Raw genomic sequence first — 227,914 nt, 5'->3', positions numbered from 1 at the left:
TCGCAGGCCACCGGAAGCGATGTGCCCGTGGATGTGGCAGTGGTGCCGGAAACTGCTGAGGGGGTGAAGATCACCTTCTTTGGCAAGGTGAACGAGAGCCTTGATATCACGCTCAAATTCATCATGGCCTTTGGCCTGTGCTTCCAGCTGCCTGTGCTTTTGACGCTGATGGGTAAGGCCGGTCTGGTGAGTGCCGAAGGGCTGGGCGGTATGCGCAAATATGCCGTGGTGGCCATTCTGGTGCTGGCCGCGCTGGTCACACCGCCGGATGTTATCACCCAGATCATCCTCTTCACGGTGGTTTACGGGCTTTACGAGGTGTCGATCTTCCTCGTCGCCCGTGTCGAGAAAAAGCGCGAAGAACAACTGCGTGCCGAAGGGTTCTACGATGATGAACTGGACGGCGAGTAGGCACGAAAACAGCTCTTATGAATGAAGGAGGCGCGCTTTTTGAGGCGCGCCTTTTTATCATGTTCGGTTCCATATTCGACCCTGTCGTTGCAGGATGGCGCGTGCATGTGGCTGCGCGTGAATGCATGTCTTTCGCGCGAATATTGCGGGCAGGTTTGTGCGCTCTTGTTGCGCGGGGGCAATCGTGCTTTGTCATGGCCGCACTCAGACGTGGAGGAAGGCATGGACGACAACACACTTAGCCGCATTGCAGACGCGCTGGAGCGCATGGCGCCCGCCCCGCTGGCGACACCGGATTTTGCGGCGGCTTCTGGGTTCGTCTGGCATGTTGGCCCGGATCGTTTGGAACCGGTGCCTGAGATCAACCGCGTGGAGTTGGATCTCTTGGTGGGGATTGATCGCTCGCGCGACACGCTGTTGGAAAACACCCGCCGTTTTGCAGCAGGTCACGCGGCCAATAATGCGCTGTTGTGGGGCGCACGCGGCATGGGGAAATCTTCGCTGGTGAAGGCCATCCACGGCGCGCTGACAGACACGCATCCCGATCTGAAGCTGGTGGAACTGCAACGCGAGGATCTGCCTTCGGTGGCGCGCCTGTTGAACCATCTGCGCGGCGCGCCATACCGGTTCATCCTGTTTTGCGATGATCTGTCGTTCAGCCATGACGACCAGCACTACAAGAGCCTCAAAGCGGTGCTGGACGGCGGCATCGAGGGTCGGCCTGAGAATGTGGTGTTCTACGCCACCTCCAACCGCCGCCACCTGATGCCCCGTGACATGATCGAAAATGAGCGCTCCTCGGCGATCAACCCCTCCGAGGCGGTGGAGGAAAAAGTCTCGCTCTCGGATCGTTTTGGTCTTTGGCTTGGATTCCATCCCTGCAATCAGGACGCTTATCTCGCGATGATTGAGGGCTATTGCGCGGCTTATGGCATCGAAGTCGACGCCGAGACACTGCGGGCCGAGGCGGTGGAGTGGCAGGCAACGCGCGGTGCGCGGTCGGGCCGCGTGGCGTGGCAGTTCTTCACCGATCTGGCAGGGCGTAAGGGTGTGGCGCTGCGCTGACACTGGTGCGGGTATCCGCCGCGGCCCGTCAGGGACGCGGCGCCGGGCCCAACGGTTTTGATCGTCGCTTTGCGGCGGTGAAAACGGGCGGGAGTGCTGCCTTGATCAAGGCAAGCATAGCAGAGTTACCCGAGAGAATTTCAGGCTGATGGAATAGGCCAGAAAGGGGGGAGGCTCCCGCCCGTCGCTGGGGCGCAGAGCGCCCCACTCCCGTTGGGCCGAGCGCCGGACCTGACGGTCCGGCGCGGGCGCATTTCGCCATGTATGCCGTGTTGGGATGTGTTACTGCAGATAAGGCAGGGGATCGACGCTTTCGAAGCCGTCGCGCACCTCGAAGTGAACATAGGCCTCTTCAGCGCTGCTGCGCAGATTTGCGATGGTCTGGCCGCGGTTCACGCGGTCGCCCTTCTTGATCTTGATGCCATCCACATTGGCATAGACAGACAACAGATTGCGGTCGTGACGGATCACGATGATCGGCACTTTGTTGGAGTCCGCGGTGATGGCCGCAACTGTGCCTGCGGCGGCGGCCTTTACAGCGCTGCCCGGTGCCGCTGAAATGTCGATGCCATCATTCTTACCCTTGGAATAGGCGCGAATGATCTTGCCGGTGACCGGATAGGCCATTGCCGCCTGTGAGGCGCGGGTTGGTTCCTCGACTTTTACCGTTGGGGCGGGTTCTGCGCGGGCTTGTGCTGCGGGTTTGACTTTTTCATCCGGCAACGGCTGCGTGGCGCTTGGGGGTGTGGGTGTTGAGCTGCCCTGACCGGGCGCGGTCACGGTTTCTTGCGTCTCGACCTTCGGCGGCGGTGCCTTGGGATCTTTGAGCGGGATCAGCAGATATTGACCTTCGCGGATGGCAAAATCGCTGCCAAGCCCGTTCCATTCCGCCAGTGATTTCACCGGGATTTGATAGAGGCGGGCAATGGTATAGGCTGTCTCGCCGCGGGTGACCTTGTGGCGCACGGGCTCCGGCCCATCCTGCACACGAGCCGGTGCGGGTTTTGCAGGAGTGTTCTGCAGCGTCGTCGTGGTGACAGATCCGGGGTTGGGCGATGTGGACGGGGCGCTGTCGATGGCGCTGCCAGCCAGAGAGGCGATATCGACGCCGCCGGGGGCCGCGTTGCCGCCACGTGCCGAAGTTTCTGGCGCGCGGCGTGGCAGTACCAGCACCTCGCCTTTACGCAGCGGGTCTGTGGTTTCCACGCCGTTAAAGCGCGCAACCTCGACCGCAGGAAGTCCGATCCGGCCTGCCAGATCGGCGACGGTGTCGCCATTGCGCGCGACGGCCACCTGATATGAGGGGTAGGTGATCAGGCCACGGCTGTCTGGCGCAGGGCGGTTCTCGGTGGCGGTCTGGGCCGCTTTGGAGGTGTTGAACGCGCCGAGTTGACCGCGCAGGTCATAATCCAATGGTTCAGTACAGGCTGCGGCCACCAAAACCAGCGGCAACAGTGCTGCGGGGCGCAGGGGGATCGGGCGGAAGACCTTGCTGGGGCGGGTCATATCTCTTGCTCTCCTCGAATGGCGTCCCCGTTATGGCGGAGACTTTGACGGCAGCGGCGAAGTATCTGGCCCGGGCCTGAACCGAGCGTGGCGCCACCGCACAACGGGGCTGACCACGGAATAGGACAGCTCAGGTGTCTTTTCCAAGCCCTTCCAGCAACGGAACAAAGCGCACCGGGCGCAATTCGTCATATTCCAGCCCATTTTCCGTCTTTCGGACGCGGATCAGCGTCTGAACGGCATCGGACTGCCCCACCGGCACCACCATGATACCGCCTACCTTCAATTGAGCAAGCAGCGGTCCGGGGGGGTCTTCGGCGGCGGCGGTCACAATGATTCGATCAAACGGAGCCTGATCGGGCATCCCAAAGCTGCCATCGCCGACCATTGAGGTGATATTTGACAGGCCCATTTTCTGAAACACCTGCCGGGCCTCGCGCACCAGCCGCCCGTGGCGATCCACCGTGTAGACGCGACGTGCGAGTTTGGCGAGCACTGCAGCCTGATAGCCAGAACCAGTGCCCACTTCGAGCACGGTGTCACGCGCATTGACCTGCAGCGCTTGGGTCATCAAGCCTACAACCGAGGGCTGGGAAATGGTCTGGCCGCAGGCAATCGGCAGCGGCACGTCCTCATAGGCGCGTTCCGAGAAAATGCCGCGCAGGAACAGGCCACGGTCGACGGCTTCCATGGCCTCGAGTACTGGCCCTTCGGTGACCCCGCGCGAGCGCAGAGCAAAGAGAAACTGCATCTTGGTTTGCGCGTCGGGGCCGCTCATTCGATTGCCTTCAAGGCCTCCAGCGTGTCATGGGCAGTGAGGTCGGCGCGCATCGGGGTGACAGAGATGAACCCCTCCAGATTGGCCGCCGCATCGGTTCCCGGCGCGGTCGAGATTTGCTGATCGCCGCCTTTCACCCAGATGAAACGCTTGCCATTCGGGGAGAATTGCTCTTCTGCGGAGAACCGTTTGCCTTCGCGGCAGCCCTGAGTGGTGACCTTGATCCCTTTGACATCCGCTGCTGCGACAGGGGGGAAATTGATGTTGTAAAACAGCCGGTAGGCATCTGTGCTCTGGGGTTGAGCGGCGAGCAGTTTGCGCACCACAGCGGCCCCGTGCTGGCGCGCCGCTTCAAACGGGGTGTCCAGATTGCGGTTGCCACTGCCGAAATACTGCGAGAGCGCCATTGCGGGCACGCCCTGAAGAGCACCCTCCATCGCGCCACCCAATGTGCCGGAATAAAGCGCGTTTTCGGCGGAGTTATTGCCCCGGTTTACGCCTGATAGGATCAGATCCGGCAAATTGTCTTTCATCACCACATGCAGTGCAGCCAGCACGCAATCGGCAGGCGAGCCCTCGGCGGCAAAGCGACGCGGCCCGAGTTCGGACAGGATCGAGGGGTGGGTGTAGCTGATGCAGTGACCAACGCCGGATTGTTCAAAGGCGGGGGCAACGGTCCAGACCTCGCCATCCGGGCCTGCGAGTTCAGCGGCGATCTGTTCCAGAACGGCCAGTCCCGGTGCGCTGATGCCGTCGTCATTGGTGACCAGAATGCGCATTGTGACCCCTTAGCATATCTGCGGATTATTCACGTTTTTGTCTGCGCGAACCCAATAGATGGGGGCAGAGACTGCGCCCTTGAATAGGCGGCAGGGCGTCACAGGGCAAGGTTTTTGCCCGCATTTTCAACTGTGCGGCGGTGCTGGTGTGGCCAAATCGCCCGGAATGACCAAGGCTCTGGGGCAGAGCCGGGGCGCTGCCCCGGACCCCGGGATATTTTTTGTTAGAAGAGGGCGGGTCTCAGTCTGCCAGAATGTCGGGCAGCAGTGCGGCTGCGGCCTGCGCTGGCGACGTCAGGGTCTCGCGGTCTTCGCCCGGGAAGAAGCGGGCGCGCAGAGCCGTGGGCATGGCGGGTGGTGTCAGCAGTTTGACCTTTGGGCCAGTGCGGGCCGTTTCCTGCTGCCAGCTGCGGGCAAGGGAGATTTGCGCCGCTTTGGTCGCACCATAGGCGCCGAAGAATTTTTCGCCCGCGCGGGGGTCGTCAAAGAAGATCGCCTTGCCTGTCTGGCCCAGCAAGGGGGCCACATAGGGGATCAGCACCGAGGTGGCTGTCGCGTTGATGGTGAGGGACTTTTGCCAGTCCTTTGGGGCCACGTGGTGTGCAGGGCTGAGCGGTGCTGCGTGGATTGCGCAGTGGAGCCACAGGTCGAGTTTGCCCCAGCGATCAAAAACACTACGGCACAGGGTCGCCATTGCCTCGGGGACGGTGATGTCCATCGGGGCAAGTGTCGCCGAGCCGCCAGCGGCTTTGATCCGGTCGTCGAGCTCTTCCAGCGCGCCCGTTGTCCGGGCGACGGCGATGATGTGATGCGTGGGCGCAAGCGCTTCGGCCAAGGCGGCGCCAAGGCCCCGCGAGGCCCCGGTGATGAGGGCGAGTTTATCGGTCATGGCCGCTTACATGCTGTGAGGCCGCTCCGGGGTCAAGCCCCGTGATGATCCTCATGTCGCCCTGCGACGAGATGCGCCTTTGTGCGGCAGATATCGCATGGCGGCCTTCAGTTGGTGAGGATCGGCAGGCGGCCCACTTCGCCGCGCCGCTCGATCAATAGACCGTTTTGGTCGATTGCGACAATGCGGCCAAGGCTGAGGCGTTCACCGGTTTTTACGGTCTCGATACGTCCGGAGGCATAACGCACCAGTGCCTGCATGTTGTTTTCCGATCCAAAGAGGCCGATAAGTGAGAGGTTGCGGTTTGGAAGCGCGCCCTTTGAGGTGGCGAGCGCTTCGGCGGTGGCGGTTTGTGAGTTAGCCATTCGGGGTCCGGCGACGCGCTTGGGTGCGGAAATTGCAATCCCAAGCGCGCGATGTGTCTGCTGTGAGTGGTGATCAAATGGTTCTGAGCCGCTGCTATCAGCGACGAACACAAAGCAAAAGCGGGGTGTGCCCGACTAAGCGGGGGGCAGCCGACATGGCGTGGGCAAATGCGCGAACTGCTGCCGGAAGGTCAGGCGTCGTAGACCAGCGAGGCGAGATCATGCCCATAGGCATGTAGAAAGATCAGCAGTTCTTCGAGATCAAGGCCAAGTTCTTGCATGCGGGCAAGGTCATGATTGACCTCAGACACCTGAAGTTCCGGATATTGGCCATCGGGACGCATGTGTAACATGCAAGCAAGCGGGCCACTGCTGTCTGGCGGGATCTGGTTTGAGAGCCATGCGGGGCGCGAGCCCATGCTTTCGGTTTCGCGCAATTCAAAGAGGTCGAGATACTCTATAAAGACCTCCTCGTTGACACCGGCCCATGTGCCAAGAATGAACTCCTCGCCACGCGAATCTGCCAGCGGGATCGCCAATACCGCACGCAAGAAGCGCAGGCTGCCAAAACGGCAGAAATCCTCGGTCAGCACATCGCCATTGGTCGCAAACACGGCTGTGTTGTCCTGCACCTCCAGATCGCCCGGCACGATGTCGGGGCGGTCGCAGGAGAGGCTGAGAAGCTGAGCAAACGTCGCGCCACAACAGCGGCACTGACGAGAAGAACTCAGCATGCGGGCGAGATGCGCGTCCAAGAAAGCGCCCCTTTCGAAAGTCAAATAGAGAATGGCGCTGATCTGTCGGGATCAGCGCCATCGGGATTGATGAGGCCCCATACGCCTGTTGGCGCGGACATGCAATCGCTGTGCCAAAGCACCCTCGGGCAAAGCGCACCTCCGCAGGTGCCGCGACGGAGCCTGCGTTTTGACCTCAGGTCGCCAGTGTTGCACCGTTCCAAGAGGTGCCAGCGTCGGGCATGTCTTTGATTTTCTTGCTGACGCGGCTGCTGCTTTCCAACGTGTTGAGGTAATCCTCGCTCACGGAGCCGGTGACATATTTGCCGTCAAAGCAAGAACAGTCAAAGGTGTCGATATCCGGATTGCCACCCTGCGCAGCCCAGATCAGGTCTTCCAGGTTTTGATAGAACAGCTCATCCGCGCCCAGTTCCTCGCGAATCTCCTCGATGGAGCGGCCATTTGCGATCAACTCATGTTTGGTGGGCATGTCGATGCCGTAGACATTGGGGTATTTCACCGGTGGCGACGCGGAGGCGATATAGACTTTCTTGGCGCCCGCTTCGCGACACATCTGCACGATCTTCTTGATGGTGTTGCCGCGCACGATCGAGTCATCGATCAGCAGGATATTGCGGTCCTGCATTTCGCGTGGGATCGCGTTCAGCTTGCGGCGTACGGATTTTTGCCGCTCTTCCTGACCGGGCATAATAAAGGTGCGGCCCACATAGCGGTTTTTGACCAATGCCTCGCGGTAGCGGATGCCGGTGATATTGGCGACTTCCAATGCCACGGGGCGTGCGCTGTCCGGGACCGGGATGATGGCATCGATGTCCAGCCCGGAGGCCTCGATCTGCTTTGCTAGGGTCTGGCCCATGCGGATCTGGGTCTTGTAGACCGAAATCCCGTCGAGCAGGCTGTCGGGACGTGCGAGGTAGACATATTCAAAGATGCAGGGCGTCAGCTTGCCCTCGACCGCCTGAAACTCATGTTTGTTGCCGTCGAGATCAATCAAGATGGCCTCGCCGGGTTTCAGGTCGCGCAGCTTTTCAAACCCGTTGATGCCAAAGGCCACATCCTCTGAGGCAAAGGCATAATCGTCACCGTTTCCTTCGGCGTCGCGTTTGGCCACCGACAGCGGACGGATGCCGTGCGGGTCGCGGAAGGCCAGCATGCCGACACCGGCAATCAGGCAGATGACCGAATAGGCCCCCTGCACGCGCTCCATCGTCATTTTCACACCGGCAAAGATGTTGCGGATGGGATCGGCGTTGCCATTGACCTTGATGGCATCGGCAACTTTATCCGCCAGCACGTTGAGCATGATTTCGGAATCCGAGGTGGTACGCAGGTGGCGGCTGTATTTGCCGGTGACCTTGGCGCGCTGCTCTTCGGTGTTGGTGATGTTGCCATTGTGAACAAGATAGATGCCATAGGGCGCGTTCACAAAGAACGGCTGCGCCTCGGCGGCCGAAAGCGACCCGGCAGTTGGGTAGCGCACATGGCCCATGCCGATGCAGCCCTGCAGGGTGTCGGCATCTTTTGCGCCGAAGACATCCTTCACAAGGCCATTGGCTTTGCGTTCGCGAAAGAACCCGTCGCCGTAGGTGACGATGCCTGACGCATCCTGACCGCGATGCTGCAGCATCAGCAGCCCGTCATAGAGTTCCGCAAACACTTGGTGGTTTCTGCTTGCGATGCCCAAGATACCGCACATGGCGAGGCTCCAATATAATCGTTCGAGTGGCTTACAGCCCGAAGGCCGAGACGTGAGGTGTCGCGGCGCGAGCGCCGGGAACGGAGGCCGCAACAGCATATGTTGGGCCAAGATATAGGGGATTTCTCGTGAACGGGTAGGCGGAGCCTTTGCGGTGCAGCGCTGCGATGGCGCGGGCCACACTGCGGCTGCGGGGTGCCAGAGGGGCAGAACCTGCAGCGCGAGAGCGACTGCGCAGGTCGGCTGAGTACTGGATCAACACAGGGGCTTTGGCTCCGAATCCTGTCTAACAGTGACGGCCCTCACATAGGCTGTCTGACAGGCAATGTCATCAAAGGATCACAATGTCGGGCCGGATCGGAGCGGGATTTCCCGCACAGGCTGAATTGCGCGGCGCTGGATCGTCGTCAGATGTCAGCGCAGAGCGATCTGGATAGGTTTAGGTTTCAGGCTGCGTAGCGGCCAAACAGCAGATCGATGGGATCAAAGGCCGGTGCAGGCATTGCGTCGAGGCCAAAGAAACGCGCATCTACTGCGTCTTCGTCAATCTCGGCGGCCGTGTTCTGCTCGATGGAGGATTCGCGACCAGCTTCGACAATCATCCGGGTCTCAGAGAGGCTCAGGACACTGTAGAACCCATCATCGTCAGATGCGCCTGCGTTCAGGACCAGACCGCCTTCGCTCCAGAGCAATTCTTCTTCGGCGCAATCGATGTGGATGCGGGCGATACGTTGGGGCAGGGCGGTGCTGATCCCGTTATGGCCAATCAGTGCGACGAGCTTTGCGGTCACGACTGGAAGGTCGAAAAGTTCCAGCGCCAGATCGCCTTCGATTGCGACAATGGCATCGGAAGGAAGATCAAGTGCGGCGTCGTTGCCCAAAGCACCCGCAGGTACATGCACCATGGCGGTGAGGCGCGGAACGGAGTGACGGATGTTGACCACTTCACGCAGGCCGCCGTCGAAGGTCTGAACCATGTCACCGGGGCGCAGGGTACGGGCCTGTTTGAAACCAAACTCTGTCTCGATGAGGGTGCCGGGCAAAACACCGCCCTGCTGGGGGCGCAGGCGGGACGCGCTAAGACCCTCTGCGTCATCCGAACGCAGGTCCAGAAGCAGGTCAACCGGCTGATAGTCTGTAAACGCGGTGGTGTGATCCAACAGCATGTCCAAATGTCCCTTCTGAGAGCGCCGAGGCTTTTTGCCTTCGTTGATCTCAATTGGCCCCTGAATTGGGACAAGAATGGGGCAGGCTTGGGACAGTTTCGGTACCAGAGCGCATTTGGGACCGGAAAAACACGATACAACCCAAAGGTTAACGCCGGATCTGAGGGTAATTAAGGACTTGTTAACACCTGGAGACGGATTTCGCCTGCATTGGGCAGATGTTTAGAATCGATTCTTCTTTGTTAATAGATGGTTAATTATTGCTGGTTTCGCGTTAACCACTTTGCGGAGGCTGAGGATAACTCTGTGAACAGATCTTAGCGAAACACGGGTTTGGTTTATTCTTGTTTGGGGATGTAAAAAGGGCGCCCAAGATGGACGCCCCTTCGAAATGTCAATGTGACGTCTCTCAGCCTTCGCAGGAAGAGATCAGGTCTTCGTACTTTTGAGTCACCCAGCCAAGCGCTTGCTCGGGGTTTTGCTCTTCGACCTTGCCGATCACTTGGTTGAACACTGCGGCCGAGCGGCTCTCATCCACCATAGTGAAGCTCTGCCCGGTCATGATGACATTATAGACAAAGAAGCCAATCACCACGAGCAGGATGCCGCGCAGCACGCCAAAGAAAAACCCAGCCCCCTGATCGAGCCCGCCAAGTGCAGAGCGCTGTACCAACCCCGCCATGAGAGGCGTGAAGAAGGAGACAACGATCAGCGCAATGGCAAAGACCGCAAAGAACGCGGCGATCAGCGACAATTCGCAACTGTCGGCGATAAAGTCGCCCACCACCGGAATCTCTGCCATCAGAGGTTCGGCCTGCGGCGCGAACATATAGGCCAGCACACCAGCGGCAACCCAGCCGATGATAGCCATGACTTCGCGGACAAAGCCGCGTGCATAGGCAAGAAGCGCCGATACAACGATAACCAGCGCTACTGCGCCGTCGATAATGGTGAAACCTTCCATGTCCCTCGCCTGTTTGCCCGCGAAATCTCTATTGAGTGGCCTTTTAGCCTGCTCCGAAATATTCGCCAACAAATCCTGTGAGGTCGGCGGCCGGGCGCAGGGTCAGGCCGGGGACAGATACAGTTTTGCCACCGCTCGGAGCGATCGCTGCCGTGAAACCAAGTTTTTGCGCTTCTTTCAACCGGTTTTCGGTCTGAGGGGCCGGTCTGAGCGCCCCTGAGAGGGATATTTCGCCAAATATTGCCGTATCCGCCGGAAGAGCTGTGTCTTCTCGGGCACTCAGGAGCGCGGCGGCGACCGCCAGATCGGCTGCGGGTTCGGAGATTTTCATACCGCCTGCGACGTTGAGATAGACATCAAGACCGGCAAAGGGGATGCCGCAGCGCGCTTCTAGAACGGCAAGGATCATCGCAAGGCGCGAGCTGTCCCAGCCGACGACTGCGCGGCGCGGTTGCGAATGGGGCGAGGGTGCCACAAGCGCCTGCATCTCCACCAAAACCGGTCGGGTGCCTTCGATACCGGCAAAGACCACCGATCCGGGCGAGGGCTGACCGCGTTCGGACAGGAACAGTGCCGAGGGGTTTACCACCTGTGCAAGGCCACCTCCGGTCATCTCAAACACGCCGATCTCGTCGGCGGGACCAAAGCGGTTCTTGACTGCGCGCAGGATGCGGAACTGATGGCCACGCTCACCCTCGAAATAGAGCACCGTGTCGACCATATGCTCCACCACGCGGGGGCCCGCGATCTGGCCTTCCTTGGTGACATGGCCCACCATGATGATGCTGATGCCGTTGGTCTTGGCGAATGTGGTCAGCTCATGCGCGGCGGCGCGCACCTGGCTCACCGACCCCGGTGCGCTGTCGACATTGTCCGCCCACATGGTCTGGATGGAATCGATGATGGCTAGCTGCGGCTTTTCCGCCTCAAGCGTGGTCAGGATATCGCGCAGATTGGTTTCTGCCGCGAGCTTGACCGGCGCCTGCTCCAGCCCCAGCCGTTGCGCGCGCATCCGCACCTGGGCAGAGGCTTCCTCGCCGGAGACATAAACCGTCTTCAGCCCCGCGTGGGCAAACTGCGCCGCTGCCTGCAACAAGAGCGTCGATTTGCCGATACCGGGATCGCCCCCCACAAGGATCGCCGAAGCCTCCACCAAACCGCCACCAAGCACACGGTCGAGTTCGGCGACCCCACATAATGTGCGCGGCGGTGGTGTTTCTTGCGTCGCCAGATCGCTCAGCACCAGCCGCTTGCCGCGCATGGCCCCCAGTGATTTCTTGGCCGGACCGGCGGAAGTGAGGCCCTTGTCCTCGGAAATGGTGTTCCATTCGCCGCAACCTTCGCAGCGGCCTGACCATTTGGAGAAGGAGGCTCCGCAGGCGGAGCAGGAGAATGTTGTCTTTGCCATGGGCGATCAGTGGCAGATGTTTCCGGTTTGTTCAAGTGCGGCTTTACCGTCTTCTAACCACAAATATCCCGGGGGAGGCCCATCAGGGCCGGGGGCAGCGCCCCTTTTTCCCCGCATATAGGTGGGGCTCCCGCCAGTCGCACGATCATCACAGATGATCTCCTCCTGTTGAGCCGCGCGCCGCTGGCGCGGCGCGAAGGGGCTGCTGAGAAGCGGTTCAGGGGCAGGTCTGCCCTGAACGCGCCTTGTCCAGCCTGAATGCGAGTCGCCTGCGCCTCAATGATCTGCGACCGCGCGGGGCGCGGCGGCCCGCTGGGCCGTCATTGACCCGCCGCCGACTCACGTTTGATCTGGCGGTCCGTCAGAATCGACAGAATGATGGAGGCAAGGATGCAGGCGGTGAAGAGATACATCCCCCAGGCCACCTCGATCGTGGCGTAGCTGATGCCTTTTGCCAACGTGATATAAAGCGCAATCAAGAAGACATCGGCCATCGCAAGCTTGCCGAGGATATTCAGCACAGGCAGGCTGCGCGCATCCAGCAGGCGGAACTGCACCAAGGCGAGGCCGATAGTCTTGAGGTAGGGTGCGAAGAGCGCAAATGCGGTGACCACCAACGCCAGCACGATGTCACTGTCCCAGAGGCTCTGAAGTCCGGTGAGGACGGAGATTTCCGACAGGCCGAAGATCGGCAGAAAGCCCGCCCGCAACAGAGGTGCAAACCACGCGACGGGGTAGAGCATCAGCAGGGAGAGGTTGGCGAGGCGGAGGAGGGGCAAGCTTATCCCTCTCGTTGATCTTCAATTTGAAGCGGATCCGGGTCCTTCTCGATGGCGGTTGTTTGCTTCCGCTGCCCGCGTATAATGCTGGAAAGCTGTTCAATGCGATCAAATGCCGGTTTTGCTTTCTTTCCGGCCGTACCAAGAGCATCACCTAGATCGACGATCTTTCCTAGAAGGAGGTGGAAGTTACTAAGCTCTTTGTCCACTTCCGCCTGAACTGAGTTCACAGCGCGAAGAACACGTTGCTTTCGTTCGTCTCCTAACCAATCGCTTGCATATACAACACTTCGCAGGTCAGAAATAACTTGATGAATGCCGGTTTTGTGCTCTGTATCAAAAACAATTGCTTCCGATAGCTCTTGAGTAATGTCCTCGTACTCTAAAGCAACTCGTGCTTCTATCTGCTGAGCGAGAAGCCTAGTTTTCCACTCCACGACCTTGGAAATGAAACGAGTATTGACCTCAGCCATCTGCTCTCTTTCGTTGCCCTCAGGAAGAGCATCGGGATAGTCAAGGTTTAATAGGGTTGCGGCTTTTCTGAAACGTACATCAGCTGTGAGAAAGGCAGGATAGTAATTGATGTCCCACCCATTGTCCCCGCTGACCTCCATCTCCTCGCTTCGCGCGTCTTCGAATTCCCGAATGTGTTTCAATAATAGTTCGAAGTGTTCCATATATTATTGCCTATGCTACCGCACTGCCTCGATCGGTCCCTCCGCGCTGCCGGAGATGAACTGTTCCACGTAAGGGTCGCTCGACTGATCCATCTCGGCCACGGGACCCGTCCAGCGGATCTTGCCGCCGTGCAGCATGGCAACATTGTCGGCAATGGCACGCACCGAGGTCATGTCGTGGGTGATGGTCATGGCGGTGGCGCCCATCTCCACCACGATCTCGCGGATGAGGTCGTTGATGACGCCGGACATGATCGGATCCAGCCCGGTGGTGGGCTCGTCGAAAAAGATGATCTCCGGGTCGGCGGCAATGGCGCGGGCGAGGCCCACGCGTTTCTGCATACCGCCCGACAGCTCTGCGGGCAGGCGGTCGGCGACATCGGCCTTCAGGCCCACACGGCGGAGTTTCTCGATGGCGATCTCGCGGGCCTCATCACGGGGGCGAGCAAGGCTGCCACGCAAGAGGCGAAAGGCCACATTCTGCCAGACGGGCAGCGAGTCAAACAGTGCCGCACCCTGAAACAACATGCCAAAGCGAGCAAGGAAGGCATCGCGATCACCTTGGCCCACGGGTTTGCCGTCCACGCGGATCTCTCCCGTGTCGGGTTCAATGAGGCCAAGCACACATTTCAGTGCCACAGATTTGCCGGTGCCGGAGCCGCCGATGATGACCAGAGAGGAGCCCTTAGCGACCTCCAGATCGACACCGCGCAGCACTTCGTTGGAGCCAAAGGCCTTGGCGACCTGACGCATTTCAATCATCGGATGGGTCATAGTGAGAAGAACACCCCGGTCAGCACAAAGTTGGCGGCGAGGATCAGCACGGCGGCGGCTTCGACCGAGCCTTTGGTGGCGCGGCCCACGCCCTGCGCGCCGCGGCCCGACTGCATGCCGTAGTAGCAGCCCATGAGGGCAGCAATGGTGCCAAAGGCTGCACCCTTGACCAAGCTTGAGACGATATCGCGCAGCTCAAGGAAGTCGACGGTGTTTTTCAGATAGGCGGCGGCGTTGAAATCCAGGGTCTCGGTAGCAACCACATAGCCGCCCATGATGCCGATGATGTCACCAACGCCCACCAGCACCGGCACGGTGATCAGGGCCGCCAGCACACGCGGCGCGACGAGGTATTTCATCGGGTTGGTGGAGAGCGTCACCAGCGCGTCGATTTGCTCGGTGACTTTCATGGTGGCGATTTCGGCAGCAATCGAAGAGGTCACCCGCGCCGCGATCATCAGCCCCACCAGTACCGGGCCAAGTTCGCGGACCATGCCGATGGCGACGATCTGCGGCACCACGGCCTCGGCATTGAACCGCGCCCCGCCAGCGTAGATCTGCAGCGCCAGCGCGCCGCCGGTGAAAATCGCGGTCAGGGCAACGACAGGCAGGCTGAGCCAGCCGACCTGCAGCAGCGCATTGGCAAACTCGCGTGGATAGAACGGCGGGCGCAGCATGTGGCTAAAGGTCGAAGCGGCAAAGCGCGTGATCCGCCCGAGGGCAGCGAGGCGGCCCAGCGACGTGCGGCCGATCATCCCAAGGGCGGACATGGGGTTCATGCGCTATAGGTCCTCGCATAGCGATTGCCGAGCGAGGTCAGAACCTCATAGCCGATGGTGTCGGCGGCATTGGCCAGAACATCCACCGTCTGCGCCTCGTTCATCAGGCTCAGATAGGGGGGCACATCGTCCAGATCGGTGATGTCCACAGTGATCAGATCCATTGAGATCCGCCCCACCACGGGGCAAGGGGTGGAGCCTGCATAGGCCATGATGCCTTGGCGCTGAAAGGCGCGGTGCAGACCGTCTGCGTAGCCTGCGGCAATGGTGGCAATGCGGGTGTCGCGCTGTGCGATCCAGGTGTTGCCGTAGCCCACGCTTTCGCCCGGCGCGAGGTCGCGGGTCTGGATCACCGGGACCTCCAGCTCGACCACCGGCAGCGCGTCGCTGTAGGGCGCACCGCCATATAGACCGATGCCCGGACGGCAGAGATCAAAGTGATAGTCGCGGCCCAGAAGCAGACCGCCGGTGGCGGCGAGCGAACGGGGCAGGTTCAGCCCCTCGGTCATCTCGATGAAGTTCTTGAGCTGATAGGGGTTCATGCCGTGGCCTGGTTCATCGGCACAGGCCAGATGCGACATCAAGAGGACCGGGTTCTGATCCAGCGCAATGTCGCGCACCGCCATCCATTCGGCCGCCTCCATCCCGAGCCGGTTCATGCCGCTGTCGAGCTGCACGCCAAAGGGATGTCCCGGCAAGCTCTCGAAATGGCGCAGCATCTGGTCGAGCGAGTTGAGCATTGGTGTCAGCTGGAAGTCGCGCAACAGTTTTGCGTCACCCTCCATATGACCGGAAAAGACCGAAATCCCGGGTCCCGGTCCCAGCGCACGCCGGAGCGCGATGCCCTCTTCGGCGATGGCGACAAAGAAGTTGCGGGCGCCTGCCTGAGCCAGCGCCTTGCCGACGCGCCCAGATTCCAGACCATAGCCATTGGCCTTGACCACGGCTGCGGTCTCGCAGCCGGTCTTGGCATCCAGATTGCGCCAGTTGATCGCCAACGCATCCAGGTTGATTTTTAAACGTGCCGTGCTCATGCGTCGTTCATGACATGGAGGTCACCGGGGTCAAGGGGGAAACCGCATCGGGGGTGGCTTTGGGCAGGCTGTTGCGCTGCTTCAGGGGCCGAGAGGAGGCACGACCGCGCGCCCGCTGGACTGGCTCTACGTACTGCACCAGCGCGGTTTTCACTAAAGACATTCGTAATTCCACCTATACGTGTTTTGATCTGCATGATTTGTTAAATCTACCGTGGCCAGGCTGGTTCAAGACTTTGAGATATTGAGAGGTCACCATGTATATTAATCAATCTTTGAGCGAACAGACGCTCGCCCTGTTCAAAACCGCAGGGGCAAGCCAGGATGGCACAGAGGCACCGAAAACGTTGCTGGCATCGTCATCTGTCGCCGATCAGGCCCTGAAATTTGCACTCAGCAAGATTGCGCTTGCAGCAAGGGCGGGAGAACCTGCGGAACCGGTGTCCGAGGGCGCAGAGGCTGGAATTCCTGAGGAAGGCGGCACCTATGGCGGGCGGTTCTCCGATCCAGCGCAGCGCGCCAAAATATTCGCAGAGGCTTATGCCAGACAGGCCGCATCCGATGCCTTTCAGGCAGAGAACGGATACAAAAACCGTCTATCGATGGGGCTTTATACGGCTAATTCCATGGCGAAGGCCCAGCAACCGGGGATGGGCCACTATGAGACCCGTGAAGATGCTGTTGCTGCGGCGGCGGAGCGTTTGGGGGACATGATCACGGAGGCACGTTCGGTCAATAGGACCCGCAACACTACCACTATACCACATGACCGTAATCTGGACATCTCCGGCACTCAACACAACTGGATTGGTGTCAAGAATGAAGATGCTCAGAAGTATCTAACTGAACTGTCGGCAGACGAGCTAGTGTTGGCGAAGGAGAAGCAGGCTCATGACCTCAAGGTTACCGGTATGTGGTATAACGTGAGGGCGTCTGAATTGACCCGCGACTTCGGTATCACAGCCGAAACCTCGACAAGCTTCGACGAGGATGGTCGCGTTACATTAAATGACTTTGAGGTCACGCATTCCAAGTATGGCAAGGTCGGTGAAGTGAAAGACGGTGTGTTCTACATCGCCACGACAGATGGTACGCTCGTGGACCCAGAGGTGTACTTCGGCAACGCTGCGGCCAATTGAAAGTGACCTGAATCAGCGCAGTGACCGCGACGGCAGCCGGACGCGCATTGATCTCGGAGATCTCCGCGCGGTCGGCCTATGCTGTCCAGACACACCCACAGCGGTTTTTCGGAGACCCGCTGCGGGCCGAGATCGCGCTGTAGGTGTTTGACAAAAGGTGAAACGGCGGGGCGCGTGTCCCCGCAGACCTGAGTTTTTCTTAGTAGCCGTCGGGTTGCTGTTGCCAGGATTTGGCAAGGTTGCCAAAACGGGTGAACTGCGCCTCGAACGATAGTTCCACCGTGCCGATGGGGCCGTGACGCTGCTTGCCGACGATGACTTCGGCCTTGGCGTGCAGACGCTCCATCGCTTGTTTCCACTCTTCCATCTTGTCGAGTTCGTGATCGCCGGGTTTTTCGCGTTCCTTGTAGTATTCTTCGCGGAACACGAACATCACCACATCGGCGTCCTGTTCGATCGAGCCCGATTCCCTGAGATCCGACAGCTGCGGGCGTTTGTCCTCGCGGCTTTCCACCTGACGCGACAGCTGCGACAGGGCGACCACGGGGATGTTCAATTCCTTGGCGATGGCCTTCATGCCCATGGAAATCTCGGCGATCTCGTTCACCCGGTTGTCGGACATGCCGCGGCAAAGTTGCAGATAGTCGATCACCAGAAGATCAAGCCCGTGCGTCCGTTTCAGACGTCGCGCGCGCGCTGCAAGCTGCGAGATCGGGATCGCGGGCGTGTCGTCGATAAAGAGCGGGCAGCTCTCCAGATCCTTGGCGGCCTGCACGAAGCGGCGGAATTCCTCTTCGGTCATATCGCCTTGCCTGATCTTGTGCGAGGAAATCTCGGAGGCTTCGGCCAGGATACGACCCGCCAGCTGTTCAGCCGACATCTCAAGCGAGAAGAAGCCGACGACGCCACCGTCCACCGCGCCCTCGCTGCCGTCCTGTTTCAGGCCGCGCTTGTAGGCTTTGGCCACGTTGAAGGCGATGTTGGTGGCGAGCGAGGTTTTCCCCATCGAGGGACGTCCCGCGAGGATCAACAGGTCCGACGGGTGCAACCCGCCGAGTTGTTTGTCGAGATCGTCAAGACCGGTGGAAATCCCGGCCATGCCGCCGCCGCGCTGGTAGGCCTCATTGGTGACATTGACCGCCTCGGTCACCGCGCGCAGGAAGGATTTGAACCCCTGTTCGGTCTGGCCCTGTTCAGCCAGTTGATAGAGCGATTGTTCCGCCTCGACGATCTGTTCCTTGGGTTCGGAGGCGACATCGACGCGGCGGGCTTTTTCCGCGATGGTCTGACCAAGGGCGATCAGCTCGCGCCGGATCGCCAGATCATAGATCATCTGCGCATAGTCGCGCACCGCAAAGGCGGAGATCGATGCAGAGGCCAGCTTGGCCAGATAGGCGGGACCTCCCAGTTCGCGCAGGCCCTGATCGTCTTCCATGAAGGCCTTGAGGGTGACCGGCGATGCCAGCGCATTTTTCGAGATGCGGGCAGCGGCGACCTCATAGATCCGGGCGTGCACGGGATCATAGAAATGCGAGGAGTTAATGATCGAGGCGACTTTGTCGTAGACGTCATTATTGGTGAGAATTGCCCCCAGCAATTGCTGTTCCGCCTCGACGGAGTGGGGCAATTCCGATGCCTGTGCTTCACCTGCCGAGCCGCTGGAGTCCGGTGACGCGGGCGGCTGTGGATCGCCGTTAAATGAGGTGATCTCGTTCATGTCTGCTCTCTTGTGATAGGCCCGAGTTCTACGCTGGATTCGAACCTGATTTCCATCTGGAAATCCCTGTGGATGAAGTGAGGATAACCGCAGAGACGGATGTGGGCAATTTTTCGAAAAACCGGGATAGGCGCGTCTGACTTCTGTATCTGGTGTGCGCAAGTCGCGTCAGCCACGAGATATGGAAAAGGCCGCTCCGATTCGGTGCGACCTTTTCCACAGAAATCAGTAGCCTTGGGGGTAGAGTTTTCCTCAGGCTTTCTTGTTGGCGTCTTGCCAAGCGCGGGGATCGCGCAGGAATTTCTCTACTTCATCAAGGGTTTCGACGCTGAATGCCCCTTGAAGGCGAGCCTCTTTCAGCACGTCCCACCATGTGCACAAGTAGTGAAGTGCAACGCCATGATCACCCAGCGTCTTGGTGGTTTCGGGGAAGATGTCGTAATAAAAAATCACCGCAGTGTGGCCGCAGGTCGCGCCGGTGTCGCGGATCGCATCCACAAAGGAGAGCTTGGAGCCGCCATCGGTGGTCAGGTCTTCGACCAGAAGCACCCGCTCGCCTTCGGACATTGCGCCCTCAATACGGGCGTTGCGGCCGTAGCCTTTGGGCTTTTTGCGCACATAGGTCATCGGCAGGGCGAGACGTTCGGCCACCAAGGCGGCAAAGGGAATGCCCGCGGTTTCGCCGCCGGCGATATTGTCAAAGGCCTCAAAGCCTGCATCCCGCATCACGGTGACCGCCATGAAATCCATCAGGGTGGAGCGAATGCGCGGGAAGGAGATCAGCTTGCGACAGTCGATGTAGCTCGGCGAGGGCAGGCCGGAGGCCAGCGTGTAGGGTTCATCGGTGTTGAAGTTCACCGCGCCGATTTCCAACAGCATCCGGGCGGAGAGGCGGGCGATTTCTTCGGGTGAGGGGTAGGAGGAGGGGATCATGGCGTATCCTTCGAGAGCAGAGTGCCAGAGGCGCGGGCGGGAGCCTCCGGCGGGGATATTTATTGAGAAGATGAAGTCAGGCGACGGTCCAATGCACCGGAAATCCGGGATCAAAGACGGTGACCGGGCCGTCCGGCGTGTCGATCTGTTCCGGGAACGCGAAGGGGGCGTCCTGTTTCACCAGCGTGATCTGGCCGGGGTTTTCCGGCAGTCCGTAGAAGGCGGGACCGTTCTTGGAGGCAAAGCCTTCGAGCTGATCCAGCGCGCCGTCTTCTTCGAACACATGCGCCAGCAGCGCCATGGTGTTGGTGGCGGTGAAACAGCCCGCACAGCCGCAGGCTTGCAGTTTGTTGGCGTCCGTATGCGGCGCTGAGTCGGTGCCAAGGAAAAACCGATGATCGCCCGAGGTGGCGGCAGCGCGCAGGGCGATACGGTGTTCTTCGCGCTTGGCAACCGGCAGACAGTAGTAATGCGGCTTGATGCCACCGACGAGGATATGGTTGCGGTTGATGATCAGGTGATGCGTGGTGATGGTTGCGCCCAGATCCTTATCCTGCGACCGCACGTAGTCGGCAGCGTTCCGTGTGGTGATATGTTCCATCACCACACGCAGGCCCGGGGTCGCCTGACGGATCGGGTCCAGAACCCGGTCGATAAACACCGCCTCGCGATCAAAGATGTCGATGTCGGGGTCGGTGACCTCGCCATGGGTGCAGAGCGGCAGGCCGATTTCGGCCATCTTTTCCAGCACCGGGCGCACCTTGTCGAAATCGCGTACGCCGGAAGCGGAGTTGGTGGTCGCCCCGGCGGGGTAGAGTTTGACCGCTTTCACCAGACCCGACGCATGGGCGGCGGCCACATCCTCGGGGTCGGTGTCCTCGGTGAGGTAGAGCGTCATCAGCGGCTCGAACGTCATGTCGCCGGGCAGGACGGACAGGATGCGGTCGCGATAAGCGCCTGCCTGTTCGCCGGTCACCACCGGCGGCACGAGGTTTGGCATGATGATGGCACGGCCAAAATGGCGCGCGGTTTCCGGCAGCACCGCGCGCAGCATGTCGCCGTCGCGCAGATGCAGATGCCAGTCGTCGGGGCGGGTGATCGTCAGGCTCTGGGTCATGGGGCAGGCGTTAGCACAGCCCCATGAGCTTGGGAAGGCGGGTTAATGCCCGCTGTCGGTCTGGGGCTTCTCTGGCGGAAGCACCGGGCCGGGGGGCAGGCGAAATTCGCCGTCTGTTGCGCGCTGTTCCAGGCCGCGCAGGCGGCGGCGGAAACGCGGCAGGCGGCGGCGATCATTGACGTTTCTGCACAGGAGCACGTTCAGATAGGGGCGATCAAGATAATCGAGCCGGTTCAAAACATTACGCAGGTAGACATTGTTGTCGCGCCGCGCCCGTGCGAGCCGGTGGAATACGTTTGCGGTGAGCCGCCCACTGCCTGCAAGGGACATGATCCGATAGAGAATATCCATCTCGATCAGGCGGGTCTGGATTGCATCTCCCATGCAAGGAAGCCGCAGACGCGTTACATTGGGGCGCGCATAAAGGGCCGCGTGCATCGCATCCAGAGACTGGTAGGGATCATAAAGCACAAAGGCCCTGTCAGCAGCGTCCAGCATATCCGGCGCGTAGCCGTAGCGGTCGGTAAAGGAGGTGCGGCGCATCTCGACAAAGCGGTCGTCCCATTCGGTCATACGCGGATCGAGTGTTGCTTGCGGCTGGATCGCCACCACGGTGGCACCGGGGGCCGCAACGGAAAACGCCGCCGCCGCGTAGCCGCAGGGACCTGCGCCATAGAAGACGACATTGTCGAATTCTTCAAAGAAACCATCGTCGATCAACTGATCGAAGAACCCATAGATACGCGCCTCGCGAAACCAGGTGTCGCCATCCGAGATCACGCATAGATGCGACCAGCCCAAATTCTTGACCAGATCAAACCCCAGTGGCTGTGCGGTTTCAGAAAAGCTCTCGATGCCCTGACGGCTCTCGAACGTCACCAGAAGCGTGTTGCCTTGATCGATGAATGTGGCGAAATGCCTGTCACCGAGCGGCTGATACATGCCGTTGTCTTCAGCCATCTCTGCCAGGCGGGCCTGCCATTCTGCAGGCTTTAATCCTGAAAGGTCCTGCTCGAGGATATCTGTGTCGTCTTGCATTTGCGCCACCTGCCACCCGTTTTTTCGGTCTTGCTCAGGGTAAGATCTAGGTGGAGATTGAGGCTAAATTTAGAAAAACCTTGGCCCAATTGTCGGCCATTGTTGCCGCAGTGGGGATAACTCCTGCTTATTCGGAGCTTTGTGTTGGCGTCTTGCCGGGCCCAGTTTCCGGGCTCTCGGTTGATTTTGGCTCAATGCGCACTGTGCGGCGCTGGCGCATGCCCAATGTGGCAAACCCGGCCAGAGTACGACCTGTCACATCGCTGATGGGGCGCGAGGGCGGTGTCATCATCAAACGACCAAAGAGCGCGCGATAGGGCTCTTCGCGCATCAGCTCCATAAAGCGATCCTTGCGCCACTGCACTGCGCGTTCATGCAATTTGCGCAGTCTGGCGTCCTCAAGAAGCATATCGAGGATCGCATCGCGTGCAGGGCGGTAGCGCGCGATTGTGGTGTCTTCATCGGTGTTGAAGTTGCGCTCCACCCAGTAGTCGATGTCCAGCAGATGGTCTGAATGGACTGCACGACCGCGATTGGCCTTCAGGATGTAGCTCTCCATTGCGCCAAGCGGGTAATGGTTGAGTTGCGCCAGCGCATAATTGTCCTGACCATAGTTGGAAAACACTCGCTTGGTTTTGAAATCGCCCATCAATTCGCGCCCGACGCAGTCAAACCAGCGAAACTGCTCCAGTGCGGTCTCGTCTTTGACATTGCGCGGGCGATGGATGCCGATTTTGCGGTAGACGCCGGAATTGCGATAGAGCGTTTTGAACATGGAAGCACGCCATGGCCAGTGCATCACTGCAGGGGCCGCGCGGGTGAAGCGATCGGTGACACGTTCCCCCTGATAGCGGACCTGATCGGCATTGCCAAAAAACCGCCATGTGAGGGTGATTGCATCGGCCTCCGGCAGGGCCTCCAACAGATCACTGATCTGTCCTTTGCCGGTGTGGATGTTCACAAATTCATCGACATCCAACGCCATGATCCAATCGGCCCGTTTGGTCAACCGGTGTTTATCGGCGCGTTTCATGGCGGTGAACTGGATGCCGCCCTTATCAAAGGGGCCGGTATTCTCAACATGTGCGAGATGGCCCATCTCGTCCAGGCGGTCCAGCATTTCCACCGTTTGATCATCGCAATCGTTGGAAAAGACGAGGAAATCCGTGAACCCCACCGCCTTGTGGTGGGCAAGCCATTCCAACAGATAGGCGGCCTCATTTCGGACGGTCAGAACGGCCAGCGTGCGCATCATCAGCTCTCCAGATCCAATGAGAGCGCCCAAGCGACGCGTTCGGTTGCGGTAAGATCGATCTCCAGAGCCTGACGGTAGAGCTCTTCGAACTCGGCGCGCTGGTGCAGCTCTGCTGCCTTGGCACGGTGCCACTCCAGCCCCGCCTGATGCAGATCGGTCAGGGTTTTATCCTCCATCAGACGCGCCATTTCTGCCTGCATCCTGGGTAGGTTGCGCTGAATGGTGATGTCGCGGTGGTCGTTCCAATCCATGCGGATCCAGTAGTTCAGCCCGATGGAGCGATCCACATGCAGCGCTCGACCACGTTGGCGTTTTACCAGAAAGCTCTCTGCCGAGCGCAGCGCGTAGTGGTTCAGTTGCAGCAGATCATAGCCGATGGATTTTTTGGAGCTGCGCCAGCCATTGTCCGCCACCTCCTGCGTCATGTCCTGACCGGAGCCATTGACCCATTTCACCTGCGCGCGCTTGTCTTCTTCCAGCTTGTTGGGCCGGTGGCAGGAGATTTTCTTATAGGCACCAATGGTTTTGAACATGGTTTTAAAGCCCCAGACCGTATGTGGCTTGGGACAGAACTTTGGTGCGCAATGATCGAACTGCGCGATCACAGGCCGGTCGCTGAGGGCGGTGACGCCGTTGTGGCCGAACAGTCGCCACGTCATCGCGACATTGGTGGCGTCCGGCACATGGTCAAAGAAATCATCCAGCGTACCATTGCCACAGCGCACGTTCATGAACTCGTCGACGTCGATATGGATGACCCAGTCGGCCTGTTTGATTACCGGCTCTTTCAGCGCCTGATTGAGCGCATATTGCTGGGGGGAGTTGCCTTTCCAGTTGTCATTATTGCGATGCTGCAGGATGCCAAGGTCTTGCAGGCGGTCCAACAGCTCCGAAGTGCCGTCACTGCATCCATTGGTGTAGATCAGGAAATGATCGACACCGATCATCCGGTGATAGGCCACCCATTCGAGGATATAAGGTGCTTCATCTTTCATGCAGCCGACGATGACATTGCCGCTTTGTCCTTTTGAGAGCTTGCGCGGCGCAACCTCAGTGTAGGGCGGCATCTGGGCGGTTTCATCCACCCGGCCAAGTTGGTCATGCGGCTTAAACGAAGACCCCTGCAACATTGCAAAATTCTTGAGCGCCAATGGAGGCATCAATCGGCGCGCCTTTGCGGAGGGGGCGGCACCCGCTGCGCTTTCTTGCGCCGCGCGAGCGCTCCGGTGCGCCAGCAGATCGCCCTCGCGCGCGGCGCGCTCTTCCGCTGTCGCTTTCTCAATTCGGTGCAGAAAGGCCATAAGATATTGCGAGGCGCGAAATCCCATCTGTGGGTCAGTTTCTGCCCATTCCTCGGTCGAGGTCGCAACCTCGAAGATGTGTTCTGACAGCGCCTCATGCGCTGCACAAAGCGCGGCGTTTTGATCTGCGAAATACCGTGTCACAGCACCGAGCCGCGCTACGTCAATGGGCGGACCCTCCACATGGAGGTCTTGGATCATCTGCCGCCACAGCTTACGCGGCAGGATATGGTTGCCCTGCGCCAAAAGCCTGAGCAGCAGCGCATTGAACTGACGCCCACGGGTGAGCCATGCGGCAGGAACAGGTAGGCTGGGTTTTATAGCGGTTGCACGCCCGATCTGCCCCTCAATGCCAAAGGCCGCGCAGATCTCTTGGGTGATCTCCGCGCTGTCAAACTTTGCCGGGTCATAGCTGCGAAAGGCAACCGAGCCCTCGCCAAAGACCTGCTCCCAAAAGGCTTGAAGCGCCTGATAATCAAGCCAAAAGGGCGCGCCTTGGGTTTCCTCAAATTGACCCGCTTGTGGGTCTACCGGCGGCAGGGTGTCCAGTGCTGCATCCCACCAGCTGTCCTCGCGGGTCAGTTCCACCTCGCAGGCCAACCCGGTGGCACGGCCTTCAAAGACCTGCTCGGCAAAGACATCTGCCAGCATGCGCGCCTGTGCATCCAGATGCGCAACAATGCGAATGTCATCAGAGAACGGCGTCAACAGCGCTTTCAGCCGCTCCAATTCGCTTTGGCGCGACAATTGTGTGCCGAGTTGGTGGGCGCTCAGGATCAGCGTGTGAGGCGCGTGTTTGGCTATGTCCGCAGCGAGGCTTTCTACCAGTGTTTCGCGCAGATGCGCTTGTTTGGCTGTGCCGATGAAACCCCGATTATAGCGCAGCGGGTCGACATGGTCTGGATCGGTGACCGCCATAAACAGACGCGTGTGGTTCTTTGGTCCTGCGGCACGCGGTACCATCACGCCGCGCGCCAACAATTGATCGCGTTTGTCCGCGAGCACCGCCTGCAGACGTTCGGAACCCGCCTTGTGCAGGCCGATATGAAGATAAATTCGCATCAACGCGCACTATCCTGTTCTGCGCTGCCATCTTGTGCCGCGCGATCTTCGGGGTTGATGTTGGACTGTCCCCACCACGGCACCGGACGGCCCAAGCACCGCTCAAGCCGTAGCCGCGCGTCGGGGGCGGCAACGTCCAGTTCCAGATAGAGCGGATCATTGCGGAACCAGTGGGCAAGGGCCTCATAATGGCCATCGATCCAGATCATTTGCTCATCGATCTCATGGCCGTATCCGACCGGGAGGCCGGGAACGGTAGAGAGCGGAATGCGAAGCTTGCCGAGGTTGTTCCAGCGCATGATCGAACGCGCCATGTGCTCTGTGTCGCGCCGTGTCGCAATAAAACACAGCTTAGGGTGAAGTTTTCGCAAGGCCAGCAACAACGCATGATCGCATTGCGGCCAGACAGAATTCCCGCCGTAGATAAAGCTTATTTCGGTCAGCGCGTCATGGTCGTTCAGCAGGGCCAGCGGGTCGCCGTATTTAAAAAGCCCCTGATACATCAGATCTCCAACAAACACTCTGTCGGCCGGATCGTTGGGATCCTCGCGTGATTTTATCCGGTGGTCGGCCACAGAAAACCCCGCCTGCGTCAGCGCATGTTTAAGCGTGGTGGTTCCGGATTTCGGCAGCCCAAGGTTGATGATTTCAACGGTCATTCAACAGGTCTCACATCAAACCCAGCCGCAGCAGCATGTCTTCCTCTTGTGGCGGCAGCGGAGAGGCTTTTTGCAATTGCGCGCGCATCGCCTGATAGGCAGGCTGCGCCAGAAGCTCATCGCGCCGCGCCTTGTGGCGGGCGACGCAATCCGCATGCAGGCGGGCGATCTCCGGGTCGGATTTCATTTCATCCAATGCAGCTTGCAGCGCAGGCAGCAGCCGCAGGATAGAACGATCCTCCCAGGCAGGATCATTCCTCTCCCGCCAGTAGGTATCGTCAAAGGTGCGGTTCTCACGGTTCACATCGCCACGATCATTTTTGACCAGATAGCTGTCAAGCGCGCGCAGGGCGTAGTGATTGAGCGTTGCCAACTGTCGCGCGCCTTTGGCTGGGAACTTGCGAATGCGGCGTGGGTTGGCCGCGACCAGAAATTTCTGCGGCACTTGTCGTCCGCCGCCATCGCACCAGCGTGGGCGTACATCTGCGCCTTTCCTTATAAAGGGGCGATGCGCGCCATAATACCCCAGTGGGAAATCCCTGCGGGTCAACGTCTTCACCTCGATCGCGGTTTCTCCGCACCAGATGTCTGGGTTATGGCAGCGGGTGAATTGATCAATGACCGGACGGTCAGAAAAACTCTCAACGCCACCATTGGCAAAAAACTGGAATGAAAGCGAAATCGCCTGTGGGTTCTGGCAGGCCTCAATCAGGGCAGGGATCGTGTGATCGCCCACATGGATGTTCAGGAACTCGTCCACATCCGCAATCCAAAGCCAATCGGCCTGCTGTACAATGGACTGGTGGGCGCAATCTTTCAGCGCCTCCATCTGATAGGCGCGCCCCTTTGCCGGGTTGGGCAGATGCATGACACCGCCACGCGCTGCCAGCGCATCCAAAAGCGCATCAGTGCCATCGGTGCAATCGTTGGAATAAAACAGGAAATCCGTCACGCCAATCAGGCGGTTATACGCGATCCATTCCAGCAGGAATGGGCCTTCGTTTTTGACGCAGGTCACCGCAGTGATGCGCATTGTCCTGTCCCTCTTTGTGCTCCACGCCCCAGATGAACGCGTGGATCGTGCCTCTTATCGCCTGCAGGGGTGTTTTCTCCCCACCCGTTCAGCCGGGGTTCTTGGCGCTGGTGTTGTCGCACCCTGCAGGCGGCGGCGTCAATCTGTCCGGCGTCAAAGCCCGCAATATGTTGCATCACCTCCGCGTTGAGGCTGCTTGACGCAAGGGGGGCGGCCATGGCCTCTTGGCAGAACCTGAACCAAGAGGCGCGCCGCATGACACAACAGGCAGAATTTCAGTCGATTGATGCCGTACAGGCCGAACTTGCACGGGTGGGATATATCTGTGGCAGAGCCTTGGCGACGGTGGTGTTTTTATCTGCCCGCCTCAATCGTCCGTTGTTCCTTGAAGGGGAGGCAGGCGTTGGCAAGACAGAGATTGCCAAGGCTCTCTCAGCCCTGACAGGGCGTCCCTTGATCCGGTTGCAATGCTATGAGGGGTTGGACGCGGCGAGTGCTGTCTATGAATGGAATTTCGCGGCGCAAATGGTGGCGATCCGCACCGCAGAGGCTACGGGCAATACAGACCGTAAGGCGCTGCAGGACGAACTCTTTTCAGAGGATTACCTGATTGCCCGCCCGCTGTTGCAAGCGATGCAACCAGACCCGCGCGGCGCACCGATCCTGCTGATTGACGAACTTGATCGCACCGACGCGCCTTTCGAGGCGTTCCTGCTCGAAGCACTCTCTGATTTTCAGGTGAGCATTCCAGAACTGGGCACCATCAAAGCAATTGAGCCTCCGATGGTGATCCTTACGTCAAATCGCACCCGCGAGGTGCATGACGCCCTAAAACGCCGCTGTCTCTATCACTGGGTGGATTATCCTGATTTTGAACGTGAGCTTGAAATTCTGCACGCACAGGTGCCGCAGGCAGCGCAGACCCTCAGCCGCGAGGTGGTGGCCTTTGTTCAGGCGTTGCGCACGGAGGATCTGTTCAAAAAACCGGGCGTGGCAGAAACCATTGACTGGGCCAATTGCCTGCTGGCGCTTGATGTTGTGAACCTAAGTCCCGAGACCATTGCCGATACCTTGGGGGCCTTGCTGAAATACCAAGATGACATCGCCCGACTGCAAGGCTCCGAGGCCAAACGTCTGCTCGATCAGGCGCGGGCATCACTCGAGGAGCGCTGATATGTCCTTTCATCTTTTTTCAAATACCTTGGGGGTGTGGGGGCAACGCCCCCACGATGGGTGATGGCAGAGGTCCCAACCCTGAGTTTGCCGGAAAATCCCAAACTGGTTGCAAATATCACCCATTTCGCGCGCGCTTTGCGCAAGGCGGGTCTGAATGTGGGCACCGGACGCGTGATGGATGCTGTGAAGGCCGTGACTGCCGTGGGCTTTACCTCTCGACGAGACTTCTACTGGACCTTGCACGCCTGTTTTGTCTCGCGCCCCGAAGAGCGCGCGGTGTTCGCGCAAGTGTTCCGGCTGTACTGGCGCGATCCGCGATTTCTGGAGCATATGATGGCGGCGATGCTGCCCGCGATCCGAGGTGTCCAGGAAGAGCGCAGCGCAAAACCTGCGGAAAAACGTGCAGCGGAAGCATTGCTGCAAGGACAATTGCCCGATGATCTGCCTCAGGATGCGCCCGAGGGCGAAGAGATCAAGATAGATGCGACCATGACGCTCTCGGCTGAGGAGCGGCTTAAAACGCTTGATTTCGAACAGATGAGCACGGATGAAATCGCAAAGGCGAAACGTATGCTCGCGCGTCTTACATTGCCGATCAAACCCTTAAAAACGCGCCGCCATCTGCCGTCACCGCAAGGTGCGCGGGCGGATTGGCGGCGCACGATGCGCGGTGCCTGCCGCACGGGGGGCGAAATCCACCGGATCGCCCGAACGCGCCGGGCGGAGCGATTTCCAAACCTTGTTGTGCTTTGTGATATCTCGGGCTCCATGAGCCAATACAGCCGCATGGTGCTGCATTTTCTGCATGCTTTGATCAATGCACGCGAGGCCCATCGGCGGGGGCGCGGGCGCTGGGCGCAGGTGCATGGGTTTACCTTTGGCACCCGGCTGACCAACCTTACCCGCCACTTGCGCCAACGCGATGTAGATGCGGCCCTCGCCGCTGCAGGCGCTGAGGCGCAGGATTGGCAGGGCGGCACTCGGATTGGAGCCTGCCTGCATGCATTCAACCGTGACTGGTCACGCCGGGTAATGGGGCAGGGTGCTGTGGTGGTGTTGGTCTCGGATGGGCTTGACCGGGAGTACCCGGTGGATTTGGCGCGCGAGATGCAGCGTTTGCAGCGCTCTGCCAAGCGGCTGATATGGCTCAACCCGCTCTTGCGGTGGGATGGATTTGCACCACGCGCGCAGGGCATTCAGGCGATGCTGCCCCATGTGGACAGTTTCCGGGCAGGTCACAACATTGCCTCGCTTGAAGATCTTGCAAGTGTTCTCTCTCGGCCTGAGGATACCGGCGAGAAGGCTCGTCTTATGGCATTGATGCAAAGCACAGAGGCTCAAGAGTTTCTGAGTTGAAGCGATTTATCCTTGAACTTCTGACCTTTAGAACCATGATTTAAAACACATTCAGGCACCGGGATTTCCGAGATGACATCTGGCACCAACACCGACAGCGAACCTGCACCGCAGTCCCGTTTCGACAATGCACCTGAGCTTGCACTGGCGTGGCACCGCGCAGGGATTGGTGCGGTGCTGTGTACCGTGGTGCAGACGTGGGGATCTGCCCCACGACGCACGGGATCGCAACTGGTGGTTGGCGGGGATGGTCGCGTCGAGGGATCCGTCTCGGGGGGCTGTGTCGAAGGTGCGGTCATCATGGAAGCGCAGGAGGCGCTGGAGCGGGGCAGCCATACGCTACTGGAATTTGGCGTCAGCGACGGTGACGCCTTTGCCGTGGGATTGGCCTGCGGCGGCACCATAAAGGTTTTGCTCGAACCCGTTGGTCACACCTTGGCTGAGGACACGCTGGAGGCGTTGGTTCTGGCGCGCAATGAGCGCCGCCCACTGGCCTATGAGGTAAGCCTCGCGAGCGGACAGGGTCATTTGGTCAATGCTGCATCCTACCCGGAGCGCATGCGGATGGATCGCTCTGGCGTTGAAGACGATGGAGAGACCTTTGTGGCGATCCACAACCCGCCTTTGCGGGTGATTGTGGTGGGGGCGGTGCATATCGCGCAAGCTTTGGTGCCGATGGCGCGGATCGCGGGCTATGATCCCATTATCATCGAGCCGCGCGCAGCCTTTGGCACTGCCGAGCGGTTTCCGGGCGAACGTATCGTGGATGATTGGCCAGATGAAGCGGTGGAGCACCTTGGACTGGATACCCGCACTGCTTTGGTGTTGCTCACGCATGATTCAAAGCTTGACGATCCGGCTCTGATGGCGGCCTTGCGAGCAGAGTGTTTCTACATCGGCGCGTTGGGGTCTAAACGCACCCACGGGCAGCGGCACCAACGCATGATTGCCGCAGGTTTTATGCAAGAGGACATTGCCCGTATCCATGGCCCAATCGGACTTGATATCGGTGCGGCAAGCCCGGCAGAAATTGCGGTGTCCATCCTTGCCGAGATGACGGCGGTGCTGCGGGGCAAAGCGGCATGAAATTCGGGCCGGTTCCGGTGCGCGAAGCTCTTGGTGCGATTGCGGCGCATTCAATCCGGGCCACCGCGCGCCCCTACGCGCTGCAACTCGACTATAAGATTGCCAAGGGTACGGAACTGACCGCAGATCATATCGAAGATCTGATCGAGGAAGGTCATAGCGAGATTGTCGTAGCACGGCTTGAATCCGGCGACGTACACGAGAACGACGCGGCCCTGCGTTTGGCGCAGGCTCTGGTGCCTGACGCGGACGGACAAGGATTGCGCATATCGGGTGCGGGCGCTGGACGTGTCAATCTTTATGCGCTGAACTCTGGCGTGTTGCAGCTGGATGTCAGCCAGATCGCGGCGGTGAATGCGATCGATCCGATGATCACCGTGGCGACAGTGCCAGATTATCACCGGGTTGATGCAGATGGCATGGTCGCGACGATCAAGATTATCTCATATGCGGTGCCTGAAACGCATCTGGACCAAGCGACGGCTGCGGCGACGGCTGCGCTTCGGGTGCGATCTCCGGTTTATTCATCGGCTACGTTGATTGAAACACGGGTGACGCAAGAGATGCCGTCCGGCAAAGGGCGCGCTGCGATGGCGGGGCGTCTAGAACGGATGGGTATGATGCTGAGCCCACGCGTGGTGATCCCGCATCATACCGCAGAGATTGCCACCGCACTGAAGGACGCGCCGGGCGAGGTTCTGTTTGTCCTCACTGGCTCTGCGACATCCGATCCTATGGATGTGGCACCAGAGGCACTGCGCATGGCAGGGGGGACGGTTACACGATTTGGGATGCCGGTTGATCCGGGCAACCTGCTGTTTCTCGGCCATCTTGGCGAGAAACCCGTGATCGGCCTGCCCGGATGTGCACGCTCACCTGCGCTCAACGGGGCGGATTGGGTGCTGGAGCGGGTGGTCTGCGGTATTGACGTGACGTCGGCGGATATCGCCGCGATGGGCGTGGGCGGTCTGTTGAAGGAAATCCCGACTCGGCCGCGGCCACGGCGGGATGGGGAGTAACACCAAGGACCGTACCTGACCCTGGGGAGGCGGGGGGAGGCAAAAAGCGCCTTCCCGGGGGAAGATCAGGCGCTGTCCGACCTCTCGGTCGGACGAAGCATGCAAATCCGCAATCTCCTTCGCCCTCCCTTGCCGCATAAAATCCTCGCGCCATCTTCTGACCCGTGATTAACTGATCTCAGCCAGATAAAGAATTTCAAGCTAGGGAGGAATTTATGACGAAGGTCTCGATGACCGTGAATGGCACCCCCATGTCCGGGGATGTCGAAGGTCGTACATTACTTGTGTCATTTCTGCGGGATAAGCAGGGGCTCACCGGTACCCATGTGGGCTGCGACACCAGCCAATGCGGAGCCTGTGTTGTCCATGTGGACGGCAAGGCGGTGAAATCCTGCACCATGCTGGCGCTGGAGGCCGAAGGGGCGGAGGTTGCCACCATCGAGGGGCAGGCGGCTCCTGACGGCACACTCAACGCGATTCAGGCGGCGTTTCAGGAACATCACGGGCTTCAGTGCGGATTTTGCACGCCCGGCATGGTGATGTCGGCAGCGGCGCTGCTGAAGGAGAACCCAAAACCCTCCGAGGCTGAGATCCGCCATTATCTGGAGGGCAACCTCTGCCGTTGCACCGGCTACCACAATATCGTCAAGGCGATCATGGCAGCCTCCGGTCAGGATGTCTCTGCCATCGCAGCAGAGTGAGCCAAATTCGCATCAAAAATGAAGATTATCCATGCAATAGCGTATTGGGTCCTGCTCGTAGGACTCGGAGTTGGAATCCAGCAATTTTGGACAGGCTTTGTCATGACACGCATAGATTATGCGTCTCATTATCAGCAGTCCTTAGAGTTGGTGGGAAAAGCTCTGATGGTAATCGTCATTGCGGCCATTGCAGCATACACGCGCAGAAGATCGAAAAATAGGCCAGACCAAGATGCATCTAACAACTGAACTTTGTCGTTCACAGGGAAGAGGAGCCCGGTGAGACGATAAAAGTCCTCAAGGGAGGAAGTCAGAATGCCTAAAGATATTGACGCCAAGGAGAGCGGCATCGGCGCCGCCACCAAACGGCGAGAAGACATCAGGTTCCTGACGGGAACCGGCAATTACACCGACGACATCAATGTAAACGGTCAGGCCTATGTGCATTTCTTGCGCTCGGATGTGGCGCATGGGCGGATCACCTCGCTTGATACTTCTGCAGCTTCGGCGATGCCTGGCGTGCTGCGGGTGTTCACCGGCGCGGATTTCGAAGGCGTTGGCGGTCTGCCCTGCGGCTGGCAAGTGACCGACCGCTTTGGCGAGGTGATGCAGGAACCGGCGCATCCGGTGCTGGCGCAGGGCAAGGTGCGCCATGTGGGCGATCCCATTGCCGCAGTGGTGGCTGAAACCGCCGAATTGGCCCGCGATGCCGCCGAGGCGATTGAACTGGAGATCGACGAGCTGCCCGCCGTGATCGACATGAAGGCGGCGCTGCAGGACGGCGCGCCCAAGGTGCATGACGATCTGACCTCCAACCTCTGCTATGACTGGGGCTTTGTAGAGGAAAACAAGGAGGCGGTGGCCAAGGCCTTTGACGCCGCCGCCCATGTCACCACGCTGGAGCTGGTCAACAACCGTCTGGTCGCCAACCCGATGGAGCCGCGCGTGGCGGTGGGGGATTTCAACCGCGCCACCGGCGAAAGCACGCTTTATACCACCAGCCAGAACCCGCATGTGATCCGGCTCTTGATGGGGGCCTTTGTGCTTGGCATCCCGGAGCATAAATTGCGCGTGGTGGCCCCGGATGTGGGCGGTGGCTTTGGTTCTAAGATATTCCACTACGCCGAAGAGGCGTTTTGCACCTTTGCCGCCAAGGCGCTCAATCGTGCAGTGAAGTGGACCTCCTCGCGGTCCGAGGCCTTTATGTCCGACGCCCACGGCCGCGATCATGTCACCAAGATCGAACTGGCGCTGGACGCAGACAATAATTTTACCGCGCTGCGCACGGAAACCCATGCCAACATGGGGGCGTATCTGTCGACCTTTGCGCCCTCGGTTCCCACCTGGCTACATGGCACGCTGATGGCGGGCAATTACAAGACGCCGCTGATCTATGTGAACGTCAAGGCGGTCTTCACCAATACGGTGCCTGTCGATGCCTATCGCGGCGCTGGGCGACCCGAGGCGACCTTCCAGCTGGAACGTGTCATCGACAAGGCGGCGCGAGAGCTGGATGTCGACCCCATAGCGCTCCGGCGGCAGAACTTTGTCACCGAGTTCCCCTATGCCACGCCTGTGGCGGTGGAGTATGACACCGGCGACTATGTGGCGACGATGGATAAGCTCGAAGAGATCGCGGATATTGCAGGCTTTGCCGCGCGCCGGGCCGAGAGCGAAAAGGCGGGCAAGCTGCGCGGACTGGGGGTCAATTGCTATATCGAGGCCTGCGGCATCGCGCCCTCGAACCTCGTCGGGCAATTGGGTGCTCGGGCAGGGCTCTATGAGAGTGCGACAGTACGCGTCAATGCCACCGGCGGCATCGTGGTGATGACCGGCAGCCATAGCCACGGGCAGGGGCATGAGACGTCCTTTCCGCAGGTGATTTCCGAGATGATCGGCATCCCCGAGGATATGGTGGAGATCGAACACGGTGATACCGCCAACACACCGATGGGCATGGGCACCTATGGCTCGCGCTCCCTTGCGGTGGGCGGCTCTGCCATGGTGCGGGCAACAGAGAAGATCATCTCGAAGGCCAAGAAGATTGCCGCCCACCTGATGGAGGCCGCGGATGCCGATATCGAGCTGAAGGACGGGAAGTTCTCGGTTGCGGGCACGGATAAATCCGTGCCTTGGGGAGATGTGACGCTCGCCGCCTATGTGCCGCATAACTACCCGCTGGAGGAGATCGAGCCGGGCCTCGAGGAGACGGCGTTCTACGATCCCGCGAATTTCACCTATCCGGCGGGGGCCTATGCCTGCGAGGTGGAGGTTGACCCCGATACCGGGAAGGTCACCATCGAACGCTTTGCCGCCGCCGATGACTTTGGCAATATCGTCAATCCGATGATCGTCGACGGTCAGGTGCATGGCGGTCTGGGGCAAGGCATCGGTCAGGCACTCTTGGAGGGCTGTGTTTATGACGAAGATGGTCAGCTCTTGTCGGCGTCGTTCATGGACTACGCCATGCCACGCGCCGACGATGTGCCGTTCTATCAGGTGGATCATTCCTGTCAGACGCCCTGCACCCACAATCCGCTGGGGGTGAAGGGCTGCGGCGAGGCTGGGGCGATCGGCTCGCCGCCGGCAGTGGTCAACGCGGTGGTGGATGCGCTGCGCTCCGCTGGCAAGGATGTGACCCATATCGACATGCCACTGACCCCCGCGCGGGTCTGGGCGGCGATGCAAGGTTGAGACGGCGGAGCGGGGGCCAGCCCCCGCACCCCCGGGATATTTATGAGAAGATGAAGGAGCCCAAGGGCGATCCTTCGGAAAGGAAGAGCGATGTATGAGTTTGAATTCGCGCGACCATCGAGTGTCGCGGAGGCCGTCGCGGCACTGAGCGAAGAGGATGCGCAGGCGCTGGGCGGCGGGCAGACTTTGATCCCGACGCTGAAGCAACGTCTGGCGATGCCGACGACCTTGGTGAGTCTGGGCGGCATCTCTGAGTTGAAAGGTATTTCTGCCTCGGGACGTGAGGTGGTTGTGAAAGGTGGCACCACCCATGCTGAGGTTGCGGAAGGTGCGAGCGCCTATCCGGCACTGGCCGCGCTGGCCGGGCAGATTGGTGATCCAGCGGTGCGCAACCGGGGCACCATCGGCGGATCCCTGGCCAATAACGACCCCGCTGCCTGCTATCCGGCGGTGGCCCTGGCGTCGGGCGCAACCATTGTGACCAATGCCCGCGAGATTGCGGCGGATGACTATTTCCAAGGTATGTTTACCACCGCCCTTGAGGAAGGTGAGATCATCACCGCCGTCAAATTTCCGGTGCCGGAGGTGGCGAATTATCAGAAGTTCCTGCAACCGGCGTCGCGCTTTGCCATGGTTGGCGTTTTTGTCGCCAAATTTGCGGATGGCGTGCGGGTGGCGGTTACCGGCGCGTCTGAGGAGGGCGTGTTCCGCTGGGCGGAAGCCGAAGCGGCGCTGTCGGCCAATTTCAGCGCCGATGCGATATCCGGCCTGACCGTTGAAGCTGAGGGCATGATCGGTGACATCCACGGCACCAAAGAGTATCGCGCGCATCTGGTCGGCGTGATGACCAAGCGGGCGGTGACTGCGACGGGCTAACCCCGTCGCAGCAGTTTCGGAAAAAATAAAAAAGCCTCCCCCAAAATCTCGGGGGGAGGCTTTTTATTCGGATTTTCGTTCAACCGGCTCAAGAGCGGTCGATGCGCATTACTTCGTCGGAAGCGGGCCGATCATCATGATCATCTGACGGCCTTCCATCTTTGGCATATTCTCGACCTTGCCGAGTTCCTTGATGTCTTCGGCCACGCGTTGCAGCAGTTCACGACCAAGGTTCTGGTGTGCCATTTCGCGGCCACGAAAGCGCAGGGTGACTTTCACCTTGTCGCCGTTTTCCAGAAACTTGATCACGTTGCGCATCTTCACGTCATAGTCGTGGGTATCCGTGTTGGGACGGAACTTGACCTCTTTGACCTCGATGATCTTCTGCTTTTTGCGCGCTTCGCTTTCGCGTTTTTGCTGTTCATACTTGAACTTACCGAAGTCCATGATCTTGCAGACCGGGGGCGTGGCATTGGGCGAGATCTCAACAAGGTCGAGACCAGCCTCTTCGGCCATCTGCATCGCCTTTGCGGGATGCACAACGCCTACGTTTTCGCCTTCTGCACCGATCAGGCGGATTTCGGGAGCGCGGATTTTGTCGTTTACGCGCGGGCCAGTGTCACGGGTCGGCGGCGCGTTATGAGGTCTGCGAGCTATGGGTTCTATCCTTTGATAATTGCAGAAATTTGAGCCGGGAATTTAATCGGTGTCTCACAGTCTTGCAAGCCGGAAACACAAGGGTTTTTGCGATTGGCAAGAGATTTCACGCACAAGTCGGATGTGCTGGCAAAGCATGGCCGAGGGGAGCGTGTGCAAGGACTTCCCCCTTGTTGTATCCGTCAATTAAGCAGAAGTACATCTGCAATCCGTCCCACGTCGGGACGTTAGCATGGAAGGATATTGCCATGAAAATCGCAGGAGTGGGCGCAGCAATTGGTTTGGTCGTGGTTGCAGGTGCCGTGTGGTATTTGAACCAGCCAGACGAACAGGCCGTGACTGACACACCGGCTGAGGTTGCAAATGAGGCAGCGCCTGTCGTTGCTGAAGAGACCGAAGCTGCTGAAGTCGAAACCGGTGAGGCCGAGGCCACCGATTTGCAAGAACAGGCTGAGGCGGCAGCAGAAGAAGCAGCCACCACGGTTGAGGAAACGGCACAAACCGTTGCCGACGAGGCTTCTGAGGCAGTTCAGAGCGCGACAGAGGCCGCTTCTGACGCGGCAGGAAATCTTGTGGATGGCGCGACTGAAACCGTCGAGGCGGCCCAAGAACAGGCCACCGCAGCGGTTGAAGCAGCACAGGAAGGCGCTGCAACAGCCGTGGAGGGTGCCGCCGCCGCGGTTGAGGCCGCACAAGAGGGGGCAGCCAGTGCTGTAGAGGCCGCTCAGACAACAGCGTCTGACGCGGTGAACGCTGTGACCGAAGGGGCGAGCGATCTGGCCACTGAGGCGCAGACTGAGACGCAAGATGCCGCGCAAGCTACAGCAGATGCGGTCACCGAGGCCGTCACGCCGGAGACCACAGCAGACGCCACCGCAGAGGCAGAAGCTGCAACGCCTTCGGAGCTTTTGACGCCCGAAGGGTTCAACTACGACCGCGTGATCGAACTGATTGATGGCTCGGAACTGGACCCGCTGAAAAAGACCGCCGTGAAATCGGCGATCACTCAGGCGCGCGACAATCCAGAGCTTTTGAAATCAGCCCTGCAGGCAGCGCGTTCCGCACTGGGTCTCTGAGACTTAGGTCTTAGGACAGAGCGCACAATGAGACGCCCCGAGTTTTCGGGGCGTTTTTTTTGTGTGGGTGTCAGGGTCGGACTTGCAAAGGAAAACGCCCCCGCAATTGATTTGCGAAGGCGTTTCAAATTCAGGTTGCGTGATCAGTAATCAGTCGAGGAAGGCCTTTTCCACCACGAAATGCGCAGGTTTGGAGTTCGCGCCTTCTTCCAGACCGTAGGTGTTCTCAAAGAGATCCTTGAGTTCGAGGTTGAAGGCAAGGTTGCCGCAGATCATCGCACGGTCGCTTTCCGGGTTCAGCGGCGGCACGCCCAGATCGGCAAAGGCCTCGCCCGAGCGCATCAGGTCGGTGATGCGGCCCATTTTGGCGCTCTCTTCACGGGTGGTGGTGGGGTAGTATTTGATCTTCTTCCAGAAGCCCTCGCCGATCACCTCATTCAGAAGCTCGTCGTCCTTCAGGCTCTCGATCAACTCCCGGCCATAGGTCAGCTCACCGGCCTCGCGGCAAGTGTGGGTGATGATGACCTCGTCGTAATCCTCATAGGTCTGCGGTTCGCGCAGCAGGGACGCAAAGGGCGCAAAGCCGGTGCCGGTGGCAAAGAACCAGATCCGCTTGCCCGGAAGCAGTGCATCATGCACCAGCGTGCCGACGGGTTTGGGGCGCAGGATGATTTCGTCACCCACCTTGATGTGCTGAAGCTTCGAGGTCAGCGGGCCGTCCTGCACCTTGATCGAGTAGAACTCCATTTCCTCGTCCCAGCTCGGCGATGCGATGGAATAGGCGCGGAGCAAGGGCTTTACCTTGCCGGTCTTTGGGTCGGGGTCGTTCATCAGGCCGATCATCACGAATTCGCCTGAGCGAAAGCGCAAGGATGCAGGCCGCGTGCAGCGGAAGGAAAACAGCCGGTCGGTCCAGTGCTTGACCTCCGTTACGGTCTGGGCGTCGGGCAGGGCGGGTTTGGCCTTTGCAGGCGCGGCAGCTTCGGTCACAGGCTCACTCACGGGCGAAATCTCGTTCATCATGTCTCTGCCAGCGGGGATAGGCCGGCACCTCTGATTAGTCTTTGATCCAAGTCAGGGGAACCCCCTCTGCGGCAATCTTGCGCAGGGTGTCGTTCCCACTGGTCCAGCACAAAGGGCTGCGGGCCGGGAACGGGGCGGGGCCTGACGGCGATGTCGTGGGGCTGGCTTAGCGCGCGGCGTTTGATTGCGCGCGCAGGCGGGCCTGATAGTTGTGGCTTTGCCAATTGGCGCGGAACAACCACTCGCCTTCGGGCTGGCGGGTGGCGAGATCGTCGGAAATCTCCACCTCGTCAAAGCCAACCCGGCGCGCCATTGCGTATTGATCAGAGATCACATGGCCATGCGCGCGCAGACGCCCCTGATATCCCATCAGGCGCAGCATCCGTGCAATGGTAAATCCGCGTCCGTCGGCAAAAGAGGGGAAATCCACCCGGATCATCTCTACGCCGTCCAGTTGGTCTTTTAGTGTGGCAGGATCCGTGTCAGACGCCAGATCGAGCACATTTGCCCCCTCAAAGCCGCCGGTCCAGTCATCATGGGCAAAGCCCGCGTCGGTTACGATAACGCTCATATCATTCAAGCTCCTGTACGGACGAATTTGCCATCCACAACGTGAATGCCGCACTCGACTTTGTTCTGGTTGCGCCAGCGGCCAGCGCGGGGGTCTTCGCCTTCTGCGACCGGGCTGGTGCAAGGGGCACAGCCGATCGAGGGATAGCCCTTTGCCACCAGCGGGTGCCGGGGCAGGCGGTTTTCATCCATATAGGCGCGCACATCTTCGGGTGCCCAGTGGGCCAGCGGATTGATCTTCATCCGCCCCGTTCCGTCCTCGACCTCAAAGAAATCAAGCGCGGCGCGGGTGCCGGATTGGAACCGCTTGCGACCGGTGATCCAGCCGTCATAGCCCGCCAGCGCCTTTTGCAACGGGATGGTTTTGCGCAGGGTGCAGCAGGCATCGGTGTCGGAAAACCTGAGCGCGCCATAGGGGTCTTTTTCAGCGATATCATCGGCTTTGATGACGCGCACATTCTTTAGCCCCAGACGCTCGCTCACCTCCTGTTGGTAAACCAGCGTTTCGGTGAACAAGAGTTCCGTGTCCACAAACAACACTGGCACCATCGGGTCGATGACGGCGGCCATATGCAAAAGCACGACCGATTCTGCGCCAAAGGAGGACACCAGCGCGATGTTTCCAGCATCACGCAAAGCGCCTTCCATCACTGAGGTGGCCGAGTGGTGTTTGAAACGCGCATTGAGCGCGGCCACTTGTTCGGCCAGGGCCTCCTCGCTGCGCGGGGCAGCGGGGTGACCATGGATATCATGGTCGATGCGGGTCATGGCTCAGGCCACCTTTTTCTCTGCTGCCGGGTAGAGCGCCGCCTTAAAGGGCTCCATGCCGACGCGGCGATAGGTTTGAAGGAATTCCTCCTCCGCACTCTCGCGCTGCTCCAGATAAGTCTCCACGATGCGCTCTACTGCGGGGACGATTTCGTCATAGGCAAAGCCGGGCCCGGTGCGGGTGCCGATCGCTGCCGTTTCGGTCGCGTCACCACCTAGCGTGATCTGGTAGTTCTCGACGCCTGCGCGATCCAGACCGAGGATGCCGATATGGCCGACGTGGTGGTGTCCACAGGCGTTGATGCAGCCAGAGATCTTGATCTGCAGATGGCCGATATCATGCTCCATCTTCAGATCCTCGAACCGGGTGGCGATCTCCTGCGCGACGGGGATTGAGCGCGCGGTGGCCAGCGCGCAGTAATCCATGCCGGGGCAGGCGATGATGTCCGAGATCAGCCCGATGTTGGCGGTGGCCAGATCGGCGGCCTTCAGACGCGCATGGATCGCGGGCAGGTCGTTCTTGTGCACATGCGGCAGGATCACGTTCTGCTCGTGGCTGATGCGCAGCTCGCCATAGGCGAACTCTTCTGCAATATCTGCCATGGCGCGCATCTGATCGGCAGTTGCATCGCCCGGCGTCGCGCCGTGTTTTTTGATCGAGATGGTTGCGATGGCATGCCCCGGTGCCTTGTGCGCGGCGAGGTTGGTGTCGGCCCACGCGCGAAACACCGGATCGGAATCGTAAGCTGCGTCAAAGGCCTCGGTGCCACCAGTGCGGAACTCCGGCGCAGCAAAGTGGCGCTTGATGTCCTGGAACAGCGCCTGATCGGCACCGCCAAAGGTCGTGCGCACTTGGGCAAAGCGTTCCTCGGTCAGCTCGCGGATTTTCTCCAGACCCAGCTCGTGCACGGTGATCTTGATGCGGGCCTTATATTTGTTGTCGCGACGGCCCAGCTGGTTCCAGACCGAAATCACGCTCTCAATGTAGGGCAGCAAGTCATCGGCGGCGACAAACTCGTTCAGAACCTTGCCAATCATCGGGGTGCGGCCAAGGCCACCGCCCACCAGCACCTGATAGCCGATCTCGCCGTCGTCGTTCTTGACGATCTTTACCGCAAGGTCATGCGCTTTCAGCACCGCGCGATCGTTGGAGGCGCCAGACACCGCGATCTTGAACTTACGGCCCATGAACTGAAACTCCGGGTGATCAGTGGACCACTGGCGGATCAGCTCGGCGATGGGGCGGGGGTCTTCGATCTCATCGGCGGCGGCACCGGCGAAATGATCTGCGGTCACATTGCGGATGGTGTTCCCAGACGTCTGGATCGCATGCAGGTTCACCTCTGCGAGCGCGTCCAGCATGTCCGGCACGTCCTTCAGCTTTGGCCAGTTGTACTGGATGTTCTGACGGGTGGTAAAATGACCATAGCCCTTGTCCCACTTCGCCGCCAGCAACGCCAGCGCGCGCATCTGATCGGGATTGAGCGTTCCATAGGGGATCGCCACCCGCAGCATATAGGCGTGCAGTTGCAAGTAGAGACCGTTCATCAGACGCAGCGGCTTGAACTCATCCTCAGTGAGGGCACCGTCGATGCGGCGTTCCACCTGAGTGCGGAACTGGCGGTTGCGTTCGGCGAGGAAGGCGGAGTCGAAGTCGTTGTACTTATACATCTGCGGTGGCCTCCAGTTTGGCTTCTTGCTTACCGTGGGCATAGTTCGAGGGACCGGTGCGCCGGAAATCCTCGCGGAAATGGGTGGGTTCGGGACCTTGCTCGCCCGCTTTTGCGTCGGCGAGATAGGCACCAACGGCGATTTGCGGCTGGCTTTGTGCATCAAGAAGGCGCAGCTGCGCCTCCGCCTCATCGGTGATCAGCTCTGCGTCGCGCAGGTCGCGGGTCCAGTTGCCAGCGGTGGTGAGATAGATCACATCGCCTTCCAGCAGGTCGTTGGCGGTGACGACTTTGGGGGTGAATGCACGGGCCATCAGGCAAGCTCCATCTGAATTTCGGTGTGGGCGGCAGACGCGGCACGCGGCGCCAGCCCAAGGAAAGTAAGCGCCGGGCCAGCAAAATTCGCTGCGGCCAGATCGGCGGGCAGTTGATCGAGAGTCGTGGCGAGCACGCGCTGATCCGCGCGCGAGGCGTTCTCCACTACGGTCACGGGCGTCGCGCGGTCCGCACCATGCATCAACATGCGCCCCTGCACGAAGCGGGCAGATTTCTTGCCCATATAGACGGCGGCCACCTCGCCCGGACGGGCAAGCTGCGCCCAATCATGATCGACAAAGCCCTTCATGTCGTGCCCGGTCAGGAACCGCACCGAGGAATTTCGCCCCCGCTGGGTCAGGCTCTGCCCGATGGCGGCGACTGCAGCCGAGGCAGCAGTGATGCCCGGAAAAATTTGGGTGTCCACATCAGCGGCCTCGCAGGCCGAGAGCTCCTCGTCGAGACGGCCAAAGATGGTGGGATCACCCGATTTCAGCCGCAGCACCTTGAGGCCACGTTTGGCGTGATACACCAGCCGCGCGCAGATCTCTTCTTGTGCCATGGAGGGGCCAAAGCCCTCTTTGCCGACGTCTTCCAAAATGGCGTTGTCGTGGGCGAGCGCCATGATCTCTTCACTGACCAGACGATCATAAAGGATCACATCCGCCTCCCTCAGCGCCTTCAGCACCTTGAGGGTCAGCAGGTCGGCATCGCCCGGACCAGAGCCCGCAAATGCCACAACGCCCGGACACATCACGCCAGCGGCTCCCGGCAGGGGCGGCGTGAGGGGCGGGATGTAATGCGTGTCGCGGGGCATCTCTCGGTCCATTTTTTGCTGTTTGACGTGATTGTAGATATAGGAAATATTCCTCGCTCTGTGCTATATGGGCTGGGAAATAAGGACACATGTCTCACTGCATTTCGCCGTGAGGTCCGCGCGTCCTAAACTTAGGAGAATTTTGGAATGACAGTGCGGATCGACGCCACGGACCGGAAAATTCTGGCGGAACTCCAGCGCGATGCGGGGCAGTCGCTGGACGAAATCGCCAAGCAAGTGGGCAGTTCAAAGACGCCTGTCTGGAATCGTATCCGCAAGTTGCGCGAGGCCGGAGTGGTGGGCAACCAGACCATGATCCTCGATGCCGAAGCGCTGGGGTTTGAGGCCTGTTTCTTTGTTCTCATCCGCACGTCCGAACATGAAGCCGAGTGGCAGGCAAAGTTTCTCAAAGCACTGCAAGAACGCCCCGAAGTTCAGGAGGCGCATCGCCTTGCGGGGGATATCGATTACATCCTGAAGGTGCGGGTGAAGAATGCCCGGGCCTACGACAAATTCTATCAGGCGCTGATCTCAGAAGTGCGCGTCCACAATGTGACGGCTCTCCTGTCGATGGAGGAAATCAAATCCACCACCCATCTGCCACTGGCGCAAATCCGGGTCGATTAAGCGGTGATGAGCCCTGCGACATAGAGGAGGCTGTTTTTGTTCAAAGGGGCGATCCTGAGCGGCGCTTGATGTCGGACTTTTCGCATCTCAATGTAGTTTTGGCTCTTGCACCCCGCATGCAACCTCCATAGAAAGCGATACACACCAAGTGGCCGGACACCACCCGCCACATCAGGTGCAAAAGGCGGCGAGTTGGCGGAGTGGTGACGCAGCGGATTGCAAATCCGTGTACACCGGTTCGATTCCGGTACTCGCCTCCACAATATTCCAAGCAATGAGATGTCAGTCGGTTGGCTGTTAGTCGGTTGGCTGTTAAGTGGACACTCGCTCAGCCAGATGTGGCTTTTATTCCAGCGCCCATATGACCTCACTCAAACCCGCGAGTTTGGCGAGCCGCTTCAATTCCGCCTCGAGCTTGTCTGTGCGTTGTTTCGTCCGCAGGCGTGTGTCTTCGGTCCAAAACTTGGTCAGCGTAAGTGTGCCTTTTGCGCGGTCCCCTTTGACCTCTATTCGACCAACCATCCGGTTCCCCTCCAGCAAAGGGTAAATGTAATACCCCCATTTTCGTTTCATGGCCGGGACAAACATTTCGACGGTATAGTCAAAACCAAATAGCCTCGCGAGGCGCTTGCGGTCGCGAATGGCCGGATCGAACGGGTTGAGTATGCGCAGTCGGGACGTGGGGTTTTGCAGTGTTCTAATCCGCTCCTCGATATCTGCACAAGCCACTGCTTTGGTCCAGCTGCCATCTGCGCTTTGTATTTCAGTTTCGATCAGGTTTTTGGCATCACTAGTTCCCCAAGATTGGACTTCTGCTTTCTCGCAGGCCTCCCAGAATTTATGGATTTCACCTAAAGTTCCAAAACCAATCCTGTTAACTGCGGTGCGGCAGAGCTGGGTGATTTGCTCCGTGTCGCTGAGCTCGGGCATATCCTGCGGATACACGCGTTCGGCCAGGTCATAGTATTTGGTAAACCCGTCGCGATGCGATGTCGCCAATTCGCCAGAGTACCAAAGATAATCGAGCACCATCTTGTGAGGCGGACGTTTCCACATCGTCTTTTCGCCTGAAATTTTGGTCTCAAAGTCTTTTGTCGAGAGAGGGCCGTTTTCTCCAATCCGACGCAGAACCTCGTCGATCAGTTCTTGTTCGAGATACTTGCCAAACCAGTTTGAGCGACCGACTTGAGCTTTTTTGCGCGAGAATTGACGCTGCCACATGGGGAGGAATTCCATGGGCAAAACAGAAGCATCATGGGTGAAATGTTCAAACACCTGCCGTGTGCTTCGAAGCAAAGGGTCCAACATGTGTTCGCGATAGTTCTGATTGCGGCTCCACAGGATATGGTGATGGGCACGGGACACAACTTGAATGGTATCGAGTTGCACAAATCCCAGCTGTTTTATCAACTGCGGCGTGTCCAAGGGCCCCGTCGGAGCCTGCGCGAGACCATGCGATCCGAGCCACAGGGCGCGGGCGGTTTGATTGTCAATTTTTAACCGTGCCAATGCGCTGCACTCCTCCACGTTCTGGATTTGTTTCACAAACGAGGAGCAGGCGAAAGGCGTTTCATTTGAAATCTCACGTGATTCCGGCACGGTCTTGGGGGTATTGCTTCGATCATATGAGATTCTCGGCCCGGCGCGGACAGAGATATCCTTTGTAAGGCTATAGACGGGCCGTAACGGCGCGTGTCCTGTGCTTAGGATTTGGGCGGCGTCCTTAGCCGACTTGCATGAACGACTGACCAGAATTCCAGTCCTGAGCCCAAGCAAGAAAACTGTCGCGATCCATTGGGCGCGCGAATGCATATCCTTGCAAGACGTCGGCCCCAAGATTAGCGAGTATCTTGGCTTCGGCCTCAGTTTCCACGCCTTCCACAACCGTTGCAGCACCTGCACTTGTGGCCATTTCGATCAATCCACGCATCAGGTCTCTGCGCGCAGGCTTGCTGTCGATACCGGTCGTGAACATACGATCAATCTTGAGCCTGTCGGGGCGCAGCGCCAGCACGCCTGCGATACTGGCATGCCCCGTGCCAAAGTCATCAATTTCGATCCCAATGCCCATCGCTTTCAGGGCGTCGATTTGCTTGGCGTAATCCTCGTCGACATGATCCAGAAACACCGTCTCTAGGAGTTCAAAAGCCAAGCCGCTGGTGGGGAGGTCTGTGCGTTGCTTTAACTCTTCAATCAAGCCTGGATGCCCCAGCCGCTCTGCAGAGACATTCACCGATATGCTGGGTAAGTTAATGTTATGTTCGGCGAATTCCCAATAAGCAGCGAGCGCAAGGTCCAAAATTCGCCGATCCAGTTCCGCTAGCATGTTCACTTCTTTGGCGATGGATACAAAAACATCTGGGCCGACGATGCCGCGCTTGGGGTGGTGCCAGCGGGCCAAAGCTTCACAGCCGGCAATCGCCCCGGTTTTCCCATCGATTTGCGGCTGGAAGGTCACTTTGATTTCATCGTTTCGGAACGCCTGCTTAAAGTCCCGGATCAGATCCATTTTTTCATCATGCGCCGCGCCAATGGCGGAGGAGTACGCGTTGACGCAGGATCGCCCGTCGGCCTTTGACGCATAAAGAGCCAGATCGGCGCGCCGCAGCGCGGAAAGAAGCGTTTCACCGGGCTCGCAGAGTGCAAACCCAATGGAGACACCAACTTCAAGCTCGACGTCCTTGTAGCGCACCGGCTGAAGCAGTTCGAACAGGAGGTCGGAGCAATACTCGAACGCCTCTGCCTCGCTTCCGGAAAATTCCACCAGCAAGGCAAACTCATCCCCTCCTATGCGGAAAGCGAAATCGCATCCGGGCTGGATCTTGTCCGAAATTCGCCGTGCAGCCTGTTCTAGGACCAGATCGCCCACTTCGTGGCCATAGGTGTCGTTGATATATTTGAAACGGTCCAGATCAAGCGCGATAACCAGCGTACCGGCCTGCTGAGCTGTCGCAGGCGCTGAGGCAATTTCTTCCAAGTGCTTGCGATTGCCCAGACCGGTGAGTTTGTCATGTCGGGCCGACCAGGCGCTCTCCTCCTGAGCCGCGCGCATCGCCTCAAAGGCTTCTTCCGCCATCTCTCGGCTCATACGCTCTTTGCGGATTGAGGCCATGCGCTGGTCAATCTCTTCTTCAACCCGGTCGAGAACGCGGTTGTAGCGATAGGCCAGCACGCCCAATTCTGACGAGCGTTCGATGCGCACGCGGCTGCTGAACGATCCGGTCCGCTGGTGACGTTTCATTTCTTCCAGCAATTCCAACAACATGTTTCGCTGGTTGTTTTCTGCGAGGTTGAGGCCGCGCACTTCATCTCGGGGGCGCGCGCGCAGGAGGCCGCGGGCCTTTAAAAGCAGGATCAAGGGCGTCATGCAGGATATGACCCAGATCCCAACGACAGCTGCGCCAAAAGCCTGCACGCCAAGCTGGGCAATCCGGCTGCCTGCAGGCAGTGCATCCTGTGGAGCCGCGAAGGCCACTGCCAGCGTGCCCAAAAGACCCGCCGCCAGATGAACAGGGATTGCGCCAACAACGTCATCGATTTCCAGCGCGTCCAATATATCACGCGCCACAATGACCGCGACCGCGCCAGCGGCGCCAATCAAAAAGGCTGTCGGCCCGGATATCAGATGGATGCCAGCGGTGCTTGCTACAAGTCCACCGAGGAAGCCATTGACCAAGAGTTCCGCCCTGACACAGCGAAAGATGCAAAGGCCGATGGCGATGCTGGCCAGACCCGCGCCTGCTGCAGATAGCATTGTACGGGCGATGACAGGGCCGACATTCGTGTTAAAGGCCAGCGCCGATCCGCCATTGAAAGCCCCCCAGCCAACCCAAAGCAGCAGCCCGCCCAGTGTGACCAGCGAGATGGAGTTTTCCTCAAAAAAGCGGTTCTTTCGACCGTAGCGCCCCAGCCTTGGACCCAAGAAGATCACGGCGACCAAGGCCGTCCATCCGCCCACGCTATGCACCACCGTTGCACCAGCAAAATCGATGAATCCGAGTTGTCGGAGCCAACCCGCCTCATTCCAGATCCAATGACCGGCAATCGGGTAGATGAAGGCGCTGAGTGCGATCGACACAATCATATAGCCTAAAAACCGCTCCCGCTCGGCGACCGCGCCGGAGACGATGGTGGTGGCGGTGGCAGCAAAGGCCATTTGAAACAAGAAGATCGCGGCTGAATGACCTGTGGCGTTGTCGAGCCGGGGCAAAAAACCACCGGTCCCAAAGAGGCCCCCAAAGCTGGTGCCGAACATCAGGCCAAAACCAACCAGCCAGAAACATGTGCTGACGACGCAGACATCCGCCATATTTTTGAGCGCGACATTGGCAGCATTCTTCGTCCGGACGGTGCCGGACTCAAGGCAGAGGAACCCGGATTGCAGGACAAGCACAAGAAGTGCTGAAATTAGCATCCAGACAGCGTCAATTTCTGACATGAGCACTCACTCGCAACACACAACAAACCGTTCCGACCTCCATTGTGACGTCAGCAGGTCAAAATACAGTTACTTTCTGAATGTGTTTTGACCGTGTTGTGCCGCGAGGGGATGTGGTGATGGATGCGAGCCAAGTGGTTGTATCAAGATGGAAAACCAACCTGAGATGTCGCTTTAACCGTCGGTGCGCGACGATGTCCTGTATGATTGAAACTCTCGAATGGCCAATTCACCGCGGGCGCATTCCGCGTAAAGAGCGTCACGTTCCTTGGTTGTCAGGGTAGCTATCTTGGATGGGCGCTGCTCTGGCAATTGGCTTGCGGCTTCAACCCATGCCTCAGGTGCATCGCCCAAAAGATATTGCCCAAGGTGGGGGATTTCCTGTCGTGGCGCAGCGCAAAGTTCTTCGTAGGAAAGCACCATCAGATCCCGCCCCATCAGGGTTTGAAGGCTGGTTTCCATCATCGCCGACCAGAAGGCCGCGCTGTCGGTCAGGCTCGGGCGCTTTGCCAAGATGCTGCGTAGGCCGAATACGCCGCCGAAACGTTCGATCACGGGCCATAGGGCGCCGCGACCGTAGTGGGTTTGGGGATCGAAAAGATCGATCCCAAACGGGCGTAGGTGCCGCCACATCCAGATTGCCACGCGGGTGGCCGGGTAGTCGCGCATCGAGAGCACCGTATCAGGCCCATTTCGCAACAGCAAAACCGGACGCGCTTCGGGAAACATTTCGAGGAGCGTTTTGGCCGCCACCAATGAGCCTCCGGAGCGTTCGACCCAGATCTGCTTGCCGCCCTGGCTATTCGCAAGGCTTTGAAATAGCGCCCGATACTGATCACCCATGTCCCTGCGGTTCCATTGTGGGACCTCGGACGCGAGTTGAGCAAACAGCGCGTCTGGAGACTGCGAGAGATGCGGTAAGGTGATCGCTAGTATGGGAGGGCAGAACCATGGGTCATGCGCTGGAGTTTCGACGCGCCCATAGAGGAACTCATTGGGCGCGCTGTCGGGGTTGCCGATCTGTGACAAAGCGCGCGAGGGTTTGGACAGATTGCGCCAGAATGTCTCTCCACTCAGTTGATCTGGCCGAAAGGCATTTGGCCCAACGGTCGAGAACAATTCCGACAGCGACAGGATCGCAGGGTGCAGCCGCAGAATATCGGAAACCAAAGTTGAACCACATCGGGCGGAACCAAGGATTAATCCACCCGTCAGCTTGTGAGCAGGGTTATGCATCGCTTGCCTCCTTGAGCGCGCTCAGCATTGTGTTCACCGCGGCGTGTGCCAACGCCTTTGGCGACCTTGGGGACACCATATCCAGACGCCCAATCGCGGCTAATGCGACCACGCCGTGAACGGAAATGAACAACTCCTCGGCGCGTTCGGCTGCATTCTCTGACGGGGCCAGCGCTGCTATGGGATGCGCAATTTTTGCCAGCAGGGCATTGATTGCGGCCATGTACCACTGCGGGAAAACATCCGTGACCCGGTCTCCTTCAAAGAGGCCGCGCCAGACCCCTTTGCGTTCTAGCATAAAGTCCACATAGGCCTCCGCCAGCGCATAAAGCCAAGGTTCCGGCGGCGCATCCGGCAAGGCATCAATCATTTCGCCCAGCTCCCGAAAGGTGTCGCGGTTTACCTCGATCAGCACGCTGTGGAGATCCCCGAAGCTTGCGTAAATCGTGCCGCTCGTAGCACCTGAAGCCTGCGCCAATGCGCGCGCCGTCAGAGCAGGGGGGCCACCTTCTTCCAGCAACCCTCGGGCGGCGGAGACCACTGCGGCCCGCAGTGTTTCGGGATCATATTGCCGGGGCCGTGCCATGTGGATCTCCAGTTTTGGAAAGGCCCATAATTGGAATGGGCGCTGGGTATTTGAACAATGTTCTGAAATGATCTTGACGATCCGGTCGCATATGTCAATATTTTAGAACGATGTTCAGAAATGGATTGTTTATATGTTTCCTATCGCGCTTACCATTCAAGGAACGGGTAGCTATCTGCCTGAAAATAAACGTCTCAGTACGGATATCGATCGCCGCCTTGGTTGGGAGGCCGGGCAAGTGCAGGCGCGGTTTGGTCTTGAGAGCCGCGCGGTCGCAACGCTTGATGAAACCAGTTCGATGATGGCGACAGAAGCTGCGCGCCGCGCAATGGATATGGCCGACTGCGGGCCGGAGGATCTGGACCTGATCCTCGGTGCCTGTGGCGTGATGGAGCAGCCGATTCCATCAACGGCCGTGCTGGTGCAGGATCGCCTTGGCTTGGGACAATCCGGCATCCCGGCCTTTGACATCAATGCGACCTGCCTTGGGTTCTTGCAAGCGCTCGATGTTGCGGGCCTCTGGGTGACAGCGGGACGCGCGCGGCGTGTGCTGATCTTCTCTGCCGATATCGCATCCGTGGGGCTGAACTGGTTGCACCCCGAGAGTGCCGCGATCTTTGGCGATGGGGCAGGGGCGGTTGTGGTTGGCGCGGGCGAGGGGGCGGTGCTGTCACATGGCTTTGCGACCTATGCTGAAGGCAAAGAGGCCTGCGTGTTGGCAGCGGGTGGCACACGAGTAAACCCGGTGCGGGGCAGCGATGAGGGCGACGATTGTTTCCAGATGGATGGCGCACAAGCCTATCGACTGGCCGCTGGCTATCTGCCGGACTTTGTGACTGATCTGCTCAAACGCGCAGGGCTTGAGCGTGATGAACTGGATGCCGTCTTGCCGCATCAGGCCAGTGCTCAGGCGTTGCGTCTGATGACGCGCGCATTGCACCTGCCACAAAGCAAGGTAGTGGATATTTTCAGCAATCACGGCAATCAGGTGGCGGCCTCCATTCCCACGGTTCTGGACTACGCGGTCCGAAATGGACGTTTGCAGCGCGGTGACAAGGCCTTGTTGATCGGAACCTCTGCCGGGATTTCGATTGGCGGAACTGTGGTGCAGTTTTGATGCGTGCGCTGATCACAGGGGCGAGCGGCTGCTTGGGCCGCGCCTTGGTCGATGAACTCTCGGGTCATGGCTGGCAGCTGCGCACCACGGCGCGCGTGCCTGCGGATCTGCCCGATTTTCACCCTGCAGATTTGGTTTCTGATGATCTCCTGCCGCTGACCCAAGGCATGGATGCTGTTTTTCATTGCGCGGCCCTTAGCGGCGGTTGGGGCAGTCCGGTGGAGTTTGAGGCCGTGAATGTTACTGCAACGCAGCGTTTGCTGCGGGCTGCGAAAAAAGCAGGCGTCGCGCGTTTTGTTTTTGCCTCAACGCCAAGCATCTATGCGGATGGGCGAGATCGGCTGAACCTCAGCGAAGACGCCGAACTCCCGCCGCGCGCCCTGTCGCCTTATGCAGAGACCAAACGTCGGGCAGAGGCGTTAGTCTTGGCTGCGAATGGAGAGATGCGTTGCACGGCCATCCGTCCGCGCGCCATCTATGGCCGCCATGATCGTGCATTGCTGCCGCGCCTCCGCGCCGTCATGGCGCGCGGTTTTGTTCCGATGATATCAGGAGGCCAGGCCAAGATTGACCTGACCCACCGCAGCGATGCCGCCCGTGCAATGCGATTGGCAGCGGCAGGTCCTGCGGGTGGCGTATGGAACATCACCTCTGGCGAGGTATTCAGCTTTCGCATGCTGGCAGTTCTGGTGGCCCGCCATGGTGGCTATCAGCCGCGACGATTGCCGCTCCCCTATCCGCTGGCCTATGCAATCGCCTCGCTGTCTGAGCGGCGCGCGCTTTGGATGGGCGCAGGTGAGCCAGCTTTGACCCGTCAGGCGGTGGTGTCGCTGGGGCGCTCTTTGACGCTTGATATCAGTGCCGCGCGCCGAGACCTCGGGTATCAACCTTTGGTGACATTGGAAGAGGGGCTGTCAGAATGCTTCGCGTGACACCTATGCGCGTCGGCAGTTGCCGCGTGCGTCCGTTTGCAGCGGGGCTGGCTGGGTGGCGAAAAGTCGATCTGCCTGCTTTGGCGACGCTAATTGAAACCCCAAACGCTAACGTGCTGGTTGATTGCGGCTACGGTCCGGCGTTTTTTGATGCCACGCATCGCTTTCCCGCGCGGGCCTACCGGATCGCAACGCCGGTTCAATTGCCCGATCATGAGCACATCATGTCTCAGCTCAATTGTCGCCCGGATCTGATCGTTTTGACCCACATGCACGGGGATCATGTGGCAGGGCTGATGGATCTGCCGCGCGATGTTCCGGTCTGTGCGTCTGGCGCGGCAATTGCCCATTTGGCGACATTGCGCGGGGTGAAAGCCACGCTTGAGGCCTGTCCTCCGATCTTGCGCGATGGGGTTCTGGCCCGCGCGCCGCAGCCCGTTGAGGACCAAGACCTTATTGAAACCGAGTTACCAGAATTTCCGCAGGGGCGTGATCTGCTCGGCACGGGCGAGTTAATCGCCATTCCCTTGCCCGGGCATGGTGTTGGGCAGATCGGGATTTGGGTGCCGCAGACGGCGCATTTCCTGATTGCCGACGCCGCTTATGGACGCGAGGCGCTGCGCACGGGCCGCATGCCCCCCGCTTTTGTGCTGCATCGTTTGGGGGATGCCGCGCGGTATCGCGACACTTTTGCGCGGTTGCGGAGGCTGATGGGCGCGCGGCCCGATATAACCTTTGTGCCGTCGCACTGCCGGGAGGTGATCACATGAGCCTCGGGGCTTTTGTGCGGACCCGGTATGGCGCAGGCTGGCGCACACGCGCGGCGCTTGAGGCGCATCAACGCGCTGGCTTTGCACGCTTTCGGGCCAAAGTGATGCCGCGCTCGCCGTTTTATGCGGCGTACGCGGATCGGCTCCTGCAGGATTTGCCGCCCATGAACAAGGCGCGGCTGATGCAGAGTTTCTCTCGGATCAACACCTGCGGGATCGCTTATGATGAGGCGCTGCATGTCGCGTTGAAAGCAGAACGCAGCCGTGATTTCAGCCCCACCATCGGCGAGGTGTCCGTGGGCTTGTCGACCGGAACGTCAGGGCAACGGGGGCTGTTTCTGGCGACCCCCCAAGAACGGCGCATGTGGGCTGCGATCCTGATGGGGCGGTTTTGGCCAAATCTTATGCAACGCCAGCGCGTTGCGTTCTTTATGCGTGCGGACAACGTATTGTACCGAACTTTGAGCAATCCACTGGTGCGGTTTGAGTTCTTTGACATGCTCAGCCCGTTTGAGGCGCATCTACCCCGACTGAACGCCCTCGCGCCAACGGTGGTGATTGCGCCAGCAAGCCTGATGCGTCATCTGGCGCAGGCAAAGAGCGAGGGACGTATCAGGATCGCTCCGCACAAAATCATCTCCGTCGCGGAGACGCTTTGCCCCGATGACCAAGCCCTGGCCGAGGCGGCGTTTGGCTGCAGGCTTGATGAGGTCTATCAGGCAACGGAGGGGGTGCTGGCCTTTACCTGTCCTGCAGGATCGCTGCACCTCAATGAGGGATGGTTACAAATTGACCGGGATGTGATCGATCCGGACACAGGTGCATTTTGTCCGATCATTCATGACTTTACCCGAGAGAGCCTGCCGATTTTGAACTATCGTCTGAATGACGTTCTCCTGCCTGAACCTGCCCCCTGTGCGTGCGGGTCCGCCTGTGTCCGGATCGCCCGGATTGAGGGGCGCGAGGATGACATGCTGTGGTGGCAGGGAGAGAATGGCCGCAAAATGGTCCCGGCAGAGGCCATTCGCAGCGCGATTGCCGCGATGCGGGCCTCCGTACGGGATTATTCCATCATTGAGAAACAGGGCGTGCTCACCGTTTGGCTGGATCACCCCACCGAGGGGGCCACAGCTGAGGTCGCGCATGCGCTGCACAAACTTGCGCAGCGACTTGAGGTCTCTTTGCCCGTGCTTGACATACGTGTTGGCTGCCCGCCGCGAACCGAATTTAAGCACCGCCGCATTCGTGTTGAGCGTCAATAGGCCGTCATAACGGGACAGGACCTGTCACCCCGAGCAGCGCACGCGTAGACGAAAATGCATAGCGTGAAGCTGCTGGAGCAAAGAAGCCTCATGGCGCGTGATTTTGTTTACAGACCGCAGTGCTTCAGATCCGCGCTACCGTCCTAAGCGGCTACACCGCGCTCAGCATACCTGTCACAGAGCCCACAGGATAACTAATGATGGAGAAAGGGAAAGCCTGCCTTGCAACCTCTTTGCATAAAAAGCTCTATAAATGGGCCAGCGGTAGTCGTTTCGCCATCTCTGCGCGCTACGATGGGCTTGGCAGCGAGGGCTATAAGGATTTTGGCCTGACCATCGACTACAGCCTGCGCTTCTAACCAGCGCTCAACCTTTAAAAGGGGCCGCGAGAGTGGCCTCTTTTTTCTTTGCTGTTTTGCACTTGTCCTCATCGCTCTGGCAGGTTGCGAAGAGATCGCGTATTTCTCCGCAAATCTATACGTTAGACCAGAGGGCGCGGATGACATCTGAAACCACGGATTTACCGCGGGTGAGCGATCCCAGCCCACCACCGCCCTTCAAGACGCAACTGCTCAAATGGGTCGGCAACAAACAGCGCTTCGCCCATGAGATCGTGGCGCATTTGCCAAAGGACTACGGCACTTATTTTGAACCATTTCTGGGGGCAGGCGGCGTGATGGCAAACCTGCGCCCGCATCGCGCGGTGGGCTCCGATATCTATGCCCCGCTGATCGACATCTGGCAGGCCTTGCACGACGATCCGGATCGTCTCAATCGCTGGTATCAGACCCGCTATCAGAGCTTTATGGCGGGCAACCGCGTCGCCACCTATGAGGCGATCAAAGCGCGCTATAACCTTGCTCCCAATGGTGCGGATTTCCTGTTCCTGTGCCGTGCCTGCTACGGTGGTGTTGTGCGCTTTCGGCGCAAGGATGGCTATATGTCCACGCCCTGCGGCAGCCATCCGATGATGAAGCCGCATAAATTCGCAGAACGGGTCGAGATGTGGCGCGACCGCCTGTCAGGCGCGCGTTTCGCTTGTCTGGATTACCGCGCCGCCATGGCGCAGGCGCGGGCAGGCGACGTGATTTATTGCGACCCGCCCTATGCGCATTCGCAAACTATCCTTTACGGTGCGCAGGCGTTTCGACTCGAAGAACTCTTCGCCACGATCGCCGCCTGCAAAGCGCGCGGGGTGCGGGTGGCCATGTCAATCGACGGAACCAAGAAATCCGGCGATATCTACTGCGACATTCCAATCCCACAGGGGCTGTTTGACCGCGAGATCCTCGTCAATATGGGCCAGTCAATGCTAAAGCGTTTCCAGATGGGCGGCCAGCGGATGGAGACAGAGGTGGTAAGGGACCGGTTGCTCCTCACCTACTGACCCGCGCCTCTTCTAACCTCAAATATCCCGGGGGAGGCCCGCAAAGGGCCGGGGGCAGCGCCCCCAATACCGGTGCCGCGATCACGCGTTCAGGAAGCTGCGCACCGTAGCTTCGAACTCACGCGGTTTTTCGGCGTGCAGCCAATGACCTGCACCGGGGATCTTGGCAAAGCGAGCGCCCGGAAACAGCGATTTGATGCGGCCGCGATGCTCCGCCAGCACGTATTCCGAATTGGCCCCTGTCAGGAACAAGGCCGCGCCGTCCCAATGGGTTTCAATCTCCGGAAACGACAGGATATGCGGCATCTCGCGCTCCAGTGTGTCGAGGTTCAACCGCCAGCGTTTGTTTTCCACATCAAGGGACTGGGTGAAAAAGCTCTGCAACATCGCGTCCACGCCAGCCTCTGCCAGCTGTTCTTGCGCATCCGAGCGGCGCGTCACGCGCGACAGATCCACGCTGCGCATGGCGGTGATGAAATGCGCCTGAGTGTGCTGGTAACTCACCGGCGCAATATCGGCGACCACCAGACGGTTCACGGCCTCCGGGTGGTTGAGTGCCAGTACCATCGCCGCCTTGCCGCCCATGGAATGTCCCACCACATCCATGCGGCCGCCATGGGTGGCGATCACCTCTGCCAGATCCTCAGCGAGATCGACATAGGTGTGGCTCTGGGTCTGCGGACTGAGGCCGTGGTTGCGCATATCCACGGCAATCACCTGCCGTTCGTCCGAAAGCCGCTTGGCGATCACCCCCCAATTGCGCCCGGAGCCATAGAGGCCATGCGCGATCAGCAGGGGTGGTTGGTCCGTCGGGGTGCCATGTAGGATCGTGTTCAACATACCGCGGTGATAGCCACAACAAGCGACGGTGTCAGCCCCCAACCGCGCACGACTCTTGCGTGCAGGCCGATCAAGCGACCTCCGGAATTGTGTCTAGAGCAAAACCTGATCACGCAATGCTGCAGATATGAGCAATCTACTGGGAAAGGGAAATCACCTACTCCAACAGCAAAGCATATGAACCTAAGTTGCAGATGATAAAACTGTCGAAGACAAAACTATTTGGGGACAAACTGTGATGCCAGTGTTCAGCAAGGAAACCGCCAAAACCGACAGCAGTGATGGCGAAGGGGATCCGTGTGGTCCATACCGAGCGCTTTTGTTTAGCGACAGCGGGGGCTTGACGCAGTTTGGTGCTTTTGAAGAAATCCTGCCTCCGGGGTCTTCTTCGTCTGTTAAGCACTGGCATGCGGGGGAGGACGAGATGGTTTATGTCTTGGAAGGCGAGGTCACTCTTCACGAAGGCGGCGACAGCGTCGTTATGCGTCCGGGCGACGCCGCAACATTCAAAGCCGGTGATCCAGTCGGACATTGTATGCAAAACAACAGTGACACAGAGGTTCGGTATCTCGTGATTGGTACGAGGTCTCCGCGTGACGTTGTGACCTATCCCGATCACAATCGCATTTTGCACTTCGACAGGGAGAGCGGGAACCGCCGCTGGACGGATCATGCTGGATCTCCTGCTGATACCCCTTATCAAACGGACTAAAGAGATATTTTGCAGCTATAGAAAGGGGGCGTAAGGCAGTTTGCCTGAGTGTTGCGGTCCGTGGTGTGAAAAGCAGCATCAGATAACACAGGCCCCACCACCTTCATGGATTTGCGCGCCGAGTTTGCATTACCTGAGTGAGCCTTCGATCATGTTAGGGGGCGACAGCCGATCTCATTCGTCATCGCACGCAGTATGCGTTCCACTACCAGCCTAGCCATTGAGATCATGCAAGGCTGCCGCTATGGTCGCGCCTGCTGTAGCGTTGCCGTTAAGGACTTCTCCCCATGAGCGAAACACTTGAGAGCGAGTTGGATCAACTTCGCGCGTTGCTGGAAAAGCGGCTGAAGCTCTCGGGTGAGCTGTCGGAGAGTTTACGCCGTGCCCGGCGTCATTTGCCGCATCGGTTACGCAAAGCGGCGGATGATCTTATGTCCGCCGAGAAGAGCTTTGCCCATCCACGCCTGGCTGCGGCGCTGGACGAGGAGGGACTGGTCAAGAAAGCGCGTCGCCTGCGGGCTTATCTTGCGGAGCTCGACCTCAAGGACAGGCGCAAGGGGCGCCTTCTGGATATGGCCGCCACCTCGGCCTTTGCCGTATTGTGCGTCATAGCGCTTCTGGTGGTCGTGCTGCGCTGGCGGGGGTTCGTCTGATCCCGTGAGACCCGACCGGGCGGTAAGGCGCGTGTGAGAGCGCGTCGCGCACCACCAGGGTGACGGTGACAAAACTCACATACAACAGCAGATACCAGCTGCCCATTTTGGCAAGGCTGACCCAATGGTCACTGTCTTGCCCGGCATAGAGCCATGTGCGCGTGCGGGTGCCGACGTTTTCCGCCACCCAGAGAAAGAAACTGGACAGGAAGGCCGCCAGTGGCAGTGGCATCCAATAGGCGTGGCCGCCGATATAGAACCAGATCCGGGTGCGGATAAAAATCACCACCGTGGCAACAAACAATGCCAGCCTGATGTCCGGCATGAAATGGTGGCTGAAGAAATTCACATAGATCGCCACCGCAAGGCCGGTCGCCATCCATAGCGGCGGGTAGGGGGCAAAGCGCATGTCAAACAGGCGGATCACTCGCGCCATATAGGACCCCACCGAGGCATACATGAAGCCCGAGAACAGCGGCACACCCCAGAGTTTCGCCAGACCATCACCAGGATAGGCCCAACTGCCGGCATCGACCTTGAAGATTTCCATGATCGTGCCGGTGAGGTGAAACAACAGGATCACCCGCACCTCGCGCCAGCTTTCCATGCCAGTGGCCAGAAACACCACCTGAAGTCCCAGCGCATAGATCAATAGCGCATCATAACGCGCCAATGCCCAGTCCGCTTGCCAGATGCGACTGGAGATCAACAGCCCACCCAAAAGCAGGATACCAAAGATCGCAGCCCAGCCCTGTTTCAGGGTGAACATCACGAATTCTGACAGATAATGCGGCAGCCGCGCGCGCATCCAGTCCCCAAGGGCGCGCTCAAGACGGCGTGTACGGGTGACGCTGGCGGGCGTATGGAGTGTCTGCTGGGTCATATGAGGGAAATGACTGCAAAACGAGCATGAAGTCTATGTGCTTTTGACGCGCGGAGGGTCTTTGAAGCCGGGATTTGCATTCTGGGGGACATGCGGCCTATAGACGGATATGGCGTGAACGCGGTTCAAGAAATCGGATGGATAAGATGACAACAAAGGCAGAGCAGCGCAGGGCGGACCTTCGTGAGAAGCTGGTGAATGCAGCAGAGGCGCGTATTCGCGACGCAGGCGTGACATCGCTCAGGGCGCGGGATCTGGCCAAGGATGCAGGCTGCGCGGTGGGGGCGATCTACAACGCCTTTGACGATATGACAGCCTTGGTTATGGCAGTAAACGGGCGCACGTTTCAGCGCCTCGGGGCAGAGGTCGAGGCCGCCGTGGCCGCATCACAGTGTGCCGCCGCCAGTGAACGGCTGATCCGGATGAGCGAGGCCTATCTGGACTTTGCCAGCGCCAACAATCGCCTGTGGAGCGCTTTGTTCGATCTGGAACTGCCAGCCGATGGGGCAGTGCCCGATTGGTATCGCACCGCACTTGATCGCTTGTTTCAGCATATTGCAGGCCCAGTTGCCGAGCTGTTTCCCGATCAGCCCCGCGCGGAGCAGGCGCTGACCGTGCGGGCGCTGTTTTCTTCTGTGCATGGCATTGTGCTGCTGGGATTGGAAAACCGGATCTCTGGCGTGCCCCCGCATGAGATCCGGCGCATGATTGCACTGGTGCTGTCACGGTTGACGGTAAGGTAAACCTTACCTTTATGAACACTGTTCATTTTTATTCTTGAACGGCGTTCAGGAATGCCGTACACCCTCCATATGAACGATGTTCACGAATGGAGGAATGATCGTGTTCTCAACGCTCAAAACCCTGATGGTCGGTGCAAACCGCCGCGCCGAGATCCAAGTGCGCCAGCAATTTTCCATCGAGTTGATCGAGGAAAAGATTGCCCAGGCCAATGATGATCTGAAGTCGGCCAAATCCACACTGGTCAGCCTGATCCAAAAGGAACGCGCCGAAGGGCGTCAGATTGCAACGCTGACAACGCGGATCAATGATCTGACCCTCCGCGCCAAAGCCGCACTGGCAGATGGGCGCGACGATCTGGCGACAACCGCCGCAGCCGCCATCGCCGAGATGGAAAACGAACGTCGCTTGCGTCAGGAGACACAAGCGCGACTGGAATCCCGCATTCTGCGTCTGCGCCAATCTGTGGAAACCGCCAGCCGCCGTCTGATCGACCTGCGTCAGGGGGCCATCGCCGCCAAGGCCGTGCGGGGCGAGCATCGCGCGCAGGCCTCTCTTGGACGCGCGCTCCACGGTCGGCCAATGGATGAGGCGGCAGAGCTTATTCAAGAGGTGCTGGGGCAGCAAGATCCTTTTGAGGCCTCGGAAATCCTCAACGAGATTGAAACCGGCCTCACGCCCCATTCCGTTGCAGATCAACTGTCAGACGCGGGCTTTGGCGCCGCCACGCGCAGCACTGCCAATGACGTGCTGAGCCGTTTGAAATCCGACAGCTGACCTGAATTCTCTCCGGGGTAAAGACGCCCCAGTTCATATGGGCAAACGCCCGGTATTACCTGACCAATTTCAAATCAAAGGATCTGACTTATGTCTAACATGCGCAACGAAAACGCCCTGATCACCAACCTCAACATTGCTGGCGTCGTAATCGCTTATGGGATGCTCGGCATTTCGCTCTGGCTCTCGACCGATGTGCCGCTGTCGACCAAAGGGTATTGGGGGATGGGTATCCTTCTGCTTACCCTGAGCCTGATCAACGTGGTGAAGTACCGCTTTGACATCCGCCAGAGCGAAGACCGTATTCGCCGCATTGAAGACATTCGCAACGAGCGCATGCTGGAAGACGCGCTGAAAGAGCCGACGTCTGAGGGATAAGTTCCTTCCTGGATCGTGCCGATCAGACAACAAAAAACCGCCGCGCTATTTGGCGCGGCGGTTTGGTTTTTACCCGTAGTGGGGATCGATCAGAGGTTCGGATAGAGCGGGAAGCGGGCGCACAATGCCGCGACTTTGCCGCGCACCGCTTCTTCAACCGCGCTATTGCCGTCTTCGCCATTGGCAGCCAGACCGTCGACCACTTCGACAATCAACTGTGCGATTTCGCGGAACTCAGCCTCGCCAAAACCACGGGTGGTGCCTGCCGGGGTGCCCAGACGAATGCCGGAGGTCACGGTGGGCTTTTCCGGGTCGAACGGGATGCCGTTCTTGTTGGTGGTGATATGGGCGCGCCCCAGTGCCTTGTCGACGATATTGCCGGTCACGCCCTTGGGGCGCAGGTCCACCAGCATCACATGGGTGTCGGTGCCGCCGGTCACAATGTCCAGCCCGCCCTTGATCAGCTCATCCGCCAGCGCAACCGCGTTTGCACGCACCTGCTTTTGGTAGGATTTGAACTCAGGCTTCAGCGCTTCGCCGAACGCGGCCGCCTTGCCTGCGATCACATGCATTAGAGGACCACCCTGAATACCGGGGAAGATGGCGGAGTTCACCTTCTTGGCGATATCGGGGTTGTTGGTCAGGATCATACCACCGCGCGGACCGCGCAGGGTTTTGTGCGTGGTGGTGGTGGCGACATCCGCATGCGGGAAGGGCGAGGGGTGCTCGCCTGCGGCCACGAGACCGGCAAAATGCGCCATGTCGACCATCAGATATGCGCCGACGCTGTCAGCGATTTCGCGGAATTTGGCAAAGTCGATCTGACGCGGGATGGCGGAGCCACCGGCGATGATCAGCTTGGGCTGGTGTTCGGTCGCGAGCGCATGAATTTGATCGTAGTCGATCAGGCAGTCGGATTCGCGCACGCCGTAGTGCACCGCGTTGAACCATTTGCCGGACTGGTTCGGCGCGGCACCGTGGGTCAGGTGACCGCCGGACGCGAGATCCATGCCGAGGATGGTGTCGCCGGGCCTAATCAGCGCCTGAAACACGCCTTGGTTGGCCTGGCTACCAGAGTTCGGCTGCACATTGGCAAATTCACAGTTGAACAGCTGCTTGGCACGGTCGATGGCAAGGTTTTCCGCCACGTCGACATATTGGCAGCCACCGTAGTAGCGACGGCCCGGATAGCCTTCGGCGTATTTGTTGGTCAGCACAGAGCCCTGCGCTTCCATGACAGCGGCGGAGACGATGTTTTCCGAAGCGATCAGTTCGATCTCATCGCGCTGGCGGCCCAGCTCATCTGTGATTGCGCCAAAAAGCTCGGGATCACGTTCCGAGAGGCTTTGGGTGAAGAAACCGGGGTCGCGGGTCGCGTCAGTCATGTTGGCTCCGTCTGGTTGGGGCTGATATTTGCGAGATTTCCTATAGGAAACTTCACAGATCTGAAAGGCTGTAAAGCGACGAAACGCATCAGGTGAACGGCAACTCTGGTCAACGGGGAAAACCTGTGCTTGTTTCGGAACCGTTTGGACCCTACCGGAAACAGGATCGCGCCATATGAGAATCGCATTTCTGGCCAGCGAGGCCCCTTTGGCGCAGACGGCTCTTCATGTGCTGAGCAAGCGCTATGGCTCTGTCGCGGTGGAGGCGGCGGATGTGATCGTCGCCCTCGGGGGCGATGGCTTTATGCTGCACACGTTGCGGGACACCGTGAATCTGAATATTCCGATCTACGGAATGAACCGTGGCACGGTTGGTTTCTTGATGAACTCTTACGGCGAGGGGGAGCTTCTGGAGCGGCTGGAGGCCGCCAATGAGGAAATCATCCACCCTCTTCGGATGCACGCAAAAGATCGTGCGGGCAAATTGCATGAGGCAATGGCGATCAACGAGGTCTCGCTGTTGCGGCAGGGACCGCAAGCGGCCAAGTTGAAGATCTCGGTGGATGGACGCCAGCGTATGGCGGAGCTGGTCTGCGATGGAGCACTGGTCTCCACACCAGCGGGCTCCACCGCCTATAATTTCTCAGCCCACGGTCCGATCCTGCCGATCGGGGCGGATGTGCTGGCCCTGACCGCGATTGCAGCCTTTCGCCCGCGCCGCTGGCGCGGAGCATTGTTGCCAAGCGGCGCGACAGTGCGGTTTGACGTGATTGATGCGGCCAAACGGCCTGTGATGGCGGAAGCGGATTCGGTGTCGTTCAAGGAAATCGATTGGGTCGAAATTCAGACGGAGCGCGGGATCAGCCATAAGATCCTGTTTGATCCCGGACATGGGCTGGAAGAACGGCTGATCTCCGAGCAGTTCAACTGAGATCGGTGCCAAGCGGGCGCGCTGGCGCGCGACATGTTTAGCCTCGGACCTTTTGGTCCGGGGCCGATGCCTCCGGCGGAGGTATTTTACGAAAAGATGAAGGGCAGAGGGGCGGAGCCCTGTTTCACATCCGCTCCCACAACAGCGGAGCCATCTGGCCGATGCGGTCCTCGATGGCGATGGCGGCGTCCACGGCCATATCCTCGCGCCAGCGTTGGGCCACGATCTGCACGTTGATGGGTTGTGGGCCTTTGGGCAGCTGCGCCAGCCGGGACGGCACGCAGGCGGCGGGCAGACCCATGTAGTTCATGGCATAAGAATAGACCGCACAGCCGAGGACATCATGCGCGCCCTCAACACCTTCGCGGTCACGATCCGGCGCAAAGAAGGGATGCGGCAGGAAAGGCGTCAGCACCAGCGGGTAGTCCGCCATGAACATCGCCCACTGACGGGCGTAGTGGCTGCGTTTGGCGTACATCTTGAGGAGGTCTTCGCCGAGGAAGGGCGGGAACTCCTGAAAGTAAGTGTCGAACATGGTGCGGATCACCTCGGAACCGACAGCATCGACATCCGATTTCATGAGCGTATGGACTTCGCCCATGAGTGCGCGGTAGCCGGTGCGCCCGGCCTCAAACACATTGGGGGGCTCGACCTCTTCGACGATATAGCCTGCATCCAATAAGGCATCGCGCGCCGCCAGCAGCGCGGCTTCGACCTCCGGGTGCAGATCATAGCCATGGGTGTTGCGGGTGAAGGCCACCTTGATGGGAGCATCGGGTTTCGGGCCTTGCCATGGGACCGGCGCATGGAAGGGGTCACGCACATCCGGTGCGACCATCGCGGGCATGGCGAGATGCAGGTCGCGCGCCGACCGGGTCATCAGGCCCTGCACGCTCATCAGCTGTGCCAGCAATCCGCGTTCGGCTTTTTGGCTGGGGTTCCATGCTGGCACGCGGCCAAGGCCCGGTTTGACCGTGACCGCACCATTGGCGGCCGCGGGAAAGCGCAGGGAGCCGCCGATATCGTTGCCATGCGCCAGCGGGCCGATCCCGGCCATGACTGCGGCACCGCCGCCACCCGAAGAACCGCCGGGAGAGATATGCCGCCCCCAAGGGTTGTGGGTGCGCCCGTAAAGCGGATTGTCGGTGTCCGCGCGGAAGGAAAACTCCGGCGTGTTGGTGCGTCCGATCACAACCGCGCCCGCACGTTCCAGATTTTGCACCACCGGGGCATCATCGGGTGCGATCAGATCCTTGAGCGCGGGAATGCCGTTGGAGGTGGCGTGGCCGGTCTGGTCCACGTTGATTTTGATTGTCACAGGTACGCCATGCAAGGGTCCGCGCGCGGCCTCTGGCGTACTGTCCAGAACCTCGGCCCGTGCAAGCGCCTCATCCCGCAGATCCTCAACCACCGCGTTGAGGGCTGGGTTCACCGCATCCATACGCGCCAGTGCGGAGGCAACCGCCTCGCTGGGGCGGATCTCGCCACTGCGGGTCAGGGGGGATAATTCATCTGCGCTCAGGCGCCAAAGCTCTTGATTTGACATGTTAACAATCTCCTTGATCGGGAGACTAGTGCGCCAACACGGAGCTGGGAAGGGGATATTTCTGAAACATGCGGAACCCTTTGACGGAGCACAGAAATTGAGCGGTATCACACAATAATCTGGCGGTGATTGGGAACAATTGCTGCGCTGCAACGTTGTCCGGTCAAGCAGCAAGCGTTTGATAACGCACTGTGATCCGACCTGAAACGCAAGGAGCAGAGATCATGAACTGGGATATTATCGAAGGCAAATGGAAGCAGCTAAAAGGCGAAACGCAGACCCAGTGGGGCAAGCTGACCGAGGATGAGATCGATCAGGCTGCGGGCAACCGTGAAAAGCTCGCCGGTATCATTCAGGAGCGCTACGGCGTGGCCAAAGATGAAGCGGAGCGTCAGATTGATGAGTTCGCGGAGCGTCTGAAGGATCGCGTCTGAACCGAGGCACCCAAGTCAGGTGCTACGATTAAAAAGAAGCGGCCCTCAGCGGGGCCGCTTTTTCTATTGCTAGGTTACCGGCTGGCGTAACCGAGGGTTTGCAGGGCCGCAGTGATCTCATCCAGAATGACCGGATCATCAATGGTCGCAGGCATTTTCCAATCGGTGCCATCGGCGATCGACACCATGGTCGCGCGCAGGATCTTGCCCGAGCGGGTTTTGGGCAGGCGGTCCACCACGCAGGCGAGTTTGAATGCTGCGACCGGGCCGATCTTCTCGCGCACCAGCTTCACCACCTCTGCCGTGATGTCGGCATGGGGGCGGTTGCAGCCCGCATTGAGACAGAGGAACCCCAGCGGCATCTGGCCTTTGAGTTGATCCGCCACGCCAATCACCGCACATTCCGCCACATCGGGGTGGCTGGCCAGAACCTCTTCCATCGCACCGGTCGACAGGCGATGGCCCGCGACGTTGATCACATCATCGGTGCGCGCCATGATGTAGAGATAGCCATCCACGTCCATCATCCCCGCATCGCCGGTCTCGTAGTAACCGGGAAAGGTGGTGAGGTAGCTTTTCTTGAACCGATCATCGGCATTCCACAAGTTTGGCAGCGTACCGGGGGGCAGGGGCAGTTTGACCGCAATCGCGCCAAGCTCTCCCGGCGGCATTGGGTGGCCACCCTCATTCAGGATCTGCACGTCATAGCCGGGCATCGGCACTGCAGGAGAGCCAAGTTTCACCGGCAGTTCCTCGATCCCAAGCGGGTTGGCGGCAATGGACCAGCCGGTTTCTGTCTGCCACCAGTGATCGATGACCGGCACGCCCAGCTGGTCCTGCGCCCAGACGATGGTGTCGGGATCTGCGCGCTCGCCTGCCAGATAGACCTGCTCCAGACAGGAAAGGTCGTATTTGCCGACAAACTCCCCCTTGGGATCCACGCGTTTGACGGCACGGAAGGCGGTGGGTGCGGTGAAGAAGCTTTTGACCTTATGTTCCGAAATCACCCGCCAGAAGGTGCCCGCATCGGGCGTGCCCACGGGCTTGCCCTCAAAGACCACAGTGGTGTTGCCATGGATAAGGGGGCCATAACAGATGTAGCTGTGACCCACGACCCAGCCCACGTCGGACGCGGCCCAGAACACATCGCCGGGGTCGACGTTATAGATGTTCTTCATTGACCAGTTGAGCGCCACCAACTGCCCGGCGGTGTGGCGGATCACGCCCTTGGGCTGCCCGGTGGTGCCAGAGGTATAGAGGATGTAGGAGGGGTGATTGCCCTCGACCGGCACACACTCCGCAGGCTCCACGCCATATTGGAACCCATGCCAGTTCACATCGCGGCCCTCGATCAGTTCAGCGACTTCCTGCTCGCGCTGGAAGATCACGCAGAAGTCGGGCTTGTGGGTCGCCAATTCAATCGCGCCATCCAAGAGCGGCTTGTAATGCACGGTCCGCCCCGGCTCGATCCCGCAGGAAGCGGCGATGATCGCCTTCGGGGTCGCGTCATCAATCCTGACGGCGAGTTCGGAGGAGGCAAAGCCGCCAAAGACCACCGAATGCACCGCGCCGATGCGGGAACAGGCAAGCATCGCTTCGAGCGCCTCGGGGATCATCGGCATGTAGATGATGACGCGGTCGCCTTTCTCCACCCCCTTGGCCCGCAGCGCACCGGCAAGTGTCGCAACCCGGTTGCGCAGCTCAACGAATGAAATCTCGCGCTTGGTGTGGGTGACGGGGCTGTCGTAGATGATCGCGGTTTGCTCTCCGCGCCCCGCCTCAACATGGCGGTCGACGGCATTATAGCAGGTGTTGACCTTGGTATCGGCAAACCACTCATAAAGCCCGCCCCCCAGATCGCTTAGCGCCTTGGTAGGGGCCTTATCCCAGCTGATGGCGTTTGCAGCCTCCATCCAGAACCCCTCTGGATCTGATTTCCACTGCGCGTACACCTCAGAATAGGTCATCGGGTCCTCCTCCCTGTCTCCTCTGGGGGTAGAGCCTAGGCGTAAGCACAGACATCTCGCAAGCGCGGCGAAGGGGGCTGCGGCGTTTTAAAATCCTGTTAGCGGTAGATTTTGCCAAGTGGAGTTGCAAAGTTTTGCAAACCCATAACTGGCGCGAATTTTGCAGGGAAAATTTGGTGGATCTGCAAAGTTGCAAAGCTAATTTTGCGAAAACTTCACGATCTGATGGGCCGACTCACTTTACGTCAGATCAGCGCGAGAGGTGAAGGGCAGGCTTGCCCCTCACTGTTGTTTGTCATCCCGAGCCTCAGCCGTAATGCGCCACAGGGGTGCCAGCGATGGCCGCCATGTTCAAAAGGCCGCGCGCCGTGATCGAGGGCGACACAATATGAGCGCGGTTGCCCATGCCCATCAGGATTGGCCCGACCTCAAGTCCGCCGGAACGCATCTTCAGAATGTTACGCACGCCCGAGGCCGCATCTGCATGGGCGAAGACCAGCACATTAGCGGCCCCTTCCAGACGCGAATTGGGGAAGATCCGCTCGCGCAGTTCCGGGTCGAGCGCGGTGTCGATGTTCATCTCACCCTCATAGATAAAGTCGCGACGCTTATCATCGAGGATTTCCAGCGCCGCGCGCAGGCGGGCGCCGGTGTCGCAGGGAATGTTGCCGAACTGGCTTTGAGAACAGAGCGCGATCTGCGGTGTCAGGCCGAACCGGCGCACATGGCGTGCGGCCCCGATAACGGTCTCTGCGATCTCTTCCGGGGTGGGTTCAATCCGCACCTGCGTGTCGGCGATGAATAGTGGCCCATCTTCGAGAATCATCATCGACAGCGCCCCATGCGGCGCATAGGAGCCGCCGCCCAGAATTTGCTGCACATAATTCAGGTGCCAGCGATATTCCCCAAAGGTGCCGCAGATCAGGCTGTCCGCCTCGCCGCGATGCACCATGATGCCACCAATGGCGGTGGTGTTGGTGCGCAAAATCGCCTTGGCGAGATCCGGCGTCACCCCTTGCCGCTCCATGATCCGGTGATAGCTGGTCCAATAGTCGCGGTAGCGCGGATCGTTTTCCGGGTTCACGATCTGCACGTCCTGACCCGGGCGGATCGACAGGCCAAGCCGTTCGGCGCGGCTCTCGATCACCTCGGGACGTCCGATCAAGATCGGGGTTTCGGTGGTTTCGCGCAGGATCTCCTGCGCAGCCCGCAACACGCGCTCATCCTCGCCCTCGGCAAAAACGATCCGGCGGGCGGCCGCGCGGGCGGCTTCGAACACTGGTTTCATCAGAAGGGCGGATTTGAACACGCTCTGGTTCAGTTTTGCCCGATAAGCGCCGAGATCCTCCATCGGGCGCTTGGCCACGCCGCTGGACATGGCGGCGCTTGCCACCGCCGAAGACACCACAGCCACCAGACGCGGATCAAAGGGTTTTGGGATCAGGTAATCGGCCCCGAATGTCAGCTGTTCACCCTTATAAGCGGCAGCAGCCTCGGCCGAAGTGGTGGTGCGCGCCAGTTCTGCGATGCCGTCGACACAGGCGATCTGCATCTCGTCGTTGATCTCGGTTGCACCGACATCCAGCGCGCCTCGGAAGATGAACGGAAAGCAGAGTACATTGTTGACTTGGTTGGGAAAATCACTGCGCCCGGTGGCGATGATTGCGTCCGGTGCCACCTTGCGCGCCACATCCGGCATGATCTCGGGCGTCGGATTTGCCAGCGCAAAAATGATCGGACGTTTGGCCATTTTTGCGACCATTTCGGGCTTTAGAACGTTGGGGCCGGAGAGGCCGAGGAACAGATCCGCGCCGTCGATCACCTCGTCCAAAGTGCGCTTGTCAGAGGCTTGGGCAAAGGCCGCCTTATGCGGGTTCATATCCTCTTCGCGGCCCTCATAGACCAGCCCGTGAATATCGCAAAGCCAGACGTTTTCGCGCTTCACGCCGAGTTTGAGCAACATATTGAGGCAGGCAATCCCTGCCGCGCCGCCACCGGTTGAGACGATCTTGATGTTCTCAAAACTCTTGCCGGCCACATGCAGCGCGTTTTTTGCAGCCGCGCCCACGACAATCGCAGTGCCGTGCTGGTCGTCGTGAAACACAGGGATGTTCATCCGCTCGCGACAGAGTTTTTCAACGATAAAACAATCCGGTGCCTTGATGTCTTCAAGGTTCACCGCGCCAAAGGTCGGCTCCAGCGCGCAGACGATATCGGCCAGTTTTTCCGGATCGCTCTCGTTCACCTCAATATCGAAGCAGTCGATATTGGCGAAATTCTTAAAGAGGACCGCCTTGCCCTCCATCACCGGTTTGGAGGCCAGCGCACCGATATTGCCAAGGCCCAGAACCGCTGAACCGTTCGACACCACCGCAACCAGATTGCCGCGTGCGGTGTAGCGCGCAGCGTTGACCTCATCGTCTTTGATCTCAAGACAGGCTTCGGCCACGCCGGGTGAATAAGCGCGGGCGAGGTCGTTTCCGGTGGCCAACGGTTTGGTGGCGCGGATTTCCAGTTTACCGGGACGCGGGAACTCGTGATAGCGCAGAGCCGCGTCGCGCAGGGATTCCGAGGTCTTATCGGGCATGAATGGCGCTCCTGATGGTGATAGTTTAGTGCTAAACTATCTTGGGGCCGAGGGGAACAGGCTTTTGAATACGTGCTCTTTGCTCGGCGGGTGTCTGCATCTGACACCATTGCTGGAGACGCGGCAACTGTGCTGCTGTGAGCAGGCGCGCAGGTGCCGCGAGATGACATTTGACCATCCGATCAAAACCAGCAAAGACTGGTGAGGAACAGCAACACAGCGCCCCAAAGAACTCTTGGCCGATCAGGCCAAAACCGGGGCGAGGACGGAGTACGCCCATGCCCGCATCAGATCCCGCAAACAGCCACCCCTTGCGCGCGCCCGCCGCGGCTGTGCGCGAAAATGCCCATGCGCCCTATTCAAACTTCAAAGTCGGTGCGGCGATCCGGGCGAAATCTGGTACTGTCTATGTGGGCTGCAATGTAGAAAATGTCGCCTATCCCGAAGGCACCTGCGCTGAAGCGGGGGCAATTGCAGCGATGGTAGCGGCAGGGGAGACGGAACTCCTAGAGGCCTATGTGATCGCCGATTGCCCCAGCCCGGTGCCGCCCTGCGGCGGCTGTCGTCAAAAGCTCAAGGAATTTGGCGCAACCGGTGTGGAGGTGACCCTCGCCACCACCGATGGGGTGGAGATGAAAACCACCATTGGCGATCTGCTGCCCGGTGCCTTTGACGCGGGCCATATGGAGCGGAGCTGACAGAATGGATGCGCGTGCGGTCATCGCCCGGTTACGACAAAAAGAGATCCCCACGGCTGAGGAACTTTCGTGGTTTGCCGAAGGGCTTGCCAGTGGGGCGGTCAGTGATGCGCAGGCGGGGGCGTTTGCGATGGCGGTCTGTCTCAACGGACTGCCCCCTGAGGCACGCTCGGCGCTGACACTGGCGATGCGTGACAGTGGCGATGTGCTGACATGGGATCTGCCGGGGCCGGTGGTGGACAAACATTCGACCGGCGGGGTGGGCGATTGTGTGTCGCTGTTGCTGGCACCGGCCCTGGCGGAATGCGGGGCCTTTGTGCCGATGATTTCGGGGCGCGGCCTTGGCCATACCGGCGGCACGCTTGATAAGTTGGAGGCCATTCCCGGTCTCAGCACGCAGGTTGCGCAAGACCGACTGGCAGGGATCGTTGCAGATGTGGGCTGCGCCATTGTAGGGGCGACCGCGCGGATCGCGCCTGCGGATAAGCGGCTTTATGCGGTGCGCGATGTGACGGCGACGGTTGAGAGCCTCGATCTGATCACCGCGTCGATCCTGTCAAAAAAACTCGCGGCCAGCCCGGAGGCTTTGGTGCTCGATGTCAAAATCGGCTCTGGCGCGTTTATGAAAACCGCCGAGGAGGCGCGTGCGCTTGCCACATCGCTTGTGGAGACCGCAAACGCTGCCGGATGCCCGACGCAGGCGCTGATCACGGATATGAACCAACCGCTGGTGCCGTCATTGGGCAATGCGTTGGAAGTTGCAGAGGTGATGCGCGCATTGACCGGCGTGCAGACAGGGCCGACCACTGGGTCGATCATCGATATTACCGTGGCGCTTGGCGGTGCGGTGTTGCGTCAGGCCGGGCTGGTTGAGAGCGTTGAGGCCGGTGAGGCGCAGATCGCGGCCACCTTGGCAGAGGGGCGCGCGGCGGAACGGTTTGCAAAAATGGTGGCGGCGCAGGGCGGCCCCGTCGGCTTTGCCGAGAAATGGCAGCGGTTTTTGCCAGAGGCTCCGGTGATTTTGGAGGTGACGGCTGAGCACGCAGGTTATGTCAACGCCATTGACGGTGAGGCGCTTGGGCTCTTGGTGGTGCGTCTTGGCGGTGGTCGTATGATTGAGAGCGACCGGGTTGATCCGGCGGTGGGGATCTCTGACCTGCTGGCCTTGGGAACAAAAATTGCCAAAGGAGACGTCATCGCACGCATCCATGCCGCCCACACGGACGCCGCGCAAGACGCAATGTCGGCCTTGCGGGCGGCGGTGAGCATAGCGCCTGCCGCGCCCGATCTGCTGCCACTGGTGCATGAAAGGATCGGATGATGGCGCGTGCTTTTCTGGTGGTGATGGATTCGGTCGGGATCGGTGGCGCGCCGGATGCGGGCCGGTATTTCAACAAGGATCTGCCCGATCTCGGGGCCAATACGGTTGCTCATATCGCGCAGGCCTGCGCGGAGGGGCGCGCCGAAGAGGGGCGCAGCGGTCCGTTGCGATTGCCGACATTGGATGCGCTGGGGCTGGGCGCGGCGGTGCAGCTGGCGTCAAATCAACCCGCACCGGGGCTGGATGCAAAACCAACGGGCCTCTGGGGCGCGGCCTCGGAAGTGAGCGCGGGCAAGGACACGCCATCGGGCCATTGGGAGTTGGCTGGGCTGCCGGTGCCTTGGGATTGGAGCTATTTTTCCGAAGACGGCGCGGCTTTTGATAAGGAGTTGGTGGCGCATGTCGCTGAGGCGGCTGGGACCACAGGTATCCTTGGCAATTGTCACGCCTCCGGGACGACCATCATCGCCGACCTTGGCGCAGAGCATATGAAGACTGGCCTGCCGATCTGCTACACCTCTGCCGATAGCGTGTTCCAGATCGCCGCCCATGAGGAGTGCTTTGGGCTGGAGCGATTGTTGAAACTCTGTGCCGATGTCGCGCCCTACCTGCACGCGCGCAAAGTGGGCCGGGTGATTGCGCGCCCCTTCGTTGGCACGCCCGAGGAGGGGTTCAGCCGCACCACCAACCGGCGCGATTTTGCGATCAGGCCGCCTGCACCGATCCTCACCGATTGGGTTCGCGCAAGCGGTGGCCGGGTGCATGGCATCGGTAAGATCGGCGATATCTTCTCCATGCAAGGCATTGACACGCTTGAGAAAGGTTCTGACGCAGCACTGATGGAGCATCTGAGCGAGGCGGTTCAGCAGGCCGAGGAGGGCAGCCTGACATTTGCAAATTTCGTGGAGTTTGACAGCCTTTATGGGCATCGTCGTGATATCTCTGGCTATGCGCGGGCGTTGGAGTGGTTCGACCGGGAAATCGCGCGGGTGCTGGATCAGTTGCGCGATGGAGACCTCATGATATTGACCGCAGATCATGGCAACGATCCGAGCTGGCCGGGCACAGATCACACCCGCGAACAGGTGCCTGTCCTCGTTGCGGGCGCAGGCACCGGCACGATCGGAGCTGTGCAGTTTGCCGATGTTGCGGCCTCGGTTGCGGCGCATCTTGACGTACCGTCACAGGGACCGGGGCGCAGTTTTCTGCCCTGATCCACGCCGCATTTGGACGGAAAACGCCTTGCTTGTCCGGGGGCGCGGCGCTTAAGAGAACAAAAAGCCAAAAGGAGTGTCCTTTATGAGTGACCACCTGACCGTCGTTGACCACCCGCTGGTGCAGCACAAGCTGACCATCATGCGGGACAAGGCAACCTCCACCTATGAGTTTCGCCAACTCTTGCGCGAACTCACCCAACTGCTGGCCTATGAGGTCACGCGCGAGCTGCCACTGACCACCACCACCATTGAGACCCCGATGGAGGACATGGAAGCGCCGATCCTTGCGGGTAAGAAACTGGCGTTGGTGTCGATCCTGCGCGCAGGCAACGGGATGCTGGACGGTGTGCTGGAACTGGTACCCTCCGCGCGGGTTGGATTTGTTGGCATGTACCGCGACGAAGAGACGATGCAGCCGGTGCAATACTACTTTAAGGTGCCGCAGCAGATCTCTGACCGAATGGTAATTGCAGTGGACCCGATGCTGGCCACCGGCAATTCTTCGGTTGCTGCCATCGACCTTCTGAAAGAAGCCGGTGCCAACAACATTCGTTTCCTGTGCTTGCTTGCGTCGCCCGAAGGGGTCGCACGCATGAAAGAAGCGCATCCGGATGTGAAAATCATCACCGCTTCGCTGGATCGTGGGCTGAACGAGAAGGGCTATATCATGCCCGGTCTTGGCGATGCAGGCGACCGGATGTTCGGCACCAAATAACGTCTTCTGTATAGCAGGCAGCGGCCTTTTATACGCGTTCTGCCGAGCGCTGTTACGTGATCGAGAAATATGGCGACGATCCGCTGGATCGCGCCATATTGTTGCCCAGATTGCCTTTACTCAGTTGCGCTTTTCAGGCATCCTACCGCCATATATTGTGGGGCAGGTTGATGAAAATAACTACAATTACGGCAGTATCCCTCATCTTGGCATCCGGTTTGGGCTCCGGTGCTTTTGCGCAGCTTTCATCCAAGACGGCGCAACCGGCGGAGTTTCCTCCAGCCAGTTATCAGGGGCGCCAATATGTGGACAGTCGTGGCTGTATCTTCATCCGCGCCGGTGTCGATGGAAATGTAGCGTGGATTCCGCGTGTGAACCGGGCCCGTCAGCAGCTGTGTGGTGCTGAGCCTTCCAATATCGCCGGATCCACCCGCCAACAGCCATCAGCTCAGGATCCGCGTCCAGACATCATTACACTGGCCCCCGATGCGGGTCGCGTTGATGAACCTGCGCCCGTGCGGGTAGCGCCTCCGCCTGCAGTGCGCAGCCGTAGCACAGCCCCCAGCGCAGCGATTAAGCCAGAGCGCACTGCCGCGATGACCTCGACTGATGCAAAAAACGTGGCGCTCTCACCAGCACGCCCGGCGCGCGCGACGCCACCCAAACCGCAGCGCGCTGCGGCAGCGCCTGCACCCGCAGCGCCGACCCTTGCAACCGTGCCGCGCACCCGGTTGCGTAAATCTGGTGATCCGCTTGCGCAGATCACTCCGAACACCCGCATTTTGCCGGTACATGTCTATCTGCTGCGTCGCGAGAGCGAAGGGCTGCAGGTGCCCGCAGGGTATCGACCCGCGTGGGAAGACGACCGGCTGAACATCCATAGGGTGGAGCAGACCATCCGCCCAACCGTAATCAACGAACAGCCCGCCGTGCCTGAGGGCTACATTCTGGTGGAGCGTTCGGACAACCGGATGAATACCCGCCGGGCGCAGCGCACGCAGCAAGGTGATCAGCAGATGGCGCAGATCTGGACGGACAATCTGCCGCGCCGTCAGTTGGAACAATCGCTTGATAAGACCCCGTTCATTCTGTGGGATGCCAAGGCGAAGTACGGCATTGTGCCGCCACGCCGGGGTGGCCCTGTGACCACCACCCGCATCTCCAGCCGTGCGGCACCGGATGCAACTCTGCCCGAGACGAGCAAGACACCGACCACACCGCGCTATGTGCGCGCCGCAACCCTCGCTAATACAGAAGAGGCAAAGCGTGTCGCGCGTGAGCTCTCTGCGGCGACAGGTCTGCAGATGCGCCTCGGGACGCTCAATCGCAATGGCCAGACCCTGAAGGTGGTTTTGGCTGGACCCTTTACCGCTGGTGCGGATCAGGCGCTGCAACGTATCCGCGCTGCGGGATTTAGCCGCGCGCGGCTCAGCAAGTAAATCTAATCCCAGATTCTCTGGAAGAAATGGCCGGGTTTCCCGGCCTTTTTTATTGAAAGATAGTTAGTTAGCCGCAGATGTTCTGCAATTGCACCCAGTCGCGGTCATTCAGCACTGGCGCCAGATCACGCCCCGCCATTGGGTCGGCTTCAATCAGACCAATGGTGGCTTCTCCTGTGACATCACGCGCATAGGCATAGGGTGTCGAGGGGATGGCGGCGCGGGCAAATTCAGCCAGGAGCGCCTCGGTATCCACAGCCGGACGGGGCGAGGACAGCATGGTCTCGGAATAGCGATCCAGTGTTTCGCGTTTGATTTCGCCCGTCGTAAGCAGCCGGAACGTCGCCATAAACCCTCCGACATCAAGGATCTCTGCCATCGGATCCTGCGCCTGTGCGCGGACGTGCTCGACCAGCACTGCCCCTGCCGCCACGGCCGGGTCCTCGTAATCTTCGACAAAGGTGCGATGCATCAACACAATACCACCGGGCAGCGTCAGGCTCTCGGCAATGCCCGAGCGCAGTACAACCACGCGGCGCACACCGGTACGATCCGCAAGCTTTTTCAGGATTGGGTCAGCTTCCGGCGTTGAGCAGGCCTGACCTGATACGCGTTCTATACGGCCCAAAAGCGCCTGACCGATGGCTTTGCGATGCACCTCTGAAACCGCCGCCAGTGTCTGATTGCGCATGGTCTGCGGCAGGCCAAGCGCCAGCAGCGCCACGGCGCAGGTGACAATCGCAACCCCACCAAAAAGCCGCAGCCGTCCGGGATGCGGGCGCGCGCGTTCGATTGCGGTCTGCACCTTTTCGATGGCCTCACGCATGGTGACCTCATCCTCGGCCAGTTCCAGCGTCTCGCCGGGGTCGCCATCGGGATGATAAAGGGCAGGGAACTCACCGGGATTGGCCCGCTCGACCGCAGCCAGCGACCAATGGGCAAGGGGGCGGTCCTGCATATCGGTAATGGTGAGCGTCGCATCCCCGAGCGAGACAATCACGTCGCGCCGCTGCTCTGACGGCGAAGGCCGCCAGATGCCCACCGCCTCAAGCCGCTGAAATTCACGGAGTACCGTCATCGACCGGGATTGCCTGCTCCTGTTGTTCTAGATGTTATTTAACATGCAAGCCGCATCGGCGGCAAACCGCTTTGCGGCCCAAATGGCAATGCTTAGGTGTTTTTCTGAGCGTTGAGAGGGCGTTGAGGCCCAAAGGAGCCAGATGTGGCTGCGCAAGAGGTCCCGTTGGCCTGTTGATGGGCACACCTGAGGGCGCATGCGCTCGCGAAGGCAGAAGGGCGAGATGATGTGTCAGATACCGATGCGGGGGATGCGCGGTGTTTGAGCATCGTAATAAAGAGGCGGTCTGCTCGATCGCGCTTATTCGTATTGTGTGCCGCGCATTTCCAGTGGAGCTACCTATTCTGCAAGATGCATGAAGGGCTGCTTGCCTAAATTGGTTGCACGGAACGGTTTGTCGCCGTTCCGTGACAATGATTAAAATCCTTCGACGACGATCTTACCCTTGGCCTGACCCGTTTCGACCAGCCTGTGCGCTTCGCGCATATTGGCGGCATTGATCGGGGACAGAACCTCGGAGACGGTTGTCTTGATGTTTCCCGCATCAATTTGACCGGCCACGTAGGATAGAAGGTGATGCTGCTCGATCATGTCCGGCGTCTGGTGCATGGAGCGGGCAAACATGAACTCCCAATGGAAGCTCGCGGCCTTGGTCTTCATGCCACCCATTGGCATGGGCAGATCGGTGTCGTCGATACTGACAATGCCACCTTGCGGGCGGATCAACTCAACCGCCGTGTCCCAGTGCCGCATGTCGTTGAAGATCGCGATATGATCGACGTGCTTGAGGCCAATGGCTTGCACCTGAGCAACCATGTCCTCGCGGTGGTTGACGACATGATCCGCGCCAAGCGATTTCACCCAATCCGAAGTTTCGGAACGGGATGCGGTGGCGATCACTGTTAACCCGGCCTGTTTGGCAAGCTGGATACCAATGGAGCCGACACCACCGCCCGCACCGATGATAAGGAGTGATTGCCCGGCATCTGCCCCGTCGCGGTCTATGCGTAGGCGATCAAAAAACGCCTCGTAAGCTGTGATTGTCGTCAACGGGAGGGCGGCGGCTTCGGCATGCGACAGGGACGCAGGCTTACGGCCGACGATCCGCTCATCGACAAGATGAAACTCCGCATTGGTGCCTGAGCGGGTGATGTCGCCCGCATAGTACACCTCATCTCCCGGCTTGAAGAGCGTCACATCCGGACCGACGGCTTCGACCACGCCGGATGCATCATAGCCGATGATGCGCGGTGCCTCTTCCACCTTGTCTTTGGGGGCGCGTACCTTTGTGTCCACCGGATTGACGGCAACAGCCTTGACGTTCACCAGAATATCTCGGCCTTCGGGCAGTGGTTTTTCAACGTTGAGATCGAGAAACGCACTCTCGTTCTCAATGGGCAAATAGTGTGTAAATCCGACAGCTTTCACAGGTCTTCTCCTTGTTTGGTAAATTCGACGGTGACGAAGACAAGTTCTGTCTCGCCGGTGTTGATCAGGTCGTGGACAAAGGCATTGTCGGGCGACAGATCAGGGAAATGCTGGGTCTGGCCGTTGGTGTAGGTCACATCGACCACGCGACCGTCATCGAAGCGGGATCGCCCCGTGCCATCGGTCAGCACCGTCCAGAAATAGGGGTGGTCGTGACGATGGGGAAGATGGGTTTCGCCCGGCGGCACCCGGAGGTGCCAGATGCGCATTCCGTCTGTTTCAGCGACAAGCGCAGTGCCGATCCGAGGATTTGCCCGGCCTTCGGTGATCTCGTGATTTGTGAGCGGGGCGGTCATGCTGAAACCTCGTAGGTGGTGTAACCCTGCGCATCGCCGCCGAAGAGCGTGTCGCTATCAAAGGGAGACAGCGGCAGATTTTCAGCCAAGCGGCGTGGCAAGTCAGGGTTGGCGATAAACGGGCGTCCAAAGGCCACAGCATCGGCATAACCGCTGTTGATAGCGGCGTCGGCCATGGCTGGTGTGTAACCACCTGCGACGATGACCGACCCTGAATAGGCCGCGCGAAGTTCTTTGCGGAACCATTCCGGCGTTTCTGGCGCATCGTCCCAATCGGCTTCGGCCAAATGAATGTAGGCCAATCCGATCTGGTCCAGCTTTTTCGCCAGAGTCAGGATGGTCTGCGGCGCATCTGGATCGTCCATACCGCGCTGCGTGATAAAGGGCGAGAAACGAATGCCCGTCCGGTCTGCACCCATCTGCGATGAAACTGCTTCGGCAACAGACACCGCAAAACGGATGCGGTTTTCCACAGAACCGCCATAGGCGTCTGCGCGATGATTGGATGTGCTGCGCAGGAACGCGTCGATGAGGTATCCATTGGCTGCGTGAATCTCGACACCATCGAAACCGGCGGCTTTGGCGTTGCGGGCTGCAAGGCGGTAGTCCTCGACAATGCGGGCGATTTCATCTGTCTCAAGCGCGCGCGGAACGGGGCATTCTACCATGCCACCTTTGCCGGTCTCGGGATCCACGATCCAGACGGTCGCATCCGGGGCTATGGCAGATGGTGCAACAGGCTTGCCATCTGCGTGGAACATCGGGTGGCTCATTCGCCCGACATGCCAGAGCTGTAATACGATGCGCCCGCCTTTGGCGTGAACTGCGTCGGTCACCTGTTTCCATCCGGCAATCTGTGCTTCGGAATGTATGCCCGGCGTGAAGGAGTAGCCCTTGCCTTCGGGTGTGATTTGCGTGGCTTCTGTGATGATCATGCCAGCGCTGGCGCGTTGGGCGTAGTACTCTGCTATCATGGCGTTCGGCACATCACCCGGTTGGGTCGACCGTGAGCGGGTCATCGGGGCCATAACCACCCTGTTGGGCAGATTGATCGCGCCGATGGATACGGGGGTGAAGAGTGTCATGTTAGGGTCCTTTCACTCTCAGGCGTTGGTGGGGGCAGGAGCGGGGTTTCGCTCCTGCCAGACGATGAAGGCGAGGCCGAGTGCAGGCACGATGATCGCGGCGAAGGGGGTGTAGGCGGCCCCCAGTGTGCTATCGACGACCGCGCCACCGATGATGCCGCCCAGGGCGTTGGCGATATTGAAGGCCGAGATATTGGCCGTCGCGGCAAGCTCAGGCGCATTGCCGCCATGCTTCATGACGCGCATCTGCATCGGCGGGACGTTGGCGAAAGACACGACACCAAAGACGAAGGCCGCAGCAACGAACAGGTAGGGTTGCGAGGCCACCAGACCGACGACGATCAGCGCGGCGATCATTGCGGCAGGCCAGCCGATCAGGGACGCGCGGAGGTTCTTGTCGGCAGTCTTGCCACCCAGCGTGTTCCCCAGCACCAGACCCAGCCCGACGATGACCAGAATCCATGTCAGGGACACCCGTTCAAAGCCTGCGACCTGTTCTGCGATTGGCGCGATGTAGCCGTAGAAGGTCATGAAGCCGACCCAGCCAAGCGTTGTGATGAGCAAACTGGCCAGCAGCTGCGGATTGCGGAACGCGCCGATTTGCGAGCGGATGGATTTCGGCTCTTCAGCACCTTGTGGTGGGATGGCAATCGCAATTGAGGCGGCAGCCATTGCACCAAGCATGGCGACGACGATGAAGGTCGTGTTCCAGCCAAACATATTGCCGATCCACGCGCCACCGGGAACACCCAGTACATTCGCCAGCGTCAGGCCTGCGAACATCTGGCCGACCGCCTGGCCTTCCATGTCCTTTGTGACCAGCCGCGTCGCGACAACCGCTCCGATACCGTAGAATGGCCCCTGTGTCAGACCGGCCATGACCCGGCTGATCATCAGTGTCGTGTAATCGGTCGCAAAGGCTGTGATCAGGTTCGAGACGACGAAGAGCGCCATAAGACCGATCAGCACAATGCGCTTTCGATAGCGTGCCAGCCAGAGTGTCAGGATCGGCCCACCAATGACGATAGCCATCGCATAGGCAGTGATGAGGTGGCCCGCCTGACCTTCAGAGACATTCAGACTTTCGGCCACTTGGGTCAGAATACCGGCAATGACAAATTCTGCCGTGCCGATGGCGAATGCTGCGAGCGTCAATATCCAGACTTGCAGCGGCATTTTCGATTTGAGGGACATGAATTGCGTCTCCTTCAGTTGATCAACGCGCCACCGTCGATGTCGATGACGGCACCGGTGACGAAGGGGTTGTCGATGGCGAAGAGGTAGCCAGCGGCCAGATCATCGGCACAGCCGACCTTGCCCGCAGGCAGCGATTTCGCAGCGTTATGGAGCATCGCCATGCGCGCCTCGCTCGTCATACCGGCGTAGGCTTCGGTATCGGTCAGGCCGGGGCTGACGACATTGACGCGGATCGGGGCCAGCTCTTTGGCCAGAATTTTGGCCACCGCTTCCAGGGCCGCATTCATGGCAGTTTTGACGTAGGTACCGGGTACCGTGCGTCGGGCGAGGAACCCGGACGTCAGCGTGATTGTTCCGCCGGGTTTGATGTGGCGCGCCGCCGCTTTGGCAACCGCGACCGCACCCCAGAACTTTGTGTCAAAGGCTTGCTTTGCAGCATCAAACGACACGTTGGTGATCGCACCGCCCGGTGCTGATGACCCTGCGGTGAAAACGACGTGATCGACCGGGCCTTGCGCATCGAAGTAAGCTGCAATCGCAGCTTCATCTTTCACATCAAGTCCAGTGGACCGGCTTGCCACTTCAATAGTTCCGTCGCGGTTTGCAAGCGCAGTTGCAACGGCTTTGCCGATCCCGGATGTACCGCCGATCACAATGGTTTTGGTTTCCTTGGTAAAGGTCATTGGAGGGTCTCCTCTCGTTGAGGCATGGGGTCATGGAAAACGGCTTCGATGAGCGGACCGGAAGGCGTGCGGAAAAACAGCCTCCGTTCATCCAGCTCTTCGAGGTCCATCGCTGAATAGCGGATACCCAGGGCTTCGAGCTTGGCGCGAAAGCCTTTGTAATCATCAAGATGGATGCCCACATGATCGTAGGCTTCGGCGGCGGTATCCGTGCCGTAGCCCCGCGCCCCGATCAGATGGATGATTGGCTTGTCACCAGCATAGAGCCAGTGCCCCGGAATACGGTGGATCGCCTCGGGCCTTGTGCGCTCTTGCAGCTCATCAAAGACCGTAAGCAAGAAGGCCCGTGTCCCGGGCAAATCGCGTGTTCGGATGGTGATGTGGTCGAGATGCATGATGATCTCCTTTCGTTGATCATCATCTACCGCCTATCCTTAGGGCAAATAATTGCCTAAAATCCCAATTGATAATTCGGAATGGGCGAATAATGAGGCATCCATGCTGATAGAAAATCTCAAGCTGTTCCTGCTGATAGTGGAAAAAGCTGGGCTTGCGGCTGCGGGTCGTGAGGTTGGATTGTCGCCCGCGACGGTCACAGAGCGGCTCGCTGCACTCGAAGCGCATTACGGAGTGCGCCTGCTGACGCGAACAACACGCTCGATCAGTCTGACAGACGAGGGCCGCGAGTTGGTCACGGGCGCGCGGCGCATATTGGCAGAGACAGAGGAAACAGAAGCAAGGATTAAGCTGGGGGTGGAAAAGATATCCGGCATGATCCACATGAGTGCGCCGAGTGATCTGGGCCGCACGCAACTCGTGCCGCTGCTGGATCAATTCATATCAGAGCACCCGGAAATCGCGATCGACCTGACGCTCAGTGACGGAATTATTGATTTGGTCGGGCAGGGCATCGACCTTGCGCTCCGCTTTGGCGAATTGTCCGATAGCACGATGAAGTCGCGTAAGCTCGGGGCAAACCGCCGGATCGTCTGCGCGTCCCCCGATTATCTGAAGCGCAACGGAACGCCCATGCATCCAGATGATCTGAGCCATCACAACTGCCTGATCATGCGCTTTGGAGCCAACACTGATCGGGATTGGGCGTTTGTGATCGACGGGCAGATGAAAACGAAGCGGGTTTTTGGGAACCGCATTGCCAACGATGGGGGGCTCATTCGGCGGTGGTGTCTGGGCGGGCAGGGAATTACACGAAAGTCGGAATGGGATGTCCGGACGGATCTGGCAACCGGTGATCTTGTCGAGGTGCTTGAGGCCTTTTCACCAGAACCGAACGCGCTTCACATGGTTTACCCAGCAGGAGCAGTCCAGCCACGGCGCGTAAGAGCGCTGATGGAGTTTCTAGTGGCGCGGTTACAATAGCATCGTGATGAACCCGGACACGCACGCCTAACGACAAAACGGTAGTTTTGTCCTCTTCGTTTCCATTTGTGGTCTGCGCGCTGAATGTCGGCGATCGCAGCGTCCGGCCCGGTCTGACAGATCTTTGCCATCCAGTGTCATTTTACAAAAGCGTCCCCAATTCGCGGCTGGAGGTCGCCCTCAACTCTCGCCAGCGAACCGTTTCCTCAGTTCAAACTTCTGGATCTTACCGGTTGATGTCTTGGGCAATTCCCCAAAAATCACCGCTTTCGGGGTCTTGAAACCGGCAAGCGTCTGACGGGCGAAGGCGATCAGGGTGGCCTCGTCGACCTCTGCTCCCTCTTTCAGCTCCACAAAAGCACAGGGCACTTCGCCCCACTTTTCGTCTGGCTTTGCCACCACCGCAGCAAGGTTCACATCCGGGTGGCCCATCAGCACACCTTCGACCTCCACGGAGGAGATATTCTCTCCGCCTGAAATGATGATGTCCTTGGCCCGGTCGGCGATCTGGATATAGCCATCGGGATGCTGCACGGCGATGTCGCCGGAGTGGAAATAACCGCCCGCAAAGGCCTCTGCGGTGGCCTCGGGGTTTTTCAGGTAGCCTTTCATGACCGAATTGCCGCGCATCACGATCTGGCCCTGATCCGTGCCAGTCATCGGGATCTGTTTCATCTCTGCGTCGACCACAGTGATATGGTCCATCATCGGAAAGGCCACACCCTGACGGGCCTTGATCGCGGCACGCCCGGCGGTGTCGAGCGTGTTCCAGCTGTCGCCTTTCCAGAGGCATTCGGTGACATGGCCATAGGTTTCTGTCAGACCGTAAACCTGTGTGACGTGAAACCCCAGTCGTTCGATCTTTTCCAGCGTGGCCGGGGCAGGGGGCGCGCCTGCGGTAAAGACCTCGACCGTGTGGTCAAAGGCGCGCCGCTCCGCATCCTTGGCGTTGACGATCATATTGAGCACGATGGGCGCGCCACCAAAATGGGTCACGCCCTCATCGGCGATGGCATTATAAATCGCCTTTGCTGTGGTGTTACGGCAGCAGACCACGGTGCCACCCAGCACTGGCATCATCCATGTGTGGTTCCAGCCGTTGCAGTGAAACAGCGGCACAATGGTCAGATAAATTGGGCGCAATTGCAGTTGCCATGAGATTACCGTGCCCATGGTCATCAGATAGGCGCCACGATGGTGATAGACCACGCCCTTGGGCCGCCCGGTGGTGCCGGAGGTGTAGTTGAGCGCAAGGCTTTCCCATTCGTCCTCGGGCATGATCCAGTCAAAATCATCGGCGGCGGCAGCGAGGATTTCATCATAGATGGCATAGCGTCCGCTTGCAGGCACACCCGCCTCGGGGTCTGGCACCTCGATGAGGATCGGGCCGTCGCCTGCTATTTGCGCCTTGGCGGCCTCAGCCAGCGTGAGGAACTCGCTGTCAACCAGCGCCACCTTGGCTTCTCCGTGTTCAAAGATATATGCGACGGTGTCCACATCCAGCCGGATGTTAATCGTATTGAGCACCGCACCACGGGCGGGCACGCCAAAATGCGCCTCGGCCTGCGCCGGAATATTCGGCAGCAAGGTCGCAACCACATCGCCGGGTGTCACCCCCATGCCGGCCAGCGCCGCCGCCAGCCGGGTACAGCGATCGTGATACTGCGCATAGGTGCGCCGGGTTTGGCCGTAGACGAGGGCCGTGTCCTCGGCAAAGACGTGCGCCGCGCGTTGCAAATGCGACAGCGGTGTCAGCGGCACATAGTTCGCCGCCGTCCGATCCAGCCCGGTTTCATCTGCCAGCCATCCCATGGTTCCTCCTCCCCGGTCTTGCCGTTTTGTCCCTGAGGTCGAATATTGCGCTGGCGATATGAAAATTGAAAGAGATTGCGTGCGTTGGTGGTATTTATGCTGCATAGGCCGCCTCCGCTTCGCTGTTTCCCAATGCGTCTGAATGGATTAGCCTCTGCGCATGATCCTTTCGCGCGGGCATAACTACGTCTTTATTCATATCCCCAAGACCGGCGGCACCGCGCTCGCGCTGGCGCTGGAGGCGCGCGCCATGGCCGGGGATGAGATGCTGGGCGACACGCCGAAGGCCGTGAAACGCCGCCGCCGCCTGCATGGCACCCAAACGCGGGGGCGATTGTGGAAACATTCAACCCTTGCCGATATCGAAGGTCTCGCCAGCCGCGAAGAGTTGCGGCAGATGTTTGCCTTCACGCTGGTGCGCAATCCTTTTGATCGCATGGTCAGCCTCTATCACTGGCTCAAAGAGCAATCCTTTGATCATCCGATGGTGCCACTTGCGCATGCGCTGCCGTTTACCAGCTTTGTGACCGATCCTTTGGTGATGCGCGCGCTCAAGTCTCAACCGGCTCCGTCTTATATGATGCAGTCGGACGGGTATGAGCATTGCAGCCTTTACATAAGGCTCGAACATTTCGCCAAGGATGCCGCACCTTTGTTCGATCATTTGGGATTCGCACTGGAATTGCCCCGTGTGAATGAGTCGCGGCGCGATCCCGACTGGCGTATTTACTATGATTCACAGGCGATTGATGCCGTAAGGACGTGCTGCCACCTCGAAATCGGACGATTTGAATACTCTTTTAACGATTACCCCCTATCCCTTTGATACAGAGCGGCTCCCTAAGAGACCGCGCCCAGGCCCGCCCGGTTTGCTACAAAGAATTCACGGAACGGCGATTGGAGCTTCGAGCCCTCGAGGTCCGGAGCAACTTAAGTGTCGAAAGGACAGGAACATGCTGGACTGGTTTGCAAAACGGAATGCCTCCCCGATGGCAGAAGCATTCACCACCGAGTTCCCGATGGTGGCCACAGGTCAGGCTGGCTTTCTCGCAGGAACCATGGTTGCAACTGCGACTGGTTGGCGCCCGGTAGAAGCCCTCTCCACAGGCGATGAGGTTCTGACCTTCGATCATGGCATGCGCCCCGTAAAATCCATTGAACGCCGCGTTCTGGTTCTGGGCGACACCGCCTCCGCACAGGAAATGGCGCCCATCTACATCCCCCGCGATGCACTCGGCAACCGCAACCCGATGTGGGTCAAGCCAGAGCAGGGCATCTTGCTGGAGCATGACCTCCTTGAGGATGCGCTGGGAGATCCTTTTGCAGTGGTTCCCGCCTGCGCCCTCGAAGGGTACCGCGGTATCACCCGCGCACCGCAGCAGGTGACAATGGAAACCATCGTTCTTACCTTTGATGAGGATGAAGTCGTCTATATCGAGGCCGGCGTTCTGGCCTTCTGCCCTGCAGATCACGACCTGATGCACTACTGCGTGACCGCTCAGTCCGAGGAGCTTTACACCATCCTCTCCGCCTCCGAAGCTCGTGAACTGGTGATCGACATGATCACCGAAGACAGCTTCTGGACCCCCGGCGCAATGGCAGGCACCGGCGGCACTGGCGAGCCGCAATACGCAACCTTCGCCTGATTACACGCTCTCTCACCCCCTCCAGAGCAGACGACCCGCCAGCCGATCCTTTCGGCGGCGGGTTTTCTCTGTTTCAGCTCTGACCGAGATGCGAAAGCACCAGCGCCACGCGATCCTCAACGCAGACCTTGGGCAAGATAATCACCTCATACCCCAAGGACTGATAGGTGCGCTGCATCACCTCAAATGTCGCACGCGCCTCCGCCTCACCCTGTTTGCGCTCCGCATCCTGACCAAAGATCTCCGGCCAGTGGGGCGCAATGAACACGCGTGGATTATAGCGAAACATCCCAGCCGCCTTCTCTACATGCGCTGGAACCGGCAGATTACACAGGCGCAGATATCCAAGGGTATCGGGGACGCCGCGATCCATCAAAACCGGCCCCGGATGTTTCGTGGCCTCGTGATAGGAGCGCATATCCCAGCTTAGCATGGTTTGCGCAAATAAACCCCGATCCGCCCAAGGCAATGCTTGTCCACCGATGGCGGTCTGATCGCGGATAATGGCGCGTCCGGCCTCAGGCATCGATACAATGCCGTGCAGACCCAACGCCTCTATCAATGTCGTTTTGCCGGAGCCGGGGCCACCCGTTACGACATACAAATGGTCACCCATGACCAACCTCACATAATTTCAGGGGGGAAGTGGCGCGACAGTCTTGCCAAGCGCACACGCCTCATAGCGCATCACCGCGCACCTGTCTTTCACCTTTTTCTAAATACCTCTGAGCGCGAGGCAGAGCCTCGCAAAACAAAAAAGCCGCCCCGCGAGGGGCGACTTTTTAGATCACATGTGTGCAGCGCTCAGGCCGCCTGATCCTCTTCCGGCGCAAAACGGCCATAGAAGGTCTGGCCTTTCTCCGCCATCTCACGCAACAACGGCGGGCAGGCAAAACGGTCGCCATAAGCTTCGGCCAGCTGCTCGCAGCGCTCCGCCGCATAGGGGGTGCCGATGATGTCGAGCCACGAGAGCGGTCCACCGGACCACGGCGCAAACCCCCAGGCCAGAACAGCGCCCACGTCGCCCTCGCGGATGTCCATCAACACGCCTTCTTCCAGCGCCCGGACGGCCTCAAGGACCTGCGCAAACATCAGCCGTTCCTGCACCTCAATCAGGTCAGGCTGCTCTGCAGCCTGCGGGTATTTCTCCGCAAGGCCTTTCCAGTACTCAACGCGTTTACCTTTGTCATCATAATCAAAGAAGCCCGCATTGGCTTTGCGCCCCAGACGACCCTGCTCTTCCATCCAGAAGATCAGATCATCCGCCGGGCTTTCGGGATAGGCATCGCCCATCGCCGCCTTGGTGGCGCGTGCGATCTTTGCACCAAGATCAATCGAGGTCTCATCGGTGAGCTGGATCGGCCCCACCGGGAAGCCCAACTGACGCGCCGCACTGTCGATCAGCACCGGCGAGACACCTTCGGTGATCATCCGCGCGCCCTCGTTGATGTAGGGGATGATGCAGCGGTTGCAGTAGAAGAAGCGCGCATCATTCACCACGATCGGCGTCTTGCGGATCTGGCGCACATAGTCCAGCGCCTTGGCCACCGCGCGATCCCCGGTTTTCTCACCCTTGATGATCTCCACCAGGAACATCTTCTCCACCGGCGAGAAGAAGTGAATGCCGATGAACTGCTCCGGCCGGACCGAGGCCTCGGCGAGGCTGGTGATCGGCAGGGTCGAGGTGTTGGAGGCAAAGATGCAATCCTCGGGGATGATCGCCTCGACCTTCTTGGTCATCTCGGCCTTCACGCTCGGGTCTTCGAACACTGCCTCGATGATCAGATCGCAGCCCTTGAGGGCGTCCAGATCCGCAGTTGCCGTGATCTGCCCCAGCAGCGCCTCTTTCTTCTCGGGCGTGGCTTTGCCGCGCTTGATGCCCTTGTCCATATAGGTGGCGGAGTAGGCCTTGCCCTTGTCGGCAGCTTCCTGATCGCGGTCGATCAACACGACCTCCATGCCCGCCTGCGCCGACACCAACGCGATGCCCGCGCCCATCATACCCGCGCCCAAAACGCCGATCTTCTTGACGGTCTGATCCTCGATACCCTTGGGACGCACCGCGCCTTTTTCCAGCGCCTGTTTGTTGATGAACAGGGACCGGATCATGGCCGAGGACGACGGGTTCATCAGAACATGGGTGAACCAGCGGGCCTCAATGCGCAGGGCGGTGTCGAAATCCACCAGAGCGCCCTCATAGACCGCTGAGAGCAGCGCCTTGGCCGCCGGGAACGCGCCTTGGGTCTTGCCATGCACCATGGCGGAGGCCCCGACATAGTTCATGAACCCAGCCGGATGATAAGGCGCGCCGCCGGGCATTTTATAGCCCTTCTGGTCCCAAGGTTTCACGATGTCGGCGTCTTTGGCATTGAGCACCCACTGACGCGCCGCCTCCAGCGGATCGGCGGCAACCTCATCCACGAGGCTTGCGGACTTGGCCTTTTTCGGGTCCAGCATCTTGCCTTCGAGCAGCACAGGGGCGGCGTTCACCGCGCCCACCATGCGCGAGTACCGGATGGTACCGCCGCCGCCGGGGAAGATCCCCAGCAGGATCTCCGGCAGGCCGATCTTTGCCTTCGAGTTGTCGGTCATGCTGCGGTAATGACAGGCCAGCGCAATCTCGGTGCCGATGCCCGCACAGGTGCCATTGATGGCGCAGGCAATCGGTTTGCCGCCCTTGTTGGTCTTGGCATCCATCCCGGCGCGCTCCAGCTTGCGCAGGATGCGGTGGCCATTCATCGTGAAATCAAACAGGCCCTGAGCCGGGTTTTCGCCCGACTCCTCGCGAATGGTGGCCAGCACATTCAGGTCCATGCCGCCCGCAAAGTCTTTCTTGCCGGAAGTGATTACCACGCCTTTGACGGCGTCATCGCCAAGTGCGCGATCAATATACTCCTCCACCAGGCCAAAGGCCTCGCGGGTGAGGACGTTCATGCTCTTGCCTTCGGCGTCCCATGTGATGATGGCGATGCCATCGGCGTCTACGTCGTATTTGAAATCGGTCATAGTCTTTGTCTCCAACCCTATCAGGTGAGAAGGCGTCGCTTAGACGCGCTCGATGATGGTGGCCGCACCCATGCCGGATGCAATGCAGAGCGTGGCAAGGCCGCATTCCTTGTCCTGCCGCTCCAGTTCGTCCAGCAGCGTGCCGATGATGATCGCACCGGTCGCCCCCAACGGGTGCCCCATGGCGATGGAGCCGCCGTTCACGTTCACCAAGGCCGGATCGACGTCAAAGGCCTGCTGGAAGCGCAGGACCACCGAGGCAAAGGCCTCGTTGACCTCGAAAAGATCCAGATCGGATATCTTCATGCCGGTCTCTTTGAGGATCTTCTCGGTCACAGGCACAGGGCCAGTCAGCATGATGGTCGGGTCGGTGCCGATCTTGGCTGTCGCCTTGATACGGGCGCGCGGCTTCAGGCCATGACGCTCGCCAAATTCCTTGTTGCCGATCAACAGCGCGGCAGAGCCATCCACGATCCCCGAGGAGTTCCCGGCGTGGTGGATGTGGTTGACCTTCTCCAGATGCGGGTACTTTAGTTTTGCAACGGCATCAAAGCCCGGCATCACTTCGCCCATCATCTGAAAGGACGCATTGAGCGCGCCAAGTGCCTGCATATCGGTGCCGGGGCGCATGTATTCGTCATGATCGAGGATCGCCAGACCGTTCTGGTCGCGCACGGTGATGACGGATTTAGCAAAGCGGTTGTCATCCCACGCGGCCTTGGCACGGCGCTGGGATTCGACCGCCAGTGCATCAGCTTGTTCGCGGGTAAACCCATACTCGGTCGCGATAATATCGGCGGAGATCCCCTGCGGTACAAAATAAGTGTCCATCGCAAGGGTCGGGTCGACGGCAATCGCCGCCCCGTCAGAGCCCATCGCCACACGGCCCATCATCTCGACGCCGCCCGCGATATAGCCATCTCCCGCGCCACCTTTGACTTGGTTTGCAGCAAGGTTCACAGCTTCCATGCCAGAGGCGCAGAAGCGGTTGATCGCAAGGCCGGGAATGGATTGATCCAGATCGGAGGCCAGCACTGCAGAGCGCGCCAGACAGCCGCCCTGTTCCATCACCTGCGTGACGTTGCCCCAGATCACATCCTCGACCGCATGGCCTTCGAGGTTGTTGCGCTCTTTCAGCGCGTTCAGGGTCAGGGCAGAGAGGCGCACGGAGGTCACCTCATGGAGTGCGCCGTCCTTGCGGCCCTTGCCGCGCGGGGTGCGGACGGCATCATAGATGTAAGCTTCGGTCATATTGGTCTCCTCAAGCTCGATCCGACGGGTTGCCGGGCATCAGGTCATAGGGGTGTTTCCAGCCGGGCAGGGCGCTGAGGCGCGACAGCCAGGCGTCGATATTGGGGTAATCCTTGCGGTCAAAGCCGAAAGGTTCCGGGTAATAGAGGTAGCTACAACAGGTAAGGTCGGCGTTGGTGAGGCTTTCGCCCACGATCCAGTCGCGGCCCTCCAAGTGTTTGTCCAAAACTGCGTAGGCCGCTTTGAGGCGTCCTTGCAGGAATGCGATTACTTCAGCCGGGCGTTTGTCTTCGGGCAGGAAATTCATCAAAAACCGGCACAGGCCCGCGTTTGAAGACAGTTTGTGATTGTCCCAAAGCTGCCAGCGCAGGACTTCCCGTTTCTCTTCCGGGGTGGTTCCACCAAACTTGCCATAGGTCTCAGACAGATACTGCTGGATCACGCCGGACTGGCTGAGCGTTACGTCACCATCAATTAAAACCGGACATTCGCCCATTTCATTGACGTCACTTCGGAACGCATCGCCGCGTGTGGTACCGTTGAAAAAGTCAACAAAGACCGGCTCCCACGCTAGCCCCGCAAGCTCAAGCGCCAGCGCCGCCTTGTAGGAATGGCCGGATTCGCCAAAACAATAGAGTTTCATATCAAATCGCCCCTCCCAGTGGCGATGTCGCGGCGGGGGTTTCACACCCCCGCACCCCCGTGGGATATTTTGAAGAAGATGAAGGATAGTCAGCGTTTGTTAACCAAGATGGCGATAACATGGCAGTGCGGTACAGGCTGGGAAGCCGATGATCGCAGAAGCTGAAGGCGCGCTTGCCCATTAGGCGGAGAGCCCGGGGGCAGGCGCGCCCCATACCTTCAACTTCTCTCAAATATCCCCGCCGGAGGCATCCGTCAGACGCGGCGAGGGAAAGCGCTGGAACTGTCACAGCGACCTCGCAATCAGCTCTTTCATGATCTCATTGGTGCCACCGTAAATGCGCTGCACACGGGCATCGGTCCACATTTCCGCCACGGCGTATTCTTGCATGAACCCGTATCCTCCGTGCAGTTGCAAACACTCATCGAGCACAGCGCCTTGCGTGTCGGTGATCCAGTATTTGGCCATCGCCGCTTTTTCGACGCTTAAGTTCCCACGTAGGTGTTCGACCATGCATTCATCAAGGAAGGCGCGTGCGACTTTACTCTTGGTCAGGCATTCAGCGAGCTTGAAGCGGGTGTTCTGGAATTGGGTCAGAGGCCCGCCAAAGGCTTCGCGCTCTTTGCAATAGGCGATGGTGCGCTCGACCGCGCCCTGCATCGCGCCAACCGCGCCGCAGGCGATGATCAGCCGTTCCTGCGGCAGTTGTTGCATCATCTGGTAAAAGCCCTGACCCTCGGCACCGCCAAGGATGTTTTCCGGGGGCACCGCGATATTGTCGAAGAACAGCTCTGATGTGTCCGCTGCGTGCAGGCCGACCTTTTCGAGATTGCGGCCACGGGTGAACCCGTCGGCGCCATCCGTTTCAAGCCCCACCAGCGAGATGCCTTTTGACCCAAGAGAGGGGTCCGTTTTTGAGGCCACAAGGATCAGGTTGGCATGCTGGCCATTGGTGATAAAGGTTTTCTGCCCGGACAGCCGGTAGACATTGCCGTCCCGGATGGCCTTGGTCTTGATGGCCTGCACGTCAGACCCGGTAGACGGCTCTGTCATCGCCAGCGCGCCGACCAGCTCGCCGGACACCATTTTGGGCAGCCAACGCTGCTTTTGTTCTTCGGTACCGTAGGACAGGATGTAATGCGCCACAATGCCGGAATGGATACCATGGCCCCAGCTGGCGAGATTGGCGCGGCTGGCCTCGATCAGGATCGCCGCCTCATGGCCAAAATCGCCGCCTGCGCCGCCGTATTCCTCGGGGATGGAGGGGCAGAGCAGGCCGAGCGCGCCGGCCTCGGCCCAGGTGGAACGGTCCATCTCGCCCTGCTTGCGCCAGCGTTCGAATTTCGGGGCCCACTCCTTGGTTATAAAGCTCTGCGTCATGTCAGCGAGCATTTTGTGCTCGTCGGTCATCCATGCAGATGATGTGCGAAAATCCAGCTCTGCGCTCATCTCTCCCCCTTAAGCGCTTGGCAGTGCTTGCCGTGCGCTAGCGTTTGCGATCCTCCAGCTCGGCGTTGAACAGCCGCAACCGGTGGGTCAGGTTTTCATGGTTCGTCACGCTGTCGAAATTCTCGAACAAAAACGACAGCGCTTCTCCCTCATCCAGTCCGGCCTCTTGGGCAAAGCGTTTGAGCCTGCGAAAGCCATCCTCCGTCATGGCGACGGGAAAGCGGCGGGTCAGACGAAAGCGTTTGGGCATATTCGGATCCTCTCAATTCCAAATGCGCCCCGGTGGCCAAGGGGGGATATGCCCCGCAGGGGCACATCCGATGTCATGTCACAGGGCGCGATCAGAACTGCGCGGCGTCGAGGGCCATCACCGTGTCGGCACCGGTCTCGATGCGGGCAAGGTGCAGTTTGGTCGCGGGCAGCTGACGTGCCATGTAGTAGCGGCCGGTGGCGAGTTTTGTCTCGTAGAACGCCGCGTCAGAGGCCCCTTCGTCAAGCGCCTTTTGCGCGGCTTTGCCCATCATCGCCCACATCAGGCCAAGGCAGACATGGCCGAACATGTGCATGAAATCGGTGGAGCCAGCGAGCGCGTTGTTGGGGTTCTTCATGCCGTTTTGCATGAAATACATCCCCGCCGCTTGCAGATCCTTGGAGGCCGCCTTCAGAGGCTCGATGAAGTCCTGGGCATAGTCTTCGGAAATCTCGGCGTTTTCCTTGCAGAACCCTTTGACCAGATCAAAGAAAGCCATCACATGTTTGCCGCCATCCTGAGCGAGCTTGCGGCCCACCAGATCCAGCGCCTGCACACCGTTTGCGCCCTCGTAGATCATCGCGATACGGGCGTCGCGGGTATATTGCGACATGCCCCATTCTTCGATGTAGCCATGGCCGCCGTAAACCTGCTGGGCCTGCACGGTCATGTCATAGCCCTTGTCGGTCAGGAACCCTTTGATAACCGGCGTGAGCAGAGAGATCAGCCCATCGGCGTCCTTGTCCTCAGAGCGATGCGCCTTGTCGATCATGGTCGCTCCCCAGAGGATGAACGCCCGCGCGCCCTCGGCAAAGCTCTTTTGATCCATGAGGTTACGGCGAATATCGGGGTGGACGATCAGCGGATCTGCCGGGCCATCGGGGTTCTTCGCGCCGGTCACGTCACGGCCCTGAAGGCGGTCCTTGGCGTATTCCACTGCGTTCTGATAGGCCGCTTCGGCCTGCGCCAGACCCTGCATGCCCACACCCAGACGGGCCTCGTTCATCATGGTGAACATGGCGCGCATACCCTTGTGCATGTCCCCCAAGAGCCAGCCAGTCGCGGCGTCGTAGTTCATCACGCAGGTGGAGTTGCCGTGAATGCCCATCTTTTCTTCGATCTTGCCGACCGAAACGCCATTGCGCTCGCCCGGGGTGCCGTCTTCGTTCACGATGAACTTCGGCACGATAAAGAGCGACACGCCCTTGATGCCATCGGGGCCGCCGGGGATCTTTGCCAGCACCAGATGGATCACATTGTCGGACATGTCGTGGTCGCCGGCAGAGATGAAGATCTTCTGGCCAGTGATCTTGTAGGAGCCATCCTCCTGCGGTTCTGCTTTGGTGCGCATCAGGCCGAGATCAGTGCCGCAATGGGGCTCTGTCAGGTTCATGGTGCCGGTCCATTCGCAGGACACCATCTTGGGCAGATAGGTGTCTTTCTGTGCGTCGGTGCCATGCGCCAGAATGGCCGAGGCCGCGCCATGGGTCAGGCCCTGATACATGGTAAACGCCTGGTTCGCTCCGGAGAAGAACTCGCCCACCGCAGTACCGATCACATAGGGCATGTTCTGGCCGCCGTATTGTTCCGGCATGTCAAGACCAGGCCAGCCGCCTTCTTTCACTTGTTCGAACGCGGCCTTAAAGCCGGTCGGGGTGTAGACCACACCGTTTTCCAGACGGCAACCCTCGGTGTCGCCCACCACATTCAGCGGGTGCAGCACGTCGCGGGCGATCTTGCCGGCTTCTTCCAGAACGGCGCCGGTGAAATCAGGCTCCAGCTCGTCATAGCCGGGGATTCCTGCGTCCTTGATGTTCAGCACGTCATGCAGAACAAATTGGGTGTCCTTGGTGGGGGCGGTATAGCTCGGCATCGCGATCCTCAAAGGTTGGAGTGGTGCGGTTTGCATGTTCAATCTGGCGGGCAGGGCGGTGAGGGTTACTCGGCCGCCTTGGCGTTTGTTTTCATCGAGGCGATGACTTTCTCGCCCCATTTCAACTGATCCTTCAGGTCATCAATGGCCTCGGTCAGCTCGTCGCGCTGGCGCTCCATATCTGCCAGACGCTCTTGCGCGATCTCATAGGTGCGGCTCAGCTGCGTCAGCTGCTGATCACCCATATGATAAAGGTCGAGAAGCTGGCGGATTTCCTCAAGGCTGAAGCCAAACCGCTTGCCGCGCAGGATCAGTTTCAGCCGCGCCCGGTCGCGCTTGGTAAAGAGCCGCTTTTGTCCGTCCCGGATTGGGAACAGCAATTCCTTGGCTTCGTAAAATCGCAACGTGCGCGGCGTTACTCCGAACTCGTCGCACATCTCGCGAATGGATTTGGTGTCTTCACTCATGGGGCGTCACTCAGATGTTGCTTTACGTTGGCGTCGTCTGCGTAAACCTTGGCGGCTCTTGTCGAGAGTTACAACATGAACTTGACGTTTACGTAACTCCGACGCCGCGTCATTTTGAGGGGTGACGTGGTGGCAGGGCGAATTGACGTGACGTTTTGGGGAAAAGCCGAAAATTTTAGAGGTTAAATCAGCGTCATGTATCCGCAATGCATGCGCAAACAGGCTGATTTAAGTTGGCCAATAGGCCCCTATGGAATGCATCTGTCGATGAGATACAGCCACAGCACGAGAAGGAGCAGCAAGGTAAGCACCAGAAGCGCCCATTGCAGTTTTTTGCTGGATATCTTTCGACGACCGACCAAGACCGCGCACATTTGTGCGACAGTGAGGTCCTCCTTGAGCTTTACGAAAATACCCGAGATCAGAACCCCAACTCCGATCAGCAGCTGCGGATAGAAAGAGGTCTCGCCGATGCAGTCGTGTATTCCCATTGATGTACCCTGCGCAGCTACTCTCGGTTGGGGAAACGGGCGAGTGACCTACTTCAATAAACCCAGCGTCACTTTGCGCAGATCCGTGAGTTCGTCCATCGCCTCGTTGATCTGCTGGCGCTGGAGTTCCAGTTCTTTTAGTTGCCGGTCGGCCATCTCGATAAAGGCGCGGTTTTGCGCTTCGTCGCCTTCCTTATCGTAGATCAGCAACCATTGGCGGATCTCTTCCAGCTGAAAGCCGAACTTGCGCCCGCGCAGGATCAGCTTCATCCGCGCCACTTCGCGCGCGCCGTAGAACCGTGAACGCCCCTGACGTTCGGGCTGCAACAGCTCGATGTATTCATAGTACCGAAGGGTGCGCGGCGTCACATCGAACTCTGCGCACATCTCCTTGAATGACAGTTTTGTCTCGGTCATCCATGTCCTCCCTTGCTCGGGCAACCTAAGCATCTGAACCGAGCGGTGCAACTGGGAGTTTTGCAAGCCTTGCGCTTTGGCAAGGAGCGTCTGATAAAAGAGCCGATAGCGGTAAGGAGCATCCGATGGCAGACAAGACCCAATTGGCGCGCCAGTTCATTGAGGCAATCCCGCACTCAAAGGCTTTGGGGATGGAGCTGACCGAGATCGGCAATGGGCGCGCGGTGATCGTGATGCCCTATGATAAGAAACTGATCGGGGATCCAGATACTGGCGTGATCCATGGCGGTGCAGTTTCGGCCCTGATGGACACCTGTTGCGGTGCGGCCGTGATGAGCCACCCGAGCGAGCCGTCGAGCACTGCCACCATTGATTTGCGGATTGACTATATGCGCGGAGCGACGCCGGGGCAGACCATCACCACAACCGCAACCTGTCACCATGTGACCCGCAATGTCGCCTTTGTGCGCGCGGTGGCGACGGATGAAGAAACCGAAGTGCCTGTCGCAACGGCCTCTGGCGCCTTCACGCTGGAGCCAAAACAATGAGCCGCCCCCGTCCCGAGCCCGTGCAAGTGATCAAGCAACGCCGCGATGCGGCCCTTGCGGCCTTGGTGGAATCGGTGCCCTATATCGGGTTTCTCGGCATCACCTTCGAGCGGCGTGGCGATGAGCTGACCTCGACCATGCATTTTCACAACAATCTGATCGGCAATCCGATGCTGCCCGCGATCCACGGTGGGGCGACGGCGGCCTTTCTGGAGGTTACCTCGGTGATCACCCTGCAGTGGTTCCACCTCTGGCCGCAGTTTGAAAGCGGCGAGTTGGACGTGGAGACAATGGCGGCTGGCAAGATGCCGCGCTTGCCTAAAACCATTGATTTTACAGTGGACTATCTGCGTTCGGGACTGCCACGGGACTCTTATGCGCGTGCGACTGTCAATCGTTCCGGTCGGCGCTATGCATCGGTGCATGTGGCCGCTTGGCAGGATCACAAGGATAAGCTCTTTGCGCAGGCAACGGGGCATTTCCTGATGCCGCAGGAACGCCGTTCAGGCGACTGATTCCAAGGGATTTTATTCATGTCAGAGGCATCTGGCCCCATCACCCATTCCCGGGTGCTCAAAATCGCGCTGCCGATCGTCTTGTCCAATGCCACCGTGCCCATTCTCGGCGCGGTGGATACGGGCGTGGTGGGCCAGCTGGGGGAGGCCGCCCCCATTGGAGCCGTGGGCATAGGCGCGGTCATCCTGTCGACGATCTATTGGATCTTTGGCTTTTTGCGCATGGGCACCACCGGTCTGGCGGCACAGGCGCGTGGTGCTGGCGATGAGGCCGAGACCGGCGCCCTGTTGATGCGAGGGCTGCTCTTGGCGGGCGGCGCGGGGCTGTTCTTCATTCTGGCGCAGGCTTTGGTCTTTTGGGGAGCCTTTACGCTGGCCCCTGCCAGTGCCGAGGTGGAGGGGCTGGCGCGGCAATATCTGGAAATCCGAATCTGGGGTGCGCCTGCGACCATCGGCCTTTATGCCGTCACAGGTTGGCTGATCGCGATGGAGCGCACGCGGGGTGTCTTCTTGCTGCAGATCTGGATGAATGGCCTCAATATCGTGCTGGATCTGTGGTTCGTGCTGGGGCTGGGTTGGGGCGTCGAAGGCGTCGCGACTGCGACGTTGATCGCGGAGTGGTCGGGGCTGGCCTTGGGTCTCTGGCTGTGCGGGTCGGCCTTTGCCGGTGATCAGTGGCACGACTGGGCGCGGATCTTTGATCGCGTGCGGATCAAGCGGATGATGCAGGTCAATGGCGACATCATGGTGCGTTCGGTCTTGCTGAACTTGTCATTTACCACCTTCCTGTTCCTCGGTGCGGATCTTGGCGATGTGACATTGGCCGCCAATCAGGTGCTGATCCAGCTTCTGCAGATGACCGCATTTGCGCTGGACGGCTTTGCCTTCAGCGCCGAGGCGTTGGTGGGTGGGGCAGTCGGGGCACGGGATCCTGCGCGCCTGCGCCGGGCAGCCATTGTGTCGAGCTATTGGGGAGTGGGGTTCTCGGTGGCGCTGGCGCTGCTCTTCTGGTGGGGCGGGCCTGCGCTGATTGATCTGATGGCCACGGCACCGGAGGTGCGCGAGACTGCGCGGCACTATCTGATCTGGGTGGCGCTGGCTCCGTTGATCAGCGTGGCGAGCTTCATGTTCGACGGTATCTACATTGGTGCCACCTGGACCCGCGACATGCGGATCGCAATGATCCAGGCGGTGGGGATCTATCTGATCGCGCTTGTGATCTTTGTGCCAGTGCTGGGAAATCACGGGCTTTGGCTTGCTTTGATGGTGTTGAATACTGCCCGCGCGGCAACGCTGGCGGCCCGATACCCTCGACTGGAAGCGTCAGTTGCATCTGCTGGATGAAGCGCTGCGTCTCGTCTGCGCGATGTGCGGGCGGCCAAATTGAGATTTGCTGTTGCAAATCACAGGTGAGGTTTTGCGCTTTGCTTTGCAAATCGCCGGGGGCAGGCCGCGCCTTTGGCGCGGCCTGCCGGGCCCAACGGGAAGGGGGGCTTTTTAAAGCATCCCTGACGGGCGGGAGCGTCCCCGGCTGCTTTGGATGATTAGAGCCAAGTTGCGCGATCGGTGCCAACCGCTTGCGCGACGCTGTCATGCCCGTCGCGCGCCAGAAGCGCATCAAGGCCATTGGCGATCTCTGCTGCAAGTGACAGGCCGCCATAGACCAGTGCGGTGTAAAACTGCACCGCAGATGCACCCGCGCGGATTTTGGCATAGGCGTCCTCAGCTGAGGAAATTCCGCCCACACCGATGATCGGCACGGCGCCGTCAAGCCGGGAGGAGAGCTGTGCCAGTACCCGGGTGGATTTTTCAAACAATGGCGCGCCGGAGAGCCCGCCCATTTCGTCGCGGTGCGCGCTTTTCAGACCATCGCGGGCAAGCGTCGTATTGGTTGCAATCACCGCATCGATCCCGCTTTCGCGCGCGACATCAGCGATATCATCAAGACCTGCCTCATCCAGATCGGGTGCAATTTTGAGAAACACCGGGATCGGGCGGTCCAGGCCCTCTCGTGCCTCCATGACCCCAGCCAATAGCGCAGAAAGGGCAGCCTTACCCTGCAGATCACGCAGCTTTTCGGTATTGGGAGAAGAGACATTGACGGTGGCAAAGTCCAGATGCGTGCCGCAATTGCTCAGGACGCGGGCAAAATCCTGCGCGCGGTCATCGCTGTCTTTGTTCGCGCCGAGGTTGAGGCCGATTACGCCATTCTTGGGCCGCTGAGCAAGGCGTGCGCCGATCACCTCCATGCCCTCGTTGTTAAAGCCGAAACGATTGATCGCTGCGCGATCTTCGCTCAACCGAAACAGGCGGGGTTTGGGATTGCCGGGTTGTGGGCGCGGGGTTGCGGCCCCCACCTCGATAAACCCAAAACCGGCCTGCGTGAGCGCGCCGAGCGCTTCGGCATTTTTGTCGAACCCTGCGGCGAGCCCGACCGGGTTGGGCAGGTTCAGACCGGCAATCTCTGTCTTCAGGCGTGGCGATGTCACCGGGCCGGGGCAGGGCGTAAGACCGGATTTCAGGGCCTTGATGGACAACCCATGCGCGGTTTCTGGATCAAGGCGATGCATCACGGCCAGCGCCAGTTTTTCGGACAGCTTCATTGGCCGTGCCTCCTTTGTTGCGCGTCGGCGCGCTTAGACCATCTCTGCGGGAAAACGGTGAACACCCTCAACCAGCGGCAGTGGTTTGGCCCAGATCAGTTCCGCATGTTGCAGCCGGCGATAGAGATGCGGGAACAGTGCACCACCGCGTGACGGCTCCCATTTGAGCGCATCGCCCATCTGATCCGCCTCAAAAGCCAGAAGCCACAGTCCCTCAGCGCCCGCAAAATGCTTGGCTGCGGTCTCTGCCGCCTGCGGAGCGGTCGAGAAATGGATAAAGCCGTCCGCAAGGTCCACGGGCGCGCCATCGGTTTCACCAGCGGCCTCGAAGGCGCGCCATTCGTCGTCACGGAAAATCTTGTAAATCAGCATGGCCACGTCATGCCCTCAGACGCCCCCTTTACGCAAGAGCGCTTATGCACAGGGCAGCGCAAAGTTTCCCCTGCGTCTACATCGGTCTGTCACGTAAGTTTGGTTTTGACTGTTTGGGCAAAGATCACGAATACTGAGACCATAACAACCACCGGTAGAGGTGGCATAACAAAGGTGAGGGTTTATCCTATGATTTCACGTTTACTGACATCGGCAGCTGCGCTGGGTCTGACCGCGGGTATGGCTGCGGCGGAATACAAGCTGACCATCCTGCACACCAACGACATTCACAGCCGCATCGAGTCGATCAACAAATATGATTCCACCTGCGGCACCGAGGATGAAGCAGAGGGGAAATGCTTTGGCGGCATTGCGCGCGTAAAAGCCAAAGTCGATGAGATGCGCTCTGCGCTCGAAGGTCAAAATGTCCTGCTGTTGGATGCGGGCGATCCCTTCCAAGGGTCTTTGTTCTATACCACCTACAAAGGTGCGGCCGAGGCCGAGTTCATGGAAGACATCGGCTATGATGCAATGGCTGTGGGCAACCATGAATTTGACGACGGCCCGGCGGGGCTTGAGAAATTCGTCGACACCGTGTCCTTTCCGGTGATCTCCGGAAATCTTGACCTCACGTCCGAGCCGCTCTTGAAGGGCAAGGTCGGCAATCACGTGGTGCTTGAGGTCGGCGGCGAGAAAATCGGCATCATCTCTGCGCTTGCGACTGACACGGTCGAGACCTCCTCGCCGGGGCCGAATGTTGTGTTTCAGGATGAAATCGACAGCCTGGCTGCCGATGTCGAAGCGCTGAAGGCGGAAGGTGTGAACAAGATCATCGCGCTGACCCATGTGGGGCTCGCCAAGGATATGGAGATTGCCGAGCAAGTTCCCGGGCTGGATCTGGTTGTGGGCGGCCATTCGCACACCCTGCTGTCCAACACCTCCGACAGCGCGGCGGGCCCTTACCCCACCATGGTTGGTGATGTGCCCGTGGTGCAAGCCTATGCCTACTCCAAATACCTCGGCGAATTGACCGTGACCTTTGATGATGAGGGCAATGTCGTTTCTGCCGAAGGTGAGCCAATCCTTCTGGATGCATCCGTGACCCCCGATGCGGATATGTTGTCCCGTATCAAAGAGATGGGCGCGCCGATTGAAGAAATGAAAACCCGGATCGTCGCCGAAACCAAGGATATCGTCGATGGGTCACGCGATGTGTGCCGGGCGGGCGAGTGCTCGATGGGCAATCTGGTTGCCGACGCTATGCTGGCGCGGGTCAAGGATCAGGGCGTGACCATCGCGATCCAGAATGGCGGCGGCCTGCGCTCCTCGATCGATGCGGGTGAGGTGACCATGGGCGAAGTGCTGAGCGTACTGCCGTTCCAGAACACGCTCTCGACCTTCGAGGTTTCCGGTCAGGCGATGATTGAGGCATTGGAAAACGGTGTTGGTCAGATCGAAGAGGGTGCCGGTCGCTTCCCACAGGTTGCCGGGATGAAGTTCGCCTTTGATGCGTCCAAAGAGCCGGGTTCCCGGATCTCTGATGTGATGGTCATGGAGGGGGACGCATGGGTCGCGATTGATCCGGCGAAAACCTACGGCGTGGTGTCCAACAACTACGTGCGCAACGGTGGCGACGGCTACAAGGTCTTCGCCGGTGACGACAAAAACGCCTATGACTTTGGCCCTGACTTGGCCGATGTGGTGGCCGAATATCTTGCCGAAGTTGGCCCCTACAGTGCCTACACCGACGGTCGTATCACCAAGAAGTAAGGTCAGGCCCGACATGGTCAGAAATCCTGACCCGATGTCTCACCTGTGAAACTATAGTGCAATATCCGCTAACCCCCGCTGGAGAGATCTGGCGGGGGTATTTCATTGGCGCAACTTGAAAGCGTGCCAGTCACTGACCACATGCCAAGGAAGAATATGAAGCAAAAGGAATAGGTTATGCCCTTAAGTCGGCAGGACATCGTGCGTCTCTATTTTGAGTATGTGGATCATCGCGATGTGCGATTGATGGATCTTTACACTGATGATGTGGAGTTGCTCTTTCCCAAGTTTGGCAGCGGCAAAGGCAAGGCAGACATGCAGCGGTTTGGTGAAAAAATGGGTGCTATGCTCAACTGGCTGAAGCACGACATTGAAGGTCTGCACATCATCGAGGCAGGCGATACCGTGGTTGTCGAGGGACGTGTGTGGGGAGAGATGTCGGACGGTACGGCTTTTCCTGATGGCACCGTCTCGCAGGGGCGGTTTTGCAATGTCTTTGAATTTGAGGGCGATCTGATCCGCGCCGTGCGCATTTATGAAGATCCCGACTTCCCGAGCACGGATCAAGTGCGCATCGACGCATTGCGTTAAGTAGCTTTGATCTGTCCGCTGCTATTGCCAGCAGCGGGCAGAGCTCCTAGTTTCCTGTCCATGGACCATCCGCTGATTGACCTGATCAACGCGCGCATCGCTGCGGCGGAAAAAGACGGAGCCTTTGACAATCTCGAAGGGGCTGGACGACCTCTGCCGCCCTGCGATGACCCGGAAAACGCCGTCATGAACCGTATTCTAAAAGACAATGGCGCGGTGCCGGAGGTCGTGTCGCTGAGCCGGGAATTGGCGCGTTTGCGCGAGGAGCTGCGCGAAACTGGGGATCGCAGCAAGCGTCGCCAGATTATTGCGGATTTGTCGATGACAGAGGCACGGCTGGAATTGGCACGAAAACGGGGCTGATGCCCGGTTAGCGTACAGGATGCGCGCCCTGAGCGGTGGTCGCCTGCGCGCGGGTCACCTTTTTCAACAGATAGATCAGCTCTTCACGCTCGGCGGCGTTGAGCCCGTTCAGGATTTGCGGCTGAAGAGCGCTGACGAGAGGCTGCGCCTTGGAGACCAGCCAGTCGCCCTCCTGCGTGATGCGCAGACAGCGTGCGCGCCGATCGCGAGGATCAACCTCGCGGACCAGTAGCGATTTTGCCTCCAGCCGTTCCACAACTTTGCCAAGGGTCGCCCGGTCATACCCCACAAGCGTGGCCAATGTTGCCTGATCAACCCCCGGATGTTCAGTCAGGGCCGAAAGGGCCGCGTATTGCACCGGCGTGAGGTCCAGCTGAGCAGCCGCCATAACGGATGCAAACCGCGCCACCGCAATCTGATTGAGGCGGCGGATCAGGGTGGCGGGCTGTGTGTCGATCTCCAATTCGGTGTCTGACATCGCGGTATTCCGTCTGGTGGTGGCAGGCTCTGGTGCTGTAGCGCGGTTTCATGTTTTGTTGTGTGCCTTGTGGTTATAAGAAATGGAGCATGGCTCTGACGTTTCAAACACTTTCCGAATTTCTCTCGCACGGGCATGACACGGTGATCGATGTGCGCAGCCCTGCAGAATATGCCGAGGACCATGTGCCCGGCGCGATCAACCTGCCGGTGCTCGACAATGAGGAACGGGCAGAGGTGGGCACGATCTATGTGCAGGAAAGCCCCTTTCGTGCCCGTAAGATCGGCGCGGCCATGGTGTTTCGCAATGCCGCCACCCACATCGAGCAGCGGCTGAGCCATCACGACGGCAGCTGGAAACCTCTGGTCTATTGCTGGCGCGGCGGGCAGCGCTCGGGCAGTTTTACGTGGATGTTGAGCCAGATCGGCTGGCGGGCCGAGGTGGTTCAGGGCGGCTACCAGAGCTATCGCCGTCTGGTGCATGCCGCGCTCTATGAGGCGGAGCTGTCGCATCGGCTGATCTTGCTGGATGGGTTGACCGGCACCGCCAAGACCGAGATTTTGCAGCAGGTCGCCGGGATGGGCGGTCAGGTGCTGGATCTGGAGGGGCTTGCCGGGCATCGGGGGTCGCTCTTGGGCGAGATGCCGGGAGGGCAACCAAGTCAGAAACGGTTTGAGAGCTATATTGCCTGCGCGCTGGCGCGGATGGACTCGGCGCGCCCGGTGTTGGTGGAGGCCGAAGCCAGCAAGATCGGGGCGCGTATCCTGCCGCCCAGCCTGTGGGAGGCGATGAAAGCCGCGCCGAGGATTGATCTGGAGGTGCCGTTTGAGGCCCGCTGCGCCTATCTGGTTGAGGCTTACGATGACATTCTGTCAGACGCGGACCACCTGCGCGAAAAGCTCGAACCTCTCAGGGAACATCGCTCTGGTGCGGTGGTGGAGGACTGGTTCAAGCTGATCGCGGCGGGGGATAAACCGGCACTGGTGGCGCGGCTGATGGCGGATCATTACGATCCCGCCTACCGCAAGGCTCGCAGCCGCTACGCAGTAAGCACCCAGCGCCAGATTGCGCTGCCGGGATTGAGCGCGTCGGATCGCATGCAGGCCGCAGCGCGCGTATTGGAGGTGATGGCAGCTCTTTAAGACGGGTTATCGCGGCACGATACCCTCGTCAGAACCACGCATTTCGCCAATCTTCGCAGCGCGGTAGCCGTAGTTTTTAAGCTGCTCGAACACCTGCGCGGCATGTTCGGGGGCGACACAGGCCAAGAGACCGCCCGAGGTCTGCGGATCAACCAGCAGCGCCCGCGTGCCTGCGGTGCCAATGCCGGGCAAAAGAGCTGCATTGTCGTCAAAGATCGTGGACCGCACGCCTGCCTCGGCCAGGTCACGTGCGCCCTCCATCAATGGGATCGCGTCAAATGTGATCTCTGCGCCCAGATGCGAGGCCTCGCACAGACCCTGCAAGTGACCTAGCAGACCAAAGCCCGTGACATCGGTCATGGCGCGCGCCACGGGGCGCAGGACCTTGGCGGCGTTGCGCTGGCTCTGACACATAAGATCAAGCGCGCCCGCGACCCAAGCCCCGCGGGCCTGTCCCGTCATTTCTGCGGCTAAAATCGTGCCTGATCCCAAGGGTTTGGTCAGGATCAGGTGATCGCCCGCGCATGCGCCAGCAAGGGTGATGGGGCGCGCGTCACAGAGTCCGGTGATGGTGAAGCCGACGGTGAGTTCCTCCCCCAAAGAGGTGTGGCCGCCCACGATGGCGGCACCTGCGGCTTTCATCTCTTGGTGGGCGGTTTCCATGATCTCGGACAGGAGGCGTTCCTGTAGTTCGGGCGTCTGGCGGGGTAGGATCAGGGTGACGGTGGCGGCCTGTGGGCGTGCGCCCATCGCCCAGATGTCATTGAGCGCATGTTGCGCAGTGATCGCGGTCATCGCCACCGGGTCTTCGGTAAAGGCGCGCAAGTGGTCGGTGCTGATGACCTGCATGGTCCCGCCGACCGTCAACTGCGCTGCGTCGTCGCCAGGCAGCGAGGTCACATCCGGGCGCGACGCCCCGTGGTAGGTGCTCAGCCCGTGGCGTAGCGCCGTGCGCCCGACCTTTGAACCGCAGCCGCCGCACATGGGTTTTGAGCCAAATGCCTCCTGCATGCCCTTGGCGTGGACGCGGGGCAGGGCGGGTGGCGACATGACCGGCAGGGACGTGAATTTCCCCATGAATTTACGGTCGATGTGATCTTTCCAGCGCCACAACAGCCCACCCGAAAAGCTGCGCCCGTTGCGATCCGCAAGAGCGGATTTTCCGCCCATGGAGATGAGTTTGAGGTAATCCTGCTGCGGCTGATAACTCCTGAAGGCACCGCCTGCCAGCATGGCCTTGAGGTTGTGAAAGAGCACCGGCGCTTGCCGCACCGCAAAGACGCCCGCCTTGGGGCGCGGGGCATGCGCCATATAGGCGCAATCGCCGGTGGCAAAGACATGAGGGTCAGAGGTCTGAAGGCGCTCAGAGACCACAAGCGCGCCATCATGGAGCGCAAGCCCGGAGGTCGCAAGCCAGCCATAGGCCCGCGCGCCCGCAGCGCCAACAATGAAATCGCTGGAGATGTCGCGCCCGTCCTTGAGGTGAATACGTCCTTCGCTCAGGCGATCTATCGGAGCCTGTTCCAGCACCGTAACACCCTGCGCATCCAGCGCCTTGCGTAGGCGCGATTGGCTCTGAGAACTCAGCACCGAGAGCGCGGTATCACTGTCGATCAAAGTCGCCTGTGCCAGACGGTTCTTCTGGCGCAGGGCATGCGACATGGCGAGGATCAGCTCCACCCCAGCAACACCACCGCCGATGCAGGCGATCCGGGCCGGTTCAGTGCCTGCACGAAAGGCGTCCCAGCTTGCGGAAAACTCTCCCAAGGGTTTGGCAGGAATGGCGAAATCGGCAAAGCCCGGCAACTCTGGCATGGCCGAGGTAATGCCGATATCGATCGAGGCCACATCATAGGAGATGGCCGGGCGGCCCGGCACGGTAATGCGCCTGGCCTCGGGGTCGATCTCTTCGGCGGCCCCCAGAATGAGCCGCGCCCCGGCAAAACGTGCGAGCTTTACAAGATCAATGTCGAGCGCATCGCGGTTGTAATGACCGGCGACAAATCCCGGCAACATGCCGGAATAGGGCGCGGTGGGGCCGGGGTTGATCAGGGTGAGACGCACGCCCGGCAGCGGCTGCATCCCCCACATCCGCAGCAATAGCGCGTGGGTATGGCCGCCTCCCACCAGAACCAGATCGCGGGTCAGGGGAAGACGGGGTGCGTGCATCGGGGCCTCCGGGGGATGGCCGGTCCCAAAACGCTAGGCTTCGGGCGTGTCGGCCGAACGATGTTCAGGTTTGTTATGCGTCGCCCAGAGCTTGCAGTCGCCAGGGACGGGCAGGTCTTTGGGCTTTGTCTGCTGGTTGATGAACACCTTGGCAAGAAAATTTGCCGTGACCGGAGCGGAGACCAGCAGAAACAGGGTGATCAGCAGCTCATGAGCCGAGAGGCGGCCCTCATAGACCACCGCATGCAGCATGGAGCCCAGAAGCACACCACCAACGCCGAGTGTCGTTGCCTTGGTGGGCGCATGCATGCGCGACATTGGATCGTTGAGCTTGAGCAGACCAAAGGAGCCTACAAAGCCAAAAAAGCCACCCATTACGATGAACCCGGTGATGAGAAGTTCGATTATCATGTCTGTCTCCTCACTCGATGATGTTGCCGCGCAGCAAGAAGCGCGCATAAGCTACCGTGGAGATAAAGCCGAGCATGGCCATGATCAGCGAGGCTTCAAAGAAGATTTCCGAGCTCAAGAACACCCCGAACAACACCACCAAGGCGATGGAATTGATGAACATCGTATCAAGCGCAAGGATGCGGTCGGTGATCTCTGTGCCAGTTACCACTTTCCACAGGTTCATCAGCATCGCTAGGGCGAAACAGCCGAAGGCGAAGATATAGGCGTATTCGATCATTCGAAAATCTCCTTCAGGCGGCGTTCATAGCGGGTCTTGATTTCATCGCGGACAGAAGTGGTGTCGGGCGCGTGCAGGCAGTGAACCAGCAAATAGCGCCCATCAGCCGAGATATCCGCAGTCAGGGTGCCCGGTGTCATGGTGATGGTTCCACCAAGCATTGCGATGGCCTCGGGCGTGCGGATGTCCAGTGGGATTTCGACCCATGTGGGCTGACGTTTGCTGTTGGGCATGAACAGGATGATCCGCGCCACGGTGATATTGGCGATCACGATATCCCAGAACACCAACAGCACATAGGTCGCCAGCCGCAGCGGGCTCTTTAGTTTGGGGCGATTGGGCCAATAGGGCTGGGTCGCAATTGGGATCAACAGGCCGAGGAGAAACCCAAACAACAGCGAGTTGAGCGAGAACTTGTTCACCAGCAATTGCCAGATCACTGTCAGCATCAATGTAAGCAGAGGGTGCGGGAGAAGACGGTTCAGGAGCTTCATTAGTGGTTCTCCTCCGAAGTGGTGTCACCAGCGTCGAGATCCAGTGTCTTGTCTCCGGGTGTTTGATCCGGCTCCACCACGGGGCGATCCCGATTGGCCAGAACCGTCTCGATATAGGCCTGAGGCGCAAAGAGATCGGCGGCGGTTGCGGTGGTGTAACGCGTCACAGGTCCGGCAAAAAGTGTGAGCGCAGCAAGTCCCGCAAGGAGCGAGAAACACGCTACAAACGGCAGCGCGGGGGCGCGCGGAGTACTTGGTGCATCCGCCTGATCGGCTTGTTCCAGCTCAATTTCAGGCTCTTCAAGGCTGCGATCCTGTGTCAGACCGTGGCTCTTCCAGAAAATAAGCGTACCTGCGCGAGCAAAGCCCATGATGGTGATGAGAGAGCTGATCAAGATTACCGCCCAGACCCAGACCACAAGTGTGCTGTCGCGGGCTGCATCAAGGATCAGCAGCTTGCCCAAAAAGCCCGAAAGCGGTGGCATGCCTGCGGTGGCGATCGCGGCCACAAAGAACAGCACTGAGATCAGCCCGCTTTGCGCCATGACAGGCTTGGGGGCGATCTCGCCGCCTTGGCGTTCGCGCACCATATCGGCCACGAGGAACAGGGCCGCTGCGGCCAGTGTGGAATGCACCGTGTAGTAAAGTGCTGCTGCCGTGGCCTCGGGAGTGAAGAGCGCGATGGCCGTCAGCAATGTACCGACAGAGGTGATCGCGCCGAAGGACATCAGGCGTCCGATGTCCTTTGATCCCAAGACACCAATGGCACCGATAGCGATGGTCAGGAGTGCGGCGGGAAGGAGCCAATTATCCACCAGCCCTTCAACAACCGCGACATCAGGGCCAAAGATCAGCGTGTAGACGCGCAGGATGGAATAGGCCCCCACTTTGGTCATGATCGCAAAGAGTGCCGCCACCGGGGCGGGAGCGTTGGCATAAGACGCAGGAAGCCAGAAGTGTAGCGGCAGGAGCGAGGCTTTGATCGCAAAAACCAGAAGCAGCATCACCGCACCCACGCGAATAAGCGCGCTGTCTTCTGCAGGAAGTTCAGCCACACGGACCGCAAGATCGGCCAGATTGAGCGTGCCTGTGACCGAGTAGATGGTGCCAAGTGCGAACAAGAACAGCGTGGAGCCAAGGAGGTTGAAGACCACATATTGCACGCCCGCCTGAAAGCGCCGCGCGCCGCCGCCGTGGATCATCAGACCATAGGAGGCAATCAGCAGCACCTCAAAGAACACAAAGAGGTTGAAGGCATCGCCGGTCAGGAAGGCGCCGATGATGCCCATCAGCTGAAACTGGAACAACGCATGGAAATTTGCGCCGCGCGCGTCCCATTTGCTGCCCACCGCATAGAGGTTCACCGCCAGCGCAAGCACCGTGGTCAGCAAAACCATCATCGCCGAGAGCCGGTCCAGCACCAGTACGATCCCAAAGGGGGCCTGCCAGTCGCCAAGCTCGTAGACCTGGACGGTGCCATCCGCCGCCTGTACCGCCAGCGCCGCCGCAATCGCGATCAGCAGAACATTGGTCGCCAGCGAGAAGATACGCTGTAGATCAATGTGATAGCGCAAGGTCATGATAATAAAGGGTGCCACCAGCGCAGGCAGCACGATGGGCGCAATCAGTAGGTGGTTCATGCGTCCTCTCCCTGCGCAGGCGCAGTGTCGTCCATGTTGATATTGTCATCGCGGGCGCTGAGGTAGGCCCCGAGGGCCACCATCACCACCACGGCGGTCATGCCAAAGGAAATCACAATCGCCGTCAGCACCAGCGCCTGCGGTAACGGGTCGCTATAGGTCACCTCGGCATATTTGTTGAGGATCGGCGGCGCGTCGGTCGCCAGTCGTCCGGTAGCAAAGAGAAACACATTCACCGCATAAGACAGCAGTGAGGTGCCGAGGATCACCGGGAAAGTGCGGCGACGCAGGACCAGATAGATCCCCGCCGCAGTGAGCAGGCCGACGGCCGAAGCAACGAGCAGTTCCATACTCTCAGGCCTCCTTCATGTCTTGTTCCGCGTCATCGCGGGCAGGGTTGATGTCCATGGCGTGTTCTGACGCGGTGCCTGGCTGCCATGCAAAGCGCGAGAGGCTTTCGAGCGCCAGCATCACAGCGCCCACCACGGCGAGGAAGACGCCAAGGTCAAAGAGGGCTGCGGTCGCAATCTCGAATTCCTCTAGCGGTGCGATATGCACATAGCCGAAGGCGGAGGTCAGGAACGGCTGGCCATTGAACCATGCGCCAATCCCCGTGGCGGCTGCGATCAGCACGCCAGAGCCGATGATGCCGTGATAGGGGAAGCGTTGCCGTTCGGTCGCCCAGCCAAACCCGGACGCCATATATTGCATGATCACCGCGATTGCTGCGATCAGACCGGCGATGAAGCCGCCGCCCGGCAGGTTGTGACCGCGGAAGAAGATATAGGCCGCAACCATCAGGGCCACCGGCATCATCATCCGCGTGACCACCACCATCATACCCGGATGGCTGTCGCCTGCCTGTTCGATGTCGGGTTTGCGGTTAAGGAGATAGGCCCGCACGCGGGTCGACAGCACCGCTTCGGTCAGGGCAAAGATCACCAGCGCTGCAATACCCAGCACGATGATCTCGCCAAAGGTATCAAAGCCCCGGAAATCCACGAGGATCACGTTCACCATATTGGTGCCGCCGCCGCCCTTGTAGGAGTTCTCGATGTGAAAGCCAGAGATCGACGGGAAGGCGAAATCGCGAACCAACATTGCATAGATCAACCCGCCAACGCCCAGACCGCCGACGATGGCAATGCCTCCGTCGCGCAGGCGCGCAAACAGCGGCGTTTCTACCGGAGTTTCCTTGGGCAGGAAATTGAGCGCCAGCAGCATCAAGATGATTGTCACCACCTCAACCGAGATCTGCGTCAGGGCCAGATCGGGGGCGGAGAGATAGTTGAACGACATCGACACAATGAGGCCGACAATGCCGATCAGGATCAGCGCCACAAAGCGACGGCGGTGGAAGATCACGATGCAGATCGCCGCCATCGCAAGGCAGAACCACGCCACCATCGGCATAACGCCAGCCTGTTGCATCTGTCGCGTCGGCGCACCCAATGTCCCGGTGGCATAGGCGTAAAGGCTGATCGCCACGGTAAAGCTCACCATGATCGCCGCATAGCGTGTGAGCGACCCGTTATGAAGCCGCGCGGTCACGCCTTGTACCAGCGCGGTCAAGCCGCGCACGATCGCGTCAAACATCACTTTGGCTTCGGGGCGGGGCAGGGCGTTCCACAGCCGCTCCAACGGGCGATGAAGCGCCAGCAGGACCAGACCGCCAACCACTGCGATGATCGACATGTAGAGGGCCGCGTTGACCCCATGCCAGAGCTTTAGCGAATAATAAGGCAGTTTTTCGCCACCAATGACCGCGCTGGCAGAGGCCGCGACCAGCGGGCCGACGAGCTTGGCCGAGAACAACCCGATCAGAACCACCAGCACCACCAAAAGCGCAGGCGAGGCCCACATGCCAAAGCCGGGATCATGCGGCTTGGCCGGGTAATCGTCTCGTTTGGGACCCAAGAACACATGGGCAATCAGGCGGAACGAATAGGCGGCGGAAAACACTGCAGCGATCGTTGCAAGGATCGACATGGCATAGGGGCTTTGCAACCAGTTGGTTTCGGACACCTCTGTCAGCATCATCTCCTTGGACAAAAAGCCGTTCAGTGGTGGAATGCCCGCCATTGACAGCGACGCCACGGTGGCGATCACAAATGTCACGGGCATCACATGGCGCAGCCCGCCCAATCGCTTGATGTCGCGGGTATGTGCCTCATGATCGACGATGCCTGCGGACATAAAGAGCGCGGCCTTAAAGGTGGCGTGGTTGATGATGTGAAACACTGCGACCACTGCTGCGAGCTTTGTTCCCATGCCCAAAAGCATGGTGATCAGGCCCAGATGCGAAACAGTGGAAAACGCCAACAGCGCCTTCAGGTCGTCCTTAAACAGAGCGATCACAGCGCCGATCACCATTGTAATCAGACCCGTGGTCGCGACGATATAAAACCACTCCGGCGTGCCCGCGAGCACCGGCCAGAGCCGCGCCATCAGGAACAGGCCGGCCTTCACCATCGTCGCGGAGTGCAGATAGGCCGAAACCGGTGTCGGCGCTGCCATCGCATGCGGCAGCCAGAAGTGGAACGGAAACTGCGCCGATTTGGTGAAAGCCCCGATCAGGATCAGGATCAAGGCGGGCAGGTAGAGATCAGAAGATTGGATCGCTTCTTTGTTCTGCAGGATCACGCTGATGTCGTAAGATCCGGCGATATTGCCGAGGATCAGCATGCCCCCGATCATGGCAAGCCCGCCCATACCGGTCACTGTGAGCGCCATGCGCGCGCCCTGACGCCCTTCGGGCAGGTGCTTCCAATAGCCGATCAACAGGAACGAAGACAGCGACGTAAGTTCCCAGAAAATAAGCAAAAGCAGGATGTTGTCCGAAAGGACGATCCCCACCATCGCGCCCTGAAACAACAGAAGATACGTGTAAAACTGTCCCATCGGATCCTGCCGCGACAGATAAAATCGCGCGTAAACGATGATCAACAGACCAATCCCGAGGATCAAAGTCGCAAAGAGAAACCCAAGCCCATCCAGAAAGAAATTGGCCGAAAGCCCAAGAGTAGGCAGCCAGTCGATGCCGACCTTTACAACCTCGCCGCGCAGGATGGCGGGGGCGTGTAGCATCAGACCAATGAAAGCAAGCCCCGTCGCCAACCCGGCAGATGAGGCCGAGGCATTGCGACCGGCGCGGATCAAAAGCGCGGGAAACAGCGCACCAAGAAATGGCAGGGCTGCTATCAGGAAAAGGGACACGTCATACTCTCCAAGTTTCGGATTGTTATTATGGCGGGCAACAGGCCCCTAGCTGTTATTTGAGTAGGGAAATTTCCAGTAGGGTTCCAGAATTTCCGGTGGATAACCTCACGTTTCTGATCGGAAATCGCTAAATGTGACATTGCGCCGCATGTTTTTGGCCTCCTCTTTTGCTGATCCGCATGTGCTGCATTGCAGCGAGATTATGACAGGATCTTGATTGCCAAGTGTGTGCGGCAGACGCGCATGTGTCCACCGGCTGTGCTAGATTTCGCAGATAAAATCGGATGGGCAGATGCAAGAAACCGAACCCCGTGCATTGATTTCGCGCCGCAGCCTGCTGGTTTGTGGCAGCGCTTTCGCTATGACAGGCGGCGGCTGGTGGGCGCTTTACCGGTATCGACCAAAACATGATGGCGGCCAGCTCACCGTGGCGCAGGCTCATGCTCAGGCCATAAGCGGAGCGATTTTACTCGTCGATATTCGCACGCCCGGTGAATGGCGTCAGACCGGAGTACCCGAAGGTGCGGTCCCATTGGATATGCGCAGTGATGATTTTATGAAGTCACTACAATCTCTTACAGAGCAAACCGAAAATCGACCTATTGCCTTGATCTGTGCGGGCGGCGTGCGCTCCGCACGGTTGAGCCGCCAATTGCTCGCGGCGGGGTTCGAGCAGATCATTGACGTCCCCGAAGGCATCTATGGCTCTGCGGCAGGGCCGGGCTGGCTCAAATCCAACCTCCCGGTGCGCCCATGGAACGGTTGATCGCCATCGCCATCATGAGCGCAGCGCTGGCCAGCAGCGCGGTTGCGGACTGCGGCGGTGAGACGCCCTGTACGCTCTCTGCAGGCAGCTACCACATCGCGCGACCCGATAGAGATAACGGTCCTATCCCTGCGGTTATGTTCCTGCACGGGCACGGCGGCTCTGCTGTAGGTGTGTTGAATATGCGCGAAATGGTCGAGAGTTTCACCGCGCGGGGCTATGCGGTTATTGCCCCCAACGGCGCGCGCCGTCCGAACGGTCCGCGCAGTTGGTCATTCTTACCGGAATTTGGCGGGCGGGACGACTTTAGCTTTCTGCCAGAGGTGTTGAATGATGCCGCGACGCGCTTTGATGTTGACCCGGAACGCACTGTTCTGGCTGGGTTTTCATCGGGGGCCTTCATGGTCAATTATCTGGCCTGTAAAGAGCCCGAGGCTTTTGCCGCCTATCTGCCCGTCTCAGGCGGGTTCTGGCGACCGCAGCCTGAAACCTGTGCAGGTCCGGTGTCTCTCTACCAAAGTTACGGCTGGTCAGATGAGGTGGTGCCACTCGAAGGACGTATCCTGGGAGGAGGGCGCTTTACCCAAGGTGATATATGGGCAGGGCTAGAGCTTTGGCGCGACACGTTAGGCTGTGACACCCATGCGCCTGATCGGATCTGGCAAGATGATACGCGGCAACTGCGCCGCTGGAACTGCGGGGAAGGGCACACTCTCACGTTTGAACTCTTTCCCGGCGGTCATCGGGTGCCCTCCGGCTGGGCAGACCGCGCCATCACATGGATTGAGGCCCAAATCCCCGCAACACCAGATACGGAGTGAACATACAGAGTGACCTGGGCTTTTCTTCTAACTGGAAATATCCCGGGGGTGCGGGGGCAGAGCCCCCGCGATCCCAATTCTCCAGATCATTCTGCGGCTTGAACAGGCGCGTCCGGACCTTTTAGATTTTGCCGCAACAACCCACGGTAATGACGTGCGGCGCGGTTGATGCGTGGCTCGTTCAACACCTCTGCGGTGCCCATCCAGCCGCGCGGCAAACGCAGACTGGAAAGCGCCGAAAGCGGCACTGCCAGCACCAGTGACAGCGCGATGGGGGCGAGCCAGAGCGACACCAGCCCAGAAGCGATCCCAATCCACAGCGCCACACCGCTGACGGTTTCCAGCGCATGGCATTTGAACAGCGTCGCAAGACTGTAGTGCCCCCCCTCGCGGGCTTGCGGGGACCAGCCTTTTTGCAAGCCAAACAGCGTGCGTAGAACCGCGATCATCTGTTGCACCATCAGGATCGGTGCATAGAGGATTGCCAGCAGGATTTCCGTCAGCATCGACAGCAGAAACTGCCCCACGCCGCCATAATCGGAAATCCTGCGCCCGGTGAGGGGCAGGGCGGCCACGGACAGGATCTTGGGGGCCAGCAACATCGCGTAAATCAGGATGATCACCGCCACATGACGCGGCTCGCTCATGTCGGGCCAATTGGGGCGCAGGGGGTTCTTCTCGGAGAAATAGGTGATGACCGATCCGCCATCTTCACGTCCGATCACCGCCCAGATGACCAATAGCGCAAACCACACAGGCGCCATCAGATAGCCAATGGCCCCATGTGCCAGATGGAAGCGCGACATGGCGTGAAAACCGGTGGCTGACAAAATGCGCAGATGCTGCAGGTTGCCCTGACACCAGCGCCGGTCGCGTTGGATGTGATCGATCAGTGTGGCGGGCGTTTCCTCATAAGAGCCGCGAATACGCGGCAGGAACCGCACCCGCCAACCTGCTCGGCGCAAGAGGCCAGCCTCGACAAAATCATGGCTCATGATGATGGAGGTGCCGCCCGTAAGCGTCGGCAGTTCCGGCAGGCCCGCACATGCGGCAAACGCGCGGGTGCGGATGATTGCATTATGACCCCAGTAGTTGCCCTCATGCCCGGTCCAGCGTGCCAGCCCTTCGGCCAGTGCGAGACCGTAGACGCCATTTGCAAACTGCTGCATGCGACCAAAAACGGATTGCGCACCAATGAGTTGCGGGAAGCTCTGAATGAGGCCTGCAGCCGGGTCGCGCGACAGCGCATCGGTCAGGCGCACAATCGCGCGGCCCGTCATCAGACTGTCGGCATCCAGAACCAGCATCGCCTCATAGTCGCCGCCCCAACGGGTCACCCAATCGTGGATATTGCCCACTTTGCGGGCAGTATTTTTCTCACGGCGGCGATAGTAAAGCGTAATGCCTTCGGGCAGTTCTGCGCGCAGGGCTTGCACGCTTTCTTCTTCTTGTGCGGCGATTTCCGGGTCGCGGGTGTCGGACAGGATGAACATCTCATACTGGTGTGCCCCGCCAATGGCGCGCAGCTCTTCGAGCATGGAACGGGCATTGCCCAGCACATACCACGGCACCTCGTTATAGACGGGCACCAAAAGCGCCACCCGCATCGACCGGCGTGGCCCGCGTTGCGGCGTGGGACGGGTACGCGACAGACTGTAAAGACCCAGCAGAACCGTTGAAACCGTGAAGGTGATCCAGAAGAAATTGAAGGCGATCAGTGTGAGAAGCACCCATTCCAAAAGGGTGGTTCCGTCAGCCGCAAACCAGCCCTGCATGACCCAAGCCAGTGCGACTGTGGCCGCCATGGCAGGGGAAAATGCAAGGATACGCCAAAGCGCAACATCGGGCTGGTCGCCCTCGCCTGATGCCGGCGCGCTGGTGTCGTGGAACTGGCGCCCAAAGTCCTGCGCCGGCATGGCCAGCGGAGCCTCTGGTGGCACCAGTTGCGAGGGCGTGAATATGGAAGGGTCATCACTCATTTAAACAGTCCACCGATAAAGCCAGACCTCGGAGGCGGCAGCGCCGTCTTTGCGAAGCTGAGCGCGCAGTTCAACATGGGTCTGCTCGCCCGGATCAAAGGAAAACGCCAGCCGCATGCCGCCGGTTTCCGGATTGCGTTCAAGAATGCCTGCACTGGTTTCCAGATGCGGCGAGGAGATATGGATATCGAAATCCTCGGGCGCGGCCTCAAAGATGGGGTGCGCCTCGAAATCAATCACCATAAGGCGACCGGGATCGCCAAAGATCTTGGCACCTGATGCCGTGTCAATCACACGCGGCAGATCCAGCTTTGGCCCTTCGCCCCAGCTGAGGCGGTAGTTCAGATCGACGCGCGTGCCTGCAGCATAGGGATCTTTGGGCCGCCAGTAGGCGACGATATTGTCGTAGATTTCCTTATCGGCGGGGATTTCCACCAGTGTCACGGAGCCTGCCCCCCAATCACCACGGGGTTCCACCCACAGCGAAGGGCGGCGGTGATAATGCGCCTCAAGATCGGCAAAATCCGAGAGCTTGCGCGCACGCTGCATCAAGCCAAAACCCATGGGGTTTTGATCCACGAAACTTGATACTTGCAAGCGCGTGGGATTGGCGAGCGGACGCCAGAGCACTTCGCCTTGGCCGTTTTTCATCAACAAGCCATCACTGTCATGCACGGCGGGGCGGAAATCGTCAAAGCGCTGATGATTGGTGCCGTCAAACAGGAACATCGATGTCAAAGGCGCAAGCCCGGCGTGCGTGAGGTCTTTGCGCGGGAACAGTGTCGCTTCGACATCCATCACACATGGATTGCCGGGGGTGATGTCGAACCGATAGGCGCCCGTGACCGACGGGCTGTCCATCAGCGCATGCACCACCATGTTGTCTTGCAGGGGGCCGGGGGCCTCCAGCCAGAAGCTCACAAACTCTGGGAATTCCTCGCCCTCGGGGTCGGCGGTTTTCAGGGCCAGCCCCCGGGCCGAGAGGCCGTAATTATTACCATTGGCAATCGCGCGGAAATAGCTTGCACCCTGAAACACACAAAACTCTGTTTTCTTGCCCGGATGGTCACGGTCGCCAAGGTCTGTGCGCAGGCGAAAACCCGAATACCCCAGCGGGCCTTCTTGTGAAAGCTCGGGCGATATTTCCGGATGAGTCTTAAAGCGGCCAATGTCGAAGGGGATGCTGGTTGAGATGCCATCCTCGACCGCATGCACCAGTACCGGGCGTTCGAAATACAGGCCGGGCAGGAAGAAATCCACGTTGTAGCTGCGGTCGGTGTTGGCCCAGAGCGCCTTGTCGACATCAAATTGGATCGACCGGTATTGGTCGTAGCTCATGGCGAGCCAGTCATCCGGTACAGAGCTGCGCGCCTTGAAGGGGCGTTCGGCGAGGGCTTTGGCGCGTGCGACGACATCGGCACGTGAGAATTTCTCAGAGCCGGTGGTGGCACGGGCAGCGGGCGCCATCGCCATGAGCGACAGAGCAGATGCGGTTTGAAGGAAGGAACGACGGCTGATTGTGCTCATCGTTTGCGTCTCCACGGTTGGGATTTGAACCAAGCCGCGCCATAAGCGCAGCCGATGATAAGTGCGAAGCCTGCAAGGTTTGCAGCGGCAGTCACGAGGATACCGCGATCTGTTTGATCCAGTGCAGCGCCGATGAAACGGGCGAGCGCCATGGAAAACACAAAGATTGCAAGGCTTTGTTGGCCGACCTTAGTGATCAGCGCGATGACGAGCCCCCAAAGGCGCGAGAGCGCCGATGTGCCGCGCGCCACGAGGTTTTGACCATTTTCACCGGCCACAAGCCACGCCAGATACGCCAGCGACAGAAAGTGCATGTAGCGCAGCAGGCCGAAGTCTGTCTTTTCGCGCCACTCGTCGGTGATGGTCCATGCGGGGCGAATTGCCTCGCCCAGATCGGGTGCTGCAGCATTGAGCCAGCTGAACACTTTCCACGAGCCAAAGGGCATCGACAGGATCAGGAAGGCAGCTGCGATCACGGCGAGAGTGCGGCTGACCGGTGGTTTTGGCAGCCAGCCGGCCATGAAGGCAAAGCCTGTGAAGAACAAAAGCTGCCAGCCGAAGGGGTTGAAGAACCATTCACGATCCGACCATGGCTCTGCCGGCAGTGATACGCCATTGGGGCCAAGACCGAGGATGTAGGGGTTTGCGAGCAGCCAGAGCGCAATGCTAAATCCGGCCACGGCCCAAAGCCCTGCTTTTCTGAGCCCCATCACCGCAGGCATCAAGGCGAGAACCACCAGATACATCGGCAAGATGTCAAAGTAGTTCGGCACATAGGTGAGGGTGAAGATCCCCACGATCTGCTGTGTGGTGTTGGAGAAGAACCGGTGCAGGTTCAGCGAGCCGATATAGCTCTTGTCGAAGCCGCCATAGAGATCAAGCGCGGCCATCGACATGGCGAGGAAGAAAAACAGGCCGATATGGGCCCAGAACACCTGCCAGCAGCGATAGGCCACGCGGGCGGTGCCAAGCCACCAGCCATGACGGGCGAATGACCCGCCAAAGGCGATGGCCGAGGCCATGCCCGAGCAGAACACAAAAATCTCGGTCGCGTCGGAGAACCCAAACCGGGCGGGTATCCAGCCAGTCCAGCGGTTGCCGGGGATATGGGCGCAAAGGATGATAAACATTGCGATGCCACGATAAAAGTCGAGACGCGGATCGCGGGGGCGAGGAAGAGCGGCCGCTCCATCGGGTGGCGCGCTCATTGTGTTGGCGGCGGCGCGGGAAGCGCTGCCCTTATCGGGCGCCGGGAAAGGCGCGACGTCTGCCATCTGTTTCAAATCTCCTAAAGGATTACTCCGCCGGAACGCTCTGAGCCCCGCCGTTGTTCCGTGCGGATGCAATCAAAGTGCGACGGGCAATCGCGTAATTGTCCTCAGCCCCCCCACGTTTGGCCCGTCTATCGTCGAGAATGGCCTCCACTTGCGTCCAGTTGCCTGCCCGCAGCCCTGCGTCGATTGTCATTCGTTCGAAGACATCCCGTTGGGCGTGACTGCCACCTGCAAGTTGCAACGAATCCCGTGACTTAGCGAGGTAACCGAAAGCTGTGCCGTAGTCGCCTTCCCCAAAAGCCTCAAGCCCCTTTGCAACAATGCAGCCCGGGTCGGCCATTCTTTGCGCGGCTTCAGTGGAGGCTTGCGCACCATCGGCGTGTATCCGCCGGATCAGGCGGTTCGTCGCCGATGCGCGATCTCCGCCGACCAGCGCCAGCAGGTAATGCAGATCCGCAAAGATCAGGCTGCCATCCTCGGTCCGCTTGTCGCAGAGGTCTGCCAGTTCGTCCCAGCGATCCCCGACATTGACGCCGTCCAGTTCCAGCCGCATCAGCAGCGAGGTGGCGTTGGAAATATCGCGGTAGTCGTCGGTCTTGTCCTTGCGTACCTCGTCGTCATAAAGCCGCATCACCTCGTCGATCTGGCCAAGGTCCAGATGCATCAGGGCCTTGTGCCACCAGACGTGGTAGCGGAAGTTGTTGCAATGCGCCCAAGCGTCCTCGCGCCCGCTGAGCCAGCCAAGGCCGGTTTTGGCATTGCCGGTCATGTCATGCACATGCGCCACCGCATGCAGGCCCCAGGCGTCATCCGGCGCGGTCCACAGCGCCTGACGCCCGGTGATCTCGGCGCGGTCATATTCGCCGGTTTCCTCCAGCGCAAAGGCGTGACAGCCCAAAAGGTAGCCATGACCTGCGTGTGCGGTGGAATAGGCGGGTAGCACACGTTCGACCGAGGCCCGCATACCGCGCGCATCCCCGAGGATAAACCGGATGCCGTGGCTCAGTTTCATCGCCAGCGTGTCGCAGGGGTGGTGGGTCAGCACCTCCTCCATGCAGCTGATCGCGCGTGAGGGATGCCCGGCGAGCCATGCCTCCAGTGCGTCCACATATTTGCGTTCACGCGGCAATGCGCCTTCATAGGCGGTCTTTGCGGTTGCGAGGGCCTCGCGCGCGGTTGGCACCAGTTCCGCACGTCCCAGCATCAGGAGCGACAGCCCCTTGATGGCCTGACCCAGCGCAAAATCGGGGGCGGCTTCCAGCACGGCACCAAGATGGTTTGCGGTGCGCGCTGCATGGGCGAGCACGCCCAGTTGGGCCCCGTTCCACTCGTTGAGCGCGCGGGGATCGGTGAGGCTGCAATCCTGTCCGAAGATATCCTGGGTCATGGGCGGGTCACTTTCGCAAGCTGATAAATACAGGTGTCAAAAGTGATGCTAGCGGAGTGGTTTACACCGCGCGCCCCCAGCTCGCGCTTTGGTGAAGGCGCGTGTGGGTTTCGGCAGGAAACTGACATGAAAACGGGGTGAGATGAGCAAAAATTGGCACAAATACCCGGGCTTGCGCTGTTTGAGGCAGCACGCGAGCGCCGTGGCACCGAGTTTTGTAACATTGCGAAACGGCCCCGCGGGCCCGCAGCAATCTTGTCTATTTCAGTCGTCCTTAAAAGGCGTATCAGTGGCGAGAATCTCGTCGCTGTCTGCGCCGCATATAGGGGGCGATTTGCGGTATGTAACCGGGGTGCGTGAGAATTTGAGCGGATTGCCCAAAAGGCGCAACGGGGTGTCACCCGATTGCATAGTCACCACCATCTCGCGCGCCGCAACCTGATCGGTTTCAAACACCTGATCGAGGGTCTTCACCGGGCCGACCGGGACCTTTGCCGCCTCCATCGCCGTGATCACCTCATCGGTGCTGTAGCGCCGGAGTGCGGGGATCAGGATGTCATTCAGCGCGCCGCGATTTTCAAGGCGGGCGGGATTGGTGGCAAAGCGGGGATCATCTGCCAGCCCCTCAAGGGCGAGGAACGCCATGAAACGGCGGAACTGGCTGTCATTTCCCACCGCAAGGATCACATGGCCATCGCGGGTTTCATAGGTGCCATAGGGCATGATCGAGGGGTGTTCATTGCCCCGGCGCAGCGGTTTTTGGCCGGTGTTGAGGTAGCTCACCCCCTCATTGATGAGCCAAGCGATCTGCGCGTCCACCAGCGCCAGCTCCACCTGCTGTCCTTCGCCGGTGAGGTCGCGGTGGCGCAGCGCCGAGAGGATGCCGATAGTGGCGTACATGCCGCACATCACATCCGCGATGCCGACGCCGACCTTGACCGGCGCGCCCTCGGGGTCGCCGGTCAGGGACATGATGCCACCATAGCCCTGCGCCATCAGGTCATAGCCGGGCTTTTCGCGGTTGGGGCCGGTCTGGCCGTAGCCCGATATGGACGCATAGACCAGACGGGGACAGCTCTCGCGGAGGGAGGCGTAATCCAGCCCGTATTTGGCCAGCCCGCCGGGTTTGAAGTTCTCCACCAGCACATCGGCCTGCGCCGCAAGGCGGCGAATGATATCCTGTCCTTCGGGTTTGGAAATATCAAGCGCGAGTGAGCGTTTGTTGCGGTTGGCGGCCATGAAATAGGGCGTAAGATCAGCGTCTTCTGCGACGCTCTTGCCCCATTGGCGGGTGTCGTCGCCGCCGGAGGAGGGGTTTTCCACCTTGATCACATCCGCGCCAAGATCGCCCAGAAGCTGCGTCGCGGTGGGGCCTGCGAGGATGCGCGACAGATCGAGCACCTTCACGCCCTTGAGCGCGCCATGTGGCAGAGCGGCGGCGGGCGAGAATTCAGATGCGGCCATCGTAAGCTTCCTTGTCAATTTCAGCGGCGATCACCGTGAATGTCTCTGCTTTGACGGCAAGGTCAAGGGCGGTCTTCAACTCCTTGCGGTTGCGGACTGTGTGACCCTCACCACCAAAGGCGCGGCCGATGGCGGCAAAGTCGTGGCGGCCAAAATCCACCCCAGCATTGGGAAGTTGGCGCTGACGTTGCTTGAGATCGATCAGGGCAAGCGAGGCATCGACAAAGACAACGAAAATCGGCGCAAGCCCCATTTCTGCAGCGGTTGCCAACTCACCCGCCACCATCAGGAACCCCGCATCGCCGGAGAAGCTAACAACGGTGCGGTCAGGATCTGCAAGCTTGCGCCCCATGGCGAGCGGTAGAGCACAGCCCATGGTGCACAGGCCAGAGGATTGTACCAGTTGACGCGGCTCCGTGCAGGGCCACATCTGGCTGAGCAAAATACGGTGCGCGCCGCTGTCGGCGGTGAGCAGCGTATCGGCGGGCAGGCTTTCGATGCATTGCGCGATCACGCCGGCCGGGCCCCAGTCGTCAGAGCGCGGGAAGGCCTCGGCGAGGGCCTTTTGCGTGTCGGGAATTGCGACGCCGGACCAGAGGGTTGCGGGCTGGGGTGCAACCGCGAGGGCTGCCAGTGTGGCGGGGATGTCGGCCACCAACGGCAGGCTGGATTGATGCATGTAATGGGTATTGGATTCTGGTGTGATGTCGATCACGCGGGTGCGGGCCACGTCCCAGGAATCGCGCCAGCCAGTGCGCATCTCGATCGGGTCATACCCGATGCAGAGGATGAGGTCCGAGGCCTCCACGACCGGCAGCAGATGTCGGTCCGCTAGCGGCGAGAGGCCAGCACCACCGAGGCACAGGGGATGATCTTCAGACAGGATGCCCTTGGCCTTGTAGGTGGTGACAAAGGGGATCTGGCGGGCCTCGATAAAGGCCGCGACCGCCTCCGGGCCACCGGGCAGCAGCGCATCCAGGCCAATAACCGCAAGCGGGCGCGCGGCCTCCCTCAGCCAATCATGCGCCTGCGCCAGTGTTGCCCCTGCAGGCGCGGTTGCTCCGGCAGGCGCGCGGCGGATGTTGCGTTCTGTGGCGGGGGCATTGGCCACCGTGATCGGCACATCGATGTGAACCGGTCCCTGTCGGGCCTCGGTGGCGATGGCGACGGCCTTGTCGGCGATCACATCGGCAGCGGCTGCATCAAGGCGGAAGCTGGCTTTGGTGATCGGTGCAAAAACCGCCTGCTGGTCGAGCACCTGATGGGTGTAGGTCTGCGCCTCATCCGCATCGACGCAGCCGGTCAGCACCAGCATTGGCACCCGGTCCTGATGGGCATTGGCCACCACATTGACCCCGTTCAGCGCGCCGGGGCCAAGTGTCGCCACCAGAATAGCGGGAGCCCCATCGCTATGATGCACGCCTTCGCCCATAAACCCGGCGCAGTTTTCGTGCTTGGCGAGGTGGAAACGGATCCCGGCACGGGTGAGCGCGTCCACAAGGGTCAGAACTTCGCCGCCGGGCATGCCAAAGGCGTGGCGGCAGCCTGCATCATAAAGACGGCGGGCCAGAACATCGGCGGCGCGAAGAGATTGGGTCATCAAAAGTCCGTATCAGTTTGTCGTCAAAAGGATCATTCGCGCAGGGCGGCCGTGGCAATCGCGCTGAACACCGCGTCGAGCCGCGTGGCCACGGCAGAGAGTTTCTCTCCTGCTTCTGGCACATAGGGGGCAAAGACATGGCTTGGTGTTTTATAGGAGAGCGTCGCGGTGCCGTCCTCCTCTTCGGTGACGTAAAAGCGGATGGGGGCCTCGATCATGGCGGCGGTGGAGAGTTCAAGGATCTGCACTGCGTAGTCATTGGCAAAGACCCCGACGACGCGGTTGCCGGGGATGGTGATGCCGCGGGCGGCGGCAGCGCCCGTTGGCCCGGCCTCCGTCACCACGCCCATGTTCTGCGCTTTGACCGCCGCTTTCAGATCGGCGAGCAGTGTTTGGTAATCCTTGGTGCTGGCATGGATGGCCCAGCCTTCGTGCGCGGGGATTTCCGCCGCAACAGGGGCGGCGAGTGTTGCAGCCAATAAGAGACCTGCGGCGAGGCGTTTGAGTTGGGCGAGGGGGAGGACCATGTGGGGCTCCTTCAATGAGGGTTGATACATGGTCTACGCGCGAAGTGGCTGAAATACTCGTCACAATTCAGTGGGTACCCCGTCGTAACCCCTCATACCTCCTCTGACCGAAAGTTTGGCCCATGAGCTGTGTGGTGTATTGCGGATCAGGCCCAGCCTTTGCGGAAGAAATGCGGGCTTGCGCCGAATTTACGTTTGAATTGACGCGAGAAATGCGTGGCGGAATTGAACCCGGAGGCCAAGGCGATTTGGGTCACGGACATTGAGGTTTCATTCATCAAGGCAAAGGCGTGGCTCAGACGCATGTCGGCATAAACATGCATCGGGCTTTGATCGAGATAACGCGAAAACAGCCGCTCCAACTGCCGACGCGAAATGTCCAGCCGGGTGCACAGCGCGCCAATCGACAGCGGCTCTTCTATTGATTCTTGCATAAGTTGCAAAGCGCTCAGCAGGCGCTGATTTCGACTGCCGATGGCAACGGCGTAATTGGATTTTTGCGGCGCGGCCCCCGAGGTGGAGCGCACATGTAGACACATATCTGCAACAATTATGGCCAATTGCTTGCCATGGCGTTGCTCGATCAGGGTCAGCATCATGTCGGTTGCAGCGCTACCGCCGCCACAGGTCATCAAATTTCCGGCAATTTCATAAATATTGGGCGAGGGCTTCAGGTGTTCAAAGCGCTCCACAAAGCCGGGCTGGTTTTCCCAATGAAGCGTAAAAGGCTGATCCTTGATGAGACCGGCCTGTGCCAGTGCAAATGCTCCGGTGCAAATGCCGCCAAGTTTGCGGCCAAAGCGATGCTCGCGCCGCAGCCAGTTGAGGGTCGTATCGCTTGCGGTCTCTTGTGGCTCTACGCCTGCGCAAACAAAGCCCATCGCATCCGACGGAAGCGCTGCAAGCGGCATGTCGGGCGTGACCACCATGCCGTTGGAACAGCGTAGGGGCGCGCCGTCCTCGGTCATAATGTACCAGCGGTAAAGCTTTGTATTTGTGACCTGATTTGCGATTCTGAGAGGTTCGATCGCGGCGGCGACCGGCAACATCGTGGCTTTGGGCAGCAGCAGGAAATAGAAATCCTGTGGCTCACCTATGTGCGGCACCGAAAGCGTGGCGGCTGCGCCTTTTTGAACAAAACTGTCATCAGACATGGGCTGGTCCATCAGGGAGGTACTGGCTGCGGGCAAAGATAAATCTCTGTCACATTTATCAGCTATCGCCGCCGCCGCGACAGGTGCCGGGATAATCCGACCTTGGCACGGCGAATTACGACACCTTGCTTTTTTCTGCAAAGATGCTGAGGCGGGGTGTTCATTGGTATTCCACCGTCACGCTTAAGCGAAAATGCAGGCGCACCTCTTGCAGCCCATTTTTCGCAATACTAAGACTCGGGTAATCCTCTGTCGGGTATGGTGCCCGTCATGATCCTAAGACAGGCAGGTCCAATGATTGATCCAACAGAAACATACATGAACACACTCGTGCCGATGGTCGTTGAGCAGACCAGCCGGGGCGAGCGCGCATATGACATTTTCTCGCGCCTGTTGAAGGAGCGTATCATCTTCCTCAACGGTCCGGTGCATGACGGCATGTCCTCGCTGATCGTGGCGCAGCTTTTGCACCTTGAGGCAGAAAACCCGTCGAAAGAAATTTCGATGTACATTAACTCGCCCGGTGGCGTGGTGACGTCGGGTCTGTCGATCTATGATACCATGCAGTACATCAAGCCGAAGGTGTCGACGCTGGTAATCGGTCAGGCGGCCTCCATGGGCTCCTTGCTGCTTACTGCCGGTGAGGCGGGCATGCGGTTCAGCCTGCCGAATTCGCGTGTGATGGTGCACCAGCCGTCCGGTGGCTATCAGGGTCAGGCGACGGATATCATGATCCACGCTGAAGAAACGCTGAAGCTGAAGCGTCGCCTGAACGAGATTTACGTAAAACACACCGGTCAGGACTACGACACCATTGAAAAGGCGCTGGAACGTGACAATTTCATGTCGCCGGAACAAGCCAAGGAATTTGGCCTGATCGACGAAATCGTCGAAAACCGCGTCAAAGCGGAAGACGAAGAAAGCTAAGCCGGTCTGTGCACGGGCTTTGTGCTCCCTTCATCAATGTGTTCAAGGGAGCACAATTTGACATTGTGGCCAGTTGGGAGCTGTCCTAAGCTGGCTGGACATCGGGGCAAATTGACACGCGCTGGCCCCGAGGCGGATGGAAAGGTAGACCATGGCGACGAACTCGAGCGGCGACAGCAAGAACACGCTTTACTGCAGCTTTTGCGGCAAGAGCCAGCATGAGGTGCGAAAGCTGATTGCAGGCCCGACCGTGTTCATCTGTGATGAATGCGTTGAGCTGTGCATGGACATCATCCGCGAGGAGACAAAAGCCTCCGGGATGAAAGCAACCGACGGTGTGCCGACACCGAAGGATATTTGCGATGTTCTGGATGATTATGTGATTGGTCAGGCGACGGCAAAGCGTGTGCTGTCGGTGGCGGTCCACAACCACTACAAACGTCTGAATCATGCCCAGAAGGCCGGCAATGATATTGAACTTTCAAAGTCCAACATCCTGCTGATCGGCCCCACGGGTTGCGGTAAAACTCTGCTGGCGCAAACCCTTGCGCGCATTCTGGATGTGCCCTTCACCATGGCGGATGCCACCACGCTCACCGAGGCGGGCTATGTGGGTGAGGATGTCGAGAACATCATCCTGAAGCTGTTGCAGGCGTCGGAATACAACGTCGAGCGCGCGCAGCGCGGCATCGTCTACATCGACGAGGTCGACAAGATCACCCGCAAGTCCGAAAACCCGTCCATCACCCGTGACGTGTCGGGCGAGGGGGTGCAGCAAGCGCTTCTGAAGCTGATGGAAGGCACCGTGGCCTCTGTGCCGCCACAGGGGGGGCGCAAGCATCCGCAACAGGAATTCCTGCAAGTGGACACCACCAACATTCTGTTCATCTGCGGCGGTGCATTTGCCGGTCTTGATCGCATCATCAAGCAGCGTGGCAAGGGCTCTGCTATGGGCTTTGGCGCGGATGTGCGCGACGAGAGCGACGCTGGCGTGGGCGAGACTTTCCGCGATCTGGAACCCGAAGATCTGCTGAAGTTCGGCCTGATCCCGGAATTTGTCGGCCGTTTGCCGGTTCTGGCAACACTGGAAGATCTGGACGAGGATGCGCTGATCACCATCCTGACCAAGCCTAAGAACGCTCTGGTCAAACAGTATCAGCGTCTCTTTGAACTGGAAGATACCGAGCTGGACTTCACCGACGAAGCCCTCTCTTCGATTGCCAAAAAGGCCATCGAGCGTAAAACCGGTGCGCGGGGTCTGCGTTCCATCCTTGAGGACATTCTGCTCGATACCATGTTCGAGCTGCCGGGAATGGAAAGCGTCACCAAAGTGGTTGTGAATGAAGAGGCGGTCACCTCTGAGGCGCAGCCGCTGATGATCCACGCGGATGAAAAGGAATCTGCCACCGCCGGGTAATCCGATGTGAATTGGTCCAAACCAATATGCATTAAAGTAAAAGGCCAATGTCCTCGTGACATTGGCCTTTTTCATTGTGCGGGTGACAAAATTTCAAATGGGAGGACGCTATGAAAAGCGAAGCATTCAATTACAGCGATGGCGCAGATCATTTTATTGGTCATCTGGTGTGGGATGAAGCGTTGGACGGCCCGCAGCCTTCTGTGCTGATCGCCCCGGCTTTCGGCGGGCTGAGTGATTTTGAACGGGCGCGTGCCGAGGAGCTGGCCGCACTTGGATATGTGGCCATCGCGGTGGATTATTACGGGAACGGAAAACGGGCAGGATCGCCCGAAGAGGCGCAGGCCCTGATGGGCAGGCTACAGGCGGATCGCAAAATTCTGGCCCGGCGCATGGTTGCGGCGTTTGATGCGGCAAAAGCCTTGCCGCAGGTGGATGCGGGCCGGATTGGCGCGATGGGCTACTGTCTGGGCGGCAAGGCGGTGTTGGATCTAGCGCGCACAGGGGCGGATATCCGGGCCTGTGCCCCGCTACACGGGGTGTATGACCGCCCGAATTTTGAAACAGAGACCATCCATGCATCCGTGCTGGTGCTACATGGCTGGGACGATCCGCTTGCACCACCAGAGGCTTTGCAGGCGCTGGCAGCGGAATTGAGCGCACATTGTGCGGATTGGCAGGTCTTGGGATTTGGTCATACAGGACATGCCTTTACCAACCCAAACGCACAGGGTCGCGACGGCGGCATGATGTATAATGCGCGCGCGACGGCGCGGGCTTGGGAGGCGCTCACAGGATTTCTGGCCGAGACCTTGCAGAATTAGCGCGCAGCGCATGCATAGCGGGGTTGCTCATATTGCAATATTGCCGACACCGCTAATCGCTTACCAAATTAAGTAGTCACAAATTTGTAACGCGATAAAGGGAAGGACACCGCATGACAATCAGACGCATTTCCTCTGGTGGAGAGTTTGAGGCCAAGGTCGGGTACTGTCGTGCCGTTGTGGCCGGAGGCTTTGTCCATGTGGCCGGAACCGTGGGGCAGGGTGAGGATGTGGTGGCGCAATGCCGCTCTGTGCTTGCCACTATCGAAACGGCTCTGGCCAAGGCGGGTGTTGGTTTCGCCGATGTGGTTCGGGTCAATTACTACCTGCCGGATGCGGCGGAATTCGAACCTTGCTGGCCGATCCTCGCCGAGACCTTTGGGGCCAACCCACCAGCTGCCACGATGATCGAGTGCAACCTGATCGCCCCGGAATTTCGCATTGAGATCGAAGTGACGGCCCTTGCGGCATCGGCATCATCGTAAGGAGGCTGAGATGGACAACACAGACAGCACGGTGACAATTCGCCCCGCCATCCCGGTGATCCGTATCTTTGATCTTGAAAAGGCACGGCAATATTACCTCGACTACCTTGGCTTCAGTGTTGATTGGGAACACCGCCAAGAAGAGGACACCCCCATATATATGCAGATCTCCCGGTCGGGGTGTGTCTTGCATCTGAGCGAACATCACGGGGACGCGACACCGGGGTCGACCTGCTTTGTCCCCATCAACGCTGCGATGGCGATGCATCAGGAACTGGGGGAGCGGCGCTATCGTAACATCAAACCTGCGCTTGATGCGATGCCATGGGGGCTGCAGATTTCGGTGACAGATCCGTTTGGCAACCGCTTGCGCTTTTGTGAACAGCGCACAGGGCACGTCTAAGCCTGCAAAGAGCGTGGCGATATTGCTGTTTCCTGCCGGTCTGTTCACCACTTCGCCGCGAACCACTGGACCTTATGGCGAGAATGGGCCATATCGGGAGAGAGATTTTCGGAGGGACCGATGGGAATCCTGAATTCGCTTTTGCAGGCCGTGACTTGGTGGAATGGCGCCACCCTGAACACCATGATCTACACCCGCCGCAAGGGTGTGAAAGTTGGTGAAGACGAACAGGGCAATGTGTTCTACCGCACTGCAGATGACAGCCGTCGCTGGGTGATCTTCAACGGTGAGGCAGAGGCCTCTCGTGTGAGCGCCGACTGGCATGGCTGGCTGCACCGGACCTTTAACGAGGTTCCGAGTGAAAAGCCGCTGAAGCACAAGACATGGGAAAAGCCGCATCAGGAAAACCTGACAGGCACCATGTTGGCCTATGCTCCGGCCGGGTCGATCCGCGCGGGCGGTACGCCAAAGCCGCGCAGCGATTACGAGGCCTGGAGCCCCGAATAAGTGACTTCCAGAAGGGTGCAGCCGAGTTGGCCGCCCTTTTGCGATCTGGCCAAAAGGCAGGTTTTAAATGACCCATTCCACAACCGAAGTGTTGACCGGCGGCCTTGTGCTGGCCGTGGCGGCTGGTTTTGCGTTCTACGCAGCCCAGGCTGCAGGCCTCTCGCGCGGGGGCGATAGCTACCCGCTGTCGGCCTCCTTTCGTTCGCTCGAAGGGGTGAGTGTCGGCACAGATGTGCGCCTCGCCGGGGTTAAGATCGGCACGGTGACCAATGTGGCGCTGAATGCGGAAACCTTTCGCGCCGACACCACATTTTCCGTCGACAACAGCATTATGATCCCCGACGACAGCGCCATCGTGATTGCGTCCGAGGGACTTTTGGGCGGCAACTTCGTCGAAGTGATGCCCGGTGGGTCGCCGTTCAACTTTGAAGCAGGGGATGAGATCACCGACACGCAAGGCGCAGTCAGCCTGATCTCGCTGCTTGTAAAATTTGTTTCCGGCGGCGGTGACGAGTCCTGATGATGCGCCTGACGACACTTGCCTTTTGCCTTGTGGCTGCGAACTCTGCTGTGGCGCAAACGATTTCGGTTGAAGAACTGGCGCCATCGCCGGTGCAACCTCGGGTGCCTGAAACCCGCGAGCATGTGGAACGTGTGGAAGCCACAAAGGGCAGCATCGCCAGCTTGCGCGGCCTTGATAAGGTCAACGGCAAGAGCACGGACGTGGACGTTCAAACCGGTGGTTCGGTTGAGGTCTTTGGTCTGATCGTGACCATGCGTGAGTGCCGTTATCCAACGGAGAACCCCTCGGGCGATGCGTTTGCCTATCTGACGATCCGCGATCGTCAGGATGGAAAGGTGTTCTTTGATGGCTGGATGATCGCCTCAAGCCCAGCCCTCAGCGCACTGGACCATCGCCGCTATGACGTCTGGGTTCTGCGCTGCAAGAGCGACTGAGGTGCAGGGATTGCCGGGGACAGAAAATCGCCGGATTGATCCAAAGCCTCTGCCAGCAATCTGCGATACCTTGCACGGCTGATCTCTTCTCCGCCCAGAGAGGCGAGGTGGGGCGTGATGAACTGCGTATCACATAGGGTATAGCCGCCCGCATTGAGCCGATCCACCAGATAGGCCAGTGCGATCTTTGAGGCATCGCGGCTGCGGGAAAACATGCTTTCGCCAAAGAAAGCGGCCCCCAAAGAGACACCGTAAACACCACCGACGAGCGCGCCATCCATCCAGACCTCAAGGGAATGGGCAAAGCCCATCAGGTGGAGCTCCAGATAGCGGTCATAGATTTCCTCGTTGATCCAGGTTTCCTCACGATCGGCGCAGCCATGCACGACGCCTGCAAAATCTCGGTTCACTGAGATCTCATAATCGTCGCGGCGTAGGCGTTTGCCCAGCGAGCGGGAAATGCGAAACCCATCAAGAGGCAGAATGCCACGGCGTTTGGGGTCGACCCAGAACACCTCGGGATCGTCGCGGCTTTCCGCCATGGGAAAGACGCCGCTGGCATAGGCATGAAGAAGAAGATCAGCGCTGAGCGTCATAAGTTAGCCTAGCACAGGAATGAGCAAGGGCGGTGGTTTTCGACCGCCGCCCTTAAAAGTATTTTATTTCTGCAGGTTGGCCTCAAGCCATTTTTCCAGCCAGTGAATGTTGTAGTCACCAGTCTGGACGTCCTTTTCCTGCAAGAGCGTGTGGAACAGCGGCACAGTGGTGTCGATCCCGTCCACGATCAACTCGCCCAGCGAACGGCTGAGGCGCGCCAGCGCCTCGTCCCGGTCGCGACCATGTACGATCAGCTTGCCGATCAGACTGTCGTAGTAGGGCGGGATCGAATAGCCGTCATAGAGCGCCGAATCCATCCGCACACCAAGGCCGCCGGGGGCGTGGTATGCGGTGATCTTGCCCGGGCAGGGCGAGAAATTCGGCAGTTTCTCGGCGTTGATGCGCACCTCGATGGCGTGACCGTTGATGGTCAGATCGTCCTGGCTGAAGGACAGCGGCAGGCCGGAGGCCACGCGGATCTGTTCACGCACCAGATCGACACCAAAGATGGCCTCGGTCACCGGGTGCTCCACCTGCAGACGGGTGTTCATCTCGATGAAGTAGAACTCACCGTCCTCATAGAGGAACTCGACAGTGCCCGCGCCGGAATAGCCCATCTTGCCGATGGCGTCGGCGCAGATCTTGCCGATCCTGGCGCGTTCTTCCTCAGAGATGCAGGGGCCGGGGGCCTCTTCAAAGACCTTCTGGTGGCGGCGCTGCAAAGAGCAGTCGCGCTCGCCCAGATGAACACCGCCGCCCTTGCCGTCGCCAAAGACCTGAATCTCGATATGGCGCGGACGCTGGAGATATTTCTCCATATAGACTTCATCGTTGCCAAAGGCGGCCTTAGCCTCGGAGCGGGCGGTCTGGAACGCATGGACCAGATCAGCCTCGGTTTGCGCCACTTTCATGCCGCGACCACCACCACCGGCGGTGGCTTTGATGATGACCGGATAGCCCATGTCGGCGGCGACGGTTTTGGCGGTCTCCACGTCGGGCACGCCACCGTCAGAGCCGGGCACACAGGGAATGCCAAGCGCTTTTGCGGTGTCTTTTGCGGTGATCTTGTCACCCATCTGGCGAATGTGCTCGGCGGAGGGGCCGATAAAGGTCAGCCCGTGATCCTCGACGATCTGCACGAAGTTCGCGTTCTCAGACAGGAAACCATAGCCCGGATGGATCGCCTGCGCGCCGGAAATCTCGCAGGCGGAGATGATGGCGGGGATCGACAGATAGCTTTGGGTGCCGGAAGGGGGGCCGATACAGATCGACTCGTCTGCCATGCGCACGTGCATCGCGTCGGCATCGGCAGTGGAGTGCACCGCGACGGACTGGATGCCCATCTCGCGGCAGGCACGGATCACGCGCAGCGCGATCTCACCCCGGTTTGCAATCAGGATTTTGTCAAACATGAGACCGCCTTACTCGACGATGACGAGCGGAGAACCAAATTCAACCGCTGCGCCATCCTCGACGAGGATGCGCTTCACGGTGCCAGCCTTGGGGGCCGGAATGTGGTTCATGGTTTTCATCGCCTCAACGATCAGGAGCGTGTCGCCCTCATTGACCTGCTGGCCGACGGAGATAAACGCGGAGGCACCCGGCTCTGGTGCCAGATAGGCGGTGCCGACCATCGGCGAGGTCACTGCACCCGGGTGGTTGGCAGGATCGTCAGACACGGCGGCCTCAGCAGCCGGTGCGGCAGCAACAGCAGCGGGAGCCGCAGCAACTGGGGCAACGGCAGGCGCGGCAGCAACCTGAACCGGTGCAACGGGTGCTGGGAATTGGCGGGAGACGCGCACGTTCAGGCTGTCATCTTCCGCGTAATCGCGCTTCACCTGCAGCTCGGTCAGGTCATTTTCGCGCAAAAGCTCTGCCAGAGCCTTGATGAACGCTACATCTGCTTCATGAGATTTATTTGTCATTGTGTTCCTCGGCAGGGTCCTGTCTGGCCCCGAATGCATCCGGGGCGGAAATTTGCGGCCTTATAAGCCATAGCTGACCATAAGGAAAGCGTACTTGGATTGCCCTACAAGATGAGGGCGCGAGGGGCGATTTTCAATCGTTTTTGCAGGGGAATATCCCCGTTGCGGCCTCCGTCACAGGGGCATGCCGCTGAGTTTTGCCACCAGCTCGGGCAGCTTGCGGGCGTTGAATTTATCCAGCAGGCGGGCGCGGTGAGTCTCAACCGTGCGATAGGAAAGATCGAGCTTCAGTCCGATTTCCTTGGCCGACAACCCCCGGCAGGTGAGGATTGCCACCTCGCGTTCGCGCGGGGTCAGGCTGACGACGGGGCGTTCATCGGAGAGATCGGCAAAAGACCAAACACCTGTTTGGAACGGATGCGCCCCATCCATCGAACGCCCCCGCACGCGGCACCAAAACAGCGCCCCCGAGGTGCGGCGCATAATGCGCTCGTCGTGGTAAAATCCGCTTTGTGATTCCGGCATCTGCAGAATCTCGCCAATACGCTGGTAATCCTCGACGCTGGGATAAAGTGCGGCGATGGGCAGTTCGCACAACTCTGCGGGAGTGGCCCCAAAAGTGTCGGCGAATTGCAGATTGCACCGCTTGATGATGCGATGTTCCAAAAGCGCAAGCCCAACGGGCGCGTAGTCAAAAGCGGGATCAGACATGGGCTGGTTCTAAAGCGCAGCACTGCGCAAGGGAAGGGCGCTTGTGTTTACGACAGGGTCGGTGCGGTTTGTAAAAAAGCCGGACCTGAAACAGGCCCGGCACAGGAGGTGTGCGCGACAGGGAATTGCCGTGCAGCACGGAGTAAAACGTCAAATGCGCAAACCGCGCACCCGGAGATCAGATCGCGAGGTATTCGGACCGCAACTCCTCATTCTCGAGAACCTCGGCAGCGGTGCCGTCAAAAACGATCCCGCCCGTATCAAGGATGACCGCACGGTCTGCCAGTTGCAGCGCGCGTACGGCATTTTGTTCTACGATAATCGTTGTCATGCCCTGTTCCTTGATGTGGATCAGAGTCTTCTCAATCTCATCCACGATGACCGGGGCAAGACCCTCATAGGGCTCATCAAGCAACAGAACCTTGATGTCGCGGGCAAGGGCGCGGGCAATAGCCAGCATCTGCTGCTCGCCGCCCGAAAGTGTGACGCCCTCTTGTTTGCGCCGCTCGCCAAGTCGCGGGAACAGCTCATACAGACGCTCGATGGACCAGCCGATGGGGGGCGCGATCTGCGCCAGTTGCAGGTTTTCCTCGACCGTGAGGCCGGGGATGATGCGGCGATCCTCTGGCACCAGACCAAGCCCGGCAGCTGCGGCCTCATGACTTTCCATCAGGTGCAGCGGTTGGTGATCGAGCCAGATTTCGCCGCGTGTCACCATGGGCGAACCTGTGCGCGCGATGGAACGCAGGGTCGAGGTCTTGCCCGCGCCGTTGCGACCCAAAAGCGCGAGGATCTCGCCTTCGTGGACGTTAAAGTTGATGCCCTGAACGATATAGCTCTCGCCGTAATAGGCATGCACGTCCCAGATCGACAGAAACGCGGGCGCAGTGGCGGCGTGGTTTGCGCCTTTGGAGAAGTCGGGTTTTACGTTCATCTCTTTTCCTTTCCCCTTACGCGGTTTCGCCAAGGTAGGCTTCGCGCACCTTTGGGTTGCCACGAATGTTCTCCGGATCGTCTTCTACCAATGGGGTGCCCTGTGCCAAAACGGTGATCCGATTGGCGAGCGAGAACACCACATGCATGTCGTGTTCGATGATGGCGATGGTGATATTGCGCTGATCCGAGATCTGTTTCAGGAGGTCGATCGTGTTGTTGGTATCGGCCCGCGCCATGCCTGCCGTGGGTTCATCCAGCAACAGCAGACGTGGCTCCTGGCTGAGGCACATACCGATTTCCAGCCGCCGCTTATCCCCGCGCGAGAGCGAGGCGGCATGCATATGGCGTTTCTCGGCCATGTTCATTTCAAGCAGCATCGCTTCGGCCTTGTCGAGAATGTCGCGCTGCGACATCACCGAAGCGATTGCGTTGAGTTCAAATGCGCCGTCTCGTTTCGCCAGACAGGGGATCATCATGTTCTCAAGAACTGTCAGATCACCAAAGATTTCAGGCGTTTGAAAGACGCGGCTGATGCCCATCTGGTTGATCTCGTAGGGTGCGCGCCCCAGCACCGACTGCCCGTCAAACATCACCGACCCGGTGTCTGGGATCAGTTTGCCGACAAGGCAGTTCAGCAGCGTGGACTTGCCCGCGCCATTGGGGCCGATGATCGCGTGAACCGAGTTTTCCTTGACGGAGAGGTTCACATCCGAGAGCGCTTGCAGGCCACCAAAGCGTTTGCCAACGTTTTTGACTTCGAGAATACTCATGAGATGTCTCCTTATTCCGCCGGGTTGGTTTTGCTCTGGTGGGCGTCAGACTTCTTGCGCCCCTTGAACCAGTTGCCGATCCGCTGTCCGCCTTCCACAAGGCCACCGGGGAGGTAGATCACCACCAGCATGAACAGGATACCAAGTGTGAGATGCCAGCCTTTGCCGATAAAGGGGTGGATGATAAAGACCACGAAATCCTCAAGCCCATCCGGCAGGAAGCTGAACCAGCCGTGCAGCACGTTGTCGTTGATCTTGGAGAAGATGTTCTCGAAGTATTTGATGAAGCCTGCGCCCAGAACCGGCCCGATCAGCGTACCGGCACCACCAAGGATGGTCATCAGGACGACCTCGCCAGAGGCGGTCCATTGCATCCGCTCCGCACCGGCCAGTGGATCCATAGACGCCATCAGACCGCCGGCAAGACCTGCATACATGCCAGAGATCACAAAGGCTGCCAGCGTGTAGGGTTTGGAATTGAGACCGGTGTAATTCATCCGCTGCTGGTTCGATTTCACCGCCCGCAGCATCATCCCGAAGGGAGAGCGGAAGATGCGGATCGAGAGGTAAAAGGCCGCGATCATGACCAGCGCGCATAGGTAGTAGCCCATGTTGAACTGGAAATCCCATGGCCCCACGATCAGATGGTAGGTCGAGCGCATCTCCATGCCAAAGAGGTTGGTCACAGGGATGGAGCCGTCAGCCGTGGCAGAAACCCCCAGCACGCGCGGATCATCAAGTGTCAGTTGCAGGCCGGTCTCGCCATTGGTGATCGGTGTCAGCACCGAATAGGCGAGGCTGAAGGACATCTGCGCAAAGGCCAGCGTCAGGATCGAGAAGTAGATGCCAGAGCGCCGCAAACTGATAAATCCAATCACCAGCGCAAAAAGACCCGAGATGATGACGCTGAGGATGATGGCGGGCAAGACGTTCATGCTCAGGAGTTTGAACATCCAGACCGCAGAGTAAGACCCCACACCGAGAAAGGCTGCGTGACCAAAGGACAGATACCCGGTGAGGCCAAAGAGGATGTTAAACCCGATGGCAAAAATCCCAAAGATCACAAAGCGCTGCATCAGGTCGGGATAGCCCGCATTGAACTGCGCCAGACCGCTGTCGGTGGGAAAGGGATTTAGAAGGAAGGGAGCAAAGATCGTCAGTCCAGCTACGATCAAAAGCAGTGTAGTGTCTCTTTTATCAAGTCCGAACATGATCTTAGTCCTCCATCACGCCTTTGCGCCCCATCAATCCGCGTGGACGGACCAGAAGGATGATGATGGCGACGAGGTAGATGATGATCTGATTGATGCCGGGAATGAGGCTGATTGCCCATTCCATCGAGGCAAAGCTTTCAAGCACGCCGAGCACAAAGCCCGCCAGCACCGCACCGGGCAGGGAACCCATGCCGCCCACAACCACAACCACAAAGGACAACACAAGAAAGTCCATGCCCATGTGATAGTTGGGCGAGTTGATGGGCGTGTACATGACGCCCGCAAGCCCCGCGACGGCGGCCGCGATGCCGAACATGATCGTAAAGCGGCGGTCGATGTTGATACCCAATAGGCCCACGGTTTCACGATCCGCCATGCCGGCCCGGACCACCATGCCAAAGGTGGTAAACTGCAGGAAGGCAAAGACCGCACCGATGATGAGGCAGGCAAAGCAGAAATAGACGATACGCCAGACCGGATAGATCAGGTCCATGCCGATCACCGCGCCAAGATTGGCCACGCCGTTGAGCGTATCGGGCGCGGGCGTCGGGATCGGGTTGGCACCGTAGAAATACTTGATGACCTCTTGCAGCACGATAGCGAGGCCAAAGGTCACAAGGATCTGGTCCGCATGGGGGCGTTTGTAGAAATGCTTGATCAGCCCGCGCTCCATGATGAAGCCGACGGCCACCATGATCGGGATCGCAAAGAGGATCGCCAGCGGCACCGACCAGTCGATGATCGCGCCACCGAATTCCGGTCCGAACCAGCTCTCGACATACGGGGTTTTGACCTTCAGCGGGTTGCCGAGAAAATCGGTCTTTTCGGGGTCGACCGTCTCAAAGCTGAGGCTGAAGATTTTTTGCAGCGTCACCGCGCAGAAGGCACCGATCATGAACAGCGCCCCATGGGCGAAATTCACGACGCCGAGCGTGCCAAAAATAAGTGTAAGCCCGAGCGCGATCAGCGCATAGGCAGAGCCCTTATCGAGCCCGTTTAGGATTTGCAGAAGGAATGCGTCCATGATCCCCACCTTCCGGTTCGTCTGGGTGGCTGGTTTCGGGATGCAACAGTAGGTCACGCCCGGTCGCCAAGAGGGCGCGGATCAGAGAGACCAAAGCTGTGCGGGAGAAGGGTGGTCAGGCGCGTCTTTCGCGCCCGACCAGTGATAGAGCTCTCGCGTTATGCGCCCGGGTTACAGGAGCCGAGCTGGCCGCCTGCAAACATCGGGTGATCCGCCGGGTACTCGACCTGCGCGCGTGGTGTGACCTCGACTACCTCAAGAAGGTCAAACTCGGATGTCGGGTTTTCTTTCCCGCGCACCACAAGCACATCCTTGAAGCACTGGTGATCCTCGCCGCGATAGAGCGTCTTGCCGTTGCCCATGCCGTCGAACTCGAAATCTTCGAGCGCTTCTGCGACCGCGCAGGGGTTGAAGGAACCCGCGCGCTGCACTGCGTCTGCATAGAGCAGGGTCTGCACGTAGCAGGTATGCGCCGCCTGTGAGGGCGGGAAGCCATATTTGGTGCCGAAGGAGCGCACAAAGGCTTTGGAGCCTTCGTCCTGCAGCGACCAATGCCAGTTGGTGGAGCCGTGGATGCCTTTGACGTTTTCGCCCGCACCTTTGGCCATCAGACGCGAATAAAGCGGCACGACGATTTCGAAGTTCTTACCGTTCACTTCTTTTTCACGCAGGCCGAACTGCACGGCGTTGGTGAGCGAGTTCACCATGTTACCGCCGTAGTGGTTCAGAACCAGCACATCCGCACCGGAGTTCAGAACAGGTGCAATGTAGGACGAGAAGTCAGTCGCGGCGAGCGGGGTTTTCACCGTGTTGACGGTCTCCCAGCCGAGCGCCTCTGTTGCGGCCTTGATGGATTCCTCTTGGGTCCAGCCCCATGTGTAGTCAGCAGTCAGGTGATAGGCCTTGCGGTCATCGCCATAGAGGTTCTTGAGCACCGGTGCGAGCGCCGCGCCGGACATATACGCGTTAAAGAAATGGCGGAAACCATTGGCTTTTTTGTCTTTACCGGTGGTGTCGTTCGAGTGCGTTAGGCCCGCCATAAAGATCACGCCTGCCTCTTGGCACAGGCCTTGAACCGCAACCGCCACACCGGAGGAGGAGCCGCCGGTGATCATGATCGCGCCGTCTTTTTCGATCATGGATTTTGCAGAGGCGCGGGCCGCATCCGATTTGGTCTGGGTGTCGCCGGTGACATATTCAACCTTCTTGCCCATGATACCGCTGCCCTCAAGCGCCTTTGAGCTGAAGGTGTTCAGCATGCCGCCGTCGCCTTCGCCGTTGAGGTGCTCAACCGCCAGTTGATACGCGCGCAGCTCGTCCGCGCCTTCGTCGGCATAGGGTCCGGTCTGCGGGACGTTGAAGCCGAGGGTGACGGTGCCGCCGGTTGGATTATTGGTGAAAGCAGCTGCGCTTTGGGCCGTGAAAATGGTCGGCACGGCGAGACCTGCGCCTGCGACGGCGCTGGTTTTCAACAGGCCACGACGGCTTACGTCTGTCTTGGACATTTAAGTTCCTCCCTGAGTGTAAAAGGCGACGCGCGACTCCTCACTTCCGCGCGTTGCCTTGCAACATTGTGCAAAATCAGTATGGGGGTGTGTTGTAAATCACCGCAATAAAACGCTTGTTTTGAATGTTTTTTCTGTAAAGAAATATACAGGGAGGGGCGTATTGCGGTAAATTATCTTATTCTGCCGCGCAGAAAGCCCTTGATAACCCGGTGTTTTGCAGGAGGAGGCAAACCCATGGCAGGTGACAGTCTGACCGGTAGTCGCATTCGTGAAAGGCGATTAATGCTAGGGTTGCGTCAGGCCGATCTTGCCCGTGACGCCGGGATATCGGCCTCTTACCTCAACCTGATCGAACACAATCGGCGCAGAATCGGCGGCAAACTGCTGGTGACGCTGGCACAGGTGCTCAATGTTGAGCCATCGCTTTTGACCGAAGGGGTGGAGGCCACGTTGGTGGCGTCATTGCGAGAAGCCGCGGCCGAGGCACGGACGCCGATGGTGGAACTGGACCGCGTGGACGAATTCGCAGGGCGATTTCCCGGTTGGGCAGAAGTTCTGGCACAGACCCACGGGCGTATTGGTGCATTGGAACGCACGGTGAGATCTCTCTCGGACCGGCTCACGCATGATCCGCATCTGGCGGCCTCACTGCATGAAGTGCTCTCTACCGCAGCCGCGATCCGCTCTACCGCAGGTATTCTGGCGGAACCGGGGGAGTTGGAGGCCGAATGGCGAGACCGGTTTCACAAAAACCTCGACCAGGATGCCCAGCGGCTTGCGGACAGCAGCCGGGCGTTGGTGCGGTTTCTGGATGAGAGCGATCAGGCCGGTGAGCGCCGGGGCATTCCCCAAGAGGAAGTGGAGGCGTTTTTCACCGCGCGGGAGTTTCATTTCCCTGAGATCGAGAAGGGCAGCGTAGAGCCGCGTGACGTGGTGAAGGCGGCCCCGGAACTGGAAAGTACCGCCGCGCGCAAGCTGGCAGAAGCTGGGTTGCAGATCTATCAGGAGGACGCCGAGCGCATGCCGCTGGTTGCGTTGCGCGCCGCTATCGAGACCCACGGGCTCGCTCCCGGAAAACTGGCACAGGCGTTGGACGTCGAAATCTATCGTCTTTTGCGTCGTCTGGCGATGGTTCCTCAAGATGTGCTTGGGCATCCGGTCGGATTGGTGATCTGCGATGCCTCAGGCTCTATCTTGATGCGCAAGCCTGTTGCAGGTTTTCCGCTGCCGCGTTTTGGCACCTCTTGTCCGCTTTGGCCGCTGTTTACGGCGCTCTCTCAGCCGGGGGGGCCGATCCGGCGGCGTATCCATCAAAAGGGGCGCGCGGCGCGTGACAGTGAGTGTTTTGCAATTTCATGGCAGGCAGAGCAGCCCGGATTTGATCGTGATCCGGTGATGCGTTCGGTGATGCTGATCCTGCCGTCAGAGCATCCGGATCAACCACCTCATGCGGACTCGCGCCCGGTTGGAGCCAGTTGTCGGATCTGTGTTCGCAGAGGCTGCCCGGCACGTCGCGAGCCGTCGATCCTGCGTGATTCATCTGGGGCGCGTTTGATGCAGATGTAACTGCCGGGTGACAGCGGTGTTGCTTTCATGCAAAGATCGCTATCGCACCCGGAGGAACCGGCAAACGGCGTGGTGCTTGGGGAGGACAAAGAAATCAATGGCTGGACGAGTCGTTTTGATTGAAGACGAAGCCAATATTGCAGAGGCGATCCGCTTTCTGCTCTCGCGCGAGGGATGGCAGGTCGATGTACATGCAGATGGCAGCAGTGCGCTATCGGTGATCAAGGCGGCAGAGCCTGACCTGGTCATCTTGGATTTGATGCTGCCGGGTAAAAGTGGCATGGAAATCATTCGTGAAATCAGAGAGGTAGAGGAATTGTCTCATCTGCCCGTTCTGATGCTCACGGCGCGCGGTCAACTGAAGGATCGCGAGATGGCGGAACGTGCCGGGGTCACCCGTTTCATGACCAAACCGTTCTCGAACACAGAGGTGCTGACCGCGGTGCGCGATCTCAATGCGCAGGCACGGCAGACACAGGCCTCTTCTGTGCGCGACGCAGGCTGAGCCGCCCGCGATGATCCGATCCGATGGCGCGGGTAGTAAAGACGAGCTGCGCACCCCTTTTGTGGAGCGCCGCACCTATCGCCGCCGCCGTCTCATGGATATTGCCCGTCTGGCGCCGCTGATCGGGGCATTGTTGTTTCTGGTGCCGCTGTTGTGGCCGGAGCAGCATCTCTCTGATGGGGGAGGGCATGATGCCGGAAGCAGCATGTCCACCGCGATGATTTATATATTCGGTGTCTGGATCGGTCTGATCCTGTTTTCGGTGGCGTTTTCGGTCGCAGTTCGGCTTTGGGCGGTGCATTGGACCGGCGTTGGCGCCCCAACAGAGACCGCAGATGTGTTGGCCATGCGCCAACCGGGTGATGACAGAGCCAACGATCGAGTCGACACGTCTCCCTCAACCGCGCCCCTCCCGCCTGCATCAACAGGGCCGGAGGATCAACTGTGACCTCGCTCAACCTGCTGGCCACAGTCAGCCTCGGTTATGTTGCGATCCTGTTTATGGTTGCTTTTTGGGCTGACCGGCAGGCGCTCCGGGGACGCAGCGCGCGCTTCATGCGCTCGCCGCTGATCTACACGCTATCGCTTTCGATCTATTGCACCGCTTGGACCTTTTACGGCGCGGTCGGGTATGCGGCGCGGTCGGGTATGGAATATGTCACCATCTACCTCGGCCCGACATTGGTGATGATCGGCTGGTGGTGGGGTCTGCGCAAACTGGTGAGAGTGGGGCGAAGCCAACGCATCAGTTCCATTGCAGACCTATTATCGGCGCGTTACGGCAAATCCAATGTGCTGGCAATCGGGGTTACTTTGCTCGCCGTGGTTGGGGTGACGCCCTATATTGCGCTGCAATTGCAGTCTATTACCTTGTCTGTTGCGATCTTTGCCGAGGCCGACCCGACACGCAGTCACAATGAATCCGGCACCGTGTTCTGGATCGCGATGGGGTTGGCCTGTTTCGCAATCCTGTTCGGCACCCGCAACCTCAACGCAAATGAGCGCCACCACGGGGTGGTGATGGCCGTCGCACTTGAGGCGGTGGTGAAACTCATCGCTTTGGTCGCGGTCGGAGTCTTTGTGGTCTGGGGGCTGGCGGGCGGCATCGAGGAGACGCTTGCACGGATTGACCGCTCGCCCATTGGGCATTGGCAGGTGGATGGCGGGCGCTGGACCGCGATCACATTTCTGGCGGCGGCGGCCTTTGTCTGCCTGCCCCGCATGTTTCAGGTGATGGTGGTCGAAAACGAGGATGAACGCCATTTGCGCACTGCCGCGTGGGCCTTTCCCACCTATCTGCTCCTGATCTCGATCTTTGTGGTGCCGATTGCTGCGCTCGGGCTGGAATTGTTGCCGCAGGGCTCTAACCCCGATCTCTTTGTGCTGACGCTGCCGCTGTCGCAGGGGCAGAACGGTCTGGCGATGCTGTCGTTTCTGGGCGGGTTTTCCTCGGCTACATCAATGGTAATCGTTGCCGCCATGAGCCTGTCGACCATGGTGTCAAACCATATCGTAATGCCGATCTGGCTGCGCTCTACCGGGGCCTTCAAGGGGGCGTCGGTGTCGGGAGATGTGCGCTCTGTGGTGCTGTTCGCGCGACGGTTCTCCATCGCGGCGATCATGGGGTTGGGCTATGCGTACTATCAGATTTCGGGCGGCGGTGCGGCGCTTGCTGCGATTGGTCTGATCTCATTTTCCGGCATCGCGCAGATCCTGCCTGCGCTGGTGGGCGGGCTTTTCTGGCGCGGGGCGACCCGCGCGGGCGCATTGGCGGGGCTGACCATCGGGTTTGCGATCTGGGGCTATACGCTGCTGTTGCCCGAAGTTGCAGGCGGGGTATTTTCCGCCTCAACACTTGCCAATGGCCCATTTGGACTTAGCTGGCTGCGCCCGCAGGCGCTCTTTGGCATTGAGGGGTTCGACCCGATTGTTCATTGCGTGCTGTGGTCCATGAGCCTCAATGTGGCGGCGTTCGCTTTGGTGTCGGTCATTAGCTTTCCGAGCCCTATGGAGCGTTTGCAGGGCGCGCAATTTGTGCATGTGTTTGATCATTCCGCCGGGCCGGGCGGCTGGACCGGATCTGTTGCGCAGAGCGAAGACCTGATGATCATGTCCCAGCGTATCCTCGGGCCGGAAGACGCCCAGAATTTCTTTCAGGCCGCGTTGAGGCGACAGGGCGGGCCGGGACCGCTTCCGGAACCGACGCCAAGTTTTCTTGAACAATTGGAACGCGAGTTGAGCGCATCTATCGGTGCGGCAGCGGCCCATGCGATGATTGGCCAAATTGTCAGCGGCGCTGCGGTGTCGGTGGAAGATCTTCTCGCGGTGGCGGACGAATCAGCGCAACTTCTGGAGTATTCCAGTCGTCTGGAAGCACAATCCAAAGAGCTGTCGCGCACCGCGCTTCAGTTGCGGGACACCAACCAGAAGCTGACGCAACTCTCGGAACAAAAGGATGCGTTTCTCAGTCAGGTGAGCCACGAGTTGCGCACGCCCATGACATCGGTGCGTGCGTTTTCCGAAATTTTGCGCGATGAGCCGGGATTAACTGCGGCGGAGCAGCATAAATACGCCTCCATCATCCATGACGAAGCGCTGAGGCTGACGCGGCTCCTTAATGACCTCCTTGATCTGAGCGTGCTGGAAAGCGGTGCGGTGTCGCTCAACGTGTCGACGCGTCGTCTTGGGGACGTGCTGGATCATGCGCTCTCCTCAGCGCTGGCAGGGGCGGATGGGCCGCTGCAGATCATACGGGATCGTGACAGAGAGGCGGTCGAGGTCGAGACTGACGTGGATCGCTTGTCACAGGTTTTTATCAATCTGATTGCCAATGCACAAAAATACTGCACCGCCACAGACCCCGAACTGCGTATCCATGTGCGCAGCAACGGGGACCGTGTTGAGGTGGACCTTGCCGACAATGGTGCAGGCATCCCGGTGGATTTCCATGAGATGATTTTTGAGAAATTCTCGCGGGTTACCCCGGAGCGGGCTGGTGGCGCGGGGCTTGGGCTGGCGATTTGCAAGGAAATCATGCGCAAGCTCGGCGGCGATATTAGTTTTTTGTCGGAGCAAGAGGGGGCTGCTTTTCGGGTCACACTGCCCATTCGACTGAAAATAGAAGAAATCCGCTGAATTCTGTAAAGGTCTTGGTAACCAGCACTGGGCTAGAACCATGTCCATACGGGTGCGGAAGGCTTCAGGTTCATTTATGACGGACAAGGATCAAACGGAGGATGGCAAGCGCGCGGTCGGGGGACTTGCGCGTAAACTTGCAGCCTCAAAGGAAGGGACTGCCGGGACAGGCGGATCGCTCACGCTCAAGGCGTTGCGCAGATCGGTGGCGCGCGCCGCTGAGGATCTGTGCGAATTGCCAATGGCAGTGATCGCGGCGCGTCAAACCAACCGCGTGCCCGAAGATCTGACTGGCCTTCTGTCCGACAAACATCTCCTTGTGGTGCTCGACTGCCCCGAGGGACGGATTGGCGCAGCGACGCTGGATGCCGCTGCGGTTACAGCTCTTATTCAACAGCAGACCATGGGGACGGTCCTCGGCATGTCCGGGGATGAGCGCAATTACACACCCACAGATGCCGCAATGGTGGCGGAGTTTCTGGAGAAGCTGTTCGGCAAAGTCACCAATCTGCTGGAAGACCAGAGCGATCTGCGCATTTTTGAAGGATATAGATTCGGCGCTCAGGTTGAGGATGTCCGAACGCTTGTGCTTGGAATGGAAGCGGATGACTACCGGGTGATCAACCTGAACGTGGATCTAGCCACGGGCAAAATGCAGGGCGAGATCTGTCTGGTGCTGCCGGAACCCTCGGTTGACGAATATGACGAGGCAAATGCAGTCCGCGGCCCGCGCTTGGGGTCCAGTGTCGGATCTATGCGTGCAGAGCTGTCGGCGGTTTTGTGCAAAATGCGAATCCCCTTGCGTCAATTCTCTGCGCTCAAGGTCGGGGAGTTGCTACCGCTGGATCAGGCGTATCTTTATGAGACCGACCTTATTGCTATCAATGGACAGGCGATCGCCAAGGGCCGGCTTGGCCAGATGAACGGCGCACGCGCAGTGCGCCTGGATCAGCAACGCACCCGGCTTGTGCCAAACAATCAGGGCAGCTTTTCCGATGGGATCGGTCAGGGCGCAGCACCGGCTATGGATGACAACACGCTGGATCTGTCGATTGCAGCGCATGGTCTGCAAGATCCGGGCGACGGGCTTGGTGGGGATCTTGGCGGCATGATGGGCGGGGACCTCGGCGGAGGCCTCGGAGGTGATCTTGGCGGCGACTTGGGTGGCGATCTGGGCGGAGGCCTTGATGGTGGTGATCTTCCGATGGGAGATTTCGACGCCATGGGAGACCTGCCAGAATTGCCAATGAACGATCTTGGCGATTTTAACGCCGATGATACGGCGGCAGAGATTTCCGAATTGGCTGGGTTGTCAGATCTATCGGAGACGGGCACCTGACGCGCGCAACCAGCGACATTTGCGCATCATCAGGACATGATCCTAGTAGGATAGAAAAACGGCCCTCGGAATTCTCCGCGGGCCGCAAAACCATTCTGACTTAGGTGAAGGCTATGTTTAGCCTTTGAGGGACTGAAGCGTCGGGCGCAGACCGGACAGATCGTACCCCGCCTGTTGCGTGGTGGTCATGATATCGTCGACCGAGACGTCAGGGTTTGACACCTGCCCCAGCGCCCAAACCACCGAACACCGCGTACCAGAGGCGCAATAGGCCAGTACTGGCCCATCTGACGCCTCAATGAATGTGCCTTGCTTCTCGACGTTCTCAGGCGTCATGGTCTGGTGGGTGAGCGGCAGGACCTGAAATTTCAAACCAGCCGTTTCAGCCGCCGCGCGGATTGTCTCCGCCTGGTGGCTGGGCGGAACTTCCGCGTCAGGTCTGTTGCAGATCACGGTGGTGAAACCGGCAGCTTTGATTGCGGGAATATCCTCCACGGAGATCTGCGGAGAAACCGAGTAACGGGGGGTCAATGTGCGTGCATCCATGGCAATCCGTTTAAGCCTTTGTTGGGCTGCGGTCCAGAACCAAGCGAGTCCTCCTCCACGCACGATAGGCGCTATGCATATCGGCAGAAAAGCTCCGATCCTTGTTTGCGTTTTTCGGTGTCGGCATTCGGGTTGGCGACACGCACTGCTGACAGATATTTTTCGTTTCCGAAGTTGGGTTTGGGCACTGCCAATTGTTTTGGCTTTAAAGGCGAATGGCCTAATTTATTGGCAATATTATTGCAGGGTTTACGATTGGAATGCGTCAATTTGCGGTATTCCCCAGCTGCGATGATTGCTGCACCCTTGAACTGATGTAAACTGGTCCTGCGCGGCAGGTGTTACGCTGCGCAGACAGGATCCTATTTTTGGACCTGTAGGGGAGGAGAGTAACGAATGACGACAGAACAGTTGATGAAACGTGCCTGCCACCTTGAAAAGCAAATCCGGACCGCTTCTGAGGTGGCGAGGCTGGATCTGCAGCCAGAATTTTCGCGTGTCTTGCGGCACATTAAGGCGGCAGGGGAATCTGTTCCCGGACATTTGCGCCGAACGGAACAGGCGCTCAATGACGAGCTTGTGGAACGTCAGTTTGACAATATGCCGGTTTGATTTGGCATTTGCCGACTACGCGGAAGTGTGACCTGACGGAGTCCGATTGGCGAATTCAGGCGGTTTCTAGAAATCGCCTGTGATCGCCAAATAGATGCACTGGTTACGACAGTTAGCGCAGAAACAGGCCGACCATCACCAGCATCAGCCCAAGGACCGACAGCAACAATGCGCCGAGGTTTTTGGGCAGCACCGATTGCAGGACCGCGCGCAGCTCATCCTCGCTCAACCCTTTGCGCTTGGCGCGCACCACGATCAGCACACACCACGCAAGCCCCAGCATACCAAGGATCGACAGGGCGCCACCGGCCCAGATCAGGTATTCCATGTTCCGTCTACCTCTTGTCACAGGTTGTCTCAGGCAACCGCCGCCAAGGCGTGCCATGTCGGTGGCATAGCGCCTACAAGAGTGGCTGCGACACTGCAAGCGGATGCATGTCAACTCCAGTCTTGCGAGGCGCGCGGCAGCCCTGTATCCCTCTGCCTCAACCGGTGCCAAACCGGAGCAGTTGAGGCAATTTGCACGAGGGCCATCCCATGGACATGACCGAAGACGAAAAGAGCGAAAACTACCGCGTCACCGCAGGCGAACTGCGCCAGTTTGTGGAGCGGTTCGAGCGTCTGGACGAAGAGAAGAAGGCAATTGCCGAGCAGCAGAAAGAGGTTATGGCCGAAGCCAAAGGGCGCGGTTACGACGTCAAGGTTCTGCGCAAGATTATCGCTCTGCGCAAGCGCGATGAAAACGACATCGCCGAAGAAGAGGCCGTGTTGGAAATGTACAAAGAAGCGCTTGGAATGTCCTGAACCGGACCTATGCGCCGACGTTATCGAACGGGGATCTGAGGGGACTCAGGTCCCCGTTTTGCATTGAAAATGCGCTGTTCAGCTGTGTCTTTGTGCCTGTCATCGGTGTGCATCAGAATTAATCAATCATCATTTTCTCATTTAAATCATGTGATTGCGAGGCGTTGTTGCATCGCCGAAGGATGAGAATACGCCTTCTCTAAATTTTACCAGTTGATAAAAAATTCGCCTGTGGCACTCTGGTTTCAACAAGAAGACATCATTGACTGTCCAGTATCAGCAAGGAGACACCCAATGGCAGCAGGCCACCAGGTATCCGGAGTGCGATCAGAGCGGCTCAGCGCTCAGGAAATTGCCGAAAACTTCGCGGATCTTCACGCGCCCTTTGATGCGCATGAGGCCGCGGTTGCGGCGGATCGCTGTTATTTCTGTTTTGATGCGCCCTGTATGACGGCGTGTCCCACCAGCATCGACATTCCGCAATTCATCCGCGAGATCCAGGGCGGGCATGCGGAAAGCGCTGCCAAGACCATTCTGGAGCAGAACATCCTCGGCGGCATGTGCGCCCGGGTCTGTCCGACAGAGACGCTCTGCGAAGAGGTTTGCGTGCGGGAGGTGGCCGAGGGCAAGCCGGTCGAAATCGGTCGCTTGCAGCGCTATGCCACCGATATGTTGATGGAGCGGGACGTGCACCCCTTCACCCGCGCAACGGCCACCGGAAAGCGGGTTGCGGTTGTGGGGGCAGGGCCTGCGGGTCTTGCGGCGGCGCACCGTCTCGCGGTGCACGGTCACGAGGTCACGGTCTATGAGGCCAAGGCCAAGGCGGGCGGCCTAAATGAATTCGGGATCGCAGCCTATAAATCCACCAATGACTTCGCTGCGCGCGAGGTGGAGTGGTTGCTGCAAATCGGCGGCATCAGCATCGAGTACGGGCGCGGGCTTGGCATGGGGCTGACGCTGGAGGGGCTTCGGTCTGACTTTGATGCGGTGTTCCTGTCCGTCGGGCTACAGGGCGTCAATGCGCTGCGTGCGGAGGGCGAAGGCAAGGACGGCGTGCGCGATGCGGTGGATTTCATCGCGGAACTGCGTCAGGCCGAGGATCTGACCGCGCTGCCCGTGGGGCGCAATGTGGTGGTTATCGGCGGTGGCATGACCGCCGTGGACGCCGCCGTGCAGTCCAAGCTCTTGGGCGCAGAAAATGTCACCATCGCCTATCGCCGGGGGCGTGACGCCATGGGCGCGAGCCGGTTTGAACAGGATCTTGCGGCCTCCAAGGGCGTGAAGCTGATGTTTAACGTGATGCCAAAGGCAATCCACGGCAACGGGTCTGCGGTCGAGATCGAACTGGAATATACCGATGTCGTGGACGGGCGCGTCACCGGCACCGGAGAGACGGTGCGACTGGCCGCTGATCAGGTGATGAAGGCCATCGGTCAAACGCTTGAAGGCCAGCCGGAAGCGCTGGCGCTGGAAGGGCGCAAGATCAAGGTCTCTGAAACCGGGCGTACCTCGGTGTCCGGGGTCTGGGCCGGGGGCGATTGTGCGTCCGGCGGCGATGACCTCACCGTGACCGCCGTAGCCGAGGGCCGCGATGCGGCCGAAGATATCCACGCGAGCCTGATTGGCTGAAGCCGCTATGCGCCGCCTTGCAGGGCAGGGCAGGCCGCATAGTTAGCAAACAGGGAGAGATCAAATGGCTGATCTTACAACAGAATTCCTCGGTATCAAATCACCGAACCCGTTTTGGCTGGCCTCCGCGCCGCCCACCGACAAGGAATACAACGTCCGCCGTGCCTTTGAGGCCGGTTGGGGCGGTGTGGTCTGGAAGACTTTGGGCGCCGAAGGTCCACCGGTGGTGAATGTCAACGGGCCGCGTTATGGCGCGATCTGGGGCGCGGACCGGCGGCTCTTGGGACTCAACAACATTGAGCTCATCACCGACCGTCCGCTGGATGTGAACCTTGAAGAAATGACTCGCGTGAAGAAGGATTATCCGGATCGCGCGCTCATTGCCTCGATCATGGTGCCCTGTGAAGAAGCCGCGTGGAAGGCGATCCTGCCGCGTGTAGCAGAGACCGGCTGTGACGGGATCGAGCTGAACTTTGGTTGTCCGCATGGAATGGCTGAGCGCGGCATGGGCTCTGCGGTGGGGCAGGTGCCAGAATACATCCAGATGGTCACGGAGTGGTGCAAGCAATACTACGACAAGCCGGTGATCGTGAAGCTGACGCCCAATATCACCGACATTCGCCATCCGGCGCGCGCGGCCAAGGCCGGCAACGCAGATGCGGTGTCGCTGATCAACACGATCAATTCGATCACCTCGGTGAACCTTGATGCGATGTCGCCGGAGCCGATGATCGGCGGCAAAGGCACCCATGGCGGCTATTGCGGCCCGGCTGTGAAGCCCATCGCGATGAATATGGTCGCCGAGATCGCCCGCGATCCGCAGACCGCTGGCTTGCCGATTTCCGCCATTGGCGGCGTCACCACGTGGCGCGATGCGGCGGAGTTCATTGCGCTGGGGGCGGGCAATGTGCAGGTCTGTACGGCAGCAATGACCTATGGGTTCAAGGTTGTCGAGGAGATGATCTCGGGTCTGTCGGACTGGATGGATCAGAAGGGGTATTCCTCCATTGAGGACTTCCGCGGCATGGCGGTTCCCAATGTCACCGACTGGCAGTATCTGGACCTGAACTACGTGACCAAGGCGAAGATCTCTCAGGACGATTGCATCAAATGCGGGCGTTGCTATGCGGCCTGCGAGGATACCTCGCATCAGGCAATTGCGATGTCGGCGGATCGGACCTTTACCGTGAAGGACGATGAATGCGTGGCCTGCAACCTCTGTGTCAATGTCTGCCCAGTCGAGGGCTGCATCACCATGGAGGAGGTTGCCGTCGGCGCTGTTGATGAGCGCACCGGAAAAGTGGTGAGCGGCGAATATGGCAACTGGACACAGCATCCGAACAATCCGGCCGCGACAGCGGCGGAATAGACCACGGCGGGGAGGCTCCCGCCCGTCGAGGATTCAGGTAACCTGCATCCTCTCCCGTTGGGCTCGGCGCCGCGCTTCGCGCGGCGCTTTGGCGTAGAAACGATGCCGGAGCGCTATTAGGGAGAGATCGGAATTTTGCTGGGGAGGTCCATCAGGGGCACATGTGTCCTGATGGACCAGATCAAGTTTGAGGCGGGCGCTGGCGCCTCAAGGGTAAACGTCGCTTGCGCGCCGCCGCTTTGCGGCCCTTGACCCGCCATCCCCCTCAGGGCCTCCCAAATTGAGCGTTGGGTCCGGAGTGTCAGGTCGTGGGTGTGAGCATGCGGCGGTAGAGGGTGTCGAGAAACTCCGGCGCGGCGGCAAAAGGGTCCTCGGGGGTCATCAGGGTCTGTACCTGAACTTCGAAATCCGCGTAATGCTGGGTGAGGGACCAGATCGAAAACAACAGATGCCGGGGATGAACGCTGGCGATCTTGCCTGCCGCCATCCAGCCTTGAAAGATGACTTCTGTCGCATCCACCAATTCGCGCAGTTCCGTCGAGAGCGTGTCGATCATACGCGGCGCGCCTTGTACGATCTCATTGGCGAAGAGGCGGCTTTCGCGCGGCATGTCCTGACTCATCTGAAGTTTGCGCTGCACATATCCGAGGATCTCCTCCATCGGGTCTCCTTTTGGGTCGATATCGCGCAAAGGGGCCAGCCAGGTTGCCAGAAGTTTCGACAATAATTCGGTGAATATCGCCTCTTTGGAGGGGTAATAGTAGAGCAGGTTGGGCTTGGAGAGACCGGCTGCACTGGCGATCTGATCGACCGTTGCACCGCGAAAGCCGTTTTGGGAAAACACATCCAGAGCGGCCTCTAGGATGTTGGCGCGATTGCGTTTTTGGATCCTCGTGGGGCTGCGGTCAGTGGCCATGTCGTGCCGGTGCTTTCTGTTGTTACTTGCGGTTGGAAGTGCTGCCTGAATTTTGCGCAGATGATGGGCTGCAAAAATCTATTCCGATTCTCAGGATGCGCAATTTCTTGACTGAGTCTCATCTGGTGATAGCGTGAGTTTGACCAGTTGGTCAAATGTCCGGCCTTGCCCGTCTTGGCGACCCGGCAGAACCAACGGCACAGTGAGAGCCACTGACCCGGGCTGGACAAGCCACGCATGACCCCGCCCCGATGCATGAGGGTGAGGCAGACCACAGGGAAGGAAGCAAACAGAGATGACCGCGCTTGGACAAAATCTGAAAATCAACGGCGATCGGCTGTGGGACAGTCTGATGGAGATGGCCAAGATCGGCCCCGGCGTCGCGGGGGGCAACAACCGCCAGACGCTTACTGATGCGGATGCAGAGGGGCGGGCACTGTTTCAGTCTTGGTGCGAGGCGGCAGGCATGACCATGGGCTGTGACACCATGGGCAATATGTTTGCGACCCGCCTCGGCGAAGATCCCGACGCGCTGCCGGTCTATATGGGCTCGCATCTGGATACCCAGCCCACGGGCGGCAAATACGATGGTGTTCTGGGGGTGCTTGGTGGCTTGGAAGTCGTGCGCACGATGAATGACCTCGGAATCAAGACCAAACACCCCATCGTTGTGACCAACTGGACCAACGAGGAAGGCACGCGGTTTGCGCCCGCGATGCTGGCCTCAGGCGTGTTTGCGGGCAAGCACACACAGGACTGGGCCTATGGGCGCGAGGATGCCGAGGGCAAGACGTTCGGCGATGAGCTGAAGCGGATCGGCTGGGTCGGGGATGAGACGGTCGGCGCGCGCAAGATGCATGCGATGTTCGAGCTGCACATTGAGCAAGGCCCCATCCTAGAAGCTGAAGGCAAAGATATTGGCGTTGTGACCCATGGGCAGGGGCTGTGGTGGTTGCAATGCACGGTGAGCGGCAAGGACGCGCATACTGGCTCCACGCCGATGAATATGCGGGTGAATGCCGGGCTTGGCATGGCGCGGATGACCGAAGCGGCGCATCAGATCGCCATGGCGCATCAGCCGCATGCGGTTGGCGCGGTGGGGCATTGTGATGTTTTCCCAAACTCGCGCAATGTGATCCCCGGCAAGGTGGTGTTCACTGCCGATTTCCGCTCTCCGGATTTGGAGAAACTCACGTCAATGCGGACGCAGTTCGAGGCCAGGGCGAAGGAGATCGCCGATGAGCTGGGGCTTGGGCTGGAGATCGAACCCGTCGGGCATTTTGACCCCGTGACCTTTGACGAGACCTGCGTCAGCGCAGTGCGCAATGCGGCGGAGCGTCTGGGCTACAGCCATCTCGATATCGTGTCCGGTGCGGGTCATGACGCCTGCTGGATCAATGATGTGGCGCCCACCGCGATGATCATGTGCCCTTGCGTTGATGGGCTGAGCCACAATGAAGCGGAAGAGATTTCCAAGGACTGGGCCGCAGCGGGCACCGATGTGATGCTGCATGCGGTGCTGGAGACGGCAGAGATCGTCGCCTGAAACCGCTGATTTGGAGGGGGCGCTGCCCCCGTCGCGCCTGCGCGACTCCCCCGGGATATTTAGGGTCAGAAGAAACTCGCCCGGGATTTGAAGACAACGGCGCGCAAGGCGTCGGACCACAGGGAGTTTGATATGACCAAAGTCATCAAGAATGGCACCATTGTCACCGCGGATCTGACCTATAAGGCAGATGTGCTGGTCGAAGGCGGCGTCATCACCGAAATTGGCCCGGATCTGAAGGGCGATGAGGTGCTGGACGCCACCGGCTGCTACGTGATGCCGGGGGGGATCGACCCGCATACCCATCTGGAGATGCCCTTCATGGGCACCTATTCCTCGGATGATTTTGAGAGCGGCACCCGCGCGGGACTGGCGGGCGGCACCACCATGGTGGTGGATTTTGCACTGCCAAGTCCGGGTGAGAGCCTTCTGGATGCGCTGAAGCGCTGGGACAATAAATCCACGCGAGCGAACTGCGACTATTCTTTCCATATGGCGGTGACATGGTGGGGGGAGCAGGTCTTTGACGAGATGAAGACCGTGATCGAGACCCGTGGCATCAACACTTTCAAGCATTTTATGGCCTATAAGGGCGCCTTGATGGTCAATGATGACGAGATGTATGCGTCCTTTCAGCGGCTTGCGGAGCTTGGTGGCATTGCCATGGTGCATGCCGAAAACGGCGATGTGGTCGCCGAACTGAGCGCCAAGCTGCTGGCGCAGGGCAACACCGGCCCCGAGGCGCATGCCTATTCCCGCCCGCCGCAGGTGGAGGGCGAGGCCACCAACCGCGCCATCATGATCGCCGATATGGCGGGCGTGCCGCTTTATGTGGTGCATACCTCCTGCGAGGACAGCCACGAGGCCATCCGCCGTGCGCGCATGCAGGGCAAACGGGTCTGGGGCGAGCCGCTGATCCAGCATCTGACGCTGGATGAAAGCGAGTATTTCAACGCCGATTGGGACCATGCCGCACGAAGGGTGATGTCGCCGCCGTTCCGCAACAAGCAGCATCAGGACAGCCTCTGGGCGGGTCTTCAGTCGGGTTCTCTATCGGTGGTGGCGACGGATCACTGCGCGTTCTCGACTGAGCAGAAACGCTATGGCGTGGGGGATTTCACCAAGATCCCCAATGGCACCGGCGGCCTTGAGGACCGGATGCCGATGCTCTGGACCCATGGGGTTGAGACCGGCCGTCTGACGCCCAATGAATTTGTCGCGGTCACGTCGACCAACATCGCCAAGATCCTGAACTGCTACCCCAAAAAGGGCGCGGTTCTGGTTGGGGCGGATGCGGATCTGGTGATTTGGGACCCGGCGAAGACCAAGGTGATCTCGGCGGCCTCGCAGCAATCTGCCATTGATTACAACGTGTTCGAGGGCAAAGAGGTCAAGGGCCTGCCACGCTACACGCTGACCCGCGGTCAGGTGGCGGTGATGGACGGCGAAATCAAGACGCAGGAAGGCCACGGCAAGTTTGTGGAGCGCGCGCCCAACACTGTGGTCAATACGGCGCTCAGCACCTGGAAGGATCTGACCGCGCCGCGCCCGGTGGAGCGCAGCGGCATTCCTGCCACTGGCGTCTAACTGCATCAGGAACGGGGGCCGCGTGCCCCCGTTTGTTTGACCAAGGCTATGAAATGAATATGCAAATGACCTCACGGGTGGACAGCGCCATGGACCGAGCCCCGGATGCCGCAGTGATCGAAGCCCGGGATCTGAACCTTGTGTTTGGGACGGGCGAGACATCCGTTCACGCGCTCAAGGACATCAACCTCACGATCAACAAAGGGGAGTTTGTCTCCTTCATTGGCCCTTCCGGCTGTGGCAAGACGACATTCCTGAGATGTGTGGCATCTCTGGAAACGCCGACGGGCGGCAGCTTGACCGTGAACGGGATGACACCCGAAGACGCGCGCAAGCAGCGTGCCTATGGCTATGTGTTTCAGGCGGCGGGATTGTACCCGTGGCGCACCATCGCCAAGAACATCAAGCTTCCGCTTGAAATCATGGGATATTCCAAGGCCGAGCAGGACAAACGCGTGGCTGAGGTGCTGGAGCTGGTGGAGCTTTCTGGCTTTGGCGGTAAATTCCCGTGGCAGCTGTCGGGCGGCATGCAGCAGCGGGCCAGCATTGCTCGCGCGCTGGCCTTTGATGCGGATCTACTGTTGATGGACGAACCCTTTGGTGCGCTTGATGAAATCGTGCGCGATCACCTCAATGAACAACTGCTGAAACTCTGGGCGCGGACGGATAAAACCATCGGCTTTGTGACCCACTCGATCCCCGAGGCGGTGTATCTGTCGACCAAGATCGTGGTGATGTCCCCCCGTCCGGGCCGCATCCACGAGGTGATCGACAGCACGCTGCCTAAAGAACGCCCCCTCGATATTCGCGACTCGCCCGAGTTCATCGAAATCGCCCATCGCGTCCGCGAGGGTCTGCGCGCGGGGCATGCGCATGACTGAGGTTAAGAATTCGGAGGGCCGCGCATGAAAACGGTTTTGGCTGTCCTCACCGTTGTCGTGACGCTGATCGGGATCTGGTATCTCGCCTGCGTGCCGATGAACATCAAAGGCGTTTTGGATGCGGCAGAACGGGCAGGGGAGCAGGTGACGCCTGCCACTGCAAGGGAGCGGCGTGATGCTTCGGCGCTTGGTCTCGTGGCGCAGAACAGCTTTGCCATTCCGCGCGTCTGGTCGGTGGAGCGCCCACGTCTGCCCGCCCCGCATCAGGTCGCCACGGAGCTGTGGGATACGACGGTGATGAAAAAGATCACCTCCAAGCGCAGCCTGATCTACCATGCGCAGGTGACGCTTTCGGCGACGCTTATGGGATTTGCCATCGGCACCGGGCTTGGCATCCTGCTTGCCGTGGGGATTGTGCATTCGCGGGTGATGGATATGTCGGTGATGCCCTGGGCCATCGTCAGCCAGACCATCCCGATCATCGCGCTGGCGCCGATGATTATCGTGGTGCTCTATTCCATTGGCGTACAAGGGCTTTTGCCCAAGGCGATCATTGCCGCCTATCTCAGCTTTTTCCCTGTGGTCGTGGGCATGGTGAAAGGGCTGCGCAGCCCCGATCATATGCAGCTTGATCTGATGAAGACGTATTTTGCGTCTCAGGGGCAGGTGTTTTGGAAGCTGCGATTGCCATCCTCGATGCCCTATCTCTTTGCCTCGCTGAAGATTGGGATTGCGGCTTCATTGGTCGGTGCCATCGTGGGCGAGCTGCCCACCGGTGCGGTGGCCGGACTTGGCGCGCGACTTCTGGCGGGCAGCTATTACGGACAAACGGTTCAGATCTGGTCGGCTCTCTTTGCGGCGGCAATCCTGGCGGCGGCTCTGGTTGCGCTGCTGGGGCTGCTGGAGCAGGTGCTGCTGGGGCGCATGGGGGTGAAACCATGAGCGATATGCTGAAATCTAGCGCCCGATGCAGCCTGACCACAGAGGAGGTGCGCTGATGACCTTGGTTTTTCTTGCACTGCTCGTGTGGATCGCGGGCTGGTGGATCAACGCGCGGCTGGCCAATGGACCAAAGGCCAATACCCGTGCGGTGGGGCTCTTGGTGCCTGCGATCTTTGGCCTGACGATCCTCATCGTCTGGGAACTGTTGGTGCGTGGCCTTGAGGTGCCTCTGGTGATCCTGCCCGCGCCTTCGCTGATCGCGGAGCGGTTTGCCTCCAGCCTGCCGATCCTTTGGGCGGACTTCAGCCAGACCATTCTGAAGGGTGCGCTTGGCGGTTATGTCATCGGCTGCGGTGCGGCTTTCCTGACCGCCATTCTTGTGGATCGCAGCGATTTCCTGCGGCGGGGGCTGCTGCCGGTCGGGAACTTTGTCGCCGCACTGCCCATCGTTGGCACCGCGCCGATCCTCGTGATGTGGTTCGGTTTTGACTGGCAATCCAAGGCTGCGGTGGTCGTGGTGATGGTGTTCTTTCCAATGTTGGTGAACACGGTGGCGGGTTTGCGTGAAACCGATCAGATGCAGCGCGACCTGATGCGCACCTATGCGGCCTCCTATTGGCAGAGCCTGTTCAAGCTGCGCCTGCCAGCCGCGCTGCCTTTCGTGTTCAATGGGCTCAAGATCTCCACCACGCTTGCGCTGATTGGCGCGATTGTGGCCGAGTTCTTTGGCTCTCCGACCGTCGGGATGGGATTTCGCATCTCCACCTCGGTGGGGCAGCTGGCCCTCGATATGGTCTGGGCCGAAATTGTAGTCGCAGCACTTGCCGGATCACTCTTTTACGGTCTGATGGCGCTTTTGGAGAAAACGTTGACCTTCTGGCACCCGTCTCAACGGGGCTGAAACAACCTGCGCCTCCGCATTTTGCGGGTGCGCTTCATCCTTTGGGTGCAACGCCTTGAACAGAGGGATAAATCCCCGCCTTGGCCAGTGCTCAATATATGCGCGAGGACGCCGTTTCGACCGTCAATAAGAAGCAAAACTTTTGCGTGTCGAGATGAGCTTGCGCATGATTTCATCATAATCAACAGGGAGTTCGAACTGATGAAAAACGTGCTAACAGCCGCCGCCATGGCACTGATGGCAACCTCCGCCGCACAGGCTGCGGATGAGGTCAAACTGCAATTGAAATGGGTCACGCAGGCGCAGTTTGCCGGCTATTACGTGGCACTAGACAAAGGGTTTTATGAGGAAGAAGACCTCGATGTGACCATCCTGCCCGGTGGCCCCGACATTGCGCCCACTCAGGTGATTGCGGGCGGTGGCGCGGATGTGACAGTGGAGTGGATGCCCGCGGCCCTCGCGGCGCGCGAAAAGGGCCTGCCCCTGGTCAATATCGCGCAACCGTTCAAATCCTCGGGCATGATGCTGACCTGCTGGAAAGATACCGGCATTTCCGAGCCTGCGGATCTGGCGGATCGCACGCTGGGGGTCTGGTTCTTCGGCAATGAGTTCCCCTTTATGAGCTGGATGGGCAAGCTTGGGATTTCCACCGAAGGCAAAGGCCCCGAGGGGGTCGAGGTGCTGAAGCAGGGGTTCAATGTCGATCCGCTGTTGCAGCGTCAGGCCGATTGCATTTCCACCATGACCTACAATGAATATTGGCAGGTGATTGATGCGGGCGTGACGCCAGAAGAATTGTTGACCTTCAAATACGAGGATCAGGGCGTTGCGACGCTTGAGGACGGTCTTTATGTGCTTGAAGACAACCTGTCTGATGAGGCTTTTGTCGACAAGATGGAGCGTTTTGTGCGCGCCTCGATGAAGGGCTGGAAATACGCGGAATCCAATCCGGATGAAGCAGCGGAAATCGTGCTCGACAATGATGCTTCCGGTGCCCAGACAGAGACCCACCAGAAACGCATGATGCGCGAGATCGCAAAATTGACCTCTGGCAGCAATGGCGCGCTGGACGTCGCAGACTATGAACGCACCGTGGAAACACTGCTTACGGGTGGGTCTGATCCGGTGATTACCAAAACGCCAGAAGGGGCCTGGACCCATGCCATTACGGATGCGGCGTTGAACTAAACCTTTCGGCTAGTGAAGCCATCGTGAAACATCAGGATACCCAGCCAGAGCATTGGCTGGGTATCGTCAATTTTAAGAAAAAGTAACTTTCTGTTAAGGGGATAGGCGTTTGAGTTAATGTGTGCGGGGATCTGCTCCCTCGTGTCACGGGGGAAATGATGTCCCAGTTAACCAGTAATGTGTGTTTTTGTGGGGCGGCGTCGCCGAGCGTTCGCCGCTCCGCAGCCCTTGAACGGGCCTGTCTCGAAGCGCGACTGCGCACCCGAATGGGGGGCGGTCCTGAGGCATTGGTGCTGTATTACAATGCAAATGTTCCGGTGCACCCTGCGGGAGGGCTGCGCGGTGCATATGCGGTGACGAACCTCACGGTTTGTAATGGGGCCTGCCTGCAAACTGAGGATGTCTTGGGCGCATTGGCCCATGGCTTTTCGCGCGTGTTCCTAGAATTATCTCCTGATATCAGATTGATCCACCGACAGCTTAATCTTGTTGAGGATATCGCCGCCTGCTCAGGTTTGGACGGAACCGTCGCCCTGTTTCATTCTGAAAATGCACTGGCTGTGTTGTTGGAAGAGCCCGTGACAGAAGAAACGACGCGGGTCTTACCTCAGGAGCCACAAGACAGTGCACAGGTAAATGCGGGCTATGTGACCATCTCTGAGGGCTGTACTCTGTGCCAACACTGCATCTGGTCTTGCCCAAGCGATGCCATTCACCTTGGTGAACAGGGTGATACGTTGGAAATTCGGGATCGCCACTGCACGGGATGTGGCCTGTGCGCCAGTGCTTGTCCTGAGCGGGTGCTGGCGATCCTGCCGATGCCCGCCGCTCAGCGTAGCGCCTGAGGTCAGTCAGTCGGAAAAACGGCCGTATTTGCCCTGATGAAACACCAGACCAGATCCCAGATCCGAGCGCTGTGAAACGCGCAAGACTTCGCCAACAAGGATCGTGTGATCACCGCCGGGATGTGCTGCGTGATGTTGGCAATCCAACCGCGTGAGCGCGTCATCCAGCACCGGGTTCCCTTCGTCGTTGCGGCTCCATGGACGGGTGTCGAAAACCTCTCCGTGGCGGGCAAAATGCAGGGCTGCCTCCATATGCGTTTCTGCCATCACATGGATGGAGAAATGCCGCGCTTTGACAAATGGATCATGACGCTGGGATTGGATGGCAGGACACCAGAGCACCAGTGGCGGTGTCAGTGAGACGGATGTGAAACTGTTGACGGTGATCGCCAGAGGACCGCGCTCGGTTTGCGTTGTAACCACCACAACGCCGGTTGCAAAACACCCCAAGGCAGCGCGCATCTCGGCTTGTGTGTCTGGGCCGGGAATGAAGCTGGTTTGAGTCATAGAGCAGGGGTTCCGTTTCCGTGTTGGTTGCTGCAGGTGCGAAAGGCGCAGTGCGGCCCACGCCCTTATTTCAACCTCTGCACTAAGATGCAAAAGAAATTAAGAATAACGCCCCCGGCCATACGGACGGAGGCGTTCAAAAAGCGACCCATATGAAAAAAGGTTTAGTGCAAAACCGTTTCCACAACAGATGACATCTGAGTGGCGACGCGATTGATTTCTTCCATGGCATCAACGGTTTGCAGAACCCCTGCATCCCCATAGTAGGTGATCAAAGGCTCGGTCTGGGCATGATATGCCTCGAGCCGGCTGGCGACGGTTTCAGCCCGATCATCCGCACGACGGGTCAGTTCTGCACTACCGCATTTGGCACAGGTGTCCCCCGGCAACGGCGGCTTGAACGTGTCATGATAGCCCTCACCGCATCCTGCACAGGTGGAGCGGCCCGAGATCCGTTCGACCATGGCCTCGTCGTTTACCTGCAAGCTAATGGCTGCATTGATGCGTTGTCCGGTCGAGGCCAGCAACGCATCAAGCGCCTTTGCCTGAACGGTGGTGCGGGGAAAGCCGTCGAGGATGACACCGTTTTTGCAATCCGCATCATTCATCCGATCCTTGAGGATGGCGATCACGATCTCATCCGACACCAATCCTCCGGCGTCCATTACGGCCTTGGCTTGTTTCCCGGCTTCTGTTCCGGCGGCTACCGCCGCACGCAGCAGGTCGCCGGTGGACAGTTGCACAAGCCCGTATTTTTCCTGCAACATACGGGCCTGGGTGCCTTTGCCCGCACCGGGAGGCCCCAGCAGGATCAATACCGCTGGGCGGGTCATCACATCAGTGCTCATGTTCACTTACCCCTTGCTGGCGCGGTTAGTGATCAGATCGTCCACGACGGACGGGTCCGCGAGGGTCGAGGTATCGCCAAGGCTGCCAAAATCATTTTCGGCGATTTTGCGCAGGATGCGGCGCATGATCTTGCCTGAACGGGTCTTTGGCAGGCCCGGCGCCCATTGGATCACATCCGGCGAGGCAATCGGGCCGATTTCCGTACGCACCCACTGGCGCAGCTCCTTCATGAGCTCATCCGATGGCTCACGATCGTTCATGAGGGTCACATAGCAGTAGATGCCCTGACCTTTGATCTCATGCGGGTAGCCCACCACGGCGGCCTCGGCCACGGCAGCATGTGCGACCAATGCGCTTTCGACCTCGGCGGTGCCCATGCGGTGACCGGAGACGTTGATCACGTCATCGACGCGCCCGGTGATCCAGTAATCGCCCCCCTCATCGCGGCGGCAGCCATCACCCGTGAAATAGTAGCCTTTGTAGTCGGAGAAATAGGTTTTCTCGAACCGCTCATGATCGCCCCAAACGGTGCGCATCTGACCGGGCCAGCTATCCTTGATACACAGGACACCTTCGACACCGTTGCCCTCGATTTCCGCGCCGGACTGCGGGTCAAGCACCACTGGCTCAATCCCGAAAAACGGCTTCATGGCTGCGCCGGGCTTAGTGGCATGCGCGCCGGGCAGCGGCGTCATCAGGTGGCCACCGGTTTCGGTCTGCCACCAAGTGTCGACAATGGGGCATTTGCCCTTACCGACGACGTCGTTGTACCAGTTCCACGCTTCGGGGTTGATCGGCTCTCCCACAGTGCCCAGCACCTTGAGATCGGAGAGGTCGTATTTCTCAACAAATTCAGTTCCTTGCCCCATCAATGCGCGAATGGCAGTGGGCGCGGTATAGAACTGATTGACCTTGTGCTTTTCGCAGACCGCCCAGAACCGACCGGCGTCAGGGTAGGTGGGTACGCCCTCAAACATCAGCGTGGTCGCGCCATTGGCGAGGGGGCCATAGACGATGTAGCTGTGGCCCGTGACCCAGCCCACATCCGCCGTGCACCAGTAGATGTCGCCGTCGTGGTAATCGAAAGTCACCTCATGGGTCAGCGCTGCGTAGGTCAGATAGCCGCCGGTGGTATGCACCACACCTTTGGGCTGGCCGGTAGAGCCGGAGGTGTAGAGGATAAACAGCGGATCCTCGGAATTCATCTCGGCAGGCTTACAGTAGTCGTTCGCCTCCAGTGCCATCTCGTTGTAGTCGTAGTCGCGCCCATCGATCCAAGTGGTCTGGCCGCCGGTGCGGCGCACCACCAGACATTTGACGCTCTCTTTGCAGTGCAGGAGCGCGGCGTCAGCATTGGATTTCAGCGGTGTTTTGCGACCGCCACGCGGGGCCTCGTCTGCGGTGATAACAACCTTTGCATCACAGCCATTGACCCGTGCCGCCAGAGCGTCCGGCGAAAAGCCCGCAAACACAATGGAGTGGATGGCCCCGATGCGCGCGCAGGCCAGCATGGCATAGGCCGCTTCGGGGATCATCGGTAGATAAATCACCACCCGGTCACCTTTGCCGACGCCCATGCTCTCTAGGATATTGGCCATGCGGCAGGTCTTCAGATGCAGCTCCTTATAGGAGATATGCTTGGCATCCTCGTTCGGATCATCGGGTTCCCAGATGATCGCGGTCTGATCGCCGCGGGTCGCCAAATGGCGATCAATGCAGTTGGCGGCGACGTTCAATTGGCCGTCTTCGAACCATTTGATGTTCACATTGCCAAAGTCGTAGGAGACATCTTTGACCTTAGTGAAAGGCTTGATCCAGGTGATACGCTCTGCCTGTTCGGCCCAGAATTTCTCTGGGTTCTGAATGGATTGCGCGTACATCTCATCATATTTCGCAGCATCAATATGCGCGTTTTTAATGATGTCCTCAGACGGCGGGTACACTGCGCTCTCGGGCGTGGTCATGGAATGTCCTCCCTCCAATATTCTCTTGCGCGCGATCTCCACATGGAAGCGCGCCAAGAGTCAAACGTTCTCCAACCTCTGCGGTAATAATAAGCAAAGTTGAAAAGATGTGAATAAACATCGTTAAAATAAGGGCTTGCCTGTAAATCTCTTTCCGGCGCTTGCTGTAATACTGTAAATTCCCGCCGGATTTTGACGAATTTTACAAGATAAGACAGGGATTTTACTGTCAATTGCACGGGCCCTGCGCGGCTTTACAGGGCGCAATTGCGGATCCTTGCGGCTGCGGCGATTCCGCGCAGCCTATCAGAGACGGTTGATCGGGACCTTCAGCATCGGGGTTCCATCGTCATCTGTGGGCATCTCACCCGCGCGCATATTGACCTGCAGCGAGGGGATGATCAGTTTGGGCATTGCCAGTTGGGCGTCACGTTCCGTACGGAAACGAATGAACTCCTCGCGGCTTTTGCCACCGCCCACGTGGATATTATGCGCCTTTTCTTCGGCGACGGTGGTCTCCCAGCGGATATCGCGTCCATTGGGGCCGTAATCATGGCACATGAATAGGCGCATCTCGTCCGGCAGCGCCAGTACCTTTTGGATCGAGTCATAAAGTTCGCCCGCATCTCCGCCGGGAAAGTCCGCCCGCGCCGATCCCCCATCGGGCATAAACAGCGTATCTCCCACAAAGGCTGCGTTGCCGATCACATGCACCATACAAGCGGGCGTGTGGCCGGGCGTTGCCATGGCGAAACAGGCGATGTCGCCCACCATATACGTGTCGCCGTCCTCAAACAGTTTATCGAACTGGCTGCCGTCACGCTGGAACTCGGTGCCCTCGTTGAAGATCTTTCCGAAGGTTTCCTGAACCTCCATAATCCGGGCGCCAATGCCGATTTTGCCGCCCAAACGGTCCTGAATATAGGGGGCGGCACTCAGATGGTCGGCGTGAACATGGGTCTCGATAATCCAGTCGAGCCTCAACTCGCGCTCGATGATGCAAGCAATGATCCGGTCGGCGTGGTCATAGGTAATCCGCCCTGCGGCATAGTCGATGTCCATCACACTGTCGATCACCGCAGCAGTGCCCGTGCGCGGGTCGCTCACAAGATAGCTGATCGTGTTGGTGGCAGGATCAAAGAAGCCTTCAACATGCGGCGCTTGCGACATTGAGAGAGGATAGGGCGGCATGAAACGTCCTCACGGTGACTGTCAGGTCTGGTGCGGGTCAGGGTATCTCATGCGTCCGACAGGCTCTGCAATACGCATTGCCTCATTGCAAAGATGCGCGGCAATGCGCCGCTCAGGCGTGGCGTTGCAATCGTACCGGCGTTATCCTCATTCCCAGATCCGCAGTAGAGATCTCTTTACGGGCCAAGGGAGAGTAGATTTTATCGGTGGCGATGCGTGCCAAACGTGGATGCAGCGGGCGAAGGGCGCGTAGATCGGGCAGCAATGACGCCAGCTCTGCCTGTGCATCATTAGAGAGGCCTCGCAGGGACCACGGGCCGGGATAGAAGCTCTCTGTCGGGATGCCACCTGCAAAGATCACCTCGTGGCGTTCCAGCAAGACGTGGACATATGTCACCCCATGTTGAGGGCAATGAGACTGAGCCTGTTCCGGCGCAAGCTGATGCAATTGATTTGCCCGCAAGAAAAGCTCCGCCTGATCGGTGTCGTTTAAAACAAAGCGGTGCTGTCTGGACACCGTCATGGGGTGAGGCAGGTTAAGAATGCCACCCGGATGCAATGTGATTGGGCGCAGGCGCGGATTGGCGCGCAGTGCGGCGCCTTCGATGTGAGAGATGCCAACCCACATCACCTGTTGCAGACCGTTGTCAGCGGTTTGCAACTGATCGCCAACACGCAATATCTCCACGGGGCAGGGACCACGTGCGGTCTCAATCAGTGTCCCCGCCGTAAAGCACGGGATACCTGCTGAATAAAGGCTTGCGGGTGTTGACAGGCTGGAGGGAGGAACGCCCTCCAGAACCAATTGCTCCCCTTCGGGGAACGTCATGACCGCATTGCCGCTGCCATCATCGGTTACGACAACATCGTAAATGGTGACAGCGCCATCAGGGCCAGTGCCTCCCGCAAGATCGGACACATCAAGCTGATCGTTGTAGCGCCCGTCGCCATCAAGATCACCCATGCCAAAGTCAGTGATGGTATCGCGGCCACCGCTGGTTGTGAGGATGAACAGATCCTCACCGCCGGCACTGATCATCACGTCATCACCGAGACCGCCGGTTATTGTGTCGTGGCCGTTGCCACTTGAGAGGGTGTCATTGCCATCCGAACCGATGATCGTGTCGCTTCCAACGCCGGCGTCGAGCACCACGCCGGTGGTAGAATTGCTCGCGTCAAAGTAATCATCGCGATTGGTGAGCGTGAATTCCTCGATATCGCTGAAGGCAACGGTGTCGGTGCCGCTGTCGATCTCGCCGGACTCATCGCCAGTGTAGGTGACCGTGACACCCGAGGACAGGTTCGAGGCATCGATCTGGTCGCCTTCCCCAGCGCCGCCGTCGATGGTGTCATCACCAAAGCTGTTTTCAAGGATGAACGTATCGTCACCCTCGCCACCAATCAGCAGATCGTTGTCACTGGCTGTGACGGTGGGAGCTTCGGTGGTGAAAATATCGGCGGCTGTTACCGGGGTCGTCCCATCGTGGTAGATGAGAAAATTCTGTGTGTTTCCATTGTTGTAGGTAATCGTAATATCGGCGTAATGATATGACGTCGTCTCATAAGAGCTGATCGAGATCGAGTAATACTCTTCGGGCAAGACAATACGGTCATTGCCAATATCGAAGTCCCCAATCTCCAAGGTGCCGGTCTGATTGGTGCTGCCGACAACGACATAATCCGCTTCGCCATCTCCGACGCCCGCGTCTGCGGGGGTGTAGTTCATGCGGATTGTGGCATAGCCACCGGTTTCCGCAGTCCAGTGATAGAAGTCCTGACCTGTGGTGCCGTGGTAGTTCGCGCCAGTATTGACCGTTTTATAGGTCGGGGTTGTGGCATCAGAATGGGTGCCACTGTAGATAACATCATCTCCGGCGCCACCAATGATCGTGTCATCACCTTCGCCGCCTTGGATGGTGTCGTTGCCGGCGCCGCCCTCGATGCTGTCGTCGTGATTGGTGATCTCCTGGCCGTCACCATCAATATAGCCGAGGTCCATATTGTCGGCACCATTGCTGCCGTTCACGACATAGACCTGAGGTGTGCCATCTACCACAGAGGTGGCAAAATGCCCCGAAGAGCCGCTTTCGAAATCAGTGGTCTCATATTGTTCGGTCGCGGTCGGGTCGCTGGATCCCTCCAACTCGTAGACATTCCCGTTGCCGTCGGTCAGGCCGATATTGTTACCTTGGTTATAACCATCGCCGAACTGGATATCTTCGTAGATGAACTCGAGATCGAAGTTCCCGTCACCCGTATCCGTCAACACCACCTGAAACGAGTTTGTCCCCGTGCCGGAGTAGGGCGCGACATCCAGCCAAGTGATTGTGACCTTGCCGTTGGTGGGGTCGAGATCCCACAGTATGTCGCCGCCTTTGCTGAGGTCCATGTCGGTCCAGAGCGGCGCAATCAGAGGGCCGTCGTTGAATCCGGCTAACCCCTGCGAATAATAACTGGTGCCGTCCCAATCAAAGCCGATGACACCATTGGTGCCGACATTGAACCCGGTGTAGCTCTTACCAAAGAGTGTGATCCCGTCCGGGCCAAAAACGGACGTGATGTCGACATAGACACTGCCATCATCAAGCGTGCCAGTGTCGGGGCCGTTGGCAACAAAACTGTTTTCACCATAGCCTGACGTGCCGCCAAGGCCGGAGTTCATCGTGGCCATCTTACTCTTCCCGGCTCCGATACAAGGAGCCAATGCTGGTTAACGCGTGGACAAATTTCTATATTCTAATGTCTTATGAGGTTTCTCTTAAGTTCTGGTTTAGAGCGGTAAGGTCGGCCAATAATAAACTCAGCGCAAAAATCACAAACTGGTGAGGCGCTGGGCGCAGGGGAGCGTTGTACACGTAGAAGGCGCAATGCGTCATCATTCCCAACAGGCACAATACCCGCCGGCGCTGAAGGAAGTGCCTGTTGAGACGAAGCGCGTATTCAGCCAGTCAAACATATCAAAGGCCTGCACCGTGTTCATCGGTGCAGGCCTTTTGGTCTCATCGTTCGTCAACTGGCGAGAGGGACCGTTGCGCGCCTCCTTCGACGGCCCGGATTGGCATCCGTTCGAAGGGCGCAGGCCCTCGTTTAGGTGCCTGTGCGCAGTTCCGGCTCTGCTTGCGGCGTTTTGGGGGCAGACGGGATTGGCGCGACATGTTTTGCGATCTTCATTTCGCCTTCAGACACGAATTTTGCCATCTCTTGGGTCATGACATTTGCGTCACTCGAGAGTGTTTGGCTGGCTGCGGTGGTTTCTTCAACCATTGCGGCGTTGTGCTGTGTCACCTCGTCCAGATGACCGATGCCAGTGTTGATTTCATTCAGGGTGATCGATTGCTCCTCAGCGCCGCGGGCGATATCGGTTACATTTTCCGAAATCGAGTTCACGCTGGTGATGATCGTCTCAAGCTCGGTACCGGCGCGCCCCACAAGGGTGACGCCGTCGGACACATGTCGGGTACTTTGCTCGATCAATCCTTTGATCTCACCGGCCGCATCTGCTGAACGCAGGGCGAGGCTACGCACCTCGGACGCCACAACAGCAAAACCGCGACCGGCTTCTCCTGCGCGCGCGGCCTCGACACCGGCGTTCAGTGCCAACAAGTTGGTCTGGAAGGCAATATCGTCAATCACAGAGATGATCTTTGCAATGCCTTGCGAAGATTCTTCGATCTTGGACATCGCCTCGACAGCATCTTTTACCACTTGTCCGCTCTTTTCGGCTGTGACGCGTGCGTTTTGAACGTTACCCTCGACGTCCCGCGCACCTTCAGCTGCGGATCGTACGGTTGCCGTAAGTTCCTCTAGCGCGGCTGCGGTTTCTTCCAGCGTTGCCGCTTGATTTTCCGTGCGTTGAGACAGTTCAGCAGAAGAACCATTCAGTTGTCCCGCGGTTCGACTGACGCCATCTGCGACGTCGCGCACCGTACGGATCGCCGTCTGCAACGAATCCACGGCCTCGTTATAGGCGGTAGACAGGCGTCCGATATCATCGATGTCAGAAGGGGCGCACCGATGGGTCAGATCACCATTTCGCAGATGCTCCAGCGCTGCGGCAATACCGAGGATTTCCATACGGCGTTTGGTGATGTCGGTGGCGATCTTTACGATGCGTTCAACCGTCCCATCCTCGTTCAGATAGGGGGCGTATGTGGCTTGAATCCAAACCACTTCGCCATCTTTGCGCAGGCGTGGAAACTGATCGGTTTGCGGTTTGCCTTCTGCCAGCTCACGCCACATGTTTTTGTAACGGTCGGTTTTGGCGAAGCTGGGGTAGACGAACATCTTGTGATGCTTGCCTTGGATTTCCTCCAGCGTGTAGCCCAGCGTTTGCAAAAAGTTGTCGTTCGCGCGCAGGATGGTGCCATCCACCTCGAACTCGATAACTGCCTGCGTGCGTTCGATCATTGCGCGCAGTTTTCGATCCTCATTCAGATCGGTCGATACAGCTTTCTGGGGCTTTCGCTTAAACATTTATGTCTACCACTTCATCTGTGACCAGGTCCAATGTCGGACAGTTCGTGGTGGATCAACCTAACTGATATATCCTAACAGAACCCTTCCTGACGGTGGTTTCACCACAGGTCTTGGGAGTTATGACTAATCATAGGTTAAGGCGCGTCTCAGCACTTTGTGCAGGTGATTTCCAGCGCCATGAAAGACAGTGATCTGTCCCTATTGCGTCGAAAATACTGGGATCAATATACCGCAATCCTGATGATTGCCGCCCCCCTGAGGGTTAATTGAATATCCCAATATATCAACGTGTTGTTCGCTGAACTTAATGCTGTTTGGGATTTTGGCTCCGGCGGTAGGGATCGAACCTACGACCAATTGATTAACAGTCAACTGCTCTACCGCTGAGCTACGCCGGAGTGTGAGCGACCGTATAGCGATGCGGTTTCTGGGCGTCCAGTGCGAAAAACAAAAAACCGTCAAAAAATCAATCCACACAGATGAATGTCGCTGAGAATGCCAATGGGCCGTCTGGGTGGATTTGCTGGCGTTGGGTCAGATCTACCAGATGGGCAAAGACGTTGCGCTCTGCAGCTGGAAGCAGGGCTGCGGGTGTATCCTTGTAAATTTCACGCGCGAGATCCGCAGCGGTTGCAGGCGCAGACCTCAACTGCGCAAGGACCGCGCGCTCACGCTCCAGACGGTGCGCGATCAACCAGTCAAGCCGGGCAAGAGGCGATGCTACTGGCGCGCCATGGCCGGGCAGGAACAGCGACCATTCGCGTTGTTGTAACTTGCGGCAAGAGGCCATGAAGTCTGTCAGATCGCCATCCGGAGGCGAGACAAGCGAACTGGCCCACCCCATGACATGATCACCGGAAAACAGGATGTCGCCGAGGGCAAAACACAAGTGATTTCCAATATGGCCTGGCGTGTGCAGCGCCTCAATCTGCCAGCCAGCTCCGCTTATAATTTCCCCGTCCTCAACGCAGTGGTCGCAAGTAAAGCTATGATCAATCCCTTCGCCGCCACCTGCCGTACCCGTGAGGGCGAGGTCTTGCATGATGGCGCTGCGCCCGGCACCCGCGCCGCCAAAGGCATAGATCTGTGCGCCGGTTTCGTCCCTTAGGCGCTTGGCGAGGGGGGAGTGATCGAGATGACTGTGGCTCACCAGAATATGGCTGATGGTTTGGCCTGCCTGGCACGCGGTAAGGATGGCGTTCAGATGCGCCTCAGACGCGGGGCCCGGATCAATCACCGCAAGCTTGGTGTCTCCGACCAAATACGTATTGGTGCCCCGATAGGTCATGGGCGATGGGTTTGGCGCGACAATTCTGCGAATACCGGCGGCGACTGTTTCGGGATGGCCGGGTTTGGGGTTGAACCCGTCGGTGGCTTGCGTTCTGCTCATGATGATCCTCTTTGACGGAGGGCGTAAACCTGTCCCGCTCTAGGCTTAGTCATGAAGTTCCCTCATCTCAAACACTATGTTCCACGCCTGCCCACCGGCATCTACGGCCGTGCTGCGCTTATTTTGCTGATGCCGGTGGTGGTTCTGCAACTGGTTGTGGCCTTTGTGTTTATCCGGCGCGACCTTGAGGATATCACTCAGCAGATGTCCTATACTGTGGTGCGAGAGCTGTTTGTGATCAATGATCAGATTGAGGCTGCACCAACGCAAGAGGCTGCATTGAACGCGTTGGAGCCCTTGCTGCTGCGCCTGAATTTTCAGCTGCGATTTATCGGGCCGGATGAGGCGGAACCCGAAACTTATATCCCGTTTGAGGATCTTTCAGGCCGGGTCGTGCGCGATACAATGATGCGCAGCTTGCCAGAGTTTCACTCCATCCGGTTCACCCGGTCCCACTCAAGCTATATTGTGATGGGGACGAAATTCGGACTGACAGAGATCGAATTCAGCCGCCGTCGCGCCACGGTCGCCGCCCCCCATCAGCTGATCGTCATCACTGTGGTGTTTGGCTTTATGCTGGTGGTGATCGCCATGGCCTATATGCGCAATCAGCTTCGCCCGATCAAACGGCTAGCCGATGCGGCAGAGGCGTTTGGGCGCGGGCGGGTGATCCCTTATCAGCCGCGTGGCGCGACCGAGGTGCGGGCTGCGGGGGCCGCGTTTAATGATATGCGCGCCCGGATTGATCGGCAGATTGAACAACGCACATTGATGCTTTCGGGGGTGAGCCATGATCTGCGCACGCCGTTGACGCGGCTGAAGCTGAGCCTTTCCATGCTGGAAGATGACGACGCAGAGCCGATGCTGCAGGATGTCAAGGAAATGGAGGATATGGTGAATGCCTTCCTCGATTTCTCGCGCGGGGTAACCACCAGTGCGATGGAGGAGACGGACCCCTGCGCGCTGGTTGAGGAGGCGGTCGATAACTGGACCCGGCAGGGAAAAACGGTGCATCTGGTAGAGACCGTCGGCAATCGCACCGTGCCTCTTCGGGCGGCGGCAGTGCGCCGAGCGCTAGACAATCTTATTTCGAACGCGGTGCGCTATGGCACGCGGGCACGGGTGTCGGTGGCGGTCATGCAAAAGTCCCTGCGTATCCGCGTCGAAGATGATGGTCCCGGCATTCCCGAGGATCTGCGCGGCGACGCCATGCGCCCCTTCACGCGGCTTGATCCGGCCCGCAATCAGGATCTGGGCACCGGAGTTGGGTTGGGTCTTGCGATTGTGGCCGATATCGCGCGCGCGCATGGTGGCACGTTACGGCTCGGAACCAGCGAAGAGCTGGGCGGGTTGCAGGCGGATATCGTGATCGCACTCTGAATCTGGACTTTATGGAGGCGCATTCAGCTGCACAAAAACGGCGGCTAGGGTGGTGGGAGATCAGAGATTCGAACTCTGGACCAAAGCGTTATGAGCGCTCTGCTCTAACCGCTGAGCTAATCTCCCGCCAGCAGCCTTATAGAACCGAACCACGGACCTCGCAATCCGTTCTGTGCAAGAAATTGAACCCGTTGCCTCCTCGGTTGCATCCCACTGACATAGGAGGAGAAACTCTGCGAGACGTTGCTCGAAATCAGGCCGTGACTGCGTGCAGGCGCGGGGCAGGGCGGCGGCTGCGAAATTCGTCTAATTTGGCAACCACACCTTCTATCACCAGTTCTCTGCGGCGATCAATGCCGTGACGCGAGGGGTAGACGGCAAATACGTCTTTCTCCGGGGCGTCCCATTCGGGCAATACGCGCTCAAACTGGCCATCTTCGATCATCTCTTGCACAAAGAACAGCGGCACGCGTGAGTAGCCGGTGCCGTTGGTGACCGCGTGGCGGATCAGATCGGGATCATCGGCAGTAAAGCCAACACGGATCGGCGCCAGCACCTCTTCGCCGTTGCGACTGAGTGGGAAGAAACCGTTGGTCTGGTCCTCATAATACTGAATGTACTTTAGCCGTGTCAGATCTTCGGGGCCGTCGGGGCGGCCCATCCGGTCCAGATAGTCAGGTGTCGCCAGCAGCACCGTCTCCATCGTGGCTATCCGGCGCCCCACGCCATCGGTTTCGCCAAGTCGTCCGGTGCGGATCGCCAGATCGTAGTTTTCGCGCACCACATCCACCAGACGATCCTCAAGGCGCAGAATGATGTTCAGATCATCATGTTTGCGATCCAGATCCACCAGCATGGGACCAATCAGGTGACGCCCAAGAAAGCTGTTAACGCTGATGCGAAAATCGCCCGAGAGCCCTTCTTGCAACTGATCAAGCTCTGCCGTCATCCGGTCATAGTTGCTGAGCAAACCTTGCGCATGGGTGTAGACCAATTCGCCATAGCGCGTAGCGCGCACCCCTTGTGCAGTGCGATGCAGGAGCTGATGACCGATGAGGCTTTCCAACTGTTTTATCTGCTGGCTCACTGCGGATTGCGTCATCTCCCGGCGTGCTGCGGCGCGGTTCAGGCTGCCCTCATCCAAGGCCACGATCAGAGTTTCAAGTAGCGACAGCCGGTCCATTGGCACTCCTATCGCAAATGCTAATACCCCTTATTAGCCATCAAAGACTGCAGAAGGCCACAGCAAAACACTATCTCGATCTCGTCGGCGACATCCGCTGACAATGGATATTGGAGCCTCTTATGACCCTTTCCCGTAGAACTCTTTTGAAATCCCTGGGCCTTGGCGGTGCAAGCCTTGCACTGCCGTCGTTTGGGATGATGGCACAGGCTGCACCCTCCGGCCCTGCACCCGTCTTGCACCAGTTTCGGTTTGGCGACGCCACCATCACCGCACTACTGGATGGTCATCTGGCCATTCCTTCGGCAATTTTTACCGGGTCTGATCCGGCTAAGGTGGCAGAGACCCTCGCGGGCAGCTTTTATCGCGAAGGCGGGCAGGGGCTCGAAATTCCGGTAAACGGTTATTTGGTGGAGCGCGGGGGGCAATATACGCTGATTGATACCGGGACGGCGCAGCTCATGGGGCCGGATCTTGGTGGTCTTATGGCGGCGCTGACGGCAACCGGTGTCGCTCCAGAGCAGATCACAACCGTCCTTTTGACACATATGCACCCGGACCACGCGGGAGGGCTGATCGCGCCCGATGGCAGTGCCGCCTTCCCGAATGCGGAGTTGGTGGTGGCGGAAACCGAATGGGGATTTTGGTACGATGATGCCATCATGGCCTCAGTCGATGAAGGAAGCCGTGGGTTCTTTCAGATGGCGCGCGATGCGGTGGCACCCTATGCAGAGCGCAGAAAACCCTTCACTGGGGAGGTCGAAGTGGCACCCGGCTTTACCGCTATGCCGCTGCCGGGGCATACGCCGGGTCACAGCGGCTTTATGCTCGATGCGGGCGATGCGCAGCTCTTGTTCTGGGGCGATGTGGTGCACAGCACCGCGCTGCAATTCAAGAACCCGGAGTGGACCATTCCCTTTGATGCGGATCAGCCGTTGGCGGCGCAGACGCGCAAGGCGATGTTTGATCGCGCGGCCGCAGATCAGTTGTTGGTGACTGGCATGCATCTGGATTTCCCCGGCCTCGGCCGGGTGGAGCGCGACGGCGCGGCCTACGCCTTTGATCAGGCACCATGGCAGTTCGGGCTTTGATCTGGCCCACTGAGCGCCGGATTTTGTAGCAATCAGTCAAATACCCCTCCCATTGTGCAGATTTCTGCGGTGGGAGGGGGACATTCCCTAGTTTCCTTCACCCGTCCTATAGGCTAAACGCTCGTCAACCATTGCGAAGGAGCCATGCGATGACCAGCGGCAAGAACGGTTTGACCTATGCAGATGCAGGGGTCGATATTGATGCGGGCAACGAACTTGTGGACCGGATCAAACCGGCCGCAAAGCGAACCAACCGCCCCGGTGTGATGAGCGGCCTCGGCGGCTTTGGCGCGCTGTTTGATCTGAAAGCTGCCGGATACGAGGACCCGATCCTTGTCGGCGCTACCGATGGGGTCGGCACCAAGCTGCGGATCGCCATTGACACCGGTCTGGTGGATGGTGTGGGCATCGACCTTGTGGCCATGTGTGTCAACGATCTGGTCTGTCAGGGCGCAGAGCCGCTGTTCTTCCTCGACTACTTTGCCACCGGCAAACTCGAAACCGATGTTGCGGCGCGAATCATCGAAGGCATCGCCGAGGGCTGCGTGCGCTCTGGCTGTGCGCTGATCGGTGGTGAAACGGCAGAGATGCCGGGCATGTACCCCAAGGGTGATTTTGACCTCGCAGGCTTTGCCGTTGGCGCGATGGAGCGGGGCACCGCACTGCCCGAGGGCGTGAGCGAGGGCGATGTGCTCTTGGGGCTGGCCTCTGATGGTGTGCACTCCAACGGCTACTCGCTGGTGCGCCAGATCGTGAAATATTCTGGCCTTGGCTGGGACGGCGACAGCCCGTTCGGTGAGGGCAAACTGGGGGAGGCGTTGCTGACCCCGACGCGTCTTTATGTGAAGCAGGCCTTGGCTGCGGTGCGCGCGGGGGGCGTCAATGCACTGGCGCATATCACCGGTGGCGGCCTAACCGAGAACCTGCCGCGCGTCCTGCCCGAGGGGCTGGGGGCTGATATCGACCTTGGTGCGTGGGAGCTTCCGGGCGTCTTCAAATGGCTCGCGGAAACTGGCGGCATTGAAGAGGGCGAAATGCTCAAGACCTTCAACTGCGGCATCGGCATGATGCTTGTGGTGAAGGCCGACCGCGCCGATGCGCTGACCGAGGTGCTGGAGGGCGAAGGCGAAACCGTCGCGCGTCTCGGTACGGTGACAGCCGGGGAGGGCATCCGCTACACAGGCGGGCTGCTGTGAGCGACAAGAAACGCGTCGCCATTCTGGTTTCCGGCGGGGGCTCCAATATGGTGTCCCTCGTCGACAGCATGCTGAAGGACGCCGATCATCCGGGCCAGCCCTGTCTGGTGCTGTCTAACAACGCCGATGCCGGGGGGCTGACGAAGGCCGCTGCGCGCGGCGTTTCGACGGCGGTTGTGGATCATCGCCCCTTTGGCAAAGATCGCGAGGCGTTCGAGGCAGAGCTGGTAAAGCCTATCCTCGAGGCGCGCGCCGATGTGGTCTGTCTCGCGGGATTCATGCGGGTACTGACCGCCGGTTTTGTGCGTCAGTTCGAGGGGCGGATGCTGAATATTCACCCGTCTCTCCTGCCCAAATATAAGGGCCTGCACACCCATGCCCGCGCGCTGGAGGCAGGTGACGACCGGCACGGCTGCACCGTGCATGAGGTGACGCCACTGTTGGATGACGGGCCGATCCTGGGACAAGCCGAGGTGCCAGTAAATCCCGGCGACACGCCGGATGATCTGGCAGCGCGCGTATTGGTGCAGGAACATCGTCTCTATCCTGCGGTGCTTGCACGATATCTGCGCGGCGAGCGTGACGTCCTTCATCTGAGCTGAACTGCAACCTTCTTGCTCTTAGAGGGTTTGCAACCCGCTCGCACTCGTCGTATCAACGGGGGACCGAGCGGCAGAAACCCTTAATAAAGACCCATTTGATGAAAACTCTGACCACCACCGACGAGCTGCGCGCCTTTTGTGAAGAGGCCGCGAATTATCCTTATGTGACGGTCGATACCGAGTTTCTCCGAGAGCGCACCTATTACTCCAAACTTTGCCTGATCCAGATTGCCTTTCTAGGCGATGGCAAAACAGATGCGGTTCTGGTCGATCCGCTCTCAAGTGATTTGTCGCTGGAGCCTTTGTACGAGCTCTTTCGCAATGAGGATGTGGTCAAGGTTTTCCATGCCGCGCGTCAGGATCTGGAGATCTTTTGGGTGGATGCATCCGTCTTCCCCAAGCCGCTGTTTGACACGCAGGTCGCAGCCATGGTCTGCGGCTTTGGTGAACAGGTCGGATACGAGACGCTGGTGCGCAAGATCTGCAAGCAAGGTCTTGATAAAACGTCACGTTTTACCGATTGGTCGCGTCGCCCGCTATCCGACGCTCAAAAAACCTATGCTTTGGCTGATGTTACCCATCTGCGCCAGATCTATGAGCACCTGCGCAAAGAGCTGGACAAGACCGGGCGCAGCCATTGGGTGGCGGAAGAGTTGCAGGTTCTGACCGATCCTGCGACCTATGATATTCAGCCCCGAGAGGCATGGCGTCGGGTCAAAACTCGCACCAATTCTGGCAAGTTCCTTGCTGTGGTGCGTGAGCTTGCGGCCTTTCGCGAGGAATACGCCCAGACCAACAATGTGCCCCGCAACCGGGTTTACAAGGATGACGCATTGGTGGAACTCGCATCCACCAAGCCGCGCACGCCGTCTGATCTGGGCGGCTCGCGCCTGTTGCTGCGTGAGGCGCGCAAGGGCGCGATCGCTGAGGGGATTTTGAAAGCGGTGGAGCGTGGCGTGAATTGTCCACAGGAGGACATGCCCCAAGCGGACCGTTCGCGCGAAAAAATGCAGATCAATGGTGCGCTTGCGGATCTGTTGCGGGTGCTTTTGAAAGCCAAGACCGAAACCGCCGGTGTTGCGGCTAAGTTGATTGCGCCTTCCGCAGATCTGGATGCCATCGCCGCAGGCGAGCGGGATGTGCCCGCGCTCAAGGGCTGGCGACATGAGGTTTTCGGCTCAGACGCGCTGCGCCTGTGCAATGGTGAGATTGCGCTTGCGGCCAAGGGACAGCTGGTGAAGGTCGTCGACCTCTGATCGCATCGTGATGTGACCAAGCAACAAAAAACGCGCCCGGTTGACCGTGGCGCGTTTTTTGTTGCTGTCTGTTGGCGTCTTTAGCGGCGGGTTTCGCGGGCGTTTTCTTTTCCCACAACCCGCAGGACACGAACACCTGCAAGATCCTGATTGGAGAGGCTCACCGCCGCGCGGATGGTGCGCGTTGCAACGGTGCCCTGATAGGTTGCTTTCTTGGGATAGATCACGCGGAAGGTATATTCCAACTGCCCCGGCTCTTGTGGGTCGGCAGGCACCAGTTTGGCGTCAAAGGCACCGTTACGGGCGGCTTCGCCCTCGACAGTGAGGATCGCCCCGACCGACGTGCGCTCAATCCGCATGTCCTTGATGACTGCGATGGGGAGGCTGCGGTCTTCGGCTTTGTCATCCTTGCGACCCAGAAGGTTGGTTTTTTCTTCTTCCTGCGGGATCAGCGGGTTCAGGTTTTCATCCACAGTGTTTGTGGTTTCGCGCGATTTGCCGAACCAGTTGGTCGGGTTGACACGCGAGTCGCGCCATCCACCGCAGGACGACAGGACCAATGTGCTAATCAGAAGGGCGCCGATAGTGATACGCATGAATACCTGCCGCAGTCAGAGTTACTTGCAAAACTGACTACCCGATTGAAGCGGCGTTGAAAAGCGGTTGAAAAGACTAAGGCTCTGGCCTAGGTCCGATCTGTTGCCACCTGACTGCGAGATGAGGTTTGCTATGGCCAGTGCCGCCTTCGAGGAAATCGTCGAGGATTTTGAGTTCTTTGAGGATTGGGAAGATCGCTACCGCCATGTGATTGAGCAGGGCAAGGCGATGCCGCCTCTGGATGAGGCGCTGAAAGTGCCTGCAACCAAGGTGGATGGCTGCGCAAGTCAGGTCTGGCTGCATCCGCAAATCGAGAATGGTGTATTCCATTTCGATGGCGACAGCGACGCGATGATCGTCAAAGGGCTGATTGCGGTTTTGCGCAAGCTCTACAATGGGTTGACGCTCAAAGAGGTGCTGGCGGTGGATGCGCGGGCGGAAATGGGGCGCCTTGGTCTGAATGACCATCTGTCGGCGCAGCGGTCCAATGGGTTACGCGCCATGATTGAGCGTATCCGCGACACGGCTGCAGCGCAGGTTTGATGCCTAAAGAGGGGCGCTGCCCCTCTTGGCCTGCGGCCAATTCACCCCGGGATATTGTTAGTTAGAAGAGGGGGCGGACTTGCCCCAGGTCTTGAGGGTGGTCTCAAGATCGCCGTAGCCTGTGTGGCGGTGAATAAAGTCCAGCCCCATACGTTTGGCGCAGTCGCGTGCTTTATCCAAAAGCTCTGTGTCGCGGATCTGTGACTGGTAGATCAGGGTGGTGTAATTCCCGAATATCATGTCGCGTAGCTCTGGGTTCTTATCAAGGCCCATGGGGCGCCAGACGAAGGCGTCGAATTGTTTGACGAGAAAATCTGTGAGGTAAAAAGCGGTGATCTCACCGGCCTCTGACAGGGTGTCGAACCGGGTGTTGCCCTCGAAAAACGCGTAGCAATGTGGGCCAGGCACCATCTCGACGCCGAGGTCTGCACATTTTTTCTGCAACTGGCCGCCGGTGCCGCAATCGGCGTAGACCACATAGATCTGATCGTAGATCGCGCGATGTTTTGCCACTGCGGCCTCTACATGCGTGATGATCTGATCGGGGTAAAGATGCAGCTTTGCGGGCAGGCAGGTCAGATCCATGTGATCCAGCCCGTTTGCATTGCAGATGTCGAGGATTTCGCGGGCAAGCGCGCCGCAGGCGATCAGCAGAATGCGGCCTGTTTTGCGCTCCGGTGCAGCAAGGCCGTTTTCCGTAAGGCTTTTATCGTCAAGAGATGTGCCACTGGGCAAGGGGAGGGCTGCCCGGTGTGATAGCCGGGCAGCTCGGCCGCGTCTGAGGGACGCGGTGGCCATTTTAGGCGTTCATGGCGTTGTGTTTGCGCGCGACATATTCTTTTGCCGTCTCCACCGCGACAGCTGCGTCGCGGCAGTAGGCGTCGGCACCGATGGCTTTGCCGAATTCTTCGTTCAAGGGGGCGCCGCCCACCAAAACGATGTAGTCGTCGCGCTTGCCTTGTTCGATCATCGTGTCGATCACGACTTTCATATAGGGCATGGTGGTGGTCAGCAGCGCGGACATGCCGAGGATGTCGGGTTTATGTTCCTCAAGCGCCTCGAGATAGTTTTCGACCGGGTTATTGATGCCGATGTCGACCACCTCAAAGCCGGCACCTTCCATCATCATGGAGACGAGGTTTTTGCCAATGTCGTGAATGTCGCCTTTGACGGTGCCGATCACCATGGAGCCCATGCGCGGTGCGCCGGTTTCCGCCAGAAGCGGTTTTAGGATCGTCATGCCGCCCTTCATGGCGTTGGCCGCCAGCAGTACCTCGGGCACAAACAGGATGCCATCACGGAAGTCAGCGCCAACGATAGTCATACCGCCCACGAGGGCTTCGGTCAGGATTTTGTAAGGTGCCCAGCCGCGTTCCAGAAGGATATTCACGCCCTCTTCGATCTCTTCCTTGAGACCGTCATAGAGGTCGTCGAACATTTGTTGGACCAGTTCCTCGTCATCGAGTTCTGAGAGGATGATGTCTTCTTCTTCCGACATATCTGCATTCCTTAGCTGGCGGGCCTGGCTGAATTGGCCATTTCATACGTTTGTGACAGATGTTCAGATCTCCACTGTTTCGATTGCGACATTGACGCGTTTCGAACCGACCTTTGACTGGAGAATTGGGATAGTTTGATCGGTTCAACCCATGGGTTTTGCTGATTTTGCGCAGTAAGTTCTTTATTTGTTCCTGCGCGTGTGTCATTTGGAACGTATGCAGAACATAGACCGATCTTCCACCCAACGTCGCAAATCTCGCGGGGCGCTTAGCAATGCGGCAGGTCGCTTTGACTTGCTGCGAGAAAACGTGGACGATGGCTGGCAGCAAGAGCTGCCCGATGCGTCGATCACGACAGAGATTCGCAGCGAGTTGGCGCGTAGTCTGATCTCTTACAACCGCTCTCCTGATTTGCCGTTTGATCGTTCCATCAATCCATATCGCGGGTGTGAACATGGCTGCATCTATTGCTTTGCGCGGCCGTCTCACGCCTATCTCGGTCTGTCGCCGGGGCTGGATTTTGAAACACGACTAATTGCGCTTAGCAATGCGGCAGAGGTGTTGCGCAAGGAGTTATCTGCGCGCAGCTACAAGGTAGCGACACTGGCAATTGGGACCAACACCGACCCTTACCAACCCTGCGAGCGGGACCATCAATTGATGCGGCGCTGTCTTGAGGTGCTGCAGGCGTTCAATCACCCGGTGGCGATTGTGACCAAAGGGGCGATGATCGAACGCGATATCGACATTCTTGCGGATATGGCGACCCGAGGTCTGGTGCGGGTGGGAGTTTCCGTGACCACGTTGGATGCAGATCTGTCGCGGCGGATGGAGCCGCGCGTGCCCGTTCCGGCGCGCCGACTGGCCACTATCCGTCGGTTGAGTGAGGCGGGTATTCCGGTTCGGATCATGACGTCGCCACTGGTGCCGGGGCTTACCGATCATGAATTAGAAGCGCTTTTGGCAGCAGGGCAAGAGGCGGGAGCGGATGCCGCCAGTTGGATCATGCTGCGGCTGCCGCGTGAGGTGTCGGAATTGTGGCAGGATTGGTTGCAGGAGCATGAGCCGGACCGTGCCGCCAAGGTCATGGCCCGGTTGCGCGAGATGCACGGCGGACGGGATTACGATCCGCGATGGGGGCATCGTATGCGGGGGGAGGGTGAATATGCGGATATGATCGCGCGGCGTTTTCGGCTTGCGTGTAAACGGCTTGGGCTGGCGGAACGATCACCGCCGCTCAGAACTGACCTGTTTGCAAAACCCGCTCAGGCGGGCGATCAACTGAGCCTGTTTTCGTAATTCAAAATAGCAAGAGAGCCGTGGTTTAGCCCGGCTCTCTTGTGATGCAGAATGGATCAGCTGCGACGACGGCCGCGACGACCACGGCGTTCAGACCCTGCGTCGCTGCCTTCTTCGGTGCCGTCATTGGCCGAGGTGAAGGGGCCGAGGACCTCTACGATCTGTTCCAGCGTGGGGCGGTCACCGCGCGGGCGGCTGTCCAGTGCTTCACGCATTTTTCGCAGATGATCGGGCATGGTGCCGCAGCAACCGCCGATGATTTTTGCGCCGGAGTCGCGGGCCAGCACGGCATATTCGCCCATAAGCTCCGGTGTGCCATCGTAATGGATATGACCGTCGACATATTTCGGAATGCCTGCATTGCCCTTGGAGATGATCGGGCGTTCGGTGCCCTGTGCGGCAAAGCCAAGCACGGTGCGCAGAATGTCAGAGGCGCCGGTGCCGCAATTCGCCCCAAAGGCCAGAGGCGGCACATCGTAATCTTCGACGAGTTTGGCAAGATCGGCTGACGTCACACCCATCATGGTGCGGCCTGCGGTGTCAAAGCTCATGGTGCCGCACCACGGCATATCGGCCAGTTTGAACGCTTCGGCAGCGGCGGCGAATTCTTCGGGTGCGGAGATCGTCTCCAGCCACAGCACATCTACGCCGCCTTCCTTGAGCGCATCGGCCTGTTCGTGGAACATTTCCACTGCCAGTGCGTGGCTCAACTCGCCAACGGGCTGCATGATTTCGCCCGTTGGGCCCACGGATCCGGCAACGGCGATCTTGCGCTCGGATTTGTCTGCAACCTCGCGGCCAAGTTCCGCAGCAACGCGGTTCAACTCTCGTACGCGGCCCTGCGCGTCGTGCAGTTTCAGACGCGCTGCGGTGCCGCCAAAGCTGTTGGTCAGGAACAGATCGCTGCCCGCGTCGACAGAGCCTTTATAGAGCGCTTTGATCTTTTCCGGCTCATCCGTGTTCCACAATTCGGGCGCGTCCCCGGATTGCAGTCCCATGTTGAACAGGTTGGTGCCCGTTGCGCCATCCGCCAGAAGCACCTCACGGCTTTCCAGAAGCTCAAGGAAACTATTGCTCATGCTCTTATCCACTTGCCATATCCGTACGGAGGGCGCGCAGGCCCTGTTAGGATGGTCCCTTTGTCATGCGGTCCATTTTGCCGCAACTGTATTTTCAGCGACATCAGCATGATTCTCAAATCCCGGCATGTTCGCCTGCGGCATCTCAACCTCCGGGCGCGCCGGACGGTGCACAAGCCGGGTCATTTCGGCAATAGCGAGCGCCATCTGCGGCCAAGTGGGGGCGGCGATGTAACGAGGTTCCCACTTTGGGGCAAAGCAGGACTTGAACTGACGTAACCCACCATCAAATCGCTGACTGAATCGGTGATCGGGCACCGCGGCGAGGGAGAGGCGGCGTACCCCGGCATCGCGCGCAGCATCAATCGCGGCGCAGATAAGCGCGTGTCCGGTGCCGTCGGGTGCTCCGGGCAGTTGGCGCACCAGATCAAGACACCATTCATCGGCGGCACGGTGAAAGGTCATAAAGCCCACCAACCGGTCCTCGACCCATGCCAGACAGGTCATCTGGATGGAAACATATCCGGGTTCGAATTGTCCCATGGTAGTGCCGCGTGCGGCGCCGTGCTGGCGTGTCCAAGCCTCATCGACCTCCGCCATCTGAACCAGTGGCAGGCTGCTCCACGCGGGCTCAACACGCAGGCCGGATTTTTCCGCATGGCGGAGTTTGCGGCGGAGCTGGCGAAATTTCGACCCTTTCACCGAAAACTCTGCGGGATAGAGAATGGCGTCTTGCGCTATTTTCAAGACTTTCCAGCCCTGTTTTTTCGCCGCAAGTGCAGTGCGCGCGCTGCATTTATAAAAACAGGCGGCTGTGTTTCTGGCACGGGCATGGGCGCGCAAGGCGTCTGGAATCTCGCCGCGTCGCCCGCTGATCGGGTCAAACAGCACCGCCGAGATCTGAGGGGTGTCGAGCATAGCTACCTGATTAAGGCCAAAAGCCATGACATGACCGCCGTTCTGCAGGATAACCCCAGTTTCCGCCTGAGGTCGCACGAAGGGCTGGCTGGCGGCGGGGCGCACGTCGCTGCCAAGGTAGTCATCCTCCGCGTGATCCGGTAGGGGCAGCCCGCGGCGCATCAGGTTTGGCCAGAGCAACACCACACCGGCCAGCGCGGCCGGTAGCGCGTAATAAACCGCGCGAAAGGCCAAAAGACCTGCGACCAGAATGGCGGGATCTGCGCCGGGAAGGAGCGTGAGCATCGCGAGCTCCAGCGGACCTGCGCCACCGGGCGAAGACGAGATAATCGCCAGGCCAAGCGCGAGGAAATAAGCCGGCAACATTACCCCAAGACCGATGTCATGGCCCAGAGGCAAGAGCAGCCAGAGTGCAACCCCGGCAAAGGTGACATCCATCAACGTCCAGAGGGCGAGCGCAAAAATGGCCTGTAGTGAGGGAAGGCGAAGCCGAAGCCCGCGTATACGCCACTCGGGGTGCAAAAAACACAGCCCACACGCAACTGTTGAAACCAGCAAAATGCCCGCTCCAGACGCACGCATTCCCAATGACGGTCCAACGACCAGCAAAGAGAGACCGCAAATCACGGCAAGGGCCGTCATAAAGGTGATGCCCACAAAACCAGTGAGCTGCGCAGATTGCAGCGGATTGAGCCGAGGTAGCAGACGCCAGCGTGCAAACGAGCCGGAAAAAAGACCAAAGCCCACCGCCTGTGAAAACGCAATGGACGCCATGCCCGCGCGCCGCGCCGTGGGGTCATCGACACCGGTGCGGAGGTGACGATGCGCCACGGCATCATAGCGCCCAAGGGCCCAAAAGCTCAGAATCGTGGCGCCTAGCGCGCCGATCCAATGGGGCGCAGGGACCTGACCCAGCAGGATGAGCAGGTCATGAATATGCGGCAGATCCGCCTGTCTTGTGAGGGCGAAGAGGCAGCCTGCCATAATGATCAATGGCGTGACCACCCGCAGAGAGTTTGCTACGGTTTGCTTGCGTCGGGCGCGTGTCGGCATGTCTAGCTTCCGCCATTCTTCGCGGGCGCGGCACAGGTTAAGGCGTGCAGCACCTGCCGGTTCAGGGTCAGACGGACATGCCCCTAAGTGCGAATGAACGGGCAGCCAGTCGTGGTCAGGTATCCTTGTGGGAGAGTTCTTCTGCCACCTGCATCATCAGTTCCGTCATCTTGTCCCGGATCGCTGCGCGTTCGACCTTGCCATCAAGATCATCTGCCAGCTTTCTCAAAACATCCTCGTCGCCCGGTTCATCCAGGTCGGCGATCACAACGGTCTGGGCATAGGCTTCTGCCGCTTCATCCCTGTGCCCCAAGATATCTGCAGCCCAGAGGCCGAGTAACTTGTTGCGACGCGCCTCGGCGCGAAACCTCAGTTCCGCGTCATGCGCAAACTTATTTTCAAACGCCTTCTCGCGGTCGTCAAAGGTCGTCATCTGTTGTCCTCCCCAAAGCTGTGGACCCGTGGGGCGTAAACAGATCACACATTCGCCCCGAAGCTTAGGGTAGCACATCAGGACAGCGAGGTGCTGTCACATCTGTGAAAGGGTGCGGCGTGCCATTCTGTGCACTGATACCGCGTCCCCGGGTCCCACCACGGGAGGCCGGACATCCGTAGACATCCGTATGTGGTTGCAGCCAAATTAGCACTGGTTCTTGAATAAAGCGTCAACGCAAAGGGCGAAAGCGCAGTCGAATTTGGACATCAGGGGCGGAATTGCGTTCATTTTGCGCATTTTGCATAGGTTCCACAAAATTGCGGCTGTGTGGGGCGGTGATCGCTCTGCGCTGTGCTTGCGGGATCAGGCCCCTTGCACTATGAGAGCGCTACGGATCGGGGCAGATTCCCGGTGGTCCATACCGAAAGGCTCTCCATGGCGCGGCGCAAAAAGATTTACGAAGGCAAGGCAAAAACCCTCTATGAAGGGCCTGAACCGGGCACGATCGTCCAGTACTTCAAGGATGATGCCACGGCCTTTAACGCCGAAAAGCACGACGTGATCGAGGGCAAAGGGGTGTTGAACAACATCCTGAGTGAATTCTTCATGCTGGGTCTGGGTCAGATCGGTGTGCCGACGCACTTCTTGAAACGGCTCAACATGCGCGAACAGCTGGTGCGCTCCTGCGAGATTATCCCGCTGGAAATCATCGTGCGCAACTATGCAGCCGGATCGCTGTGCAAACGTCTTGGCATTGATGAGGGCACACAGCTGCCGCGTCCCATCGTTGAATATTGCTATAAGGACGATGCACTGGGTGATCCGCTGGTCACCGAAGAGCATATCGCGGCCTTTGGCTGGGCCAGTCAGCAGGACATGGATGATATCCTGTCGCTGGCGCTGCGGGTGAATGACTTCTTGTCTGGTGTGATGCTTGCCGTGGGTATCCGACTGGTCGACTTCAAGATCGAGATCGGCCGCGTCTATGACGGTGATTTCCAGCGTCTTGTGGTGGCTGATGAGATCAGCCCCGACAGCTGCCGCCTGTGGGATATCAAGACCGGCCAGAAACTCGACAAGGACGTGTTCCGCCGCGATCTGGGCAGCCTCACGGATGCCTATACAGAGGTTGCCCGCCGTCTGGGTGTCATGCCGAACAATCCGCCAGCGCCGGGCAAGCCCCAGCTGGTGAACTAAGAGATTTCGCCCGCAAGGTCTGCTCAGCCGGTCTTGCGGGTTTTTCAATAGCGCAACAGGGCAGGGCGCTCATGCTCCCGCCCGCAGGAACTTGAGGAAAGACGCGATGAAAGCACGGGTGCATGTGATGCTGAAGAACGGGGTTCTCGATCCGCAAGGAGAGGCCGTTCGTCACGCGCTTGGCGCGCTTGGCTTCGACAAGGTCGAAGGCGTACGTCAGGGCAAGGTCATCGATCTGGAGCTGGCCGAGGGTGCCACCGAGGCCGATGTGACCAATATGTGCGAAAAGCTGCTCGCCAACACCGTGATCGAATCCTACAGCGTCGAGATCCAGTGATGAAGGCTGCCGTCGTCGTTTTCCCCGGTTCCAACTGCGACCGTGACCTTGCCGTGGCCTTTGAACAGGCCGGTTTCGACGTCTCAATGGTGTGGCACAAGGACAGCCAACTGCCCGAAGGCGTGGACATTGTCGGCGTTCCCGGTGGCTTTTCCTATGGGGACTACCTGCGCTGCGGTGCGATCGCGGCGCAGTCGCCGATCTGCAAGGCCGTGGTCGATCACGCCGAACGCGGCGGCTATGCGCTGGGTGTCTGCAACGGGTTTCAGATCCTGACCGAGACCGGTGTTCTGCCGGGGGCGCTGTTGCGCAATGCGGGGCTGAAGTACATTTGCAAGACCGTGGACCTTACTGTTGCGACCTCGGACAGTGCCTTCACCCAAGGCTATAACGCCGGTGATGTGATTGGTGTGCCGATTGCGCATCACGACGGTAACTACTACGCCGATGAGGCCACCGTGCAGGCACTGAAGGATCAAGACCGGATTGCCTTTACATATGTGGACAATCCCAACGGCTCTGTCGCGGATATTGCGGGAATCCTGTCGGAAAACCGCCGCGTGCTTGGCATGATGCCCCACCCGGAACGGGCGGCGGATGACGGCCATGGCGGCACCGATGGTGCGGCGATGTTCCGCGCATTGTCCGGACTTCTGACTGAGGCCTGACTTGAGCCTCAGGGGCGGTAAACCTAGTGTTGCGTCATGACTGCCCCTGAGGAGCCCTCCGGCCAAAAGCCGCGTGCGCCATCTGAGCGCCCTGACAAACGCACAGCACCGCGTTCGCGCACCATTTCTTGGCGCGTGCGTTTCGCGTTGGTGGCGTTTATGGCCGTTGCAGGTGCAACGGTGTGGTTCACCAACTCCACGCTGACCCATAGTTTTACCGAGACCACGCGTAACCGGGCAGAGCTGCGGTTGGCGCTGTATTCTGGCAACCTTGTCAGTGAGTTACGCCGCCACGCGATTGTGCCGCAGCTTTTGTCGCGCGATCAGGCTTTGATCTCGGCGCTGCAGAGCCAGGACTTTTCTCTGTCCACGCAGCGGCTCATTTCCTTTGTTGACGAAATCGGCGCGGCCTCAATCACATTGATGGACCGGGACGGGCGCACGGTTGCTGCGACGGATCGCATTCGGCTGGGAGAGATTTATCGCAACTCTCCCTTTTTTGTGGAGGCGATCCGATCGAACTCCACCGTGTTTTCTGTGATCCCGCGTGAGGTGCGTGGGTATCAGTTCACTTATTCGCGCCGTTTGGTCGACAGCAGCGGCACCCTTGGCGTGATTATGGTCGAGGTCGATCTGCAAAAGTTCGAACGCGCATGGGCCGGTATTTCCGATGCGGTCATGGTGGCTGACAGCACGGGTAAGGTGGTGATGGCGACCGAGGCACGCTGGCGCGGTCTGTCGGAAGCGGAAGCGCTCAAGGAACAAACACCCGAGGGCGCGATTCAGCGCGCTATTCGTGCAACTGCTGACTGGACCGCGCTGCCGACGGATGTCTACCTGCAGGGCGAGGCCGTGATGCGGCTGGAGACCCGCGTGCCGTTTCAGGGCTGGCGGATGATGTCCTACACCACTTATGATTCGATCCGAGAGCAGGTGAACGCAGTAATTGCGCTCGAAATCATGGGCTTCGCGATCCTTCTGGCGTTGGCCTTCTATGCGCTTAGTCGCAAGACCGCGCTCAGGATGGCATTGTTCCAGCGCGAGTCGGCGGAGCTTCGCGTGTTGAACGCGCGCCTACAGCGAGAAATTGCCGAACGCGAGCGGGTGCAAGAGACCCTTGCCGTGGCCGAGCAGAGCCTCGCGCAAAGCTCAAAATTGGCCGCGTTGGGCGAGATGTCCGCGGCGGTCAGTCACGAGCTTAATCAACCGCTTGCGGCGATGAAAACATACCTCGCCGGGGCGCGACTGTTGTTGCAGCGCAACCGCCCGGACGAGGCCTTGTCCTCCTTTGGGCGGATTGATGATCTCATTGAGCGCATGGGGGCGATCACCCGCCAGCTTAAATCCTATGCGCGCAAGGGCGGTGACGCGTTCAGCCCTGTAAACATGGGCGATGCGCTGGCCTCCAGCCTGTCGATGATGGAGCCGCAGCTGCGCCAGCGTCATGTGCAAATTACCCGTATACTTCCAGATGAACCGGTCTATGTGATGGCAGACCGGATGCGGTTGGAACAGGTGATGGTGAACCTCTTGCGCAATGCGCTGGATGCCACCAAATCCGTCGAGGAACCCGAGGTGGAGATTATTCTCGCAGCCGGGGAAACCGCGACACTGACCGTGCGGGACAATGGTGACGGCATTCAGGACTTCGACAGCCTGTTTGAGCCGTTTTATACAACCAAGCAACCCGGTGACGGTGTTGGTCTTGGGCTTGCTATCTCCTCGGGGATCGTGAACGACCTAGGCGGTCGCCTCACGGCCCGCAACTCCGAGGCGGGTGGCGCGGTGTTTGAAATGCAACTGCCGATCCTTGTGGACGGCATCGAGGCCGCTGAGTAAGCGGCACGACCTGGAGGGCAACTTATGGCACAGGCCATGAAAATTGCGATTGTGGATGACGAACAGGACATGCGTCAGTCGATCAGCCAGTGGCTGGCACTGTCTGGCTATGACACTGAGACCTTTGCCAGCGCTGAAGACGCGCTAAAGGCGCTGGGGCCGGATTATCCGGGCATCGTGATTTCCGACATCAAGATGCCGGGCATGGACGGGATGCAGTTCCTGAAGAAGCTGATGGGATCGGATAGCTCCTTGCCGGTGATTATGATTACCGGTCACGGCGATGTGCCGATGGCGGTCGAAGCGATGCGCGTCGGCGCCTTCGACTTCCTTGAAAAGCCGTTCAATCCGGATCGCATGTCAGAACTGGCAAAACGCGCAACCGGTGCACGTCGTCTGACACTGGACACCCGCGCATTGCGGCGTGAATTGTCCGATGGTGGCCAGATCATGAAGAAACTCATCGGCACCAGCCCGGTGATGGACCGTCTGCGCGAGGATATCCTAGATCTCGGCCAGGCCGACGGTCACGTGCTGATCGACGGAGAAACCGGCACCGGCAAGACTTTGGTGGCCCATGCGCTTCACGCTGTGGGCAGCCGGGCAGGCAAGAAATTCGTGCTGGTGTCCTGTGCGGCGCTTGAAGAAGAGGCGCTCGCCAAACGTCTGTTCGGCCCGATGCAGCCCGAAGACAGCATGCTCCCCGCGGTGGAAGAGGCCCGTGGTGGCACGCTGGTGCTTGAGGATGTCGAGGCGCTGAGTGAGCCTTTGCAAGCCAAGCTCCTGAGCTTCATCAATGAGCAAGGCATTCCGGGCGAGACGCGCATCATCGCCATCTCCAACCTGCAAGAGGCAGGTAAAACCTCGGAGGATGTGCTGCGTGCCGATCTCTTTTATCGTCTGGCCGCATTGCGGATCACTGTGCCGCCACTGCGGCAGCGTGGCGAGGATATCCTGACGCTCTTCACTCGTCTCTCAGAGCAATTCTCCGAGGAATACGGTTGTGATGCGCCACAAGTGACCGCGCAGGAAGCGGCGCAGCTGTTGCAAGCCCCATGGCCGGGCAACGTGCGTCAGTTGATCAATGTGGCGGAACGCGCAGTGCTGCAATCACGGCGCGGCTCCGGCACCATTGCCTCGCTGTTGATGAGCGATCACGAAGACATGCAGCCGGTGATGACGACCGAGGGCAAACCGCTCAAGGAATATGTAGAAGCCTTTGAACGGATGCTGATCGACAACACCATGCGTCGCCACAAAGGCTCCATTGCGTCCGTCATGGACGAGTTGTGCCTGCCGCGCCGGACGCTGAATGAGAAGATGGCGAAATACGGCCTGCAGCGCTCGGACTATCTTGGCTGATGCCTGCGGCGTATCTCTTTGATATGGATGGGCTGCTCCTTGATACGGAGCAGCTCACTCTGGATGCGTTTCTCGATTGCGCGCCAGAGTTTGATTTAGATCCCGAAGCGATGCGCCCCTTCTTTATGGGGCTGATCGGCACCGCCAAAGCACAGGGCGAGCAGATGGTGCGCGACTTCATCGGCCCTGACCGCGATTTTGTGGCATTGGATCAGGCGTGGCAACATCACAGCCACAAACGCATGGCCAAGGGAGTTCCGGTTAAACCGACCGTCGCCGACACTCTCAAAACCCTGCACGCAGAGGGCCATGCGATGGCCGTGGTGACCTCGACCTTGGGCGACAAAGCGCGGCATCATCTTGATCGCGTCGGGCTGCTGCCCTGTTTTCGCGCCGTGATTGGTGGGGATGAGGTGCGGGCGAATAAACCTGACCCCGCACCATATCTGCAGGGCGCAGACACGCTCGGGGTGGCAGCAGAGCAATGCGCGGCATTTGAAGATAGTGATCTTGGTATCACTGCAGCGGCGCGAGCTGGATGTTTTGCGGTGCAGATCCCGGATTTACGCCCTGCATCGCGGGCGTTTCCTGAGGTAGGTCAGAGATTTGCACCAACTCTTAAGGATGCAGTCGCGGCTGCACGCGCGCACTTCGGGCAGCAAAGGACACGGCTCGTTTCGACGAATTGATGCCGGTTGACCGGCCTTTTTGCGTCAAAACGTCGGAAAGGCTGCGCTTGTTAACCTTGCCTTTGAAATTTGCATCGATGGATGGAAAACACCATTCACAGGGGTCTGGGCGTAGAATGCCCATTGTCATTACCTATCCACAGGCCTTATGCTGAATGAACGAACACTGCATCTACAGGTGTTCACACATGAGATTTTCTGCCCTCATGTCCGACCGGATTAAGCCGGGGCGCGAGTGGCAGACCAGATCGTCTCGCACATTGCGAGGCAGAAGAGTGCCTGCTTTGACGCGGCCGCAACCCGGTCAGATCAAAGAGGAAATAACGGGCAGGGATCGGGATACCCCCACCTGTCGGAGAAGAACCGCGATGACGCGCGCGAGACTATTGAGCACAAACGCAGGCTTTCCGCACATATGCCGGAAATCCCTTTCGTGCATCTCTTGGTCCGCCACGCAGTCGAATATCGCCCTGACAAGACACCACCCACAACATGCGCGTCCACCCGGACCCGGCGCGGGATCAGGGGCAATTGCCTCGCGTCCCATGCGCCCCGACCGGCGGCGGCCTGTGCTGGCATGGTGCAATCTAAGGACTAATGGCGAAGAAAATGCTGATCGACGCCACCCACGCGGAAGAAACCCGCGTTGTGGTGGTGGATGGAAACAAAGTTGAGGAATTTGACTTTGAATCTGAAAACAAACGCCAGCTGGCTGGCAATATTTACCTCGCAAAAGTAACCCGCGTCGAACCTTCGCTGCAGGCGGCTTTTGTAGACTATGGCGGAAACCGCCATGGTTTCCTCGCGTTTTCCGAAATTCACCCGGATTATTACCAGATCCCCGTCGCGGATCGAGAGGCCCTGATGGAGGAAGAGCGCGCCTATGCCGAGGCGATGCGCGCACGGGACGAAGAAGACGAGGACCCAAAACCCAAGCGACGCACGCGCTCGCGCAGCAAGACCCGCGCTGAAAAGGCCAAGACTGCTGATGCGGTAGAGACCAAGGAAGTCGCGGCCTCCAACGGTGAAATCTCCGGCATGGAGACCATCGACCTGAGCGACGACACTACCGATTTGGCAGAGGTGCCAGAGGCGACCTCGCCGATGGAAACCGTCGCCGAAACTCCGGTCGAAGAACCCAAGGGTGAAGATCAGGCCAGCGACAGCCAAACTGACGCGGCGCAGGGTGACGACACTATTGTTGACGCGCCTGAAGCCGAAGGCGTGATTGCTGACGCTACCGCTGAAACAGAAGAGGCATCCACTGATACCTCCTCTGAGGATGAGGCGGGCGACAGCGATGACGAAAACGCTGAGGCAACCGAGGCCAAGGACAGCTCGTCCGATGCCGCTGACAAAGATGATAGCATCGAGTCGGTTGCCGACGACGATGATCAGGAAGATATTCGCCCGCCGCGCAAACCGCGCCCTAAGCGTTACAAAATCCAAGAAGTCATCAAGGTCCGTCAGGTTCTCTTGGTGCAGGTCGTCAAAGAAGAGCGCGGCAACAAGGGTGCAGCACTGACCACCTATCTGTCGCTCGCCGGTCGCTACTGCGTATTGATGCCCAATACCGCTCGTGGTGGTGGCATTTCCCGCAAGATCACCAATGCCGTCGACCGCAAAAAGCTAAAAGAGATCGCTGCAGAGCTGGACGTGCCGACTGGCGCGGGTCTTATCGTGCGCACCGCCGGTGCCAAACGCACCAAGGCGGAGATCAAGCGCGACTATGAATATCTGCAGCGCATGTGGGAGCAGATCCGCGAACTGACGCTGAAATCCATCGCGCCCGCGAAGATCTATGAAGAAGGCGATCTCATCAAACGCTCGATCCGCGATCTATATAACCGCGAAATCGACGAGGTTCTGGTGGAAGGCGAGCGCGGCTACCGAATCGCCAAGGACTTCATGAAGATGATCATGCCGTCCCACGCCAAGAACGTGAAAAACTATCACGATCAGCTGCCGCTCTTTGCGCGCTATCAGGTGGAAAGCTACCTCGGCGGCATGTTCAACCCGACCGTGCAGCTGAAATCCGGTGGCTACATCGTGATCGGCGTCACTGAGGCGCTGGTTGCGATCGACGTGAACTCGGGTCGGGCGACCAAGGAAGCCTCGATTGAGGAAACCGCGCTCAAGACGAACCTTGAGGCCGCCGAAGAAGTGGCGCGCCAGTTGCGTCTGCGCGACTTGGCCGGTCTGATCGTGATCGACTTTATCGATATGGACGAGCGCAAGAACAACGCCGCCGTCGAGAAAAAGCTGAAAGACAAGCTGAAGACCGACCGTGCCCGCATTCAGGTTGGACGCATCTCCGGCTTTGGTCTGTTGGAAATGTCGCGTCAGCGTCTGCGCCCCGGCATGATCGAGGCGACCACCGCGCCGTGCCCGCATTGCCATGGTACTGGCCTGATCCGTTCTGACGACAGCATGGCGCTGTCGATCCTGCGCCAGATCGAGGAAGAGGGCACCCGCCGTCGCTCTCGTGAGGTGTTGGTGAAATGCCCGGTGGATATCGCCAACTACCTGATGAACCAAAAGCGCGAGCATATCGCGCAGATCGAAGCCCGGTATGGTCTGTCGGTCCGTATCGAAGGCGATGTGACACTGGTCAGCCCCGATTTCTCGCTTGAGAAGTTCAAAACCGCCTCGCGCGCGATCCCGGTGGTGACTGCGCCTGTGGTATCTGTCGATGCATCCATCATGGATCAGATCGATGCGATTGAAGAGGTTGCAGAAGAGGTCGAAGAGGCCCCCGCTGCAGCACCCGTCGAGGCGGAAGAGACAGAAGGCGAAAGCAAACCCAAGCGCAAGCGTCGTCGTCGTCGTCGCAAGAAGTCTGGCAACGGTGAGAACGGTCAGGACAATGGCGACAATAGTGCCGCAGAGTCCGAGACGTCTGATGAAAGCAAGGACGCTGAGACCGGTGGCGAAGCAGAGGTGAAAGCTGAACCCTCCGCAGATGGTGCTGTTGAGGTCGAAGGTGAAACCGAGGCCGAACCGAAGAAAAAGAAAACCCGCACCCGGACCCGTAGCCGTTCGCGCAAGAAGGTAGAACCTGAAGCGGAACAGACAACTGAGGCGCCCGCAGACAGCGAAGCGCCCAAAGAGGCCGATGCGGTAGCAGAAGCCCCCGCTGATGAGGTTGCAGAGGTTGCCGTGGCCGACGCGCCAGTTGCTGAAACGCTGGCGGTGGAACCTGCGCCAGAACCCGAGGTTGAAACACCTGTGGTTGCGGATGCAGAAGTTGATCAGGCGGAGCAAGCGTCAGAAAAAGCTGAAGCGGAAGTGGCGAAGGATGACGCTCCTGTCGCAAACGCTGCCGAGGATGCTCCTGCCGAGGAACCTGCTGAAGAGGCCACGCCCGAGCCGGAGCTGGTTGTGGCAGAACCTGAACCGCAGCAGCCTGCAAAGCCTAAGCGCCGCGGCTGGTGGTCGGCAGGCCGCTAAGGCCACAGGTCAGAACAAACAGAAAGGCGGCCCGCACGGGGCCGCCTTTTCTTATTGCAGATCCCAAATGCGGCCAAAGGACTGCGTCAGAGTGACACGCCGTTTGTCAGGCCGCGCCTTTTCGGATCAGGTAAATCTGGTGCGCGCCGCTTTCTTCCATGCCTAAAAACCCGTGTCCGGCTTCGGCGCAGAAATGCGGCACATCAATGATAGCCGCCGGATCATCGGCCAAAATGCGCAATACACCGCCCTCCGGAAGAGGCTCAAGGCGTTTGCGGGCTTTTAATACGGGCAGGGGGCAGAGGAGGCCGATGGCGTCCAGCGTGGCGTCAAAATCTGTCATGCCTTCCGAGATAAGCCCCGTGTTACAGCCTGTCCACAAGGATGTGACATGCCGTGCAGGTGACGCCGCTGATGGCTTCGACTATGCAGACGATATGTTTGGAATCGAGATCATCGACGCGAGCCTTTTGCCCGCCATGTTCGTGGCCCTTGTCGGGGGCATCGTCAGCTTTTTGAGCCCCTGCGTGCTGCCGATTGTGCCGCCTTATCTGGCTTATATGAGCGGTGTCACCATTGGTGAGATACAAGGCACGGCAGCAGCCCGGCGCAAGGCGATCTTGGCGGCGCTGTTCTTTGTGATGGGGCTGTCGACGGTTTTCTTGCTGTTGGGGTTCACGGCGTCAGCTTTTGGGGCATTTGTGCTGCAAAATCAGGAGCTTTTCGCCAAAGCCTCCGGCGTGGTGGTTATCGTGTTCGGGCTGCATTTCCTGTCCGTATTCCGTATTCCGCTCCTTGATCGTGAAGCGCGCATGGAGACGGGAGAGACCGGCGGTTCGGCGCTTGGGGCCTATGTTCTCGGGCTGGCCTTTGCCTTTGGCTGGACGCCGTGTATTGGCCCGCAACTTGGCGCGATCCTGTCGCTTGCCGCATCAGAGGCCTCTGTCAGCCGGGGGACGATCCTGCTCGGCGTCTATGCATTGGGGCTTGGGGTGCCATTCCTGTTGGCAGCGATTTTCCTCAACCGCTCCATGGCGCTGATGAACCGCATCAAACGTCACATGGGATTGATTGAGAAACTGATGGGCGGGTTGCTGTTGCTTGTTGGATTTATGCTGGTGACGGGATTGTTCACCAGCTTCTCGTTCTGGCTGCTGGAGACCTTTCCCGCGCTTGCCACACTCGGCTGATCTGCTGCACGCACCGTCTTACGCTGCGTGCAAAGCTGCGCTAGGCTCATGGTCAAAAGATCGGGGCAAGAAGATCGGGCATGAGCAGCAACTCCAGCACAAGACCGGTGCGCCGGCGTCGAGTGTTCTACATTCCGGGCTATGATCCGTTCCACCCGCGCCGGTATCGCGAGCTTTATCGCAGCGAAGGCGCAGAACAAGCGCAGATTTCCGGCTATGCGCTGTCGCTCAGCCCCAAGGCGACCGGGGGCCCATTTGGCTGGCATGTCTCGGCTAAGATTGAAGGCGCGCGGGTTGAGACGGATATGGAGGTTCTGGTCTGGTCGGATCTCGTCAAACACAGCATGAACAGCTCGATTGTTGCCACTTATTGGCAGCTTCTGCGTACGGCTTGGATCTACATCGGCTCCGGCGCCTTGTGGCGACTGATGCATTTGTGCAAAGGACCGGTGATCGCGGCACTCTATCCGGTGGTGATCCTGCTGCTTCAGGCTGGACTTGCAGCGCTGCTCGGGGCCGGGGTGGCATCTGGGCTAGGGGCGCTGGCGGGATTTGTGGCGGTGCCGGAATGGGTAGTGCGCGCGATGCAGATCATCGCAGGCGCAGGCGCGGCTGTGGCGCTTTTGATGGCGTTCAAATCCCGCGACAATAAGCTCTTTGTTTATTATCTGATGCATGACTACGCCTATTCTGCGGGCCAGCGCGGTGCTCTTCCGGTGGAGCTTGAGGCCCGCATGCAGGCGTTCACCGTAGCCATTCACGCCGCACTGGAAGAGAACGCAGTGGATGAGGTTCTGGTTGTGGGGCATTCGTCGGGGGCGCATATAGGCGTTTCCGTGCTGGCGGATCTTCTGCATGCGGGCCTGCCGGAAGAACGCCCCGCCCTGAGTTTTCTCACGTTGGGGCAGGTGGTGCCGATGGTCTCCTTCCTACCGCGTGCTGCGCGCCTGCGCCGGGATCTGCAAGAGATGTCAGAGCAAGAATTGATCCCCTGGTATGATGTCACCGCCCCCGGCGACGGCTGCGCCTTTGCGCTTTGTGATCCCGTTGCGGTAACAGGCGTTGCAACACCGGCGCAGCGTTGGCCCATCGTGTTTTCTGCAGCCTTCACCCAGACGCTCAGTCCCGCGCGTTGGAAGGCATTGAAACGGCGCTATTTTCGGCTGCATTTCCAATATCTCTGCGCGTTCGACCAGCCCAAGGATTACGACTATTTTCGCATCACCGCCGGACCTTTGACCCTTGGCGAGCGGTTGCGAGACCGGGGACATTCTCGGTCACGATTGGCAGACCCTGTGAGCGGGTATCGCTCCGTGAGTAAACGATGAGCAGGCTGCCCCCCAAACCCCCAGCGCGTCCGGATAAGGTCTCGCTCTGGCGGTACCTGAAGCTGTTTCGCGCCGATATCCTGTCAGCCCAGCCGCAGCGGCTCTATCGCGCATGGATGGCTGAGTTTCGCACACCGTTCTTTCGCTCCTTTCTGGTGAACCAGCCGGAGCTTCTGGACGTGCTGTTAAAGCAGCGCCCGGATGATTTCCCAAAATCCGATCGCGTGGGCGAGGGGCTGAGGCCGCTTTTGGGCAACTCCGTCTTTCTGACCAATGGCGAAACCTGGAAACGGCAACGTCGCATCATTGATCCGGCATTCGAGGGCGGGCGGCTGCGCGAGACTTTTCCCGCGATGCATGCTGCAGCCGAGGCAGGTGTCGCGCGCCTGGTGCCGCGCGCGGATGGCACCCCGCTGGAGATTGAGGCCGAGACCTCGCATATTGCGGCAGATGTGATCTTTCGCACCCTGTTTTCCATCCCGATCGAACATGAGGTGGCCTCTGAGGTCTTTGCCCGCTTTCGTGCCTATCAACAGGCGCAGCCAATCCTGAATCTCGCGGCCTTTGTGCCCGTGCCGCGCTGGATGCCGCGTTTCTATCCCAAAGGCACGCGTACAAATGCCGCCCACATCCGCAGCCTGATTTCTGATCTGACTAACGCGCGTCTGGCCGAGATTGAGGCCGGAACCGCCCCCGATGATCTCGCCACCAAGATCATGACGACGCGTGACCCGGACACGGGCGTTGGCTTTAACGCCGAGGAAATGGTTGATCAGGTGGCGATCTTCTTTTTGGCGGGGCATGAAACCAGCGCGTCGGCGCTGGGGTGGGCGCTCTATCTGATGGCACTTTATCCAGAGTGGCAGGAAAAGCTGGCGGCAGAGGTCGCGGAATACGGCACTGGGGATTTTGCGGCGGTGTCTCGGTTGCGCCTGACGCGGGATGTGTTTCGCGAGACCCTGCGCCTCTATCCGCCGGTGCCGATGATGGTGCGTGAAGCCCAATGCCCGGAGAGGTTCCGCGACCGTGAGGTGCCAAAAGGATCGCAAATGGTGCTGAGCCCGTGGCACCTGCACCGGCACGAACGGCTGTGGGAGCGACCGGATGACTTTGATCCCGGTCGCTGGCAGACCGAAAATGGCAAGACCTGCGCGCGGAACGCCTATATGCCATTCTCAGCGGGATCGCGGGTCTGCACAGGCGCGGGATTTGCGATGGTTGAGGGCGTTTTGATCCTTGCCCAGCTGCTGCACCGTTTTTGCGTTGAGCGCGTGGAGGGGCGCGACCCGCAGCCTGTTGCCCATCTGACAGTGCGCTCGCGCAATGGGATTTGGCTGCGCCTCACAGAGCGTTAGCCCTCGGCTTCGGCCTTCAGCGCCATGAGCACATAGAGGCGAATAGCAGAGGCCAGACCGCAATCGGTGCCGCGCCGTTCGTCAATGTCGGCGGCCAGTTCATTGATGGCGCGCCCCTCTCTTGCGGCAAGGCGTCGGAATTCAGCCCAGAAAGCATCCTCCAGCGAAACAGAGGTCCGGTGACCGCGCAGGGTCAAAGAGCGTTTTTTAGGCCGTTCGCCAATCATCATATAATCTCATGCTATCAATAGACGTGCTTCTTGCACGCTGACAGAGGGGTAGCAAGTCGGCCCGTAAGCGCTGAGACACGTTTCCAACTCTGGAAAAACCTGAAAAAGCTCTTGCCGTATATGCGTTTGTGATGCGGTTAAGACCCACTCGCCGGGATGGTAGCTTTCGGAGTAAAGCCCGTCGGTTTCAATAACTTCATGCTGGTCGAACATCAGGTGCACATATGTAATCGGCGCGCAGCTTTGATCCTGATACACGGTGTCCCCGTTTACCAGCCCTTTGGCAGGAGCGAGGATGGCATGGCTCGCAAATAATAAATGGCTCATATGGGTTTCAATCAGGATGCGATGCTGCGGAGAGACTTTGAACCTGCGCTTTGGGCAACCGGGGCCTAGCGCATCGCGTTCAAACACAATCGGCGCAAGATGCGGGTTCTTTTGTAGATCGAAACGCGAGAGCCTGCGCCGGTAAATCCAGCGCACCGTTTGATAGCCTCGGTCGCGCGTCAGCACTTGATCGCCGATATTGAGCTTGCGAATACGACGGAGACCTTCGGGTGTTGTCACCTGCGCGTTTGGCGTGAAGCAGACAACCGTTGCGCCTTCGATATCCGAATAAGACCCGGCATCGGTTTCGTCTTCGCCGACGTATTGCCAATATTTATATCGGTTGTACCCGGTGAGCTCGTCATCATTGATGACATTGTGGGTCTCGTAGCTGTAATTTACATTTCTCGAAAGTGGCGTGGTTGGCAAATAGCCAATAAATTCACCACCACTTTCCAATGCATACAGTGTGATTTGACTGCCATCATCGCCGGTGAGGACCATCTGGTTTTCGGCATAAATACGATCATTGTAGATGTAATCGCCATCCACACGCGCCAGTGTGCTGCCGTCGCTTTCATAGACGGTTCCACGTTGATTAGTATCCGCGCCGCGTTCGTCCTGCGTAAAATCGCCATCGAGGGTGTTGTCATTATCTGAAATAGACACCACTCGGCGATCCGTTTCAGGATCGACGTCTGAACTCAGCCTCACGGAGCCGCCGGAAAAACTCAGGGCGTCCGCCGTGTAGACGAAATAGCGATGGGTGGGCATGCCTGAGCCGCCTCCGTAATATTCTACTGCTCGGCGCTCAGTTTTTTGGCGCGCTTTTGATGGGCAATTATGCGCGCGCAGTCAAAAAAGGTAAAGAAATTGCTAACAAAATAATTTTGAGGGCATGATTGGGCGAAAACGCGTGAGGTCGTGTTTTCGCTAGTCGTCGATTTTATGCCCATCCAGACGGTCTTTAGTGATCCGTTTCGTGGCTTTGTCTAAATCTTTCTGGTCTTTGGTGCGACCAAATTTCACAGCGTTTTGGTCAGCGCGGGCCTTTTTCTCAGCCCGCGCTTTTTCTTTTCGAAACCGGTTTAGATTGACCGGCTTTGACATCACTTGGCCTTTGGACCGATCATTTGCTCGGGGCGGACAACCTTGTCGAAGGTCTCTTCGTCCACAAAACCGAGTTTGACCGCCTCTTCCTTCAGGGTGGTGCCGTTCTTATGCGCGGTCTTCGCTACGGTCGTCGCGTTGTCGTAACCGATGGTTGGGGCCAATGCGGTCACCAGCATCAGGCTTTCCTTCATCAGCTTGTCGATACGCGGCTCGTTGGCCTTGATGCCATTGAGCATCCGCTCGGTGAAGCTGTCCGCGGCGTCCCCCAGAAGCTGAATGGACTGCAGCAGGTTATAGGACATCATCGGGTTGTAGACGTTCAGTTCAAAGTGACCTTGAGAGCCTGCAAATTTGATCGCGGCGTCGTTGCCCATGACGTGCGCTGCCACCTGTGTGAGCGCCTCGGCCTGGGTCGGGTTCACCTTGCCCGGCATGATCGAGGAGCCGGGTTCGTTTTCAGGCAGGACCAACTCGCCCAGACCAGAGCGCGGGCCGGAGCCCAGGAACCGGATGTCATTGGCGATCTTATAGCAGCTGCCAGCAATGGTCGCGAGAGCGCCCGAGAGGAACACCATCGCGTCATGTGCGGCCAATGCCTCAAACTTGTTGGGCGCGGTCACGAAGGGCAGGCCGGTGATTTCGGCCATGTTTGCAGCGACTTCCTCGCCCCAACCTTCCACGGTGTTGAGACCGGTGCCGACCGCGGTACCGCCCTGTGCCAGTTCATAGATGCCGGGCATTGCCGCCTCGACACGGGCCAGACCCTGACGGATCTGATGCGCGTAGCCACCAAATTCCTGACCCAGTGTCAGCGGCGTGGCGTCCTGCGTATGGGTGCGGCCGATCTTGATGATGTCTTTGAATTCCGCTGCCTTGGCTTCCAGCCCTTCGGCCAGTTTGGTCAGGCCCGGAACCAGCACGTCACGCACCGACATCGCGGTGGCGATGTGCATTGCGGTCGGGAAAGTGTCGTTAGAGGACTGGCCCATATTGCAGTGGTCGTTCGGGTGCACCGGATCCTTGGAGCCGATCACGCCGCCGAGGATTTCGATCGCGCGGTTGGCGATCACCTCGTTGGAGTTCATGTTGGACTGGGTGCCGGAGCCGGTCTGCCAGACCACCAGCGGGAAGTTGTCATCGAACTTGCCCTCGATCACCTCACCCGCAGCCTGAATAACGGCATCGCCGATTTTGGCATCCAGCTTGCCGGAGGCCTTGTTGGCCATGGCGCAGGCTTGCTTGATCACGCCAAGCGCGCGCACGATGGCGACGGGCTGTTTTTCCCACCCAATCGGGAAGTTCATGATCGAACGCTGAGTCTGTGCCCCCCAGTATTTGTCGGAAGGGACCTCAAGCGGGCCAAAGCTGTCGGTTTCGGTGCGGGTGTTCGACATTGTGTCTGTCTCCGTCGCTGGTTCGGCCACTTGGATATTGCAAGTGGTATACTGATGTATGCCGTGTACCCGCGCGGGCGGCCTGACGCAATTGTTCTGCGCCATCTGACCGATCTTACGGGTCCTCAGCGGCTGGTATACTGCCCCAATTCCGCAAGTGCCATTGCCAGTTTGGGTAAGATGCATAGATTACATCAAAAGAGAGTCGTCAGACCGTGTCCCCAACAGGAGTTCGAATCCAAGATATGCGCAGCATCACCCTCAGCCAGATCCGGTCTATGCCTGACACCTCCCGTTTGACCCTGTGGTGTCTTGTGATGCTGTCGGCATTGTTCCTGAGCGTTCAGAGCGCTTTTTGCGCGGAAACGCTCAACCGGTTTGTCGGATCTTATTCCGGGAGCGCCGAGGTTGAGCAAATCGACGGTACGGTCGAGCAACGCGATATGAGCGTCTCCATCCGCGAAACCTACAAAGGGTTCGAGGTGCAGTGGAGCACGGCCATCCGGCGCGCGGATGGCGACGCAAAAACCAAGAGCTACAAGATCGAATTTATTCCGTCAGAGCGCGACGGGGTTTTTGCCGCTGCGATGCAGACAAATGTGTTTGGGCATACGGTTCAGATGAACCCCATGAAGGGGGAGCCCTTCGTCTGGGCACGCGTAAGTGATGATACGCTGACGATCTTCTCGCTCTATGTGGCCGAAAACGGCGATTACCTGATGCAGCAATATGATCGCACCTTGGCAAACGGCGGATTAGATCTGGATTTTTCGTTGCATCGCAATGGGATGCCTTCGCGCAAGGTTTCGACATTTCTGACCAGAGGTTGATCTGAACGCGCGTTGCGACGACATAAAAACGGCGCCGCCGAGATATCGGGGGCGCCGCTGCAATTTCTGATGCCGTGTTAGGGGCGACAGCCTATTTGCGAAAGCTGTCCAGAGACACTACATCCGCATCTTTCTTTGCGGCGGGGGCGTCGTCTTCCTCCTCATCATCGGGCAAATCGCTCGCCACCTCGACGGGGGACAGATCTTCATCGTCATCCTCGCCAGTGCTTTCAAAGCGCAGGCCAAACTCGACAGACGGGTCGACGAAAGTCTTGATCGCGTCATAGGGAATATAGAGCGGCTCGGGCGCGTCGCCAAAATTCAGCGTCACGGAGAAGCCCTCGTCGGTGACGTTCAGATTGTCGAACCAATGCTGCATGACCACGGTCATCTCACCGGGATAACGGTCAGACAGCCAATCGGCCAGTTCGGCATCCGGGTGTGAGGTATCAAACGTGATGAAGAAGTGATGAGCTCCGGGCAGGCCATTGGCCGCAACGTCGTCCAGAACGTTGCGGATCAGGCCACGCATGGCACGATGCATCAGGTTTCCATAGTCGATCTGACGGGACATCGCCTCACCTTTTGTAGTTGGGGGTGCGGCGTTGACAACATGGTTTGAGGCCACACCCTATCCCCTCCAGTTTTGGACCTATTTTGAAGGCATTGCAAGACAAGCTAGCGGTCTTTAGCCGACCGTGAAGCCAGCGGCAATCAGGCCGAGACTGGCCATCGCTGCCAGCAACCACAGGATGCGCCCGCGCAAGGCCAACGCAACAATCGGTGCCAAAGTAACAAGGGCGAGGGCCGGGACATTGAGGCTTTGAACATCCGGCGCAGGGAGCGTGATTGGGCCGAGCATCAAAGAGGTCTGCTTTTGAAACAACAAGTGCAACAAGAACCACACAGAGAGGTTAAGCATCATCCCCGCGACAGCCGCAGTAATGGCCTGAAGCGCGCCGCGCAAACGGGGCTGATGTGTCAGTCGTTCCACAAACGGAGCTGTCGCAAAAATCCATAAAAAACAGGGTGTGAAGGTCACCCATAACGCCACAGCGCCTGCCGCGAGCGCCAACATCGCACCGCCCACTTCGGCCCCGGCCAGCATCGCAACGAACTGGGTCACCAGCACCAGAGGGCCAGGCGTGGTTTCTGCCAGACCGAGGGCGTCAATCATCTGACCTGTTGTGATCCAGCCATGCTCGCTGACCACCGTCTGGGTCATATAGGCAAGTACCGCATAAGCGCCCCCGAAGGTGACAACCGCAAGTTTAGCAAAGAACCAGCCAATTGTGGCCAGAAAGTCGGCTCCGATCAGTGAGAGACCGAGGAGGGGGAGCAGCCACAACGCGCTCCACAACACAATGACTCGCCAGTGATTGGGGGCAACGGGCTGCACTGGTGGTGGGGTGTCGGTGGTCTCTGCACTTTGAAACAGTCCGATAATCCCCGCCCCCAGAACCACAACCGGGAAGGGGAGGTTGAGTGCAAATATTGCCACGAAGCCGGTTAATGCGAGCAGCCAGGCTCCGGTTGATTTGAGTGCTTTTCGAGAAATGCGCCAAAGCGCCTGCACGACAATCACCACAACGGCTGCTTTGATGCCGAGAAAGGCCGATTGTACCGCCGGCAGAGTACCAAAGGCCACATAGAGCCAGACTAATATGGAAATAACGAAGGCGCCGGGCAGGATGAACAAACTCCCTGCCAAAAGCCCACCGCCGATGCCGCGCAACCGCCACCCGGTATAGGTGGCCAGTTGCATTGCTTCTGGTCCGGGCAGCAGCATACAAAACGACAAGCCGCGCAGGAATTGCTCTTCGCTGAGCCAGTTGCGGCGATCGACCAATTCGCGATGCATCAGCGCGATTTGTGCCGCGGGACCGCCGAAACTCAGCAGGCCAATGAGGCCGAAACAGTGAAACAAAACCCACCAGGAAGGCGGGGTGGGATGCGAGGTTGCGGTCTTTGACATCACGGCTGCCCGGTTGCTTTCACCTTTGCCCTTTTATCAAAGCCCAGCAATATCACCAGCGCTCGCGTTTCTTTTGAAGCAGTTGTTTTTCTATGGGGGCGTGGTGGCTATTCCACCCAGACGAGGCGTTCACCTGTCAGACAGACGGGCAGGGCGTCTGTGGGCAACTGACCGAGTTGTTCGAACATGCGCAGGTAGTCGAAGTTGGTATAGAACTCGATGAAACGCCCATCATGGACGCGCACACTCACATGACCGGTGAAATCCAGCTTGCGCGTGCGGCTGTGATCGAAAGCCGAAACCTGCACCCGCGCCATTGCAAGATCCCCATCATCCATACTATGCGTAATGGTCACATGAGGCTGGTCGAGCAGCGCTTTGATAGCGCACACGACCTCTTTGTAGTCGACGCCGGGGGATACGACACCATCCAGAGCCCCATTAAAAGTGACATCTGGATCAAGCAGGTCGTCGATGACGGACAGATTGTCTTTATTCCAGACTTCTTCGAACCAGTATTTCAGCAGAGTGCTGTTTTTCATTTCAGGGAAGTTTCACATTCTGACATTTGCGGAAGGCGCCACCTACAGGCGTGTTACATATAATGTCGAGAGCCATATCGCTGTAACTTCGCAATGCTAGCGTTAAAAGGAAGGAAATTGGTGGGAATTTCCCGTCAAAGTTTAACGATAGCCGCAGTTGCTCGTAAAAGAGCATTAAGAGATGCCTTATGGCCTAGAGGTGCATCGCTATTTCAGGGGAGTGAAAGTGCAGGTTTCTGTTGCCAGGTACCTGCGAACCCCGCCTAACGCGGCTAGGCGCTAGGGCTTAAAGTCGGTTCAACTCGGACTGCTTACGCAGCCAGAGCAACCGGAGCACGATTGTCGTTTGCAATTGTACTGTTTTCGCCGGTAACGGTGGCAGACAGCCGAGACAAAGCTAACCCCTTTAGACGTCCGTCGATCCTATTTCGGCCCCATAATCCCCAAACGAAGGATATTTGGTGGAGCCGCCGGGTACCGCCCCCGGGTCCGATCCGCTTATTACGAGCGCGTTTATGTCCATAGTTCCCGAAGGAACACACCGAATATAGGGTGGTTCACTGCCGAGTTAAAGGGGGAATTGACGCGCTGACGCGCGTGGCCTCCGGCGGGGATATTTGAAAGAAGATGAAGAGGGTCAGCGCTTTGCCGCGCGGCGGGCGAAGACATCGGCGGCGAGGTTGCGCGTTTCCTCCTCCAGCGCGCTGAGGCCCGCGACGGCTGCGTCTCCCTTGCCGGATTCGATGGCATCGGTGATGGTGGTGTGAAGCGTAAGGATGGTGGCGCGATCCCGCGCCGTGAAGGTGATCATGTTCATCAGCGGCTGCATCGCTTCTACGGCCCCGGCAAGCTGATAAGATAGCACCGGATTATGCGCTCCATCCACCAACGCGCGATGAAAAGCCACATCTGACGCACAAAACGCCTCATCCGTGAGACCGGGTTGGCCCTGCCGAAAGATCTCTGCCCGCATGGTCGCAAGCTGATCTGCGGTGCGGCGGCTGGCTGAAAGCGGCGCGCAGGCTCGTTCCAGCGCATATCGGGCCTCGCAGGCGGTGTCGAAGCTCACGGCGTTCATGCTCAAGAGCAGCGTCGAGGTGGTGATCTGCTGGCTGTAGGCGTCCTCGAAACTGAGACGGTTGACGAAGGCCCCTCCGGTTGCGCCGCGTTGGGTGCGGATCAAGGATTGCGCAGCGAGGCGTTTCAAACCCTCCCGTACGGTTGCGCGAGACACTTGAAATTGCTCGGCCAATTCTGATTCCGAAGGCAGGCGTTCGTCGACGATCAGATCACCCGCAACAATGGCATCACGAATGGCCGTGGCAATCTGGGCAGAGAGATCTGCGGTGCTGTTTGGGTCGATCTTCAAAACGGTTTGCCCTCACGTCAGATGGGGTGTTTGGAATTTTTATTTGTCAGACATTTAAAAGTCTGACATTTGATTCACAAGAGCTATTGAGTCGCAGCGAGACGGGGAGGTCATCGCAAAGCCATGCTTAAAGCACGCCTGACAGAGAGTATTCGCCAGATGAGCGGCCTGCACTGGCTCTTACTCTTTGGTGGTATTCTGCTGGCTTGGGCTGCGTTGTTTGCCATGTCGGTGCCGGAGAATTTGCGCGATGCTGGAGCGCTTTATGGTGCGGAATTCTGGGTGTCGCTGTGTAGCATGACGCCGGATGCCGCGGGCGCGGGCAAGATGGCACTGATGTGGGTTCTGATGTCGGCGGCGATGATGGCACCCACGGCACTGCCGGCCTTTGCCACTTACGATGATCTGAGCCAATCGGCGGAAGGCACCCGGTTTGGGGATCTGGTGCTTGGCTATCTTATGGTCTGGATCGGATTTTCACTGCTGGCAGCCGCGCTGCAGCTGGCGCTTGTCCATGCGGGTATGGTCAGCGTTTTTGGCGACAGCCGTTCATCCCTGCTGTCGGCGGTGCTCCTGCTGATTGCGGGGGTCTATCAGTTCACGCCGCTCAAAGACTCTTGCCTGTCCAAATGCCGCCGCCCGCTGGTGTTCTTTATGCAGCATTGGGAGGAGGGCCCATTGCGCAACGGTCTGCGCCTTGGTGCGGTCTGTTTGGGATGCTGCTGGGCGCTGATGCTTTTGGCCTTTGTCGGTGGGGTCATGAACCTCGTCTTTATGGGGCTGGCGACGGTTTTTATGGTTCTGGAAAAACTGCCCGAGATCGGGCGCTGGTTGACCCGTCCGATGGGCGTTGTCCTCTGCGCGTCGGGACTTTGGCTTCTTGTGACATCTGTTTGAATTGGGAGGAAAAATCACATGGCGAATCCGCAAGTCGCATCGGCGCCCGAACTCATGCCTTGGGCGATCAAGGGCGAGCTGATCCTTAACTGCAATTGTACGGTCTTTTGCCCCTGCGTGGTGTCGCTGGGCAAGCATCCGCCCACCGAAGGTTACTGTCAGGCTTGGGCGGGCGTGCGCATCGATGAAGGGCATTATGGCGACGCCGATCTGTCTGGTCTGAATGTCGGGTTGATCCTGGAAATCCCGGGATTAATGGCGCGCGGCAACTGGAAGGCGGCTGCCTACATCGACGAGCGCGCAAGCGAAGAGGCCTATGATGGTCTGATCGACATTTTCTCTGGAAAAGCAAGGGGAACCACGGGGCTTTTCAAGGTCCTGGTGAGCGAATTCCTCGGGGCGGAGCGCGCGCCGGTGTTGTTTGAAACCGAAGGCAAGACCCGCCGCCTGATCGTGGGCAAGCAGATCCACGGTGAGGTTGTGCCGGTGGGCGGGGCCGACAGTGAACAGGACATTGTGGTCACCAACACAGAGTATTGGATGGGCCCGGACATCACCGTTGCCACCGCCACCAAGGGCCGCGTGCGCGCCTTTGGCCGGGTATGGGATTTTGACGGGCGCTCGGCCGAGATCTGCCAGATCGACTGGAAGGGCCCGCGCTGATCGCGCGTCTTCTGTGACATTGGGCGGCGGTCACCTATGCCCGCCGCTCCCCTCGCACTCGGGCCATGAAAGGGATCGCCATGGCACTGTTTCAACCCGGAATTTCCCTGTCCCGCCGCCTGCGCCGCACACCGTTTTCGGAGGGTGTGGAGGCCGCAGGCGTCAAAGGCTACACCGTCTACAACCACATGCTGCTTCCGACCGTGTTCGAGAGCGTAGAGGCGGACTATCACCACCTCAAACGCCATGTTCAGGTCTGGGACGTGGCCTGCGAGCGGCAGGTGGAGCTGCGCGGCCCTGATGCGGGGCGCCTGATGCAGATGCTGACCCCGCGCGATCTGCGCTGCATGATGGCCGGTCAGTGCTATTATGTGCCTATCGTGGATGAAACCGGCGGCATGCTGAATGACCCGGTGGCGGTGAAACTGGCCGAGGACCGCTGGTGGATCTCCATCGCCGACAGTGATCTTCTCTATTGGGTCAAAGGCATCGCCAATGGCTGGCGGTTGGATGTGCTGGTGGATGAGCCGGATGTCTCACCGCTCGCAATTCAGGGACCAAAGGCCGAGGATCTGATGGCGCGTGTCTTTGGCGAGACCGTGCGCGCGATCCGGTTTTTTCGCTTTGGCGTATATCAGTTCGAGGGGCGCGATCTGGTGGTGGCGCGCTCGGGCTACTCGAAACAGGGCGGTTTCGAGATCTACGTTGAGGGCAGCGACATCGGCATGCCGCTTTGGCATCGGCTGTTTGAGGCGGGCGCGGATCTGGAGGTGCGGGCAGGTTGTCCGAACCTGATCGAACGGATCGAAAGTGGCCTGCTGAGTTACGGCAACGACATGACCGACGACAACACGCCGCATGAATGCGGGCTGGGCCGGTTCTGCAACACCCATACTGCCATCGGCTGTATCGGGCGCGACGCCTTGTTGCGGGTGGCCAAGGAAGGTCCGGTGCAGCAGATCCGCCCCATCGCCATTGCGGGCGACGCGGTGCCGCCCTGTGATCGCTTTTGGCCGCTCTATGCCAATGGCCGCCGGGTGGGGCGTGTGTCCTCGGCCACATGGTCGCCCGATCATACCACCAATGTCGCCATCGGCATGGTGAAGATGACCCATTGGGACGCGGGCACGCAGGTCGAGGTTGAGACACCGGACGGAATGCGTCCTGCGACCGTCCATGAGAATTTCTGGAATTAACGAGAGAGATCAATATGTTCAAAGCACTAGTGATGACGCAGGACAGCGAGAGCGGCAAGGCGTCTGCTGACATTCAGGACCTGACGCTAGAAGATCTGCCCGAGGCAGAGGTCACCGTTGCGGTCGAGTATTCCACTGTGAATTACAAGGACGGCCTCTGCCTCAGCGCGAAGGGCGGCGGGTTGGTGCGCAATTATCCACATGTGCCGGGGATCGATTTTGCAGGCACCATCGAGGCATCATCGGATGATCGCTACAAACCCGGCGACAAGGTGGTGCTGACCGGTTGGCGCGTGGGAGAGGCCCATTGGGGCGGCTATTCCCAAAAGGCGCGGGTCAAGGCGGATTGGCTGGTGCCACTGCCGGATGGGATCACGTCGCGTCAGGCCATGGCGGTGGGGACGGCGGGTTTCACCGCAATGCTGGCGGTGATGGCGCTGGAAGACCACGGTCTGAAACCAGAGAACGGCCCGGTGCTGGTCACGGGTGCTGCGGGCGGTGTCGGATCGGTGGCGACCGCAATCCTTGCGCATCTGGGCTATGAGGTGGCGGCGGTCACTGGGCGGCCAGAGACGGCGGACTACCTCAAGAGCCTTGGCGCGACCCAGATCGTGCCGCGCGCGGATCTGAACGAGACCGTCAAACGACCGCTGGAGAGTGAAACCTGGGCAGGTTGCGTCGATGCCGTTGGCGGCGACATGTTGGCGCGGGTGCTGGGCCAGATGAAATACGGCGCTTCGGTTGCGGCGGTGGGGCTGGCGGGTGGCGCGGCGCTTCCGGCAACCGTGATCCCGTTCCTGCTGCGCGGCGTGAACCTCTTGGGCATCGATTCCGTGATGCAGCCGTTTGAGAACCGTCAGCGTGCATGGCAGCGGATTGCAACTGACTTGCCGATGGAGAAACTCGACGCGATGGTGCACCCCGCGACGCTAGCGGATCTGCCAAAGCTCGGCGCGGATATTCTTGCGGGGCAGGTGCAAGGGCGGGTTGTTGTCGATCTAAACCGCTAAGACTCCAGTAATCCGGTAAATTACCATGCCTCGGCGCGTCTTAGCGCCGCGCCGAGGCGTTTCCGGGCTTGATCTTGCGGCGTGAAATTGCACTCATCGCGTCATTGATCCGCAAAGGGAGCACGCGCCGCACCATGGATATCGATTTTGTCCGCAAACAGTTTCCAGCATTCGATCAGGCCGCACTGCAAGGCCAGGCCTTTTTTGAAAATGCAGGCGGGTCTTATACCTGCCGTCAGGTGATTGATCGCCTGTTCCGGTTTTACACGGAACACAAGGTCCAGCCCTACGCGCCGTATGCGGCCTCGCAGGTTGCGGGGGCTGAAATGGACGAAGCGCGCAGCCGTCTGGCGGCACTTCTTGGTGTCGGTGCCCAAGATGTGAGCTTTGGTCCCTCGACGACGCAAAACACCTATGTTCTGGCACAGGCCTTTCGTAAATTTCTGAAACCGGGCGAGAAGATCATCGTCACCAATCAGGATCATGAGGCGAACTCCGGTCCGTGGCGTCGTCTGGTGGACGAGGGCATTGAGGTTCTGGAATGGCAGATCGATTCGGCGACGGGTCATCTAGACCCAACTGCGCTGGAAGAGCTTTTGGATGAAAATGTCCGGTTGGTGTGTTTTCCCCATTGCTCCAATGTCGTCGGTGAAATCAATCCGGTGACCGAAATAACCGCGCTGGCGCATGCCGCCGGGGCCTTTGTTTGTGTCGACGGGGTCTCTTACGCGCCGCATGGCCTGCCAAATGTGGGTGAGCTGGGGCCAGATATCTATCTGTTTTCAGCCTATAAAACCTATGGCCCGCATCAGGGGATCACGGTCATCAACCCGGCGCTCGCTGAGCTGCTGCCCAATCAGGCGCATTATTTCAACGCGGATGTGCCCTACAAGCGTTTTACCCCGGCAGGGCCGGATCATGCGCAGGTCGCCGCTTGTGCCGGAATGGTCGACTATTTTGAAGCACTCGCCGCCCATCACGGTGCGACGGAAACCAAGGGCGCAGCCATGGGGACCTTTGTGCACGACCTGATGCGGCAACGCGAAATTGTCCTGTTGCAGCCGCTTCTGGACGCCGTGAAGGATCGCAATGACATCCGGCTGCTTGGCCCTTCGGCGGCTGAGGATCGCGCACCGACCGTGGCACTTGCGCTGGGGCGTGCGGCAGAGCCGGTGGCAAAACAACTGGCCGAGCTGGGTATCATGGCCGGCGGTGGTGATTTTTATGCGGTGCGGGCGCTCAATGCGATGGGGGTGGACCCGTCCGAAGGCGTACTGCGGCTGAGTTTTACCCATTATACCGATCAATCGGAGGTGACAGCGCTGATCGAGGCCCTAGATCGCGTCCTGTAACATCTGATTGAGCAAGGACTATGACTGACCATGGCTGACACCCGACCGGTGATCTGGTGGATCAGGCGCGACCTGCGCCTGCGTGACAATCCGGCCCTGACGGCGGCACTGGAGACGGGCGGACCGATCATTCCGCTTTATATCCACGACCCTCAAGACGAGGCCCTGGGCGCTGCTCCAAAGTTTCGGCTTGGGCTTGGGCTTGAACGTTTTGCCAAAACGCTCGAGGGGCACGGCAGTCGATTGACCCTGCGAAAGGGGGACGCGCTTGCGGTGTTGCGCGAGGTCATCAAAGAGAGCGGAGCCGGTCATGTGATCTGGTCCCGGCTCTATGATCCAGAGGCGATTAAACGCGACACCGAGATCAAGGAACAGCTCAAAGCCGCTGATATTACGGTAAAATCCACCGGGGGGAGACTGATGTTCGAACCCTGGACAGTCGAGACCAAAGACGGCGGCATGTATAAGGTCTACACGCCGTTCTGGAAGGCCGTGCGCGACCGCGAGGTCGAGGGTCTGATTGATGCGCCCGCACACCTGCCAAAGCCGGATGCGTGGCCCGCAACGGACGAGCTTGCGGATTACAACATGAGTGCTGCCATGCGTCGCGGCGCTGAGATCGTCGCGGGATATTGCCGGGTGGGTGAGGACGCGGCGCTGGAGCAACTGGACCGCTTCCTTGAGGAGCGTGTCGCCACCTATAAGCCTGATCGGGACTTTCCGGGGCGCGCGGCCACGTCAGAGCTGTCGGAAAACCTTGCCTGGGGTGAAATCAGCCCGCACCGAATGTGGCATCTGGGCGCGCAGGCGATGCGGGACGGCAAACAGGGTGCGGAGCATTTCCTCAAAGAGGTGGTCTGGCGCGAGTTTGCCTATCACCTGATGTATCACTCGCCGCATATCCTGACCCGCAACTGGCGCGAGGAATGGGACGGTTTTCCATGGCAAGACGACCCGGGCGAGGCGCTCTTGCGCTGGCAGCAAGGGCAAACGGGCTATGATTTTGTTGATGCCGCAATGCGAGAGCTCTATGTCACCGGTAAAATGCACAATCGCGCCCGGATGATTGTGGCAAGTTTCCTGACCAAGCATCTGATGATTCATTGGAAATTCGGGATGCAGTGGTTTGAGGACTGTTTGGTGGACTGGGATCCTGCGTCCAATGCCATGGGCTGGCAATGGGTGGCCGGATCGGGGCCGGATGCCGCGCCTTTCTTTCGGATTTTCAACCCCGATGGCCAATTGGATAAGTTCGACCCCAAAGGGCGCTACGTGCGCAATTGGTTGGCAGAGGGGCAGTCGGACCCGCCCCAGACTGCGACGGATTTCTTTGCGGCCACGCCAATGAGTTGGGAGTTGAGTCCAAAAGACACACGCGCGCGGCCGATTATCGATCTCAAACGCGGCCGTGAACGGGCGCTGGAGGCGTATCACGACAGCAGGGACAAAAGTTGATCCTATTTGGCCCTGAGCCACAGATAAAAGCGCGCGGCGACTTGGGGTTTGCGCTGGATTTGTGGCTCAGCTGCGCTTAGCCTTACGGGCAATCGAGCAGACATCAGGAAAATCAAATCCATGCCTACCGCCGCACACCTCGTGGCCTCTGTTGCCCTCGCTCTATTGGCGTTCGTCGTTTCAGGGCAAATCATGCCTTTGATGCCCGAGTCCACAGATTTTGGCTATTTTACCCATGTAAATGTAGGGCTCGCTCTGGTGGCCGGGTGGAAAGTGATGGGACGGCGCGCCGGGCGCGGTTTCGTTCCGGGCATCAACAACGGCCTGACCGGGATGGCGGTCTTGGTGATTTGGGCTTTGATCATTCAGGGCGCAGTTGAGATGTTTCGCCTTGCGAAGCGGAATATCTACGACGGACCGTTTGAAGCACTGGCTGCGATATTTACCATCGCACTTGAGTATTTCTTTGTGATGGCCGTTCCGACCGTTCTCGTCACTTTGGTTGTTGGCGGAACATTGGTGGGGCTGGTGACCGAGTTTGCCAGTAAACGCTGGAAGTGAAACACCTGCCAGACTGATGTGATGTCGTGAAAACATCGCAACTCCGCAGGTAAGTCAGCGCGTTCTTTGAATTCATTCCATTGATGGACAATGTACCGCTTGGGGCGGTCTTCAGATGATGGTTTTGCGGTGGCGCACGCCGCGATGGAACCGTCTTCGCGCGCAAAAGGTCGAAGACATCGCAAAGGCTTGCCTGTCGCTGCTGACGACCCTTGTGATCGTGCGTGCCCCCGGCTACATCAAAAGGGAACGAGCGAAAGGGAATTTCATGCGCATTGCACGCGATCTGGCCGATGCTGTCGGTCATACCCCTCTGATCCGACTGAACAAAGTCAGCGAAGAAACCGGCTGCGAAATTCTTGGCAAGGCGGAGTTTCTGAACCCCGGCCAATCCGTCAAGGATCGCGCTGCGCTCTATATTATCAAGGACGCTATCGCCCGTGGTGATTTGAAACCCGGCGGCACCATTGTTGAAGGTACGGCGGGCAACACCGGTATCGGACTGGCGCTGGTCGGGGCCTCGATGGGGTTCAAGACGGTGATTGTGATCCCGGAAACCCAGTCTGAAGAAAAGAAAGACATGCTGCGTCTGGCGGGCGCGCAATTGGTACAGGTGCCCGCAGCACCCTATAAAAATCCGAACAATTATGTTCGTTATTCGGAACGTTTGGCATATGAGCTTGCGAAAACCGAACCAAATGGGGCCATTTGGGCAAACCAGTTCGACAATATCGCCAACCGTCAGGCGCATGTAGAAACCACTGGTCCTGAGATCTGGGAACAGACAGGTGGCAAGGTCGATGGCTTTATTTGTGCGGTTGGCTCTGGCGGCACGCTTGCCGGTATCGCCGAGGCGCTGCAGCCCAAGGGCGTGAAGATCGGCCTTGCGGATCCTAACGGCGCGGCCCTCTATTCTTACTACACCTCAGGCGAGCTGAAATCCGAAGGCTCCTCCATCACCGAGGGAATCGGTCAGGGGCGCATCACCAAGAACCTTGAAGGGTTGAAGCCGGACTTCAATTACCAGATCCCTGATGCAGAGGCGCTGCCTTATGTCTTTGATCTGCTGCACGATGAAGGCTTGGTTCTGGGGGGCTCGTCCGGCATCAATATCGCCGGTGCGGTGCGTCTGGCGAAAGAAATGGGACCAGGTCACACCATCGTCACGGTGCTGTGTGACTATGGCACCCGCTATCAATCCAAGCTCTTTAACCCCGAATTCCTAAAGGACAAGGGCCTGCCAGTTCCGGACTGGATGACCCATACCCCGGCATCTATTCCGGGCGTGTTCGAGGACGTCTGAACCCAATGACTAACTTTAGAACGTTTCTTCAGGTCGGCCTTCTATGGCTGACCTGTTTTCTTGTGCCACTTGCGGCCGCTGCGCAAACCGATGGTGATCAAACGCGCCTGACCGAAGCGCGCGATCTGGCTCAAACCGTGGCGTCCGGCGAATTGGGCGAATACTACGACGCGTGGCAGCGCACCGCTGATCGGGCGGAGCGGGTGCTGGATGCCCGTCGCGCGTCAAACGGCGCGCTGGAGGCGCTGCGGGTCGAGTTGACCGAATACCGCCAGCAGTTTCTGGATGCCGGAAACCAGAATGCAGACCGGTTAAAGACGTTGCGGGCGCAGATTGATGCGCTCGGGCCTGCTCCGGATGACAGCGGCAGCGAGCCAGAAAATATCGCCAAACTGCGCCAAGAGCTTCAGTCACAGCTAGCAACACTGAGCGCGCCTCAGGTCTTGGCTGATCTGGGTTACAGCCGGGCGCAGGGGCTGATCACCGAGATTGACAAGCTGATCCGGGAGCGTGCCACACGCACGCTGTTGGAACGCGTCCCGATGCCGTTGAACCCTGAAAACTGGCCAGCGGCTCTTGCAGATACCGCAAAAGTACTGGGCGCGTTTTGGCATGAGACCGTAGGGCTTCTCTCGAACCCTGCGACGCGGGAGAGCATTCGCAGCCGTTTGCCCGTGATCCTTCTGCTAACAGCGGGCGCTCTGCTGTTGCTGGGCCGTGGCCGCCATTGGGCGCGGCGGGCCGGGAGTTACCTGCGCGAGTTGGGATGGCGCGGCACCGGGGTGTGGCGCTTTATCGTATCTCTTCTGCAGGTCCTGTTGCCCTATGTCGGGACGGTGCTGCTGGTCAGGGCCATTGACCTGTCGGGAGTCCTTGGCGTGCGCGGTACGCTGTTGTTGGACGATGTCCCGCTTTGGTCCCTGATCCTGTTTGCCTCTCACTGGTTGGGGGAACGGCTTTATGTCTATGAAATCACCAATGAGTTGATCCCGTTTGAGCCGCGCTTTCAGCGGCAGGTCCGGGTTATCCTTGTGTCGCTGGCGCTGGTGCTGGTGATGCAGTTGATGCTGGACCGGCTCGATACGATTGAGAATTTTGCAGATGGCACCTATGCGGTCCTGAGTTGGCCGCTCATCCTGCTGGCTTCGCTGCTCTTGGTTCGGTTGAACCGCATCCGCGTGCGTCAACGCCGTCAGGAGGAACGTGATAACGGCAGTGACGATGACGAAGGCGCAATCGCTGCCGGTGCAAGCCGGGCGATGTCGCTGTTGCGTCGCGTGGTGTTTGTTTTGGCACTCATCGCGCCTGTTTTAGGCGCGCTGGGGTATATTAATGCCGCAATCGCAATCGTTTATCCGGTGATCCTGACGCTTGCGCTGGTCACGACCCTGATGATTTTGCAGCGTTTCCTATCCGATATCTACGGATGGGTGACGCGCAACAGCCAAGGGGCAGAGGATTCGCTGTTTGCGGTAATGACCGGCTTTGTGCTGGCTCTGGTCTCGCTGCCGTTCTTTGCGCTGATCTGGGGCGCGCGGACCTCTGATCTCACCGAGCTTTGGTCGCGCTTCCTTGAGGGCTTTGACATCGGGGATACCAAGATTTCTCCGACGATCTTCCTGACTTTTGTGGTGATCTTTGCGGGCGGCTATGTGCTGACGCGGCTCCTGCAAGGCAGCCTGCGCTCGTCACTCTTGCCAAAAACCAAGATCGACCCCGGCGGGCAGAACGCCATTGTGTCGGGTGTCGGCTATATCGGGATATTCCTGTCGGCGTTGATCGCGGTGTCGACCGCAGGGCTGGATCTGTCTTCGCTGGCGATTGTGGCTGGTGCGCTATCCGTCGGTATCGGTTTTGGCCTGCAGACCATCGTGTCGAACTTTGTGTCGGGCATCATTTTGTTGATCGAGCGCCCGGTTTCCAAAGGGGACTGGATCGAAGTGGGCGGTCTCATGGGCTATGTGCGCGATATCTCTGTGCGTTCCACCCGGATTGAGACCTTCGACCGCACCGATGTGATTGTTCCGAACTCGGATCTGATTTCGGGCACAGTGACCAATTACACCCGTGGCAATACCGTGGGGCGGGTGATTGTGCCTGTCGGGGTGGCCTATGGCACCAACCCTCGCAAGGTTGAGGAGATCCTCTCCGAAGTGGCGAAATCGCATCCGATGGTGCTGATGAACCCACCGCCATCGGTGGTGTTTCAGGGCTTTGGCGCAGATAGTCTTGATTTCGAGATCCGGGCGATCCTGCGGGATGTAAACTGGGTGCTCTCGGTGAAATCCGATATGAACTACGAGATCGCCAAACGGTTCGATGAAGAAGGGATCGAGATCCCATTCGCACAGCGCGATATCTGGATTCGAAATCCCGAGGCGCTGCAGTCCGGCACATCTGCGCCGGAGATAAAGACCACGCCTTCATCCCCGGTATCAGAGCCACAGACGTCAGCGCCGCCAAAGCCGGATCTCGCCGATCTGTCGCCCGACGAAGATGGGGACGCGGACCGGTAGGATCACAGAACCGATGCGCAAAATAACGCCGCTGCCGGGATCTCCTGCAGCGGCGTTTTTTTATCTGAAGCGGAGCGGGGAGCCGCAAACTTCGCTGCGCGAACTACTCCGGAAACCAGATAATTAACTCCATCTTCACAAATACTTAGGGTGAAATGGATGGATTGGAAAAAAACTGAACTTTTTCTTAGAAAGCCTATTGCAATCCCCTCCGTAATGCATCAAAAGTCGCCTCCACGGAGAGGTGGCCGAGTGGTCGAAGGCGCACGCCTGGAAAGTGTGTAGGCGGGAAACCGTCTCCAGGGTTCGAATCCCTGTCTCTCCGCCATAACCCCAAAATGACTGTGTCGTGAGTTTGATCGTGTGATCAGGCTAGTTGCCTTAGCCTTGGCGCGTTGCGCTGTGGTGGCATAAGTCCACCTTGAGAAATTGGATTTTGATGCACGCCTCTTGGCTGAAGTGTCGTCAAAACTTCATAGAAGTCCGCATTCTTGGGCGTGAACTTCTCTGCGTGAGGCGCTAGGACCATTGCATCGACACCTACAGAAGGCACAGGTCGCATGCGGTTGGATCACGACATTGAAAACGCTCTTATTTCCATGGTCAGAGATGCTGCGCGCATCGAGATCATGCCGCGCTTTCGCAATCTGTCTGCTGGGGCGATCACCGCGAAATCGTCGTCAATCGATTTGGTGACCGTTGCCGATGTCGCCGCAGAAGAACATGTAACCCGCGCGTTGCAGACAATTCTTCCGGGCGCGGTTGTTATTGGCGAAGAAGCGGTGTCAGCAGATCCTGCCATTCTGGATCAGGTCGCAGACGCTGAGGTTGCTGTGATCGTCGACCCGATTGATGGCACTTGGAACTATGCGCATGGGCTTTCCACCTTTGGCGTCATTCTTGCAGTGACGGTGCGCGGTAAAACCGTTTTTGGCCTCCTTTATGACCCGGTGAATGATGACTGGGTTCAGGCCAGCTTAGGGGGCGGCGCGTGGATGGCGTCTCCCGGCCTTGATCCGCGCCGTCTGCACGTTGCACCCCAGCGCGCCTTTAGCGAGGCGAATGGATTTGTACCGCACTTCATGTTTGCCAAAGACGAACAACTGGCAGTGGTCCAAGGGATGGCGCAGGCAAAGCGCGTGACATCCTTGTTCTGTTCTTGCCATGAATACCGAATGATGGCGCAAGGGCATGTGGATTTCGTTCAGACCGAAGGGCTGAACTGCTGGGATCATGCTGCAGGCGTGTTGGCCGCGTTGGAAGCGGGGGGGCATGCGCAACTCTCTGATGGTCGTGATTATGCGCCTGAACTCACCCAAGGGTATCTGACGGTCGCCACCGGTCAGCAGATGCGCGATGAGGTCATATCGGAGCTTGGCCTGCGTTAACCCTGTCTCTTGGCGGCGGCAGTTGCCTGTTCTAGGCTCCACCCGGCGATAGGGAGGAGTGCCATGTCAGAGGATAATCAATTGATCACCCGGCAGGATGACGCAGGTGTTGCGCGCCTGACGCTCAATCAGCCGCGTAGTATCAATGCCCTTTCCGAGGCGATGCTGCTGGCGCTGCAATCGATGCTTGATGACATCGCCAAGGACCGCAGTGTGCGTGTGGTGATCCTCTCCGGGGCGGGGGATCACTTTTGCGCCGGTCATAACCTCAAGGAAATGACTGCGGCGCGTGAGCAGGGCGATGGTGGCTTTGACTATTTTCAGGCGCTGTTTGCCACGTGCTCGCGGATGATGCAGACCATTGTGGAGCTGCCGCAGCCAGTGATTGCCGAAGTTTCAGGCATCGCAACCGCAGCGGGCTGCCAACTGGTTGCAACCTGTGATCTGGCGGTCGCCGCTGAAGATGCCCGTTTTGCAACATCCGGTGTCACCATTGGCTTGTTCTGTTCTACGCCAATGGTCGCGCTCACCCGCAACCTGTCTCGTAAACATGCTATGGAAATGCTGTTGCTTGGAGAGTTTATCTCCGCGCAGCGGGCGGCTGAGTTGGGGCTCGTCAATCGGGTTGTACCACTGGCAGACCTCAGCCGAGAAACCATGGATCTGGCCCGCCGCATCGCCGATAAATCTCTGGCAGCGATCAAGATCGGGAAAACGGCGTTTTATGAGCAAGCACAGATGTCTTTGTCGGAGGCCTATGCCTACGCAGGGCGGGCCATGGCCGAAAACATGATGGCGCGCGATGCCGAGGCAGGGATCGGGGCGTTTATCTCAAAATCTCCGATGCCGGACTGGACAGGCGAGTGATCCTGAACCGCGCTGGTTTTCACCGTCAAATGTGATGCCCTCGACGCGCGGATCACAAAGATGCGATGATTCGGGCGTGTTTTTCGTATGGGTAAGAAACAGAATCGGGCATGGTGCGAGATTTCCAGCACACCGGGCAACAATCGATTTTATCGAATTGAGCATGCGTTGAATGCATCAGATACCGATGCCGGTTCGGCGCAAGTTTCGGAACCGGAAACAAATGATCTGTCACGGGCGCACTCATTGTCGCTTTGCGCGAATTAGGCGCAAATTTTAGCCAAATTTAGTGGATCAGCCGAGATCAATGCCGCAAAGCGGTGGTTTTACGGAAACAATGGAAGAGAAGTACACTCACCTAATTCGTGGCTGCTCTATGCTTGTGGAGGGCGGGCACTGGCGTTTCGGCTAGGTGCACTGCGTCAGCTCCGGTATGTCTTTGGAACCTTGCCACAGCCATGAATGATGGCGGGCGAGGGGGAACGGGGGCAAACCCCGACCTAACGACAGTGAAGGAGACCGCAGCATGGCCAAATCACACGACAACGGGCCGAAAAGGCCGTCGTCTGGGGGGCATAATTCGGCTCAGGGCTGCGAACGGGTCACTCCCTGCTTTACCCCCGGCACACTTATTGCAACGCCGCGTGGCGAACGCCTTGTGGAAAACCTGCGGGTTGGGGATCGGGTTATTACCCGCGACAATGGCATTCAGGAAATCCGCTGGTTTGGCCACAACGCTATGGGGCAAGAAGATCTGTCACATGCGGCGCATCTGCAGCCAATCCTGATCCGTCAGGGGGCCTTGGGCAACGGTCTCCCAGAGCGCGATATGATGGTCAGTCCCAACCACCGTGTGTTGGTCGCCAACGACAAAACCGCGCTCTATTTTGAGGATCGTGAGGTTTTGGTGGCGGCGAAACATCTGACCGGCCTGACTGGGATCGATGCGATTGTGACCACGGCGGTGACCTATATCCACTTCATGTTCAATCAACACGAGGTGGTGCTGTCTGATGGTGCGTGGACCGAGAGTTTCCAGCCGGTAGACCAATCGCTGCGTGGGTTGGACAACGCGCAGCGCAACGAGATTTTCGAACTCTTCCCAGAGCTTCGCACACAGGAGGGGCAAAAAGCCTATCCCTCTGCGCGCCGTGAGCTGAAAGAACGCGAAGCGCGGATGTTGCTGCACTAGTTTTGCATCGTGGCGCTAGCGATTTTGGTCCGCGCGCCACGCCGCCCAATCCTCGGGCGTATCCAGATCCGTCAGCGCGTGGCGGTCGGGCAGGGGGATGTGCCTCACTGATTCTCCCCTCAAAAGCGCCTTGGCACCGTTGTCGCCTGTCAGGGTTTTGAGTGCGTGAAAACAGCGCCGTGGAAACAGGACCGGATGACCGGGGTGAGGCTGGCCGTGATCGTCCACACTGCTCGCGCGCAGGATCGTGCCGTCCGGTCCATCAAACTGATCCGCGAGCGTTCGAAAATCTGCGGTGGTGATCTCCGGCATGTCTGCGGGCAGGATCATAACACCCGCCGTCCGATCAGGAAGATTTGCGATCCCCGCGCGGATTGACGCGCTCATGCCCTGGTCTGCGTCGGGGACTGGGATCAGTTTTGCCCCGTGAAGGGCACCTGCGCGCGGATGATCCAGGTCGGGTAGAGTCACAAAAAGAGAAAACCCGGTTGCCCGTGCTTGCTGCGCCAAATGCGCAATGAGCGGCTGACCTGAGACGGGTTCCATCAGCTTATCGCCCCCCCGCATACGTGTCGAAGCACCCGCAGCAAGCAGCAAGATCACAAGATTTGCATCATCAGATGTGGGGTTGAGTGTCATGGGCGACCTTGTTCTGACGGTAACCCTATCCGCAAGGCGTCCTGACACTCAATGGATAGTGAGACCTAAGCGGGTTGACTCTGGGCCAGCGCCTCTTGCAGGACCTCCAGCACCTTATCCTGTGGCACATCGGCGGTCACAAAAGCCTCACCAATGCCGCGCGCGAGGATAAAGCGCAGCTGGCCGTCAACCACTTTCTTGTCCTGCCCCATCAGTCGGAGCAATTCTTCGGCCGGGGGCAGATCGCCAGGGATATCGGCCAGATCGGTTTTCATCCCCATGGCTTTGAGGTGCGCACGTACACGGCTGGGGTCTTCTTGGCTGCACAGCCCGAGACGAGCCGAAAGCTCAAACGCCAATGCGCAGCCGATGGCTACGCCCTCGCCATGTAACAGGCGGTCGCTATACCCGGTTGCCGCTTCGAGCGCGTGGCAGAAGGTATGCCCGAGGTTCAGCAGCGCCCGGTCGCCTTGCTCGGTTTCGTCACGGGCCACGATGTCGGCTTTCATCTGGACGGATCGCGCCACCGCTTCGACCCGCAGCGCCATGTCGCCCGCCGCCATGGCGGGCGCGTTGACCTCTAGCCAGTCAAAAAACGCGGCATCTCCCAGCAACCCGTATTTCACCACCTCGCCGTAACCTGCGAGAAAGTCACGCTCCGTGAGCGTGCCGAGGATCGCAGTATCTGCAAGCACCAAGGTGGGCTGATGAAACGCACCAATCAGGTTTTTACCTTGCGGGGCGTTAATGCCGGTTTTGCCACCGACGGAGCTGTCGACCTGCGCCAGCAACGATGTAGGGATCTGCACAAAACGCACACCCCGGCGCAGGACAGATGCCGCAAACCCTGCAAGATCACCGATGACGCCGCCACCAAAGGCGATGACAATATCGCCGCGCTCAACCCGTTTTTCCAACAACCACTCAACCGCGCGCGTAAATTGCGGCCAGCCTTTGGTGGCTTCGCCCGCGGGCAGGGCGAGCGCTTCCATTTCGATGCCTTCGGCGGCAAGCCCTGCGCGCAAAGCCTCAAGATGGAGTGCGGCCACGGTTTCATCCGTCAGCACCGCTACTTTTTTGCGGCTCACAAAGGGCGCAATCCGCTTGCCGGCTTCGGCCACCAGATCCGGTCCGATCACCACGTCATAGGCGCGCGCACCAAGAGGGACATGAACGATCTGTTCCATCAGTTAAACTCCAGTACATCGGGACGGGCGCGCAGTGCCTCGAGCACCCGGTCCACCATATTGTCGATCGAAACTTGCCCGTCGGAGATCACCTTGAGGTCCGCCTGCGCATAGATCGGCACCCGCGCGTGATAAAGATCCGAGAGCGATTTGTATGGATCGGGGGACCGGAGCAGCGGACGTGTGTCGCGACCTTTGACGCGCTTCCACAGCACATCAAGGTCAGCTTGCAGACAGACGGACACACCAGCTTCTGACATCACTGTTCGGTTTCGCTCCGCCAGAAAGGCACCGCCACCGGTCGACAGGACACCGCACTCCTCTTTCAGAAGACGGGTGATGACCTGATGTTCCTTTTCGCGAAAAAACGGCTCACCATCGCGGGCGAATATCTCGGGGATCGACATATTGGCGGCGGCTTCGATCTCGTGATCGCTGTCGAGAAACGGAACATCCAGCCGCGCAGCCAAAGCCCGCCCTACGGCGGTTTTCCCGGCACCCATCATCCCCACCAGCACAATGGTCTTCTTCAATTTTCCCGGCGCGCAACTTTCTGCCGTCGCATCGGTGATTTGGTGATTTTCGCTCATTCTTCTGTGAATGACGTGATATTGGCAAAAAGGCCATATATAAAACTCTCAAAACACACAAAGAAGCAGGCTCCGGGACCCCCATGGCACGTTTAATAAAATACTTGGCTATCCTCATCCTATTGGCGGCAATCGCGTTGATTGCATATGCCTACGTAGGGCCTTGGTTCGGTGCGGATTTCTCAGCACCCTCCGAGGAGGTGCGCAAGCCTGTGGTGCTCAATGCCGACTAAGACCGTCTCGCTGGCTCTTGGCGCATTTCTGCTGACGGCGACATCTGCGCTGGCGCGAGAACCGCTGGCTGCGATTGATTGGCTGAATACCGCTCCTCCGGTTGCCAATATTCCGCCGACACTCTTGCAAGAGCCGCCCGTGGCGCAGAGCGCGCATGGCCCCGATATCACCGTAACCCCGCTGGAGCGATTGTTGCCGCCGGTGGGGTTGGTGCCTGAGGCCAGAACGGGACTGCCGATCACCCTCTGGCAGGGCAGTCCTGCGGATCAATTGGCCGCTCTTATCCGGGATGTTCCGGTCTATGACCTGCCCGCGATGCAGTCCCTGCTGATGACGCTGTTGCTTACGGAAGCGCGGCCGCCGTTTCGCGATGATGACCAGATCTTGCTGGCGCGGCTGGACCGGCTGCGTGAATTGGGAGCGACGGAACCCGTGCAGGCCTTGGTACAAGAGGCCGGGCCCACCCAAAGCCCCGCGCGGTTTGATCGGTGGTTTGATGCGACACTGCTAAATGGCGATGAAGAGCGCAGCTGCGCGGCACTTACGGCTGATCCTTATTTGATGCAGGATTATTCCGCGCGCATTTTCTGTGCCGCGCGCCGGGGAGATTGGCCGACCGCAGCCCTGATGCTGGAGACAGCCGATGCGCTGTCCCTCATTGGCAAACAGGATATGGCGATTCTGGATCGCTTCCTTAATCCCGACATCTACGAAGGGATGCCACCACTGCCGCTACCAGCGAGCCCCACGCCGCTGGAGTTTCGCATGTTCGAAGCGATTGGCGAGCCGATGCCCACAACAATGCTGCCCCGTGCCTTTGCAAGTGCGGACCTGCGTGACATCGCGGGATGGAAAGCACAGCTTGAGGGCGCAGAGCGTCTGACCCGCAGTCGCGCGATGAACCCAAACCAACTGCTTGGCCTGTTTACGGACCGCAAACCTGCTGCTTCTGGTGGGATTTGGGACCGCGTCGAAGCGGTGCAGCGATTTGATACCGCGCTGAATACCCAAAGCGCGGAAGCCGTGCGGAAAACCTTACCTGCATTCTGGTCTGCGGCGCAGGCTGCGGGGCTTGAGATGGCGATGGCCGATCTCTTTGCGCCGCGCTTGGCTAAGATCAAACTTGATGGGAAAGCAGCCGTGATTGCATGGCGCTTGCGTCTGTTGTCGTCAGAGTATGAAAGCGCCGCCGCAACGCCACCGGATCAAACCCGCCAGAGCCGTTTCCTCGCCACGCTTGCGAAGGGAGAGCCTGCATCGGATCTCGCGGCGAGCCCGCAGGAAAAGGCGATTGTGCGTGGGTTTGCGCAAGAGAGTGAAATGCCCGCCGCGCAAAAGCTGTTGTTGGATCAGGGACGGTTGGGAGAGGCCATTTTGGTCACCATGAAGAGTTTCAGCCACGGGGCGGATGGCAATCTGGAAGCGGCTGCCTTGTCGCTTGCGGCGTTCAGGCTGATGGGGCTTGAAGACATCGCGCGCCGGGCTGCCCTGCAACTGTTGCTGTTGCCGCGAGGAAGCTGACAGATGCGCGCGCCTGACGATGATCTGCAGTGGATTTCGACCTTTCTGGATGCGCAGGCCGCTGAACTTGGTGCGGCACATAATACGCTGCTCGCCTATGGGCGCGACCTGCGCAATGTCACAGCTTGGATGGCACATAAAGGCACGTCATTTGCGCAGATGCAGCAGAGTGATATTGAGGCCTACCTGATCTCTTGCGATGCCGAGGGTCTTAGCCGCGCCACGCGCGCCCGCCGCTTGTCTGCGATCAAACAGATCTATCGTTTCGCTTTTGAAGAAGGGTGGCGGCAAGACAACCCGGCACTGCAGATCAAAGGGCCGGGGAGGGAGAAATCACTGCCAAAGACCCTTGATGAGAATGAGGTCGACAGGCTGCTTGGGGCCGCGCGCACGGTGGGCCGGACCGAGGCCGACAGGCTGCGAAACACCTGCCTGATGGAACTGCTCTATGCCACAGGCATGCGGGTGAGCGAGTTGGTCTCCTTGCCCGTCTCCGCAGCACGCGGTGATCCCAATATGCTGTTGATCCTCGGCAAGGGCGGCAAGGAACGGATGGTGCCGCTGTCACCGCCTGCACGTATGGCGCTTAGCACATGGATTGAGGTGCGCGACGCAGTTGAAGACAAGCGAGAAGGGCAGGGGCATAAGCCCTCTCGGTTCCTGTTTCCATCGCGCAGCAAGGAAGGCCATCTGACCCGCCACCGGTTCTACTTGCTGATCAAGGAACTTGCGGTCGCGGGAGGCGTCTCACCGGAAAAGGTAACGCCGCATACTTTACGCCACGCCTTCGCCACGCATCTGTTGCAAAACGGCGCAGATCTGCGGGCGATCCAAGCGCTTTTGGGGCATGCGGATATCGCCACCACCGAGATTTACACCCATGTGCTGGACGCGCGGCTGGCTGAACTGGTGCATCGGCATCATCCGCTTGCAACAAAAGACGACGATTCCCAGTGAATTAGAGGCCTGCGCCGCTTGAACCACAGCGCCTGGCACCCCATAACCACAGAAATCCCACGCTTATCAGGACCCAATAATGGACAGCGCTGCTACCGTACTTGACACTTCCTTCTGGATCACTGCCGGCGGCATTGTTCTGTTGCTGGTGCTTTCCGGGTTCTTTTCGGGGTCAGAAACCGCGCTGACGGCGGCCTCGCGCGGCAAGCTGCGCAGTCAGGCCGACAAGGGATCGCGCGGTGCCGAGGTGGCGTTGGAAGTCACCGAGGACAATGAGAGACTGATTGGCTCGGTTCTCTTGGGCAATAACCTCGTGAACATTCTCGCAGCGTCGCTTGCCACGTCTCTGTTTACCAAGATATTTGGCGAAAGCGGCGTGGCGCTGGCGACATTGGTCATGACCCTTCTGGTGTTGATTTTCGCTGAGGTTCTGCCCAAGACCTACGCTATCACCAACTCTGAGAAAGCAGCTGCCGCTGTTGCGCCGATCATTGCGACGCTTGTAAAAATTCTGGCACCCATCGTGGGGGCTGTGCGGTTCTTTGTGCGAGGTGTGCTGCGGATATTTGGTGTTCAGATCGACCCGGACAGCCACATCATGGCAGTGCGTGAGGAAATTGTCGGCGCGCTTCAGATCGGCCACTCCGAAGGGGTGGTTGAGAAAGAAGACCGCGACCGTATTCTGGGGGCGCTCGATCTCTCTGACCGCTTCGTCGAAGAGATCATGCTGCATCGCTCCAAGATTGAGATGATTGATGCCGAGGCAGACCCCGAAGCCATTTTGGAGCAATGTCTGACCTCCTCGCACACACGGTTGCCGCTGTTTCGCAAGGATCAGGAAAACATTATCGGTGTTGTGCACGCTAAGGATCTGTTGCGTCAGATGTATGCCAAAATCGGCGGTCCCGATGGGGATGCCTCGGCGCTGCGCGATTTTCAGATCGCTGAGGTGTGCAAACCCCCTTATTTCGTTCCAGAGACCACCACGCTTGATGATCAGATGCGCCAATTCTTGCGGATGCGGACGCATTTTGCGCTGGTGGTGGATGAGTACGGCTCATTGCAGGGTCTGATCACGCTTGAGGATATCCTCGAAGAGATCGTTGGCGAAATCACGGATGAATTTGACCCGGCGGAACAGAGTTTTGCGCGCAAGACCGGGGACGGCAACTTCATTGTTGAAGGTGCCACCACCATACGCGACCTGAACCGGGCGATGGAGTGGAACCTGCCAGACCTTGAAGCGAACACGGTGGCGGGTCTTGTTATTCACGAGGCGCAGATGATCCCGACCGTGGGGCAAGTGTTCTCTTTCCACGGCTTCCGTTTCGAGGTCACGGCGCGAGAGGGCAATCGCGTGACCGGTCTGAAAATCCGCCCCCTGAACAGCTAACAAGCAATTCGCACCGATCTCTGTAGAGGTGTTTCGCTTCGGGTAAAGCCCGAAGCGACCAGCGCCGCGCGCCCCTTCGGGGCGCGCGGCGCTTGGCCCAACCGGAACGGCTATCCCGACAGGGATAGGTCTGCCGGGCGGGAGGGGCGATATGTCTGAGCGACATGCAGTGTCGTTTTTTGACTGGACTAATGGGCACATGTGTCCAGAATGAAAGGAAATGCGATCCTGACAGGGAGACGGACCCATGAAAACCACCACCCGCGTGGCCATTATCGGGGGCGGCGTTGTCGGCTGCTCCGTTCTTTACCACCTAACCAAACTCGGCTGGTCCGATGTCATGCTGATCGAACGATCGGAATTGACCTCTGGCTCGACCTGGCATGCCGCGGGGGGCTTTCACACGCTTAATGGCGACACCAATATGGCAGCGCTGCAGGGCTACACCATTAAGCTCTATAAAGAGCTGGAGGCGATTACCGGCATGTCCTGTGGCCTGCACCATGTGGGCGGTGTGACACTGGCGGACAATCAAGAACGCTTTGACATGTTGAAGGCGGAGCGGGCCAAGCACCGTTTTATGGGGCTTGAAACTGAGATCGTAAGCCCCGAAGAAATAAAGAAAATCGCACCTGTTACCAATATCGACGGGATCATCGGTGGGCTCTACGATCCGCTTGATGGCCACCTTGATCCCTCTGGCACGACCCACGCATATGCCAAGGCGGCGCGCATGGGAGGAGCCACTATTGAGACCCACTGCAAGGTGATTGAGACCAACCAGCGCGCGGACGGCACATGGGATGTGGTGACTGAAAAAGGCACCATCCACGCTGAACATATCGTCAATGCAGGTGGCCTCTGGGCGCGTGAAGTTGGCGCGATGGCGGGAATTTACTTCCCCCTGCACCCGATGGAGCACCAGTATATCGTCACTGACGAGGTGCCGATGATTGCCGAGATCATCGCCGGCGGCGGCGAACATCCCCATGTCATGGACCCGGCGGGCGAAAGCTATTTGCGGCAAGAGGGCCGCGGGCTTTGCATCGGCTTTTATGAGCAGCCTTGTCGCCCTTGGGCCGTAGATGGCACGCCTTGGAATTTCGGCCATGAATTGTTGCCCGACGACTTTGATAAGATCGAAGACAGCATTGATTTTGCGTATAAACGTTTCCCCGCGCTTGCTGAGGCGGGAGTGAAATCAGTGATCCACGGACCGTTCACCTTTGCACCCGATGGCAACCCGCTGGTTGGACCGGTGCCGGGCGTGCGCAACTACTGGTCGGCTTGTGCGGTGATGGCGGGGTTCTCTCAGGGTGGTGGCGTCGGGTTGATGCTGGCGCAATGGATGACAACTGGCGAATGTGAACGCGACACCGCTGCCATGGATGTTGCACGTTACGGCAATTGGATCACGCCCGGCTACACCCGACCCAAAGTGATCGAGAACTATCAGAAACGGTTTTCCATCGCTTATCCGAACGAGGAACTGCCAGCCGCGCGTCCCTTCCGCACAACGCCGATGTACGACATTTTTGACGATATGGGCGCGGTTTGGGGCCACCAATACGGCATGGAGATCCCGAACTATTTCGCGGCTGACGGCGAGGCGCGTTACGAGACACCCTCGTTCCGCCGCTCCAACGCTTTTGATGCCACAGCGCGGGAAGTAAAGGCGGTGCGCGAGGCGGTTGGCATCAATGAGATCCACAACTTCGGGAAATACCGTGTCAAAGGCGCGGGTGCCCGCGCTTGGCTTGATCGGATCATGGCGGGGCGTGTTCCGCAAAAGGGGCGCCTCAGCCTGACGCCGATGCTCTCGCCGAAGGGGCGATTGATTGGGGATTTCACCATCTCTTGCCTTGGCGAAGGTGATTTCCAGCTTACGGCGTCCTATGGCGCGCAGGCCTACCACATGCGTTGGTTCTTGCAGAACCTCGATGAGGGTGTGACGGTCGACAATGTCTCCGATCAGGTGAACGGCTTTCAGATCGCTGGCCCCAAGGCGCGCGAGGTGCTGCAAGCCTGCACACGCAGCGATATCTCCGACATGCGTTTTCTGGATGTGCGCCACCTGACCGTGGGCATGGTGGAGTGCGTGGTTCAACGGGTGAGCTACACCGGTGATCTTGGCTACGAGATCTATTGTGACCTTCCCAGTCAGCGCGCGCTCTGGGCCGCTCTCTGGGGGGAGGGGCAAAACCACGGCATGAAACCCTTCGGTATGCGCGCGATGATGTCCCTGCGGCTCGACAAGTTCTTCGGCTCTTGGCTGTCGGAGTTTTCACCGGACTACACCGCTGCGGAGACCGGTCTGGACCGCTTTATCTCCTTTAAGAAACCGGTTGATTTTATCGGTCGCGCGGCAGCCGAAGCAGAGCGGGATGCAGGTGTCAGCCGCAAGCTTTGTGCCTTTGAGGTCGATGCAGATGATGCGGATGTGGTCGCTTATGAGCCGATCTGGCTGGACGGCGACGTGGTGGGGTTCTGCACCTCTGGCGGCTACAGCCACTTCGCGCAGAAATCTATTGCGCTTGGGTTTGTGCCGGTGGAGCGCGCTCGCGAAGGGCTGACGGTTGAGATTGAAATCCTTGGCAAGAAACATGCGGCTCGCCTGATTACAGAGCCACTGTTTGATGCGGACGGCGCACGCATGCGCGGATAAGCTCAAACGCTCGCTGTAGGCTGGCGATAGAACCTCAGGC

At 59.1% G+C, this 227,914-nt stretch carries 215 protein-coding genes, 4 tRNA genes, 1 other RNA gene and 1 pseudogene (1 of these 221 only partly in view); 103 read left to right on the top strand and 118 right to left on the bottom strand.

Annotation, left to right across the window (positions count from 1 at the left end):
- Both tatC and UB90_RS12590 read left to right on the top strand, forming a co-directional pair.
- Positions 1-411, top strand: the 3' end of a protein-coding gene (gene tatC, locus UB90_RS12595) for a twin-arginine translocase subunit TatC (protein ID WP_065326018.1). 480 nt of this gene lie to the left of the window's left edge; 411 of the gene's 891 nt are visible here — the last part of the coding sequence; its start codon lies beyond the left edge, outside the window; its stop codon occupies positions 409-411.
- A 222-nt stretch (positions 412-633) separates the two neighbouring features.
- Entirely contained in the window at positions 634-1,476 is an 843-nt protein-coding gene (locus UB90_RS12590) for an ATP-binding protein (RefSeq protein ID WP_065326108.1), read from the top strand.
- 282 nt (positions 1,477-1,758) lie between these two features.
- Here UB90_RS12590 and UB90_RS12585 read toward each other — a convergent pair whose 3' ends face one another.
- From UB90_RS12585 to UB90_RS22820, 16 genes are all read right to left on the bottom strand, one after another.
- Positions 1,759-2,982 (bottom strand): M23 family metallopeptidase, encoded by a 1,224-nt coding sequence (locus UB90_RS12585; protein ID WP_065326017.1) that lies wholly within the window; start codon positions 2,980-2,982, stop codon positions 1,759-1,761.
- Positions 2,983-3,112: 130 nt separating this feature from the next.
- Positions 3,113-3,760, bottom strand: a complete 648-nt coding sequence (locus tag UB90_RS12580; RefSeq protein ID WP_005665154.1) for a protein-L-isoaspartate(D-aspartate) O-methyltransferase — start codon at positions 3,758-3,760, stop codon at positions 3,113-3,115.
- Positions 3,757-4,539 carry a 5'/3'-nucleotidase SurE gene (gene surE, locus UB90_RS12575; protein WP_065326016.1) on the bottom strand — a complete coding sequence of 261 codons (783 nt, stop codon included), beginning with the start codon at positions 4,537-4,539 and terminating at the stop codon, positions 3,757-3,759. The genes UB90_RS12580 and surE overlap by 4 nt, the downstream gene beginning before the upstream one ends.
- 241 nt (positions 4,540-4,780) lie before the next feature.
- Positions 4,781-5,428, bottom strand: a complete 648-nt coding sequence (locus tag UB90_RS12570) for an SDR family NAD(P)-dependent oxidoreductase (RefSeq protein WP_009176848.1) — start codon at positions 5,426-5,428, stop codon at positions 4,781-4,783.
- Between the two features lie 107 nt (positions 5,429-5,535).
- Positions 5,536-5,793, bottom strand: a complete 258-nt coding sequence (locus UB90_RS12565; RefSeq protein ID WP_009176183.1) for a hypothetical protein — start codon at positions 5,791-5,793, stop codon at positions 5,536-5,538.
- Positions 5,794-5,984: 191 nt separating this feature from the next.
- Complete coding sequence (locus UB90_RS12560; RefSeq protein WP_081285580.1) at positions 5,985-6,548, bottom strand: DUF2199 domain-containing protein; 564 nt, start codon at positions 6,546-6,548, stop codon at positions 5,985-5,987.
- Between the two features lie 175 nt (positions 6,549-6,723).
- Entirely contained in the window at positions 6,724-8,244 is a 1,521-nt protein-coding gene (purF, locus tag UB90_RS12555) for an amidophosphoribosyltransferase (RefSeq protein WP_009177099.1), read from the bottom strand.
- Between the two features lie 446 nt (positions 8,245-8,690).
- Positions 8,691-9,410, bottom strand: a complete 720-nt coding sequence (locus UB90_RS12550) for a Hint domain-containing protein (protein ID WP_065326014.1) — start codon at positions 9,408-9,410, stop codon at positions 8,691-8,693.
- Between the two features lie 409 nt (positions 9,411-9,819).
- On the bottom strand, positions 9,820-10,374 hold the full coding sequence (locus tag UB90_RS12545; RefSeq protein WP_065326013.1) for a CvpA family protein: 555 nt from the start codon (positions 10,372-10,374) through the stop codon (positions 9,820-9,822).
- 43 nt (positions 10,375-10,417) lie between these two features.
- Positions 10,418-11,782 (bottom strand): DNA repair protein RadA, encoded by a 1,365-nt coding sequence (radA, locus tag UB90_RS12540; protein WP_009176144.1) that lies wholly within the window; start codon positions 11,780-11,782, stop codon positions 10,418-10,420.
- A gap of 320 nt (positions 11,783-12,102) precedes the next feature.
- Positions 12,103-12,525, bottom strand: coding sequence for a paraquat-inducible protein A (locus UB90_RS12535; RefSeq protein ID WP_065326107.1), 423 nt, complete (start codon positions 12,523-12,525; stop codon positions 12,103-12,105).
- A 38-nt stretch (positions 12,526-12,563) separates the two neighbouring features.
- Complete coding sequence (locus UB90_RS12530; protein WP_065326012.1) at positions 12,564-13,238, bottom strand: hypothetical protein; 675 nt, start codon at positions 13,236-13,238, stop codon at positions 12,564-12,566.
- A 15-nt stretch (positions 13,239-13,253) separates the two neighbouring features.
- Positions 13,254-14,000 carry an ABC transporter ATP-binding protein gene (locus UB90_RS12525; RefSeq protein ID WP_065326011.1) on the bottom strand — a complete coding sequence of 249 codons (747 nt, stop codon included), beginning with the start codon at positions 13,998-14,000 and terminating at the stop codon, positions 13,254-13,256.
- Positions 14,001-14,008: 8 nt separating this feature from the next.
- Positions 14,009-14,791 (bottom strand): MlaE family ABC transporter permease, encoded by a 783-nt coding sequence (locus UB90_RS12520; protein ID WP_065326010.1) that lies wholly within the window; start codon positions 14,789-14,791, stop codon positions 14,009-14,011.
- A complete protein-coding gene (gene alr, locus UB90_RS12515) occupies positions 14,788-15,825 on the bottom strand; it encodes an alanine racemase (protein WP_065326009.1) in 1,038 nt (345 codons plus the stop codon). Before alr ends, UB90_RS12520 begins: the two co-directional genes overlap by 4 nt.
- Positions 15,826-15,832: 7 nt before the next feature.
- Complete coding sequence (locus UB90_RS22820; RefSeq protein WP_157888765.1) at positions 15,833-15,988, bottom strand: hypothetical protein; 156 nt, start codon at positions 15,986-15,988, stop codon at positions 15,833-15,835.
- Positions 15,989-16,082: 94 nt separating this feature from the next.
- Here UB90_RS22820 and UB90_RS12510 point away from each other — a divergent pair, with 94 nt between their 5' ends.
- Positions 16,083-16,964, top strand: a complete 882-nt coding sequence (locus tag UB90_RS12510) for a hypothetical protein (RefSeq protein ID WP_065326008.1) — start codon at positions 16,083-16,085, stop codon at positions 16,962-16,964.
- A gap of 199 nt (positions 16,965-17,163) precedes the next feature.
- On the opposite strand, the gene UB90_RS12505 is transcribed toward UB90_RS12510, so the two are convergent.
- From UB90_RS12505 to UB90_RS12470, 8 genes are all read right to left on the bottom strand, one after another.
- Positions 17,164-18,681 (bottom strand): replicative DNA helicase, encoded by a 1,518-nt coding sequence (locus UB90_RS12505; protein ID WP_005646628.1) that lies wholly within the window; start codon positions 18,679-18,681, stop codon positions 17,164-17,166.
- A 252-nt stretch (positions 18,682-18,933) separates the two neighbouring features.
- Positions 18,934-19,614, bottom strand: coding sequence for an orotate phosphoribosyltransferase (locus UB90_RS12500; protein ID WP_065322051.1), 681 nt, complete (start codon positions 19,612-19,614; stop codon positions 18,934-18,936).
- 76 nt (positions 19,615-19,690) lie between these two features.
- Complete coding sequence (gene pyrC, locus UB90_RS12495; protein WP_065326007.1) at positions 19,691-20,731, bottom strand: dihydroorotase; 1,041 nt, start codon at positions 20,729-20,731, stop codon at positions 19,691-19,693.
- A 42-nt stretch (positions 20,732-20,773) separates the two neighbouring features.
- Positions 20,774-21,769 (bottom strand): phosphoadenosine phosphosulfate reductase, encoded by a 996-nt coding sequence (locus UB90_RS12490; protein ID WP_065331976.1) that lies wholly within the window; start codon positions 21,767-21,769, stop codon positions 20,774-20,776.
- Positions 21,770-21,896: 127 nt separating this feature from the next.
- Entirely contained in the window at positions 21,897-23,021 is a 1,125-nt protein-coding gene (locus UB90_RS12485; RefSeq protein WP_204161377.1) for a glycosyltransferase family 2 protein, read from the bottom strand.
- Between the two features lie 2 nt (positions 23,022-23,023).
- Entirely contained in the window at positions 23,024-25,387 is a 2,364-nt protein-coding gene (locus UB90_RS12480; protein WP_065326004.1) for a glycosyltransferase family 2 protein, read from the bottom strand.
- Positions 25,387-26,046: a sulfotransferase gene (locus UB90_RS12475; protein WP_065326003.1), complete on the bottom strand. Its 660-nt coding sequence runs from the start codon at positions 26,044-26,046 to the stop codon at positions 25,387-25,389. Before UB90_RS12475 ends, UB90_RS12480 begins: the two co-directional genes overlap by 1 nt.
- Before the next feature lie 10 nt (positions 26,047-26,056).
- The gene (locus tag UB90_RS12470; protein WP_065326002.1) at positions 26,057-27,079 is read right to left on the bottom strand and encodes a glycosyltransferase family 2 protein; all 1,023 of its coding nucleotides are present in this window, start codon (positions 27,077-27,079) and stop codon (positions 26,057-26,059) included.
- Positions 27,080-27,334: 255 nt separating this feature from the next.
- Here UB90_RS12470 and UB90_RS12465 point away from each other — a divergent pair, with 255 nt between their 5' ends.
- The 7 genes from UB90_RS12465 (at position 27,335) to UB90_RS12430 (ending at position 35,987) form a co-directional block, all read left to right on the top strand.
- A complete protein-coding gene (locus UB90_RS12465; RefSeq protein WP_065326106.1) occupies positions 27,335-28,252 on the top strand; it encodes an AAA family ATPase in 918 nt (305 codons plus the stop codon).
- 63 nt (positions 28,253-28,315) lie between these two features.
- A complete protein-coding gene (locus UB90_RS12460) occupies positions 28,316-29,611 on the top strand; it encodes a vWA domain-containing protein (protein ID WP_065326001.1) in 1,296 nt (431 codons plus the stop codon).
- Positions 29,612-29,683: 72 nt separating this feature from the next.
- Positions 29,684-30,697 (top strand): XdhC family protein, encoded by a 1,014-nt coding sequence (locus UB90_RS12455; protein ID WP_065326000.1) that lies wholly within the window; start codon positions 29,684-29,686, stop codon positions 30,695-30,697.
- Positions 30,694-31,716: a molybdopterin-binding protein gene (locus tag UB90_RS12450; RefSeq protein WP_065325999.1), complete on the top strand. Its 1,023-nt coding sequence runs from the start codon at positions 30,694-30,696 to the stop codon at positions 31,714-31,716. The genes UB90_RS12455 and UB90_RS12450 overlap by 4 nt, the downstream gene beginning before the upstream one ends.
- A 215-nt stretch (positions 31,717-31,931) precedes the next feature.
- A complete protein-coding gene (locus UB90_RS12445) occupies positions 31,932-32,417 on the top strand; it encodes a (2Fe-2S)-binding protein (RefSeq protein WP_009176305.1) in 486 nt (161 codons plus the stop codon).
- A gap of 315 nt (positions 32,418-32,732) precedes the next feature.
- Positions 32,733-35,111: a xanthine dehydrogenase family protein molybdopterin-binding subunit gene (locus tag UB90_RS12435; protein WP_065325998.1), complete on the top strand. Its 2,379-nt coding sequence runs from the start codon at positions 32,733-32,735 to the stop codon at positions 35,109-35,111.
- A gap of 90 nt (positions 35,112-35,201) precedes the next feature.
- Positions 35,202-35,987 (top strand): FAD binding domain-containing protein, encoded by a 786-nt coding sequence (locus UB90_RS12430; RefSeq protein ID WP_065325997.1) that lies wholly within the window; start codon positions 35,202-35,204, stop codon positions 35,985-35,987.
- A gap of 108 nt (positions 35,988-36,095) precedes the next feature.
- Here the strand turns inward: UB90_RS12430 and infC are convergent, their stop codons facing one another.
- Positions 36,096-36,644, bottom strand: coding sequence for a translation initiation factor IF-3 (gene infC, locus UB90_RS12425; RefSeq protein ID WP_039982787.1), 549 nt, complete (start codon positions 36,642-36,644; stop codon positions 36,096-36,098).
- Between the two features lie 248 nt (positions 36,645-36,892).
- Here infC and UB90_RS12420 point away from each other — a divergent pair, with 248 nt between their 5' ends.
- A complete protein-coding gene (locus tag UB90_RS12420) occupies positions 36,893-37,720 on the top strand; it encodes a hypothetical protein (protein ID WP_065325996.1) in 828 nt (275 codons plus the stop codon).
- A 150-nt stretch (positions 37,721-37,870) separates the two neighbouring features.
- Here the strand turns inward: UB90_RS12420 and UB90_RS12415 are convergent, their stop codons facing one another.
- The 6 genes from UB90_RS12415 to cobA form a co-directional block, all read right to left on the bottom strand.
- Positions 37,871-38,743, bottom strand: coding sequence for a ferredoxin--NADP reductase (locus tag UB90_RS12415; RefSeq protein WP_009177063.1), 873 nt, complete (start codon positions 38,741-38,743; stop codon positions 37,871-37,873).
- Positions 38,744-38,909: 166 nt separating this feature from the next.
- Positions 38,910-39,314, bottom strand: a complete 405-nt coding sequence (locus tag UB90_RS12410) for a DUF934 domain-containing protein (protein WP_065325995.1) — start codon at positions 39,312-39,314, stop codon at positions 38,910-38,912.
- A 5-nt stretch (positions 39,315-39,319) separates the two neighbouring features.
- Positions 39,320-40,081: a phosphoadenylyl-sulfate reductase gene (locus UB90_RS12405; RefSeq protein ID WP_065322039.1), complete on the bottom strand. Its 762-nt coding sequence runs from the start codon at positions 40,079-40,081 to the stop codon at positions 39,320-39,322.
- A 3-nt stretch (positions 40,082-40,084) separates the two neighbouring features.
- Positions 40,085-41,752, bottom strand: coding sequence for a nitrite/sulfite reductase (locus UB90_RS12400; RefSeq protein ID WP_065325994.1), 1,668 nt, complete (start codon positions 41,750-41,752; stop codon positions 40,085-40,087).
- Entirely contained in the window at positions 41,745-42,065 is a 321-nt protein-coding gene (locus UB90_RS12395; protein WP_065325993.1) for a DUF2849 domain-containing protein, read from the bottom strand. Before UB90_RS12395 ends, UB90_RS12400 begins: the two co-directional genes overlap by 8 nt.
- Complete coding sequence (cobA, locus tag UB90_RS12390; protein WP_081285579.1) at positions 42,065-42,883, bottom strand: uroporphyrinogen-III C-methyltransferase; 819 nt, start codon at positions 42,881-42,883, stop codon at positions 42,065-42,067. The genes UB90_RS12395 and cobA overlap by 1 nt, the downstream gene beginning before the upstream one ends.
- A gap of 147 nt (positions 42,884-43,030) precedes the next feature.
- On the opposite strand from cobA, the gene UB90_RS12385 reads away from it, so the two are divergent.
- A complete protein-coding gene (locus UB90_RS12385) occupies positions 43,031-43,510 on the top strand; it encodes an Lrp/AsnC family transcriptional regulator (RefSeq protein WP_005647105.1) in 480 nt (159 codons plus the stop codon).
- 186 nt (positions 43,511-43,696) lie between these two features.
- A tRNA-Cys gene (locus UB90_RS12380) sits at positions 43,697-43,770 on the top strand.
- Positions 43,771-43,855: 85 nt separating this feature from the next.
- On the opposite strand, the gene UB90_RS12375 is transcribed toward UB90_RS12380, so the two are convergent.
- From UB90_RS12375 to UB90_RS12360, 4 genes are all read right to left on the bottom strand, one after another.
- Positions 43,856-45,109, bottom strand: a complete 1,254-nt coding sequence (locus tag UB90_RS12375; protein ID WP_227512091.1) for a winged helix-turn-helix domain-containing protein — start codon at positions 45,107-45,109, stop codon at positions 43,856-43,858.
- 124 nt (positions 45,110-45,233) lie between these two features.
- Positions 45,234-47,948: an EAL domain-containing protein gene (locus tag UB90_RS12370; RefSeq protein ID WP_065325992.1), complete on the bottom strand. Its 2,715-nt coding sequence runs from the start codon at positions 47,946-47,948 to the stop codon at positions 45,234-45,236.
- Positions 47,949-48,122: 174 nt separating this feature from the next.
- Positions 48,123-49,184: a sulfotransferase gene (locus UB90_RS12365; protein ID WP_065325991.1), complete on the bottom strand. Its 1,062-nt coding sequence runs from the start codon at positions 49,182-49,184 to the stop codon at positions 48,123-48,125.
- Positions 49,177-49,770: a TetR/AcrR family transcriptional regulator gene (locus tag UB90_RS12360; protein ID WP_065325990.1), complete on the bottom strand. Its 594-nt coding sequence runs from the start codon at positions 49,768-49,770 to the stop codon at positions 49,177-49,179. The genes UB90_RS12365 and UB90_RS12360 overlap by 8 nt, the downstream gene beginning before the upstream one ends.
- A 133-nt stretch (positions 49,771-49,903) precedes the next feature.
- Here UB90_RS12360 and UB90_RS12355 point away from each other — a divergent pair, with 133 nt between their 5' ends.
- The 7 genes and pseudogenes from UB90_RS12355 to UB90_RS12335 all read left to right on the top strand — a co-directional run bounded on the left by UB90_RS12355 (position 49,904) and on the right by UB90_RS12335 (position 55,238).
- Positions 49,904-50,887, top strand: coding sequence for a 3-oxoacyl-[acyl-carrier-protein] synthase III C-terminal domain-containing protein (locus tag UB90_RS12355; protein WP_065325989.1), 984 nt, complete (start codon positions 49,904-49,906; stop codon positions 50,885-50,887).
- A complete protein-coding gene (locus UB90_RS12350; protein ID WP_065325988.1) occupies positions 50,887-51,819 on the top strand; it encodes an NAD-dependent epimerase/dehydratase family protein in 933 nt (310 codons plus the stop codon). The genes UB90_RS12355 and UB90_RS12350 overlap by 1 nt, the downstream gene beginning before the upstream one ends.
- Positions 51,807-52,589: an MBL fold metallo-hydrolase gene (locus UB90_RS12345; RefSeq protein ID WP_065325987.1), complete on the top strand. Its 783-nt coding sequence runs from the start codon at positions 51,807-51,809 to the stop codon at positions 52,587-52,589. Before UB90_RS12350 ends, UB90_RS12345 begins: the two co-directional genes overlap by 13 nt.
- Complete coding sequence (locus tag UB90_RS12340) at positions 52,586-53,851, top strand: F390 synthetase-related protein (protein WP_065331975.1); 1,266 nt, start codon at positions 52,586-52,588, stop codon at positions 53,849-53,851. Before UB90_RS12345 ends, UB90_RS12340 begins: the two co-directional genes overlap by 4 nt.
- 48 nt (positions 53,852-53,899) lie before the next feature.
- Positions 53,900-54,045, top strand: a pseudogene (locus UB90_RS22735) (IS5/IS1182 family transposase); the annotation flags it as partial.
- 3 nt (positions 54,046-54,048) lie between these two features.
- Positions 54,049-54,210 carry a hypothetical protein gene (locus UB90_RS22815; protein ID WP_157888764.1) on the top strand — a complete coding sequence of 54 codons (162 nt, stop codon included), beginning with the start codon at positions 54,049-54,051 and terminating at the stop codon, positions 54,208-54,210.
- Between the two features lie 140 nt (positions 54,211-54,350).
- Positions 54,351-55,238: a DNA adenine methylase gene (locus tag UB90_RS12335; RefSeq protein ID WP_065325985.1), complete on the top strand. Its 888-nt coding sequence runs from the start codon at positions 54,351-54,353 to the stop codon at positions 55,236-55,238.
- Positions 55,239-55,319: 81 nt separating this feature from the next.
- Here UB90_RS12335 and UB90_RS12330 read toward each other — a convergent pair whose 3' ends face one another.
- Positions 55,320-56,078 (bottom strand): alpha/beta fold hydrolase, encoded by a 759-nt coding sequence (locus tag UB90_RS12330; protein ID WP_065325984.1) that lies wholly within the window; start codon positions 56,076-56,078, stop codon positions 55,320-55,322.
- 238 nt (positions 56,079-56,316) lie between these two features.
- Between UB90_RS12330 and UB90_RS12325 the strand changes: the two genes are divergently transcribed.
- Both UB90_RS12325 and UB90_RS12320 read left to right on the top strand, forming a co-directional pair.
- Positions 56,317-56,790 (top strand): cupin domain-containing protein, encoded by a 474-nt coding sequence (locus UB90_RS12325; protein WP_065327190.1) that lies wholly within the window; start codon positions 56,317-56,319, stop codon positions 56,788-56,790.
- A gap of 287 nt (positions 56,791-57,077) precedes the next feature.
- Entirely contained in the window at positions 57,078-57,443 is a 366-nt protein-coding gene (locus UB90_RS12320) for a hypothetical protein (protein ID WP_065325982.1), read from the top strand.
- Here UB90_RS12320 and UB90_RS12315 read toward each other — a convergent pair.
- On the bottom strand, positions 57,397-58,326 hold the full coding sequence (locus UB90_RS12315) for a DUF817 domain-containing protein (protein WP_065325981.1): 930 nt from the start codon (positions 58,324-58,326) through the stop codon (positions 57,397-57,399). The genes UB90_RS12320 and UB90_RS12315 overlap by 47 nt on opposite strands.
- A 146-nt stretch (positions 58,327-58,472) precedes the next feature.
- On the opposite strand from UB90_RS12315, the gene UB90_RS12310 reads away from it, so the two are divergent.
- From UB90_RS12310 to UB90_RS12300, 3 genes are all read left to right on the top strand, one after another.
- Positions 58,473-59,069 (top strand): TetR/AcrR family transcriptional regulator, encoded by a 597-nt coding sequence (locus tag UB90_RS12310; protein ID WP_065326103.1) that lies wholly within the window; start codon positions 58,473-58,475, stop codon positions 59,067-59,069.
- Between the two features lie 94 nt (positions 59,070-59,163).
- On the top strand, positions 59,164-59,844 hold the full coding sequence (locus UB90_RS12305; RefSeq protein WP_081285576.1) for a PspA/IM30 family protein: 681 nt from the start codon (positions 59,164-59,166) through the stop codon (positions 59,842-59,844).
- 90 nt (positions 59,845-59,934) lie between these two features.
- Positions 59,935-60,222 carry a YiaA/YiaB family inner membrane protein gene (locus UB90_RS12300; RefSeq protein ID WP_065325980.1) on the top strand — a complete coding sequence of 96 codons (288 nt, stop codon included), beginning with the start codon at positions 59,935-59,937 and terminating at the stop codon, positions 60,220-60,222.
- An 89-nt stretch (positions 60,223-60,311) separates the two neighbouring features.
- On the opposite strand, the gene glyA is transcribed toward UB90_RS12300, so the two are convergent.
- The gene (gene glyA, locus UB90_RS12295) at positions 60,312-61,607 is read right to left on the bottom strand and encodes a serine hydroxymethyltransferase (protein ID WP_065325979.1); all 1,296 of its coding nucleotides are present in this window, start codon (positions 61,605-61,607) and stop codon (positions 60,312-60,314) included.
- A 175-nt stretch (positions 61,608-61,782) separates the two neighbouring features.
- On the opposite strand from glyA, the gene UB90_RS12290 reads away from it, so the two are divergent.
- Positions 61,783-62,538: an NAD kinase gene (locus tag UB90_RS12290; protein WP_005621436.1), complete on the top strand. Its 756-nt coding sequence runs from the start codon at positions 61,783-61,785 to the stop codon at positions 62,536-62,538.
- A gap of 124 nt (positions 62,539-62,662) precedes the next feature.
- Here UB90_RS12290 and UB90_RS12285 read toward each other — a convergent pair whose 3' ends face one another.
- Positions 62,663-64,084: an amidase family protein gene (locus UB90_RS12285; protein WP_065325978.1), complete on the bottom strand. Its 1,422-nt coding sequence runs from the start codon at positions 64,082-64,084 to the stop codon at positions 62,663-62,665.
- Positions 64,085-64,308: 224 nt separating this feature from the next.
- On the opposite strand from UB90_RS12285, the gene UB90_RS12280 reads away from it, so the two are divergent.
- Positions 64,309-64,518, top strand: a complete 210-nt coding sequence (locus UB90_RS12280) for a CsbD family protein (RefSeq protein ID WP_005653381.1) — start codon at positions 64,309-64,311, stop codon at positions 64,516-64,518.
- 74 nt (positions 64,519-64,592) lie between these two features.
- On the opposite strand, the gene prpE is transcribed toward UB90_RS12280, so the two are convergent.
- Positions 64,593-66,485 (bottom strand): propionate-CoA ligase PrpE, encoded by a 1,893-nt coding sequence (gene prpE, locus UB90_RS12275; RefSeq protein WP_065325977.1) that lies wholly within the window; start codon positions 66,483-66,485, stop codon positions 64,593-64,595.
- Positions 66,486-66,792: 307 nt separating this feature from the next.
- Positions 66,793-69,072 carry an NADP-dependent malic enzyme gene (locus tag UB90_RS12270; RefSeq protein ID WP_009176421.1) on the bottom strand — a complete coding sequence of 760 codons (2,280 nt, stop codon included), beginning with the start codon at positions 69,070-69,072 and terminating at the stop codon, positions 66,793-66,795.
- Positions 69,073-69,350: 278 nt separating this feature from the next.
- On the opposite strand from UB90_RS12270, the gene UB90_RS12265 reads away from it, so the two are divergent.
- From UB90_RS12265 to UB90_RS12245, 5 genes are all read left to right on the top strand, one after another.
- Positions 69,351-69,770, top strand: a complete 420-nt coding sequence (locus tag UB90_RS12265) for a cytidine deaminase (RefSeq protein ID WP_005653388.1) — start codon at positions 69,351-69,353, stop codon at positions 69,768-69,770.
- A 4-nt stretch (positions 69,771-69,774) separates the two neighbouring features.
- Positions 69,775-71,091 carry a thymidine phosphorylase gene (locus UB90_RS12260; protein ID WP_065325976.1) on the top strand — a complete coding sequence of 439 codons (1,317 nt, stop codon included), beginning with the start codon at positions 69,775-69,777 and terminating at the stop codon, positions 71,089-71,091.
- Entirely contained in the window at positions 71,091-72,305 is a 1,215-nt protein-coding gene (locus UB90_RS12255; RefSeq protein WP_065326101.1) for a phosphopentomutase, read from the top strand. Before UB90_RS12260 ends, UB90_RS12255 begins: the two co-directional genes overlap by 1 nt.
- 85 nt (positions 72,306-72,390) lie before the next feature.
- Positions 72,391-73,023: a uracil phosphoribosyltransferase gene (gene upp / locus UB90_RS12250; protein WP_005651217.1), complete on the top strand. Its 633-nt coding sequence runs from the start codon at positions 72,391-72,393 to the stop codon at positions 73,021-73,023.
- Between the two features lie 170 nt (positions 73,024-73,193).
- Complete coding sequence (locus UB90_RS12245; RefSeq protein WP_065325975.1) at positions 73,194-74,462, top strand: SPOR domain-containing protein; 1,269 nt, start codon at positions 73,194-73,196, stop codon at positions 74,460-74,462.
- 67 nt (positions 74,463-74,529) lie between these two features.
- Here UB90_RS12245 and UB90_RS12240 read toward each other — a convergent pair whose 3' ends face one another.
- The 7 genes from UB90_RS12240 to UB90_RS12210 form a co-directional block, all read right to left on the bottom strand.
- Positions 74,530-75,540 carry a hypothetical protein gene (locus tag UB90_RS12240; RefSeq protein ID WP_005645581.1) on the bottom strand — a complete coding sequence of 337 codons (1,011 nt, stop codon included), beginning with the start codon at positions 75,538-75,540 and terminating at the stop codon, positions 74,530-74,532.
- Between the two features lie 417 nt (positions 75,541-75,957).
- Complete coding sequence (locus tag UB90_RS12235; RefSeq protein WP_065325974.1) at positions 75,958-76,968, bottom strand: zinc-binding alcohol dehydrogenase family protein; 1,011 nt, start codon at positions 76,966-76,968, stop codon at positions 75,958-75,960.
- Positions 76,965-77,324, bottom strand: a complete 360-nt coding sequence (locus UB90_RS12230) for a cupin domain-containing protein (protein WP_065325973.1) — start codon at positions 77,322-77,324, stop codon at positions 76,965-76,967. Before UB90_RS12230 ends, UB90_RS12235 begins: the two co-directional genes overlap by 4 nt.
- Entirely contained in the window at positions 77,321-78,409 is a 1,089-nt protein-coding gene (locus tag UB90_RS12225) for an alkene reductase (protein ID WP_065325972.1), read from the bottom strand. Before UB90_RS12225 ends, UB90_RS12230 begins: the two co-directional genes overlap by 4 nt.
- A gap of 18 nt (positions 78,410-78,427) precedes the next feature.
- Positions 78,428-79,603, bottom strand: coding sequence for an MFS transporter (locus UB90_RS12220; protein ID WP_065325971.1), 1,176 nt, complete (start codon positions 79,601-79,603; stop codon positions 78,428-78,430).
- A 14-nt stretch (positions 79,604-79,617) separates the two neighbouring features.
- Positions 79,618-80,289, bottom strand: a complete 672-nt coding sequence (locus UB90_RS12215) for an SDR family oxidoreductase (RefSeq protein WP_065325970.1) — start codon at positions 80,287-80,289, stop codon at positions 79,618-79,620.
- Positions 80,286-80,684, bottom strand: a complete 399-nt coding sequence (locus tag UB90_RS12210) for a VOC family protein (protein ID WP_065325969.1) — start codon at positions 80,682-80,684, stop codon at positions 80,286-80,288. Before UB90_RS12210 ends, UB90_RS12215 begins: the two co-directional genes overlap by 4 nt.
- Before the next feature lie 103 nt (positions 80,685-80,787).
- On the opposite strand from UB90_RS12210, the gene UB90_RS12205 reads away from it, so the two are divergent.
- Positions 80,788-81,669: a LysR family transcriptional regulator gene (locus tag UB90_RS12205; protein WP_065325968.1), complete on the top strand. Its 882-nt coding sequence runs from the start codon at positions 80,788-80,790 to the stop codon at positions 81,667-81,669.
- A 180-nt stretch (positions 81,670-81,849) separates the two neighbouring features.
- Here UB90_RS12205 and UB90_RS12200 read toward each other — a convergent pair whose 3' ends face one another.
- Positions 81,850-83,481, bottom strand: a complete 1,632-nt coding sequence (locus UB90_RS12200; RefSeq protein WP_065325967.1) for an AMP-binding protein — start codon at positions 83,479-83,481, stop codon at positions 81,850-81,852.
- Positions 83,482-83,641: 160 nt separating this feature from the next.
- Here UB90_RS12200 and UB90_RS12195 point away from each other — a divergent pair, with 160 nt between their 5' ends.
- Both UB90_RS12195 and UB90_RS12190 read left to right on the top strand, forming a co-directional pair.
- A complete protein-coding gene (locus tag UB90_RS12195; protein ID WP_065325966.1) occupies positions 83,642-84,307 on the top strand; it encodes a sulfotransferase family 2 domain-containing protein in 666 nt (221 codons plus the stop codon).
- Positions 84,308-84,434: 127 nt separating this feature from the next.
- Complete coding sequence (locus UB90_RS12190; protein WP_065321990.1) at positions 84,435-85,127, top strand: Hint domain-containing protein; 693 nt, start codon at positions 84,435-84,437, stop codon at positions 85,125-85,127.
- A 73-nt stretch (positions 85,128-85,200) separates the two neighbouring features.
- Here UB90_RS12190 and UB90_RS12185 read toward each other — a convergent pair whose 3' ends face one another.
- The 10 genes from UB90_RS12185 to UB90_RS12140 all read right to left on the bottom strand — a co-directional run bounded on the left by UB90_RS12185 (position 85,201) and on the right by UB90_RS12140 (position 94,974).
- The gene (locus UB90_RS12185; protein WP_065325965.1) at positions 85,201-85,743 is read right to left on the bottom strand and encodes an AAA family ATPase; all 543 of its coding nucleotides are present in this window, start codon (positions 85,741-85,743) and stop codon (positions 85,201-85,203) included.
- 188 nt (positions 85,744-85,931) lie between these two features.
- Positions 85,932-88,133: a 3-hydroxyacyl-CoA dehydrogenase NAD-binding domain-containing protein gene (locus UB90_RS12180; protein WP_065325964.1), complete on the bottom strand. Its 2,202-nt coding sequence runs from the start codon at positions 88,131-88,133 to the stop codon at positions 85,932-85,934.
- 39 nt (positions 88,134-88,172) lie between these two features.
- The gene (locus UB90_RS12175) at positions 88,173-89,384 is read right to left on the bottom strand and encodes an acetyl-CoA C-acetyltransferase (protein ID WP_009176598.1); all 1,212 of its coding nucleotides are present in this window, start codon (positions 89,382-89,384) and stop codon (positions 88,173-88,175) included.
- Positions 89,385-89,394: 10 nt separating this feature from the next.
- Positions 89,395-90,027, bottom strand: coding sequence for a glutathione S-transferase family protein (locus UB90_RS12170; protein ID WP_039982817.1), 633 nt, complete (start codon positions 90,025-90,027; stop codon positions 89,395-89,397).
- A 285-nt stretch (positions 90,028-90,312) separates the two neighbouring features.
- Complete coding sequence (locus UB90_RS12165; RefSeq protein ID WP_065325963.1) at positions 90,313-91,476, bottom strand: acyl-CoA dehydrogenase family protein; 1,164 nt, start codon at positions 91,474-91,476, stop codon at positions 90,313-90,315.
- A 37-nt stretch (positions 91,477-91,513) separates the two neighbouring features.
- Positions 91,514-91,726, bottom strand: coding sequence for a hypothetical protein (locus UB90_RS12160; RefSeq protein WP_005629582.1), 213 nt, complete (start codon positions 91,724-91,726; stop codon positions 91,514-91,516).
- Between the two features lie 91 nt (positions 91,727-91,817).
- Positions 91,818-93,599 (bottom strand): acyl-CoA dehydrogenase C-terminal domain-containing protein, encoded by a 1,782-nt coding sequence (locus UB90_RS12155; RefSeq protein WP_065325962.1) that lies wholly within the window; start codon positions 93,597-93,599, stop codon positions 91,818-91,820.
- Between the two features lie 65 nt (positions 93,600-93,664).
- Complete coding sequence (locus UB90_RS12150; RefSeq protein ID WP_009176619.1) at positions 93,665-94,066, bottom strand: MerR family transcriptional regulator; 402 nt, start codon at positions 94,064-94,066, stop codon at positions 93,665-93,667.
- Positions 94,067-94,314: 248 nt separating this feature from the next.
- Positions 94,315-94,557, bottom strand: a complete 243-nt coding sequence (locus tag UB90_RS12145; protein WP_065325961.1) for a hypothetical protein — start codon at positions 94,555-94,557, stop codon at positions 94,315-94,317.
- A gap of 48 nt (positions 94,558-94,605) precedes the next feature.
- Positions 94,606-94,974, bottom strand: coding sequence for a MerR family transcriptional regulator (locus UB90_RS12140; RefSeq protein WP_065325960.1), 369 nt, complete (start codon positions 94,972-94,974; stop codon positions 94,606-94,608).
- Between the two features lie 125 nt (positions 94,975-95,099).
- Here UB90_RS12140 and UB90_RS12135 point away from each other — a divergent pair, with 125 nt between their 5' ends.
- Genes UB90_RS12135 through UB90_RS12125 form a run of 3 tightly spaced genes read left to right on the top strand, consistent with a single transcriptional unit; the run spans position 95,100 to position 97,381 of the window.
- Positions 95,100-95,522 (top strand): PaaI family thioesterase, encoded by a 423-nt coding sequence (locus tag UB90_RS12135; protein WP_005629591.1) that lies wholly within the window; start codon positions 95,100-95,102, stop codon positions 95,520-95,522.
- Positions 95,519-96,037 carry a PaaI family thioesterase gene (locus UB90_RS12130; protein ID WP_065325959.1) on the top strand — a complete coding sequence of 173 codons (519 nt, stop codon included), beginning with the start codon at positions 95,519-95,521 and terminating at the stop codon, positions 96,035-96,037. Before UB90_RS12135 ends, UB90_RS12130 begins: the two co-directional genes overlap by 4 nt.
- Before the next feature lie 18 nt (positions 96,038-96,055).
- A complete protein-coding gene (locus tag UB90_RS12125) occupies positions 96,056-97,381 on the top strand; it encodes an MATE family efflux transporter (protein WP_065325958.1) in 1,326 nt (441 codons plus the stop codon).
- A gap of 200 nt (positions 97,382-97,581) precedes the next feature.
- Here the strand turns inward: UB90_RS12125 and UB90_RS12120 are convergent, their stop codons facing one another.
- Together UB90_RS12120 and UB90_RS12115 are read right to left on the bottom strand one after the other, a co-directional pair.
- Complete coding sequence (locus UB90_RS12120; protein ID WP_065325957.1) at positions 97,582-98,640, bottom strand: quinone-dependent dihydroorotate dehydrogenase; 1,059 nt, start codon at positions 98,638-98,640, stop codon at positions 97,582-97,584.
- A gap of 33 nt (positions 98,641-98,673) precedes the next feature.
- Entirely contained in the window at positions 98,674-99,012 is a 339-nt protein-coding gene (locus tag UB90_RS12115) for a DUF952 domain-containing protein (protein ID WP_065325956.1), read from the bottom strand.
- 189 nt (positions 99,013-99,201) lie between these two features.
- Here UB90_RS12115 and UB90_RS12110 point away from each other — a divergent pair, with 189 nt between their 5' ends.
- The 3 genes from UB90_RS12110 (at position 99,202) to UB90_RS12100 (ending at position 101,736) form a co-directional block, all read left to right on the top strand.
- Complete coding sequence (locus UB90_RS12110; RefSeq protein WP_065325955.1) at positions 99,202-100,782, top strand: bifunctional metallophosphatase/5'-nucleotidase; 1,581 nt, start codon at positions 99,202-99,204, stop codon at positions 100,780-100,782.
- A 177-nt stretch (positions 100,783-100,959) separates the two neighbouring features.
- The gene (locus tag UB90_RS12105; RefSeq protein ID WP_005619480.1) at positions 100,960-101,373 is read left to right on the top strand and encodes a nuclear transport factor 2 family protein; all 414 of its coding nucleotides are present in this window, start codon (positions 100,960-100,962) and stop codon (positions 101,371-101,373) included.
- 60 nt (positions 101,374-101,433) lie between these two features.
- Complete coding sequence (locus UB90_RS12100; RefSeq protein WP_005619478.1) at positions 101,434-101,736, top strand: DnaJ family domain-containing protein; 303 nt, start codon at positions 101,434-101,436, stop codon at positions 101,734-101,736.
- A gap of 7 nt (positions 101,737-101,743) precedes the next feature.
- On the opposite strand, the gene UB90_RS12095 is transcribed toward UB90_RS12100, so the two are convergent.
- Entirely contained in the window at positions 101,744-102,214 is a 471-nt protein-coding gene (locus UB90_RS12095) for a MarR family winged helix-turn-helix transcriptional regulator (protein WP_005619475.1), read from the bottom strand.
- Between the two features lie 89 nt (positions 102,215-102,303).
- On the opposite strand from UB90_RS12095, the gene mnmH reads away from it, so the two are divergent.
- Entirely contained in the window at positions 102,304-103,356 is a 1,053-nt protein-coding gene (gene mnmH / locus UB90_RS12090; RefSeq protein WP_065325954.1) for a tRNA 2-selenouridine(34) synthase MnmH, read from the top strand.
- A gap of 6 nt (positions 103,357-103,362) precedes the next feature.
- Here the strand turns inward: mnmH and selD are convergent, their stop codons facing one another.
- Genes selD through UB90_RS12055 form a run of 7 tightly spaced genes read right to left on the bottom strand, consistent with a single transcriptional unit; the run spans position 103,363 to position 111,566 of the window.
- A complete protein-coding gene (gene selD, locus UB90_RS12085; RefSeq protein WP_065331974.1) occupies positions 103,363-105,525 on the bottom strand; it encodes a selenide, water dikinase SelD in 2,163 nt (720 codons plus the stop codon).
- 33 nt (positions 105,526-105,558) lie between these two features.
- Positions 105,559-105,936 carry a Na+/H+ antiporter subunit G gene (locus UB90_RS12080; RefSeq protein WP_005616396.1) on the bottom strand — a complete coding sequence of 126 codons (378 nt, stop codon included), beginning with the start codon at positions 105,934-105,936 and terminating at the stop codon, positions 105,559-105,561.
- A 10-nt stretch (positions 105,937-105,946) separates the two neighbouring features.
- Complete coding sequence (locus UB90_RS12075) at positions 105,947-106,216, bottom strand: K+/H+ antiporter subunit F (RefSeq protein ID WP_009176513.1); 270 nt, start codon at positions 106,214-106,216, stop codon at positions 105,947-105,949.
- The gene (locus UB90_RS12070) at positions 106,213-106,710 is read right to left on the bottom strand and encodes a Na+/H+ antiporter subunit E (RefSeq protein WP_065325952.1); all 498 of its coding nucleotides are present in this window, start codon (positions 106,708-106,710) and stop codon (positions 106,213-106,215) included. The genes UB90_RS12075 and UB90_RS12070 overlap by 4 nt, the downstream gene beginning before the upstream one ends.
- Positions 106,710-108,350 carry a monovalent cation/H+ antiporter subunit D gene (locus tag UB90_RS12065; protein WP_065325951.1) on the bottom strand — a complete coding sequence of 547 codons (1,641 nt, stop codon included), beginning with the start codon at positions 108,348-108,350 and terminating at the stop codon, positions 106,710-106,712. Before UB90_RS12065 ends, UB90_RS12070 begins: the two co-directional genes overlap by 1 nt.
- Entirely contained in the window at positions 108,347-108,700 is a 354-nt protein-coding gene (locus UB90_RS12060) for a Na+/H+ antiporter subunit C (RefSeq protein WP_005616391.1), read from the bottom strand. The genes UB90_RS12065 and UB90_RS12060 overlap by 4 nt, the downstream gene beginning before the upstream one ends.
- Positions 108,701-108,704: 4 nt before the next feature.
- Positions 108,705-111,566, bottom strand: a complete 2,862-nt coding sequence (locus tag UB90_RS12055; protein WP_065325950.1) for a monovalent cation/H+ antiporter subunit A — start codon at positions 111,564-111,566, stop codon at positions 108,705-108,707.
- A 295-nt stretch (positions 111,567-111,861) separates the two neighbouring features.
- On the opposite strand from UB90_RS12055, the gene UB90_RS12050 reads away from it, so the two are divergent.
- Together UB90_RS12050 and UB90_RS12045 are read left to right on the top strand one after the other, a co-directional pair.
- The gene (locus UB90_RS12050) at positions 111,862-112,335 is read left to right on the top strand and encodes a rhodanese-like domain-containing protein (RefSeq protein ID WP_065325949.1); all 474 of its coding nucleotides are present in this window, start codon (positions 111,862-111,864) and stop codon (positions 112,333-112,335) included.
- Positions 112,323-113,156, top strand: coding sequence for a CE1 family esterase (locus UB90_RS12045; protein WP_065325948.1), 834 nt, complete (start codon positions 112,323-112,325; stop codon positions 113,154-113,156). The genes UB90_RS12050 and UB90_RS12045 overlap by 13 nt, the downstream gene beginning before the upstream one ends.
- 86 nt (positions 113,157-113,242) lie before the next feature.
- Here UB90_RS12045 and mdoH read toward each other — a convergent pair whose 3' ends face one another.
- The 8 genes from mdoH to UB90_RS12005 form a co-directional block, all read right to left on the bottom strand.
- Positions 113,243-115,135: a glucans biosynthesis glucosyltransferase MdoH gene (gene mdoH / locus UB90_RS12040; protein ID WP_065325947.1), complete on the bottom strand. Its 1,893-nt coding sequence runs from the start codon at positions 115,133-115,135 to the stop codon at positions 113,243-113,245.
- Entirely contained in the window at positions 115,136-116,662 is a 1,527-nt protein-coding gene (locus UB90_RS12035) for an OpgD/OpgG family glucan biosynthesis protein (RefSeq protein ID WP_009177210.1), read from the bottom strand.
- The gene (locus UB90_RS12030; RefSeq protein ID WP_065325946.1) at positions 116,659-117,936 is read right to left on the bottom strand and encodes an OpgC family protein; all 1,278 of its coding nucleotides are present in this window, start codon (positions 117,934-117,936) and stop codon (positions 116,659-116,661) included. Before UB90_RS12030 ends, UB90_RS12035 begins: the two co-directional genes overlap by 4 nt.
- Before the next feature lie 22 nt (positions 117,937-117,958).
- Complete coding sequence (locus tag UB90_RS12025; RefSeq protein ID WP_009177140.1) at positions 117,959-119,323, bottom strand: tetratricopeptide repeat protein; 1,365 nt, start codon at positions 119,321-119,323, stop codon at positions 117,959-117,961.
- Between the two features lie 264 nt (positions 119,324-119,587).
- Positions 119,588-120,787 (bottom strand): CaiB/BaiF CoA transferase family protein, encoded by a 1,200-nt coding sequence (locus tag UB90_RS12020; RefSeq protein ID WP_065325945.1) that lies wholly within the window; start codon positions 120,785-120,787, stop codon positions 119,588-119,590.
- Entirely contained in the window at positions 120,774-122,387 is a 1,614-nt protein-coding gene (locus tag UB90_RS12015) for a thiamine pyrophosphate-binding protein (RefSeq protein WP_065325944.1), read from the bottom strand. Before UB90_RS12015 ends, UB90_RS12020 begins: the two co-directional genes overlap by 14 nt.
- Positions 122,388-122,419: 32 nt before the next feature.
- Entirely contained in the window at positions 122,420-122,914 is a 495-nt protein-coding gene (locus UB90_RS12010) for a DUF302 domain-containing protein (RefSeq protein WP_065325943.1), read from the bottom strand.
- A 146-nt stretch (positions 122,915-123,060) separates the two neighbouring features.
- Positions 123,061-124,068, bottom strand: coding sequence for a GlxA family transcriptional regulator (locus tag UB90_RS12005; RefSeq protein ID WP_005639718.1), 1,008 nt, complete (start codon positions 124,066-124,068; stop codon positions 123,061-123,063).
- A gap of 294 nt (positions 124,069-124,362) precedes the next feature.
- Here UB90_RS12005 and UB90_RS12000 point away from each other — a divergent pair, with 294 nt between their 5' ends.
- From UB90_RS12000 to UB90_RS11965, 8 genes are all read left to right on the top strand, one after another.
- A complete protein-coding gene (locus UB90_RS12000) occupies positions 124,363-124,995 on the top strand; it encodes an ATP-dependent Clp protease proteolytic subunit (protein ID WP_005639716.1) in 633 nt (210 codons plus the stop codon).
- Between the two features lie 151 nt (positions 124,996-125,146).
- Positions 125,147-126,412, top strand: coding sequence for an ATP-dependent Clp protease ATP-binding subunit ClpX (gene clpX / locus UB90_RS11995; protein WP_005639713.1), 1,266 nt, complete (start codon positions 125,147-125,149; stop codon positions 126,410-126,412).
- Between the two features lie 110 nt (positions 126,413-126,522).
- Complete coding sequence (locus tag UB90_RS11990) at positions 126,523-127,236, top strand: dienelactone hydrolase family protein (protein WP_065325942.1); 714 nt, start codon at positions 126,523-126,525, stop codon at positions 127,234-127,236.
- Between the two features lie 113 nt (positions 127,237-127,349).
- A complete protein-coding gene (locus tag UB90_RS11985; protein WP_065325941.1) occupies positions 127,350-127,721 on the top strand; it encodes a RidA family protein in 372 nt (123 codons plus the stop codon).
- A 10-nt stretch (positions 127,722-127,731) separates the two neighbouring features.
- Entirely contained in the window at positions 127,732-128,124 is a 393-nt protein-coding gene (locus UB90_RS11980; RefSeq protein WP_009176586.1) for a glyoxalase superfamily protein, read from the top strand.
- A gap of 120 nt (positions 128,125-128,244) precedes the next feature.
- Positions 128,245-128,631 carry an NADH:ubiquinone oxidoreductase subunit NDUFA12 gene (locus tag UB90_RS11975; RefSeq protein ID WP_005639704.1) on the top strand — a complete coding sequence of 129 codons (387 nt, stop codon included), beginning with the start codon at positions 128,245-128,247 and terminating at the stop codon, positions 128,629-128,631.
- Positions 128,632-128,698: 67 nt separating this feature from the next.
- Positions 128,699-129,151 carry an outer membrane lipid asymmetry maintenance protein MlaD gene (mlaD, locus tag UB90_RS11970; RefSeq protein ID WP_005639701.1) on the top strand — a complete coding sequence of 151 codons (453 nt, stop codon included), beginning with the start codon at positions 128,699-128,701 and terminating at the stop codon, positions 129,149-129,151.
- Positions 129,151-129,588: a DUF2155 domain-containing protein gene (locus tag UB90_RS11965; RefSeq protein ID WP_065325940.1), complete on the top strand. Its 438-nt coding sequence runs from the start codon at positions 129,151-129,153 to the stop codon at positions 129,586-129,588. The genes mlaD and UB90_RS11965 overlap by 1 nt, the downstream gene beginning before the upstream one ends.
- Here UB90_RS11965 and aat read toward each other — a convergent pair.
- The 9 genes from aat to UB90_RS11920 form a co-directional block, all read right to left on the bottom strand.
- Positions 129,552-130,184, bottom strand: a complete 633-nt coding sequence (aat, locus tag UB90_RS11960; RefSeq protein WP_065325939.1) for a leucyl/phenylalanyl-tRNA--protein transferase — start codon at positions 130,182-130,184, stop codon at positions 129,552-129,554. The genes UB90_RS11965 and aat overlap by 37 nt on opposite strands.
- A gap of 63 nt (positions 130,185-130,247) precedes the next feature.
- Positions 130,248-131,597 carry an acetyl-CoA carboxylase biotin carboxylase subunit gene (gene accC / locus UB90_RS11955; RefSeq protein WP_065325938.1) on the bottom strand — a complete coding sequence of 450 codons (1,350 nt, stop codon included), beginning with the start codon at positions 131,595-131,597 and terminating at the stop codon, positions 130,248-130,250.
- Between the two features lie 9 nt (positions 131,598-131,606).
- Positions 131,607-132,110, bottom strand: coding sequence for an acetyl-CoA carboxylase biotin carboxyl carrier protein (gene accB, locus UB90_RS11950; protein WP_065325937.1), 504 nt, complete (start codon positions 132,108-132,110; stop codon positions 131,607-131,609).
- A 174-nt stretch (positions 132,111-132,284) separates the two neighbouring features.
- Complete coding sequence (locus UB90_RS11945; protein ID WP_065325936.1) at positions 132,285-132,821, bottom strand: PAS and helix-turn-helix domain-containing protein; 537 nt, start codon at positions 132,819-132,821, stop codon at positions 132,285-132,287.
- 178 nt (positions 132,822-132,999) lie between these two features.
- Positions 133,000-133,755, bottom strand: a complete 756-nt coding sequence (locus UB90_RS11940; protein ID WP_005609938.1) for an ABC transporter ATP-binding protein — start codon at positions 133,753-133,755, stop codon at positions 133,000-133,002.
- A gap of 16 nt (positions 133,756-133,771) precedes the next feature.
- Positions 133,772-134,527 (bottom strand): ABC transporter ATP-binding protein, encoded by a 756-nt coding sequence (locus tag UB90_RS11935; RefSeq protein ID WP_009177251.1) that lies wholly within the window; start codon positions 134,525-134,527, stop codon positions 133,772-133,774.
- 11 nt (positions 134,528-134,538) lie between these two features.
- Positions 134,539-135,738 (bottom strand): branched-chain amino acid ABC transporter permease, encoded by a 1,200-nt coding sequence (locus tag UB90_RS11930; protein ID WP_009176761.1) that lies wholly within the window; start codon positions 135,736-135,738, stop codon positions 134,539-134,541.
- A gap of 4 nt (positions 135,739-135,742) precedes the next feature.
- The gene (locus UB90_RS11925) at positions 135,743-136,765 is read right to left on the bottom strand and encodes a branched-chain amino acid ABC transporter permease (protein WP_065325935.1); all 1,023 of its coding nucleotides are present in this window, start codon (positions 136,763-136,765) and stop codon (positions 135,743-135,745) included.
- A 158-nt stretch (positions 136,766-136,923) separates the two neighbouring features.
- The gene (locus UB90_RS11920; RefSeq protein WP_005609928.1) at positions 136,924-138,270 is read right to left on the bottom strand and encodes a substrate-binding protein; all 1,347 of its coding nucleotides are present in this window, start codon (positions 138,268-138,270) and stop codon (positions 136,924-136,926) included.
- A gap of 237 nt (positions 138,271-138,507) precedes the next feature.
- On the opposite strand from UB90_RS11920, the gene UB90_RS11915 reads away from it, so the two are divergent.
- From UB90_RS11915 to UB90_RS11895, 5 genes are all read left to right on the top strand, one after another.
- Positions 138,508-139,839 carry a helix-turn-helix transcriptional regulator gene (locus tag UB90_RS11915; protein ID WP_065325934.1) on the top strand — a complete coding sequence of 444 codons (1,332 nt, stop codon included), beginning with the start codon at positions 138,508-138,510 and terminating at the stop codon, positions 139,837-139,839.
- 97 nt (positions 139,840-139,936) lie between these two features.
- Positions 139,937-140,344 (top strand): response regulator transcription factor, encoded by a 408-nt coding sequence (locus UB90_RS11910; protein ID WP_065325933.1) that lies wholly within the window; start codon positions 139,937-139,939, stop codon positions 140,342-140,344.
- A 10-nt stretch (positions 140,345-140,354) separates the two neighbouring features.
- A complete protein-coding gene (locus tag UB90_RS11905; RefSeq protein ID WP_065325932.1) occupies positions 140,355-140,792 on the top strand; it encodes a hypothetical protein in 438 nt (145 codons plus the stop codon).
- The gene (locus UB90_RS11900; RefSeq protein ID WP_065325931.1) at positions 140,789-143,479 is read left to right on the top strand and encodes an ATP-binding protein; all 2,691 of its coding nucleotides are present in this window, start codon (positions 140,789-140,791) and stop codon (positions 143,477-143,479) included. Before UB90_RS11905 ends, UB90_RS11900 begins: the two co-directional genes overlap by 4 nt.
- A 76-nt stretch (positions 143,480-143,555) precedes the next feature.
- Complete coding sequence (locus UB90_RS11895) at positions 143,556-144,818, top strand: FliM/FliN family flagellar motor C-terminal domain-containing protein (protein WP_065325930.1); 1,263 nt, start codon at positions 143,556-143,558, stop codon at positions 144,816-144,818.
- Between the two features lie 117 nt (positions 144,819-144,935).
- On the opposite strand, the gene UB90_RS11890 is transcribed toward UB90_RS11895, so the two are convergent.
- Complete coding sequence (locus UB90_RS11890; RefSeq protein WP_065325929.1) at positions 144,936-145,364, bottom strand: protein tyrosine phosphatase family protein; 429 nt, start codon at positions 145,362-145,364, stop codon at positions 144,936-144,938.
- A 396-nt stretch (positions 145,365-145,760) separates the two neighbouring features.
- Between UB90_RS11890 and UB90_RS11885 the strand changes: the two genes are divergently transcribed.
- Positions 145,761-145,976: a hypothetical protein gene (locus UB90_RS11885; protein WP_005609910.1), complete on the top strand. Its 216-nt coding sequence runs from the start codon at positions 145,761-145,763 to the stop codon at positions 145,974-145,976.
- A 112-nt stretch (positions 145,977-146,088) separates the two neighbouring features.
- Here UB90_RS11885 and UB90_RS11880 read toward each other — a convergent pair whose 3' ends face one another.
- Positions 146,089-146,304: a hypothetical protein gene (locus UB90_RS11880; RefSeq protein ID WP_005609908.1), complete on the bottom strand. Its 216-nt coding sequence runs from the start codon at positions 146,302-146,304 to the stop codon at positions 146,089-146,091.
- A 209-nt stretch (positions 146,305-146,513) separates the two neighbouring features.
- Between UB90_RS11880 and UB90_RS11875 the strand changes: the two genes are divergently transcribed.
- From UB90_RS11875 to preA, 3 genes are all read left to right on the top strand, one after another.
- The gene (locus UB90_RS11875) at positions 146,514-146,780 is read left to right on the top strand and encodes a DUF2312 domain-containing protein (protein ID WP_005609905.1); all 267 of its coding nucleotides are present in this window, start codon (positions 146,514-146,516) and stop codon (positions 146,778-146,780) included.
- Between the two features lie 294 nt (positions 146,781-147,074).
- Positions 147,075-148,409, top strand: coding sequence for an NAD(P)-dependent oxidoreductase (locus tag UB90_RS11870; RefSeq protein ID WP_065325928.1), 1,335 nt, complete (start codon positions 147,075-147,077; stop codon positions 148,407-148,409).
- A 64-nt stretch (positions 148,410-148,473) separates the two neighbouring features.
- Positions 148,474-149,778 (top strand): NAD-dependent dihydropyrimidine dehydrogenase subunit PreA, encoded by a 1,305-nt coding sequence (preA, locus tag UB90_RS11865; RefSeq protein WP_065325927.1) that lies wholly within the window; start codon positions 148,474-148,476, stop codon positions 149,776-149,778.
- 301 nt (positions 149,779-150,079) lie between these two features.
- Here preA and UB90_RS11860 read toward each other — a convergent pair whose 3' ends face one another.
- Positions 150,080-150,694: a TetR family transcriptional regulator C-terminal domain-containing protein gene (locus tag UB90_RS11860; RefSeq protein ID WP_009176635.1), complete on the bottom strand. Its 615-nt coding sequence runs from the start codon at positions 150,692-150,694 to the stop codon at positions 150,080-150,082.
- 295 nt (positions 150,695-150,989) lie between these two features.
- Between UB90_RS11860 and UB90_RS11855 the strand changes: the two genes are divergently transcribed.
- From UB90_RS11855 to UB90_RS11825, 7 genes are all read left to right on the top strand, one after another.
- Positions 150,990-152,240, top strand: a complete 1,251-nt coding sequence (locus tag UB90_RS11855; protein ID WP_065325926.1) for a Zn-dependent hydrolase — start codon at positions 150,990-150,992, stop codon at positions 152,238-152,240.
- Positions 152,241-152,372: 132 nt separating this feature from the next.
- Positions 152,373-153,827, top strand: coding sequence for a dihydropyrimidinase (gene hydA, locus UB90_RS11850; protein ID WP_065325925.1), 1,455 nt, complete (start codon positions 152,373-152,375; stop codon positions 153,825-153,827).
- Between the two features lie 53 nt (positions 153,828-153,880).
- Positions 153,881-154,708: an ABC transporter ATP-binding protein gene (locus UB90_RS11845; protein ID WP_039983021.1), complete on the top strand. Its 828-nt coding sequence runs from the start codon at positions 153,881-153,883 to the stop codon at positions 154,706-154,708.
- A 24-nt stretch (positions 154,709-154,732) separates the two neighbouring features.
- Positions 154,733-155,650 (top strand): ABC transporter permease, encoded by a 918-nt coding sequence (locus UB90_RS11840; RefSeq protein ID WP_065325924.1) that lies wholly within the window; start codon positions 154,733-154,735, stop codon positions 155,648-155,650.
- 55 nt (positions 155,651-155,705) lie between these two features.
- Positions 155,706-156,551: an ABC transporter permease gene (locus UB90_RS11835; RefSeq protein WP_065325923.1), complete on the top strand. Its 846-nt coding sequence runs from the start codon at positions 155,706-155,708 to the stop codon at positions 156,549-156,551.
- Between the two features lie 201 nt (positions 156,552-156,752).
- A complete protein-coding gene (locus UB90_RS11830) occupies positions 156,753-157,739 on the top strand; it encodes an ABC transporter substrate-binding protein (protein WP_005622590.1) in 987 nt (328 codons plus the stop codon).
- A gap of 158 nt (positions 157,740-157,897) precedes the next feature.
- Positions 157,898-158,584 (top strand): 4Fe-4S dicluster domain-containing protein, encoded by a 687-nt coding sequence (locus tag UB90_RS11825; RefSeq protein ID WP_227512090.1) that lies wholly within the window; start codon positions 157,898-157,900, stop codon positions 158,582-158,584.
- A gap of 6 nt (positions 158,585-158,590) precedes the next feature.
- Here the strand turns inward: UB90_RS11825 and UB90_RS11820 are convergent, their stop codons facing one another.
- The 8 genes from UB90_RS11820 to UB90_RS11785 form a co-directional block, all read right to left on the bottom strand.
- Positions 158,591-159,091, bottom strand: a complete 501-nt coding sequence (locus UB90_RS11820; protein WP_065325921.1) for a flavin reductase family protein — start codon at positions 159,089-159,091, stop codon at positions 158,591-158,593.
- Positions 159,092-159,255: 164 nt separating this feature from the next.
- Positions 159,256-159,939, bottom strand: a complete 684-nt coding sequence (locus UB90_RS11815; RefSeq protein ID WP_065326100.1) for an adenylate kinase — start codon at positions 159,937-159,939, stop codon at positions 159,256-159,258.
- A gap of 6 nt (positions 159,940-159,945) precedes the next feature.
- Positions 159,946-161,904, bottom strand: coding sequence for an acetate--CoA ligase (acs, locus tag UB90_RS11810; RefSeq protein ID WP_065325920.1), 1,959 nt, complete (start codon positions 161,902-161,904; stop codon positions 159,946-159,948).
- Positions 161,905-162,210: 306 nt separating this feature from the next.
- Complete coding sequence (locus tag UB90_RS11805; RefSeq protein ID WP_065325919.1) at positions 162,211-163,095, bottom strand: MBL fold metallo-hydrolase; 885 nt, start codon at positions 163,093-163,095, stop codon at positions 162,211-162,213.
- Between the two features lie 112 nt (positions 163,096-163,207).
- A complete protein-coding gene (locus UB90_RS11800) occupies positions 163,208-165,766 on the bottom strand; it encodes a Hint domain-containing protein (protein ID WP_065325918.1) in 2,559 nt (852 codons plus the stop codon).
- A 416-nt stretch (positions 165,767-166,182) separates the two neighbouring features.
- Positions 166,183-167,568, bottom strand: a complete 1,386-nt coding sequence (locus UB90_RS11795) for a methyl-accepting chemotaxis protein (RefSeq protein WP_065325917.1) — start codon at positions 167,566-167,568, stop codon at positions 166,183-166,185.
- A gap of 326 nt (positions 167,569-167,894) precedes the next feature.
- Positions 167,895-167,969: transfer RNA gene (locus tag UB90_RS11790), tRNA-Asn, on the bottom strand.
- Positions 167,970-168,037: 68 nt separating this feature from the next.
- Positions 168,038-168,961, bottom strand: coding sequence for an MBL fold metallo-hydrolase (locus UB90_RS11785; RefSeq protein ID WP_065325916.1), 924 nt, complete (start codon positions 168,959-168,961; stop codon positions 168,038-168,040).
- Between the two features lie 51 nt (positions 168,962-169,012).
- On the opposite strand from UB90_RS11785, the gene UB90_RS11780 reads away from it, so the two are divergent.
- The gene (locus UB90_RS11780) at positions 169,013-170,341 is read left to right on the top strand and encodes an ATP-binding protein (RefSeq protein ID WP_065325915.1); all 1,329 of its coding nucleotides are present in this window, start codon (positions 169,013-169,015) and stop codon (positions 170,339-170,341) included.
- Positions 170,342-170,391: 50 nt separating this feature from the next.
- On the opposite strand, the gene UB90_RS11775 is transcribed toward UB90_RS11780, so the two are convergent.
- Positions 170,392-170,467 (bottom strand) — tRNA-Ile (locus tag UB90_RS11775).
- A 127-nt stretch (positions 170,468-170,594) separates the two neighbouring features.
- Positions 170,595-171,524 carry a LysR family transcriptional regulator gene (locus UB90_RS11770; RefSeq protein ID WP_065325914.1) on the bottom strand — a complete coding sequence of 310 codons (930 nt, stop codon included), beginning with the start codon at positions 171,522-171,524 and terminating at the stop codon, positions 170,595-170,597.
- A gap of 122 nt (positions 171,525-171,646) precedes the next feature.
- On the opposite strand from UB90_RS11770, the gene rmmL reads away from it, so the two are divergent.
- The 4 genes from rmmL (at position 171,647) to rnd (ending at position 175,669) form a co-directional block, all read left to right on the top strand.
- Positions 171,647-172,615, top strand: a complete 969-nt coding sequence (gene rmmL / locus UB90_RS11765) for a quorum-quenching N-acyl-homoserine lactonase RmmL (RefSeq protein ID WP_065325913.1) — start codon at positions 171,647-171,649, stop codon at positions 172,613-172,615.
- Positions 172,616-172,764: 149 nt separating this feature from the next.
- Entirely contained in the window at positions 172,765-173,811 is a 1,047-nt protein-coding gene (gene purM, locus UB90_RS11760; protein ID WP_065325912.1) for a phosphoribosylformylglycinamidine cyclo-ligase, read from the top strand.
- The gene (gene purN / locus UB90_RS11755) at positions 173,808-174,413 is read left to right on the top strand and encodes a phosphoribosylglycinamide formyltransferase (protein ID WP_065325911.1); all 606 of its coding nucleotides are present in this window, start codon (positions 173,808-173,810) and stop codon (positions 174,411-174,413) included. Before purM ends, purN begins: the two co-directional genes overlap by 4 nt.
- 98 nt (positions 174,414-174,511) lie before the next feature.
- Complete coding sequence (rnd, locus tag UB90_RS11750; protein WP_065325910.1) at positions 174,512-175,669, top strand: ribonuclease D; 1,158 nt, start codon at positions 174,512-174,514, stop codon at positions 175,667-175,669.
- An 80-nt stretch (positions 175,670-175,749) separates the two neighbouring features.
- Here rnd and UB90_RS11745 read toward each other — a convergent pair whose 3' ends face one another.
- Positions 175,750-176,265: a hypothetical protein gene (locus tag UB90_RS11745; protein ID WP_065325909.1), complete on the bottom strand. Its 516-nt coding sequence runs from the start codon at positions 176,263-176,265 to the stop codon at positions 175,750-175,752.
- Between the two features lie 133 nt (positions 176,266-176,398).
- Between UB90_RS11745 and UB90_RS11740 the strand changes: the two genes are divergently transcribed.
- Positions 176,399-176,809 carry a SufE family protein gene (locus UB90_RS11740; RefSeq protein ID WP_005622621.1) on the top strand — a complete coding sequence of 137 codons (411 nt, stop codon included), beginning with the start codon at positions 176,399-176,401 and terminating at the stop codon, positions 176,807-176,809.
- Positions 176,810-176,866: 57 nt separating this feature from the next.
- Here the strand turns inward: UB90_RS11740 and UB90_RS11735 are convergent, their stop codons facing one another.
- Entirely contained in the window at positions 176,867-177,607 is a 741-nt protein-coding gene (locus tag UB90_RS11735; RefSeq protein ID WP_065325908.1) for a DUF1638 domain-containing protein, read from the bottom strand.
- Between the two features lies 1 nt (position 177,608).
- Positions 177,609-178,307: a corrinoid protein gene (locus UB90_RS11730; RefSeq protein ID WP_005622625.1), complete on the bottom strand. Its 699-nt coding sequence runs from the start codon at positions 178,305-178,307 to the stop codon at positions 177,609-177,611.
- Positions 178,308-178,524: 217 nt separating this feature from the next.
- Between UB90_RS11730 and UB90_RS11725 the strand changes: the two genes are divergently transcribed.
- Entirely contained in the window at positions 178,525-179,607 is a 1,083-nt protein-coding gene (locus tag UB90_RS11725) for a PA0069 family radical SAM protein (protein WP_065325907.1), read from the top strand.
- A 56-nt stretch (positions 179,608-179,663) separates the two neighbouring features.
- On the opposite strand, the gene bmt is transcribed toward UB90_RS11725, so the two are convergent.
- From bmt to UB90_RS11710, 3 genes are all read right to left on the bottom strand, one after another.
- The gene (gene bmt, locus UB90_RS11720) at positions 179,664-180,686 is read right to left on the bottom strand and encodes a betaine--homocysteine S-methyltransferase (protein WP_065325906.1); all 1,023 of its coding nucleotides are present in this window, start codon (positions 180,684-180,686) and stop codon (positions 179,664-179,666) included.
- A gap of 63 nt (positions 180,687-180,749) precedes the next feature.
- On the bottom strand, positions 180,750-182,657 hold the full coding sequence (locus tag UB90_RS11715; RefSeq protein ID WP_065331973.1) for a phosphatidylglycerol lysyltransferase domain-containing protein: 1,908 nt from the start codon (positions 182,655-182,657) through the stop codon (positions 180,750-180,752).
- Positions 182,658-182,772: 115 nt separating this feature from the next.
- Positions 182,773-183,090 carry a DUF1476 domain-containing protein gene (locus tag UB90_RS11710; RefSeq protein ID WP_009176930.1) on the bottom strand — a complete coding sequence of 106 codons (318 nt, stop codon included), beginning with the start codon at positions 183,088-183,090 and terminating at the stop codon, positions 182,773-182,775.
- Between the two features lie 438 nt (positions 183,091-183,528).
- On the opposite strand from UB90_RS11710, the gene purC reads away from it, so the two are divergent.
- The 7 genes from purC to UB90_RS11675 all read left to right on the top strand — a co-directional run bounded on the left by purC (position 183,529) and on the right by UB90_RS11675 (position 192,635).
- A complete protein-coding gene (gene purC / locus UB90_RS11705) occupies positions 183,529-184,290 on the top strand; it encodes a phosphoribosylaminoimidazolesuccinocarboxamide synthase (protein ID WP_005607038.1) in 762 nt (253 codons plus the stop codon).
- 106 nt (positions 184,291-184,396) lie between these two features.
- Positions 184,397-184,627 (top strand): phosphoribosylformylglycinamidine synthase subunit PurS, encoded by a 231-nt coding sequence (gene purS, locus UB90_RS11700; RefSeq protein WP_065325904.1) that lies wholly within the window; start codon positions 184,397-184,399, stop codon positions 184,625-184,627.
- Positions 184,627-185,295, top strand: coding sequence for a phosphoribosylformylglycinamidine synthase subunit PurQ (gene purQ, locus UB90_RS11695; RefSeq protein ID WP_065321927.1), 669 nt, complete (start codon positions 184,627-184,629; stop codon positions 185,293-185,295). The genes purS and purQ overlap by 1 nt, the downstream gene beginning before the upstream one ends.
- A 36-nt stretch (positions 185,296-185,331) precedes the next feature.
- Entirely contained in the window at positions 185,332-187,134 is a 1,803-nt protein-coding gene (locus UB90_RS11690; protein WP_065325903.1) for a sensor histidine kinase, read from the top strand.
- A gap of 24 nt (positions 187,135-187,158) precedes the next feature.
- Positions 187,159-188,496, top strand: coding sequence for a sigma-54-dependent transcriptional regulator (locus tag UB90_RS11685; RefSeq protein ID WP_005607057.1), 1,338 nt, complete (start codon positions 187,159-187,161; stop codon positions 188,494-188,496).
- Positions 188,496-189,185, top strand: a complete 690-nt coding sequence (locus UB90_RS11680) for an HAD family hydrolase (protein ID WP_065325902.1) — start codon at positions 188,496-188,498, stop codon at positions 189,183-189,185. The genes UB90_RS11685 and UB90_RS11680 overlap by 1 nt, the downstream gene beginning before the upstream one ends.
- A gap of 597 nt (positions 189,186-189,782) precedes the next feature.
- Entirely contained in the window at positions 189,783-192,635 is a 2,853-nt protein-coding gene (locus tag UB90_RS11675) for an Rne/Rng family ribonuclease (RefSeq protein WP_065325901.1), read from the top strand.
- Positions 192,636-192,741: 106 nt separating this feature from the next.
- Here UB90_RS11675 and UB90_RS11670 read toward each other — a convergent pair whose 3' ends face one another.
- Complete coding sequence (locus UB90_RS11670) at positions 192,742-192,978, bottom strand: sulfurtransferase TusA family protein (protein WP_065325900.1); 237 nt, start codon at positions 192,976-192,978, stop codon at positions 192,742-192,744.
- Positions 192,979-193,072: 94 nt separating this feature from the next.
- Between UB90_RS11670 and UB90_RS11665 the strand changes: the two genes are divergently transcribed.
- The 3 genes from UB90_RS11665 (at position 193,073) to UB90_RS11655 (ending at position 196,508) form a co-directional block, all read left to right on the top strand.
- Entirely contained in the window at positions 193,073-193,825 is a 753-nt protein-coding gene (locus UB90_RS11665) for a cytochrome c biogenesis CcdA family protein (protein ID WP_065326099.1), read from the top strand.
- An 80-nt stretch (positions 193,826-193,905) separates the two neighbouring features.
- Positions 193,906-195,153 (top strand): hypothetical protein, encoded by a 1,248-nt coding sequence (locus UB90_RS11660; RefSeq protein ID WP_065325899.1) that lies wholly within the window; start codon positions 193,906-193,908, stop codon positions 195,151-195,153.
- Positions 195,150-196,508: a cytochrome P450 gene (locus UB90_RS11655; protein WP_065325898.1), complete on the top strand. Its 1,359-nt coding sequence runs from the start codon at positions 195,150-195,152 to the stop codon at positions 196,506-196,508. Before UB90_RS11660 ends, UB90_RS11655 begins: the two co-directional genes overlap by 4 nt.
- Here the strand turns inward: UB90_RS11655 and UB90_RS11650 are convergent.
- The 4 genes from UB90_RS11650 to fumC form a co-directional block, all read right to left on the bottom strand.
- Positions 196,505-196,738, bottom strand: a complete 234-nt coding sequence (locus UB90_RS11650; RefSeq protein ID WP_065325897.1) for a ribbon-helix-helix domain-containing protein — start codon at positions 196,736-196,738, stop codon at positions 196,505-196,507. The two genes, UB90_RS11655 and UB90_RS11650, sit on opposite strands and share 4 nt — an antisense overlap.
- 6 nt (positions 196,739-196,744) lie before the next feature.
- Positions 196,745-197,839 carry a Hint domain-containing protein gene (locus tag UB90_RS11645; RefSeq protein ID WP_065325896.1) on the bottom strand — a complete coding sequence of 365 codons (1,095 nt, stop codon included), beginning with the start codon at positions 197,837-197,839 and terminating at the stop codon, positions 196,745-196,747.
- Between the two features lie 159 nt (positions 197,840-197,998).
- On the bottom strand, positions 197,999-198,175 hold the full coding sequence (locus UB90_RS11640; protein ID WP_009176704.1) for a DUF4169 family protein: 177 nt from the start codon (positions 198,173-198,175) through the stop codon (positions 197,999-198,001).
- Positions 198,175-199,572 (bottom strand): class II fumarate hydratase, encoded by a 1,398-nt coding sequence (gene fumC, locus UB90_RS11635; RefSeq protein ID WP_009177263.1) that lies wholly within the window; start codon positions 199,570-199,572, stop codon positions 198,175-198,177. Before fumC ends, UB90_RS11640 begins: the two co-directional genes overlap by 1 nt.
- A 245-nt stretch (positions 199,573-199,817) precedes the next feature.
- On the opposite strand from fumC, the gene UB90_RS11630 reads away from it, so the two are divergent.
- A complete protein-coding gene (locus UB90_RS11630) occupies positions 199,818-200,402 on the top strand; it encodes a hypothetical protein (protein ID WP_081285574.1) in 585 nt (194 codons plus the stop codon).
- Positions 200,403-200,493: 91 nt separating this feature from the next.
- Here the strand turns inward: UB90_RS11630 and UB90_RS11625 are convergent, their stop codons facing one another.
- The 5 genes from UB90_RS11625 to UB90_RS11605 form a co-directional block, all read right to left on the bottom strand.
- Positions 200,494-200,976, bottom strand: a complete 483-nt coding sequence (locus UB90_RS11625) for an SspB family protein (protein ID WP_065325895.1) — start codon at positions 200,974-200,976, stop codon at positions 200,494-200,496.
- Positions 200,977-201,090: 114 nt separating this feature from the next.
- Positions 201,091-202,377, bottom strand: coding sequence for a chromate efflux transporter (gene chrA / locus UB90_RS11620; protein ID WP_065325894.1), 1,287 nt, complete (start codon positions 202,375-202,377; stop codon positions 201,091-201,093).
- Positions 202,378-202,484: 107 nt separating this feature from the next.
- Positions 202,485-202,919 (bottom strand): ester cyclase, encoded by a 435-nt coding sequence (locus UB90_RS11615; RefSeq protein WP_009177105.1) that lies wholly within the window; start codon positions 202,917-202,919, stop codon positions 202,485-202,487.
- 225 nt (positions 202,920-203,144) lie between these two features.
- Positions 203,145-203,496, bottom strand: a transfer-messenger RNA (tmRNA) gene (gene ssrA, locus UB90_RS11610).
- Positions 203,497-203,556: 60 nt separating this feature from the next.
- Positions 203,557-204,288, bottom strand: a complete 732-nt coding sequence (locus UB90_RS11605) for a FadR/GntR family transcriptional regulator (RefSeq protein WP_065325893.1) — start codon at positions 204,286-204,288, stop codon at positions 203,557-203,559.
- A gap of 123 nt (positions 204,289-204,411) precedes the next feature.
- On the opposite strand from UB90_RS11605, the gene UB90_RS11600 reads away from it, so the two are divergent.
- The 13 genes from UB90_RS11600 (at position 204,412) to UB90_RS11540 (ending at position 218,688) form a co-directional block, all read left to right on the top strand.
- Positions 204,412-205,185 carry a DUF2182 domain-containing protein gene (locus UB90_RS11600; RefSeq protein ID WP_081285573.1) on the top strand — a complete coding sequence of 258 codons (774 nt, stop codon included), beginning with the start codon at positions 204,412-204,414 and terminating at the stop codon, positions 205,183-205,185.
- Positions 205,186-205,203: 18 nt separating this feature from the next.
- Complete coding sequence (locus UB90_RS11595; RefSeq protein ID WP_009176404.1) at positions 205,204-205,848, top strand: DUF1326 domain-containing protein; 645 nt, start codon at positions 205,204-205,206, stop codon at positions 205,846-205,848.
- 80 nt (positions 205,849-205,928) lie between these two features.
- Positions 205,929-207,044 carry a dimethylsulfoniopropionate demethylase gene (locus tag UB90_RS11590; RefSeq protein ID WP_065325892.1) on the top strand — a complete coding sequence of 372 codons (1,116 nt, stop codon included), beginning with the start codon at positions 205,929-205,931 and terminating at the stop codon, positions 207,042-207,044.
- A 14-nt stretch (positions 207,045-207,058) separates the two neighbouring features.
- Positions 207,059-208,054 carry an acryloyl-CoA reductase gene (gene acuI, locus UB90_RS11585; protein ID WP_065325891.1) on the top strand — a complete coding sequence of 332 codons (996 nt, stop codon included), beginning with the start codon at positions 207,059-207,061 and terminating at the stop codon, positions 208,052-208,054.
- A 134-nt stretch (positions 208,055-208,188) separates the two neighbouring features.
- Positions 208,189-209,406, top strand: a complete 1,218-nt coding sequence (locus UB90_RS11580; protein WP_065325890.1) for an aminotransferase class V-fold PLP-dependent enzyme — start codon at positions 208,189-208,191, stop codon at positions 209,404-209,406.
- 30 nt (positions 209,407-209,436) lie between these two features.
- Positions 209,437-210,861, top strand: coding sequence for a cryptochrome/photolyase family protein (locus UB90_RS11575; RefSeq protein WP_065325889.1), 1,425 nt, complete (start codon positions 209,437-209,439; stop codon positions 210,859-210,861).
- Between the two features lie 120 nt (positions 210,862-210,981).
- Positions 210,982-211,422 (top strand): TrgA family protein, encoded by a 441-nt coding sequence (locus UB90_RS11570; protein ID WP_039982854.1) that lies wholly within the window; start codon positions 210,982-210,984, stop codon positions 211,420-211,422.
- A 268-nt stretch (positions 211,423-211,690) separates the two neighbouring features.
- On the top strand, positions 211,691-212,725 hold the full coding sequence (locus tag UB90_RS11565) for a cysteine synthase A (RefSeq protein WP_065326096.1): 1,035 nt from the start codon (positions 211,691-211,693) through the stop codon (positions 212,723-212,725).
- Between the two features lie 5 nt (positions 212,726-212,730).
- Positions 212,731-215,241, top strand: coding sequence for a DUF3772 domain-containing protein (locus UB90_RS11560; RefSeq protein ID WP_065325888.1), 2,511 nt, complete (start codon positions 212,731-212,733; stop codon positions 215,239-215,241).
- A 238-nt stretch (positions 215,242-215,479) separates the two neighbouring features.
- Positions 215,480-215,569: transfer RNA gene (locus UB90_RS11555), tRNA-Ser, on the top strand.
- Between the two features lie 232 nt (positions 215,570-215,801).
- Positions 215,802-216,629 (top strand): inositol monophosphatase family protein, encoded by an 828-nt coding sequence (locus UB90_RS11550; protein WP_065325887.1) that lies wholly within the window; start codon positions 215,802-215,804, stop codon positions 216,627-216,629.
- A 63-nt stretch (positions 216,630-216,692) separates the two neighbouring features.
- Positions 216,693-217,496, top strand: coding sequence for an enoyl-CoA hydratase (locus tag UB90_RS11545; protein ID WP_065325886.1), 804 nt, complete (start codon positions 216,693-216,695; stop codon positions 217,494-217,496).
- A gap of 526 nt (positions 217,497-218,022) precedes the next feature.
- Positions 218,023-218,688 carry a Hint domain-containing protein gene (locus UB90_RS11540; protein WP_065325885.1) on the top strand — a complete coding sequence of 222 codons (666 nt, stop codon included), beginning with the start codon at positions 218,023-218,025 and terminating at the stop codon, positions 218,686-218,688.
- A 15-nt stretch (positions 218,689-218,703) separates the two neighbouring features.
- Here UB90_RS11540 and UB90_RS11535 read toward each other — a convergent pair whose 3' ends face one another.
- The 3 genes from UB90_RS11535 to UB90_RS11525 form a co-directional block, all read right to left on the bottom strand.
- A complete protein-coding gene (locus UB90_RS11535) occupies positions 218,704-219,327 on the bottom strand; it encodes a nucleotidyltransferase family protein (RefSeq protein ID WP_065325884.1) in 624 nt (207 codons plus the stop codon).
- A gap of 65 nt (positions 219,328-219,392) precedes the next feature.
- Entirely contained in the window at positions 219,393-220,514 is a 1,122-nt protein-coding gene (gene aroB, locus UB90_RS11530; protein WP_065325883.1) for a 3-dehydroquinate synthase, read from the bottom strand.
- On the bottom strand, positions 220,514-221,104 hold the full coding sequence (locus tag UB90_RS11525) for a shikimate kinase (RefSeq protein WP_009177015.1): 591 nt from the start codon (positions 221,102-221,104) through the stop codon (positions 220,514-220,516). Before UB90_RS11525 ends, aroB begins: the two co-directional genes overlap by 1 nt.
- Before the next feature lie 222 nt (positions 221,105-221,326).
- Between UB90_RS11525 and UB90_RS11520 the strand changes: the two genes are divergently transcribed.
- From UB90_RS11520 to UB90_RS11505, 4 genes are all read left to right on the top strand, one after another.
- The gene (locus tag UB90_RS11520; RefSeq protein ID WP_065331972.1) at positions 221,327-222,859 is read left to right on the top strand and encodes a hypothetical protein; all 1,533 of its coding nucleotides are present in this window, start codon (positions 221,327-221,329) and stop codon (positions 222,857-222,859) included.
- Between the two features lie 3 nt (positions 222,860-222,862).
- Complete coding sequence (locus tag UB90_RS11515) at positions 222,863-223,816, top strand: site-specific tyrosine recombinase XerD (RefSeq protein WP_065325881.1); 954 nt, start codon at positions 222,863-222,865, stop codon at positions 223,814-223,816.
- 79 nt (positions 223,817-223,895) lie between these two features.
- Positions 223,896-225,209, top strand: a complete 1,314-nt coding sequence (locus tag UB90_RS11510) for an HlyC/CorC family transporter (RefSeq protein WP_005638837.1) — start codon at positions 223,896-223,898, stop codon at positions 225,207-225,209.
- 247 nt (positions 225,210-225,456) lie between these two features.
- Positions 225,457-227,874: a GcvT family protein gene (locus UB90_RS11505; protein WP_065325880.1), complete on the top strand. Its 2,418-nt coding sequence runs from the start codon at positions 225,457-225,459 to the stop codon at positions 227,872-227,874.
- The last annotated feature ends 40 nt before the right edge of the window (positions 227,875-227,914 follow it).

The sequence above is a fragment of the Tritonibacter mobilis genome, assembly GCF_001681715.1.
GTDB classification, from domain to species: Bacteria; Pseudomonadota; Alphaproteobacteria; order Rhodobacterales; family Rhodobacteraceae; genus Epibacterium; species Epibacterium mobile.
Note: the sequence above shows the minus strand (reverse complement) of the source record. Positions and strands in the feature narration are given on the sequence as shown.

Excerpts from the sequence above, each read along its gene's own strand:
- UB90_RS12590 (WP_065326108.1), top strand. The coding sequence starts at position 634 with ATGGACGACAACACACTTAGCCGCATTGCAGACGCGCTGGAGCGCATG.
- UB90_RS12585 (WP_065326017.1), bottom strand. The coding sequence starts at position 2,982 with ATGACCCGCCCCAGCAAGGTCTTCCGCCCGATCCCCCTGCGCCCCGCA.
- UB90_RS12580 (WP_005665154.1), bottom strand. The coding sequence starts at position 3,760 with ATGAGCGGCCCCGACGCGCAAACCAAGATGCAGTTTCTCTTTGCTCTG.
- surE (WP_065326016.1), bottom strand. The coding sequence starts at position 4,539 with ATGCGCATTCTGGTCACCAATGACGACGGCATCAGCGCACCGGGACTG.
- UB90_RS12570 (WP_009176848.1), bottom strand. The coding sequence starts at position 5,428 with ATGACCGATAAACTCGCCCTCATCACCGGGGCCTCGCGGGGCCTTGGC.
- UB90_RS12565 (WP_009176183.1), bottom strand. The coding sequence starts at position 5,793 with ATGGCTAACTCACAAACCGCCACCGCCGAAGCGCTCGCCACCTCAAAG.
- purF (WP_009177099.1), bottom strand. The coding sequence starts at position 8,244 with ATGTGCGGTATCTTGGGCATCGCAAGCAGAAACCACCAAGTGTTTGCG.
- UB90_RS12550 (WP_065326014.1), bottom strand. The coding sequence starts at position 9,410 with ATGCTGTTGGATCACACCACCGCGTTTACAGACTATCAGCCGGTTGAC.
- UB90_RS12545 (WP_065326013.1), bottom strand. The coding sequence starts at position 10,374 with ATGGAAGGTTTCACCATTATCGACGGCGCAGTAGCGCTGGTTATCGTT.
- radA (WP_009176144.1), bottom strand. The coding sequence starts at position 11,782 with ATGGCAAAGACAACATTCTCCTGCTCCGCCTGCGGAGCCTCCTTCTCC.
- UB90_RS12535 (WP_065326107.1), bottom strand. The coding sequence starts at position 12,525 with ATGCTCTACCCCGTCGCGTGGTTTGCACCTCTGTTGCGGGCGGGCTTT.
- UB90_RS12530 (WP_065326012.1), bottom strand. The coding sequence starts at position 13,238 with ATGGAACACTTCGAACTATTATTGAAACACATTCGGGAATTCGAAGAC.
- UB90_RS12525 (WP_065326011.1), bottom strand. The coding sequence starts at position 14,000 with ATGATTGAAATGCGTCAGGTCGCCAAGGCCTTTGGCTCCAACGAAGTG.
- UB90_RS12520 (WP_065326010.1), bottom strand. The coding sequence starts at position 14,791 with ATGAACCCCATGTCCGCCCTTGGGATGATCGGCCGCACGTCGCTGGGC.
- alr (WP_065326009.1), bottom strand. The coding sequence starts at position 15,825 with ATGAGCACGGCACGTTTAAAAATCAACCTGGATGCGTTGGCGATCAAC.
- UB90_RS22820 (WP_157888765.1), bottom strand. The coding sequence starts at position 15,988 with ATGTCTTTAGTGAAAACCGCGCTGGTGCAGTACGTAGAGCCAGTCCAG.
- UB90_RS12510 (WP_065326008.1), top strand. The coding sequence starts at position 16,083 with ATGTATATTAATCAATCTTTGAGCGAACAGACGCTCGCCCTGTTCAAA.
- UB90_RS12505 (WP_005646628.1), bottom strand. The coding sequence starts at position 18,681 with ATGAACGAGATCACCTCATTTAACGGCGATCCACAGCCGCCCGCGTCA.
- UB90_RS12500 (WP_065322051.1), bottom strand. The coding sequence starts at position 19,614 with ATGATCCCCTCCTCCTACCCCTCACCCGAAGAAATCGCCCGCCTCTCC.
- pyrC (WP_065326007.1), bottom strand. The coding sequence starts at position 20,731 with ATGACCCAGAGCCTGACGATCACCCGCCCCGACGACTGGCATCTGCAT.
- UB90_RS12490 (WP_065331976.1), bottom strand. The coding sequence starts at position 21,769 with ATGCAAGACGACACAGATATCCTCGAGCAGGACCTTTCAGGATTAAAG.
- UB90_RS12485 (WP_204161377.1), bottom strand. The coding sequence starts at position 23,021 with ATGCGCACGCTGGCCGTTCTGACCGTCCGAAATGAGGCCGCCTATCTG.
- UB90_RS12480 (WP_065326004.1), bottom strand. The coding sequence starts at position 25,387 with ATGCGAATTTATCTTCATATCGGCCTGCACAAGGCGGGTTCCGAACGT.
- UB90_RS12475 (WP_065326003.1), bottom strand. The coding sequence starts at position 26,046 with ATGACCGTTGAAATCATCAACCTTGGGCTGCCGAAATCCGGAACCACC.
- UB90_RS12470 (WP_065326002.1), bottom strand. The coding sequence starts at position 27,079 with ATGCGCATCACTGCGGTGACCTGCGTCAAAAACGAAGGCCCATTCCTG.
- UB90_RS12465 (WP_065326106.1), top strand. The coding sequence starts at position 27,335 with ATGACACAACAGGCAGAATTTCAGTCGATTGATGCCGTACAGGCCGAA.
- UB90_RS12460 (WP_065326001.1), top strand. The coding sequence starts at position 28,316 with ATGGCAGAGGTCCCAACCCTGAGTTTGCCGGAAAATCCCAAACTGGTT.
- UB90_RS12455 (WP_065326000.1), top strand. The coding sequence starts at position 29,684 with ATGACATCTGGCACCAACACCGACAGCGAACCTGCACCGCAGTCCCGT.
- UB90_RS12450 (WP_065325999.1), top strand. The coding sequence starts at position 30,694 with ATGAAATTCGGGCCGGTTCCGGTGCGCGAAGCTCTTGGTGCGATTGCG.
- UB90_RS12445 (WP_009176305.1), top strand. The coding sequence starts at position 31,932 with ATGACGAAGGTCTCGATGACCGTGAATGGCACCCCCATGTCCGGGGAT.
- UB90_RS12435 (WP_065325998.1), top strand. The coding sequence starts at position 32,733 with ATGCCTAAAGATATTGACGCCAAGGAGAGCGGCATCGGCGCCGCCACC.
- UB90_RS12430 (WP_065325997.1), top strand. The coding sequence starts at position 35,202 with ATGTATGAGTTTGAATTCGCGCGACCATCGAGTGTCGCGGAGGCCGTC.
- UB90_RS12420 (WP_065325996.1), top strand. The coding sequence starts at position 36,893 with ATGAAAATCGCAGGAGTGGGCGCAGCAATTGGTTTGGTCGTGGTTGCA.
- UB90_RS12415 (WP_009177063.1), bottom strand. The coding sequence starts at position 38,743 with ATGATGAACGAGATTTCGCCCGTGAGTGAGCCTGTGACCGAAGCTGCC.
- UB90_RS12410 (WP_065325995.1), bottom strand. The coding sequence starts at position 39,314 with ATGAGCGTTATCGTAACCGACGCGGGCTTTGCCCATGATGACTGGACC.
- UB90_RS12405 (WP_065322039.1), bottom strand. The coding sequence starts at position 40,081 with ATGACCCGCATCGACCATGATATCCATGGTCACCCCGCTGCCCCGCGC.
- UB90_RS12400 (WP_065325994.1), bottom strand. The coding sequence starts at position 41,752 with ATGTATAAGTACAACGACTTCGACTCCGCCTTCCTCGCCGAACGCAAC.
- UB90_RS12395 (WP_065325993.1), bottom strand. The coding sequence starts at position 42,065 with ATGGCCCGTGCATTCACCCCCAAAGTCGTCACCGCCAACGACCTGCTG.
- cobA (WP_081285579.1), bottom strand. The coding sequence starts at position 42,883 with ATGCCCCGCGACACGCATTACATCCCGCCCCTCACGCCGCCCCTGCCG.
- UB90_RS12385 (WP_005647105.1), top strand. The coding sequence starts at position 43,031 with ATGACAGTGCGGATCGACGCCACGGACCGGAAAATTCTGGCGGAACTC.
- UB90_RS12370 (WP_065325992.1), bottom strand. The coding sequence starts at position 47,948 with ATGTCAGAAATTGACGCTGTCTGGATGCTAATTTCAGCACTTCTTGTG.
- UB90_RS12365 (WP_065325991.1), bottom strand. The coding sequence starts at position 49,184 with ATGCATAACCCTGCTCACAAGCTGACGGGTGGATTAATCCTTGGTTCC.
- UB90_RS12360 (WP_065325990.1), bottom strand. The coding sequence starts at position 49,770 with ATGGCACGGCCCCGGCAATATGATCCCGAAACACTGCGGGCCGCAGTG.
- UB90_RS12355 (WP_065325989.1), top strand. The coding sequence starts at position 49,904 with ATGTTTCCTATCGCGCTTACCATTCAAGGAACGGGTAGCTATCTGCCT.
- UB90_RS12350 (WP_065325988.1), top strand. The coding sequence starts at position 50,887 with ATGCGTGCGCTGATCACAGGGGCGAGCGGCTGCTTGGGCCGCGCCTTG.
- UB90_RS12345 (WP_065325987.1), top strand. The coding sequence starts at position 51,807 with ATGCTTCGCGTGACACCTATGCGCGTCGGCAGTTGCCGCGTGCGTCCG.
- UB90_RS12340 (WP_065331975.1), top strand. The coding sequence starts at position 52,586 with ATGAGCCTCGGGGCTTTTGTGCGGACCCGGTATGGCGCAGGCTGGCGC.
- UB90_RS22815 (WP_157888764.1), top strand. The coding sequence starts at position 54,049 with ATGATGGAGAAAGGGAAAGCCTGCCTTGCAACCTCTTTGCATAAAAAG.
- UB90_RS12335 (WP_065325985.1), top strand. The coding sequence starts at position 54,351 with ATGACATCTGAAACCACGGATTTACCGCGGGTGAGCGATCCCAGCCCA.
- UB90_RS12330 (WP_065325984.1), bottom strand. The coding sequence starts at position 56,078 with ATGTTGAACACGATCCTACATGGCACCCCGACGGACCAACCACCCCTG.
- UB90_RS12325 (WP_065327190.1), top strand. The coding sequence starts at position 56,317 with ATGCCAGTGTTCAGCAAGGAAACCGCCAAAACCGACAGCAGTGATGGC.
- UB90_RS12320 (WP_065325982.1), top strand. The coding sequence starts at position 57,078 with ATGAGCGAAACACTTGAGAGCGAGTTGGATCAACTTCGCGCGTTGCTG.
- UB90_RS12315 (WP_065325981.1), bottom strand. The coding sequence starts at position 58,326 with ATGACCCAGCAGACACTCCATACGCCCGCCAGCGTCACCCGTACACGC.
- UB90_RS12310 (WP_065326103.1), top strand. The coding sequence starts at position 58,473 with ATGACAACAAAGGCAGAGCAGCGCAGGGCGGACCTTCGTGAGAAGCTG.
- UB90_RS12305 (WP_081285576.1), top strand. The coding sequence starts at position 59,164 with ATGATCGTGTTCTCAACGCTCAAAACCCTGATGGTCGGTGCAAACCGC.
- UB90_RS12300 (WP_065325980.1), top strand. The coding sequence starts at position 59,935 with ATGTCTAACATGCGCAACGAAAACGCCCTGATCACCAACCTCAACATT.
- glyA (WP_065325979.1), bottom strand. The coding sequence starts at position 61,607 with ATGACTGACGCGACCCGCGACCCCGGTTTCTTCACCCAAAGCCTCTCG.
- UB90_RS12290 (WP_005621436.1), top strand. The coding sequence starts at position 61,783 with ATGAGAATCGCATTTCTGGCCAGCGAGGCCCCTTTGGCGCAGACGGCT.
- UB90_RS12285 (WP_065325978.1), bottom strand. The coding sequence starts at position 64,084 with ATGTCAAATCAAGAGCTTTGGCGCCTGAGCGCAGATGAATTATCCCCC.
- UB90_RS12280 (WP_005653381.1), top strand. The coding sequence starts at position 64,309 with ATGAACTGGGATATTATCGAAGGCAAATGGAAGCAGCTAAAAGGCGAA.
- prpE (WP_065325977.1), bottom strand. The coding sequence starts at position 66,485 with ATGACCTATTCTGAGGTGTACGCGCAGTGGAAATCAGATCCAGAGGGG.
- UB90_RS12270 (WP_009176421.1), bottom strand. The coding sequence starts at position 69,072 with ATGCCCGATAAGACCTCGGAATCCCTGCGCGACGCGGCTCTGCGCTAT.
- UB90_RS12265 (WP_005653388.1), top strand. The coding sequence starts at position 69,351 with ATGCCCGCATCAGATCCCGCAAACAGCCACCCCTTGCGCGCGCCCGCC.
- UB90_RS12260 (WP_065325976.1), top strand. The coding sequence starts at position 69,775 with ATGGATGCGCGTGCGGTCATCGCCCGGTTACGACAAAAAGAGATCCCC.
- UB90_RS12255 (WP_065326101.1), top strand. The coding sequence starts at position 71,091 with ATGGCGCGTGCTTTTCTGGTGGTGATGGATTCGGTCGGGATCGGTGGC.
- upp (WP_005651217.1), top strand. The coding sequence starts at position 72,391 with ATGAGTGACCACCTGACCGTCGTTGACCACCCGCTGGTGCAGCACAAG.
- UB90_RS12245 (WP_065325975.1), top strand. The coding sequence starts at position 73,194 with ATGAAAATAACTACAATTACGGCAGTATCCCTCATCTTGGCATCCGGT.
- UB90_RS12240 (WP_005645581.1), bottom strand. The coding sequence starts at position 75,540 with ATGACGGTACTCCGTGAATTTCAGCGGCTTGAGGCGGTGGGCATCTGG.
- UB90_RS12230 (WP_065325973.1), bottom strand. The coding sequence starts at position 77,324 with ATGACCGCCCCGCTCACAAATCACGAGATCACCGAAGGCCGGGCAAAT.
- UB90_RS12225 (WP_065325972.1), bottom strand. The coding sequence starts at position 78,409 with ATGACACTCTTCACCCCCGTATCCATCGGCGCGATCAATCTGCCCAAC.
- UB90_RS12220 (WP_065325971.1), bottom strand. The coding sequence starts at position 79,603 with ATGTCCCTCAAATCGAAAATGCCGCTGCAAGTCTGGATATTGACGCTC.
- UB90_RS12215 (WP_065325970.1), bottom strand. The coding sequence starts at position 80,289 with ATGACCTTTACCAAGGAAACCAAAACCATTGTGATCGGCGGTACATCC.
- UB90_RS12210 (WP_065325969.1), bottom strand. The coding sequence starts at position 80,684 with ATGCATCTCGACCACATCACCATCCGAACACGCGATTTGCCCGGGACA.
- UB90_RS12205 (WP_065325968.1), top strand. The coding sequence starts at position 80,788 with ATGCTGATAGAAAATCTCAAGCTGTTCCTGCTGATAGTGGAAAAAGCT.
- UB90_RS12200 (WP_065325967.1), bottom strand. The coding sequence starts at position 83,481 with ATGGGATGGCTGGCAGATGAAACCGGGCTGGATCGGACGGCGGCGAAC.
- UB90_RS12195 (WP_065325966.1), top strand. The coding sequence starts at position 83,642 with ATGATCCTTTCGCGCGGGCATAACTACGTCTTTATTCATATCCCCAAG.
- UB90_RS12190 (WP_065321990.1), top strand. The coding sequence starts at position 84,435 with ATGCTGGACTGGTTTGCAAAACGGAATGCCTCCCCGATGGCAGAAGCA.
- UB90_RS12185 (WP_065325965.1), bottom strand. The coding sequence starts at position 85,743 with ATGGGTGACCATTTGTATGTCGTAACGGGTGGCCCCGGCTCCGGCAAA.
- UB90_RS12180 (WP_065325964.1), bottom strand. The coding sequence starts at position 88,133 with ATGACCGATTTCAAATACGACGTAGACGCCGATGGCATCGCCATCATC.
- UB90_RS12175 (WP_009176598.1), bottom strand. The coding sequence starts at position 89,384 with ATGACCGAAGCTTACATCTATGATGCCGTCCGCACCCCGCGCGGCAAG.
- UB90_RS12170 (WP_039982817.1), bottom strand. The coding sequence starts at position 90,027 with ATGAAACTCTATTGTTTTGGCGAATCCGGCCATTCCTACAAGGCGGCG.
- UB90_RS12165 (WP_065325963.1), bottom strand. The coding sequence starts at position 91,476 with ATGAGCGCAGAGCTGGATTTTCGCACATCATCTGCATGGATGACCGAC.
- UB90_RS12160 (WP_005629582.1), bottom strand. The coding sequence starts at position 91,726 with ATGCCCAAACGCTTTCGTCTGACCCGCCGCTTTCCCGTCGCCATGACG.
- UB90_RS12155 (WP_065325962.1), bottom strand. The coding sequence starts at position 93,599 with ATGCCGAGCTATACCGCCCCCACCAAGGACACCCAATTTGTTCTGCAT.
- UB90_RS12150 (WP_009176619.1), bottom strand. The coding sequence starts at position 94,066 with ATGAGTGAAGACACCAAATCCATTCGCGAGATGTGCGACGAGTTCGGA.
- UB90_RS12145 (WP_065325961.1), bottom strand. The coding sequence starts at position 94,557 with ATGGGAATACACGACTGCATCGGCGAGACCTCTTTCTATCCGCAGCTG.
- UB90_RS12140 (WP_065325960.1), bottom strand. The coding sequence starts at position 94,974 with ATGACCGAGACAAAACTGTCATTCAAGGAGATGTGCGCAGAGTTCGAT.
- UB90_RS12135 (WP_005629591.1), top strand. The coding sequence starts at position 95,100 with ATGGCAGACAAGACCCAATTGGCGCGCCAGTTCATTGAGGCAATCCCG.
- UB90_RS12130 (WP_065325959.1), top strand. The coding sequence starts at position 95,519 with ATGAGCCGCCCCCGTCCCGAGCCCGTGCAAGTGATCAAGCAACGCCGC.
- UB90_RS12125 (WP_065325958.1), top strand. The coding sequence starts at position 96,056 with ATGTCAGAGGCATCTGGCCCCATCACCCATTCCCGGGTGCTCAAAATC.
- UB90_RS12120 (WP_065325957.1), bottom strand. The coding sequence starts at position 98,640 with ATGAAGCTGTCCGAAAAACTGGCGCTGGCCGTGATGCATCGCCTTGAT.
- UB90_RS12115 (WP_065325956.1), bottom strand. The coding sequence starts at position 99,012 with ATGCTGATTTACAAGATTTTCCGTGACGACGAATGGCGCGCCTTCGAG.
- UB90_RS12110 (WP_065325955.1), top strand. The coding sequence starts at position 99,202 with ATGATTTCACGTTTACTGACATCGGCAGCTGCGCTGGGTCTGACCGCG.
- UB90_RS12105 (WP_005619480.1), top strand. The coding sequence starts at position 100,960 with ATGCCCTTAAGTCGGCAGGACATCGTGCGTCTCTATTTTGAGTATGTG.
- UB90_RS12100 (WP_005619478.1), top strand. The coding sequence starts at position 101,434 with ATGGACCATCCGCTGATTGACCTGATCAACGCGCGCATCGCTGCGGCG.
- UB90_RS12095 (WP_005619475.1), bottom strand. The coding sequence starts at position 102,214 with ATGTCAGACACCGAATTGGAGATCGACACACAGCCCGCCACCCTGATC.
- mnmH (WP_065325954.1), top strand. The coding sequence starts at position 102,304 with ATGGCTCTGACGTTTCAAACACTTTCCGAATTTCTCTCGCACGGGCAT.
- selD (WP_065331974.1), bottom strand. The coding sequence starts at position 105,525 with ATGCACGCACCCCGTCTTCCCCTGACCCGCGATCTGGTTCTGGTGGGA.
- UB90_RS12080 (WP_005616396.1), bottom strand. The coding sequence starts at position 105,936 with ATGATAATCGAACTTCTCATCACCGGGTTCATCGTAATGGGTGGCTTT.
- UB90_RS12075 (WP_009176513.1), bottom strand. The coding sequence starts at position 106,216 with ATGATCGAATACGCCTATATCTTCGCCTTCGGCTGTTTCGCCCTAGCG.
- UB90_RS12070 (WP_065325952.1), bottom strand. The coding sequence starts at position 106,710 with ATGAAGCTCCTGAACCGTCTTCTCCCGCACCCTCTGCTTACATTGATG.
- UB90_RS12065 (WP_065325951.1), bottom strand. The coding sequence starts at position 108,350 with ATGAACCACCTACTGATTGCGCCCATCGTGCTGCCTGCGCTGGTGGCA.
- UB90_RS12060 (WP_005616391.1), bottom strand. The coding sequence starts at position 108,700 with ATGGAACTGCTCGTTGCTTCGGCCGTCGGCCTGCTCACTGCGGCGGGG.
- UB90_RS12050 (WP_065325949.1), top strand. The coding sequence starts at position 111,862 with ATGCAAGAAACCGAACCCCGTGCATTGATTTCGCGCCGCAGCCTGCTG.
- UB90_RS12045 (WP_065325948.1), top strand. The coding sequence starts at position 112,323 with ATGGAACGGTTGATCGCCATCGCCATCATGAGCGCAGCGCTGGCCAGC.
- mdoH (WP_065325947.1), bottom strand. The coding sequence starts at position 115,135 with ATGAGTGATGACCCTTCCATATTCACGCCCTCGCAACTGGTGCCACCA.
- UB90_RS12035 (WP_009177210.1), bottom strand. The coding sequence starts at position 116,662 with ATGAGCACAATCAGCCGTCGTTCCTTCCTTCAAACCGCATCTGCTCTG.
- UB90_RS12030 (WP_065325946.1), bottom strand. The coding sequence starts at position 117,936 with ATGGCAGACGTCGCGCCTTTCCCGGCGCCCGATAAGGGCAGCGCTTCC.
- UB90_RS12025 (WP_009177140.1), bottom strand. The coding sequence starts at position 119,323 with ATGACCCAGGATATCTTCGGACAGGATTGCAGCCTCACCGATCCCCGC.
- UB90_RS12020 (WP_065325945.1), bottom strand. The coding sequence starts at position 120,787 with ATGGCCGCATCTGAATTCTCGCCCGCCGCCGCTCTGCCACATGGCGCG.
- UB90_RS12015 (WP_065325944.1), bottom strand. The coding sequence starts at position 122,387 with ATGACCCAATCTCTTCGCGCCGCCGATGTTCTGGCCCGCCGTCTTTAT.
- UB90_RS12010 (WP_065325943.1), bottom strand. The coding sequence starts at position 122,914 with ATGGTCCTCCCCCTCGCCCAACTCAAACGCCTCGCCGCAGGTCTCTTA.
- UB90_RS12005 (WP_005639718.1), bottom strand. The coding sequence starts at position 124,068 with ATGTCTGATGACAGTTTTGTTCAAAAAGGCGCAGCCGCCACGCTTTCG.
- UB90_RS12000 (WP_005639716.1), top strand. The coding sequence starts at position 124,363 with ATGATTGATCCAACAGAAACATACATGAACACACTCGTGCCGATGGTC.
- clpX (WP_005639713.1), top strand. The coding sequence starts at position 125,147 with ATGGCGACGAACTCGAGCGGCGACAGCAAGAACACGCTTTACTGCAGC.
- UB90_RS11990 (WP_065325942.1), top strand. The coding sequence starts at position 126,523 with ATGAAAAGCGAAGCATTCAATTACAGCGATGGCGCAGATCATTTTATT.
- UB90_RS11985 (WP_065325941.1), top strand. The coding sequence starts at position 127,350 with ATGACAATCAGACGCATTTCCTCTGGTGGAGAGTTTGAGGCCAAGGTC.
- UB90_RS11980 (WP_009176586.1), top strand. The coding sequence starts at position 127,732 with ATGGACAACACAGACAGCACGGTGACAATTCGCCCCGCCATCCCGGTG.
- UB90_RS11975 (WP_005639704.1), top strand. The coding sequence starts at position 128,245 with ATGGGAATCCTGAATTCGCTTTTGCAGGCCGTGACTTGGTGGAATGGC.
- mlaD (WP_005639701.1), top strand. The coding sequence starts at position 128,699 with ATGACCCATTCCACAACCGAAGTGTTGACCGGCGGCCTTGTGCTGGCC.
- UB90_RS11965 (WP_065325940.1), top strand. The coding sequence starts at position 129,151 with ATGATGCGCCTGACGACACTTGCCTTTTGCCTTGTGGCTGCGAACTCT.
- aat (WP_065325939.1), bottom strand. The coding sequence starts at position 130,184 with ATGACGCTCAGCGCTGATCTTCTTCTTCATGCCTATGCCAGCGGCGTC.
- accC (WP_065325938.1), bottom strand. The coding sequence starts at position 131,597 with ATGTTTGACAAAATCCTGATTGCAAACCGGGGTGAGATCGCGCTGCGC.
- accB (WP_065325937.1), bottom strand. The coding sequence starts at position 132,110 with ATGACAAATAAATCTCATGAAGCAGATGTAGCGTTCATCAAGGCTCTG.
- UB90_RS11945 (WP_065325936.1), bottom strand. The coding sequence starts at position 132,821 with ATGTCTGATCCCGCTTTTGACTACGCGCCCGTTGGGCTTGCGCTTTTG.
- UB90_RS11940 (WP_005609938.1), bottom strand. The coding sequence starts at position 133,755 with ATGAACGTAAAACCCGACTTCTCCAAAGGCGCAAACCACGCCGCCACT.
- UB90_RS11935 (WP_009177251.1), bottom strand. The coding sequence starts at position 134,527 with ATGAGTATTCTCGAAGTCAAAAACGTTGGCAAACGCTTTGGTGGCCTG.
- UB90_RS11930 (WP_009176761.1), bottom strand. The coding sequence starts at position 135,738 with ATGTTCGGACTTGATAAAAGAGACACTACACTGCTTTTGATCGTAGCT.
- UB90_RS11925 (WP_065325935.1), bottom strand. The coding sequence starts at position 136,765 with ATGGACGCATTCCTTCTGCAAATCCTAAACGGGCTCGATAAGGGCTCT.
- UB90_RS11920 (WP_005609928.1), bottom strand. The coding sequence starts at position 138,270 with ATGTCCAAGACAGACGTAAGCCGTCGTGGCCTGTTGAAAACCAGCGCC.
- UB90_RS11915 (WP_065325934.1), top strand. The coding sequence starts at position 138,508 with ATGGCAGGTGACAGTCTGACCGGTAGTCGCATTCGTGAAAGGCGATTA.
- UB90_RS11910 (WP_065325933.1), top strand. The coding sequence starts at position 139,937 with ATGGCTGGACGAGTCGTTTTGATTGAAGACGAAGCCAATATTGCAGAG.
- UB90_RS11905 (WP_065325932.1), top strand. The coding sequence starts at position 140,355 with ATGATCCGATCCGATGGCGCGGGTAGTAAAGACGAGCTGCGCACCCCT.
- UB90_RS11895 (WP_065325930.1), top strand. The coding sequence starts at position 143,556 with ATGACGGACAAGGATCAAACGGAGGATGGCAAGCGCGCGGTCGGGGGA.
- UB90_RS11890 (WP_065325929.1), bottom strand. The coding sequence starts at position 145,364 with ATGGATGCACGCACATTGACCCCCCGTTACTCGGTTTCTCCGCAGATC.
- UB90_RS11885 (WP_005609910.1), top strand. The coding sequence starts at position 145,761 with ATGACGACAGAACAGTTGATGAAACGTGCCTGCCACCTTGAAAAGCAA.
- UB90_RS11880 (WP_005609908.1), bottom strand. The coding sequence starts at position 146,304 with ATGGAATACCTGATCTGGGCCGGTGGCGCCCTGTCGATCCTTGGTATG.
- UB90_RS11875 (WP_005609905.1), top strand. The coding sequence starts at position 146,514 with ATGGACATGACCGAAGACGAAAAGAGCGAAAACTACCGCGTCACCGCA.
- UB90_RS11870 (WP_065325928.1), top strand. The coding sequence starts at position 147,075 with ATGGCAGCAGGCCACCAGGTATCCGGAGTGCGATCAGAGCGGCTCAGC.
- preA (WP_065325927.1), top strand. The coding sequence starts at position 148,474 with ATGGCTGATCTTACAACAGAATTCCTCGGTATCAAATCACCGAACCCG.
- UB90_RS11860 (WP_009176635.1), bottom strand. The coding sequence starts at position 150,694 with ATGGCCACTGACCGCAGCCCCACGAGGATCCAAAAACGCAATCGCGCC.
- UB90_RS11855 (WP_065325926.1), top strand. The coding sequence starts at position 150,990 with ATGACCGCGCTTGGACAAAATCTGAAAATCAACGGCGATCGGCTGTGG.
- hydA (WP_065325925.1), top strand. The coding sequence starts at position 152,373 with ATGACCAAAGTCATCAAGAATGGCACCATTGTCACCGCGGATCTGACC.
- UB90_RS11845 (WP_039983021.1), top strand. The coding sequence starts at position 153,881 with ATGAATATGCAAATGACCTCACGGGTGGACAGCGCCATGGACCGAGCC.
- UB90_RS11840 (WP_065325924.1), top strand. The coding sequence starts at position 154,733 with ATGAAAACGGTTTTGGCTGTCCTCACCGTTGTCGTGACGCTGATCGGG.
- UB90_RS11835 (WP_065325923.1), top strand. The coding sequence starts at position 155,706 with ATGACCTTGGTTTTTCTTGCACTGCTCGTGTGGATCGCGGGCTGGTGG.
- UB90_RS11830 (WP_005622590.1), top strand. The coding sequence starts at position 156,753 with ATGAAAAACGTGCTAACAGCCGCCGCCATGGCACTGATGGCAACCTCC.
- UB90_RS11825 (WP_227512090.1), top strand. The coding sequence starts at position 157,898 with ATGTCCCAGTTAACCAGTAATGTGTGTTTTTGTGGGGCGGCGTCGCCG.
- UB90_RS11820 (WP_065325921.1), bottom strand. The coding sequence starts at position 159,091 with ATGACTCAAACCAGCTTCATTCCCGGCCCAGACACACAAGCCGAGATG.
- UB90_RS11815 (WP_065326100.1), bottom strand. The coding sequence starts at position 159,939 with ATGAGCACTGATGTGATGACCCGCCCAGCGGTATTGATCCTGCTGGGG.
- acs (WP_065325920.1), bottom strand. The coding sequence starts at position 161,904 with ATGACCACGCCCGAGAGCGCAGTGTACCCGCCGTCTGAGGACATCATT.
- UB90_RS11805 (WP_065325919.1), bottom strand. The coding sequence starts at position 163,095 with ATGCCGCCCTATCCTCTCTCAATGTCGCAAGCGCCGCATGTTGAAGGC.
- UB90_RS11800 (WP_065325918.1), bottom strand. The coding sequence starts at position 165,766 with ATGGCCACGATGAACTCCGGCCTTGGCGGCACGTCAGGCTATGGTGAA.
- UB90_RS11795 (WP_065325917.1), bottom strand. The coding sequence starts at position 167,568 with ATGTTTAAGCGAAAGCCCCAGAAAGCTGTATCGACCGATCTGAATGAG.
- UB90_RS11785 (WP_065325916.1), bottom strand. The coding sequence starts at position 168,961 with ATGAGCAGAACGCAAGCCACCGACGGGTTCAACCCCAAACCCGGCCAT.
- UB90_RS11780 (WP_065325915.1), top strand. The coding sequence starts at position 169,013 with ATGAAGTTCCCTCATCTCAAACACTATGTTCCACGCCTGCCCACCGGC.
- UB90_RS11770 (WP_065325914.1), bottom strand. The coding sequence starts at position 171,524 with ATGGACCGGCTGTCGCTACTTGAAACTCTGATCGTGGCCTTGGATGAG.
- rmmL (WP_065325913.1), top strand. The coding sequence starts at position 171,647 with ATGACCCTTTCCCGTAGAACTCTTTTGAAATCCCTGGGCCTTGGCGGT.
- purM (WP_065325912.1), top strand. The coding sequence starts at position 172,765 with ATGACCAGCGGCAAGAACGGTTTGACCTATGCAGATGCAGGGGTCGAT.
- rnd (WP_065325910.1), top strand. The coding sequence starts at position 174,512 with ATGAAAACTCTGACCACCACCGACGAGCTGCGCGCCTTTTGTGAAGAG.
- UB90_RS11745 (WP_065325909.1), bottom strand. The coding sequence starts at position 176,265 with ATGCGTATCACTATCGGCGCCCTTCTGATTAGCACATTGGTCCTGTCG.
- UB90_RS11740 (WP_005622621.1), top strand. The coding sequence starts at position 176,399 with ATGGCCAGTGCCGCCTTCGAGGAAATCGTCGAGGATTTTGAGTTCTTT.
- UB90_RS11735 (WP_065325908.1), bottom strand. The coding sequence starts at position 177,607 with ATGGCCACCGCGTCCCTCAGACGCGGCCGAGCTGCCCGGCTATCACAC.
- UB90_RS11730 (WP_005622625.1), bottom strand. The coding sequence starts at position 178,307 with ATGTCGGAAGAAGAAGACATCATCCTCTCAGAACTCGATGACGAGGAA.
- UB90_RS11725 (WP_065325907.1), top strand. The coding sequence starts at position 178,525 with ATGCAGAACATAGACCGATCTTCCACCCAACGTCGCAAATCTCGCGGG.
- bmt (WP_065325906.1), bottom strand. The coding sequence starts at position 180,686 with ATGAGCAATAGTTTCCTTGAGCTTCTGGAAAGCCGTGAGGTGCTTCTG.
- UB90_RS11715 (WP_065331973.1), bottom strand. The coding sequence starts at position 182,657 with ATGCCGACACGCGCCCGACGCAAGCAAACCGTAGCAAACTCTCTGCGG.
- UB90_RS11710 (WP_009176930.1), bottom strand. The coding sequence starts at position 183,090 with ATGACGACCTTTGACGACCGCGAGAAGGCGTTTGAAAATAAGTTTGCG.
- purC (WP_005607038.1), top strand. The coding sequence starts at position 183,529 with ATGGCGCGGCGCAAAAAGATTTACGAAGGCAAGGCAAAAACCCTCTAT.
- purS (WP_065325904.1), top strand. The coding sequence starts at position 184,397 with ATGAAAGCACGGGTGCATGTGATGCTGAAGAACGGGGTTCTCGATCCG.
- purQ (WP_065321927.1), top strand. The coding sequence starts at position 184,627 with ATGAAGGCTGCCGTCGTCGTTTTCCCCGGTTCCAACTGCGACCGTGAC.
- UB90_RS11690 (WP_065325903.1), top strand. The coding sequence starts at position 185,332 with ATGACTGCCCCTGAGGAGCCCTCCGGCCAAAAGCCGCGTGCGCCATCT.
- UB90_RS11685 (WP_005607057.1), top strand. The coding sequence starts at position 187,159 with ATGGCACAGGCCATGAAAATTGCGATTGTGGATGACGAACAGGACATG.
- UB90_RS11680 (WP_065325902.1), top strand. The coding sequence starts at position 188,496 with ATGCCTGCGGCGTATCTCTTTGATATGGATGGGCTGCTCCTTGATACG.
- UB90_RS11675 (WP_065325901.1), top strand. The coding sequence starts at position 189,783 with ATGGCGAAGAAAATGCTGATCGACGCCACCCACGCGGAAGAAACCCGC.
- UB90_RS11670 (WP_065325900.1), bottom strand. The coding sequence starts at position 192,978 with ATGACAGATTTTGACGCCACGCTGGACGCCATCGGCCTCCTCTGCCCC.
- UB90_RS11665 (WP_065326099.1), top strand. The coding sequence starts at position 193,073 with ATGTTTGGAATCGAGATCATCGACGCGAGCCTTTTGCCCGCCATGTTC.
- UB90_RS11660 (WP_065325899.1), top strand. The coding sequence starts at position 193,906 with ATGAGCAGCAACTCCAGCACAAGACCGGTGCGCCGGCGTCGAGTGTTC.
- UB90_RS11655 (WP_065325898.1), top strand. The coding sequence starts at position 195,150 with ATGAGCAGGCTGCCCCCCAAACCCCCAGCGCGTCCGGATAAGGTCTCG.
- UB90_RS11650 (WP_065325897.1), bottom strand. The coding sequence starts at position 196,738 with ATGATGATTGGCGAACGGCCTAAAAAACGCTCTTTGACCCTGCGCGGT.
- UB90_RS11645 (WP_065325896.1), bottom strand. The coding sequence starts at position 197,839 with ATGCCCACCCATCGCTATTTCGTCTACACGGCGGACGCCCTGAGTTTT.
- UB90_RS11640 (WP_009176704.1), bottom strand. The coding sequence starts at position 198,175 with ATGTCAAAGCCGGTCAATCTAAACCGGTTTCGAAAAGAAAAAGCGCGG.
- fumC (WP_009177263.1), bottom strand. The coding sequence starts at position 199,572 with ATGTCGAACACCCGCACCGAAACCGACAGCTTTGGCCCGCTTGAGGTC.
- UB90_RS11630 (WP_081285574.1), top strand. The coding sequence starts at position 199,818 with ATGCGCAGCATCACCCTCAGCCAGATCCGGTCTATGCCTGACACCTCC.
- UB90_RS11625 (WP_065325895.1), bottom strand. The coding sequence starts at position 200,976 with ATGTCCCGTCAGATCGACTATGGAAACCTGATGCATCGTGCCATGCGT.
- chrA (WP_065325894.1), bottom strand. The coding sequence starts at position 202,377 with ATGTCAAAGACCGCAACCTCGCATCCCACCCCGCCTTCCTGGTGGGTT.
- UB90_RS11615 (WP_009177105.1), bottom strand. The coding sequence starts at position 202,919 with ATGAAAAACAGCACTCTGCTGAAATACTGGTTCGAAGAAGTCTGGAAT.
- UB90_RS11600 (WP_081285573.1), top strand. The coding sequence starts at position 204,412 with ATGCTTAAAGCACGCCTGACAGAGAGTATTCGCCAGATGAGCGGCCTG.
- UB90_RS11595 (WP_009176404.1), top strand. The coding sequence starts at position 205,204 with ATGGCGAATCCGCAAGTCGCATCGGCGCCCGAACTCATGCCTTGGGCG.
- UB90_RS11590 (WP_065325892.1), top strand. The coding sequence starts at position 205,929 with ATGGCACTGTTTCAACCCGGAATTTCCCTGTCCCGCCGCCTGCGCCGC.
- acuI (WP_065325891.1), top strand. The coding sequence starts at position 207,059 with ATGTTCAAAGCACTAGTGATGACGCAGGACAGCGAGAGCGGCAAGGCG.
- UB90_RS11580 (WP_065325890.1), top strand. The coding sequence starts at position 208,189 with ATGGATATCGATTTTGTCCGCAAACAGTTTCCAGCATTCGATCAGGCC.
- UB90_RS11575 (WP_065325889.1), top strand. The coding sequence starts at position 209,437 with ATGGCTGACACCCGACCGGTGATCTGGTGGATCAGGCGCGACCTGCGC.
- UB90_RS11570 (WP_039982854.1), top strand. The coding sequence starts at position 210,982 with ATGCCTACCGCCGCACACCTCGTGGCCTCTGTTGCCCTCGCTCTATTG.
- UB90_RS11565 (WP_065326096.1), top strand. The coding sequence starts at position 211,691 with ATGCGCATTGCACGCGATCTGGCCGATGCTGTCGGTCATACCCCTCTG.
- UB90_RS11560 (WP_065325888.1), top strand. The coding sequence starts at position 212,731 with ATGACTAACTTTAGAACGTTTCTTCAGGTCGGCCTTCTATGGCTGACC.
- UB90_RS11550 (WP_065325887.1), top strand. The coding sequence starts at position 215,802 with ATGCGGTTGGATCACGACATTGAAAACGCTCTTATTTCCATGGTCAGA.
- UB90_RS11545 (WP_065325886.1), top strand. The coding sequence starts at position 216,693 with ATGTCAGAGGATAATCAATTGATCACCCGGCAGGATGACGCAGGTGTT.
- UB90_RS11540 (WP_065325885.1), top strand. The coding sequence starts at position 218,023 with ATGGCCAAATCACACGACAACGGGCCGAAAAGGCCGTCGTCTGGGGGG.
- UB90_RS11535 (WP_065325884.1), bottom strand. The coding sequence starts at position 219,327 with ATGACACTCAACCCCACATCTGATGATGCAAATCTTGTGATCTTGCTG.
- aroB (WP_065325883.1), bottom strand. The coding sequence starts at position 220,514 with ATGGAACAGATCGTTCATGTCCCTCTTGGTGCGCGCGCCTATGACGTG.
- UB90_RS11525 (WP_009177015.1), bottom strand. The coding sequence starts at position 221,104 with ATGAGCGAAAATCACCAAATCACCGATGCGACGGCAGAAAGTTGCGCG.
- UB90_RS11520 (WP_065331972.1), top strand. The coding sequence starts at position 221,327 with ATGCCGACTAAGACCGTCTCGCTGGCTCTTGGCGCATTTCTGCTGACG.
- UB90_RS11515 (WP_065325881.1), top strand. The coding sequence starts at position 222,863 with ATGCGCGCGCCTGACGATGATCTGCAGTGGATTTCGACCTTTCTGGAT.
- UB90_RS11510 (WP_005638837.1), top strand. The coding sequence starts at position 223,896 with ATGGACAGCGCTGCTACCGTACTTGACACTTCCTTCTGGATCACTGCC.
- UB90_RS11505 (WP_065325880.1), top strand. The coding sequence starts at position 225,457 with ATGAAAACCACCACCCGCGTGGCCATTATCGGGGGCGGCGTTGTCGGC.